At 41.8% G+C, this 230,686-nt stretch carries 221 protein-coding genes, 1 tRNA gene, 40 pseudogenes, 4 riboswitches and 1 other annotated feature (2 of these 267 running past the window's edge); of the genes and pseudogenes, 172 read left to right on the top strand and 90 right to left on the bottom strand.

Features of this window, described 5'->3' with window-relative positions:
* The 6 genes and pseudogenes from argD to clpB all read left to right on the top strand — a co-directional run.
* Window positions 1-415 (top strand): annotated as a pseudogene (argD, locus tag NXM86_RS14170) (acetylornithine transaminase) (it extends 745 nt beyond the left edge of the window).
* Between the two features lie 80 nt (window positions 416-495).
* Entirely contained in the window at window positions 496-1,566 is a 1,071-nt protein-coding gene (locus NXM86_RS14165) for a carbamoyl phosphate synthase small subunit (RefSeq protein WP_062679123.1), read from the top strand.
* A complete protein-coding gene (gene carB, locus NXM86_RS14160; protein ID WP_097354213.1) occupies window positions 1,559-4,681 on the top strand; it encodes a carbamoyl-phosphate synthase (glutamine-hydrolyzing) large subunit in 3,123 nt (1,040 codons plus the stop codon). Before NXM86_RS14165 ends, carB begins: the two co-directional genes overlap by 8 nt.
* Window positions 4,678-5,616: an ornithine carbamoyltransferase gene (argF, locus tag NXM86_RS14155; RefSeq protein ID WP_012749429.1), complete on the top strand. Its 939-nt coding sequence runs from the start codon at window positions 4,678-4,680 to the stop codon at window positions 5,614-5,616. The genes carB and argF overlap by 4 nt, the downstream gene beginning before the upstream one ends.
* A gap of 117 nt (window positions 5,617-5,733) precedes the next feature.
* Window positions 5,734-5,913 (top strand): YjzC family protein, encoded by a 180-nt coding sequence (locus NXM86_RS14150; protein ID WP_062753763.1) that lies wholly within the window; start codon window positions 5,734-5,736, stop codon window positions 5,911-5,913.
* A 324-nt stretch (window positions 5,914-6,237) separates the two neighbouring features.
* Window positions 6,238-8,832: an ATP-dependent chaperone ClpB gene (gene clpB / locus NXM86_RS14145; RefSeq protein ID WP_062679120.1), complete on the top strand. Its 2,595-nt coding sequence runs from the start codon at window positions 6,238-6,240 to the stop codon at window positions 8,830-8,832.
* A 50-nt stretch (window positions 8,833-8,882) separates the two neighbouring features.
* Here clpB and NXM86_RS14140 read toward each other — a convergent pair whose 3' ends face one another.
* Window positions 8,883-9,065, bottom strand: coding sequence for a YjzD family protein (locus NXM86_RS14140; protein ID WP_012749433.1), 183 nt, complete (start codon window positions 9,063-9,065; stop codon window positions 8,883-8,885).
* Window positions 9,066-9,206: 141 nt separating this feature from the next.
* Here NXM86_RS14140 and NXM86_RS14135 point away from each other — a divergent pair, with 141 nt between their 5' ends.
* Window positions 9,207-9,938, top strand: coding sequence for an alpha/beta hydrolase family protein (locus NXM86_RS14135; RefSeq protein WP_012749434.1), 732 nt, complete (start codon window positions 9,207-9,209; stop codon window positions 9,936-9,938).
* A gap of 88 nt (window positions 9,939-10,026) precedes the next feature.
* Here the strand turns inward: NXM86_RS14135 and NXM86_RS14130 are convergent, their stop codons facing one another.
* Window positions 10,027-10,278 (bottom strand): hypothetical protein, encoded by a 252-nt coding sequence (locus NXM86_RS14130; protein ID WP_062679118.1) that lies wholly within the window; start codon window positions 10,276-10,278, stop codon window positions 10,027-10,029.
* Window positions 10,279-10,450: 172 nt separating this feature from the next.
* Between NXM86_RS14130 and NXM86_RS14125 the strand changes: the two genes are divergently transcribed.
* From NXM86_RS14125 to NXM86_RS14100, 6 genes are all read left to right on the top strand, one after another.
* On the top strand, window positions 10,451-11,383 hold the full coding sequence (locus NXM86_RS14125; RefSeq protein ID WP_012749436.1) for a beta-ketoacyl-ACP synthase III: 933 nt from the start codon (window positions 10,451-10,453) through the stop codon (window positions 11,381-11,383).
* Between the two features lie 35 nt (window positions 11,384-11,418).
* Window positions 11,419-12,681, top strand: coding sequence for a beta-ketoacyl-ACP synthase II (gene fabF / locus NXM86_RS14120; RefSeq protein ID WP_498958186.1), 1,263 nt, complete (start codon window positions 11,419-11,421; stop codon window positions 12,679-12,681).
* Between the two features lie 146 nt (window positions 12,682-12,827).
* Window positions 12,828-13,910, top strand: a complete 1,083-nt coding sequence (locus NXM86_RS14115) for an RNA-guided endonuclease InsQ/TnpB family protein (RefSeq protein ID WP_498958185.1) — start codon at window positions 12,828-12,830, stop codon at window positions 13,908-13,910.
* A 102-nt stretch (window positions 13,911-14,012) separates the two neighbouring features.
* The gene (locus NXM86_RS14110) at window positions 14,013-14,804 is read left to right on the top strand and encodes a DUF2268 domain-containing putative Zn-dependent protease (RefSeq protein WP_498958184.1); all 792 of its coding nucleotides are present in this window, start codon (window positions 14,013-14,015) and stop codon (window positions 14,802-14,804) included.
* A gap of 71 nt (window positions 14,805-14,875) precedes the next feature.
* On the top strand, window positions 14,876-15,082 hold the full coding sequence (locus NXM86_RS14105; RefSeq protein ID WP_012749439.1) for a YuzI family membrane protein: 207 nt from the start codon (window positions 14,876-14,878) through the stop codon (window positions 15,080-15,082).
* Window positions 15,083-15,166: 84 nt separating this feature from the next.
* Window positions 15,167-15,907, top strand: coding sequence for a YjbA family protein (locus NXM86_RS14100; RefSeq protein ID WP_498958183.1), 741 nt, complete (start codon window positions 15,167-15,169; stop codon window positions 15,905-15,907).
* Between the two features lie 109 nt (window positions 15,908-16,016).
* On the opposite strand, the pseudogene trpS reads toward NXM86_RS14100, so the two are convergent.
* Both trpS and NXM86_RS14090 read right to left on the bottom strand, forming a co-directional pair.
* A pseudogene (gene trpS / locus NXM86_RS14095) lies at window positions 16,017-17,001 on the bottom strand (tryptophan--tRNA ligase).
* A 48-nt stretch (window positions 17,002-17,049) separates the two neighbouring features.
* Window positions 17,050-17,293: a binding site (T-box leader), on the bottom strand.
* 51 nt (window positions 17,294-17,344) lie between these two features.
* Entirely contained in the window at window positions 17,345-17,716 is a 372-nt protein-coding gene (locus tag NXM86_RS14090) for a DUF3899 domain-containing protein (protein WP_498958182.1), read from the bottom strand.
* 417 nt (window positions 17,717-18,133) lie between these two features.
* Here NXM86_RS14090 and NXM86_RS14085 point away from each other — a divergent pair, with 417 nt between their 5' ends.
* The 5 genes from NXM86_RS14085 (at window position 18,134) to NXM86_RS14065 (ending at window position 23,872) form a co-directional block, all read left to right on the top strand.
* Entirely contained in the window at window positions 18,134-19,783 is a 1,650-nt protein-coding gene (locus NXM86_RS14085; protein ID WP_498958181.1) for a peptide ABC transporter substrate-binding protein, read from the top strand.
* A 129-nt stretch (window positions 19,784-19,912) separates the two neighbouring features.
* Entirely contained in the window at window positions 19,913-20,842 is a 930-nt protein-coding gene (gene opp3b, locus NXM86_RS14080) for an oligopeptide ABC transporter permease (RefSeq protein WP_498958180.1), read from the top strand.
* Complete coding sequence (opp3C, locus tag NXM86_RS14075) at window positions 20,842-21,861, top strand: oligopeptide ABC transporter permease (RefSeq protein ID WP_498958179.1); 1,020 nt, start codon at window positions 20,842-20,844, stop codon at window positions 21,859-21,861. Before opp3b ends, opp3C begins: the two co-directional genes overlap by 1 nt.
* Window positions 21,862-21,882: 21 nt before the next feature.
* Window positions 21,883-22,944, top strand: coding sequence for an ABC transporter ATP-binding protein (locus NXM86_RS14070; RefSeq protein ID WP_498958178.1), 1,062 nt, complete (start codon window positions 21,883-21,885; stop codon window positions 22,942-22,944).
* Entirely contained in the window at window positions 22,937-23,872 is a 936-nt protein-coding gene (locus NXM86_RS14065; RefSeq protein WP_012749447.1) for an ABC transporter ATP-binding protein, read from the top strand. The genes NXM86_RS14070 and NXM86_RS14065 overlap by 8 nt, the downstream gene beginning before the upstream one ends.
* A gap of 25 nt (window positions 23,873-23,897) precedes the next feature.
* On the opposite strand, the gene NXM86_RS14060 is transcribed toward NXM86_RS14065, so the two are convergent.
* On the bottom strand, window positions 23,898-24,080 hold the full coding sequence (locus NXM86_RS14060; RefSeq protein ID WP_012749448.1) for a hypothetical protein: 183 nt from the start codon (window positions 24,078-24,080) through the stop codon (window positions 23,898-23,900).
* Between the two features lie 258 nt (window positions 24,081-24,338).
* Between NXM86_RS14060 and spxA the strand changes: the two are divergent.
* Window positions 24,339-24,736 (top strand): annotated as a pseudogene (gene spxA, locus NXM86_RS14055) (transcriptional regulator SpxA).
* A 77-nt stretch (window positions 24,737-24,813) separates the two neighbouring features.
* On the opposite strand, the gene NXM86_RS14050 reads toward spxA, so the two are convergent.
* Window positions 24,814-25,485: a TerC family protein gene (locus tag NXM86_RS14050; RefSeq protein ID WP_498958177.1), complete on the bottom strand. Its 672-nt coding sequence runs from the start codon at window positions 25,483-25,485 to the stop codon at window positions 24,814-24,816.
* Window positions 25,486-25,700: 215 nt separating this feature from the next.
* On the opposite strand from NXM86_RS14050, the gene mecA reads away from it, so the two are divergent.
* The 5 genes from mecA to pepF all read left to right on the top strand — a co-directional run bounded on the left by mecA (window position 25,701) and on the right by pepF (window position 33,010).
* On the top strand, window positions 25,701-26,387 hold the full coding sequence (mecA, locus tag NXM86_RS14045; protein WP_012749450.1) for an adaptor protein MecA: 687 nt from the start codon (window positions 25,701-25,703) through the stop codon (window positions 26,385-26,387).
* Between the two features lie 73 nt (window positions 26,388-26,460).
* Window positions 26,461-27,969, top strand: coding sequence for a cardiolipin synthase (gene cls / locus NXM86_RS14040; protein ID WP_012749451.1), 1,509 nt, complete (start codon window positions 26,461-26,463; stop codon window positions 27,967-27,969).
* Window positions 27,970-28,079: 110 nt separating this feature from the next.
* Window positions 28,080-29,327, top strand: a complete 1,248-nt coding sequence (locus tag NXM86_RS14035) for a competence protein CoiA (RefSeq protein WP_498958175.1) — start codon at window positions 28,080-28,082, stop codon at window positions 29,325-29,327.
* A 191-nt stretch (window positions 29,328-29,518) separates the two neighbouring features.
* On the top strand, window positions 29,519-30,799 hold the full coding sequence (locus tag NXM86_RS14030; RefSeq protein ID WP_015864227.1) for an IS110 family RNA-guided transposase: 1,281 nt from the start codon (window positions 29,519-29,521) through the stop codon (window positions 30,797-30,799).
* Between the two features lie 396 nt (window positions 30,800-31,195).
* Window positions 31,196-33,010, top strand: a complete 1,815-nt coding sequence (gene pepF, locus NXM86_RS14025; protein ID WP_012749453.1) for an oligoendopeptidase F — start codon at window positions 31,196-31,198, stop codon at window positions 33,008-33,010.
* A gap of 18 nt (window positions 33,011-33,028) precedes the next feature.
* Here the strand turns inward: pepF and NXM86_RS14020 are convergent, their stop codons facing one another.
* The 5 genes from NXM86_RS14020 to NXM86_RS14000 form a co-directional block, all read right to left on the bottom strand.
* Window positions 33,029-33,226 carry a hypothetical protein gene (locus NXM86_RS14020; RefSeq protein WP_062753739.1) on the bottom strand — a complete coding sequence of 66 codons (198 nt, stop codon included), beginning with the start codon at window positions 33,224-33,226 and terminating at the stop codon, window positions 33,029-33,031.
* A 261-nt stretch (window positions 33,227-33,487) separates the two neighbouring features.
* On the bottom strand, window positions 33,488-34,381 hold the full coding sequence (spxH, locus tag NXM86_RS14015; RefSeq protein ID WP_012749455.1) for a ClpXP adapter protein SpxH: 894 nt from the start codon (window positions 34,379-34,381) through the stop codon (window positions 33,488-33,490).
* A complete protein-coding gene (locus tag NXM86_RS14010; RefSeq protein ID WP_012749456.1) occupies window positions 34,374-34,787 on the bottom strand; it encodes a globin domain-containing protein in 414 nt (137 codons plus the stop codon). Before NXM86_RS14010 ends, spxH begins: the two co-directional genes overlap by 8 nt.
* A 94-nt stretch (window positions 34,788-34,881) precedes the next feature.
* Window positions 34,882-35,472: a lytic transglycosylase domain-containing protein gene (locus NXM86_RS14005; protein ID WP_089096959.1), complete on the bottom strand. Its 591-nt coding sequence runs from the start codon at window positions 35,470-35,472 to the stop codon at window positions 34,882-34,884.
* Window positions 35,469-36,062 (bottom strand): CYTH domain-containing protein, encoded by a 594-nt coding sequence (locus NXM86_RS14000; RefSeq protein ID WP_062753735.1) that lies wholly within the window; start codon window positions 36,060-36,062, stop codon window positions 35,469-35,471. The genes NXM86_RS14005 and NXM86_RS14000 overlap by 4 nt, the downstream gene beginning before the upstream one ends.
* A 129-nt stretch (window positions 36,063-36,191) precedes the next feature.
* Between NXM86_RS14000 and NXM86_RS13995 the strand changes: the two genes are divergently transcribed.
* The 4 genes and pseudogenes from NXM86_RS13995 (at window position 36,192) to NXM86_RS13980 (ending at window position 38,988) form a co-directional block, all read left to right on the top strand.
* Window positions 36,192-36,566, top strand: coding sequence for a UPF0738 family protein (locus NXM86_RS13995; RefSeq protein WP_012749459.1), 375 nt, complete (start codon window positions 36,192-36,194; stop codon window positions 36,564-36,566).
* 17 nt (window positions 36,567-36,583) lie between these two features.
* Window positions 36,584-37,215, top strand: a pseudogene (yjbM, locus tag NXM86_RS13990) (GTP diphosphokinase).
* Between the two features lie 23 nt (window positions 37,216-37,238).
* Window positions 37,239-38,033, top strand: a complete 795-nt coding sequence (locus NXM86_RS13985) for an NAD kinase (protein ID WP_285754780.1) — start codon at window positions 37,239-37,241, stop codon at window positions 38,031-38,033.
* Between the two features lie 58 nt (window positions 38,034-38,091).
* Window positions 38,092-38,988 carry an RluA family pseudouridine synthase gene (locus NXM86_RS13980; protein WP_498958174.1) on the top strand — a complete coding sequence of 299 codons (897 nt, stop codon included), beginning with the start codon at window positions 38,092-38,094 and terminating at the stop codon, window positions 38,986-38,988.
* Window positions 38,989-39,000: 12 nt separating this feature from the next.
* On the opposite strand, the gene prpE is transcribed toward NXM86_RS13980, so the two are convergent.
* Window positions 39,001-39,738, bottom strand: coding sequence for a bis(5'-nucleosyl)-tetraphosphatase PrpE (gene prpE, locus NXM86_RS13975; RefSeq protein WP_498958173.1), 738 nt, complete (start codon window positions 39,736-39,738; stop codon window positions 39,001-39,003).
* Window positions 39,739-39,814: 76 nt separating this feature from the next.
* Complete coding sequence (locus NXM86_RS13970) at window positions 39,815-40,987, bottom strand: FtsW/RodA/SpoVE family cell cycle protein (RefSeq protein ID WP_375217316.1); 1,173 nt, start codon at window positions 40,985-40,987, stop codon at window positions 39,815-39,817.
* A gap of 172 nt (window positions 40,988-41,159) precedes the next feature.
* Here NXM86_RS13970 and fabI point away from each other — a divergent pair, with 172 nt between their 5' ends.
* From fabI to NXM86_RS13900, 14 genes are all read left to right on the top strand, one after another.
* On the top strand, window positions 41,160-41,936 hold the full coding sequence (fabI, locus tag NXM86_RS13965) for an enoyl-ACP reductase FabI (RefSeq protein ID WP_012749465.1): 777 nt from the start codon (window positions 41,160-41,162) through the stop codon (window positions 41,934-41,936).
* Window positions 41,937-42,131: 195 nt separating this feature from the next.
* On the top strand, window positions 42,132-42,557 hold the full coding sequence (locus tag NXM86_RS13960; RefSeq protein ID WP_012749466.1) for a CotO family spore coat protein: 426 nt from the start codon (window positions 42,132-42,134) through the stop codon (window positions 42,555-42,557).
* Window positions 42,544-42,891 carry a DUF1360 domain-containing protein gene (locus NXM86_RS13955; protein WP_498958172.1) on the top strand — a complete coding sequence of 116 codons (348 nt, stop codon included), beginning with the start codon at window positions 42,544-42,546 and terminating at the stop codon, window positions 42,889-42,891. The genes NXM86_RS13960 and NXM86_RS13955 overlap by 14 nt, the downstream gene beginning before the upstream one ends.
* A 228-nt stretch (window positions 42,892-43,119) precedes the next feature.
* Window positions 43,120-43,242, top strand: a complete 123-nt coding sequence (locus NXM86_RS13950) for a hypothetical protein (RefSeq protein ID WP_012749468.1) — start codon at window positions 43,120-43,122, stop codon at window positions 43,240-43,242.
* Window positions 43,243-43,323: 81 nt separating this feature from the next.
* The gene (locus NXM86_RS13945; protein WP_012749469.1) at window positions 43,324-43,542 is read left to right on the top strand and encodes a hypothetical protein; all 219 of its coding nucleotides are present in this window, start codon (window positions 43,324-43,326) and stop codon (window positions 43,540-43,542) included.
* Window positions 43,543-43,574: 32 nt separating this feature from the next.
* On the top strand, window positions 43,575-43,778 hold the full coding sequence (locus NXM86_RS13940) for a phage holin family protein (RefSeq protein ID WP_205423994.1): 204 nt from the start codon (window positions 43,575-43,577) through the stop codon (window positions 43,776-43,778).
* 134 nt (window positions 43,779-43,912) lie between these two features.
* A complete protein-coding gene (locus NXM86_RS13935; RefSeq protein ID WP_012749471.1) occupies window positions 43,913-44,119 on the top strand; it encodes a DUF1657 domain-containing protein in 207 nt (68 codons plus the stop codon).
* 107 nt (window positions 44,120-44,226) lie between these two features.
* Window positions 44,227-44,694: a YhcN/YlaJ family sporulation lipoprotein gene (locus tag NXM86_RS13930; RefSeq protein ID WP_309217645.1), complete on the top strand. Its 468-nt coding sequence runs from the start codon at window positions 44,227-44,229 to the stop codon at window positions 44,692-44,694.
* 11 nt (window positions 44,695-44,705) lie between these two features.
* Window positions 44,706-45,185, top strand: a complete 480-nt coding sequence (spoVAC, locus tag NXM86_RS13925; protein ID WP_062679097.1) for a stage V sporulation protein AC — start codon at window positions 44,706-44,708, stop codon at window positions 45,183-45,185.
* On the top strand, window positions 45,185-46,201 hold the full coding sequence (gene spoVAD, locus NXM86_RS13920) for a stage V sporulation protein AD (RefSeq protein WP_062679096.1): 1,017 nt from the start codon (window positions 45,185-45,187) through the stop codon (window positions 46,199-46,201). Before spoVAC ends, spoVAD begins: the two co-directional genes overlap by 1 nt.
* Window positions 46,198-46,554, top strand: a complete 357-nt coding sequence (gene spoVAE, locus NXM86_RS13915; protein WP_089096963.1) for a stage V sporulation protein AE — start codon at window positions 46,198-46,200, stop codon at window positions 46,552-46,554. Before spoVAD ends, spoVAE begins: the two co-directional genes overlap by 4 nt.
* 12 nt (window positions 46,555-46,566) lie before the next feature.
* Complete coding sequence (locus NXM86_RS13910) at window positions 46,567-46,773, top strand: DUF1657 domain-containing protein (protein ID WP_012749476.1); 207 nt, start codon at window positions 46,567-46,569, stop codon at window positions 46,771-46,773.
* A 12-nt stretch (window positions 46,774-46,785) separates the two neighbouring features.
* Window positions 46,786-47,646: a DUF421 domain-containing protein gene (locus NXM86_RS13905; protein ID WP_012749477.1), complete on the top strand. Its 861-nt coding sequence runs from the start codon at window positions 46,786-46,788 to the stop codon at window positions 47,644-47,646.
* A gap of 16 nt (window positions 47,647-47,662) precedes the next feature.
* Complete coding sequence (locus tag NXM86_RS13900; protein ID WP_012749478.1) at window positions 47,663-47,824, top strand: hypothetical protein; 162 nt, start codon at window positions 47,663-47,665, stop codon at window positions 47,822-47,824.
* A 148-nt stretch (window positions 47,825-47,972) separates the two neighbouring features.
* On the opposite strand, the gene NXM86_RS13895 is transcribed toward NXM86_RS13900, so the two are convergent.
* Window positions 47,973-48,293, bottom strand: coding sequence for a thioredoxin family protein (locus NXM86_RS13895; protein WP_062753718.1), 321 nt, complete (start codon window positions 48,291-48,293; stop codon window positions 47,973-47,975).
* Window positions 48,294-48,425: 132 nt separating this feature from the next.
* Between NXM86_RS13895 and NXM86_RS13890 the strand changes: the two genes are divergently transcribed.
* The 3 genes from NXM86_RS13890 (at window position 48,426) to spoVIF (ending at window position 49,268) form a co-directional block, all read left to right on the top strand.
* Window positions 48,426-48,665 (top strand): hypothetical protein, encoded by a 240-nt coding sequence (locus NXM86_RS13890; RefSeq protein WP_012749480.1) that lies wholly within the window; start codon window positions 48,426-48,428, stop codon window positions 48,663-48,665.
* 76 nt (window positions 48,666-48,741) lie between these two features.
* Complete coding sequence (locus NXM86_RS13885) at window positions 48,742-48,891, top strand: YjcZ family sporulation protein (RefSeq protein WP_012749481.1); 150 nt, start codon at window positions 48,742-48,744, stop codon at window positions 48,889-48,891.
* A gap of 119 nt (window positions 48,892-49,010) precedes the next feature.
* Window positions 49,011-49,268, top strand: coding sequence for a sporulation-specific transcription regulator SpoVIF (gene spoVIF, locus NXM86_RS13880; protein ID WP_012749482.1), 258 nt, complete (start codon window positions 49,011-49,013; stop codon window positions 49,266-49,268).
* A gap of 437 nt (window positions 49,269-49,705) precedes the next feature.
* Here the strand turns inward: spoVIF and NXM86_RS13875 are convergent, their stop codons facing one another.
* From NXM86_RS13875 to NXM86_RS13865, 3 genes are read right to left on the bottom strand one after another with little or no spacing between them, the layout of a single operon-like run.
* Window positions 49,706-50,137, bottom strand: coding sequence for a GNAT family N-acetyltransferase (locus NXM86_RS13875; protein WP_012749483.1), 432 nt, complete (start codon window positions 50,135-50,137; stop codon window positions 49,706-49,708).
* Window position 50,138: 1 nt separating this feature from the next.
* Window positions 50,139-50,675, bottom strand: a complete 537-nt coding sequence (locus tag NXM86_RS13870; RefSeq protein WP_498959044.1) for a YjcG family protein — start codon at window positions 50,673-50,675, stop codon at window positions 50,139-50,141.
* A gap of 48 nt (window positions 50,676-50,723) precedes the next feature.
* Entirely contained in the window at window positions 50,724-51,431 is a 708-nt protein-coding gene (locus NXM86_RS13865; protein WP_498958169.1) for a GTNG_0744 family esterase, read from the bottom strand.
* Window positions 51,432-51,681: 250 nt separating this feature from the next.
* Window positions 51,682-51,795: riboswitch (SAM riboswitch) on the top strand.
* A gap of 76 nt (window positions 51,796-51,871) precedes the next feature.
* Here NXM86_RS13865 and NXM86_RS13860 point away from each other — a divergent pair.
* From NXM86_RS13860 to NXM86_RS13850, 3 genes and pseudogenes are all read left to right on the top strand, one after another.
* Window positions 51,872-52,974, top strand: a pseudogene (locus tag NXM86_RS13860) (methionine biosynthesis PLP-dependent protein).
* A 4-nt stretch (window positions 52,975-52,978) separates the two neighbouring features.
* The gene (gene metC, locus NXM86_RS13855; RefSeq protein WP_081189628.1) at window positions 52,979-54,163 is read left to right on the top strand and encodes a cystathionine beta-lyase; all 1,185 of its coding nucleotides are present in this window, start codon (window positions 52,979-52,981) and stop codon (window positions 54,161-54,163) included.
* A 293-nt stretch (window positions 54,164-54,456) separates the two neighbouring features.
* Window positions 54,457-54,529: transfer RNA gene (locus NXM86_RS13850), tRNA-Val, on the top strand.
* Window positions 54,530-54,649: 120 nt separating this feature from the next.
* Here NXM86_RS13850 and NXM86_RS13845 read toward each other — a convergent pair.
* Window positions 54,650-55,764: pseudogene (locus NXM86_RS13845) on the bottom strand (site-specific integrase).
* Window positions 55,765-56,256: 492 nt separating this feature from the next.
* On the opposite strand from NXM86_RS13845, the gene NXM86_RS13840 reads away from it, so the two are divergent.
* Window positions 56,257-57,147, top strand: a complete 891-nt coding sequence (locus NXM86_RS13840; protein WP_011886641.1) for an ISNCY family transposase — start codon at window positions 56,257-56,259, stop codon at window positions 57,145-57,147.
* 953 nt (window positions 57,148-58,100) lie between these two features.
* Here the strand turns inward: NXM86_RS13840 and NXM86_RS13835 are convergent.
* The 3 genes and pseudogenes from NXM86_RS13835 to NXM86_RS13825 form a co-directional block, all read right to left on the bottom strand.
* Window positions 58,101-58,789: pseudogene (locus NXM86_RS13835) on the bottom strand (ExeA family protein).
* Between the two features lie 103 nt (window positions 58,790-58,892).
* A pseudogene (locus NXM86_RS13830) lies at window positions 58,893-60,145 on the bottom strand (IS481 family transposase).
* A 140-nt stretch (window positions 60,146-60,285) separates the two neighbouring features.
* Complete coding sequence (locus NXM86_RS13825; protein WP_498958168.1) at window positions 60,286-60,843, bottom strand: DUF6431 domain-containing protein; 558 nt, start codon at window positions 60,841-60,843, stop codon at window positions 60,286-60,288.
* 105 nt (window positions 60,844-60,948) lie between these two features.
* Between NXM86_RS13825 and NXM86_RS13820 the strand changes: the two genes are divergently transcribed.
* The gene (locus tag NXM86_RS13820; protein WP_190305590.1) at window positions 60,949-62,280 is read left to right on the top strand and encodes an IS4 family transposase; all 1,332 of its coding nucleotides are present in this window, start codon (window positions 60,949-60,951) and stop codon (window positions 62,278-62,280) included.
* Window positions 62,281-62,429: 149 nt separating this feature from the next.
* On the opposite strand, the pseudogene NXM86_RS13815 reads toward NXM86_RS13820, so the two are convergent.
* From NXM86_RS13815 to NXM86_RS13795, 5 genes and pseudogenes are all read right to left on the bottom strand, one after another.
* Window positions 62,430-62,717, bottom strand: a pseudogene (locus NXM86_RS13815) (IS110 family transposase); the annotation flags it as partial.
* 160 nt (window positions 62,718-62,877) lie between these two features.
* Window positions 62,878-63,048: a hypothetical protein gene (locus tag NXM86_RS13810; protein WP_160331322.1), complete on the bottom strand. Its 171-nt coding sequence runs from the start codon at window positions 63,046-63,048 to the stop codon at window positions 62,878-62,880.
* A 460-nt stretch (window positions 63,049-63,508) separates the two neighbouring features.
* Window positions 63,509-64,450: a hypothetical protein gene (locus NXM86_RS13805; protein ID WP_375217311.1), complete on the bottom strand. Its 942-nt coding sequence runs from the start codon at window positions 64,448-64,450 to the stop codon at window positions 63,509-63,511.
* A 12-nt stretch (window positions 64,451-64,462) separates the two neighbouring features.
* The gene (locus NXM86_RS13800) at window positions 64,463-64,861 is read right to left on the bottom strand and encodes a hypothetical protein (protein ID WP_287136252.1); all 399 of its coding nucleotides are present in this window, start codon (window positions 64,859-64,861) and stop codon (window positions 64,463-64,465) included.
* Between the two features lie 834 nt (window positions 64,862-65,695).
* Window positions 65,696-66,575, bottom strand: a pseudogene (locus tag NXM86_RS13795) (IS982 family transposase).
* Between the two features lie 339 nt (window positions 66,576-66,914).
* Between NXM86_RS13795 and NXM86_RS13790 the strand changes: the two are divergent.
* Complete coding sequence (locus NXM86_RS13790; protein WP_171699492.1) at window positions 66,915-67,217, top strand: TIGR04104 family putative zinc finger protein; 303 nt, start codon at window positions 66,915-66,917, stop codon at window positions 67,215-67,217.
* Window positions 67,218-67,272: 55 nt separating this feature from the next.
* Here NXM86_RS13790 and NXM86_RS13785 read toward each other — a convergent pair whose 3' ends face one another.
* Window positions 67,273-67,449: a hypothetical protein gene (locus tag NXM86_RS13785; protein ID WP_171699491.1), complete on the bottom strand. Its 177-nt coding sequence runs from the start codon at window positions 67,447-67,449 to the stop codon at window positions 67,273-67,275.
* A 56-nt stretch (window positions 67,450-67,505) separates the two neighbouring features.
* Between NXM86_RS13785 and NXM86_RS13780 the strand changes: the two are divergent.
* Window positions 67,506-67,741, top strand: a pseudogene (locus NXM86_RS13780) (transposase); the annotation flags it as partial.
* A 170-nt stretch (window positions 67,742-67,911) separates the two neighbouring features.
* Here NXM86_RS13780 and NXM86_RS13775 read toward each other — a convergent pair.
* The 7 genes and pseudogenes from NXM86_RS13775 to NXM86_RS13745 all read right to left on the bottom strand — a co-directional run.
* Window positions 67,912-68,253, bottom strand: coding sequence for a hypothetical protein (locus NXM86_RS13775; RefSeq protein WP_108437850.1), 342 nt, complete (start codon window positions 68,251-68,253; stop codon window positions 67,912-67,914).
* Between the two features lie 58 nt (window positions 68,254-68,311).
* Entirely contained in the window at window positions 68,312-68,533 is a 222-nt protein-coding gene (locus NXM86_RS13770) for a transposase (RefSeq protein ID WP_062678809.1), read from the bottom strand.
* A 586-nt stretch (window positions 68,534-69,119) separates the two neighbouring features.
* Window positions 69,120-69,995 (bottom strand): PH domain-containing protein, encoded by an 876-nt coding sequence (locus NXM86_RS13765; RefSeq protein WP_498958167.1) that lies wholly within the window; start codon window positions 69,993-69,995, stop codon window positions 69,120-69,122.
* Window positions 69,996-70,096: 101 nt separating this feature from the next.
* Window positions 70,097-70,492, bottom strand: coding sequence for a PH domain-containing protein (locus NXM86_RS13760; protein ID WP_498958165.1), 396 nt, complete (start codon window positions 70,490-70,492; stop codon window positions 70,097-70,099).
* Window positions 70,493-70,602: 110 nt separating this feature from the next.
* Window positions 70,603-71,091: a PH domain-containing protein gene (locus NXM86_RS13755; RefSeq protein WP_062753712.1), complete on the bottom strand. Its 489-nt coding sequence runs from the start codon at window positions 71,089-71,091 to the stop codon at window positions 70,603-70,605.
* A 598-nt stretch (window positions 71,092-71,689) separates the two neighbouring features.
* Window positions 71,690-72,095 (bottom strand): annotated as a pseudogene (locus NXM86_RS13750) (transposase); the annotation flags it as partial.
* A 901-nt stretch (window positions 72,096-72,996) separates the two neighbouring features.
* Window positions 72,997-73,409: pseudogene (locus NXM86_RS13745) on the bottom strand (transposase); the annotation flags it as partial.
* Between the two features lie 907 nt (window positions 73,410-74,316).
* Here NXM86_RS13745 and NXM86_RS13740 point away from each other — a divergent pair.
* Window positions 74,317-74,769 carry a hypothetical protein gene (locus NXM86_RS13740; protein ID WP_081189885.1) on the top strand — a complete coding sequence of 151 codons (453 nt, stop codon included), beginning with the start codon at window positions 74,317-74,319 and terminating at the stop codon, window positions 74,767-74,769.
* Between the two features lie 285 nt (window positions 74,770-75,054).
* On the opposite strand, the pseudogene NXM86_RS13735 reads toward NXM86_RS13740, so the two are convergent.
* Window positions 75,055-76,502: pseudogene (locus NXM86_RS13735) on the bottom strand (aldehyde dehydrogenase family protein).
* A gap of 337 nt (window positions 76,503-76,839) precedes the next feature.
* On the opposite strand from NXM86_RS13735, the gene NXM86_RS13730 reads away from it, so the two are divergent.
* Both NXM86_RS13730 and murB read left to right on the top strand, forming a co-directional pair.
* Window positions 76,840-77,292, top strand: a complete 453-nt coding sequence (locus NXM86_RS13730) for an OsmC family protein (protein ID WP_089096969.1) — start codon at window positions 76,840-76,842, stop codon at window positions 77,290-77,292.
* A 25-nt stretch (window positions 77,293-77,317) separates the two neighbouring features.
* The gene (gene murB, locus NXM86_RS13725) at window positions 77,318-78,250 is read left to right on the top strand and encodes a UDP-N-acetylmuramate dehydrogenase (RefSeq protein WP_012749494.1); all 933 of its coding nucleotides are present in this window, start codon (window positions 77,318-77,320) and stop codon (window positions 78,248-78,250) included.
* Between the two features lie 116 nt (window positions 78,251-78,366).
* On the opposite strand, the gene NXM86_RS13720 is transcribed toward murB, so the two are convergent.
* Both NXM86_RS13720 and NXM86_RS13715 read right to left on the bottom strand, forming a co-directional pair.
* A complete protein-coding gene (locus NXM86_RS13720) occupies window positions 78,367-79,143 on the bottom strand; it encodes a Glu/Leu/Phe/Val family dehydrogenase (protein ID WP_498959043.1) in 777 nt (258 codons plus the stop codon).
* Between the two features lie 42 nt (window positions 79,144-79,185).
* Window positions 79,186-79,472 (bottom strand): annotated as a pseudogene (locus NXM86_RS13715) (Glu/Leu/Phe/Val dehydrogenase dimerization domain-containing protein); the annotation flags it as partial.
* A 504-nt stretch (window positions 79,473-79,976) separates the two neighbouring features.
* Between NXM86_RS13715 and NXM86_RS13710 the strand changes: the two are divergent.
* The 4 genes and pseudogenes from NXM86_RS13710 to NXM86_RS13695 all read left to right on the top strand — a co-directional run.
* Window positions 79,977-80,306, top strand: coding sequence for an acylglycerol kinase family protein (locus tag NXM86_RS13710; RefSeq protein ID WP_375217289.1), 330 nt, complete (start codon window positions 79,977-79,979; stop codon window positions 80,304-80,306).
* Between the two features lie 77 nt (window positions 80,307-80,383).
* Complete coding sequence (locus NXM86_RS13705; protein ID WP_062753704.1) at window positions 80,384-81,028, top strand: VC0807 family protein; 645 nt, start codon at window positions 80,384-80,386, stop codon at window positions 81,026-81,028.
* A 100-nt stretch (window positions 81,029-81,128) separates the two neighbouring features.
* Window positions 81,129-81,305 carry a hypothetical protein gene (locus tag NXM86_RS13700; RefSeq protein WP_375217288.1) on the top strand — a complete coding sequence of 59 codons (177 nt, stop codon included), beginning with the start codon at window positions 81,129-81,131 and terminating at the stop codon, window positions 81,303-81,305.
* A pseudogene (locus NXM86_RS13695) lies at window positions 81,293-81,742 on the top strand (MFS transporter); the annotation flags it as partial. The gene NXM86_RS13700 and the pseudogene NXM86_RS13695, both read left to right, overlap by 13 nt.
* A gap of 161 nt (window positions 81,743-81,903) precedes the next feature.
* Here the strand turns inward: NXM86_RS13695 and NXM86_RS13690 are convergent.
* From NXM86_RS13690 to tnpA (NXM86_RS13680), 3 genes are read right to left on the bottom strand one after another with little or no spacing between them, the layout of a single operon-like run.
* Window positions 81,904-83,367: an RNA-guided endonuclease TnpB family protein gene (locus NXM86_RS13690; RefSeq protein ID WP_012749498.1), complete on the bottom strand. Its 1,464-nt coding sequence runs from the start codon at window positions 83,365-83,367 to the stop codon at window positions 81,904-81,906.
* 15 nt (window positions 83,368-83,382) lie between these two features.
* Window positions 83,383-83,598 carry an IS200/IS605 family transposase gene (tnpA, locus tag NXM86_RS13685; protein WP_205729486.1) on the bottom strand — a complete coding sequence of 72 codons (216 nt, stop codon included), beginning with the start codon at window positions 83,596-83,598 and terminating at the stop codon, window positions 83,383-83,385.
* The gene (gene tnpA / locus NXM86_RS13680; RefSeq protein ID WP_233252989.1) at window positions 83,573-83,752 is read right to left on the bottom strand and encodes an IS200/IS605 family transposase; all 180 of its coding nucleotides are present in this window, start codon (window positions 83,750-83,752) and stop codon (window positions 83,573-83,575) included. Before tnpA (NXM86_RS13680) ends, tnpA (NXM86_RS13685) begins: the two co-directional genes overlap by 26 nt.
* Window positions 83,753-84,132: 380 nt before the next feature.
* Window positions 84,133-84,192, top strand: a riboswitch (Fluoride riboswitch).
* 58 nt (window positions 84,193-84,250) lie between these two features.
* Here tnpA (NXM86_RS13680) and crcB (NXM86_RS13675) point away from each other — a divergent pair.
* The 7 genes and pseudogenes from crcB (NXM86_RS13675) to menC all read left to right on the top strand — a co-directional run bounded on the left by crcB (NXM86_RS13675) (window position 84,251) and on the right by menC (window position 89,580).
* Window positions 84,251-84,649 (top strand): fluoride efflux transporter CrcB, encoded by a 399-nt coding sequence (gene crcB / locus NXM86_RS13675; protein ID WP_062677664.1) that lies wholly within the window; start codon window positions 84,251-84,253, stop codon window positions 84,647-84,649.
* 12 nt (window positions 84,650-84,661) lie between these two features.
* Window positions 84,662-85,022 (top strand): annotated as a pseudogene (gene crcB / locus NXM86_RS13670) (fluoride efflux transporter CrcB).
* Window positions 85,023-85,090: 68 nt separating this feature from the next.
* Entirely contained in the window at window positions 85,091-85,843 is a 753-nt protein-coding gene (locus tag NXM86_RS13665; RefSeq protein ID WP_012749501.1) for a threonine/serine exporter family protein, read from the top strand.
* 18 nt (window positions 85,844-85,861) lie between these two features.
* On the top strand, window positions 85,862-86,293 hold the full coding sequence (locus tag NXM86_RS13660; protein ID WP_081189252.1) for a threonine/serine exporter family protein: 432 nt from the start codon (window positions 85,862-85,864) through the stop codon (window positions 86,291-86,293).
* A gap of 186 nt (window positions 86,294-86,479) precedes the next feature.
* Window positions 86,480-87,649, top strand: a complete 1,170-nt coding sequence (locus NXM86_RS13655) for a M20 peptidase aminoacylase family protein (RefSeq protein WP_089096974.1) — start codon at window positions 86,480-86,482, stop codon at window positions 87,647-87,649.
* A complete protein-coding gene (locus NXM86_RS13650) occupies window positions 87,624-88,448 on the top strand; it encodes a GNAT family N-acetyltransferase (protein ID WP_498958162.1) in 825 nt (274 codons plus the stop codon). The genes NXM86_RS13655 and NXM86_RS13650 overlap by 26 nt, the downstream gene beginning before the upstream one ends.
* Before the next feature lie 16 nt (window positions 88,449-88,464).
* A complete protein-coding gene (menC, locus tag NXM86_RS13645; RefSeq protein ID WP_012749505.1) occupies window positions 88,465-89,580 on the top strand; it encodes an o-succinylbenzoate synthase in 1,116 nt (371 codons plus the stop codon).
* Between the two features lie 182 nt (window positions 89,581-89,762).
* Here the strand turns inward: menC and NXM86_RS13640 are convergent, their stop codons facing one another.
* Together NXM86_RS13640 and NXM86_RS13635 are read right to left on the bottom strand one after the other, a co-directional pair.
* Entirely contained in the window at window positions 89,763-91,304 is a 1,542-nt protein-coding gene (locus NXM86_RS13640) for a solute symporter family protein (protein WP_089096976.1), read from the bottom strand.
* Complete coding sequence (locus NXM86_RS13635) at window positions 91,304-91,645, bottom strand: DUF485 domain-containing protein (RefSeq protein WP_328268642.1); 342 nt, start codon at window positions 91,643-91,645, stop codon at window positions 91,304-91,306. Before NXM86_RS13635 ends, NXM86_RS13640 begins: the two co-directional genes overlap by 1 nt.
* Window positions 91,646-91,944: 299 nt before the next feature.
* On the opposite strand from NXM86_RS13635, the gene bcaP reads away from it, so the two are divergent.
* The 3 genes from bcaP to NXM86_RS13620 all read left to right on the top strand — a co-directional run bounded on the left by bcaP (window position 91,945) and on the right by NXM86_RS13620 (window position 95,536).
* On the top strand, window positions 91,945-93,375 hold the full coding sequence (bcaP, locus tag NXM86_RS13630) for a branched-chain amino acid transporter BcaP (protein WP_089096977.1): 1,431 nt from the start codon (window positions 91,945-91,947) through the stop codon (window positions 93,373-93,375).
* 161 nt (window positions 93,376-93,536) lie between these two features.
* A complete protein-coding gene (sigI, locus tag NXM86_RS13625) occupies window positions 93,537-94,283 on the top strand; it encodes an RNA polymerase sigma factor SigI (RefSeq protein WP_233131633.1) in 747 nt (248 codons plus the stop codon).
* Window positions 94,280-95,536, top strand: coding sequence for an anti-sigma factor domain-containing protein (locus NXM86_RS13620; protein WP_089096979.1), 1,257 nt, complete (start codon window positions 94,280-94,282; stop codon window positions 95,534-95,536). The genes sigI and NXM86_RS13620 overlap by 4 nt, the downstream gene beginning before the upstream one ends.
* 37 nt (window positions 95,537-95,573) lie before the next feature.
* Here the strand turns inward: NXM86_RS13620 and NXM86_RS13615 are convergent, their stop codons facing one another.
* Window positions 95,574-95,783 carry an alpha/beta-type small acid-soluble spore protein gene (locus NXM86_RS13615; protein ID WP_012749511.1) on the bottom strand — a complete coding sequence of 70 codons (210 nt, stop codon included), beginning with the start codon at window positions 95,781-95,783 and terminating at the stop codon, window positions 95,574-95,576.
* Window positions 95,784-96,161: 378 nt separating this feature from the next.
* Here NXM86_RS13615 and NXM86_RS13610 point away from each other — a divergent pair.
* Window positions 96,162-96,455 (top strand): annotated as a pseudogene (locus tag NXM86_RS13610) (MFS transporter); the annotation flags it as partial.
* 161 nt (window positions 96,456-96,616) lie between these two features.
* Here NXM86_RS13610 and NXM86_RS13605 read toward each other — a convergent pair.
* Window positions 96,617-96,961 (bottom strand): DUF3905 domain-containing protein, encoded by a 345-nt coding sequence (locus tag NXM86_RS13605; protein WP_012749512.1) that lies wholly within the window; start codon window positions 96,959-96,961, stop codon window positions 96,617-96,619.
* 104 nt (window positions 96,962-97,065) lie between these two features.
* Here NXM86_RS13605 and NXM86_RS13600 point away from each other — a divergent pair, with 104 nt between their 5' ends.
* Genes NXM86_RS13600 through NXM86_RS13590 form a run of 3 tightly spaced genes read left to right on the top strand, consistent with a single transcriptional unit; the run spans window position 97,066 to window position 97,510 of the window.
* The gene (locus NXM86_RS13600) at window positions 97,066-97,206 is read left to right on the top strand and encodes a hypothetical protein (protein ID WP_012749513.1); all 141 of its coding nucleotides are present in this window, start codon (window positions 97,066-97,068) and stop codon (window positions 97,204-97,206) included.
* Window positions 97,206-97,367 (top strand): protein YkzP, encoded by a 162-nt coding sequence (ykzP, locus tag NXM86_RS13595; RefSeq protein WP_012749514.1) that lies wholly within the window; start codon window positions 97,206-97,208, stop codon window positions 97,365-97,367. The genes NXM86_RS13600 and ykzP overlap by 1 nt, the downstream gene beginning before the upstream one ends.
* A complete protein-coding gene (locus NXM86_RS13590; protein ID WP_012749515.1) occupies window positions 97,364-97,510 on the top strand; it encodes a hypothetical protein in 147 nt (48 codons plus the stop codon). Before ykzP ends, NXM86_RS13590 begins: the two co-directional genes overlap by 4 nt.
* 9 nt (window positions 97,511-97,519) lie before the next feature.
* On the opposite strand, the gene NXM86_RS13585 is transcribed toward NXM86_RS13590, so the two are convergent.
* Window positions 97,520-99,292, bottom strand: coding sequence for a B12-binding domain-containing radical SAM protein (locus NXM86_RS13585; RefSeq protein WP_081189245.1), 1,773 nt, complete (start codon window positions 99,290-99,292; stop codon window positions 97,520-97,522).
* Window positions 99,293-99,489: 197 nt separating this feature from the next.
* Here NXM86_RS13585 and NXM86_RS13580 point away from each other — a divergent pair, with 197 nt between their 5' ends.
* Both NXM86_RS13580 and NXM86_RS13575 read left to right on the top strand, forming a co-directional pair.
* Window positions 99,490-101,724, top strand: a complete 2,235-nt coding sequence (locus NXM86_RS13580) for a PAS domain-containing sensor histidine kinase (protein WP_062753682.1) — start codon at window positions 99,490-99,492, stop codon at window positions 101,722-101,724.
* The gene (locus NXM86_RS13575; protein WP_062753680.1) at window positions 101,699-102,196 is read left to right on the top strand and encodes a methylated-DNA--[protein]-cysteine S-methyltransferase; all 498 of its coding nucleotides are present in this window, start codon (window positions 101,699-101,701) and stop codon (window positions 102,194-102,196) included. Before NXM86_RS13580 ends, NXM86_RS13575 begins: the two co-directional genes overlap by 26 nt.
* A gap of 177 nt (window positions 102,197-102,373) precedes the next feature.
* Here NXM86_RS13575 and NXM86_RS13570 read toward each other — a convergent pair whose 3' ends face one another.
* The 6 genes from NXM86_RS13570 to NXM86_RS13545 all read right to left on the bottom strand — a co-directional run bounded on the left by NXM86_RS13570 (window position 102,374) and on the right by NXM86_RS13545 (window position 109,454).
* Complete coding sequence (locus NXM86_RS13570) at window positions 102,374-103,384, bottom strand: ABC transporter permease (RefSeq protein WP_498958161.1); 1,011 nt, start codon at window positions 103,382-103,384, stop codon at window positions 102,374-102,376.
* Window positions 103,329-104,876, bottom strand: a complete 1,548-nt coding sequence (locus NXM86_RS13565; protein WP_498958160.1) for a sugar ABC transporter ATP-binding protein — start codon at window positions 104,874-104,876, stop codon at window positions 103,329-103,331. The genes NXM86_RS13570 and NXM86_RS13565 overlap by 56 nt, the downstream gene beginning before the upstream one ends.
* Window positions 104,873-106,018, bottom strand: coding sequence for a sugar ABC transporter substrate-binding protein (locus NXM86_RS13560; protein WP_062753678.1), 1,146 nt, complete (start codon window positions 106,016-106,018; stop codon window positions 104,873-104,875). Before NXM86_RS13560 ends, NXM86_RS13565 begins: the two co-directional genes overlap by 4 nt.
* Window positions 106,005-107,075 carry an S-methyl-5-thioribose-1-phosphate isomerase gene (mtnA, locus tag NXM86_RS13555; RefSeq protein ID WP_328268637.1) on the bottom strand — a complete coding sequence of 357 codons (1,071 nt, stop codon included), beginning with the start codon at window positions 107,073-107,075 and terminating at the stop codon, window positions 106,005-106,007. Before mtnA ends, NXM86_RS13560 begins: the two co-directional genes overlap by 14 nt.
* Window positions 107,076-107,097: 22 nt before the next feature.
* Window positions 107,098-108,300, bottom strand: a complete 1,203-nt coding sequence (gene mtnK / locus NXM86_RS13550; protein WP_498958159.1) for an S-methyl-5-thioribose kinase — start codon at window positions 108,298-108,300, stop codon at window positions 107,098-107,100.
* Window positions 108,301-108,380: 80 nt separating this feature from the next.
* A riboswitch (SAM riboswitch) is annotated at window positions 108,381-108,544 on the bottom strand.
* Window positions 108,545-108,638: 94 nt separating this feature from the next.
* Window positions 108,639-109,454, bottom strand: a complete 816-nt coding sequence (locus NXM86_RS13545; RefSeq protein WP_012749524.1) for a carbon-nitrogen family hydrolase — start codon at window positions 109,452-109,454, stop codon at window positions 108,639-108,641.
* A 100-nt stretch (window positions 109,455-109,554) separates the two neighbouring features.
* Between NXM86_RS13545 and NXM86_RS13540 the strand changes: the two genes are divergently transcribed.
* The 5 genes from NXM86_RS13540 to NXM86_RS13520 all read left to right on the top strand — a co-directional run bounded on the left by NXM86_RS13540 (window position 109,555) and on the right by NXM86_RS13520 (window position 114,111).
* Window positions 109,555-110,727 (top strand): pyridoxal phosphate-dependent aminotransferase, encoded by a 1,173-nt coding sequence (locus NXM86_RS13540; RefSeq protein WP_498958158.1) that lies wholly within the window; start codon window positions 109,555-109,557, stop codon window positions 110,725-110,727.
* A 102-nt stretch (window positions 110,728-110,829) separates the two neighbouring features.
* Window positions 110,830-110,938, top strand: a riboswitch (SAM riboswitch).
* 70 nt (window positions 110,939-111,008) lie between these two features.
* Window positions 111,009-112,250 carry a 2,3-diketo-5-methylthiopentyl-1-phosphate enolase gene (gene mtnW, locus NXM86_RS13535; protein WP_062753670.1) on the top strand — a complete coding sequence of 414 codons (1,242 nt, stop codon included), beginning with the start codon at window positions 111,009-111,011 and terminating at the stop codon, window positions 112,248-112,250.
* Window positions 112,247-112,906: a 2-hydroxy-3-keto-5-methylthiopentenyl-1-phosphate phosphatase gene (gene mtnX / locus NXM86_RS13530; RefSeq protein WP_012749527.1), complete on the top strand. Its 660-nt coding sequence runs from the start codon at window positions 112,247-112,249 to the stop codon at window positions 112,904-112,906. Before mtnW ends, mtnX begins: the two co-directional genes overlap by 4 nt.
* On the top strand, window positions 112,903-113,544 hold the full coding sequence (locus NXM86_RS13525; RefSeq protein ID WP_089096987.1) for a methylthioribulose 1-phosphate dehydratase: 642 nt from the start codon (window positions 112,903-112,905) through the stop codon (window positions 113,542-113,544). Before mtnX ends, NXM86_RS13525 begins: the two co-directional genes overlap by 4 nt.
* A 24-nt stretch (window positions 113,545-113,568) precedes the next feature.
* Complete coding sequence (locus tag NXM86_RS13520) at window positions 113,569-114,111, top strand: 1,2-dihydroxy-3-keto-5-methylthiopentene dioxygenase (RefSeq protein ID WP_012749529.1); 543 nt, start codon at window positions 113,569-113,571, stop codon at window positions 114,109-114,111.
* Between the two features lie 44 nt (window positions 114,112-114,155).
* Here NXM86_RS13520 and NXM86_RS13515 read toward each other — a convergent pair whose 3' ends face one another.
* Complete coding sequence (locus tag NXM86_RS13515) at window positions 114,156-114,887, bottom strand: ZIP family metal transporter (RefSeq protein WP_498958157.1); 732 nt, start codon at window positions 114,885-114,887, stop codon at window positions 114,156-114,158.
* 292 nt (window positions 114,888-115,179) lie between these two features.
* On the opposite strand from NXM86_RS13515, the gene NXM86_RS13510 reads away from it, so the two are divergent.
* Window positions 115,180-115,623, top strand: coding sequence for a MarR family winged helix-turn-helix transcriptional regulator (locus tag NXM86_RS13510; protein WP_498958156.1), 444 nt, complete (start codon window positions 115,180-115,182; stop codon window positions 115,621-115,623).
* Window positions 115,624-115,817: 194 nt separating this feature from the next.
* On the opposite strand, the gene NXM86_RS13505 is transcribed toward NXM86_RS13510, so the two are convergent.
* Window positions 115,818-117,242 carry an amino acid permease gene (locus NXM86_RS13505; RefSeq protein ID WP_089096988.1) on the bottom strand — a complete coding sequence of 475 codons (1,425 nt, stop codon included), beginning with the start codon at window positions 117,240-117,242 and terminating at the stop codon, window positions 115,818-115,820.
* 420 nt (window positions 117,243-117,662) lie between these two features.
* Here NXM86_RS13505 and NXM86_RS13500 point away from each other — a divergent pair, with 420 nt between their 5' ends.
* The 4 genes from NXM86_RS13500 to NXM86_RS13485 all read left to right on the top strand — a co-directional run bounded on the left by NXM86_RS13500 (window position 117,663) and on the right by NXM86_RS13485 (window position 120,841).
* On the top strand, window positions 117,663-119,357 hold the full coding sequence (locus tag NXM86_RS13500; protein WP_498959041.1) for a M3 family oligoendopeptidase: 1,695 nt from the start codon (window positions 117,663-117,665) through the stop codon (window positions 119,355-119,357).
* Window positions 119,358-119,653: 296 nt separating this feature from the next.
* Window positions 119,654-119,959: a nucleotidyltransferase family protein gene (locus NXM86_RS13495; protein WP_043903891.1), complete on the top strand. Its 306-nt coding sequence runs from the start codon at window positions 119,654-119,656 to the stop codon at window positions 119,957-119,959.
* A gap of 58 nt (window positions 119,960-120,017) precedes the next feature.
* Window positions 120,018-120,224, top strand: a complete 207-nt coding sequence (locus tag NXM86_RS13490) for a HepT-like ribonuclease domain-containing protein (RefSeq protein WP_245842291.1) — start codon at window positions 120,018-120,020, stop codon at window positions 120,222-120,224.
* Window positions 120,225-120,322: 98 nt separating this feature from the next.
* Entirely contained in the window at window positions 120,323-120,841 is a 519-nt protein-coding gene (locus NXM86_RS13485) for a GNAT family N-acetyltransferase (protein ID WP_062753657.1), read from the top strand.
* A 66-nt stretch (window positions 120,842-120,907) separates the two neighbouring features.
* On the opposite strand, the gene NXM86_RS13480 is transcribed toward NXM86_RS13485, so the two are convergent.
* The gene (locus tag NXM86_RS13480; protein ID WP_498958153.1) at window positions 120,908-121,786 is read right to left on the bottom strand and encodes an IS982 family transposase; all 879 of its coding nucleotides are present in this window, start codon (window positions 121,784-121,786) and stop codon (window positions 120,908-120,910) included.
* A 250-nt stretch (window positions 121,787-122,036) separates the two neighbouring features.
* On the opposite strand from NXM86_RS13480, the gene NXM86_RS13475 reads away from it, so the two are divergent.
* Window positions 122,037-123,092 (top strand): alcohol dehydrogenase catalytic domain-containing protein, encoded by a 1,056-nt coding sequence (locus tag NXM86_RS13475; protein ID WP_012749550.1) that lies wholly within the window; start codon window positions 122,037-122,039, stop codon window positions 123,090-123,092.
* Between the two features lie 247 nt (window positions 123,093-123,339).
* Window positions 123,340-124,832: pseudogene (locus NXM86_RS13470) on the top strand (aldehyde dehydrogenase family protein).
* Window positions 124,833-125,224: 392 nt separating this feature from the next.
* On the opposite strand, the gene NXM86_RS13465 reads toward NXM86_RS13470, so the two are convergent.
* Both NXM86_RS13465 and NXM86_RS13460 read right to left on the bottom strand, forming a co-directional pair.
* A complete protein-coding gene (locus NXM86_RS13465; RefSeq protein ID WP_498958152.1) occupies window positions 125,225-125,770 on the bottom strand; it encodes a hypothetical protein in 546 nt (181 codons plus the stop codon).
* Between the two features lie 243 nt (window positions 125,771-126,013).
* A complete protein-coding gene (locus tag NXM86_RS13460; protein ID WP_498958151.1) occupies window positions 126,014-128,188 on the bottom strand; it encodes an ATP-dependent Clp protease ATP-binding subunit in 2,175 nt (724 codons plus the stop codon).
* Window positions 128,189-128,401: 213 nt separating this feature from the next.
* Between NXM86_RS13460 and NXM86_RS13455 the strand changes: the two are divergent.
* Together NXM86_RS13455 and NXM86_RS13450 are read left to right on the top strand one after the other, a co-directional pair.
* Window positions 128,402-129,124: pseudogene (locus NXM86_RS13455) on the top strand (FixH family protein).
* A 98-nt stretch (window positions 129,125-129,222) separates the two neighbouring features.
* Window positions 129,223-130,266: a YkvI family membrane protein gene (locus NXM86_RS13450; RefSeq protein WP_081189153.1), complete on the top strand. Its 1,044-nt coding sequence runs from the start codon at window positions 129,223-129,225 to the stop codon at window positions 130,264-130,266.
* 51 nt (window positions 130,267-130,317) lie between these two features.
* Here NXM86_RS13450 and NXM86_RS13445 read toward each other — a convergent pair whose 3' ends face one another.
* Complete coding sequence (locus NXM86_RS13445; protein WP_089096995.1) at window positions 130,318-131,928, bottom strand: methyl-accepting chemotaxis protein; 1,611 nt, start codon at window positions 131,926-131,928, stop codon at window positions 130,318-130,320.
* 140 nt (window positions 131,929-132,068) lie between these two features.
* Between NXM86_RS13445 and NXM86_RS13440 the strand changes: the two genes are divergently transcribed.
* The 7 genes and pseudogenes from NXM86_RS13440 (at window position 132,069) to queF (ending at window position 138,353) form a co-directional block, all read left to right on the top strand.
* Complete coding sequence (locus NXM86_RS13440) at window positions 132,069-133,583, top strand: spore germination protein (RefSeq protein WP_498958150.1); 1,515 nt, start codon at window positions 132,069-132,071, stop codon at window positions 133,581-133,583.
* 14 nt (window positions 133,584-133,597) lie between these two features.
* A complete protein-coding gene (locus NXM86_RS13435; protein ID WP_498958149.1) occupies window positions 133,598-134,683 on the top strand; it encodes a Ger(x)C family spore germination protein in 1,086 nt (361 codons plus the stop codon).
* A gap of 25 nt (window positions 134,684-134,708) precedes the next feature.
* On the top strand, window positions 134,709-135,821 hold the full coding sequence (locus tag NXM86_RS13430) for a GerAB/ArcD/ProY family transporter (RefSeq protein ID WP_498958147.1): 1,113 nt from the start codon (window positions 134,709-134,711) through the stop codon (window positions 135,819-135,821).
* A gap of 176 nt (window positions 135,822-135,997) precedes the next feature.
* Window positions 135,998-136,663, top strand: coding sequence for a 7-cyano-7-deazaguanine synthase QueC (gene queC / locus NXM86_RS13425; protein ID WP_012749558.1), 666 nt, complete (start codon window positions 135,998-136,000; stop codon window positions 136,661-136,663).
* The gene (queD, locus tag NXM86_RS13420; protein ID WP_012749559.1) at window positions 136,660-137,094 is read left to right on the top strand and encodes a 6-carboxytetrahydropterin synthase QueD; all 435 of its coding nucleotides are present in this window, start codon (window positions 136,660-136,662) and stop codon (window positions 137,092-137,094) included. The genes queC and queD overlap by 4 nt, the downstream gene beginning before the upstream one ends.
* Before the next feature lie 2 nt (window positions 137,095-137,096).
* Window positions 137,097-137,828 carry a 7-carboxy-7-deazaguanine synthase QueE gene (gene queE, locus NXM86_RS13415; protein ID WP_041269599.1) on the top strand — a complete coding sequence of 244 codons (732 nt, stop codon included), beginning with the start codon at window positions 137,097-137,099 and terminating at the stop codon, window positions 137,826-137,828.
* Window positions 137,829-137,856: 28 nt separating this feature from the next.
* A pseudogene (queF, locus tag NXM86_RS13410) lies at window positions 137,857-138,353 on the top strand (preQ(1) synthase).
* Window positions 138,354-138,420: 67 nt separating this feature from the next.
* Here queF and NXM86_RS13405 read toward each other — a convergent pair.
* From NXM86_RS13405 to ykzS, 3 genes are all read right to left on the bottom strand, one after another.
* The gene (locus NXM86_RS13405) at window positions 138,421-138,597 is read right to left on the bottom strand and encodes a YkvS family protein (RefSeq protein WP_012749561.1); all 177 of its coding nucleotides are present in this window, start codon (window positions 138,595-138,597) and stop codon (window positions 138,421-138,423) included.
* 133 nt (window positions 138,598-138,730) lie between these two features.
* Window positions 138,731-139,324: a cell wall hydrolase gene (locus NXM86_RS13400; protein WP_062677465.1), complete on the bottom strand. Its 594-nt coding sequence runs from the start codon at window positions 139,322-139,324 to the stop codon at window positions 138,731-138,733.
* Between the two features lie 179 nt (window positions 139,325-139,503).
* Window positions 139,504-139,698 (bottom strand): protein YkzS, encoded by a 195-nt coding sequence (gene ykzS, locus NXM86_RS13395; protein ID WP_012749563.1) that lies wholly within the window; start codon window positions 139,696-139,698, stop codon window positions 139,504-139,506.
* A gap of 174 nt (window positions 139,699-139,872) precedes the next feature.
* Between ykzS and NXM86_RS13390 the strand changes: the two genes are divergently transcribed.
* The 4 genes and pseudogenes from NXM86_RS13390 (at window position 139,873) to NXM86_RS13375 (ending at window position 142,470) form a co-directional block, all read left to right on the top strand.
* Window positions 139,873-140,496, top strand: a complete 624-nt coding sequence (locus tag NXM86_RS13390; protein WP_498958145.1) for a hypothetical protein — start codon at window positions 139,873-139,875, stop codon at window positions 140,494-140,496.
* A 118-nt stretch (window positions 140,497-140,614) separates the two neighbouring features.
* Window positions 140,615-140,836, top strand: coding sequence for an SDR family NAD(P)-dependent oxidoreductase (locus NXM86_RS13385; RefSeq protein WP_041269601.1), 222 nt, complete (start codon window positions 140,615-140,617; stop codon window positions 140,834-140,836).
* A 26-nt stretch (window positions 140,837-140,862) separates the two neighbouring features.
* On the top strand, window positions 140,863-141,108 hold the full coding sequence (locus NXM86_RS13380; RefSeq protein WP_498958143.1) for a YueH family protein: 246 nt from the start codon (window positions 140,863-140,865) through the stop codon (window positions 141,106-141,108).
* Between the two features lie 100 nt (window positions 141,109-141,208).
* Window positions 141,209-142,470: pseudogene (locus NXM86_RS13375) on the top strand (ATP-binding protein).
* Between the two features lie 55 nt (window positions 142,471-142,525).
* On the opposite strand, the gene NXM86_RS13370 reads toward NXM86_RS13375, so the two are convergent.
* On the bottom strand, window positions 142,526-143,164 hold the full coding sequence (locus tag NXM86_RS13370; RefSeq protein WP_015863251.1) for a nitroreductase family protein: 639 nt from the start codon (window positions 143,162-143,164) through the stop codon (window positions 142,526-142,528).
* Window positions 143,165-143,340: 176 nt separating this feature from the next.
* Here NXM86_RS13370 and NXM86_RS13365 point away from each other — a divergent pair.
* Window positions 143,341-143,601 (top strand): annotated as a pseudogene (locus NXM86_RS13365) (cation:proton antiporter domain-containing protein); the annotation flags it as partial.
* A gap of 40 nt (window positions 143,602-143,641) precedes the next feature.
* On the opposite strand, the gene NXM86_RS13360 reads toward NXM86_RS13365, so the two are convergent.
* The 3 genes from NXM86_RS13360 to NXM86_RS13350 form a co-directional block, all read right to left on the bottom strand.
* Complete coding sequence (locus NXM86_RS13360) at window positions 143,642-143,770, bottom strand: hypothetical protein (protein WP_015863252.1); 129 nt, start codon at window positions 143,768-143,770, stop codon at window positions 143,642-143,644.
* Between the two features lie 23 nt (window positions 143,771-143,793).
* A complete protein-coding gene (locus NXM86_RS13355) occupies window positions 143,794-144,189 on the bottom strand; it encodes an alpha/beta fold hydrolase (RefSeq protein ID WP_498958142.1) in 396 nt (131 codons plus the stop codon).
* Window positions 144,190-144,281: 92 nt separating this feature from the next.
* Entirely contained in the window at window positions 144,282-145,088 is an 807-nt protein-coding gene (locus NXM86_RS13350) for a Cof-type HAD-IIB family hydrolase (protein WP_015863254.1), read from the bottom strand.
* 174 nt (window positions 145,089-145,262) lie between these two features.
* On the opposite strand from NXM86_RS13350, the gene glcT reads away from it, so the two are divergent.
* From glcT to ptsP, 4 genes and pseudogenes are all read left to right on the top strand, one after another.
* Window positions 145,263-146,120: a glucose PTS transporter transcription antiterminator GlcT gene (gene glcT / locus NXM86_RS13345; RefSeq protein ID WP_015863255.1), complete on the top strand. Its 858-nt coding sequence runs from the start codon at window positions 145,263-145,265 to the stop codon at window positions 146,118-146,120.
* A gap of 273 nt (window positions 146,121-146,393) precedes the next feature.
* Window positions 146,394-148,420 (top strand): annotated as a pseudogene (gene ptsG / locus NXM86_RS13340) (glucose-specific PTS transporter subunit IIBC).
* A gap of 99 nt (window positions 148,421-148,519) precedes the next feature.
* Window positions 148,520-148,786: a phosphocarrier protein HPr gene (locus NXM86_RS13335; RefSeq protein ID WP_041269604.1), complete on the top strand. Its 267-nt coding sequence runs from the start codon at window positions 148,520-148,522 to the stop codon at window positions 148,784-148,786.
* Window positions 148,786-150,507, top strand: coding sequence for a phosphoenolpyruvate--protein phosphotransferase (gene ptsP / locus NXM86_RS13330; RefSeq protein ID WP_015863258.1), 1,722 nt, complete (start codon window positions 148,786-148,788; stop codon window positions 150,505-150,507). The genes NXM86_RS13335 and ptsP overlap by 1 nt, the downstream gene beginning before the upstream one ends.
* A 29-nt stretch (window positions 150,508-150,536) precedes the next feature.
* On the opposite strand, the gene yyaC is transcribed toward ptsP, so the two are convergent.
* The 3 genes and pseudogenes from yyaC to NXM86_RS13315 form a co-directional block, all read right to left on the bottom strand.
* Complete coding sequence (yyaC, locus tag NXM86_RS13325) at window positions 150,537-151,094, bottom strand: spore protease YyaC (protein ID WP_081189164.1); 558 nt, start codon at window positions 151,092-151,094, stop codon at window positions 150,537-150,539.
* A gap of 69 nt (window positions 151,095-151,163) precedes the next feature.
* Window positions 151,164-151,379 (bottom strand): annotated as a pseudogene (locus NXM86_RS13320) (GNAT family N-acetyltransferase); the annotation flags it as partial.
* Window positions 151,380-151,465: 86 nt separating this feature from the next.
* Entirely contained in the window at window positions 151,466-151,660 is a 195-nt protein-coding gene (locus NXM86_RS13315) for a YbxH family protein (RefSeq protein WP_062677478.1), read from the bottom strand.
* 168 nt (window positions 151,661-151,828) lie between these two features.
* On the opposite strand from NXM86_RS13315, the gene NXM86_RS13310 reads away from it, so the two are divergent.
* The 4 genes from NXM86_RS13310 to NXM86_RS13295 all read left to right on the top strand — a co-directional run bounded on the left by NXM86_RS13310 (window position 151,829) and on the right by NXM86_RS13295 (window position 158,613).
* Window positions 151,829-153,802 (top strand): methyl-accepting chemotaxis protein, encoded by a 1,974-nt coding sequence (locus tag NXM86_RS13310; RefSeq protein WP_498958141.1) that lies wholly within the window; start codon window positions 151,829-151,831, stop codon window positions 153,800-153,802.
* A 299-nt stretch (window positions 153,803-154,101) separates the two neighbouring features.
* The gene (locus tag NXM86_RS13305; protein WP_081189166.1) at window positions 154,102-156,960 is read left to right on the top strand and encodes a 2-oxoglutarate dehydrogenase E1 component; all 2,859 of its coding nucleotides are present in this window, start codon (window positions 154,102-154,104) and stop codon (window positions 156,958-156,960) included.
* Window positions 156,961-156,986: 26 nt separating this feature from the next.
* Entirely contained in the window at window positions 156,987-158,246 is a 1,260-nt protein-coding gene (odhB, locus tag NXM86_RS13300) for a 2-oxoglutarate dehydrogenase complex dihydrolipoyllysine-residue succinyltransferase (RefSeq protein ID WP_062753575.1), read from the top strand.
* A 136-nt stretch (window positions 158,247-158,382) separates the two neighbouring features.
* Window positions 158,383-158,613 carry a hypothetical protein gene (locus NXM86_RS13295; RefSeq protein ID WP_062753573.1) on the top strand — a complete coding sequence of 77 codons (231 nt, stop codon included), beginning with the start codon at window positions 158,383-158,385 and terminating at the stop codon, window positions 158,611-158,613.
* A gap of 70 nt (window positions 158,614-158,683) precedes the next feature.
* On the opposite strand, the gene NXM86_RS13290 is transcribed toward NXM86_RS13295, so the two are convergent.
* The gene (locus tag NXM86_RS13290; RefSeq protein WP_223812125.1) at window positions 158,684-159,349 is read right to left on the bottom strand and encodes a cbb3-type cytochrome c oxidase subunit I; all 666 of its coding nucleotides are present in this window, start codon (window positions 159,347-159,349) and stop codon (window positions 158,684-158,686) included.
* 155 nt (window positions 159,350-159,504) lie between these two features.
* Between NXM86_RS13290 and NXM86_RS13285 the strand changes: the two genes are divergently transcribed.
* The 10 genes and pseudogenes from NXM86_RS13285 to NXM86_RS13240 all read left to right on the top strand — a co-directional run bounded on the left by NXM86_RS13285 (window position 159,505) and on the right by NXM86_RS13240 (window position 169,823).
* Window positions 159,505-160,065, top strand: coding sequence for a cupin domain-containing protein (locus NXM86_RS13285; protein WP_498958140.1), 561 nt, complete (start codon window positions 159,505-159,507; stop codon window positions 160,063-160,065).
* Window positions 160,066-160,640: 575 nt separating this feature from the next.
* Window positions 160,641-161,426, top strand: a complete 786-nt coding sequence (locus NXM86_RS13280; RefSeq protein ID WP_015863265.1) for an SDR family oxidoreductase — start codon at window positions 160,641-160,643, stop codon at window positions 161,424-161,426.
* A 136-nt stretch (window positions 161,427-161,562) separates the two neighbouring features.
* On the top strand, window positions 161,563-162,429 hold the full coding sequence (locus NXM86_RS13275; RefSeq protein WP_015863266.1) for an NAD(P)-dependent oxidoreductase: 867 nt from the start codon (window positions 161,563-161,565) through the stop codon (window positions 162,427-162,429).
* Window positions 162,430-162,558: 129 nt separating this feature from the next.
* The gene (locus NXM86_RS13270; protein WP_498958139.1) at window positions 162,559-163,764 is read left to right on the top strand and encodes an acyl-CoA dehydrogenase; all 1,206 of its coding nucleotides are present in this window, start codon (window positions 162,559-162,561) and stop codon (window positions 163,762-163,764) included.
* A 17-nt stretch (window positions 163,765-163,781) separates the two neighbouring features.
* Window positions 163,782-164,560, top strand: a pseudogene (locus tag NXM86_RS13265) (SDR family oxidoreductase).
* 18 nt (window positions 164,561-164,578) lie between these two features.
* Window positions 164,579-166,198: a long-chain-fatty-acid--CoA ligase gene (locus NXM86_RS13260; RefSeq protein WP_498958138.1), complete on the top strand. Its 1,620-nt coding sequence runs from the start codon at window positions 164,579-164,581 to the stop codon at window positions 166,196-166,198.
* Between the two features lie 111 nt (window positions 166,199-166,309).
* Window positions 166,310-166,876 (top strand): TetR/AcrR family transcriptional regulator, encoded by a 567-nt coding sequence (locus NXM86_RS13255; RefSeq protein WP_498958137.1) that lies wholly within the window; start codon window positions 166,310-166,312, stop codon window positions 166,874-166,876.
* A 120-nt stretch (window positions 166,877-166,996) separates the two neighbouring features.
* Window positions 166,997-168,053, top strand: a pseudogene (locus tag NXM86_RS13250) (phosphotransferase family protein).
* Between the two features lie 9 nt (window positions 168,054-168,062).
* Window positions 168,063-168,821, top strand: a complete 759-nt coding sequence (locus NXM86_RS13245; protein WP_081189170.1) for a 2-phosphosulfolactate phosphatase — start codon at window positions 168,063-168,065, stop codon at window positions 168,819-168,821.
* Window positions 168,822-168,848: 27 nt separating this feature from the next.
* Window positions 168,849-169,823 carry a quinone oxidoreductase family protein gene (locus NXM86_RS13240; protein ID WP_081189171.1) on the top strand — a complete coding sequence of 325 codons (975 nt, stop codon included), beginning with the start codon at window positions 168,849-168,851 and terminating at the stop codon, window positions 169,821-169,823.
* Window positions 169,824-169,859: 36 nt separating this feature from the next.
* On the opposite strand, the gene NXM86_RS13235 is transcribed toward NXM86_RS13240, so the two are convergent.
* From NXM86_RS13235 to NXM86_RS13225, 3 genes are all read right to left on the bottom strand, one after another.
* Entirely contained in the window at window positions 169,860-171,008 is a 1,149-nt protein-coding gene (locus NXM86_RS13235) for an aminotransferase A (protein ID WP_089097024.1), read from the bottom strand.
* Between the two features lie 187 nt (window positions 171,009-171,195).
* Window positions 171,196-171,270, bottom strand: a complete 75-nt coding sequence (locus tag NXM86_RS13230) for a hypothetical protein (RefSeq protein ID WP_498959040.1) — start codon at window positions 171,268-171,270, stop codon at window positions 171,196-171,198.
* Between the two features lie 23 nt (window positions 171,271-171,293).
* Window positions 171,294-171,422: a hypothetical protein gene (locus NXM86_RS13225; RefSeq protein ID WP_498958135.1), complete on the bottom strand. Its 129-nt coding sequence runs from the start codon at window positions 171,420-171,422 to the stop codon at window positions 171,294-171,296.
* 199 nt (window positions 171,423-171,621) lie between these two features.
* Here NXM86_RS13225 and NXM86_RS13220 point away from each other — a divergent pair.
* Window positions 171,622-171,951, top strand: a pseudogene (locus NXM86_RS13220) (CorA family divalent cation transporter); the annotation flags it as partial.
* Here the strand turns inward: NXM86_RS13220 and NXM86_RS13215 are convergent.
* Complete coding sequence (locus tag NXM86_RS13215) at window positions 171,857-172,990, bottom strand: IS4 family transposase (protein WP_498958134.1); 1,134 nt, start codon at window positions 172,988-172,990, stop codon at window positions 171,857-171,859. The pseudogene NXM86_RS13220 and the gene NXM86_RS13215 overlap by 95 nt on opposite strands.
* Before the next feature lie 102 nt (window positions 172,991-173,092).
* Between NXM86_RS13215 and corA the strand changes: the two are divergent.
* The 4 genes and pseudogenes from corA to NXM86_RS13195 form a co-directional block, all read left to right on the top strand.
* A pseudogene (corA, locus tag NXM86_RS13210) lies at window positions 173,093-173,857 on the top strand (magnesium/cobalt transporter CorA); the annotation flags it as partial.
* A gap of 72 nt (window positions 173,858-173,929) precedes the next feature.
* The gene (locus NXM86_RS13205; protein WP_015863276.1) at window positions 173,930-174,484 is read left to right on the top strand and encodes a TIGR00725 family protein; all 555 of its coding nucleotides are present in this window, start codon (window positions 173,930-173,932) and stop codon (window positions 174,482-174,484) included.
* A 79-nt stretch (window positions 174,485-174,563) separates the two neighbouring features.
* Window positions 174,564-175,214, top strand: coding sequence for a glycoside hydrolase domain-containing protein (locus NXM86_RS13200; protein WP_498958133.1), 651 nt, complete (start codon window positions 174,564-174,566; stop codon window positions 175,212-175,214).
* Between the two features lie 137 nt (window positions 175,215-175,351).
* Window positions 175,352-176,257, top strand: a complete 906-nt coding sequence (locus NXM86_RS13195; RefSeq protein WP_081189173.1) for a chemotaxis protein — start codon at window positions 175,352-175,354, stop codon at window positions 176,255-176,257.
* Between the two features lie 164 nt (window positions 176,258-176,421).
* Here NXM86_RS13195 and NXM86_RS13190 read toward each other — a convergent pair whose 3' ends face one another.
* Both NXM86_RS13190 and NXM86_RS13185 read right to left on the bottom strand, forming a co-directional pair.
* Entirely contained in the window at window positions 176,422-176,856 is a 435-nt protein-coding gene (locus NXM86_RS13190) for a YkyB family protein (protein WP_015863279.1), read from the bottom strand.
* 144 nt (window positions 176,857-177,000) lie between these two features.
* On the bottom strand, window positions 177,001-177,885 hold the full coding sequence (locus NXM86_RS13185) for a metallophosphoesterase (protein WP_171698637.1): 885 nt from the start codon (window positions 177,883-177,885) through the stop codon (window positions 177,001-177,003).
* Between the two features lie 147 nt (window positions 177,886-178,032).
* Here NXM86_RS13185 and fadH point away from each other — a divergent pair, with 147 nt between their 5' ends.
* The 9 genes and pseudogenes from fadH to NXM86_RS13140 all read left to right on the top strand — a co-directional run.
* A complete protein-coding gene (gene fadH, locus NXM86_RS13180) occupies window positions 178,033-178,797 on the top strand; it encodes a 2,4-dienoyl-CoA reductase (protein ID WP_015863281.1) in 765 nt (254 codons plus the stop codon).
* Between the two features lie 314 nt (window positions 178,798-179,111).
* Window positions 179,112-180,329, top strand: coding sequence for an EAL domain-containing protein (locus tag NXM86_RS13175; protein WP_062678308.1), 1,218 nt, complete (start codon window positions 179,112-179,114; stop codon window positions 180,327-180,329).
* 53 nt (window positions 180,330-180,382) lie between these two features.
* A pseudogene (locus NXM86_RS13170) lies at window positions 180,383-180,615 on the top strand (hypothetical protein).
* A gap of 212 nt (window positions 180,616-180,827) precedes the next feature.
* On the top strand, window positions 180,828-181,034 hold the full coding sequence (gene abbA, locus NXM86_RS13165) for an antirepressor AbbA (protein ID WP_015863284.1): 207 nt from the start codon (window positions 180,828-180,830) through the stop codon (window positions 181,032-181,034).
* A gap of 106 nt (window positions 181,035-181,140) precedes the next feature.
* The gene (gene cbpB, locus NXM86_RS13160; RefSeq protein ID WP_081189176.1) at window positions 181,141-181,605 is read left to right on the top strand and encodes a cyclic-di-AMP-binding protein CbpB; all 465 of its coding nucleotides are present in this window, start codon (window positions 181,141-181,143) and stop codon (window positions 181,603-181,605) included.
* Between the two features lie 370 nt (window positions 181,606-181,975).
* A complete protein-coding gene (gene dapD, locus NXM86_RS13155) occupies window positions 181,976-182,686 on the top strand; it encodes a 2,3,4,5-tetrahydropyridine-2,6-dicarboxylate N-acetyltransferase (protein WP_081189177.1) in 711 nt (236 codons plus the stop codon).
* A gap of 65 nt (window positions 182,687-182,751) precedes the next feature.
* Complete coding sequence (locus NXM86_RS13150; RefSeq protein ID WP_498958132.1) at window positions 182,752-183,882, top strand: N-acetyldiaminopimelate deacetylase; 1,131 nt, start codon at window positions 182,752-182,754, stop codon at window positions 183,880-183,882.
* A gap of 59 nt (window positions 183,883-183,941) precedes the next feature.
* Window positions 183,942-184,184 (top strand): YkuS family protein, encoded by a 243-nt coding sequence (locus NXM86_RS13145; protein ID WP_062753549.1) that lies wholly within the window; start codon window positions 183,942-183,944, stop codon window positions 184,182-184,184.
* A 73-nt stretch (window positions 184,185-184,257) separates the two neighbouring features.
* Window positions 184,258-184,542 (top strand): annotated as a pseudogene (locus tag NXM86_RS13140) (thioredoxin domain-containing protein); the annotation flags it as partial.
* 89 nt (window positions 184,543-184,631) lie between these two features.
* Here NXM86_RS13140 and rnjA read toward each other — a convergent pair.
* From rnjA to NXM86_RS13125, 3 genes and pseudogenes are all read right to left on the bottom strand, one after another.
* A pseudogene (gene rnjA, locus NXM86_RS13135) lies at window positions 184,632-186,298 on the bottom strand (ribonuclease J1).
* A gap of 2 nt (window positions 186,299-186,300) precedes the next feature.
* Entirely contained in the window at window positions 186,301-186,510 is a 210-nt protein-coding gene (locus tag NXM86_RS13130; protein ID WP_015863290.1) for a DNA-dependent RNA polymerase subunit epsilon, read from the bottom strand.
* A 159-nt stretch (window positions 186,511-186,669) separates the two neighbouring features.
* Complete coding sequence (locus NXM86_RS13125; protein WP_167317822.1) at window positions 186,670-186,807, bottom strand: hypothetical protein; 138 nt, start codon at window positions 186,805-186,807, stop codon at window positions 186,670-186,672.
* Window positions 186,808-186,999: 192 nt separating this feature from the next.
* On the opposite strand from NXM86_RS13125, the pseudogene NXM86_RS13120 reads away from it, so the two are divergent.
* Window positions 187,000-187,775, top strand: a pseudogene (locus tag NXM86_RS13120) (Cof-type HAD-IIB family hydrolase).
* Window positions 187,776-187,814: 39 nt separating this feature from the next.
* Here NXM86_RS13120 and def read toward each other — a convergent pair.
* Entirely contained in the window at window positions 187,815-188,369 is a 555-nt protein-coding gene (def, locus tag NXM86_RS13115; protein WP_015863292.1) for a peptide deformylase, read from the bottom strand.
* A gap of 108 nt (window positions 188,370-188,477) precedes the next feature.
* On the opposite strand from def, the gene NXM86_RS13110 reads away from it, so the two are divergent.
* The 6 genes and pseudogenes from NXM86_RS13110 (at window position 188,478) to NXM86_RS13085 (ending at window position 194,783) form a co-directional block, all read left to right on the top strand.
* A complete protein-coding gene (locus NXM86_RS13110; protein WP_216368234.1) occupies window positions 188,478-189,113 on the top strand; it encodes a YkyA family protein in 636 nt (211 codons plus the stop codon).
* A 399-nt stretch (window positions 189,114-189,512) separates the two neighbouring features.
* Window positions 189,513-190,626, top strand: a pseudogene (gene pdhA / locus NXM86_RS13105) (pyruvate dehydrogenase (acetyl-transferring) E1 component subunit alpha).
* Window positions 190,627-190,629: 3 nt separating this feature from the next.
* Window positions 190,630-191,607 (top strand): pyruvate dehydrogenase complex E1 component subunit beta, encoded by a 978-nt coding sequence (gene pdhB, locus NXM86_RS13100; RefSeq protein WP_015863295.1) that lies wholly within the window; start codon window positions 190,630-190,632, stop codon window positions 191,605-191,607.
* A gap of 82 nt (window positions 191,608-191,689) precedes the next feature.
* A complete protein-coding gene (locus tag NXM86_RS13095; protein WP_015863296.1) occupies window positions 191,690-193,003 on the top strand; it encodes a dihydrolipoamide acetyltransferase family protein in 1,314 nt (437 codons plus the stop codon).
* A gap of 5 nt (window positions 193,004-193,008) precedes the next feature.
* Window positions 193,009-194,421: a dihydrolipoyl dehydrogenase gene (gene lpdA / locus NXM86_RS13090; RefSeq protein WP_328269287.1), complete on the top strand. Its 1,413-nt coding sequence runs from the start codon at window positions 193,009-193,011 to the stop codon at window positions 194,419-194,421.
* Between the two features lie 119 nt (window positions 194,422-194,540).
* A complete protein-coding gene (locus tag NXM86_RS13085; RefSeq protein WP_081189912.1) occupies window positions 194,541-194,783 on the top strand; it encodes a hypothetical protein in 243 nt (80 codons plus the stop codon).
* Window positions 194,784-194,869: 86 nt separating this feature from the next.
* On the opposite strand, the gene NXM86_RS13080 is transcribed toward NXM86_RS13085, so the two are convergent.
* Entirely contained in the window at window positions 194,870-195,283 is a 414-nt protein-coding gene (locus NXM86_RS13080; protein ID WP_015863300.1) for a DUF1885 family protein, read from the bottom strand.
* A 126-nt stretch (window positions 195,284-195,409) separates the two neighbouring features.
* Between NXM86_RS13080 and NXM86_RS13075 the strand changes: the two genes are divergently transcribed.
* Window positions 195,410-195,712, top strand: a complete 303-nt coding sequence (locus NXM86_RS13075; protein ID WP_015863301.1) for a DUF3055 domain-containing protein — start codon at window positions 195,410-195,412, stop codon at window positions 195,710-195,712.
* 135 nt (window positions 195,713-195,847) lie between these two features.
* A complete protein-coding gene (locus NXM86_RS13070; RefSeq protein ID WP_062753540.1) occupies window positions 195,848-195,973 on the top strand; it encodes a GapA-binding peptide SR1P in 126 nt (41 codons plus the stop codon).
* A 147-nt stretch (window positions 195,974-196,120) separates the two neighbouring features.
* On the opposite strand, the gene NXM86_RS13065 is transcribed toward NXM86_RS13070, so the two are convergent.
* The gene (locus NXM86_RS13065) at window positions 196,121-197,593 is read right to left on the bottom strand and encodes an aminotransferase class I/II-fold pyridoxal phosphate-dependent enzyme (protein ID WP_062678297.1); all 1,473 of its coding nucleotides are present in this window, start codon (window positions 197,591-197,593) and stop codon (window positions 196,121-196,123) included.
* A 189-nt stretch (window positions 197,594-197,782) separates the two neighbouring features.
* Between NXM86_RS13065 and NXM86_RS13060 the strand changes: the two are divergent.
* From NXM86_RS13060 to NXM86_RS13045, 4 genes and pseudogenes are all read left to right on the top strand, one after another.
* Window positions 197,783-198,741: pseudogene (locus NXM86_RS13060) on the top strand (NAD(P)H-dependent flavin oxidoreductase).
* A 17-nt stretch (window positions 198,742-198,758) separates the two neighbouring features.
* On the top strand, window positions 198,759-199,031 hold the full coding sequence (locus NXM86_RS13055) for a UPF0223 family protein (RefSeq protein ID WP_015863305.1): 273 nt from the start codon (window positions 198,759-198,761) through the stop codon (window positions 199,029-199,031).
* A gap of 147 nt (window positions 199,032-199,178) precedes the next feature.
* A complete protein-coding gene (locus NXM86_RS13050) occupies window positions 199,179-199,367 on the top strand; it encodes a YkzI domain-containing protein (RefSeq protein WP_062678296.1) in 189 nt (62 codons plus the stop codon).
* Between the two features lie 132 nt (window positions 199,368-199,499).
* On the top strand, window positions 199,500-200,294 hold the full coding sequence (locus NXM86_RS13045; RefSeq protein ID WP_062753537.1) for an inositol monophosphatase family protein: 795 nt from the start codon (window positions 199,500-199,502) through the stop codon (window positions 200,292-200,294).
* Between the two features lie 31 nt (window positions 200,295-200,325).
* Here NXM86_RS13045 and NXM86_RS13040 read toward each other — a convergent pair whose 3' ends face one another.
* Entirely contained in the window at window positions 200,326-200,511 is a 186-nt protein-coding gene (locus NXM86_RS13040; protein ID WP_498958131.1) for a DUF5325 family protein, read from the bottom strand.
* Window positions 200,512-200,630: 119 nt separating this feature from the next.
* Here NXM86_RS13040 and typA point away from each other — a divergent pair, with 119 nt between their 5' ends.
* The 3 genes from typA to NXM86_RS13025 are packed head-to-tail and all read left to right on the top strand — an operon-like array spanning window position 200,631 to window position 203,098.
* On the top strand, window positions 200,631-202,472 hold the full coding sequence (gene typA, locus NXM86_RS13035) for a translational GTPase TypA (RefSeq protein ID WP_015863309.1): 1,842 nt from the start codon (window positions 200,631-200,633) through the stop codon (window positions 202,470-202,472).
* Between the two features lie 11 nt (window positions 202,473-202,483).
* On the top strand, window positions 202,484-202,801 hold the full coding sequence (locus tag NXM86_RS13030; RefSeq protein WP_041269843.1) for a YlaH-like family protein: 318 nt from the start codon (window positions 202,484-202,486) through the stop codon (window positions 202,799-202,801).
* 12 nt (window positions 202,802-202,813) lie between these two features.
* Complete coding sequence (locus NXM86_RS13025; protein ID WP_015863311.1) at window positions 202,814-203,098, top strand: hypothetical protein; 285 nt, start codon at window positions 202,814-202,816, stop codon at window positions 203,096-203,098.
* A 52-nt stretch (window positions 203,099-203,150) separates the two neighbouring features.
* Here NXM86_RS13025 and NXM86_RS13020 read toward each other — a convergent pair whose 3' ends face one another.
* Window positions 203,151-203,351 carry a YlaI family protein gene (locus NXM86_RS13020; RefSeq protein ID WP_015863312.1) on the bottom strand — a complete coding sequence of 67 codons (201 nt, stop codon included), beginning with the start codon at window positions 203,349-203,351 and terminating at the stop codon, window positions 203,151-203,153.
* Window positions 203,352-203,467: 116 nt separating this feature from the next.
* On the opposite strand from NXM86_RS13020, the gene NXM86_RS13015 reads away from it, so the two are divergent.
* Entirely contained in the window at window positions 203,468-203,923 is a 456-nt protein-coding gene (locus NXM86_RS13015; protein ID WP_015863313.1) for a pyridoxamine 5'-phosphate oxidase family protein, read from the top strand.
* Window positions 203,924-203,959: 36 nt separating this feature from the next.
* On the opposite strand, the gene NXM86_RS13010 is transcribed toward NXM86_RS13015, so the two are convergent.
* Window positions 203,960-204,559, bottom strand: coding sequence for a YhcN/YlaJ family sporulation lipoprotein (locus NXM86_RS13010; RefSeq protein ID WP_015863314.1), 600 nt, complete (start codon window positions 204,557-204,559; stop codon window positions 203,960-203,962).
* Between the two features lie 134 nt (window positions 204,560-204,693).
* Here NXM86_RS13010 and NXM86_RS13005 point away from each other — a divergent pair.
* Window positions 204,694-206,024: pseudogene (locus NXM86_RS13005) on the top strand (PhoH family protein).
* 37 nt (window positions 206,025-206,061) lie between these two features.
* On the opposite strand, the gene NXM86_RS13000 reads toward NXM86_RS13005, so the two are convergent.
* A complete protein-coding gene (locus NXM86_RS13000; protein ID WP_015863315.1) occupies window positions 206,062-206,574 on the bottom strand; it encodes a hypothetical protein in 513 nt (170 codons plus the stop codon).
* Between the two features lie 240 nt (window positions 206,575-206,814).
* Here NXM86_RS13000 and NXM86_RS12995 point away from each other — a divergent pair, with 240 nt between their 5' ends.
* From NXM86_RS12995 to pyc, 3 genes and pseudogenes are all read left to right on the top strand, one after another.
* Window positions 206,815-207,108 (top strand): Fpa/YlaN family protein, encoded by a 294-nt coding sequence (locus tag NXM86_RS12995; RefSeq protein WP_015863316.1) that lies wholly within the window; start codon window positions 206,815-206,817, stop codon window positions 207,106-207,108.
* 151 nt (window positions 207,109-207,259) lie between these two features.
* A pseudogene (locus tag NXM86_RS12990) lies at window positions 207,260-208,469 on the top strand (FtsW/RodA/SpoVE family cell cycle protein).
* Window positions 208,470-208,532: 63 nt separating this feature from the next.
* Entirely contained in the window at window positions 208,533-211,976 is a 3,444-nt protein-coding gene (gene pyc / locus NXM86_RS12985; protein ID WP_498958130.1) for a pyruvate carboxylase, read from the top strand.
* 33 nt (window positions 211,977-212,009) lie between these two features.
* On the opposite strand, the gene NXM86_RS12980 is transcribed toward pyc, so the two are convergent.
* A complete protein-coding gene (locus NXM86_RS12980) occupies window positions 212,010-212,969 on the bottom strand; it encodes a COX15/CtaA family protein (protein WP_498958129.1) in 960 nt (319 codons plus the stop codon).
* A 465-nt stretch (window positions 212,970-213,434) separates the two neighbouring features.
* Between NXM86_RS12980 and cyoE the strand changes: the two are divergent.
* The 5 genes and pseudogenes from cyoE to ctaF all read left to right on the top strand — a co-directional run bounded on the left by cyoE (window position 213,435) and on the right by ctaF (window position 218,374).
* Window positions 213,435-214,363, top strand: a pseudogene (gene cyoE / locus NXM86_RS12975) (heme o synthase).
* A gap of 90 nt (window positions 214,364-214,453) precedes the next feature.
* Window positions 214,454-215,522: pseudogene (gene coxB, locus NXM86_RS12970) on the top strand (cytochrome c oxidase subunit II).
* Window positions 215,523-215,557: 35 nt separating this feature from the next.
* The gene (gene ctaD, locus NXM86_RS12965) at window positions 215,558-217,417 is read left to right on the top strand and encodes a cytochrome c oxidase subunit I (RefSeq protein WP_498958127.1); all 1,860 of its coding nucleotides are present in this window, start codon (window positions 215,558-215,560) and stop codon (window positions 217,415-217,417) included.
* Window positions 217,417-218,037 carry a cytochrome (ubi)quinol oxidase subunit III gene (locus NXM86_RS12960; RefSeq protein ID WP_498958126.1) on the top strand — a complete coding sequence of 207 codons (621 nt, stop codon included), beginning with the start codon at window positions 217,417-217,419 and terminating at the stop codon, window positions 218,035-218,037. The genes ctaD and NXM86_RS12960 overlap by 1 nt, the downstream gene beginning before the upstream one ends.
* Before the next feature lie 4 nt (window positions 218,038-218,041).
* The gene (gene ctaF / locus NXM86_RS12955; protein ID WP_089097035.1) at window positions 218,042-218,374 is read left to right on the top strand and encodes a cytochrome c oxidase subunit IVB; all 333 of its coding nucleotides are present in this window, start codon (window positions 218,042-218,044) and stop codon (window positions 218,372-218,374) included.
* Window positions 218,375-218,414: 40 nt separating this feature from the next.
* Here the strand turns inward: ctaF and NXM86_RS12950 are convergent, their stop codons facing one another.
* A complete protein-coding gene (locus tag NXM86_RS12950) occupies window positions 218,415-218,750 on the bottom strand; it encodes a hypothetical protein (protein WP_041269609.1) in 336 nt (111 codons plus the stop codon).
* Between the two features lie 119 nt (window positions 218,751-218,869).
* Here NXM86_RS12950 and ctaG point away from each other — a divergent pair, with 119 nt between their 5' ends.
* The 3 genes from ctaG (at window position 218,870) to NXM86_RS12935 (ending at window position 220,698) form a co-directional block, all read left to right on the top strand.
* Complete coding sequence (gene ctaG, locus NXM86_RS12945) at window positions 218,870-219,772, top strand: cytochrome c oxidase assembly factor CtaG (protein WP_498958125.1); 903 nt, start codon at window positions 218,870-218,872, stop codon at window positions 219,770-219,772.
* Window positions 219,773-219,823: 51 nt separating this feature from the next.
* Window positions 219,824-220,291 carry a DUF420 domain-containing protein gene (locus NXM86_RS12940; protein WP_062753520.1) on the top strand — a complete coding sequence of 156 codons (468 nt, stop codon included), beginning with the start codon at window positions 219,824-219,826 and terminating at the stop codon, window positions 220,289-220,291.
* A 113-nt stretch (window positions 220,292-220,404) separates the two neighbouring features.
* Window positions 220,405-220,698 carry an Asp23/Gls24 family envelope stress response protein gene (locus NXM86_RS12935; RefSeq protein WP_498958124.1) on the top strand — a complete coding sequence of 98 codons (294 nt, stop codon included), beginning with the start codon at window positions 220,405-220,407 and terminating at the stop codon, window positions 220,696-220,698.
* Between the two features lie 51 nt (window positions 220,699-220,749).
* Here the strand turns inward: NXM86_RS12935 and NXM86_RS12930 are convergent, their stop codons facing one another.
* The gene (locus NXM86_RS12930; RefSeq protein WP_015863328.1) at window positions 220,750-221,109 is read right to left on the bottom strand and encodes a YugN family protein; all 360 of its coding nucleotides are present in this window, start codon (window positions 221,107-221,109) and stop codon (window positions 220,750-220,752) included.
* A gap of 282 nt (window positions 221,110-221,391) precedes the next feature.
* Between NXM86_RS12930 and NXM86_RS12925 the strand changes: the two genes are divergently transcribed.
* The 6 genes from NXM86_RS12925 (at window position 221,392) to NXM86_RS12900 (ending at window position 224,427) form a co-directional block, all read left to right on the top strand.
* Window positions 221,392-222,402: a CAP domain-containing protein gene (locus NXM86_RS12925; RefSeq protein ID WP_062753634.1), complete on the top strand. Its 1,011-nt coding sequence runs from the start codon at window positions 221,392-221,394 to the stop codon at window positions 222,400-222,402.
* Between the two features lie 105 nt (window positions 222,403-222,507).
* Entirely contained in the window at window positions 222,508-222,897 is a 390-nt protein-coding gene (locus NXM86_RS12920) for a YlbD family protein (RefSeq protein ID WP_015863330.1), read from the top strand.
* Between the two features lie 11 nt (window positions 222,898-222,908).
* On the top strand, window positions 222,909-223,142 hold the full coding sequence (locus tag NXM86_RS12915) for a YlbE-like family protein (protein WP_015863331.1): 234 nt from the start codon (window positions 222,909-222,911) through the stop codon (window positions 223,140-223,142).
* Between the two features lie 40 nt (window positions 223,143-223,182).
* Window positions 223,183-223,575: a hypothetical protein gene (locus NXM86_RS12910; protein WP_062753517.1), complete on the top strand. Its 393-nt coding sequence runs from the start codon at window positions 223,183-223,185 to the stop codon at window positions 223,573-223,575.
* A gap of 101 nt (window positions 223,576-223,676) precedes the next feature.
* Window positions 223,677-224,123, top strand: a complete 447-nt coding sequence (locus NXM86_RS12905; protein WP_015863333.1) for a YlbF/YmcA family competence regulator — start codon at window positions 223,677-223,679, stop codon at window positions 224,121-224,123.
* A 22-nt stretch (window positions 224,124-224,145) separates the two neighbouring features.
* Complete coding sequence (locus tag NXM86_RS12900) at window positions 224,146-224,427, top strand: YlbG family protein (RefSeq protein ID WP_062753515.1); 282 nt, start codon at window positions 224,146-224,148, stop codon at window positions 224,425-224,427.
* A gap of 51 nt (window positions 224,428-224,478) precedes the next feature.
* Here NXM86_RS12900 and NXM86_RS12895 read toward each other — a convergent pair whose 3' ends face one another.
* On the bottom strand, window positions 224,479-224,868 hold the full coding sequence (locus NXM86_RS12895; RefSeq protein ID WP_015863335.1) for a DUF7147 family protein: 390 nt from the start codon (window positions 224,866-224,868) through the stop codon (window positions 224,479-224,481).
* 376 nt (window positions 224,869-225,244) lie between these two features.
* Between NXM86_RS12895 and rsmD the strand changes: the two genes are divergently transcribed.
* On the top strand, window positions 225,245-225,814 hold the full coding sequence (gene rsmD / locus NXM86_RS12890) for a 16S rRNA (guanine(966)-N(2))-methyltransferase RsmD (protein ID WP_062678279.1): 570 nt from the start codon (window positions 225,245-225,247) through the stop codon (window positions 225,812-225,814).
* A 3-nt stretch (window positions 225,815-225,817) separates the two neighbouring features.
* Entirely contained in the window at window positions 225,818-226,327 is a 510-nt protein-coding gene (gene coaD, locus NXM86_RS12885; RefSeq protein ID WP_015863337.1) for a pantetheine-phosphate adenylyltransferase, read from the top strand.
* Window positions 226,328-226,371: 44 nt separating this feature from the next.
* On the opposite strand, the gene ylbJ is transcribed toward coaD, so the two are convergent.
* Complete coding sequence (gene ylbJ, locus NXM86_RS12880) at window positions 226,372-227,592, bottom strand: dipicolinic acid transporter SpoVV (RefSeq protein ID WP_285754355.1); 1,221 nt, start codon at window positions 227,590-227,592, stop codon at window positions 226,372-226,374.
* Between the two features lie 151 nt (window positions 227,593-227,743).
* Between ylbJ and NXM86_RS12875 the strand changes: the two are divergent.
* Both NXM86_RS12875 and NXM86_RS12870 read left to right on the top strand, forming a co-directional pair.
* Window positions 227,744-228,528: pseudogene (locus tag NXM86_RS12875) on the top strand (patatin-like phospholipase family protein).
* A complete protein-coding gene (locus NXM86_RS12870; RefSeq protein WP_089097038.1) occupies window positions 228,528-229,541 on the top strand; it encodes a SepM family pheromone-processing serine protease in 1,014 nt (337 codons plus the stop codon). Before NXM86_RS12875 ends, NXM86_RS12870 begins: the two are co-directional and overlap by 1 nt.
* 17 nt (window positions 229,542-229,558) lie before the next feature.
* On the opposite strand, the gene NXM86_RS12865 is transcribed toward NXM86_RS12870, so the two are convergent.
* Window positions 229,559-230,686 carry the 3' portion of a nucleotidyltransferase gene (locus tag NXM86_RS12865; RefSeq protein WP_062678276.1) on the bottom strand. It continues 78 nt past the right edge of the window, so the window shows 1,128 of its 1,206 coding nt (coding positions 79-1,206); its start codon lies beyond the right edge, outside the window; its stop codon occupies window positions 229,559-229,561.

Below are 230,686 nucleotides of genomic sequence, written 5' to 3'. Positions count from 1 at the left end.
GCAAAGCGTTTTTGAAAGATACGTTTACCGCGGGGTTCACGGCTCGACATTTGGCGGCAATCCAATCGCGATGGCAGCCGCAAAAGCGACGTTGCAAACGATTTTTCAGCCTGACTTTTTACAAGACGTACAAGAAAAAGGAACGTATTTCTTAACGAAGCTTCAAGAGGCATTAAGCGAATTTTCGCTAGTAAAAGAAGTTCGGGGACTTGGGTTATTAGTTGGCATTGAATGTGATGAGGACATTACGAAACTAATCCCATTTATTCACAAAAATGGACTGCTTGTATTAACAGCTGGTCCGAATGTGATTCGGCTATTGCCGCCGCTAGTCGTTTCAAAAGAAGAATTAGATCAAGCGGTAGGCATTATCAAACAAACAATACAGAAAGAAAAAATCGCAGCTACGAAGTAGTCGATAGCTGCGTCTTTATCCTTAATAGGTGAATAAAAATTCTGTAATATAAATAAAAATTCGAGCATGAGGTGTCATTCATGGAAGCATATTTGCATTTAGCAAACGGAAAGACATTTGTCGGACAGTTGGAATCGCCGCTTCCAAATGAAGAAGTGAGCGGAGAAATCGTTTTTTTTACCGGCATGACCGGGTATCAAGAAGTATTAACCGATCCTTCTTATAAGAATCAAATCATCGTGTTTACGTACCCGTTAATCGGAAATTACGGGATTAACGCAGATGATTTTGAAAGCAAGCGCCCGCATGTACAGGCGGTTATTGTATATGAAGCGAGCAGCAAAGGATATCATTACGAAGCGAAATACAGCTTAAAGGAATACTTGCAGCAATGGAATATTCCGTTGCTTTCCCATGTTGATACGCGTGCATTAGTAAAGGAAATTCGCAATGAAGGGACGATGATGGCACAACTTACTGTTTCACCGTCATGTAACACGGCGGCATTTCATGAAAACCCGTTTCCTGTTCATGATGTGTCGACTGCGAAAATCGAAACATACGGAAGCGGCGGGCCTCATCTCGTATTAATCGATTTTGGCTACAAAAAATCGATTTTGCAGTCATTGGTAGCGCGGGGATGCAAGGTTACCGTCGTTCCGTACCATACTTCATTTGAAATGATCGAATCAATGAAGCCGGATGGAATCGTGTTGTCCAATGGCCCAGGAGATCCAAAACAACTTTCCAAGCAGTTAGCAAACATTCGCCAAATTATTGACCATTATCCAACGTTAGCGATTTGTCTAGGTCATCAGTTAGTGGCGCTTTCATACGGCGCAGACACGGAAAAACTTCGCTTCGGCCATCGGGGAGCAAATCAGCCTGTGTATGATACGGTAAAACAAAAAGTGTTTATGACATCACAAAATCATAGTTATGTGGTTAAGAAAGAAAGTTTAGCCAACACCCCGTTTAATATCCGATTTACAAACGTCAATGACGGTTCCGTCGAAGGAATAGTACACCGCCACAAACCAATTTTATCGGTGCAATATCATCCGGAGGCGCATCCAGGTCCTAGCGATACGAACCATATTTTTGACGAGTTTTTGCAAACGGTAGTAAAAGGAGAGAAAGTATATGCCTAAAGATACATCGCTGCAATCGATTTTAATCATCGGATCCGGTCCGATTGTCATCGGACAGGCGGCGGAGTTTGACTATTCCGGCACACAAGCGTGTATTGCCTTAAAAGAAGAAGGGTACCGCGTTATTTTAGTGAATAACAATCCGGCAACGATTATGACAGACGAAGTTCATGCCGATGCCGTGTACTTTGAGCCGTTGACGGTGGATAGCGTGGAGGCGATTATCGCGAAAGAGCGACCAGACGGGCTATTGGCGACATTTGGGGGACAGACGGGACTAAACTTAGCATTTCAGCTTCATGAAGAAGGAATTTTAGAAAAATATGGGGTGAAACTGCTCGGAACTCCGATTGAAGCGATTAAAAGAGGAGAGGACCGCGAAGCGTTTCGCGCGCTCATGTATGAATTAGGCGAACCAGTTCCGGAGAGTGAAATTATTACGAGTGTCGATGAAGCGGTCGCTTTTGCCGAAAAAATCGGATTTCCGATCATTATTCGCCCCGCCTATACACTCGGAGGAACGGGCGGGGGAATCGCAGAAACGATGGAACAATTTATTGATCTAGTCGAAAAAGGACTCGCGGAAAGTCCAATTACGCAATGTCTTATTGAACGAAGCGTAGCTGGATATAAGGAAATTGAATATGAAGTAATGCGCGACCATACGAATACGTGCATTACTGTTTGCAATATGGAAAACGTCGATCCCGTCGGCATCCATACCGGTGACTCTATCGTTGTTGCTCCATCGCAAACGTTGACGGACGAGGAATACCAAATGTTGCGATCTTCAGCCATCAAAATTATTTCGGCGCTCGGTATCATTGGAGGATGCAACATTCAGTTCGCGCTAGATCCGTTTAGCAAACGATACTATTTAATTGAAGTAAATCCGCGTGTCAGCCGTTCATCGGCGCTTGCATCGAAAGCGACGGGATACCCGATCGCACGCATAGCCGCGAAATTAGCAGTCGGCTATACATTGGCGGAACTTCTTAATCCAGTAACGAAAACGACGTACGCAAGCTTTGAACCAGCACTCGATTATGTCGTTGTAAAATTTCCGCGCTTGCCGTTTGATAAATTTCCTTTCGGCGATCGCCAGCTTGGCACGCAAATGAAAGCGACGGGAGAAGTGATGGCGATTGACCGCAACATGGAACGAGCGTTTCAAAAAGCGGTTTACTCATTAGAAGGTGCGAATAACGGATTGTATTTACCAGAACTTGCTTCCCATACAGATGATGAGCTCAAACAACTGCTTGTTCGAAAAGATGATCGCCGCTTTTTTGCGATTCTCGAATTGTTCCGTCGCGGAGAAAGGATCGATACCGTATATGAATTAACAAAAATCGACCGTTTCTTTTTGCATTCGTTTTATCAGCTGATCGAATTAGAAAAGAAAGCGAAAGAAACGAGCTTAGAACATATTGATGAATCGACGTTCCGTCTGTTGAAAGAAAAAGGGTTTTCTGATGCGTTTTTAGCGGAAGTATGGAACGTGAAGGAAAAAGACGTAAGAGAAAAGCGAAAACAACTTGGCATCGTTCCGGCATATAAAATGGTCGATACGTGCGCGGCAGAATTCCATTCAGAAACGGATTATTACTATTCGACATATTTCGGCGAAGATGAACGGAAAAAAAGCGATAAAGAGAAAGTATTGATTATTGGCGCAGGACCGATTCGAATCGGGCAAGGAATCGAGTTTGATTACAGCTCTGTCCACAGTGTGTACGCACTTCAAGAAGAAGGATATGAAACGGTATTGATGAACAATAATCCGGAAACCGTCAGCACTGATTTTGCTGTGGCTGACCGTCTCTATTTCGAGCCGCTTACTTTAGAAGAAGTGTTGAACGTGATAGAAGCGGAACAGATTAAAAAAGTCATTGTTCAGTTCGGAGGACAGACGGCAATTAATCTCGTGAAAGGGCTCGAAGAAGCGAATATCACTCTTCTCGGCGTCACTTATGATGTGATTGACCAGCTTGAAGATCGTGATCGTTTTTATCAGCTATTAGAAGAATTGGATATTCCACACGTACCGGGAATGATGGCAAATAACGAAGAAGAACTTATTTCGAACGCCAAAAAAATCGGTTATCCGATATTGCTTCGTCCTTCTTATGTCATTGGCGGCAGAGGAATGTTCATTGTGAAAAATGAACAACAATTATGCGCGCTGCTAGAGCAGCGAATAATTACGTACCCTGTGCTGATCGATGCATATTTAGACGGAAAAGAAGCAGAAGTCGATGTTGTTGCGGATGGAAACGATATTTTACTTCCGACGATTATCGAACATGTGGAAAAGGCTGGAGTACATTCAGGAGACAGCTATGCAATGCTGCCAGCGCAAACGATTACGGATGAAGAACAATCCAAAATCATTACGTACGCCGAAAAAATTGTAAAGAAATTACAATTTAAAGGCATTATGAATATTCAATATGTCATTGCCAACGATCAGGTATACGTATTGGAAGTGAACCCGCGCGCAAGCCGGACCGTTCCGATCGTCAGCAAGGCAACAGGCATACCGCTCGCGCAAATTGCGACAAAATTATTGCTTGGGAAATGTTTAAGCGATGTCGTTGACGAAAAACAGCGGCGTTTGGCGAGCTTGCCATATATTGTTTTAAAATATCCGGTATTTTCGACATATAAATTGCCGGGAGTCGATCCGCTTGTTGGACCAGAAATGAAGTCGACGGGAGAGGGAATCAGCATTGCAAAAACAATGGAAGAAGCGGCGGCAAAGGCGTTTTATTCGTATTTAGCAAAAAAACATAAAGCACGAGAAATTTATGTGAACGGTGAAATAAGCGATGAACTTCTTCAAATTATAAAGGAAAAACAATTAATCATTGTTTCCGACATACCGTTTTCCGAATGGATAAAACGAAAGGAAGCGTTAGCGTTTTTAGATTTGCAAAAAGACGGAAACAGCCAATATAGAATGCTTGCGTTGTCCCGGCAAATTATGACGTTTACAGAAATCGAAACGTTCTGTCTCTTTTTACAAGCAGTCGGTGTGAAAAAGTTTTCTGTTTCATCCATTCAAGAATGGCTTGAAAAGAAAAAACAAATCGAGAAAGCGGTGATTATATGAAAACAGTCGTTTCATTAAAAGGAAAAGATTTTTTAACATTAATGGACATTTCAACAGAAGATATTCATTATTTGTTGACACTTGCCAAGGAATTAAAGCAAAAACAGCTTGCCGGACAATTGTATACTCCGCTTGTTGGAAAAACGTTAGCGATGATTTTTGAAAAACCATCCACCCGCACGAGAGTATCATTTGAGGTGGGAATGACCCAGCTCGGTGGTAGTGCGCTTTATTTAAATAGCAATGATTTGCAGCTTGGACGAGGAGAAACGATCGCCGATACGGCGAGAGTATTATCGCAATATGTTGACGCGATTATGATTCGCACATTCGCTCATCAAAAATTGGAGGAGCTCGCTGAATATGCGACGATTCCGGTTATTAACGGACTGACCGATGATGATCACCCGTGTCAAGCGCTGGCTGACTTATTAACGATTTATGAAGTGAAGAACACGTTAAAAGGATTGAAACTTGCCTATGTCGGTGATGGCAACAACGTCGCACACGCGCTTATGATTGCGGCTGCAAAAGTTGGCATGGACTGTGTGATCGCTTGCCCGGCTGGTTATGAGCCAAAAGAGAAGTATGTAAATGCGGCAATGCAAATTGGAAAACAAACAGGAGCGAATGTTGCAGTCACGCATAATCCAGTCGAAGCGGTCACCAACGCGGACATCATTTATACAGACGTATGGACGAGCATGGGGCAAGAACAAGAAAGCGAGCAGCGTCTTGCGGTGTTTCAACCGTTTCAAGTCAATTGCGAATTAGCAAAACATGCAAAACCTGATTATATGTTTCTTCATTGCTTGCCAGCCCACCGCGATGAAGAAGTAACAGCCGATGTGATTGATGGACCAAATTCGTTTGTCTTCCAACAGGCCGGAAATCGGCTTCACGTACAGAAGGCGATTTTACTATCGTTATTATGACGAAATCGCACCGGAGATATGCCGGTGCTTTTTTCATGCAGCCATTATTTGTATGGTTATGAACAAAGGAACAGACGGGAATGATAAAAATATACTTCGGATAAGGGGGATGCTGCAATGGGACAACAGCGCCATTTCCAACCAGGCGACAAAGCGCCGAACAACGGTATATATATTGAAATTGGCGAAACAGGTGATAACGTCAAAAATCCAAAAAAAATAAAACTAAAAGCAGGAGATACGTTCCCGGAAACATCAAATCACAATCGCCACTGGACATATAAGAGAAAACCATAATAAAGAAAAGCGGAGGCGGCGCGAACAGCTCTCGAAGCGAAATGTTCTTCGACCGCTGAAGTGCTTGCACTTCAAGGGAGAAGGTTATTTCGCACAAGAGAGCTAGCCGCCGAGCTGGACAAGAAGAAAAGCGGAGGCGGCCCAATTTCGCCTAAAGGCTGCCCACGTCCTGTGAGCAACGGCGAAATGTCGCCATCCTGGTTCCGTATATTCCCCACTACAAAGCCATTCCTATATTGGAGTGGCTTTCTATTTGAAAAGAAAAGTCGGCATCCGCTATAATATACTTAAAGGTCAAAAAAGGTCAAAAGAGAGGGAAAGTCGATGAACGCAAATAAGTTTACGGAGAAAGTGCAGGAGGCTTTTCTTGAGGCTCAATCGATTGCCATTCGGCGCCATCATCAGCAACTCGATGTCGAACACTTGCTGCTCGCATTATTGCAGCAAGAAGAAGGGCTTGCGAGAAGAATCTTCACACTGCTTCGAGTTAATATAGACGCATTCACTCATGAACTGCAAATGTTGTTAAAGAAAAAGCCAGAAGTGCTTGGGGCTGGTGCGGAAAACCTTTATATGTCCCAACGACTGCAGCGATTGTTGACAAAAGCGGAAGAAGAAGCAAAAAATATGCAAGACGAATATATTTCTGTTGAGCATTTACTGCTTGCCTTTACATCGGAGGCCGATGATATCGGACGACTTTTTCATCGTTACAACATTAACCGTTCTTCATTGTTGCACGTATTGACGGAAATAAGGGGGAATCAGCGCGTGACAAGTCCAAATCCAGAAGCTACATATGAAGCATTAAAAAAATACGGCCGCGATTTAGTCGCTGAAGTGAAAGCGGGAAAAATTGATCCTGTCATTGGTCGTGATAGCGAAATTCGCCGTGTTATTCGCATTTTATCACGCAAAACGAAAAACAACCCGGTGCTTATCGGGGAACCGGGTGTTGGGAAAACGGCAATTGTAGAAGGATTGGCGCAACGCATCGTTCGCAAAGATGTTCCGGAAGGATTGAAGGATAAGACGATTTTTGCTTTAGATATGAGTTCACTCGTCGCCGGGGCGAAGTTTCGCGGCGAATTTGAAGAACGTCTAAAAGCGGTATTGAATGAAATAAAGAAAAGCGAAGGGAGAATTATTTTATTTATCGATGAATTGCATACGATTGTCGGTGCCGGAAGGGCAGAAGGAGCGATAGATGCGGGCAACATGTTAAAGCCGATGTTGGCGCGCGGCGAGTTGCATTGTATCGGTGCAACCACACTTGACGAATACCGGCAATATATTGAGAAAGATCCGGCACTCGAACGGCGCTTCCAGCAAGTTCTTGTCGAAGAACCGAGCGTGGAAGATACGATTTCGATTTTGCGCGGCTTAAAAGAACGGTTTGAGGTTCATCATGGAGTGAAAATTCATGACCGTGCCCTTGTTGCGGCGGCGACATTGGCCGATCGCTACATTTCGGATCGATTTTTGCCTGACAAAGCGATTGACTTAGTCGATGAAGCATGTGCGACCATCCGTACCGAAATGGATTCCATGCCATCGGAGCTGGATGAAGTGATGCGCCGCGTCATGCAATTGGAAATCGAAGAAGCAGCATTGCGAAAAGAAACAGACGAAGCGAGTAAAGAACGTCTTGAAGCGCTCACCAAAGAGCTGGCTGACTTACGGGAAAAAGCGAACAGTATGAAAGCGCAATGGCAGCAGGAAAAAGAAGCTATCCAGCGCGTGCGTGACGTTCGCGAAGCGCTGGAAAAAGCAAAGCGGGAATTAGAAGAAGCGGAAAATGAATACGATTTAAATAAAGCAGCAGAACTTCGTCACGGCCGCATTCCGCAGTTAGAAAAACAATTAAAGCAGCTTGAACAACAAATGAATGAAAATAGTCAAGAAGGCCGTCTTCTCCGCGAAGAAGTAACAGAGGAAGAAATTGCGGAAATCGTTTCGCGATGGACGGGAATCCCGTTAACGAAATTAGTCGAAGGAGAGCGGGAAAAGTTATTGCGTCTGCACGAATTGCTGCATGAACGAGTCATCGGTCAAGATGAAGCGGTTGAACTTGTTGCTGATGCGGTGTTGCGGGCGCGTGCTGGCATTAAAGATCCTAATCGTCCGATTGGTTCCTTTATCTTTTTAGGACCGACAGGAGTCGGGAAAACAGAACTAGCAAAAACGCTCGCACAAGCGTTGTTTGACAGTGAAGAACAAATGATCCGCATCGATATGTCCGAGTATATGGAAAAACATGCTGTTTCTCGCTTGATTGGAGCTCCTCCGGGCTATGTCGGCTATGAAGAAGGAGGACAGCTAACGGAAGCGGTGCGGCGCAAACCGTATTCCGTCATCCTGTTAGACGAAATTGAAAAGGCGCATCCAGAAGTGTTCAATATTTTATTGCAAATGCTGGATGATGGGCGTATTACTGACTCGCAAGGACGTACCGTTGATTTTAAAAATACGGTTGTGATTATGACATCGAATATCGGGTCGCATTTACTGCTAGAAGGAGTTACGGAAAATGGAGAGATTAAAGAAGAGACGCGTGAGCAAGTATTACAGCAATTGCGCGCGCATTTCCGTCCGGAATTTTTAAACCGAATCGACGACATTGTTTTATTTAAGCCGTTAACCATGAATGAAATAAAAGGAATCGTGACAAAGTTTGCGAACGAATTAGCGAAACGGCTTAGCGACCGTCATATTTCGCTTTCTTTGACAGATAAAGCAAAAGAATATATCGCCGAGTCTGGATTTGACCCGGTTTACGGGGCGCGTCCGTTAAAACGATTTATGCAAAAGCAAATTGAAACACCGCTTGCAAAAGAAATTGTCGCCGGACGTGTGAAAGACTACAGCACGGTTGTAGTGGATTATCGGAACGGGCAAATCGTTGTAGAAGTCCAATAATAGAAACAAGGCTGTCCTTCATTTTAGGACAGCCTTGTTGTTAGTTTTTCTTAGTGGTGTTCTATCGGTTCATCAGGAATCAAGCTTGCTACAATAATAACCAAAATAGTAAAGATCGCCCCTAATAAAGCCCCTGTTGAAAAATTATATGGAATTCCTTGCATAGAGCCAATGACGTATGTAGCCATTTGCACTAAAAGGAACGTCCAGAAAAACGTCCAAAAAAGCCGCATGCTTCTTCCCCCCAATCTCTCTAGCTTCCTTTTCTTATCTTACCACAACTTGATCTTTTAGGCATATACCCGTACTTTTTTTTTCGTTCCGCATACTGTATATTGTACAATTATGCATCGTAAAAACAAGGGTGGATATCAATGACGATTCAACAACGATTTTTTCAGCTCGACGATCAGTGGTGTATCATTCATTTGCCAGAGCGCCCAAACGGATTTGCTGTCTTTATTATTGGCGATACGAATCATTTTGTTAATGAACATACAAGTTTTTGGATAGAGCACAAAGGACGCCATCATCTTCTTTGCGAGTTGCTCGAATATGGTTATACCATTTTTTACTCTCATTTATACGGCCGGCATTGGGGAAGTCCTAAAGCCGTACGCTTGGCTAAGCAACTTATTTACTACGTATTAAAAAGTGAAATATTAAACAATCGTATTTATATTCTTGCGGAAGGAATGGGAGCGCTTGTGGCTTTGCAGCTCCTTGAAACAATGCCAAAGCAAATCCGCGCGATTGTGATGTTAAGCCCTTGTCTAGATTTACGCGCTCAACTTGAGTATGAAAAGGAAAATAAGTTTTTTTATAAGCGAATGGCAAGAGAAATAGCGCTTGCATACGATATAGACGAGGCAAATGCCGAAAAAGCGGTTCCTTCACTGCTGCTTGTTCCGCATCAAGTTCCAATAAAAATATGGCAATTATCAGGAATTACTCCTTACCCATCCTCTCTACATTGTCGAAAATATGAGCAATGGATGAGGACGACTAACCATAACGTTCATGTGATTTATTGTTTGCCGGAAAAACGGTACCAATTTGGCAAAGCGATCGATCAATTTTTTCAACAATATAATGAGCTTCCATGAATTCCTCTATTGATGATCGGAACGGTAGAGGAATTATTGTTAGTTATTAAGAGTTAATAATAAAAGAGGCGCCGTCTAACGACGCCTCTTATTTTTTAAACATATCTACCAAAGAAGTAATTTTTCTCATCAATGGTTTTAATTGGTCAAACGAAGCGACCAGCGTATCAATATTTTGAATGATCTGCATAAAATCAATGTCTTGCTGTGAAGAAGACTCCGTACGAGCAGCTGGATTATCATGTGATTGATGAGATCGTGGAGGAAAGGGACCGAACATTAAACGGGAAAAACGATCTAACTGCTCGCTAGGTTGTTTTGACTGCTCTTTATCATCCATCGTAACACCGCCTCCTTTTCTTTATCTTTATTAGCACTGTATGTAAAAAATTAAGAAGTGACTAGACAAATCACATGTGTTGCATATTTCTATTGCGCGTTTTTTCTATTTCCGATAAAATTAGTACCAAGTAATAATAATTGGTTATATACTACTAAAGGAGATGTTCAGTGTGGGAGCAGGTATTATTGGAATCGGCCGGTATTTGCCGGAAAAGGTGTTAACAAATTTTGATTTGGAAAAGATGATGGATACGTCTGATGAATGGATTCGGACGAGAACGGGAATTGAAGAACGAAGAATAGCCACTGATGATATGGATACTTCCGATATGGCATATTTTGCAGCGAAAAAAGCGATCGAGGACGCAAAAATTTCTCCGCAAGATATTGATTTAATTTTAGTAGCAACGGTAACTCCTGACAGGGCATTTCCATCTGTGTCCTGCATGCTGCAGGAACGGCTTGGAGCGGTAAAAGCAGCAGCATTGGATATTAGCGCGGCATGTGCCGGCTTTATTTATGGAATGGTCACAGCAAGCCAATTTATTGACAATGGCGCATATCGTTATATATTGGTAGTGGGAGCTGAAAAATTATCCAAAATCATCGATTGGAATGACCGCAATACGGCAGTGCTATTTGGCGACGGTGCTGGTGCGGTCGTGATGGGGCCTGTTTCCGAGGGACGTGGTATTTTATCGTTTGAATTAGGTGCAGACGGAACAGGAGGAAAACATTTATATAAAGAAGAATATATCGTAATGAACGGTAGAGAAGTGTTTAAATTTGCCGTTCGTCAAATGGGTGAATCGTGCATTCACGTCTTAGAAAAAGCAGGATTATCGAAAAACGACGTTGATTTTCTCATTCCACATCAAGCGAATATTCGCATTGTCGAGGCGGCAAGGCAGCGTCTTGAACTGCCGGAGGAGAAAATGTCAACAACTATTCGAAAATATGGAAACACTTCAGCGGCTTCCATTCCGATTTCTATTGTCGAAGAATTAGAAGCAGGTAAAATCAAAGATGATGATCTCATAATTATGGTTGGATTTGGCGGCGGATTAACGTGGGGTGCAATCGCTTTACGTTGGGGCCGCTAGCAGCTCAATACGGATAAAAAGGAGAGACGGAAGCGATGGAAAAAAGACGAGTCGTTGTTACAGGTCTTGGTGCAGTAACACCGCTTGGAAACGATGTGGAAACAACATGGAAAAACATTATTGCCGGCAAGTCGGGAATAGGGATGCTTACTCGTGTCAATCCAGATGAATTCCCGGCAAAAGTAGCAGCAGAAGTGAAAGATTTCAATCCGGAAGACTTTATGGATCGACGTGAAGCACGTAAAATGGATCGTTTTACGCAATATGCTGTCGCTGCCTCGTTGATGGCGGTAAAAGATGCAAAATTAGAAATTACAGAAGAAAATGCGGCAAGAGTCGGCGTTTGGATCGGATCTGGCATCGGCGGAATGGAAACGTTTGAACAGCAGTTTGAAATTTTCCAACAACGCGGCTACCGTCGCGTAAGCCCGTTTTTTGTGCCGATGATGATTCCGGATATGGCAGCAGGGCAAGTATCTATTATTCTAGGTGCAAAAGGAATCAATTCTTGTACGGTCACTGCTTGTGCAACAGGGACAAATTCCATTGGTGATGCGTTTAAGGTCATTCAACGCGGCGATGCCGATGTAATGATTACTGGCGGTACAGAAGCGCCGATTACGAAAATGGCGTTAGCCGGATTTTGTGCAAATACGGCATTATCTACGAACCCAGACCCAAGAACGGCAAGCCGTCCGTTTGATAAAAATCGGGATGGCTTTGTCATGGGTGAAGGCGCCGGCATTCTCGTATTAGAAGAGCTAGAGCATGCGTTGCGCCGCGGCGCGCCGATTTATGCAGAAATTGTCGGCTATGGTGCGACAGGGGATGCATATCATATCACTGCGCCAGCCCCAGGAGGGGAAGGCGGTGTTCGCGCGATGCGCCAAGCGTTGGCAGATGCGGGAATGCAGCCGGAAGATATTGACTATATTAATGCCCATGGCACAAGTACGGAATACAATGACAAATATGAAACGATGGCGATTAAAGAAGTGTTTGGCGACCATGCGTACAAACTGGCGGTCAGCTCGACAAAATCGATGACCGGTCATTTGTTAGGAGCGGCTGGAGCAGTAGAAGCGATATTTTCCGTATTAGCGATTAAAGATGGAATGATTCCGCCGACGATGAACTATGAAACTCCTGATCCGGAATGCGATTTGGACTATGTGCCAAATGAGGCAAGAAAGCAAGAAGTAAACGCAGTGTTAAGCAATTCTCTTGGATTTGGCGGACATAATGCAACGTTGATTTTCAAAAATATACAAAATAATGGAAAACGGCTATCTCGATAGAAGAGAGATAGCCGTTTTTCACGAGAACATCCGCCGGAAGCCCACTGCTTTAGCTGTGGAGGAAGGCGGGGTTTATATTTTCAGTATATATTGAATTTTTCGTTCAATATAAGTACACTGGATTTAGAAAGGTAGGTGAATCAAGAATGCTCTGCACTCTCAAGATTAAATTAATGCCAACTCTTGAACAGTTTCATGCGCTGCTGGAAACAATGAAACGGTTTAACCAAGCATGCAACTATATTAGCGAGATTGCTTTTCGCTCCAGAACCTTTTCCAAAACGAAAATCCAGCGGCTTTGCTACTATGACGTCAGGGAAAAATTTGGCCTCTCTGCCCAAATGACCGTTCGTGCCATCGGCAAAGTGTCGGAAAGCTATCGTTTGGATAAAAAAACCTTGCATAACTTTAAAGAAACCGGTGCCATCGTGTATGATGAAAGAATCCTGTCCTTTAAAGGGTTAGAGTATGCTTCCATCCTTACCTTGCAAGGAAGAATGGAAATCCCTATGGTCATTAGCCGCTACCATCAAGGTTTGCTGTGCGGCAACCGTGTTCGGGGTCAAGCCGATTTAGTCCTTCAAAACGGTATTTTTTATTTACTGCTCGTGGTGGACGTTCCCGAAGGCCAGCCCAATTCCGAAAACGGATTTATCGGTGTGGATCTTGGCATCATTAATATCGCCGTCGATAGCACCGGTGAGGTATTTTCCGGCTCGAAGGTCAACGGGCTGCGCCGCCGCCATGCGAAACTTCGCGCCAAACTCCAAAAGAAAGGCACCAAGTCAGCGAAACGCCTGCTTAAGAAGCGTTCCAAGAAGGAAAAACTATTTGCCCGTGATGTGAACCACTGCATTAGCAAGAAGATTGTTGAAAAGGCAAAGGCACTCGGATGCGGCATTTCCCTTGAAGATTTAAAGGGCATCCGCCAACGCACCGAGAAAACGGTTAAAAAGCAACAGCGTCGTCAACACTCTTCTTGGTCTTTTTATCAGTTGAGAAAGTTTATTGAGTATAAAGCGGCGATCGCTGGCGTGCCGGTGGTATTGGTTCATCCAAAAAATACTTCCCGCACCTGTCCGGTTTGCGGACATGTGGCCAAAGAAAACAGACCGTCAAGGGATCAGTTTTGTTGTCGAGCTTGTGGGTACGCTGCCCCTGCCGACAACGTGGCTGCGGAAAACATCCGCAGGGCTGCTGTCAACCAGCCGAACGCGGCAGCCAATTAGGCTAGCTGCAAGCCCACGGCTTTAGCCGTTTAGCCGTTGGGTAGTTGACCTCTTTTTCTTTTCCGTCATACGATAGAAAAAACGGAAAAAGAGGTGAAAAAGATGCCTGTTATTCGTACCGACCAATGGCTCAATGAATGGCATGACAATCCTATTCGGCTATGCCAACATCTAACTTCCTACTTTCCAAACGCCAGAGCACGTGATATTTATCTTTATCTCGTGCGTTACGGTATGTATCAACCGTCAAAAAATATCGGAGAAATGATTAAGCAAATGAAACAAAAAAACATATGGGAACGAGTCGAGGCGGTTTACGAGAAGCGAAAAAAGGAATGGAACGGTCCAGATGTGCCTCTTTTTCTTTTTCCAGCAGACACACATAATCGAAAATTGGCTCGTGAGTTTAATAGTAAAGGCGGAGTCGCTTTTCACGATAAATTGCTTATTTTTTTATTACCGCATCATACGGACAAAGAAATCGAGGCATTGATCACACATGAGTATAATCATGTTTGCCGCCTGAAAAAACAAAAAAAGGAAGATGAAGGCGTTACACTTTTAGACGCGATCGTACTAGAAGGACTTGCCGAAAATGCTGTTGGCCGTTATGTTGGCAAGAGTCATCAAGCAAGCTGGACGACCTATTACTCGGATGAACAACTTGATCATTTTTGGAAACGATATGTTTCACCATATCAGTCAATTTTACCACAACATCCGTTATATTCTCGACTTCTCTATGGTCTCGGTTTTTATCCAGCCATGCTTGGTTATGCAGTGGGATATTATATAGTCCGTCGTTGCCTTGAACATGGTGCTCGCTTTTCCAGGTTAATGGGCATCGATTCAGAACAGATGCTGCAGCTTGCCGCGTTAGAGAAAAACGAATAGTCATGATGATCATCGGGTGCTCATATATGTAAAAATAAGATGGACAAGTTAAGAGAAAGAAGAGGGACCCGATGATTCGCATATTTATTTATTTAGTCGGTTTTGGAGTTTCTGTCATTGGCGGGATAACCGTTATTGCTTATTTAAACATTATGACGCCAGAGCGGGGATGGAGCGAATATTTTTCATATATTTGCACAAGAGTAGAATGTTATTTATTACCAATAGGACTTTTACTAATGTGGGGAAGCTTATACTTCCCTTACCGAGAAGAGTAATGGATAAAAAAGGGTAGTATGGAATAAAATTCGCCCCTCTGCCTATACTGATGGACAAATAGGTTTGGAAGTGAGGGGTATCGTATGCTGTATCTGCATGATATTTGGGTCAATTGGTTTGAAGGGGAAGAGAACGGATACAACGTATGCCATTTCCATGAATGGCGGAAAGATGATCAAGTGGAACTGCTCGATCAAGTACCGCTTCTTAAAGTGTCTTCTGCGCTATTCAACTATATTGAAAACAGTTTATCGGAAATCCCAAAGCAGCTTCTTGAAGACGTATATCAAAAAGCATATGTGCGCAAAAATCATGAACGCATTCAGCTTGATTATTGTTTTGTCATTACAGACGGTTATGGCATTCTTGCTGTTGATACGATTGGTTATAACATTCCGATTCGGAAAAGCCGCCTTATTCCGAGACAGGAGCAGCTAGTATACGAAATGGTCGCTGAACATCAAGAAGAACCATATCCGCTGCCTGCTCATGAAAAAGAACATCATATTTTGTCGCCATCCCCTGAATGGATGATGGGACTTACACGAAAGGAACGACAGCTTAAACAACTTTTATTTATGGTGCTTGACCAACTTCATTCGACGAAAAACGTTGCAGAGGTACGCTACTGGTATACGGAATGGGCGCCGCAAAAATATCCTGATATTCAAAAAATGTCGTTTGAAGAAGCATGGCAGCACTTATACGAAGAGACAAAATACGGCTGGTCCGACAAACATGAGCAGCTATGCGAAAAATTAATTAAAGGACAGCCGTTTTTTGAAAAGCTTTGGGAAATGGAACAGGAGCCAAAAGTGAATTAAGAAAAATAAAGTCGCAATGATGAATGATATTTCTGCCAGAGTCAGCATAGGAAAGCTTAATAAGCATATAAAAAAGCAAGCCATCGTTCGGCTTGCTTTTATTATTGTTTTAGCGTCTTCTTCCAAGCCCTATCGCTTGTTCCATTTTTTCAAGCATTTCCGTTGCTACTTTGTTTGCTTTTTCTGCTCCTTGGTCAAGCACTTGGTCAAGCGTGCTGCTTTCCAACAAGTCGTAATATTTTTCTTGGATCGGAGTAAGGGTGTCAATAATTACTTGGGCAAGATCAGCTTTAAATACGCCATATCCTTTTCCAGCATATTCTTGTTCAAGTTCTTCAATCGTTTTATTGGCTAAAATCGAATAAATGTTAAGGAGATTGGAAATTCCCGGTTTATTTTCTTTGTCATATCGGATGACGCCTTCAGAATCGGTTACAGCGCTTTTTATTTTCTTTTCAATCGTTTTGGCATCATCAAGAAGTGTAATAAACGACTTTTTGTTTGGATCCGATTTGCTCATTTTTTTCGTTGGATCCGTAAGTGACATAATGCGTGCACCGATTTTTGGAATGCGCGGTTCTGGAATCGTAAAAATCTCCATACCGTTTGTTAAATCGTTCCGCTAAATCGCGCGTCAATTCAATATGTTGTTTTTGGTCTTCCCCGACAGGTACGATATCGGTTTTATACAAGAGAATATCCGCAGCCATCAATGGAGGATAGGTAAGCAGCCCGGCGCTCACTGCTTCTTTTCCTGCCGATTTATCTTTAAATTGAGTCATTCTTTCTAGTTCACCGATATAAGAAATGCATTGCAGTATCCAACCCGCTTGGGCATGGGCAGGAACTTCCGATTGAATAAACAAAGTAGCTTTATTCGGATCAATGCCGACCGCCAAGTAAAGAGCGGCTAAGCTGCGAATGTTTTTTTGCAGTTCTTCCGGATCTTGCGGAACGGTAATGGCGTGTTGATCGACAATGCAAAAATAGCAGTTGTACTCATGCTGCAATTCCACGAATTGCCGCATTGCTCCGATATAGTTGCCAAGCGTAATGACGCCGCTTGGCTGAATTCCTGAAAAGCTCGTTTTCATAACACCACTCCTTTTTTTATCAATTTAAAAAGGCCCTACCCCCTGAGAGTTAGGGACGATAGGACCGCGTTGCCACCCTAGTTATTGCACATGATGTGCAATCACTTTGCCCATGCTTTTATGCGCATGGCGCCTTGATAACGTAAGGCAGACGTCCAAAGCCTACTAAAGCCAACTGCTCATTCAGCCGGATGCTCGAAAGCCCATTCCATATTGCTAGCCGCTTGTTCGCACCACCCACAAGCTCTCTGAAGGCATCGCAATATGTACTCTTCTTTCTCATCGCATGTTTCATATGATTGATTGCTTTATATTATAAAACAATGCGATAGTTGCTGCAACTTTATCGTATGGCATATCCGGCGGCAATTGTCAAGAGAAGAAGAATAAGACCAGAAAACAATAGTGGATACGTTACAGTAAACTTTTTTGCTTGCACAGGTTGTTCATCAGATAAACCTTGCAATTCCGCTAAATAACGCCCGGCTTTCGATCTGCTTGTATGCAAGCGCCGAAACCCGTACATAACGCCTTTAAAAAATCCGCCTTCATACACAAACAAAAACCCGCCGATAATAAATGGCAAAAGAGCCAGCAAAAATGCAACATTCACGAAAGAAACGAGCGACCACTCCCCTTGTAATAAAACGATGAATAAACTAAGTACTAATATAGATGCTGTAAGCAAACATGTTCGTATTATAATTGATTTCACTTTCTACCTCCTGATCAACACATCTTATCTTCGTCTTTATTCAATCAGAAAACATAAAATTCGTAAATATTATTAGAAAAATTATACAAAAAAAACTTTAGAATGGGACAAATGATATGTAATTATTCATCTTTTTTCGGATTTACAGTCATAATATTATACTGTAAGCGCTTTCTTTAGATTATGAAAATTTTTTATTTACATTTTGTAAAAATAACGTTAAAATTCAAATTAAACGCATTAGATTATAATAATCGATTAAGACAAAAAAGTTAGAAAATTTATATTTAATAAAATAAGGAAATTCTTTTCAAATATATTAATAATTATATAATAGCGTTGTAGGTGAAATCTTCTGAAATATAACATATTCAGAAGATTTTTAATACATTATATATTTTTAAGGGGGGACTTTTAGTGAAGAAGAAACTATCATTGTTTCTTGTGCTTCTCCTGGCTGTAACCACATTTCTAGCGGCCTGTGGAGGCAACAACGACACAGCAAAAGACAAAGGCGGCACTGCAAATAAGCCGGCCGAAAAGAAAGAGCAAGTGTTGAACTTGCTGGATTCTTCGGAAATTCCATCGCTTGATTCCGCGCTTGCGACAGACCAAGTATCGTTCATCGTGTTGAACAACGTGATGGAAGGCCTTTACCGTTTAGGCAAAGATAACAAGCCGGTTCCAGGTGTGGCGGAAAGCTATGAAGTAAGCGAAGATGGCAAAGTTTACACATTCAAACTCCGCAAAGACGCAAAATGGTCGAACGGCGATCCTGTTACGGCGCATGACTTCGTATTTGCGTGGAGAAAAGTATTAGATCCAAAAACAGCTTCCGAATACGCCTACATTATGTATGACATTAAAAACGCAGAAGAAGTTAACCAAGGCAAATTGCCAGTTGACCAGCTTGGCGTAAAAGCGGTAGATGACTATACGCTTCAAGTAGAATTGAAAAACCCAATTCCATACTTCATCAGCTTAACCGTATTTGGATCGTTCATGCCGCAAAACGAAAAATTCGTAAAAGAGCAAGGCGACAAATATGGCTTGGAAGCGAACACGACGCTTTACAACGGTCCGTTCGTATTAAGCGAATGGAAGCATGAACAAGGCTGGACATATAAGAAAAATCCAAACTATTGGGATAAAGACAATGTGAAGCTAGAAACAATCAATGTCAAAATCGTAAAAGATACCGCAACAGCTGTAAACCTTTACGACACGAAAAAAGTGGACCGAGTTGGTCTAACTGCAGAGTTTGTTGATAAATATAAAAACGACAAAAACTTCCATACAGAGCTTGATCCATCTATTTTCTGGCTGCGCATGAACACGAAAAACGAATTGTTGAAAAACGTCAACGCTCGTAAAGCAATCGCGATGGCGATTGACAAACAAGCGCTTGTTGACACGCTTCTTAACAACGGTACAATTCCGGCAAACTATATTGTTCCAAAAGACTTTGTTCAAGGTCCAAACGGAAAAGATTTCCGTGACGAAAACGGCGATTTAGTGAAATACGATGTAGAAGAAGCGAAAAAATTATGGGAACAAGCGAAAAAAGAGCTTGGCAAAGACAAATTTACGATTGAGCTGTTGAACTTTGATGCCGATACCGCGAAGAAAATTGGTGAATACTTGAAAGAACAGCTTGAAAAGAACTTGCCTGGCCTTACAATTAACATTAAACAACAGCCATTTAAACAAAAGCTTGAGCTAGAAAGCAACATGCAATATGACCTATCCTTCTCAGGTTGGGGCCCGGACTATCAAGACCCAATGACATTTATCGATCTTTGGGTGACAGACGGCCCGCACAACCAAACTGGCTGGTCCAACCCAGAGTACGACCAGCTTGTTAAAGATGCGAAAACAACGTTGCTAAACGACTTGCAAGCCCGCTGGGATGCAATGTTAAAAGCGGAAAAACTCTTGTTTGAAGAAATGCCAGTCGCACCGCTTTATCAACGCGGCTCTGCGTATTTGCAACGTGAATACGTAAAAGGTATTGTTTCTCATCCATTTGGCGGAGATTATAGTTATAAATGGGCATATATCGAGTAATAGTTCTGCAGTAATTGTAATTGCGGAGGAGAGTATATGTGAAAAGCATATACTCTCCTTTTGCCTGAAAAGGCGAAAAAGTCGAAAAAAGAAGAAGATTCTAATTATTATGTTGGAGGAGGTGCTCCAATGGCACGATATGTGATCAAACGGATTGTGTATATGGTCATTACGTTATTTATTATCGCGACGGTGACGTTCTTTTTAATGAAATTGCTTCCTGGTTCACCATTGCAAAACCAAGAAAAACTCACGCCAGAGCAGCGGCAAATTATTTTAGAGAAATACGGATTAAACGATCCGGTTCCAGTGCAATATGTCCGCTATTTAGGCAATTTATTAAAAGGGGATTTAGGCGTTTCGTTTCAGTATGATAACCGTCCGGTAACTGAATTGATTGGGGAACGAATCGGTCCATCGGCACAGCTTGGATTTCAAGCAATTGTGTTTGGAACGTTGATTGGGTTAATACTCGGCATTTTCGCCGCGATTCGTCATAATACTTGGGGAGACTATACGGCCACAGTCATTTCCGTATTAGGAATATCCATTCCGTCATTCGTTTTCGCCGGATTGCTTCAATATTATATTGGGGTAAAGATGCAATGGCTCCCGGTAGCGTTTTGGGAAGGGTTTGAATATACAATTATGCCAACGCTTGCACTATCAGTCGGTGTGATCGCAAACATCGCTCGTTTTATGCGGACAGAAATGTTGGAAGTGTTGAGCTCTGATTATATTTTAACCGCAAGAGCGAAAGGAATTAGCAATTCGGCAGTGATTGTGAAGCATGCGATCCGCAACTCGCTCATCCCGATTATTACGATTCTTGGTCCAATGGTCGTTAACTTAATGACGGGAACGCTTGTTATTGAGAAGATTTTCGCAGTTCCTGGATTAGGGGAACAATTCGTTCGTTCGATTGAAATGAACGACTATCCGGTAATTATGGGAACCACATTATTTTATTCTGCTTTACTGATATTCGCGATTTTTATCGTCGACATATTATATGGCATCGTTGATCCACGTATTCGTCTAGCGGGAGGGAAAAAATAATGAATAAACTAAACTATGAAAATATTTCACCAGATCTTTTTCAACCCGCCCCACCTAACGTTGTAGAACAAGAAAAAATCAATCGTCCAAGTTTAACATTTTGGCAAGATGCATGGATACGTTTACGGAAAAATAAAGGCGCGATTGCTGGATTAATTATGATTATTATTTTAACGCTTACAGCAATTATCGCTCCGATGACGAGCAAGCATTCTTATAAGGAGCAAGACTTAAACCGTGCGAAATTACCGCCAAAAGTTCCTGTTTTAGAGCATATTAGCTGGCTCAATCTAGACGGGAAAGATGCAAACGGCGTTGATGTATATAAAGAACGCGGCATTAAAGAATACTATTGGTTCGGAACAGATGATTTAGGCCGCGATTTATGGACAAGAACATGGTATGGAACCCGAATTTCCCTCTACATCGGGTTATTGGCTGCGCTGATCGATTTGTGCATCGGAATTGCGTACGGCGGGATTTCCGGATTTTACGGAGGTCGCGTCGATAACATTATGCAGCGGATTATTGAAATATTATACGGTATTCCGAGCTTAATTGTCGTTATTTTGTTTATTTTAATTTTTGAGCCGGGGATCATTTCGATTACACTGGCTATGGTCATCACTGGCTGGATGACGATGGCACGGATCGTCCGCGGACAAATTTTAAAATTAAAAAACATGGAATATGTGCTTGCGGCCCGTACGCTAGGAGCATCCAACTCCCGGTTAATTTTTAAGCATTTAATCCCGAACGTCGTCGGTCCAATCATTATTACAACGATGTTTACGATTCCAAGCGCGATTTTCACCGAAGCGTTTTTAAGTTTTATCGGTCTTGGAATTCGTCCACCGGAAGCATCGCTCGGTTCATTAGTCAACGAAGGATATAAATCGATTCAAACCTATCCGCATATGATGATCATTCCAGCGGTTGTCATCAGTTTATTAATTTTGAGCTTTAACTTAGTGGCAGACGGGCTGCGCGATGCGCTAGATCCGAAAATGCGCAAATAATGGACGGAAGGAGGCGAAAACATGGAAAAAATATTACAAGTGAAAGATTTACACATCTCCTTCGACATACATGCAGGCGAAGTGCAGGCGGTCCGGGGCGTTAGCTTCGATTTATATAAAGGAGAAACGTTGGCCATTGTCGGTGAATCAGGGTCCGGAAAATCGGTGACTTCGAAAGCGCTCATGCGGCTATTGCCAACTCCGCCGAGCCGAATTAAACAAGGAGAAATTTTGTTTGAAGGAAAAGACTTAACGAAGCTTTCCGATAAAGAAATGCAAAACATTCGCGGTGCAAAAATTTCAATGATTTTCCAAGATCCAATGACATCGTTAAATCCAACGATGACGATTGGAAAGCAAATTATGGAAGCAATTTTAAAACATCAGAAAATCTCGAAAGAAGAAGCGCGCAAGCGTGCGGTTGAACTATTGCAGCTTGTCGGTATCAAAAATGCGGAGTTGCGCATAAAACAATATCCGCACCAGTTTTCCGGCGGGATGCGCCAGCGTGTCGTGATTGCGATCGCTCTCGCTTGCAACCCGAAAATTTTAATTGCCGACGAGCCGACGACAGCATTAGACGTAACCATCCAGGCACAAATCCTGGAACTGATGAAAGACATTCAAAAGAAACTAGGAATGTCGATTATTTTCATTACACATGACCTTGGTGTTGTCGCCAATATGGCTGACCGCGTGGCGGTCATGTACGCTGGAAAAATCGTAGAAATCGGCACAGTCGATGAGATTTTCTATAATCCGAAGCACCCGTATACATGGGGATTGCTTGCTTCGATGCCAAGCCTTGATCATAAAGATATGGAGCTTTACTCGATTCCAGGCACGCCGCCGGATTTATTGAATCCGCCGAAAGGCGATGCGTTTGCGCCAAGAAATCCATATGCGCTAAAAATTGACTATGAATTAGAACCACCGATGTTTAAAGTTTCGGATACGCATTACGCAGCGACGTGGCTACTCCATGAAAATGCGCCAAAAGTAGAACCGCCGCAAATCGTGCGCGACCGCATGGCTAAATTTGCGCAAATTGTTGCTCGGAAAGGAGGAGGACCTCGTGGCTAGACAAAAACTCCTCGAAGTGAGAAATTTAAAACAATATTTTCGCGTTGGCAGAGGGGAAGTGGTAAAGGCAGTAGATGGAGTGACATTTGATATTTACAAAGGAGAAACGTTTGGGCTTGTTGGTGAGTCCGGGTGCGGCAAATCGACGACAGGAAGAACGATTATCGGTTTATATGAGGCGACGGAAGGGGAAGTGCTGTTTAACGGAGTGAGCGTTCATGGAAAAAAATCAAAAAAAGAGTTAAAGGAATTAAAGCGAAAAATGCAAATGATTTTCCAAGACCCATACGCCTCGTTAAACCCGCGCATGACCGTTGCGGATATTATCGCTGAAGGCATCGATATTCACGGTCTTGCGAAAACGAAGGAAGAACGCATGCAGCGCGTATATGAGCTGCTTGAGACAGTCGGCTTAAACCGTGAGCATGCCAATCGCTATCCGCATGAGTTCTCCGGCGGCCAGCGCCAGCGGATCGGGATTGCCCGCGCTTTAGCGGTGGAACCGGAGTTTATTATCGCCGATGAGCCGATTTCCGCGCTGGATGTGTCGATTCAGGCGCAAGTGGTGAACTTAATGAAAAAGTTGCAGCGGGAAAAAGGCTTGACATATTTGTTTATCGCTCATGATTTGTCGATGGTGAAATATATTAGCGATCGTATTGGCGTTATGTACTTTGGAAGAATGGTGGAGCTTGCGGATGCGGAGGAATTGTACCGCAATCCGATTCATCCTTACACAAAAGCGCTATTATCGGCAATCCCGCTTCCTGACCCGGAAACAGAGCGGACGCGCAAACGGATTATTTATGATCCGTCGCAGCATAATTATAAAGAAGGAGAGGAATTGGAGTTTCGTGAAATTACTCCAGGGCATTTCGTATTATGCTCGGAAGCAGAATATAAAACATATCAATCGATGTATAAATAAAACGATCTCGATTTGAGAGATCGTTTTATTTTTTGCCGCCGACTAAATTCCAGCCAGCTTGTGTACGTTTTGTTTCGTTTACATGTTCTTTTCGCTTCGAACCGCCGAAAATTTTTTCGCCAATACCGTTCGCGATGACTCCCATTAACGCAGTGATGCCAACAATCATTACGAAAACGATGATATAATCCATAACATATTGTGTCATGAACGCTCTCCCCCCAGACAATCGCTCTAATTTTATTGTAAGTGATTTTTCTTTTTATTGGAAGAAGCGGTGAAAAATAAACCTAGAAAATAGATGACTTTTTTGAAAAACTATATCTTTATTTATATATTTATTGTATAATGTATTATGTTAGAGTTATTTCAAATTACCATGTTTTGTAGCTGCAGAGTTTAGCTAGTTCGTTCCATTGATATAGAAGGCAAGGTTAGGTTATCCTTGTTGAAAGGGAGTGAGAATATGGTGAAATTGTATACTTCACCAAGTTGCACGTCATGCCGAAAAGCGAAAGCATGGCTAGAAAAACATAATATTCCTTATGTAGAACGCATATTTTCTCCGAACCGTTAACGATTGAGGAGATTAAAGAAATTCTACGCATGACGGAAACAGGAACAGACGAGATTATTTCAACAAGATCAAAAGTTTTCCAAAAGCTGAACATCAATCTCGAATCGTTGCCGCTTCAAGATTTATATGAACTTATTCAAAAACATCCGGGAATTTTACGCAGACCGATTATTATTGATGAAAAACGGCTTCAAGTCGGTTACAATGAAGACGAAATTCGCCGTTTCTTGCCGCGAAAAGTGCGAGCATATCAACTTCGTCAAGCGCAACGTCTCGTTAATGAATAAGAGGAGAACCAACTTCTACATGGCCCGCCATGTAGAAGTTTTTTATCACCTCTTTATTGGGCAGCCGATCCATATTTTTATGTCCAACGATGCAATTTTCTACGATTGATAATGAAACCGAGCAAAACGACTGATGCCGCTGTAATAAATGGAAACATCGGTTTCCATGCAGCAGCGCTGTCGTATAAATAGCGGATTTGTTGTTCTTCGCTGATCATTTTTCCGGCGGTATAGGCTAACAGAGCTCCGCCAATATAAATGAGGAAAGGGTATCGCTCCATCGCATAAAGAATTAGTTTACTGCCTAAAATGATAATGGGAACGGAAAAAAGAAAACCAAACACAACGAGAGAAGTATGACCTTGAGCTGCTCCAGCGATCGCAAGAACATTGTCTAACCCCATCACAATATCAGCAGTCACAATTGTCCATATCGCTTTCCAAAGGGATGTTTCCGATTTAATAGATGCACTCGCTTCCTCTTTTTGAACCATTAATCTTAAAGAAATCCAAAGCAAAATGCAGCCGCCGACTAGCTGCAAAAAAGGGATTTTTAATAATATCACGATCCCTACTGTTAAGAGAATGCGAATGAAAATGGCCAACGCGGTGCCAACGAAAATTGCGATATTTCGTTTTCGTTCCGGCAGCTTGCGGCTTGCTAACGCGATAACAACAGCATTATCTCCTCCAAGAATAATATCAATGCCAATGATGAGAAGAATGGATGTCACATATTCGCCAGCCATGCATGTCCCTCATTTCTTTTGTTTTCACCATCATTATAGTAGGGCATGTTTTATTTCATACCCAATTTTTAAAAACTTGGTTTTTTTATTTCCCATCTTTCGATTTTTATCATAAAATAAAAGTACAAGACATAATCTTGTATTTAAGATAGAATTTTTGGGGGTAAAAGTCCCTTCAATTTTATTCTTTTTTTAGGAAGGGAGAGTTCGGCAATATGGAAATAGAACGAATTAATGAACATACAGTAAAGTTTTATATTTCTTATGTTGATATAGAAGAACGTGGTTTTGACCGGGAAGAAATTTGGTATAACCGTGAGCGCAGCGAAGAATTATTTTGGGAAATGATGGATGAGGTTCATAGCGAAGGCGATTTTTCGCTTGAGGGCCCTCTTTGGATTCAAGTACAAGCATTGGATAAAGGGTTAGAAGTGCTTGTCACAAAAGCGCAATTATCGAAAGATGGAAGCAAATTGGAACTTCCGCTTCCGGAAGAAAAATTGCGCGATTTTCCAGTCCCAGTTGATGAAAAAATTGAAGAACTGCTTGACCATCATTTCCATATTGTACGCAATGATGAATCGTTTGCCGACGATAATGATAAGGAAATCCTTCAGTTTACTATTTGTTTTAAAGATATCGAAGATTTGATTGCCCTTGCACATCGTGCTAACTTTACAGGACTTGACAATCGTCTTTTCCAATTTGAAGATCGATATTACTTATTTGTCCAATTTAATGAGGAAGATTACACCGAATATGAAATGGACAACATTTTGAGCTTGCTTCTAGAATATGGAATGGATTCGCAAGTTACGATTTACCGTTTAGAGGAATATGGAAAAGAGATTATTCGCGACAATGCTTTAGAGGCGATCAAACAATATTTTCCATTAAAGTAGCCGCCGATTTCAACTGCTGAAATCGGCGTTTTCTTCGGCGGGAAAGTTTAGAAAATAGGTCAGGTGAATTTCATTGCGAAATACGTTAAGGGTTATTATTTTTGTCCTGGCTGTAGCGGCTTTTTTATTTTTGACCAATGATTATTGGGAAGGGAAGCTGCTTGGTGGGCTTAGTATTTTAATTTCTTGCTCTGTTGTTTTCATTGCGTTTGTTATTTCTCTCGAAAATAGAAAGCCTGCCCATACAATCACGTGGCTTGTCGTGCTCGGAAGCTTCCCGCTAATTGGATTTTTCTTTTATTTAATGTTTGGAAGAAATTATCGAAAGCAGAGACTTTTCCAAAAAAAGGCGATGCTCGATGAACAAACATTTTTAAAATTTCAAGGACAGCGAGAGTGGGCGATAGAACAGATGCCGATTGGAGAACACCAACGTCCGCTGCTTCAGCTGGCTCATCGAATTGGAAAAAGCCCGGTTTCTCTCGCGACGGAAACAAGGGTATTGACGAATGGCGAAGAAACATTTTCTACTATTTTTGAAGAACTGGAAAAAGCGACACACCATATTCATTTAGAATATTACATTGTTCGCCATGATGAAGTTGGACAGAAGCTAAAAACGATTTTAATAGAAAAAGCAAAAAAAGGAGTTCATGTCCGTTTTCTTTATGATGCTGTAGGAAGCTGGAAATTATCCAAAACGTATATTCAAGAGCTGCGCGATGCCGGGGTAGAAATGATTCCTTTTTCACCGGTTCGTTTGCCGTTTTTGAGCAACACCATTAACTTCCGCAATCATCGAAAAATTATTGTGATTGACGGAACGATTGGCTTTGTCGGGGGACTGAATATCGGTGATGAATATTTAGGAAAAGATAAATATTTCGGTTTTTGGCGCGATACGCATTTATGGATTCGTGGCGAAGCGGTCCGGACGCTACAGCTTATTTTTTTGCAAGATTGGTATTATATGACGGGAAAAACGTTATTGACACCGGAATATTTATCTCCAGAGCTCGTTCATTATGACGGTCAGGGGGGAGTTCAGTTAATTGCGGGTGGTCCTGACCAGAAATGGGAAGTCATTAAGCATTTATATTTTGCAATGATTACGTCTGCTCAGCGATCGATTTGGATTGCATCGCCGTATTTTGTGCCTGATGAAGATATCCTAACAGCATTAAAAATCGCTGCTTTAAGCGGGCTTGATGTCCGCATTTTGGCACCGAAACGACCAGATAAAAAAATTGTCTTTTATGCTTCACGATCCTATTTCCCGGAATTGTTGGAAGCAGGTGTGAAAATTTATGAATATTCAAAAGGATTTTTGCATAGTAAAATCATGATCGTTGATGGGGAATTAGCATCAATCGGCACAGCTAATATGGATATGCGCAGCTTTCATCTCAATTTCGAAGTAAACGCTTTTTTATATCATACGGATAGTACAAAAAAACTTGTTGCTGATTTTCTGGAAGATTTAAAAGAAGCCAGTCCAATTGATTATGAAACATTTCAACAACGTCCGTTATCCATTCGTGTTGTTGAATCTGTATCAAGATTATTATCTCCTTTATTATAAAATTTCACCCGGAATTGTACCGGGTGTTTATCATTTTTAAGGAATTTTGTATAAAAAATAGGAAACCAGACTGTTTTTGTCGAATAAACTAGAAAGGATGATGAAAGGATGTGATCATTTTGCTTGTTGCCTTGTTGCGGAATGGAGAATTCATTTCACTGGCTAAGACTTGGACAAAGGAGGAATTAGTTCAGTTAAAGAGGAGGGAAGCGTTTTTTTGTCCTGCCTGCAAGCGGGAAGTGGTATTAAAGCTCGGCAGTCGCCGCATTCCACATTTTGCGCATAAAAAAGATACCGCATGTCCATATGAATATGAGTCGGAATCAACACGTCATTTAGCAGGAAAGTTAGATCTATTTTCCTGGCTTCAACGTCAAAACATACGGGCAAAATTAGAGCCATATTTACCATCGATTCAACAACGTCCAGACATCCTTGTTGCGCATAACCACCTCCTGTATGCGATGGAATATCAATGCTCTACCATTAGTGAACAGTTGTTTCAAAAACGCAATGATTCCTATCGCATAAAAGGAATTCGACCAATTTGGATTCTTGGAGCACATCATTTGCGATATCGGACCATATACCACTTGGCATTGCCCCGATTTCAATGGATGTTTGCCCACCATTTTCCGTTTGTTCCTCGCCCGCTCCTTTTCTACTATTGTTCGGAAACCAAACGTCTTATCCGCCTCGTTCATTTGATTCCGTTTTCTGTTCGCCATACATTTGCGATTCCCATTGTCAAGCCTCTGCATTCGGTTTCTTTTTCCGATTTGCTATCATCTCCGGTTGTTTCACTGCCACCATCGTTTTGGAATGATTGGCTTTGCCGTAAAAAACAATGGCGTCTCACTTTCACGTCATATCCGAATAAGATCACAAGGCTTATTTGTTCTGATTTTTATCGCTTTGGCATTATTCCTTCCCTTTTTCCTACCGAAGCAGGCTGGCCGCTGCCGCACGGCTATTTGTTTGAAACACCGCCATTTATTTGGCAAACATATGTGTTAATCCCATTTATGCAATCAGAAAGCAAACATGTCTCTATACATTCCATTTATCGTTTTATTGATGAAAGAATGGCAGCGGGGCGGCTTGCGGCTCGCCAGTTGCCGCTCGCAATGGGACAACGCTATACGCAAGCAGTTTATGAGTATTTGCAATTGCTTACGAAGTTAGGCTATTTTCAATGGGAAAGCCGCAAAAGCCTTCGTTTAGTAAAGGAATTTACTTTTCCAAAGACGATGGATGAAGTAATACAGCAGGATCAACAAATGATGGAGCAGATGAAAATGGAGCCATCACTTTACCATTATATAAATAAATTGGAACTTAACAAAAATATTGTATAAGAAAGTGATAGCAAACATTTATTTTCTCGAAAAAGGAAATGATAGTAAAAAAGTGAATATGATTTATGATATAATTTTCCAAAAGGAGCATTCCCGTTAGGAGCTTTTCCGGGGACTTGATCAAAAAAAGCCCTCTTGGTATGATGCAGGGGTGTCAAACACATCACTCACCATACCAAGGAGGACTTCAGATGAATTGTACACAAAACTATAAAATTGATCAAGTCACCGAACAAACGCTTGTCGTGGGCATCGATATCGCGAAACGAACCCACTACGCCTGCTTCGTGGATGACCGGGGGCGTGTGCTTCGCAAATCGTTCCCGATCTTCCAGTCGAAAGAGGGCTTTCGCCAGCTGTATGAAGCGATTCAGGAGGCGATGCAAGCGTTCGGAAAGCCGCAGGTGATCGTCGCCGTGGAGCCGACCGGGCACTACTGGTTGAACCTGGCCTACTTCCTCGAGGAGCACGGGATCCCGTTGGTCATGGTCAACCCGGCGCATGTGTGCCGGTCGAAAGAACTCGATGACAACCTGCCGACGAAACATGACGCCAAAGACGCCCTAGTCATCGCCAGACTGGCGAAAGACGGACGATTCCTCGTCCCCCGGCTGTTGCACGAGATCGAAGCCGATTTGCGCGTCGGGAGCACGCTCAAAGAGAAGCTCCGCAAGGAACAGACGGCGGTGAAAAACGCGATCGTCCGCTGGACCGACCGATATTTTCCGGAGTTTTGGACGGTGTTTCGCGACCTGGGGAAAACGGCGCTTTCGGTGCTGGAGTGGACGCCGCTTCCAGCCGATATGGCCGGCCGGGCGGTGGAGGAGCTTCTTGAGGTGTACCGGCAAAGCGAAGGGCTGAAATGCCCGCAGAAGGCCAAAATTCAGGCGTTGATCGACGCCGCGAAGGACTCGATTGGGGTGACGGAAGGGACGACGATGGCCCGGTTTGAGATCGCCGCGCTCGTCCGCCGATACCGCCAATTGGAGGCTGAGGTCGCCGCGTTGGACGCCGAGTTGAAGGCGTTGGTTCAAACGACGATGGAGTATCAATGGCTGAAAACGGTCGACGGGTTGGGAGACGCCACGATCATCGATCTTCTGGCGGAGATCGGCAGCTTCGCCCATTATCGGGACCCACGTCAATTGGTGAAGTTGGCGGGCCTGACGCTCAAGGAGAATTCCTCCGGCCAGCGCAAAGGGCAAAAGCACATCTCCAAACGGGGACGGAAACGGCTGCGATCGGTGCTGTTTCGGGCGATGATTCCGCTGATTCGGCATAACGAGGCGTTTCGCGAGCTGCATGAGTATTATACGACCCGATCCGTCAATCCGCTGACCGGAAAGCAGTCCATCGTCGCCTTGTGCCGGAAGCTGTTGAATGTGCTGTTTGCGATTTGTACGAAGAAACAAGCGTTTGACGCGGAGCGAATGAAACAGGACGTCTTGTCCCAGGTGCAACGGGCGGCCTAAGGCCTCCCCCTGCGAACGGAAGAATCGTTGGACAACAGGATGACACCGGAGAAGCTGGCGTGATTTTATCCATTCGACCTTGAGTCCCCAAAGGAGCTTGGCCGGCCTCCGCCTGATGACGAGACCGAACGAGGGAATGTTGGCGCGAAGACGCCCGGAGACATGGGAGGGTTCGTCCTCATCAGCGACGCGGAGATCCAAAGGGTGCATCGAATACGCTTCTCCCCACGGAAGGAAAATATCCCCAGCCGTGGACGCGAAGCGCACCCTAGGTCTGTAAGATATCCACAAAACTGAAAAAGGATGTAAGGGATTTTGTCGAAAAATATTTTTTGGACACCCCTGAGGGGCCGAAAAGCCTTGATAAATCAACATTTCTAGAGGGAGGTTTGCAAAATGGAAGAAAAGAAAACAAAAAAATCGTTGCCATCACGAAGTGAAATTCCTGTAGAAGAAACATGGCGTTTAGAGGACATTTTCCCAACGGATGAAGCATGGGAGCAAGAATTCCAAGCAGTGAAAAAAATGATTCCGAAATTATCGGACTATCAAGGGCGGTTGGGAGAATCAGCAGATACGTTATACGAAGCGCTGCAATATCAAGATGAGATATCGATGCGTCTCGGCAAGCTATATACATATGCGCATATGCGTTACGACCAAGATACGACAAATGCCTTTTATCAAGGACTTAATGACCGTGCTACCAGCCTTTATAGCGAAGCGTCTAGTGCGATGGCGTTTATCGTTCCGGAAATTTTAGCGATCGATGAGGCGAAGTTGCGCTCATTTTTAGAAGAGAAAAAAGAATTAAAGCTGTATGAACACGCTTTAGACGAAATTAACCGTCAGCGTCCGCATGTATTGTCTGCCGAGGAGGAGGCGCTCCTTGCCCAAGCTGCGGAAGTCATGCAAGCATCTTCGACTACATTTGGCATGCTGAATAATGCGGATTTAACATTCCCAACGATTATTGATGAAAATGGGGAAGAAGTGGAAGTGACACATGGCCGTTTTATTCGCTTTTTGGAAAGCACAGACCGCCGTGTGCGGCGCGATGCGTTTAAAGCGGTATATGATACGTACGAAAAGTACAAAAATACGTTTGCTAGCACTCTCGCCGGAGCGGTGAAAAAAGATAACTTTTTTGCCCGCGTTCGCCGTTATAAATCAGCACGGGAAGCGGCATTAAGCAGCAATAATATTCCTGAAAGTGTTTACGATAATTTGATCGAAACGGTTCATGAACATTTGCCGCTGTTGCACCGTTATGTCCGTTTACGCAAAAAAGCGCTTGGACTTGACGAACTTCATATGTATGATTTATATACTCCGCTTGTGCAAGATGTAAAAATGGAAGTAACGTATGAAGAAGCGAAAGAATACATGTTAAAAGGGCTTGCTCCGCTCGGTGAAGAATATATTGGCATCGTCAAAGAGGGCCTCGAAAACCGATGGGTAGATGTGCGCGAAAATAAAGGGAAACGAAGCGGTGCCTATTCATCAGGTTCATATGGAACAAATCCATATATTTTGCTTAACTGGCAAGATAACGTCCATAATTTGTTTACGTTAGTCCACGAATTTGGCCACTCTGTGCATAGTTATTACACACGCAAAACGCAGCCGTATCCGTATGGAGATTATTCCATTTTTGTTGCTGAAGTTGCATCGACATGCAATGAAGCGCTATTAAGTGATTATTTATTAAAAACGATCGATGATGAGAAAAAACGATTATATTTACTTAACCATTATTTAGAAGGGTTCCGTGGCACGGTCTTTCGGCAAACGATGTTTGCAGAGTTTGAACATATGATCCATATGAAGGCGCAGGAAGGCGAAGCGTTAACAGCTGATTCATTGACTTCCATGTATTACGAATTAAACAAAAAATATTTCGGTGATGATATTGTCGTCGATAAGGAAATTGGATTAGAATGGGCGCGGATTCCACATTTTTATTACAATTATTATGTTTATCAATATGCCACAGGGTTTAGCGCAGCCACCGCATTAAGCAGACAAATATTAGAAGAAGGGGAACCGGCTGTTAAACGCTATATTGAGTTTTTAAAAGCAGGCAGCTCCGATTATCCAATTGAGGTGTTGAAAAAAGCGGGAGTAGATATGACGAGCGCGGAACCGATCCGGCAGGCTTGTCAAGTATTCGCAGAAAAACTAGATGAAATGGAACAGATGTTATCGTAAAAAACAGCGAATGTGGAGTTATTGCCACATTCGCTTTTGATAAAATCCTTTAAATTGGTTGCGGCTGTTCCAAGTTGCTAAAAAGCCAAAAATGGAAACAAATAAAAGTGGCATCGTAATAAACAGTGGAATAAGATGCATAAGACCAAACAAATTTAAACAAAAGGCGATAAGCACAACCAATCCCCAAATGAACAGAGTGATGTGTTTCTTCACCTTTTTTCACCTTCCTAATTTGATTCATTTCATTTATATGAACAAAGCAAAGGAAAACATGCTTTCTTCTATATTTATGACAATAATGTGAACAAAAGCACAAAGTAGTTGTCAACACTCGCCTTAATTTGTTAAGATAATATCGTGAACGAAGTCACAAAAACCTTATACCCCTTTGTATGACCGTGAAAAATTTCTCCCATCCCCTTTGTTGTCTTGGCAACAAGGAAAAGCCCGGCATTCAGCCGGGCTTTTCCTTATTTATTCTTCTTCTGAGATATAGCGCCAAAACGTTCCATGCTTTACCGGTACTTTTTCCACTTTTTGTTTCAGCTGTAGTTTTTTCATCTCTTTTTCCGCTTCGTTTATAGTCATATCATAAACAACTGCAATTTCCTTTGTGGCGACGAATTTAAAATGGCTTAAAAATGACTCGAGCGGGGGAGGAGGGGATGGTTCTGGATGGAAGCCAAGCAATTCATGAATGAGTTCGACATAAATCTCGTAAGGGTAACATCCGGAAATTTTAATTCCTTCGTCCTCAATGTTTTCGTTAAAAAAGACGAGTGTTGGAATTTCATTTACATCCATCTCTGATGTAATTTTTAAATCGCATTGAAATGCTTTGGACGCACTTGACGACTGTAAATCACGAACAAATTCATCCACATCCAATCCAACGCTTATTGCACAATCAATTAACACGGAGATATCGGATACATTTTGCTTTTCCAAAAACAATAATTCCTGTAATTTGCGTAAGAAACGAATTCCTGCGCGTTTGCCTTGCAATTCCGCCGCTTTAATGGCGATCGATGGAGCAAATGGGCTAGAAATTGGATTTTCAAGCCATAGGCTTCCATCGCAAGACATTCCCGAACGGCACGCCGTCCGCTCCCACACTTTGGCGATCGTTTCTGGCTTATGGCGTTTCCGCATATTCAGCGTTGCCAATGTTCCGCTTAACACGTGTTTCAATGTAAAAAAGCGACCATACTCAATGATTAGCTTTTTGATAATAGGTTCAAGCCCCCAGCATTCAGGGCATAAAGGATCGATAAACAAATAAATTTCCAACGGCTTTGTCTCGTTGCTGCGAGGCTGGGAAGCATACCACCAATCTGGGGTCGGCTTCCCAGCTAATTTGTCATTCAAGGGAATGCTCCTTTCTTTCCAAATTGTCTGGGGTATTGACCATATGATGAGCAGTCAAAACGAGACGATGATAAATTTGTTCGCGCACCGGTCCAGACAGACCGATTTCATCCATCGCCGCGCGCATACAGGAAAGCCATGCCTCAGCGCGAGTTGGAGTAATTTCAAATGACAAATGACGTGCCCGCAACATTGGATGTCCGTGCTCCTCTGTGTAAAGTGGCGGCCCTCCTAAGTATTGTGTTAAAAATTGTTTTTGTTTTCTAATCGTTTCTGTTAAATCATCCGGAAAAATTGGGATTAAATCAGGATGTTTAGCAACACGTTTATAGAAAGCTTCCACAAGCCTTGTAATTGTTTTTTCTCCACCGACCGCCTCATAAAGTGTTTGCCATTGTTCAGCCATTGTGAATACTCCTTTTAGATATTGTGTACGACTATTTTACTGCTATTTTAACAATGAAGTTTATTTATCTCAAACAAAGTGACTTGAATAAATATTATGAGTAGTATGTGTTGAGCACTTTTTCAACATATGCTCTTGTTTCGGCAAATGGTGGAACTCCCCCGTAACGATCTACGTTTCCGGGACCGGCGTTATATGCGGCAAGTGCAAGCGAGACATTGCCGTTATAGCGGTCAAGCAGCATTCGTAAATATTTTGTCCCGCCCTCGATGTTTTGGGCTGGATCAAAACGGTTTTCTACTCCAAGCATTTTTGCGGTGCTTGGCATTAACTGCATAAGTCCAGCCGCACCGGCGCGGCTGCGCGCATTTGGATTAAAATTAGATTCGTGACGAATGACAGCGCGAACGAGCTTTGGATCAACATCATATTTTTCCGCAGCCTGTGCAATTAATGTATCAATATTTCCATCCATATGTTTAGAGGAAGATGTTTTTTCTGCCGATGGTGTTGACACATTTGGATTTTCAGGGACTTGCAACATTGGTTGCTGCTCTGACAGCAATTGATGGAATAGCTGCGCAAATGACCATGTGTTATTTTGATTTATGATGTTTGGACGATTGGTAGATAAATTTTGCAATGCCTGAAGTTCCAACAATAGTTTTAGTGCAGGAGTGTTCATCGCTCTTCCTCCGCTCTATATTTTTTCATATATAAACGTTGAATTTTATTAGCTGTTGGCCGAATTGGGATATGCAAAGAATGAAGCAGCTGTAAAAATCGTTGTTTTCCGCTTTCTGCATCTTTAGTCTCATATTCTAACTCATAATCATCGGTTTGTAGGTAATGACTATGATCAAGAAAAAGTGTGCCGCCTTTGTACATCCATTGTGCTCGGTCGGTGGCTAATGTGCCAAAATGTCGTAGTTGTTCAGGCGGAACGCCAATTTCTTGAAGAATTTGTGCAATCGGGCCTTGAACCATTGCAGTGCCATTTAAGAGGGCGTCTGCTTCTTCTTTTGTAAGCTGTTCATGCGTCTCAAGCAAAACCCCTTGTGCTGTCGTTTGTTTCAACGTTAATGTGTAGTTGCCGTTTTTTACGCGAATTCGCAGTGCTGCTCGTTTGTCTTTTAACAAAAATTGCGGTGTGTCAAAATAATGATTTTCTTGATGTTCAAAAGCATGATCATCGATATGAAACACTTGGCGAATTCGGTCGAATTCTTCTTTTGTTAATAAATTTTTAAATTCGATTTCTATTTCTTGGTTCATGTTTTCTCCCCTTTGTATCCATTTCAATTTTATTATCGGATGTTTATTGTTGAATATCAATTATTTATTATGCATAGGGTGATTATGGTAAAATAAAAAAAGGACTGTTTATGTGGAAGGAGATTTGGCATGCAAAAGAAATTAGTCGTAGAAAAAGTAGAAAAACGAGATGAGCGATTATGGCTAATCTGCGATCATCCTCCATTTTCGCTTGAACAAGCAAGACCAAAAAATCATATGCTTGTTGATTCAGACAATATTGCGTTTATTTATATATTAGAAACGGATGAAGATTTTATTTATGTTGCGATTCCATCCGAGTTTTGGATGGACATCAAACAAGTATTAACAGACGGTACACCTATCTTTTTGCAAAGTGGAACGATCGAAATGGAACTGACCCATTTCAAGGAAGAGCTAACATATTTAATTGAAAATATTGATGGAAACGCCAATTACGGAGAACAGATGGAACAGGCGGTAAAAGAAATTTTTCTTACATAACAATTGGTGGTGGTATGATGGTCAAACATTGGGATTTATTTTTGGCGCCATACAAACAAGCGGTGGAAGAATTAAAAGTAAAACTAAAAGGAATGCGCGCCCAATTTGAAATTTTAGGGGTGCATTCGCCAATAGAATTTGTTACCGGAAGAGTAAAGCCAGTCGCAAGCATTTTGGATAAAGCGCAAAAGAAAAATATACCTCTTGATAAATTGGAAGAACAAATGCAAGATATTGCCGGACTTCGTATGATGTGCCAATTTGTCGATGATATTAAAACGGTAGTCGAATTGCTTCGGAAGCGGAACGATTTTGAAATTGTGGAAGAACGAGATTACATCAGCCAAAAAAAGAAAGCGGTTATCGCTCTTACCATGTAGTGATCCGCTATCCGGTGCAAACGATTTGCGGAGAAAAGAAAATTTTGGCAGAGATTCAAATTCGGACGCTCGCGATGAATTTTTGGGCAACGATTGAACATTCATTAAACTACAAGTATAGCGGTCGCTTTCCTGAAGATATTAAAGTAAGATTGCAGCGCGCTGCAGAAGCAGCTTATCGTTTGGACGAAGAAATGTCAAAAATTCGCTTTGAAATTCAAGAAGCGCAAGCAGCTTTTTCGCGAAAACAGGATGCAAAAGGGGAATAACGATGAAAGAAAAACAAGCGCCGATGAAATTTGCCGTTACGTCCAAAGGGGATGAGACATCGAACGCACTTACGCAAAAAATTAAAACATATTTACTTGATTTTGATTTACAGTATGATGAAGATAAACCTGATATTGTCATTTCTGTCGGCGGTGATGGAACATTGCTTTATGCGTTCCATCGTTATTGTCGCCGCTTAGATAAAACGGCGTTTGTCGGGGTTCATACCGGACATTTGGGATTTTACGCCGATTGGGTGCCTGAAGAAATCGAGAAGCTGGTCATCGCGATTGCGAAAACACCGTACCAAGTGGTGGAGTATCCGTTGTTAGAAGTGATTATTCGCTACATAAACGGGGGACGGGAAGCAAAATATCTCGCTTTAAATGAATGCACAGTAAAAAGCGTCAGCGGCACGCTCGTGATCGATGTAGAAATCCGAGGCGATTTATTTGAAACGTTTCGCGGTGACGGATTATGCATTTCTACGCCGACAGGAAGCACCGCCTATAATAAAGCGCTAGGCGGCGCGATATTACACCCATCACTCGAAGCGATACAAGTAACCGAGATGGCGTCCATCAATAACCGGGTGTTCCGCACGATTGGATCACCGCTTGTACTTCCTGCGCACCATACATGTATATTAAAGCCAGTGAACAATGTCGATTTTCAAATTACGATTGATCATTTATCGCTTTTGCATAAAGACGTTAAATCGATTCAATGTCGCGTCGCACAGGAGAAAATTCGTTTTGCTCGTTTCCGCCCGTTTCCATTTTGGAAGCGAGTGCGCGATTCATTTATCGCTGATTAACCCATTTCGCTCCATTGTTTGATTAGAATAAATAGGAAGTAAAGGAAGGTACAAAACATTGTCGCGTTTTACGCTAACTTGGACGATTACGCAAAAAGAGGAAGGGAAGCTTGTCCGGGAATTTTTAAAGGAACAAGGCATTTCGAAAACGGCATTAACAGACATTAAATTCCATGGAGGGGCCATTTTCGTGGATGAACAGCCAGTCACTGTTCGTCATCGTCTTTGTTGTGGAGAAACATTGCGAGTACTATTTCCAAAAGAATCCCCAAGTGAAGGGATGATGCCGGAAGCGATTCCGCTTGATATTGTATATGAGGATGAATATGTTTTGGTCGTGAATAAACCGCCGTTTATGGCAACGATTCCATCGCGTGAGCATCCGGGCGGCACGCTTGCTAATGCATTGCTTTATCATTACCAAAAGCAACAGTTAGAGTCGACGATTCATGTTGTAACAAGACTGGATCGCGATACTTCCGGCCTTGCTCTCGTCGCAAAACATCGTCATATTCATCATTTATTATCCACGCTGCAGCAACAAGGAAAAGTAACGCGGCGTTATGAAGCGATTTGTCACGGATGTTTAACGGAAGACAAGGGGACGATTGATGCGCCAATCGCCCGCAAAAGCGATAGCATTATTGCTCGGGAAGTACGCGATGATGGTCAACGGGCCGTTACTCATTTTCGCGTATTACAGCGGCTTCGTGAATATACATACGTATCGCTCCAGCTAGAGACAGGCCGCACGCATCAAATTCGTGTTCATTTAGCGCATATTGGCCACCCGCTTGCAGGGGATGAATTGTATGGCGGAAGCCGGGAAGCAATTAGCCGCCAGGCGTTGCACAGCAAAGAGCTTTCCTTTTTCCATCCGATCAAGCGGCAAATATATACGTTTTCTTGCCCGCTTCCTGATGATATGAAACAATTGATGGAACGAGTAAGCTGATAAGCGGCATTTTCAATCGAACGTTCTGAATTTTTCCGGCACATATGGCAAGGAAGATGGAACCGATATGGTTTCTATTTCAGGATATCGAAAAGCGGTAAGCGCTCCGCCGAATACGCAGCCAGTATCAATATTAATCGTACGATTAATGATTCTAGGTTGTTTCACCGGTGTATGACCGTATACAATCCATGCGCTTCCTGTGTAACGCTTTGCCCAATCTCGCCGGACAGGTGTTCCATCGGGATTTGTTTCCCCGGTAATATCACCATAAAGAACGAATGTTTGAACTTTTTTATCATTTCTTCCAATATAGTCTTGACGAAGGCCGGCATGGGCAATAATAAGGCGGCCGTTATCTAGCTGCGCGTATAACGGAGCGGCTTCATATAGCCTCATAAACTTTTTTCGAATCATTGCTTGTTCACTTGGCGGCAATGCGCGATATTCTGCGACAGTTGTTTCAAGACCGTGCGTAATTTGGACGTTTCTTCCTAAAAAGAAGCGATACAGTTTATTGCAATGATTCCCTGGGACATAATAAGCTGACTTGCGCTCGACAAGGGAATAGACAACTTCTACTGTTTGCAACGATTGTGGGCCGCGGTCTGTTAAGTCGCCGACAAAGCCGAGTTTCCGCCCATCTGGGTGAAGGGGAATGCCGTCGTCCCATTCATATCCAAGCTTTTTAGTTAGCTTTACAAACTCTGAATAACATCCATGAATATCGCCAATGATATCGATTTTCATCGCTTCATTCTCCTTTAGTAAAGTAATGAATGCGCATGATTATTATAAAATAAAAAGCCGCTGATCATGCGGCTTTTTATTCTTCGGAAGAAAACATAAACTTTTTCGTGCGTGAATGGACATTCAAAACAAGTCCAATGGCTAACATATAAGTCGCAAGCGAACTTCCCCCATAACTGATAAATGGAAGCGGAAGCCCGGTGATTGGCAAAAGTCCAATGGTCATTCCAACGTTTTGAAATACTTGGAATGTAATCATTCCAATGACCCCGGCGCATAAGTAGCTTCCGTATAAATCATTGCTTTCTAAAGCAATATGAACCATGCGGTAAATAAGAAGGAAAAACAGTGAAATGACAACACTTGCACCAATGAACCCGAACTGTTCGGCGATGATTCCGAAAATAAAGTCGGTATGTGCTTCCGGGAGGTATACTTGAATGTTGCCAAATCCTTTTCCATACAATTCTCCTGATCCGATCGCAAGCAGGGAACGAATGAGCTGGAAGCCCTGTTCATTAGAATATTCATAAGGAGCAAGCCATCCATAAAAACGGTTTAACTGATATTCCTCTAAAATATATTTGTGGAAAAAGTCAGGAAATCGGAAGAAAATAAATACAAGAATAGCGATGACCATCAATCCGGCAAACACAATTCCGAGAATGATGCGCCAGCGAATGCCAGAAACGAGCACAAGTGATGCGGTAACGGCAACAAACACCATCGACATTCCTAAATCCGGTTGCTTCATTAGCAATATTAATGGCGGCAAAACAGTTAAGGCGATTTTGCCAAGCAGCCTAAAGTCATCTTTTACGGTCGGTTCCGGATATTTCTCGCGATGGTTAATGATAATGCGGCTAAGAACGATAATCATAAAAATTTTCATTAATTCAGATGGCTGAAAGTTCCCGCCTGGAAGAGAGTACCAGCTTGTTGCTCCTTTAATGGTGACTGTTCCAGGAACGTTAAGTTCAAGACCCAATAACAGCAGCATTCCAAATCCATATAAATACCACGCGATTTGGAAAAAACGATCATAGTCGATAATCATCGTTAATGCGATAACAACAACTCCAATCGCATACCATTGCAATTGTTTATAAGCAAAATTGACATTCTGCAATTTTTCCGGCAAAGTTGGTTGTGCGCTATGAATAGCGATCGCACTAACAATCGCCATTAAAAACAAAATAAACAACAAATTATAATCAAGCTTTGGTTGTGATAGCCGATCTTGTTCCATATTATGACCCTCTCCATCATGATAAAAACATGCCATATACCATATTAACGAATTACGATATTTTTGCAAAGAGTTTTGACTCATTTACTTTCTGTGAGACTTATCATATAATAAAATTAACACTAGGTACTAATAACAAATATTAATTTTAATGGATATAGGAGGATGACGGATGAATTTATCGTTAAAAGGACGTACATATGTGGTTATGGGAGTGGCGAATAAACGCAGTATTGCATGGGGAATTGCGCGGTCTTTGCACGCAGCGGGGGCTCGTCTTGTGTTTACATACGCTGGGGAACGTTTTGAAAAAGAGGTTCGCTCTCTTGTTGATACGCTGGAGGATGAAAACTCTCTTCTTTTGCCATGTGATGTGACAAAAGATGAAGAAATTACCCAATGCTTCCAACAAATTAAGGAGCAAGTTGGCGTCATTCATGGGGTTGCCCACTGTATTGCATATGCAAACAAAGAAGATTTAAGCGGAGAATATATGAATGTAAGCCGCGAAGGATTTTTGCTTGCCCATAACATCAGCGCTTATTCATTAACCGCTGTTGCTAGGGAAGCGAAAGAGTTGATGACCGAAGGTGGAAGCATCGTCACATTAACATACCTTGGCGGTGAACGTGTGGTACAAAATTATAACATTATGGGTGTGGCAAAAGCATCGCTTGATGCAAGTGTAAAATATTTAGCAAACGATTTAGGAAAATACGGCATCCGTGTCAATGCCATTTCAGCAGGACCGATTCGGACGTTATCGGCAAAAGGGGTTAGCGACTTCAACTCGATTTTAAAACAAATCGAAGAACGCGCTCCGCTTCGTCGCACAACGACGCAAGAAGAAGTTGGCGATGCGGCACTATTTTTATTTAGCGATTTGTCACGCGGCATTACGGGGGAAATTATCCACGTCGATTCTGGGTACCATATTTTAGGGTATTAAAATGAAAAATTAGAGCCGGATTATCGATCATTCCCATCCAGCAATGGTGATAGCGATCAAAAAAACGTTATATAAATCGGATTAGCTGTTCCTAGAAAAGGAGCAGCTTGTTTTTTTTTGGGTAACTTCTTGGCAATTCTTATGATAAACAGCATACATATATAAGGCAACAGTTGAAAAAGGAGGGGACTATCGATGAAACGGCGGGATATGGTGGAAAATGAGCCGCTTCTTTATATCGTGCAGCCGAAGCTGGAGCGTGTGGTTTCTTACATGCAGAAAACGTTTAAAAGCAAAAAGGATGTCGAGAAAAAAACGGAGCATGAGAACGAATGGGGACATGAAGAAATTGTCCAAGAGCAAGAAAAGCAGTTTCAACAAATGTCGCTAGAGGAACAGCTGTCCTTTTTAGGCAATCTCCCAGAGCATCTTGCCAATATAAAATGCAAGCTCGTTAGTACGGACGGAGAAAGAGAAGGAATCATCCGTGAATATGATAAAACGGAAATTATCATGGATACTGCTTTCGGAGAGGTTGCGATTCCAAGAAAGGAGGTCGTTTCCCTTACGTTAATTGGTTTTTCTGAGAAGGGAGAAGAAGAACATCGTGACCGCTACTGAACTTTTTCTTTTTATTTTAGGGACATTTCGGTTAACGAGATTGATCATGTTTGATTCGATTACTGCTTTTTTACGGAAGCCGTTTCATGAAATTGTGGAAGAAACATTACCAGATGGAACGGTACAATCATTTTTGCATATTAAAGGAAGCGGTCTGCGCCATTGGATCGGGGAACTGCTGAGCTGCTATTGGTGTACAGGAATTTGGTGTGCTGCTATTCTTTATATCGGCAACATATTCTGTCCTATTATATTTCATCCACTTCTCATGATATTGGCGATTGCTGGGGGCGCCTCTTTCATCGAATGGGCAGTGGAAAAATGGGATTCATAAAAACGAGCGGGGGAAAGAAAGGTCTCCCGCTCGTTTTCTTGTATCTATGATAAAGTATCGATTAATACACGCAAAGCAAGAAATCATTGCAACATCATGGAATGTTTACGGGATTTTCGACAACAGTTTTTTGGCCAATGCCAATTATATCCTGATGAAAAAGGAGAAACACATTTTTTCCGCACCACATAAACTAATAATACACTACACAGCTTGGAGGTTATAGCGATGAAAAAAGGAATTCAACCACAGCAAATTAAGGCAAAACGAGTGTATTCTTCCAAAAAGACGGCTGCGAAGCGGGCAGGAGGATGTGGCTGCGGCAGAACAATAAAAAGAAATAATGGATAAACTGTGAAAAATGCCTATACCTTCATCTGCCTAGTTGCATAGTCTAACAATGCAACAAGTCGACAGGAAGGAGGAATGGGGATGTCTGGTCGTAAAAAATCTCGTGTTATCCATGTCGATAAGCTAATTATTCATGCTGACGATGTGATAATAGTTCCAAAAGGACGCATTCGCGATCCGTGGTTATTTCCGCATCGCGAAGATGTAGAAGCAATTGAAGATGTTCATGAAGAATCACCGCGTGATGATCATAAGCATGATGATCATGAAGAGGAAAGAAGACCTTTTTCCTGGATTTAAGCATTTGGTGAAAATGGATGGGGGAAGCGTAAGTGGAACGCTTTAAAAACTATGGTCTTTGGCTTGCCATCGGTTCTTTTATCTTTTTGGCGCTGCAAACATTTGGCGTCGATATCGATTTAGGGAAGTACGAGCGTCTGTATGAAGCATTTTTAAGCATTCTCGTCATCGCAGGGATTATTAACAACCCATCTCTTGGCCGCGGTTTTTCTGACAAAGTGAAGGAAGAAAAATAAGTATAAAGAAAAGGCTGTCCGGTTCTATGGACAGCCTAATTTTTTGTAAAAAATGACAATTATATTTTTCTGCAAAAAAATCCATTCTAACAATTGTAATCGATACTACCACAAATATTAGGGAGGGAATAAACATGACTGTTGCAACTCAAGTAAAACAAACATTAGCAGGTTTAAAATCAGCTCAAGCAAGTTTCGAAACATTTGCATTACAAACGGAAAACCAAGCAGCAAAACAACTTTATCAACAAGCAGCGCAACAAACACAAGCGATCGTTGATTTAGTCAACTCTCGCGTGCAAGAAATTCAAAACGAAGAGCCACAATATAAACAACAATAACACATGCTATTTTGCAGCGAGATCGAGTTTCCAAAGATGTTGAAAAAAGGTTGGTTATATACCAACCTTTTTTCGAACGAAATACATAAATGGATGGGTTGATGAGAATGAGAAAATGGTTGATGATGACGATTGTTATCGGCATATTAATGGGCGGCTGTGCGAATGAAAACAAAGTAAAGCAACAGTCGATGCAAGGATCTGATTTCATGGAAATAAATACAAATGGAGCGCAACAGGCTGCCATCAATCAGCAAGCGGCAGAACAAGCAGTTGCGCATCTTAAGGAAAGAGATGATATAAAAGATGTCGTTGCTGTAAACACAAGCAATAAACTGCTCGTTGCTTATCAAATAAAGCATATGCATCGATTTTATCGCAAACAAATCGAAAAAGAAATTGATCGTCAGTTAATACGTTTATTTCCAAATTATCAAATTGTTTCATCGAGTGATTTAAAAATTTTTTGGAAAACAGAAGAGCTGCGTGGCAAATTAGGAAATAAAAAATGGAATGAACGGAAAGTGGATCAACAAATAGAAAAGATCAAACAATTAAGCGAAGAGCTCACGTAAGGGGTGGCACCATGGCAAACGAGAAACGAAAAAAACTTACTCCCGTACAACAAGAATATCATTTATTTGAGAAAGAACGAGAAACGAAACGCCCTGTCTTGAAAAACTGTGTTCGCGCTTTCCTTATTGGCGGGCTAATTTGTACCATTGGGCAAGCGATATCGTATCTTTACATGTACTTTTTTGATTTTACGGAGCAAACGGTGGGAAATCCGACCGTAGCAACGATGGTATTTATTTCGATGATTTTAACCGGACTTGGAGTGTATGACCGGATTGCGCAATTTGCTGGGGCTGGCAGCGCTGTTCCTGTTACAGGCTTTGGGAATGCCGTTATTTCGGCAGCGATTGAGCATCGGACGGAAGGATTTGTGCTTGGGGTCGGCTCGAACATGTTTAAGCTGGCAGGGTCGGTTATTTTATTTGGTACGTTTTCCGCCTTTGTCGTTGCATTAGTGAAAACGATCGCAACGAAATGGGGTGGTTTATAATGCTAAAAGGGCATCGGACATGGGTATTTGAAAACAAACCGACTATTTTGTCAACGGCGGCTGTTGGAGGGCCGTTCGAAGCAAACGGCCGCATCGCCGACGATTTCGATCTGCTTCATGAAGATTTGTGGCTCGGTGAGGAATCGTATGAAAAGGCGCACAAAGTGCTGCTGGAAGAAGCGATGTTCAAAGCGATGGAAAAAGCGGGAATAGAAAAAGAGAAAGTGCAGTTTCTAATTGCCGGAGATCTTATTAACCAGATGACCCCGACTAGTTTTGCGGCAAGAACGATTGGCGCTCCATACTTAGGGGTGTTTGGCGCCTGCTCTACTTCGATGGAAGGATTGGCGTTAAGTGCTTTTATTGTGAATTACGGTGGGGCAGACTATATATTGACAGGTGCGTCAAGTCATAATGCGGCGGTAGAGAAGCAATTCCGTTATCCAACGGAATACGGTGGGCAAAAGCCGCCAACCGCCCAATGGACAGTCACCGGGGCAGGTGTAGCGCTTATCAGCTCTCACGGCGATGGACCGCGTGTTACATCAGCGACGATCGGCCGGGTCATTGATATGGGATTGAGCGATCCGTTCAATATGGGTGGAGCGATGGCACCTGCGGCAGTAGATACGATCGAAGCACATTTGCGCGATATGCAAATTGATGCCTCTTACTATGACTTGATCGTCACCGGGGATTTAGGAAAGATCGGACATGAAATATCGTTCGATTTATTGCGTCAACACGGAGTGAATGTAGAGGAAGATCGCTATCAAGACTGTGGATTGATTATTTACCGAGAAGGTCAGCCCGTATTAGCGGGAGCGAGCGGTGCTGGTTGTTCTGCCACTGTCGTATACGGGCATTTGTTAAACCGAATGAAACGAGGAGAGCTGAAAAGAATTCTCGTCGTTGCAACCGGCGCCCTTCTATCGCCGCTTTCGTTCCAGCAAAACGAAACGATTCCTTGCATTGCTCACGCGGTGGCGATTGAGTATGGAGGTGATGAATCATGATGTCGATGTTTTTTTGGGCGTTTGTTGTCGGTGGGCTTATTTGTGTTATTGGACAAATTTTGATGGATGTGTTCAAACTGACTCCTGCCCATACGTTGACATCGCTGGTTGTCGTTGGCGCCATTTTAGATGGTTTCGGTTTATATGAGCCGCTCATTGATTTTGCTGGCGCTGGTGCAACAATTCCGATTACCAGTTTTGGGAATTCGCTAGTTCATGGGGCGCTTCAAGAGGCGGACAGACATGGCATTATTGGAGTGCTGACGGGAATGTTTGAAGTCACAAGTTCTGGTATTTCGGCAGCAATTGTATTTGGATTTATCGGTGCACTATTATTCCGACCAAAAGGATAAGGAGGAAAAGCGATGACCGTTGCCTCGCAAGTAAAACAAAGTCTAGCGAGCTTAAAGAGCATTCATGCCGGACTGCAAGGGCTTGCTCTCATTTCACAAGATGAAGAGGCGCAGAGAACGTTCCATGAGGCGATGATGATGACAGAGGAAATTATTGCAGATATAAAAAAGCGTATCGGCAAGCTGGAATTGGAGGAGCCTCAATATCATGGAAAGTAAGGAGCATGATCGATGCCAGTATGGTTAGAAGTAGCAATTCGTTCGGTTTTTATTATAATTGGGTTGTTTATCATTACACGGATATTAGGAAAAAAACAATTAGCAAAACTTTCGTTTTTTGAGTATATCGTCGGCATTACCATTGGCGACATTGCGGGAACAATGTCAATGGATTTAAGTATTAGTCTGGAGGAAGGAATTACAAGTATTTTAATTTGGGCGTTATTCCCGGTAGCTACTTCCCGTCTTTCACTGCGAAATAAAAAATTCCGCAACTTCGTTGAAGGCAATTCGACGGTCTTTATTAAAAACGGCAAAGTGTTAGAAGATAATTTAAAACGGGAAAAATATACCGTCGATGAATTGCTCGAGCAGCTTCGCAAAAAAGATGTGTTTCGTGTGGCAGATGTGGAATTTGCGGTGCTTGAGCCGAACGGCGAGTTAAACGTGTTATTGAAACGGGAAAAACAGCCGTTAACCGTTGGGGACGTATTTCCAAACCCTCCGTCAGAAAAGGAGCCGCAAACAGTAATTATGGACGGCATGATTTTAGATGAGCCGCTTGCGACGATGGGGCTGAACCGCGGCTGGCTAAAACAGGAATTGGATAAACAAGGGGTGGCGATCGAGAATGTGTTTTTAGGCCAAGTAGACTCTTACGGTCAGCTGACGCTCGATTTGTATGACGATAAAATCCAAATTCCTGAGCCGCAAGAGAAAAAGCTGCTGCTAGCAGCGATCAAAAAAGTGCAGGCAGACTTTGAATTATTCGCTTTGCAAACAGAGTCAAAGGAAGCAAAAGAACTATATAAGACAAACGCTGAAAAAATGCAGAAACTATTGCAAAAAGTGGAGCCATTTTTACGAAACTAAAGGAGGCATATACTAAATGGAAAAAAAACGTATTCGGACGACAGACGAAGAAATTAAACTGGAATTAAAGAAAAACAGCCGTGCAAGCACCACCGATGAAGAAATATCGATTGAATTTATGTACAACGAAAACAATGTCACCCATCAGCCGAAAGATTATGAAGATATTGAGTATTAACAGACGTATTGGAAAGCAAAATTTTTCTAAGACGGCCATCGGCAATTAAAAAGCGTTTCTGTTCTTTGAACAAAAGCGCAAAATGCAAAGTAGGAAAAAGCCGCTAGGGAATATTCACCCGACAAGCGGCTTTTTTGCTTGCAAAAATTTATACGGTTAATGACTGCAAGAATTCTTTTACTTCTTCTGGTGTTTTCGCATTGGCGCTATGGAGATGAGCAATTTTTTCCCCATTTCGGAAGACGAGCAAACTTGGAATGCCCATCACTTGGTACTTTTCAGCAAGCTCTGGAAAATCGTCGCGATTAATTTCGAACCAATCGTATTGCGAATATTCGTTAACGATATCATCGATAAACATGTTCATTCTTGTGCAATCTGGGCACCATGTTGTATAAAACTTTACAATTACCGGTTTTTCCCCCGAAATGACCTCTTGGAATTGTTCTGTCGTTTGGAGCTCTTTCAATAGAATTTCCCCCTTGAATGAAGTAGTGTCCGCTTATACTTTATCACATTTTTGTGGAAAAAAAGAATTTATATGCTTTGGCACATTGTCCCCTAAATTGCATAAACAAATGGTAAGGAAGGAGGGGATAGGATGAGCCGCGAGTTGGAAAAAGCGCTGGAAACGTGGGCGAATTCTAAAAAAGAGGGACATGAGCAGTTTATTAAGTTGTTTGAACAGTGGGGAAGAGACTTCGATAAAAAAATACAGGAAATCGAGAAGCTAAATAATCAATTTTTAAAAGGCGTCCAAGGAAACTTGGATTATATGAACAAGTGGTTTTCGAAAAAAGAAAACCAGTTTTCGAAGCTGTTTCGGATATTTGGGGAATAGATTTCCATATACGCCTATACCAGTTGCAAGCATGATGAATACGATAAAGTAACAAAGCGTAAGGAGGTGCACCATTATGGGCTTTGGATGCTGCGGTTTCGGAGGATACGGAGGCTTCGGCTATGGAGGCTTTGGCTATGGCGGTTTCGGCCATGGCAGTAGCTTTGTGTTGATTGTTGTGTTGTTCATTTTGTTAATTATTGTCGGTGCTGCGTTTGTATACTAATGTCATGTAATGGGTGCGGGCTGTTCTATTCGACGGGCAGCTCGTACTTTTTCTTTCTGATGTATGCACTTATTGGTTTTCAATTCATACGATATAAGAGGAAAAGGAGGATTTGGTAAATGGATAATCAGTTTTTTAAAAATATCGAAAAGAAAACAGGTGTAAATATGAAAGACGTATTCGAATTAGCCAATTCTTTGCAAAATGCCAATTTTAAAGACGAAAAAACAGTGCGTCACGTCATCAAACGCGTCGCGCAAATCGCCAATCGGAAAGTGCCAAAAGAGCTAGAAGACCAAATCGTCAAAACGATCATTCAAAACGGAAAACAGCTTGATTTTAGTACGATTGCTAACATGTTGAATAACAAAAAGTAAGCAAAAGGGAGTCTTCGGAATCGAAGCTCCCTTTTGTTCTTTATATTCCTTAGGAAAAAATGAATATTGGCAACTAAAGCGAATCAATTACAAAAAGACGGTCTTGAAAATCTATAATATAAATAGTAAACAAAGGAAATAAAATATGCGCAAAGGAATAGACGTTACAATGATTGCTTTCATTCCGAATGAAGCGTGCTGTTGTAGGGCATGGACAATATACAGAAGATATAAAGAAACTAGTGCAGCAAAATATGATATGGCGTGAAAATGATTGACTAAGTCACGAACGGCTTATGTATGAATTGGAAATGAAATTGTATTTTCTCTTGGCTGTTATACGTACAGCATAACCGCTTATGTAACAACAGTGTACGCAACTATTCTTTATGGATTGCAGAAAATGAGCAGAGACCGTACCATCGTTTGATACGGTCTTAAAGCGATTTTACCATCGTTACATGAGGGATTCCAGCATCCATAAACACATCGGAAACGGTTTGATATCCAAGTTTTTGATAAAATGGCTCCGCATGTGTTTGCGCGTTCAGTTTTACTTTTGGGACACCTTGTTTTTTTGCAAACTGCTCAATCGCTTCCATAATCAGCTTTCCTGCCCCACTGCCGCGATATTGCGGCAAAACGCAAATTCGTTCGATCTTGCCTAGACCGTTATCGATCGTGCGAAACCTGCCGGCACCAATCGGTTTTTCCCCATCGTACAAAACAAAATGCATCGCTTCTTGCTCAAATTCATCAATTTCTTCTTCTTCCGGAACATGCTGCTCTTCGATAAATACGATTCGTCGAACAAGCAAGGCATCGTTGTATAAAGATGTATCATTTTTTGTTCCGATTGCTACGTTCATATTACTCTTGTTCCTTTCCTCCAACAAGAAATGTTTCATATACTGTCCATGAGCCGTTTTCCAGTTGGTATAGAAGGTGGAAGCGGTCAACCGTTTCTTCAAAATGAACTTTTTGCATCCGTAATTGTCCGTATACATCAGCATATTCAGCGTTTGGCAAATCACGGCCGATGGTAATATGAGGGACAAATACGTATTCTGACTTATCAGCAAGGATTCCGCTGTGAAGCCGCTCATGGAGACGCTCGAGTGTTTCGTTCGGTTCCACTTTTAAATAAATAACATTGCTTGTTGGATAAAATGAGCTAAACTTTGTTACTTTTAACGGAATGACATCTGTTTCAGCGGCGATTTTGCGCAGTTCCTTCACAATTTCTTTAATTTTCTGGTCGTCAGCTTCGAAAGGCTCTTTTAAGGTTAAATGCGGCGGAATGAGGGCGTAATGGCTGTCGTAACGCTTTCTATAGGAATTGGCAAAATCTTGTATTCGCTTCGAAGGAAATAAAGCAATACCATATTCATAAAAACCCCTCCTTATGATAAGTAGTACTTAATTATAACAAAATTCCGAAGAGCATAGTAGTGTTTACAAAGAAAGGATATGCGCGATTGCACGCGGAACATCAGGCTGCCAATATGTCCATGCATGACCGCCATCAAATTCGTTGTATTCATACAAAAATCCTTTTTGAATAAACGCTTCACGCGCCTTTCGATTTGGAGTGATAAAATCGCGCACATTTCCGTCCGTCGTTTTCACTGCTGTTTCGTTTGTGCCCACCGAATGGTAAATTTGCAATAATGATGGTTCTGTAAATTGTAAAATTTGTTCGATGATTCCTTCATCGATATATGGCGACTGCATCGCAATTTTTCCAAATGTATGCGGATACAATAATCCTGCCATTAGTGATACAGTGCCGCCAAGGGAATCGCCGATGAGCGCGCGTCCTTTTCCGATTTGGTACGTAGGAAACGTTTGATCTAAAAACGGAACGAGCTCATGTGCTAAAAAACGCAAATAACGGCTGTTTTTCTTTCCGTTTGGATGATATTTCTCATAGCGGTCCTTAACATCGCGATATGGAATTCCGATGACAATGGTGCGGTCAATCTCGCCGTTTTCCATCAGTTGTTCAATAACGCTTTTTATTTTCCCGTACATAAAATAATCTTTCCCATCCTGAGCGATAAGAAGAGAATACTTATGAAGCAGGGAAAACGAACTTGGCAAATAGGCAAGCAGCGTTATTTCCTCATCCATCTCATCGCTATAAATAGTGTAATCATGCATTGTCCCTTTTGTAATGCCATGATGGATCCTCCAACAAAAACAGATTCACCTGTTATTGTACCATATTTTTGTAAAAACATGTTAACAAACACAGCAGATTATGATGAATATTTACATAAAAAAGCGCCGGAGTTTTTCCAACGTATAAAAACAACGTGTCAATTTGAAAAATTTAAAAAATTTCTTGCAAACTTACGATAAATGAGGTACATTTTTTAGTAATCAGAAAAAATGAATAGTGAAGGATGCATTCTTATCAAGAGAAGTGGAGGGAACTGGCCCTATGAAGCTTCAGCAACCAGCCAAACGTTTGGCCAGGTGCTAAATCCAGCGAATTGAATTTTTTCAATTCGGCAGATAAGAAGAAGCACTGATCGACGTATGGAAAAGTCTTCTTCTTAGAAGACTTTTTTTATTTTATAGAAGAGGGAGAGATACAGATGGAGAAAATGGAAACGTTATTGGCGCAAATCGGAAACCGCAGTGACACGGTCACAGGAACGGTCAATCCGCCCGTCTATTTTTCGACCGCGTACCGTCATGAAGGAATCGGGAAGTCTACCGGATTTGACTACATTCGTACCGGCAATCCGACTCGGAAAATCGTCGAGGAAGCGATCGCAAAGCTAGAAGGAGGAGACCAAGGCTACGCGTTCAGCTCGGGCATGGCGGCCATTCAGACGGTTCTTGCGTTATTTGAAAGCGGGGATGAATTTCTCGTTTCCTCCGATTTATATGGAGGTACATATCGTTTATTTGAACGCGGCTGGCGAAAATACGGCTTGTCTTTTCATTATGTAGATTTTCGCGACATACGATTAGTAGAGAACTACATCACTGAAAAAACAAAAGCGATTTTTTAGAAACACCGACGAACCCGTTAATGCAGGAAACGGACATTACTGAAGTGGCAAAATTTGCGAAAAAACATGGACTGCTTCTCATTGTCGACAACACGTTTTACACACCAGTTTTTCAGCGTCCGATCGAGCAAGGAGCCGATATCGTCATCCATAGTGCGACAAAATATTTAGGCGGCCATAACGATGTGTTGGCAGGTCTCGTCGTTGCGAAGGGGGAGGAACTTTGCAAGCGGCTTGCGGAATATCAGAACGCAATTGGCGCTGTGCTTTCACCGTTTGATTCATGGCTGCTTATTCGCGGCATGAAGACGCTGGCGCTTCGGATGCGGCAGCACGAAGAAAACGCGAAGCGAATCAGTGAATTTTTAGCGGCGCATGAAGATATTACTGATGTATTATACCCGGGAAGAGGCGGCATGTTATCGTTTCGTTTGCGCGAAGAAAAATGGGTCAACCGCTTTTTGCAAAGTTTACGATTAATTACATTCGCCGAAAGTTTAGGAGGAGTCGAAAGTTTTATTACGTATCCAGCAACGCAAACCCATGCCGATATTCCAGAAGAAATCCGCATCGCCAACGGTGTCTGTAACCGGCTGCTTCGTTTCTCTGTCGGCATCGAGCATGTCGAAGATTTAATTTCTGACTTATCGAAAGCGTTAAAAAGTATGAAAGAGGTGTAGGGAGATGGAACAACACATATCTTTTCAAACGAAACTGCTCCATAATAAATGGAAAATGGATCCTCAAACGGGAGCGGTCAGTGTGCCGATTCAGCACGCTTCCACGTTCCATCAATTTGATTTTGATACATTCGGCAAATATGATTATAGCCGCTCAGGCAATCCGACGCGCGAAGCGTTGGAAGAGACGATTGCGGCGTTAGAAGGCGGGGTGCGCGGTTTCGCCTTCTCATCCGGAATGGCGGCGATTTCCACCGCTTTTCTCCTCTTGTCCAAAGGCGATCATGTGCTTGTGACGGAAGACGTTTACGGCGGTACGTACCGAATGATTACCGAGGTATTGAGCCGCTTTGGTATTGAATATACGTTCGTTGATATGACCGATTTGCATGAAGTAGCTTCCCATATTCGCCCGAATACAAAAGTCATTTACGTTGAAACCCCATCGAATCCGCTTTTAAAAGTGACCGATATTCGCGGGATTGTGAAGCTTGCAAAGGCAAATGGCTGTTTAACGTTTTTAGATAATACGTTTATGACTCCCGCTCTGCAGCGTCCGCTCGATCTTGGTGTCGATGTCGTCCTTCATAGCGCGACGAAATTTTTATCGGGGCATAGCGACGTTGTTGCCGGGCTTGCCGTTGTCAAAGACGAGGAACTTGCCAAACAGCTGTACAAATTGCAAAACTCTTTCGGAGCGGTGCTCGGCGTCCAAGACGCATGGCTTGTGTTGCGCGGATTAAAGACGCTGCACGTCCGCCTCGAACAATCGTCGCAATCCGCGCTTGCCATCGCCCGTTATTTAGCAAACCATCCAAAAGTGGAAGAAGTGTATTATCCAGGGCTTACGTATCATCCGGGCCATGCGATTCAGCGCTACCAAGCATCAGGCTTTGGCGCGGTATTATCGTTCCGCCTTGCCGATGAAGAAGCGGTCCGGACGTTTGTAAAGCATGTTCGCATCCCTGTATTTGCCGTCAGCTTAGGAGCAGTCGAATCGATTTTATCGTATCCTGCCAAAATGTCGCATGCGGCGATGCCGAAAGAAGAACGGGAGCGGCGCGGCATCACGGACGGCTTGCTGCGTCTTAGTGTTGGCCTTGAAGCCGCTGACGATCTAATTGCCGATTTCGAGCAAGCACTGTCATATGTCAAAGAAACATCATCATCCACTGTTTCAGCACGATAAAATAAAAAGGTATGCGCCAAAAGAAGCTGCCTCGCGCATACCTTTTCGTTTATTCATTAAACGAAATAAATGTCTCCGATGATATGTGATCAAACAAAGGAATAAATATAGAAGTGCTAAATAACATAATGATGTATTGAAAGCGGGGATTTACGATCGTTCTTGCCCTATTGCCTGTACGAGACAATGCCGTACAGCGATTGACACCCAATCGCTAGATGAAAATTTTTTAAAAAAGTATTTGACAAAGATCAGGCTTATCCATATAATAATAGATGTGTTCAACAGAATATGATTCCGTAGCTCAGCTGGGAGAGCGCCACCTTGACAGGGTGGAGGTCGCTGGTTCGAGCCCAGTCGGAATCACTAAAGTGAGAGGCTTGAAATCCTTGCGTATCAAGGGTTTCAAGCTTTTTGCTTTTTATAGCAGGGCACTCAAAATGGTGTCCAAATTATATTTGGTGCCATTTTGGTGCCGAAGCATTTTTAGTTTGATTTTGATAACAGGGCATCGATTTGATTAGCCGCTTCCTCTTGCATATTAGGCAATACATGAGAATAAATGTCTAGTGTTGTTTTAATATTGCTATGACCTAGACGTTCGGATATTACCTTTGCGTGTACACCCTGTGCAAGGAGCATCGTAGCGTGAGTGTGGCGCAGGTCATGGAAGCGGTTTTTTGGAACACCCGCTGCTTTAATCAACCTTTCGAAAGTTCTTTTCAAATTCTCAGGATTTACAGGTGTGCCTTTTGACGTGCAAATGACAAGGTCATAATCTACATAATCAGGTCCGCATTTTAATTTTTCTTTAGCCACTCTAGCTTTATGTTTCTTCAAAACAGCAATTGTTTCATTAGAGAGTTTAATGCTTCGGACGCTTGAATCAGTTTTAGCACCGCTCAAAAATTTCTTTCCATCTTTGCTTAGAGTTTGACGAACGTATAATATGCCTTTATCAAGGTCAACATCTTTCCAGCGCAATCCCAATATTTCGCCCCGCCGCATTCCAGTCGTGATCGCTAAATGAAAAGCGGGATATAGTCGATCTCGGCTAGCTACTTTAAGGAAAGCTTTAATTTCATCTATATCCCATACAGTCATCTCTTTCTTTTTATCCTTTGGTAGCTGGATCTTTTTTGCGGGGTTAGAAGGTAACAGCTCCATGTTCACAGCATAATCAAGCGAGCCTTTTATGATATTGTAAATTTTTTTGATCGTTGAACTCGCGAGCCCTTCTTCTTTCAAGTCATTCACATAATTTTGCAACAACATTGGAGTTAGCTGTGACAGTTGAACATGTCCTAATACTGGAATGATTCTATTGTTCATGTAGTTTTCATAAACTTGCGCTGTTTGGATGTTAATACTGTTTTTTTCACTTTAAACCATTCACAAAGATGGTCCTTAAAATAAATGCTAGAAGGCTCGAAATACGTTCCTTTAAATACTTCTGCCTCAATCAGAGCGAGTGCTTTTTCAGCATCTTTCTTCGTCTTAAATCCCCGCTGCTTTTTACGCTTTCTCTTACCAGTGAGCGGATCAATTCCTAATTCAGCCACAAAGTACCAACTTGAACCTTCTTTTTTTACATAACCCATAGAAGACATCCCCTTTTAAACAGATGTCCTCTAAAGGCAACATGACAAGCTTTCTTAACCATAATGTAGCAAATAAAATGCTTACAAACAACTGTAAACATCCATAAAACCCCCACATTTCAAAATTCGAGCTCAATAGCCATATACGCCTGCGGGGGGAGTCAGTTAAGAGGAAACAAAACTAAAATTATGTACATTTCAAAACAACTTAATCGTTATGAAATAAATGCGCTTCATTCATATAAATGACGATAACAATAAACTATCTTCTAAATTTTATTGATTTAGGTATCCCTCTCCCTTTCTTTATGACTTTTAATCCTTTCTTTTCTTATACTTATTCATTTACTTATTCATTGTTTTGAACCCACTTTAAAATTAGAACGTGTTGCAAAACGCATAACGAATGCATAAATGCACATAAAAAATCCACCACCTTGGAAATCATATACAGTGACCAAAAAAACAACTCTCCAAGGGGTGGACACTATTATGATTTCCAATTGGAACAGCGAACATGCATGGACTTATGAAATTGACCCAATTTTAGAAGCATTATTTCGGTATATCGACTCGCTATCATTGCCGGAAACACCGTATGTGACAGGAAGACCGCCGGTGTCGAAAAAATCGTTGTTGAAATGTTTCTTTTTGAAAACCTATTTTTCCATTGATTCCTTGCGAAAATTAGTGCGCATCCTGCAGCGTTTTCGCTGTTTTCAACGGGCCTGTGGGCTTGGTGAAGTCCCTCACCTTTCTACGTTTTCCCGTGCGGCGAAGTGGTTCCGGGAACAAGGATTTCCTGTTTTTCATGCACAGCTGCTCAAAGATCTAGAAGTACGTTATCCGCAAATCGTGCTGATCGACAGCACGGCCCTTCGAAGCAGTCTTTACGATTCACAGGCGAAGTGGGGAGTGTCCACCCGATATCACTGGTTTAAAGGATATAAACTCCATCTCTGCACCACCGCCGAGGGAATCATTTTATCTCATGTGTTGACCACAGCGAATCGAAATGATGCGGCAGTAGCACCAGAATTGCTTGTTTCTTTAAAGCAGTGGGATATCGAATTTGTATTGGGCGATGCCGCGTATGACAGTGAAAAGGTTCGTCAAACAGCAGAGCAGTCAGGAATCCTATTCATTTCCCCTATCAACCGCCGCAATAGCGAGGAACGAAAAGATGCCTATGGCCGGGTTCTTCCTGTCTTTTTGAAAACGAGATTTGGCCAATGGCTGTTTGGACTTCGTCGTGAGATTGAACGAGTATTTAATGAGTTAAAGAGTGACGGGTTGGAACAGCCAAGATGGTATGGATTTCATCGATATGTACTGCATGTGTTATGTTGCATCCTTATGCATAACTTCGAGTTTTTACTCTAGTTTTGCAACACCATCCTACCGATAAATCACTTCAATACAGTTGTATTGGATAGTAGCCTAGGCAGAGAGGATCTACTTCGTTTAGTTGTATTATCGGGCGCAACAAGGTATCGGGACTTAATATCTGTCGGTGGGAATGCTTTCTCAATAAATATATAACTTGGTAAACATGAAAGGGAATGAGACATTCACAGAATATTTAATTGAATCTGAAGCTTTTTACTAAGAGGGGAATAGTGTCTCAGGATAAAATTCCAACACAATTATTCGTGGAGTATAAAGATTTTCGGGAATATGTGAAGAAATTACGAAAATCCCAGGCTGAACATAAAAGGCTCTCGCTTTAAATAATACTGTTTTCTAAAAATTTTATTTGATTTATTTTTAACATTGTTAATCCTGTACTACCGACATTTAGTAATATATAATATGGTATGTACCGAGTTTACTTGGCGGTAGGGTGGATTACTTTTTTGTTTTATCAATTAAAGTAATTACAAGGGTACACCGAAAAAGGGCTATCTCATCAGTTTTATGAGATAACCCTTTTTCAATTGGACACATTTCATAAATATAGACAAATGAAGCTTTCGACAATTATTAATATGGTTGGAACATCGTACTTATTCCGTATTATCAGAGTTACTTATAACCGTTCATAACAGCTATTATGAGTTGTCGTAATTTTATAAATATTGGTTACCTAGGAGAATAATGATATTCTTCAAAAGGTATTTAAACCATACTGTAAATTAGCACATTATTTCAGAATCCCTTTTTCAAATTATTTCAGGCGGATTCGGAAATAATGTGCAAAATTTTTGCGGATTGTTCCGGATTTTGCACATTCTTTCGGAACGTTTGCACGCTCTTTCAGATGAAGATTTCCAGCGCGCCTGATGGACCTATGGAAAAGAGAAAGCACAAAAGAGGCCGATTCGGCCCCTTTCGTGCTAATACCCCATTTCCTCTGCGGCCATGCGCACCATTTCTTCGTCAATGGCGTCCTTTTTCAGCTGATACCCGTATAACAGGCACGTCGTGGCCAACGTGTTGATCACCCGAGGCCATCCCCGCGACTGCAGGGCAATCGCCTCTAACGCTGATGGGGTGAAGATCGGATGCTTCGCCCCGGCCTGTTTCATCCGATGTTCGATGTAGCCCGCCACCTCTTCCTTCTCCAGCGGCCCCATCCGGTATCGCATGATGATCCGCTGGTCGAGAGGGCGGTGCTGATTGAGCCGCAGCTTCCCCTGTAAATGGGGCAGCCCGGCCAAAATCAAGACAAATGGGTTGGTCGAATCCATCTCAAAGTTGAACAAGATCGCGATGTCCTGTAAAAATGCATCCTTCGCTAAATGCATCTCGTCCAAAATGAACATCGGCGTGATCCGCCGTTCATGATACAATCGCTCGATCGCCTGCTGGATTTGGCGGAAGAGGTCTACCTTGCGGTACTTCGGTTCTCTCCTAATCTCAAGGCCAAACCACGGTAAAAATCCATCACGCCTCCGGTGGATAACGGAAAGTAGACGACATGATACAATGATGGATTCAATGACTCTTTCAGCGCCCGAAGGGCGAACGTCTTGCCCGCCCCTGGCTCTCCGATTAACAGCCCGATCCCCCGGGTTCGTTTCACGTACTCCAGCGCCCGCAACGCTTCCTGAAACGGCGCCCCTTGATACGCCTCGGACGGGTCTGTTTCTTTCGCAAACGGCTCCCGCGAAAGGGAGTAAAACGATTTATACACCGTGTTCTCCCTCCTTCGCCGGAATCGCCGCAAACGGGGACCGATGGCGTTTTACATAGGCGTTGTCCTCCAAACGAACCCGAACGGCCTCCGCCACCTTCCTTCCATCTTCGTACACATAGACGCCCCGTTCGTCATAGCGGAGTTCAATCGATTGCCCAATGAACCGGGGCGGCACTTCATACAGCTGCTTGTTCAAGGTGATCGTTCCATCGGCTTTGACCTTGCGGTGCTCCCGCTTCAGAAAAATCGCATCCAGCCAATCGCCATCTTCGATGAACGACACGAGATGCACTTGCGATTGAAACACCTCATGCGGCGTTTTTCCGTCCAGCGAGCGGTGCGGTTTTCGATGATACTCCTCTTCAAGCCACCTCCAAAAACGCTCGTTCAGCTCTTCGAGCGACTTCGGGGATCCAACTCCAGCAGCGGATAAAACCGCGTCTGTACGGTGCGGAAGAACCGTTCGATTTTCCCTTTGCTTTGCGGGTCATACGGCTGGGTGTGGATGAGCGTAATTCCCATCTCGGCGCACGCATACTGCAGCACCTCGGATCGATAAATTTTCCCGTTGTCCGAGTAAATGCGCTTCGGCTTCCCGCAACGAAGCACCGCTTCCTTCGTGACGATCCGCAGCCCGTCAAACTTCTCCGAAGGGAAAAACTGCGCGTACGGCACAAACCGCGAGCAGTCATCGATATAGGCGATCAAAAACGTTTTCTGGGCTTTCCCATTGACTCGAATCGTTGGTCCATGGGATAAGTCCCCTTGCCAAAGCTCATTGATCTGGTCATACGCAAAGCGCTTTCGCTCCGGCATGGGCAAGATTTCTTTCCCGACAAGGTTGTGTTTTTTCAACAATCGGTATATAGTAAAGTAAGAGATATGGTTTTCTGGGATTTCCCCCTGCTCGATCAGGTGTTCGTAGAACACCGTCACGGGCATGGTGGGATGTTCTTTTCTTAGGGCTAAAATATGATCCTCATCATCGGGCGACAGACGCCTTGAGTGGCCGCGGTCCGAACGGCGCTTCGGCTTTAAGGCGTCAAAGCCCCCTTTTTTGTATCGGGTGCACCAATCGAGGATCGTCTTGGCTGCGATTCGTTTGTCGCCCTGGTGGGGAACATGGTGCATTCGCTCGCTCACCTCTTTCAGATACGCCTTCGGTTCCACCTGCCCATTCACCAACGGAGCGATTAGCCCGTACCGAAACAGGGCAATGTCGTGTCTCATCGACTCATCCATTCGAATCTCCTCCTTGTCTCACTTGGAATCAGGACCGTTCCGGTCCGTCTGCCCTTATCGTACCGGATCGCTTTTTCTCCGTCGATAGGAAAGGTTTGTGGGAACCTCAACCATTTCCAATTTAGGATATGTATGTAAAATCAGGATCCCATTTGATTCGCAAAAGGGTGTCGGAATCCGTCCTTCCACATGTCTCTGATGACCGAATAGAGACCGTGTTTCTCCAACGTCCGGATCCACCAGGAAGCCCGTTCCTTTTCTTTTTTCACGATAGGGCCTATGATCCTCCACCGCCTCGCAAAAAAGCTGTGAAGGTTTGATAGGTTTCGGCAGAACCGCCGGACATAAAAGATGATGCCGTCCTTTGTCGGGAGAAACGGAGCCCGGTTCGTCCCCTCGGTCAATTCCAACTGCTCTTTCACGACTTGCCATATGGCGGACAACGTATACTGAAAATACGGGAGGAGAAAGGAAGGCAGCACACTCACCGTCTTCAAGCATTCCCGACAGCGATACCGGACAATCCAAATGCGATAATCACCATGTGGGGTCAATGCGTTTCGCTCATAGTAACCGTGGCGGTGTAACGGGCGCTTGGCCCGGCAATGCGGACACTGTGTCAGAAGAGGGAAGTCGTTTTCTTTTCCACGCTCTGCATACGTTTGGACGTCAATGCCAAAGTCATGAAATTGAATCACGTCCTCCTCCCCATAGCCATCAAGTTAAGAATTTGATCTTTTTTCAGCGCCAAAAACATGGTATCCTTTCTAACGAAAATCATCGTTGGAAAGGATTATTTTTTGATGGCAAAAAAGATGAAGGCATGGATAAAAACGATTCGTCAACTCTTCTCCTCTGAAGAACTGACCCGTCTGGCACGGAAAGTCGGATTCATTCAGCGGCAGCGTTCATTAACAGCGGAAGCCTTTCTGACGCTATGTGCTTGGGGAGACGGATCGCTCGCCTGTCAGTCGCTTCAGCGGTTGTGTGCCGATTTGGCGCTCTGGCATGATTGCTCTCTCTCGAATGAAGGACTGAATCAGCGGTTTACGCCTCGTGCCGTGGCGTTTTTAAAAGAGGTCTTTTTTACTCTCCTGATGCATCAACGTCCGGCACTCTCTTCCATCACCGAGACGTATCGCGCTTGTTTCACCCGTCTGCGGATCTTAGACTCTACCAGTTTTTTACTTCCGGCCGACTATGGTGAGGACTATCAAGGTTCGGTTTCATCTGGCGCCAAAATCCAATTTGAGTATGAGCTGTTATCGGGCACCTGTCTTCAGCTGTGCGTCCAACAGGCCAATGATTCCGATGCCCGTTTTGCTTATCATACCCAGCACACGATTTTACCGAATGACCTTTGCATTCGGGATCTGGGGTTTTTTTCACTCGCCACGCTGGCGGAGATCGATGCTCGAGGTGCTTATTATATTACCCGGTTGCGTTCCGATATCAAAGTCTATATCAAACAGGACGGGGAGTGGCACGAATGGGATTGGGAATCGATAGGAAATCGATTGGGCGAGGGGGAAGCCGTGGAAGTGGAACACGTGTATATCGGACACCAACGCCTGTATGTTCCGCGTCTGATTTTTCGCCGTCTCACAGCGGAAGAATGGGAAAAACGGCTGACGTATGTGCGGAAAAAGGAAAAAAAGAAAGGGAAGGCGCTGTCACGCCAAACCCTTGAACAAAAGAAATATCACATCTTACTGACCAATTTACCACAAGAATCGTTTGATGCGCAACAAGTTTATGAGCTGTATTCGCTGCGCTGGCAAGTGGAGCTGTTATTTAAGGGCTGGAAATCCTTATTTGACCTTGACCGTGTCAAAAAGATGAAGAAGGAACGATTCGAATGCCACTTATATGGGACATTGATTGCCATTTTAGTCACGCAGACTCTTCTGTTCCAAGCCCGAAGGTATTGGCATCAACGGGAGGGAATCGAGATCAGTGAATGGAAAGCGCTTAATATCCTCCAATCGTATTGGCATCGGTTTCTTTTGCATCCCCAAGCGATGGAAACCGTCCTTCCATCTCTCCTGTCTCTGTTAAGGAAACACGCGAGGAAAGACCGAAGGAAAGGAGAGGAAACGGTATCGGATCTTTTAAAGAAATTGGGGATATGGTAGTGTGGGTTATGGATATAAATTCCAAATAACCCTCTTCTTGAGGGTTATTTGGCATGCCCAGCATTTGGTTTTCTCTTCATCCTTTGATTGATTTTTCGAACATGCGTATCATCCTAAAAAATTTTATACCGCTAACTTGACGGGTATGGAGGAATGCCCTTCTCGTCAAGAAAGTAAGCGAGATTGAGCCAATAATGTCCCGTTGGCTCGATGCCAACGATCACCTCGGTTTTTTCAAATTCCTTCATGGCTTCCACGATGCACTGGTACAACCATTCCAATCCTTCTCTCGATTGCAGAACGGGAAACGGCTTTTTTAACACCCTCCCTCGCTCATCCACAAAGCAGGCGTAATGCTTCTTTTTCGCGATATCCATGCCAACAACCAGCGTTTGATCGGTGACTTGATTAATCTTCTTGTTTGAGATAGAATTCATGTATAGTCCTCCTTGGTATCCAAATTAGGGGTCAATTCATCCGATTGACACCCCCGAATCATACCAAGAGGGCTTTTTTTATTCAAGTCCCCGAAAAAACTTCTAACAGGAATGCTCCTTTTATCTTTTATTAAACTAAGCACACGTTAATTCAAGAAGTTTATGTTTGAAAATCTGCTATATTCCAATTCAGTTTAGGATTAACTGTATCCATAAATTTTTTAATTTGTTCTTCACTTAAATCTTTTTCACCAATCGTATTTTTAGCATATATTTGATGATTTAAGCAACAATATGAAGAATGGTGAGAAGAACGAAGATATTCGGTCATTACTGCACCTCTTTGTAGGTAGCAGTCTTGGGGAAATGAGACTATTTTTAAATGGCAATAGAGGATATTTCCTGTATAAACGAACAGATGGTAATAATGTACTTAAAGAAATAAAATAAATACCTAATGGTGGCATATGGGTAGTTATGAGTGAATAAGAGGTAAAAGGGAAGAAAATCAAATGGGGAAAAGAAATTGATTGGTCAAGATGTAAAAGAAGATTAAAGTTCACTTTTAGTTGATGAACTTTATTTGCTTTTATCTTTTGTGTTCAAGATAATCGTGTTCAACTAAAGAGATAAAAGGAGAATACATATTATATATGACTAATATGTGTTCTCCTTTATTTTTTATAATTTAGGTCTTGATAATACGGATGGCTATCTCCAAAAGGTAATAGATACTGTAACTAAAAGTATAAAATTTTTCCTATCTTTTAGCATGGGTCAAATGAACACAATTATTTTTCTTTCAATAACATATACCAGTAATTCTCGATTCGCTTGAATGTGTCATTGGAACGCTGTGCAACAAAATCTTTTGCCAATTGGTAATCCGCATCCTTTGGTGAAATACCTTTCGTTACAAATTCGAGCAGCTGTTCTTTAACTTTTAATAAAACAGAGGATAAATCCTCTTCATTTTTAATTTCCTTAAACATTTCTTGATAATTTTTTATCACCGATTCTATTTCTTCGTGTGTATAAATGGTTTTTCCAAGTTTATTCGTCATTGATAAATGACGTGCTTGTTGGTATGTCAGCGGAGCATTTAGCGGATTGATTTTGGCTCGTGCTGCATAGAATCTTTCCTCTACGGATTGATAATCCATCACTTTTTTCGTATTGTGACGAACATAATCTTGAATCAGTTGATCAAATCCAGCTTTTACGTCGCCACTTAAAAACGTATCACTGAAGTGTTGAAGTGCAGCTGTCGAAGAAGCCAATTCAAGATGGGTTTCATAAGAATTCGGTTGTTCTTTCTTAATTGCAAAGAGGTTAATCCCTGAATTTTTCACTAAACTATCCATTCCATCCGTTATGTGTTGTAAGATGGATTCTACTTTTTTTACTTCTTCATTACTTAGCGAATCAAAGTATTTGGATTCATGTAAATATTGGCTAAACACAAGCCATTGATCCTGTGGCCGATAAGAGAAAATATCGGAAGGATCAGCGTTTTGTACGTTAATATCTTTTTGAAAAAACTCTTCTACCGTCATGGCCATCATGCCTTGAACTTGTTTGATTTCATCCGAAATCGTAAGTTTATAGGCTTGTCCATTTCGGATGCCTTCCAATTGCTTTCCAGCCAATGGATTTTTAATTTCGTATACAGATGGCATTTTGGCTCTATTTCGTGCGACTATTGCTCCGATATACCCAAGATCAATTTTCACGGTTATTCCCTCCTATTCTAAATATTTAATGGAAGGCAATGGTTCCACCTTACTTGCATAGTAAAAATTCAACACACTAAAGAAGTCTATTGATTTACCTGTTTTTAAATCGACGATTAAAATGTGATCGCCATAGTTAAAATCGTCAGCTTCCAGTCTGCGTGGTGTTTCCTTGCCTAAAGTATCAACAAACGAACTATAGTAGTACGGGTCTGGACCAGATTGATATTGTGATTCGTGGTATGTGAAAAGCGTACCTACATCCAGATATACCATAATTGCAAAATCAGAACTTGCATAACTAGAAGAGTAGGTAATCGGCTCTGAAACAGCAGATATCTTTATATCCGATAGGGAATGCGTTCTTTGCGAATATCCCCCGTTGTATGAGAAATAATATTTTTTTCCCAATCAAGCTGTTCATTATTTCCACTTAAATTCAACACACATTGACCGTTTGTATACACGGAATCATCGCTGTATTTTGCAACGAATTTTGTGAAATCTAGCGAAATAAATAGGGCTTCATTAAAATTAGCAGGATTGGAGGCATTCAGTTGAAGTTTGTATGTATCCCCAAAGTCCCTTGTGAAAATACACCTAAAGCATAATCACCTGCTGGAAGATTACTTAACACCATTAATTCTCCCGGTGAACTATAGATGTTAGTGGGATATGCTAATTCATTTTCAAAATCTCCAACATAAAGTTGCAATATAATCAGCGTTTTCTGATAAAATCTGGATACTAACGTTTTTAGGACTAAAGAAAAATAAGTCATTTGGTTCATCTTCTGTTAAATAATCCTCAGTATTTAATATTAAACCACCTACATTATATTGGGATTGAATTTTTGGTATAACGTTTCCAATTTTTGTTTGTTTTTATTTCAGTTTGTGCTTTATCAGTATTTACCGATAGTGATTCATCCGTAAAACCCATACTTTCTTGTAGTTCAATAATTGAATTCATGTTTGGATTTGATACAAGTAATTCATTCGCATAGCTTTTCTGTACTCCAATGGCCAACAAAGTGAAAATTAAAACAAAATTAATGTCTTACCTGGTTTTCCAAAAAATGAATTCATTTCATACTTTACCCCCTAAAGTAGTATTTGTTATTATTATCGGTTTTTTAAATAAATAATTTGATAATTATAAGGAATAATTTGAATATATTTTTATTGGTTCTTCGGTTTATGTGGTAGAAATATATTTATAATTACCCGTGGTGCTAGTTGAGTCTTAACGCTCAACTAGCCCAAGAACAACAAGGGAGTAAGCCAGTAAAATACCATCCAGCGCCGTTTCAAATCCAGAAACCGAGTTCGCTCGAATCTCGGTGATCCGATACGAATCGACTAAAATCGAAAACACGGTTTCAATCACTTTGCGTTTTCGTTTCATCCACTGTTTCCATGCGTCGGATTGGAGAATTCGCTGATTTTTTCGAACGGGCGTCCAAAAAGCGACTCGATGCTCTTCGTACAGCTTCTTTTGCAGTTTTTGGCTGATGTACCCTTTGTCACCTAGGTTATATAGATGTGGAATTTGCGTCATGACGGTTTCAGCGGCCACCCGGTCGTGACAAAGACGCTTCAGTGACGACATATCCCATCGGAAGCCCTTGGTCGGTGGCCTGCAGATGAAGTTTCAACCCATAGAAAGCGGTCTTTTTGAAAGCACAATAGCCAATATCGGCGATTCCACGAAACCGTTTGACGCGATGCATTCGAGCTGAATGACACAGCTCGATCGGCAAGCTGTCCACGACCGCATACGCATGGTGTTGCCCGCGCTTGGCCAGCTGGTGCCACATCCACTTGATCGCAAAGCCAAGCGCTCGGCAGCGACGGTTGTACCGAGAACGTTCAGGGAACAAGTCCTTGGAAAACAAATTCCCGATCACAAACCGGTGCCAAGCCCGTTCGGAAGTGAAGCCCAACAACTTGCCAAGGACATGGACGGCGATGATGACTTCGTCTTCCTGTTTCGACAAATGAAGATTTCGACGTTGAAGAGGAATCTGGATACTCGATAGTTGAGCCGATACAAAAAGCAAAATCGATGCATATTGTTTTTGAAGTCTGGCTCGATCTGTTGTAAAATGAAAGTGCTCTTGCATAGGACTTCTCCTTTTGAATGTTTGGTCGCACTTTCATTTTAAGGAGATCCTCATGCAAGGGCTATTTTTATGCTTGTCTGATTTTATCTAGCACCACGGGTATTTATAATTATTTTTAAGCAAAACTTATTTCACTAATGGACAGTTTAATTAAAGAAGGAAAAAAGTAATGGAACATGGGATTATTAACAAAAGTGGTATTTATGAATATATATGTAAAAATCTTTTGTGAGAGGTATATGGAGTAAAGAAACAGAAATTTTAATATGAATCTTTAAGAAGGTCAACTTTTGCCATTTCCTAATGTGTCATGGCTGAGAGCGAGAGGAGGGATGGAATATGCCTTCATGTGTAAATTGTAACCGTAAACTTTCGTGGACAGAGGTATTTAAGCAGACGATGCTTGTCAAGAGAGACCCGTTGCGATGTCCAAATTGCAAGCAACAACTATTTTTTACCGCTAAATCGAAAAAGAAATTGTTTCTCGTAGCGGCAACCGTGCCTATCTTGTTAGTGCTTTTAACTTCATTCCAGATTCCAACGACAATCTCTGTTATCACATTAATTGTTTATGCTCTCTTAGTCGTATTGATCGTACCATTTCTTGTCGAGATAACAAACAAAGAAGAGGCTCTGTTCTGAATACAGTAGCCTATTCTTCATGTTCCTAAATCAACAAACAATAATATATTTTATTTTATTTTATTTTTTCATCATTTTTGATATTTTCGGAATAAATGGTCAAGATTAATGAAAAGGTGGCAGCTAAGATAATAATAATAGAAGTTATATCAACATCATTATTAATGACCTGATAAACACCATATCCCATTAATAGAATAGGACTAAAGTAATTAAGAAATTTAGTTTTCATTGATATTATTCCTTCCTATTAATTTCTTCAAAAAATATTTGTTTCCATTTTAGGATGAAGAAATCAAAAATTTCCTCTAAATCGAACAGGCGGAAACATCGAATATGAGAAATGACTATTATCAACGAAATCTAGATACGCAATATGACCGGATTGAAGGTCTTTTTTGGTCCCAAGAAATCGAAATGGGGAATTTTAAACGCAGTTGTTTGCTCCTTGCCAACGTCACACCGGCTGGCTGGAGAAAGCGATCATCAAGATGTATCAAAGTGGCATGAGTACACGTGAGATTGAATTCCAAATAATGCAAAATTCCACAAAAATGTTATAGAAATTGCTCATCTAGGTGGCTTAGTTGTAGAACACTTGGTTATTGAAAAAAACAATAAAAATTACTAAATGAACGCCCTTTTCCAGTTTTTCTTGATTATAATCCGTAAGCTTTATATCCTAAAATTTGATTTAAGTTTCGATTAATCGTTGTACAACAGGTGATTTTTGATGCCCATTTGGATCTAGTATTCCTAATTCACCAGCTCTTTTCAATGCTTGAATAAGGAGTTCACTGTTTCCGTTGCTGCGAAGTTGACGTTCTTCTTCCGCTGACATGTGTATCACATTATCTGGATTAATGGGTTCCGTTGCATTTTCCATCATATTTCTGAAACCTTTACCATCTAAAATAACAACATTATTTTTTTCTTCTAATACATGTCCTTTATATCCATAAAGAGATCGAAGCATCCAAAGTTGACGATTAGAATTAAAATTTGCCATCTGTTCTTGGTTTAATCCACTCAACATTATTCTCACTTCCTTTCCATTTTATTATATCGACTTCATTATGCAAATTTTTATAATTTTAATTCAAAAATTCAATATTTTCGCTCAGCCGTTCCACTCCATTGGTCGTGCGCAGGCGTCGCCGGTAACGATCCGGATAGTCTAGGACAGCCGTAGCGTCTTCAAACTCTTCTTCGAGGATTTGATTCAGAATTTGTTCGAGTAGCTTAGTCAATCCTTGATCTTTCGGCAATAACCCGTGCAAAAGTTCATCATTTACAGGAATATGATATTGGGCCATCGTTGCATACCTCCTTATGTTTGGGGTTCACTGTTTATTTGACCAAAGAGGAAGCAACGTGGCTCTTTTGTTTATTCCCTTTTTACACAATTATACGGACTTAACTTAGGAACCCACATACTACACACCGAAGAAAAATCTGCACAAAACTTGCACAAAATCTGCACAAGAGGCACTTTAACATAATTAATTTATTTAATTTTTATTAACTCTCTTAAACAAAAAACCTTGAAATATCGCGTATTTTCAAGACATATTTAATTTTATTTATCCCATATTTACATAGTTGAATTTCCCCTTCTATTTTGACAGGGTGGAGGTCGCTGGTTCGAGCCCAGTCGGAATCACTAGAGCGAGAGGCTTGAAATCCTTGTGTATCAAGGGTTTCAAGCTTTTTGCTTTTTATAGCAGGGCACTCAAAATGGTGTCCAAATTATATTTGGTGCCATTTTGGTGCCGAAGCATTTTTAGTTTGATTTTGATAACGGGGCATCGATTTGATTAGCCGCTTTCTTATTAAAATAAATATAAATTATGTTTTTTCATAAATAAAGCAGCATAATTGAATATGCTGCTGGCATGCTATTTATTTGCTATTAACTTCAACGTAAGAAGGAATCGGACAAGCATCTTGCTTTAAAGAATCGCACTGTGAATGTGGATCAATCTCCACATCTTTTGTGCGCGCTTCAAACCAAGATGTGATCAACGGCTGTAGAGAAGAATCGATATCTAATAACGTTGTTACGTGAACCGGGTGTGCACGATTTGTTAGTTTTACACTCATGACATCAAAAATTCGCTGTAGCAAAGAACGCTCAAATTGCAATTCAAGCAACTTTGCCCGTTTCGTTACGAGTGTTTCTACTGTAAAGGCACCTGAGCGAAGCTGTACATGCGCATCTTCTAACTTAAACGCTGTATTACGGTATTCTCGAATACGATTGATATAAGTAAACACCAACACAATCGCACCAAAAACAAAGAAAATGGGTTTCCAAAATCCAATGGCAGCAACGAGGCTTGCAAAAATTGGTGGTCGAAGCCAAATCAACTTTTTTGCCTTAGGGGATGCATAATGTGTCATGCTACGCAGTTGAAATTCTGGCAGCATGATTGCTATTAATTCATGTGCTTTTTCCGTTGGTAAGTACGGGAAAAATTCATTAATGTTTTGGTCCTCACCTGGCAAAATTTCCCCTGCTGAAATAAGTTTAATTGTTGTCACACCGAGCAACTTTTGATAGCCGTTTTGTTTGTAAATGACCGCTTGTACTTTGTCTTTGCGAATGGAAAAGCTTTGCTTAGAAAGCCAGCCTTTTTGTACATAAATGCGTTCATTGTCCATTGAAATGGTATATTGATAGTAGCTATTAAACGTTTTAAAGACGCCGATACCGACAGCTGCTAATACGGCAAGTAAGACTAGCAAGATGAGCAGCCATCCTGAAAGATGAGACATAACCTTGTCTACATTAATGTATTTCTCTGGATGTACATCTGACCATATATTTAAGCCAATAGGAATGATGGCTAAAAAACTAAAGGACAATAGGGAAGCTTTCAAAATATCACGAATGGTAGTGGTGAAAAGAATTTGACGTTCAGATTCATTGATGGCTTCCTCAGCATGCTGCTCTTGATTCCATTTCGTAAAACATAATCCTCTATCTTGATGCAATCCACTTTATTTACAAATTCCAATGTCACATCGCTAGTTGCTTCTCCTGTTTCCATTGTGATCGATTGTACGCCAAATAATCGTTGCAAAACATTTGCCTTCGTTTGCACATTCTCAAATTTTTCACGCGGTATAAATTGCTCTGATTTAGAAAATAGGCCCTTATGTATATGAATGCCATCTTCGGCAAATACAACTTTAGTAAATAATGTCTCATAGATGCGAAACAGGAAACTGAATCCGAAAACCGCAATCGCACCCCATTGCACAATATTCATGAACATAGAGTTACTACCTGCATTTAGGAATAAAATGAAAAGTATAAACAGATTGCTTTTGATAAGGTCTAGCAGGTCATAGAATATTTTTAGCTTGGAATAGCGAAACGTCATACTTCATCAAGCTCCTTTAAACGGGCAAGCTTCGAAATATCATCGCGGAGCTTTATAGCAACTTCTTCCTCAATATGTGGAATGGTAACGCCACCTTGCATAGTTTTAATTTCAATTGAGCGGACACCATATTTTCGCATAATGATGCCTTGAGTCAATTCAATTGATTGTATTTTCGTCATCGGCACTACAACTTCCACTTTTGTCCAAATCCCGCTTTTAATGTATAAAAAATCATCCGTTAACCCGTATCGAAAAGTTTTATAGTATATCGGTGAACTTACAAAATAGGTCCACGGAATACCAATTATAGTAATGACAAACAGGGCGATCCAAACATACCGTAGCCAGCTCCACCAGTTAAAATAATCTGTGCAAAAATAAAGTCCAGTTATAACGACAAGGGCAATGAGTGATGTAATAAGTTCGTTTAAATTGCGTACCTTCATCGCTCTAGGTGAGATTTGTTGATACTGTACTTCCATACTGTTCTCTCCTTTAAGTTGGAAAATTATCCATTCAATTTCATTTACGGTGAATGATAAAAAAAGTTTCGTTTGAATAAACTGTGATTAAAATTTTTGTAAAACATCTATTTCGAAAAGTGAGAGATCTTTGAATGAAAAAATAAGGAAATGTTTTTGGTGCTATGAGATACATTTTTGCACTTTACATAGCCCACAGTATATGAGTATGAGATGAAAAGCAAACTTCAACAATCGGGCGATTTTCTTGAAGAAAGATTGAATGATATATGACTTTTTTAGGGAAATTAATTAAAAGATTCAAGGCTCTCGTTTTTTTTCTAAACGTGAGCCTTGAGTCATTCTTCTGTATTTGCATTTTTTCACTTATTAATTCCACTCGCTCATTATTATTGCAGAAAATGTTTCAAGTGTGATTTGATCATTTTCTTCTAATGAGAAGATGTGTATAAGCTTTCAGAGTTGTTTAAAGGTTTTCATGACATAAGCGTTTACTCATGCATTGAAACGATGCTTTTTTGTGTAGTAAAATACTGGCATGAGCATGAAGTAGGCCGTGAACTATATTAATAACAGATGGTGTTGCAAAACTAAAGTAAAAACTCAAGTTATGCATAAGGATGCAGCATAACACATGCAGTACATATCGATGAAATCCATACCATCGCGGCTGTTCCACCCCATCACTTTTTAACTCATTAAATACCCGTTCAATCCTGCGGCGAAGCCCAAACAGCCATTGGCCAAACCTCGTTTTCAACAAGACAGGAAAAACCCGGCCATAGGCATCTTTCCGTTCCTTGCTATTGCGGCGGTTGATAGGGGAAATTGAATAGGATTCCTGACTGCTCAGCTGTTTGGCGAACCTTTTCGCTGTCATACGCGGCATCGCCCAATACCAATTCGATATCCCACTTCTTTAAAGAAACAAGTAATTCTGGTGCCACTGCCGCATCATTTCGATTCGCTGTGGTTAACACATGAGATAAAATGATTCCCTCGGCAGCCCATGTATGTTCGTTGTTTAAATTGGAAAACATGATAGTGTCCACCCCTTGGTAGTTGGTTTTGGTCACTGTATATGATTTCCAAGGTGGTGGATTTTTTTATGTGCATTTATGCATTCGTTATGCGTTTTGCAACACGTTCACCATTTATTAAACTAAAGCTCCCGTTAGTTGAAAAAGGGCATCTGAATAAAATGCCACCTTACTCTGTAATATCAAGTACAAGTAAACAATTTTTAGCACTTTAATATCAATCGTCTTATATATAATGCCGCACATTATATTTGGTCATATTTCTAAAAATTATAAAAATAGGTAAAATTAAATATTACAGTAAAGGGGGGAAATGGTTAAGAATAATGAGTATTCGGATTATCTAGTGGAATACAATGTAGGTTTAGTATCTTCAAATAGTGTTTTGTTACACTGTTTTTTCGAACTGTGCAACAAGTTATTCCAATATTATGGATAGTCCTATGATAGAATAAAGTTACATTCTTAGGACGGTGATATTTACGAAAGAATTTTTATCTAGTTTTTTACTTATTACCAGTTGGCTTATATTTGCAATTAGTGGATACCTATTTATTTGGACAATCTTCTTCGTTTATGCCATTGTACCAGCCTTTTTAAGTTTAGCTGTTGGCTTATTCTGCTTTTATTGCTCAAAGAAGCTGGACAGTAACATCAAAAAGAATTCTTAAAATCCCCCTATGTCGCAGTATGTGTCTACTGTGTCGGTACCGTCAAGAATTTTGTGTAATGTAAATGGGGTAGGGTTTCTCTGAAATGGATTTGAATTGATAGGGGACTGATTTTCTCCACACAGGAGACTGAATATTCAGTCTCCTGTGTGGAAAGGGAGAATCCCCCTATTTTGTTTATTTACAGTATTTGGTTAATGATAACGTTCTTCAAACATTCGTTGAAGGGCTTCCTGCGCTTCGGCAAATCCTCGCAACTTTCGCCCTGCCCATTTCTCATTAATGAATGGTCAAATACACGATTTTTTCTGCGGCTTCTAAACTATTCAAACTGTTCATCGGTTTTAGGCGTTTCCGAATCTCCTTGATCGTTCGTTCGATGGCATTCGTTGTATAAATCACACTTCGAATACTGCTTGGATAGTCCATAAATGAGAAGGACATCCAACTCATTTGCCCACGATTGGACTTCCCTTGGGTATTTGTGAGACTATTTGGATTGAAACTGTTGAAACATCTCCAATGCGATTTCTTTATTCGGAGAACGATAAATGAGTTTCAGGTCCTCCACCATTTCGAATTGATCTTTTTTCCGAACACAACGGAGATAGCAGCCGTTTCTCCTATTCGGTGTTCCAGCCTGTTCGATTTCGAGGAAATTTTTGATTTCTTCCCGCATAATCAGTTCTAATTTTTCTTTTACAAACTGACGAATGACACTTTCCAGTTGATTTGCCCAGTCGACATTCGGTATACTTCTTTTAGACATAGGTAGGGTACTCCTTTCTCTAAGATTTTTGGTCCAAATCAGAGAATACCCTACCTTTTTTCTTTTTGCCTAGCAAAATGCTTTATACAAAATTTTATACATCATCCTTTGTTTCCACGTTTTACACTAGGGGACAACAATGCAGGTAATATGTGCGTTCTGCGATGCCATTCCTAGCTTTGTTGCGGTGTTGTTTCTGCAAGAGCATGCTAATCATTCGGAAATTTAAAAGATGGACTTCCGATAATACATATTGAAAAATCCACAAGAGAAAAGAGGGATACCGGTACCAAAAAGCTGTTCGTAAGAAATGCAAAAATAAGTGTGAGAGATGCGGAGCAACAAAGAAACTACATTTCTATCTAGGTTTTTAGAAGATGGACAAAACATAGTCGATAGTCTCATTTTGCTTTGTACTAGTGATCATGCGGAAGAATATAAAGGAGAACATGCTTATTATATGTTATTGAAGTGGATGAAAAGGCGGCCGCAACGGAGCTTAAAAAAGATGTGTTCAAACATATCGAAGCAGAATTGGATTGCTAACACGATATGTTGAAAGAGTATCATGTTTTGTCGGGAGAAAGTCGATGAAAACGTTGGTGGCGGCCGCGCTTCTCTTCTAGGAAAGCTGGCGTAATCCGTTGTGCACCATTGGCGATACAGTTGGCACAGTTAGAGGAATTGCAACAGCGATCGGACGGGTATATGCACAATTGCCGTAAACGCATCAGAGGATGATTCAATGATGGCATTGGACAAGACCAAGACGATTACATGGGATGGACTAGCTGACAAATTAATAATAGACGCCGAGCCATGCGGTGGCGGGATGAAATTATTTATGCGATTGGGGTGGGATTGGATGCAGATGAGTTCAGTATTTATGAAAGAGTTAGCCGATATACTCTTCAAATACAACTTAGCTTGCATAAAGTCGGGTAACGGTATGATAGGTTATAAAGATGGGGAATTCAAAGTATTGAATAATACGTTTGTTAGCGCGAAACCAAAAGGAATTGAAATGAGTGGTTACAGTTTAGAGGTATATGGAGTAAATCATAAAGAAGAACTTTTAGAGAAAATAGTAGAAGATATAAAAGATTGTTTTAAGAAAAACGAGATGGGAGCAATTGAGGGGAGTTATTTTATTGGGTTCGATGATGGCAACAAATTCAAAATAAGAATTATCGAATAATACCATTTCCAATGTCACTTTCGGCATATAAAATATGATAAATTCCTAGCTGTTTCCCCTCTTTTCCGCTTGTCACCTATCGGATGGCGGACGGTGAAAATATCCAAACAACGCCCCACCTTCATCTTCTCAAGTTGAGACAAGACGTTTCTGCGCAAGGGATTAAGCAAGATGGGGTGCGATTTATTTTTTATGCATCCGTTATGCGTTTTGCGACGCGTTCTATGAAAAAAGAGGATATATGCTCAATAAAGGGCATATATCCTCTACTAATATAGTTATTCCTTAAAACGGAAATTTTCGATATTGATGTTGAACGGAAACCCATTTTGTCACTGTAAACTCTTCTACAATCCATGGATTTCCAAAACGGCCTAATCCACTTTCTTTTGTTCCTCCAAATGGTGTATTCGATTGAAGGTTAACCGTTTGGTCATTTACATGCGTCATTCCGCTATCAATCTCTAAAGCTAGTTCTGTTCCTTTTTCAAGATCAGATGTAAATATAGCCGAACTTAGACCATATTCGGTTTCATTTGCCAATTCAATCGCTTGTTCGTCCGTTTCCGCTTTAATCATGATCGCAATCGGTGCGAACACTTCCGTTTGAGCTAACTTACTATCATTATCCACATCTACAAATACATATGGCGTTAATATATTTCCTACGCGTTTTCCTTCTAATGCCAACGGAATTCCTTCTGCTTTTGCTTCTTCAATTACCTTTAGTGCTTTTTCTAACTGACGTTGGTCGATGATCGGACCAATCACATTTTCACGATTGCGCGGATCTCCGTACGGCAAGTTTTTAGCCCGCTCCACAAACTTCTGTACAAATTCATCATACAAATCTTTATGAACAATGAATCTATTCACGATCATACAAATTTGGCCTTGGTGTAGATACTTTCCGAATATCGCTGCATCCACTGCGCGATCTACATCAGCATCGCTCAACACGACAAACGGACTGTTTCCGCCTAATTCTAATGCAACGCGTTTTAAAGCTCCACCAGCGACAGCTCCGACATGCTTTCCTGCCTCTGTCGATCCAGTGAAGCTGACCAACTTAGCATGAGGGTTTGTTAACATTTCATCTCCAATTTCTCTCGAATTCGTTAAAATCACATTGAGTACACCTTTAGGCAATCCAGCATATTCAAACGCTGCCGCAATAATCGAACCTCCGGTTAAGCCGGTTTTCAAATCCGGTTTATGAACGACCGCATTACCTAATGCGATCGCAGGGGCAATGGTTCTCATCGATAAAAATAACGGGAAATTAAATGGAGAAATCGATGAAATAACTCCGAGCGGCAATCGATAAATTCGATTTGTTTTTCCTTCAATAGGAGAAGGAACTTCTCTATACGTATAAATCTCTTCTGTCATTTTTTCCGCTTCTACTAATTCATCTAACGTAATTTGATATTCCATTTCCGCTTTTATATATGTGCTGCCTGTTTCTACTACCATGGTCTCTAAAATTGCTTCTTTATTCTCTTTAAAATACTCTAAGCTTTCCGGATGACCGCTTTTCTTTCCTCTACCGAAGATTTCGCCCATTTTTTCTGCGCTTGCTGCGCCGCTTCAAAAGCTTCCTGTGTTTGTTCTTTTGTAGCTAATTTAACTGTTGTAATGACAGAATCATCATACGGGTTTAAAATATTATAAGAGTTCGAACTTAATCCTTCAACCCACTCACCATTAATAAAACTTTTATTTAGTTCCAGATACTGTTTTAAACGGTTTCGACAATTATCTTACTATTGCTTGCACATTATTTCAAATTTCCTGCTTACTTTTTAGATGTAACAATTTTTTTCATTTGCACGTTGGAATGAATCTATTTTACGCATATGGATATAGAAAAGTGTGGTTATTTTCGTTATTCTACCATGCGAAAAATAGATTCTCACTGGCTGCTAAGGAGCGGGAAGAATTATTAGATTTTGCTCGTTACCAAAATGGAGCGTTTATTGTAAAATAGAAATGGCGTTCCGTCGTGAAAACGCGGACGATGGATTAGCGTATGACGTTGGATGATTTTTCACGATGCGGAGGATTACAATGGAACAACATCATTTTTTCTTAAAAGCGAATTGGTCTGGCGGAAGAAATGGCAGCGGCTTTATTGACGCTGGCCAGTTGAAGACGAAAGTATCCATTCCGCCGGAGATGGATGGACCAGGAATTGGAACAAATCCAGACGAAATGTTGTTAGGCGCAGCAGCAACCTGTTATTTAATTACGCTTGCGGCGATGTTAGAACGTTCTTCCATTCCGGTTAATGAACTTACAATGGAATCAGAAGGAATTGTGGAAGTAGAGAGAGGAGTAATTACGTACAAAACGATCATTCACCGTCCTGCGATCACATTGGCTGCTGGAGCGACGGACAAAGAGGTCCAAAAAGCAGCGCTCCTTGCGGAAAAAGCAGAAAAAAGCTGCATGATATCAAGAGCGATAAAAGGAAATGTCGAGATGAAATTAGAATCGGATATACGTATTTCACAAAAATAAATAAAAAAGTAAAGAGGGAAAGGCAATGTATACAAATGAAATGATTTATCAAGAATTAGTGCAAATTTGCGGGAAAGAAAATGTCTTGCGGGATGAACCGCTGAAATATCATACATTAGTCAAAATTGGCGGCAAGGCGGATTTCCTTGTCTGGCCAACAACATATGAGCAAGTAATGGAAGTCGTTCGGTTAAAAGAAAAATATCAGCTTCCTTTTACACTGCTTGGCAACGGGTCGAACGTCATCGTGCGTGACGGCGGCATTCGCGGCATTGTGATGCAATTAAAACATCTTACAGAAATCAAAGTGGAAGGGGAAAAAATCATCGCCCAAAGCGGCGCCGATATTAAAGCCGTTTCCCGGTTTGCGCTAGAACATAGCTTAACGGGGCTCGAGTTTGCATGCGGCATTCCGGGATCTATCGGCGGCGCGATTATGATGAATGCGGGCGCCTACGGCGGAGAAGTCAAAGACGTGATTGATCATGTGAAGGTTATCACACAAACAGGAGAATGTAAGATTTTGAAAAAAGATGATTTGCAGCTCGGTTATCGCACAAGCATTATTAGCAAGACACATGATATCGTGTTAGAGGCAGTATTTCAGCTTAAAAAAGGCGATCCGCAAAAAATTAAAGAAAAAATGGACGATTTAACGTTCCAGCGCGAATCAAAACAGCCGCTTGAGTATCCGTCTGTCGGCAGTGTATTTAAACGACCTCCTGGCTATTTTGCGGGCAAACTTATTCAAGACAGCGGCCTGCAAGGAAAAGGAGTCGGCGGTGCGGAAGTATCGACGAAGCATGCTGGTTTCATTATTAATAAAAACAACGCCACCGCTTCCGACTATATTGCAACCATTGAAATGGTGCGGAAGACGGTAAAAGAGAAATTCGGCGTTGATCTTGAATTAGAGGTGAAAATTATCGGGGAGGATATAAAACAGCAACAACAATAACAGAAATTCGGTCCGAACTCACAAACGAGTTCGGATTTTTTGTTGAAAAGAGAATAATAGAGACAGAAAAAACAAAGCCCCCAAGTGAGGCTTCGTTTCAAAACTGCTTCTAGTTTTTATACCCAGCCGCGCGCTTTCATCGCCTCTGTGATTCGTTTTAACGAAATGATGTAAGCGGCTGTGCGCAAATCGGTTTCATGTTCTTCCGCTGCTTCATAAACGGCGTGGAAGCTTTGCACCATGATGTTTGCTAATTTTTTGTTCACCTCTTCTTCGCTCCAGTAATAGTTCATTAAATTTTGCACCCATTCAAAGTAGGATACGGTTACGCCGCCTGCGTTCGCAAGAATATCAGGGATGACGATAATTCCTTTCTCTGTGAGGATGCGGTCTGCATCCGGAGAGATTGGGCCATTTGCTGCTTCTGCGATGATTTTCGCCTGAACTTGGTCAGCGTTTTTGGATGTGATCGCGTTTTCTAAAGCGGCAGGAATTAAAATGTCTACTTTCAGTTCCAATAAAGCGGAAGGATCGATTTGATATTCCGCACCGTAGTCGAGCAAAGCGTGATGATCTTTCAAATGTTCTACTTTCGCTATATCCAATCCGTTCGGGTCATAAATAGCGCCTTTGGAATCGCTGACAGCGACGATTTTGCATCCCAGTTCTGCAAGCAGTTTGGCGGCGGTTCTTCCCGCGTTTCCGAATCCTTGAATCGCAACGGTTGCATCTTTTAACGGACGTCCAAGTTTTTTCATCGCTTCTTGAATCGTAATGACACAACCGCGCGCGGTTGCTTCATTTCTTCCTTTCGATCCCCCGATGATGAGCGGTTTTCCCGTAATGACGCCTGGGGAGAAAGATTGATTGATGCGGCTATATGTATCCATCATCCAACCCATGATTTGCGAATTTGTATAAACGTCAGGCGCAGGAATATCTTTATCCGGGCCGATGATTTGCGAAATGGCTTCGATAAATCCGCGGCTGACTCGTTCTAATTCCCACGGCTTAATGTTTGCGGGTCACAGATGACTCCGCCTTTTCCGCCGCCGTAAGGAAGTCCGACGACAGCGCATTTAAATGACATCCACATCGATAATGCCTTCACTTCATCAAGTGTAACATCAGGATGAAAGCGGATTCCCCCTTTAGTAGGGCCCAAAGCATCGTTATGCTGAGCGCGATATCCTTCGAATACTCGGATGGAACCATCGTCCATTTTGACAGGGAATGATACGGAGAGAACTCGCATCGGTCTTTTTAAAATTTCAATGATGTGCGGTTCTAAACCTAGTTTCACTGCCGCCGTTTCAATTTGTTTTTTGACGATTTCATACGGATTTAAGTTTTCTTTTGTTACAATCATAGGCATTTCCTCCTTCTGATGATGAATGATGCAGCATGATCATAGACGGTAGCTTATTGGTTTAGCAGATTATTACCATACTACCATATATTTTTATATTTATTCAATTAAAATTTTAAATTATCAAATAACTATGTGTTTATTGTATCATTTTACATTATTATGGGAATATTGCAAAACTAGATTTCAAAGCTCGAAGTGATAGATAAGGATGGCACGCATGCAGTAAATTTGTTGGATATTACTTCATAAAAATTAAAGAAATAATGTACAATAGCGTTAATTTAATGTATATGCACATAAACATACAGCATCCTTGAGAAAAATCGATAACGGAGTTTTTATGGGGGAGAAAGGATGAAACTTTATTTTATTGTCAATCCAGCGGCGAAAAATGGGCGGTGCAAAAAGGTATGGAAAAGATTAGAGAAAGTTCTTCGCCAAAAACATATTTCATATGAAGTATTTTTTACAGAGAAGCAAGGTGATGGGAAACGAATTGCCAGGCAAATCATTGAGAGTACGAGCGAAACTGCCGCCATTATTGCCATCGGCGGCGACGGCACGGTCCATGAAATCGCAAACGGTGTCTTTCCATTTAAGCACGGTATTGTTGGCTATATACCAGCAGGCACGGGAAATGACTTTTCGCGCGGCATCCGCATTCCGAATCATCCTCGAAAATAGCCAAATATTTTTTGCAGGAATTACATGGATGGGAAGCGAAATATGGAGCAGGAAAACGAAAGATAGGTGGAAAGCAAATGTCTAAGCAAGTAGTGCTGCTTGATGTAGTATGCTATATTATTTTTCCATTGGTTGTTTGGCATGCGGCGCGCGGTCACATCGGCGACTATTATGCGATGCTCGTCTCCGCCGTTCCCGGCATGGTGTACACCGTATACCGCTTTTTTTCCATTAGAAGAATCAATTTTTTTGGCATATTTATGATCGCTAATTTAGTCATCGGAACGCTGTTAGACGTGCTGGCCGGCTCTGCGCTGCAAATGTTATGGAACGGAGTATATTATTCGGTGGCATTGGCGATTTTGTTTTTGGCGACGATGGCGGCGAATAAGCCAATCGTTCTTTATATCTCGCTGGACTTTGTGGAGATGCAGGGAGCAAACCGTCAAGTGATGAAACAGCGGTTTTTTCAAAAAGACGTCTTATCTTTGTTTCAATGGATAACATTGGCTTTTGCATTGCGAGATTTGCTTCTTGCTGCCATCAAAGCTTGGCTGATTGTTCGTTATGGCGTTGAAGCGTTTGATAAAGCAAGAATTCTTAGGCAAGCAATCAGTTGGGGAATATACGGGCTTTGCTTCATCGGATTTGCCCGTATTTCGAAGCTTATTAATGCCGGGCGGCAGGAACAGAGTAGTGATGATTTCGAAACATATTCGTAAGACGATGGAGTAAGCAGTTTAAGAATTTTTTTATTTTATTTTTCTGAATATTAACGATAAAATATTATTGCCAGGGACAACAAAGAATGGGGGAATAACGGTGGATAAGGGAGTATCACGTCGTGTGCTAGTAGCGAGTCTTGTCGGGAGTTCGATTGAATGGTTTGATTATTTCTTGTATGGAACGGTCGCTGCGCTTGTATTTAATCAGTTGTTTTTCCCGAGCGAAGATCCGACCGTAGGGCTGCTTTTATCCTATACATCATTCGCTCTTTGATCACGACGATTTTAATTCCGGTCATGGGCAGCTGGTCCGATAAAATTGGACGCAAACCGCTTTATATCGGTGGAACGATTTTAATGATATTGTATGCGTTTCCGTACTTTTGGTTACTGCAGCAAGGCTCAGTAACACTGATGATTATCGCGACGGTAATTGGACTTGGAATTATTTGGGCGCCGATTACTGCTGTGTTAGGGACGATGTTTTCCGAAATATTTAAATCAAACGTGCGCTATACAGGGATTACACTTGGATATCAAATCGGCGCCGCGGTTGCGGGCGGAACGGCTCCGCTTATTGCGACAGCGCTGTTAGCGGAATATGACAATTCTTATGTTCCAGTCGCTCTTTATATCATCATTACCTCGATTATTTCTTTAATCGCTGTTTGGGTTGTGCGCGATCGTAAAAATGAGGTTTTAGATCAAGATCTGAACCTCTGCACGACTAAAGTCGGCAGGTTCTTGTGTACTAAAGAGCTTCGTCTATACCTTCGTATAGACACTCACTCTCATTCCACAAGACTTTCATGGGCAAACACCTCAATGGTGCTTAGCGCCCTGTGCGCCCGGTTCAAGACGCTTTTCATCATTTAAATTCCCATACTGCTTAATAATTTATTACCACTATTTTTTAAACGTTCTACTTCTTTATCATGCAGTCGCTTAAATCTTTCCCATGTCGCAAAACATTTTTCTCTATCGATTTCTTTTAAGTGATCTTTCGCATTCATGATGAGGAACGCACTATATAAATCTCGTTGAATTTTACAGCCATTCATATCGTTCCATCGTTCGGATAACCTCTTTTTTACATATTCACCCGTGATATGATTATATTGGCTGGCTTTCGCAGAGAATGTATCTATTTTTTTGAGCGTTTTTCCGTCATACCGTAATTTTCTGTCTAATATGGCTAAAAACATGCTTGGAGCTTTATTCGCTATACTTTTACCAAATCGTTTCTTTCTATTATACCTTCCTGTTTTCTCATTCATCGTTGTTTCTTTCGCTCTTGCTTGCAATGCTTTATAATTCATTGTTTCCACTTTAATATCATTGCCTAACGATAATATCCAATTTGCCAGCTTATTATGATCTTGCTTGCGTTTTTCCGCTAACTTCCTTTGCAGTTCCGCTAATTGATTTTTTGTTTTGATATAATTTTTGCTCCACACCCACTTTTCTTTGTTTCCTCGCTGGATGGTTCCATCTTCGTTGTACTTATTTGGATTATTTGCTCTCCGCTGCCGGTCTAGTTTTCGCTGCAGCCGCCTTTTTTCCGGATGGATGTCATCCACACTTGGAGCGAGTTCCAACAATTTTACTTCGTTCGGAGCGCAAATGGCGATCGTTTGCGTGCCAATGTCAATGCCGACCACTCCTTCACCACGGGGATGCTTGGCTTTGCCGGTTTGCCGATTGATTTTTTGCGGCGGAACCCCTTCCAAAATGAGTTGGGCATAATACTTTACTTTCCCCCGAATCCGTTTACGTACAATGCGGCAATACTTGATTCGGTCTTGCAAGGCGAGATGGGCATACACATCATTTGGTTGGATGATGACAGGGATCATCAGCCCATTCCAATGGATGGCATGGCTTTTGAAGCGAATCCCTGCGGAATTCGATTTTCCCTCTAACGAACCCATTTCGCCGAACCGTTTAAAATACACCCGTTTGGCAGCGCCAAACAAGAACCTTTCTACCGCTTTCCACGCTCTGGTGGCGATTTTTTGCGCCGTATGCGCGTCCATGTGTTTGCGGAAGTGGCGCTGCATTGGCTGAACGAAAGCGTGCATCGCATATTCGGAGAGTCCGTACTCGGTTCGCAGGTCGGAAAGTTGGCGATTTTTTTCTTTGGAGGGCTTCTGTTGAGCAAGGTCTTGATAGCGGGAATCATGTTGGAGTTTTTTGTACCGCTTCAAACATTCCTCTAAACAGGCGTTATACAAACAGCGGCCGATTTCAAACCGCTTTTCGAGGATATGTTTTTGCCATGATTCTGTCTGGAGCCGCAACGTCAATACATAGCTTGGTGTTTTCGCTCCCGCCAATGCAACCCACCTCCTTTACACATGTTTTTGATTTTCAATGTATTTCCTAACGGTTTCTTCTGAAACACATCCAACTGTACAGCAAAAATAGCCGCGAGTCCAAAGGGAAGGCAGTCGACTTTTCAAGGGGGGATATTTTTCACGAAAAATACGACTGCTTCGACCTTTCAATTTCTGGATTAACGCATGAATATGAATTCTTGGATCATAAGGAAATAAACCAATGAACATGGTCAGGCATGATTTCTAACGATTGGATTTCAACATCCTTTTCTTTCACCACTTGATAAAAAATTTTTCTTAAATCTTTTTCCATCTCACCGACTAACACTTTTCGTCTGTATTTTGGGTAGAAAATCACATGATATGGATGAAGATAAACCATTCCTTCTTTATGTAATATTGATCATAGAGATTTAATAAATCACCCCTATCTAATATCATGATAACCAAACATTAGATAGGTTACAATTATAATAATAAAGAATATTCTAATAATTTTATTATTCAGCCACTTCATCCCGATGACTAAAGTCACGGGCTTTCGTAGCAGTTATTCTTGTAAGGAGAGTAACTAGTCATAAGTTCGGTGATGAACGAAGAAGGATGATGACGAAAGTTTGGGGTTGTCACAATAAATGTTTCCATACGTGATCAGTGCAGAAGAATAAGAAGAAAAAAACAGATGGCTGGTAAAAACATAGACAGCCAAGGGAGAAACTGCGCAAATTGGCAATGAGATATCTTTTTGTTATAATAACGGACAGAGTAATAGGCGATGGAGTTCGCTAAACTATCGTTCGGGCTGATGACTCCTACCAGTAAATCAATTATTGGTAGGAGTTTGTTTTTTGGATAAATTGAAGGAAAAGGGGTATTGTTCGTGATTTATGTCGTCGTTGGTCTTGCCGGCATTGTCGGCGCGCTGCTTCGCTATTATTTAGGATTGTTTGTGGGCGCCTTATGGAACGGGTTGTTTCCTTTGGCAACATGGCTGGCCAATATAATTGGCTGTTTTGCGTTAGGATGGCTGACTGCTTATTTGCCTCGGCTGCGCAATCTTCCTCCTTATGTTGTGACAGGACTAGGAACGGGATTAGTAGGATCGTTTACGACTTTTTCGACGTTCAGCGTCGAGACGGTTCAGTTGCTTCACACGTCTCATTTAGAGTTAGCGTTGTTCTACGTTTTCCTCAGCATGTGCGGCGGGCTGCTTATGGCATGGATCGGATTTCGCCTTGGACACGGCCGCTTGCATGCACAAAAAGAGGCGGCGGAATAAGGAGGAGATCTTATGTTATGGAACAGCGCACTGGTGGCGATCGGAGGGTTTTTTCGGCGCGATTGCGCGCTTTGGCATCAGCAATTGGATCAAACAGAAGTATCCTTCTTCTTTTCCGCTTGCTACATTATTAGTCAATTTAATCGGATCTTTTTTGCTTGGATATATTATAGGAAAAGGATGGAATGATTCGTGGAAGCTTCTTTTCGGAACAGGATTTATGGGGGCATTTACGACTTTTTCCACATTTAAGCTAGAAAGTATGGCTTTTTATATTCATAAGCAATGGAAAATGTTTGTTTTGTATCTTGCATTAAGCTATATACTCGGTCTGCTTCTTGCTTTTCTTGGCATGAAAGCAGCAAGTGTGTAAAACGGCTATTGTCTAGCGTTATATTTTTTTGTAATATCACAAATGAAGCATGAATGGAGAGATAGAGAATGCCGACTTACCATGACCGTACAAACGATATTGTAGACCTTTGTCTACTTGCGGGAAAAATTATGCTCGAAAGCGGCGGGGAAACATATCGTGTGGAAGATACAATGATGCGTATTGCTGCTTCCTTTGGCATTCCCCGTTCGCACAGTTATGTCACGCCGACAGGAATTATTTTTTCGATTGATCGAATGAATTCCACGCAGTTTATTCGGATTGTGGAACGTTCGACAGATTTGCAAAAAGTCGCGCTTGTGAACAATATTTCCCGTCGCATCAGCAATGGAGAATTATCATTGGATGAGGCATATACACAGTTAAAAGAAGTGGAAAAACAAAAGTTTGCTTACTCCCTTTCGCAGCAAGTAGCAGCGGCGGCGATTGCCAGCGGATGTTTTGCTGTCATGTTTGGAGGATGGAACAACTTCTTTCCTTCGTTTCTTGCCGGAGGAGCAGGATTTTATTGTTTTGAGATGATTCACCGTCTTGTGAAAATACGATTTTTCGCTGAATTTTTTGCATCGTTTATAAGCGGTGGATTGGCCTTGATTCTTGTTGCGATTGGGTTGGGGGCGAATTTAGATAAAATCATTATTGGATCTGTCATGCCGTTAGTGCCGGGACTAGTGATTACGAACGCGGTGCGTGATTTAATGGCAGGACATTTTCTCGCTGGGTTGTCTAAAGGTGCGGAAGCATTTTTAACAGCGTTCGCGATCGGCACCGGTATTGCGCTTATTTTGTCGATTGGCTAATCGTAAGGGGAATTGCGGATGATCATACAACATATATTAACAAGTTTTATTGCTTCAGCAGCGTTTGGGATTATTTTTAACATTCCAAAGAAATTGTTAATCAATAGCGGATTTGTCGGAATGGTTGGATGGATGATTTATTTTTTATTTGCCGAACATCAATTAAATGGTGTTGCCGCTACGTTTATTGCGGCTTTCTTTGTTGCGATGATCAGCACCATATTTGCAAGAATATATAAGACGCCAGTTACGATTTTTAGTGTTTCCGGAATTATTCCGCTTGTCCCAGGAGGATTGGCGTTTGAAGCAATGCGCCACGTCGTTTTCAACGACTACAATACGGCGATATCGCTCGCGGCGAAAGCGTTTATGATTTCTGGAGCGATTGCCATGGGATTGATTTTTTCTGAAGTGATTAATCAGCTTGTCAAACGGAAGTGGAAATCCTAACTCTCTACAAAGAGAGGTAGGATTTTTTTGTGTTGCTGTTATGAACATAAACCGTTTTTTGTTCGTTAATTAACTTGCACAGGTTGCAACATTTTTTTTGAATATTATAATATGTGTAACAACTATTTTCGAAGCACATTTGATGTTTCGCCATTGTTTGCAAATATATCATCGGGGGAGAGCATAATGAGAGAAATGATTCATGCGATGAAGGAAGAATTATGGGAGATTTTTGACCACCTTCATCGTCATCCGGAAGTTAGTTGGGAAGAGTGGAAAACGACGGAGTTTATTAAGCAGCAACTGATTCAAGAAGGATATCGTGCCAACACGTTTTCCGATTGTCCAGGAGTGATTGGGGAAATCGGCAGCGGGCCGTTTACAGTCGGATTGCGCAGCGATATGGATGCGCTTTGGCAAGAAGTAAATGGAGCATGGCAAGCAAACCATGCATGTGGGCATGATGCACATATGACAATGGTATTAGGGGTTGCTAAACTGTTTAATCGCATCGGTTATAAGCCGCCTGGAACATTGAAGTTTCTTTTTCAGCCAGCAGAAGAAAAAGGAACAGGAGCATTGAAGTTTTTGGAAAAAGGAGTTATCGATGATATTGACTTTTTATACGGTGTTCATTTGCGGCCGATTCAAGAAGTAAAAAGCGGTTATGCTGTTCCCGCGATTTTGCACGGAGCAGCGCAATGCATTGATGGAGAAATTAAAGGAGTTGCCGCGCATGCGGCAAGACCGCACCTTGGAGTCAATGTCATTGAAGTTGGGAGTGCGATCGTACAAGAGCTGAGCAAAATCCATATTGATCCACAAGTGCCTGCATCGATCAAAATGACAAGATTTCACGCAGGAGAAAAAAATGCGAACATCATTCCAGATCATGCGGAATTTTCGCTTGATTTGCGAGCGCAAACGAACGAGGCGATGGAACAGTTGGTAGAAGGATTGAATCACGTGGTGAAAGGGATTGCATCTATTTATGATGCGGATATTCAGCTTTATTCAGGAGTTCGTATTGCCGCTGCGCGGCCGCATCCACAAGCACAGCAACTAATGGAGCGTGCCATTGTTGCTACGTTAGGAGAAGAAAAATGTCTGCCGCCAGTAGTCACTTCAGGTGGGGAAGATTTCCATTTTTATTCATTGATGAAACCACAGTTAAAAACGACGATGCTAGGGCTTGGTTGTGATTTAAAACCGGGATTGCACCATCCGCAAATGACGTTCCGCCGCGAAGATTTATTATCTGGTATTGAAATATTAGCAAGAGTCATTATGGAAACGTTTGAGCATTTTGCATCACGAGGGGAGACAGAAAGTGCGTATCTCACTACAAAAAATTGACACGATCGAACAACTTGAAGAAATGGCCCAACTAGAAGCGGAAGTGTGGGGAACAAGCCCAATTCCTACCCATCAAACGTTAACGGTGGCGAAAAACGGCGGCATTATTATCGGTGCTTTTATTGATGGAAAAATGGTCGGATTTGTGTATAGTTTTCCCGGATATCAAGATGGGGAAACGTATCTTTGTTCGCATATGCTCGGGATTGCTGAACCATTTCGTGATCAAGGAATAGGTTATATGTTAAAAATGAAACAGGCACAAGAAGCAATCAAGCAGGGATATCGTACGATTCGTTGGACATACGATCCGCTCCAAAGCAGAAACGGCTATCTTAACATTGCAAAGTTAGGAGCGATTTGCTCACAGTATATCGAAAATTGTTACGGTGAAATGGATGATGCTCTAAATAAGCATTTACCGTCGGATCGATTTATTGTGGAGTGGCTTCTAGGGAGCCGATATTTACAAGAGAGAGGCCGCTTTTTTTCAAGACTGAAGTGGTCGCCAGAAAAGATGGTGCTTGATTGGAAACAAAACAACACCGGTGACCCAGAAGCGATTTGGAAAGAGGAACCTATTCATCATGACTATCCGTTTTTGCTTGTGCCTATTCCTCTTCAGTTTCAACGATTAAAAGAGACAGATCATGAATTAGCGCTTGATTGGCGCTATAAGACGCGTGATGTTTTTGTTCGCCTCTTCCGTGAAGGATGGGCCGTTGCGCATATACTTCGAAAAGATGGTGAGCCTGTTTTGTACTATGTTTGCGTTAAGCGCAACGAATTGCCGCTATAATGAGGAGGAATTTTTTATGGGAATAAAAGTGAAACGAGTCATACTGCGCCACTTACAAATGGAACTAAAGTCACCGTTTACCACAAGTTTCGGTTCGTTTCAAAAGAAGGAGTTTATTTTAGTGGAAGCGATGGATGAAGATGGGTTATCAGGATGGGGGGAATCGGTGGCCTTCCCTTCACCTTGGTATAATGAAGAAACCGTAAAAACGAATTGGCATATGATAGAAGATTTTTTATTGCCTCTTTTATTTCAAGCGCCAATTGCTCACCCAGAAGAGTTGCGGCAACGTTTCTCCGTCATTCGCAAAAATCAAATGGCAAAAGCGGCGATAGAAGGGGCAATATGGGATTTATTTGCGAAAAGACAGCAACTGCCGTTACATAAAGCACTCGGTGGAAATAAGAATCGTATTGAAGTAGGGGTAAGCATTGGGATTCAAAAAAGCATCGATGATCTATTGCGTATTATCGAACGGTACGTACAAGAAGGGTATCGGCGCATCAAAATAAAAATTAAACCCGGATGGGACGTTGAGGTTGTTCGGGAAGTTCGTCGTCGTTTTCCAGATGTTCCGCTCATGGTCGATGCAAACTCTGCTTATTCATTAGAAGATATCGATCGACTAAAGGCGCTAGATGAGTTTCAGCTAATGATGATTGAACAGCCGCTTGCTCCTGATGATATCGTAGATCATGCAACATTGCAGGCACAGTTAAATACGCCAATCTGTTTAGATGAAAGCATTCATTCCGCTGAAGATGCAAGGAAAGCCATTCAGCTTGGCAGTTGTCGAATTATCAATATAAAAATTGGCCGTGTCGGAGGATTGGCGGAGGCGAAACGTATTCACGATATTTGTAAGGAGAACGATATTCCTGTCTGGTGCGGCGGCATGTTAGAAGCTGGTGTCGGAAGAGCACACAATATTGCCATTACGACATTAGATAATTTTACGTTGCCTGGTGATACAGCCGCTTCTTCCCATTACTGGACGAAAGATATTATCGTTCCTGAAGTCACTGTTCATCATGGAACGATTACAGTACCGGAAAAGCCGGGCATCGGTTATGATGTCGATCGGCAGCAAGTAGATATTTATACAAGTTATGCTAAGATGTACCACGCTTAACTTCTCATCCCGAACATGAATCTTAGTGTTCGGGCTTTCTTATTGCAAATTAAAGAAGACTTTGTTGGATAGACCGCGGATAACTGAAATAGGGCAATAAGAACACAAATAGTGGCAAGAGTAAAAAGAAGCTGGATTGGAAAGGATGCGCTCTTTCCAATCCAGCAGAATGATTCATTGCATTAGTTTGCTAATTCTTTTATTCCTGTATTCGCTTTCACAAGAATTTCATCAAATTTCTTGCTGTCGGCGTTTTTCGAGGAAAGAAGTGTGCCAACAATCGATGCGATGAATCCTAATGGTATTGAAACGATACCAGGGTTTGCAAGTTTAAAGAGCGGTTCACCGACAAGAATAGCAGCTCCCGGTTCCGGTGACCAAACGTTTGGGCTAAAGAAGACGAGCAACAACGCACTGAATAATCCAACAAGCATTCCTGCAATAGCTCCTGTTGTATTAAAACGGCGCCAGAAAATCGTTAATACGATAATCGGCAAGTTGGCGCTCGCGGCAACAGCAAATGCCAATGAGACAAGGAAAGCGACATTCATTTTTTGAGCGAATAACGCTAAAAGAATGGATAAAACGGATACACCAACAGACGCCCAGCGCGCCGCAACCATCTGTTCTTTTTCCGTTGCTTCACCGCGGCGAAGAATATGGCTATAAAAGTCATGAGCAAATGCCGACGCGGCTGATAGGACAAGTCCAGCAACGACAGCTAAAATAGTGGCAAATGCGACTGCCGATACAAACGCGAATAGGAAATCACCGCCGAGCACTTCGGCTAACAATGGAGCTGCCATGTTTCCAGCAGGGTTTGCGGCGACAATTTTGTCATAACCAACGAAGGCCGCGGCCCCAAATCCTAAGAAAATCGTTAATACGTAAAAGATTCCGATAATCCATGTGGCATAGACGACCGATTTGCGAGCAGTTGGTGCATCTTTTACTGTGAAGAAGCGGATTAAAATGTGTGGAAGCCCTGCTGTTCCTAGGATGAGTGCTAAATTTAATGAGATTGTATCAAGCGGATCTTTAAATTTATTGCCAGGGTTGAGGAATGCTTCGCCCAGTGGTGTGGCTGTTTTTACTTCGTTAAACATTTTTATGAGGTTGAAATCAAATTTCGCAAAGACAATGATCGAAATGATAAACGTACCAACTATTAGCAAGACTGCTTTCACGATTTGCACCCAGCTCGTCGCCGTCATGCCGCCAAAAACGACGTAAACCGTCATGAGTACGCCAACAATGAGGACAGAGTAAACGTAATCAATCCCTAATAATAGCTTAATGAGACCGCCAGCTCCAACAAGCTGAGCAATCATGTAAAAAATGGAGATGGAAATCGTATTCAGCGCGGCAACACCGCGCACTTTTTTGTCATCAAACCTTGCTGCAATCATGTCAGCCATCGTATATTTTCCAAGGTTGCGCAGCGGTTCGGCGACAATATAAAGAACGACTAAATAGGCAACAAGGAAGCCAATACTATAGAAGAAGCCGTCAAATCCAAATAATGCAATCATTCCTGCAATTCCTAGGAATGAGGCAGCAGACATATAGTCGCCGGCAATGGCCAAACCGTTTTGCCAGCCTGTTAAGCTGCTGTCTGCTGTGTAAAACTCGCTCGTTGTTCTTGTTCTTTTTGAAGCGAAGTAAGTGATGACCAGCGTCAGAGCCACAATGATTAAAAAGAGGAAAAAGGCTAAGCCATGCATTACACGTTTCCTCCTTCCCTCGCTTCTTGTTTCATTTGTTCGACGATTTCATCAAATTTTGCTGCGCGCTTAGAGTAAAGCATGCATAATGCCCATGTCATAATAAATTGCGCAAATGCAAACACCCATGCCCAGCTAATTGGGCCGATCGCAGAAGAATTTAACACGTTAGAATAAGACGTTAAAATCGGAAGGGCAAAGTAAAACACGAAGAAGAATAGCGTTGCTGGCAAAATAAAGTTTTTCTTTGCGCGCATGAGATGTTGAAAAGATGAAGATTGAGCAATTTGGCTATAATCAATTGCCGAGCGGTTTTCGAAAGAACGCTCTTGCACAGCCATGAAAATCCCCCCTTAATTCTTATTTGATAATAAATTGAAACAATGCGCCTCCTTTCGTTGTTCATAAAATTGTCACAAATTTATTATATAGTTATCTGAAAAATTTGTAAATTATAAATTTTGTATATCTTTGGATTATGGATGCGAAAAAATTTATAACTTTAACGCTTAAAATGGCAAAATTTTTTTGCTGTTTTTGTTATTTTCTAACTTTACAAAAATTATTGAATAGCGTAAAATCCTTATTGTATTGTACTCTTCAACAAATTTCTACAAAAAGCGACAAGGAGAGACATCTTATGAATTTGTTTCGAAAAAAATCGATCCAGATGCTTTTACACGAAGCTGGCCGAAAAGGCGCCTCTTTAAAAAAAGATTTAGGAGCATTTGATTTAACGATGCTCGGCATTGGTGCTATTATTGGTACAGGAATTTTTGTATTAACGGGAGTTGCCGCTGCCGAACACGCCGGTCCTGCACTTGTACTTTCCTTTATTCTTTCTGGTCTTGCCTGCGTTTTTGCCGCTCTTTGTTACGCGGAATTCGCTTCAACAGTGCCGGTGTCTGGCAGCGCTTACACATATAGTTATGCAACGTTTGGGGAATTAATCGCTTGGATTTTAGGATGGGATTTAATCTTAGAATATGGTGTGGCATCTTCAGCAGTGGCGGTTGGATGGTCTGGTTACTTCCAAGGACTGCTTTCCGGATTTGGCATTGAGCTTCCAAAAGCATTGACAAACGCTTATGATCCGGCAAAGGGAACATTTATCGATTTACCGGCAATTTGTATTATTCTTTTCATTATATTTTTGTTGAATCTTGGAGTAAAAAAATCTGCCCGTTTTAATGCGATTATGGTTGTGATTAAAGTCGCTGTCGTATTATTGTTCCTCGCTGTCGGTGTATGGTATGTAAAACCGGAAAACTGGTCGCCATTTATGCCGTTTGGATTTTCCGGAGTAGCAACTGGCGCTGCAACTGTCTTTTTTGCATATATCGGCTTTGACGCGGTTTCGACCGCGGCGGAAGAAGTGCGCAATCCGCAGCGAAACATGCCGATAGGAATTATTGCGTCTTTATTTATTTGTACTTTGTTATATATTGCTGTTTCCCTTGTACTGACAGGAATTGTTCCGTATGATCAATTAAATGTAAAAAATCCTGTTGCTTTTGCGTTAAGCTATATCAACCAAGATTGGGTTGCCGGTTTTATTTCGTTAGGAGCGATTGCTGGGATTACGACGGTGCTGCTTGTTATGCTATATGGACAAACTCGTCTATTTTACGCAATTAGCCGTGACGGTTTGCTTCCGAAAGTATTCTCGAGAGTGAATCCAGTTCGGCAGGTGCCATATGTGAACACTTGGCTTACAGGAATCATTGTTTCGGTATTTGCGGGAGTGATACCTTTAAATAAGCTTGCAGAATTGACAAATATCGGCACATTGTTTGCGTTCATTACCGTTTCCGTCGGCGTACTTGTTTTACGGAAAACGCAGCCGCATTTAAAACGCGCCTTTCGGGTTCCGTTCGTTCCAGTTATTCCATTATTGGCCGTCGCGTTTTGCGGGTATTTAGTTCTTCAGCTTCCTCCAATGACGTGGATTGGTTTCGTATCATGGCTTGCAATCGGCCTTGTCATTTACTTCTTATATGGACGCAAACATAGCACGCTGAATAATGTAGAAGAAGCAACAGAGGAAAAAATCAGGATAATAAATGGCTAAGAGGGACCTTTGCCCTAATGGCAAAGGTCTTTTTTTCTTATTAATAAAGGAGTCTTAATAAGAAAAATGTAACAAATTTCCGATTGAATGACGATCAAAATTACGCTAACATGTACGAATGATATCCTTAGGGAGGCTAGTTCGTCTCTTTAACAAATGGGGTGGAATCCATGTTTAGCATATTATTTTCATTAAAGAAGGAGAGAACGATTGAGCAAACAGTTCATGAAATTCAACAAGGAAATAAAGTATTGCATAATCAATTAATTCAACAATATAAACCTTTTATTGCCAAGACGGTTTCAAATGTGTGCAAACGATTTATTCACGAAGGGGATGACGAACTAAGCATCGGTTTAATCGCATTTAATGAAGCCATTGAAAAATACGCACCTCATAAAGGAGGTTCGTTTATTTCTTTTGCCGAACTGCTTATTAAAAGGCGCTTAATCGATTACATTCGTAAAGAAGCAAAAGAGAAGAACATTATTTTACATACAAATGAAGATGAGGAAAATTCAGCCCAAACATACTTGGATACGAAATTATCCATGGATGAATTTTACAAGCAAGTGGAGCAAGAACATCGTCGCGAAGAAATTATTCATTATCAACAAGTGTTAAAGGAATTTGGGATTCATTTTCATGACCTTATCGAACAGTCGCCAAAACATAAAGATGCGCGAATAAATGCGATTAATGTCGCTAAATTGTTAGTTGAAGATGAGGAAATGCTCGAATGGCTTTTTCGAAAAAAGCAATTACCGATTAAACAACTGCAAAATATTGCCGAAGTAAGCCGAAAAACGATAGAGAGAAATAGAAAATATATTATTGCGGTGGCGATTATTTTAGCTGGGGATTATGTTTATTTAAAGGATTATATAAAAGGGGTGCTTCCATCGTGAAAAAAGGGATCGTATTAGAATTAGACGAAGAGTTTGTCACATTATTAACGACTGAGGGGGAATTTATTCAAGTAAAAAAAGATGGAGATTATGAAATAGGAGAAGAGATTGAAGCGCAGGTGATAAAAAGGCCCATTGTTCGTCGTCGTTCATTTCGATATGTCATAACAAGCTTGGTGGCGGCGGTGGTACTTTTAGTTACAACATTATTTCATTTTCCTTCTAATGAAGTGTACGCTTACATGTCGATTGATATTAATCCAAGCATCGAAGTTGGAGTGGATGAGCAGCTAAAAGTGTTAAAATTAAAGGCTTACAACGAGGAAGGAAAAAGGATTGTTTCACAGCTTTCTCATTGGAAGAAAAAAGAGTTTGTTGATATTACCATGGAAATTATTGAATTAAGTATGCAAAAAGGATATTTGCAAGAAGGGGGTCAAGTATTGATTACAGCGGTGGAGAGAAAATACCGTGCTGCATCTTCACGGGAGCTTTCTACAGAATTAAAGAAAATCCAACATTCGTATCAGCAGAAAAACATTATCGTAAAGACAGAAGAAAGCACGATGGAAGTACGAAATAAAGCGGTAAAAAAGGGAGTGACAACGGGAAAACTGCTGCAAATTGAACAAAAAATGAAGACGGTTTCACCAGAGTCGACAAAAGCGAAAAAACTAGAAAAACCGTTGGAACAAAATGATGGAGAGAATGAATATCCAATGGACAATCATTCATTAAACAAAAAAGATGAGAAGAATCAGAAAAAAAATAAAGATAATGGTAATCAAAAGGGGGAACATCGGAGGAACAACCATTCATTAAACGAAAAAGATGAGAAGAATCGAGGGAACAACCATTCATTGCAAAAGAAAGATAAACAGAAACGGGAAGAAAATAATAGTAATGAAAAGAAATATCCATTCGAGGAAAAAGATGAACAAAAAAAAAGTAATGATAAGGAACAGGATGAAAATGGCAAAAATCATAAATCATCCGCAAAAAATAATAAATATCATAACAGCGATCGATCGGATGATCGCCACCTGAAACATTATCCAAAAAAGAGCGATAGCCAGAACCAGCATCACCGCAATCATTCATCCTCATATGATCATCATTGGAAACATCATCAAAAAAACAATAAACAGGACGAGCATCATTGGAAACGAGACTATGACAAGAACTTCGAAAAATCATTCGAACGTGGTCAACATGAAAAGGAAAATATACATAAAAATGAGAAAAACGATTAATAAAGCCGAGTCCATTCACTCGGCTTTAATCGCCATTTTATTCGGTTTTTTGGAAAGCAGATCCGGAAAGTTGGCTTTGTGCTTGTGCGACTAACCGTTTTGTAATTTCGCCACCGACAGAGCCATTTGCGCGAGAAACCGTATTTGCTCCTAATTGTACGCCAAATTCTTGGGCAATTTCATATTTTATTTGATCTAACGCTTGTTCAATTCCAGGAACAAGCAATTTATTGCTTGATCTTGCCATTGTTTTCAGCCTCCTCATGTTTAAAATGTGTTGCATGTTTAGTATATGGAATTAGAATAGTTGTATAATGGGAATTAAAGGTTTTTAAGGGTAGGTTTGGTATAAATTTGTGATGAGAAAGTTGTGTGGAGTAAATGATTATTATTATAGAAAATGGAAGAATATGTATCTTGCCTCATTGTAGGCAAGATTTTTTGCACTGTATGCTTCATGAAAAAACGGAAATGATAAACATAAACGTGTAACATAAATAAAGGCAGGTATGGAGATGGAATGGATAGAGCAAATGCCGAAACAGGCAAGGACATCGGCGGGAAAAGGGGGGATGATTGCATCGCTTGCTTCTATTCCGCTAGTGATGGTGCTTGGAAATCCTTTCCATCTCTTTGGTGGATGGTTGCGCTTTTTTCGCTTGTGGGCGTTGGCATTGGCATGATGCTTCCGTGTTTGGATGCCCTTATTACAGGGGGGATTGAAAAAAAAGAGCGGGGAACGGTGACTTCATTTTACAGCTCGTTAAGGTTTATCGGTGTCGCTATGGGACCGCCTCTTGCTGCGCTGCTGATGAAAAGGGAGACATCCATGCTGTTGTTTCTGTTAGTTGCATTATGTTTTCTGGCAAGCGCCATCACATTTGTAGCGATTAAACCAGAAAAAGAAAAAGTAACATGAAGCATAATTTCGAAGTAAAGCGGTGTCTTGATACGATTACTGATGCGAAACATGTATACAAAAAGCATAAAACCGTAAAGCAAGCATAGGAAAAGGGATATCACAATAGTGAGGATATCCCTTTTTGCTTTTTGAAAATAATTTTGTTTCGAAATGATAGGCTAATCTTGCCCATAACTTGTATCAATGCTTGGGTGCATAAACGGAACCCTTTGGGACCGCCGTTTTGCTTCGAGAAGCTCGCGATTTTCTTCTGTATTCCAGCCGATGTCGTTTGTCGGGTGCACCCATTCATCGCCTGCCATAATGCTTGGATCGATCTCATCACTCCAGTGATTCAGCGGTGAATTTGGCGAGTTATATTTGCTGTCGCCGATTACGACACCATATTTATTGACAAATGGAGGCTGTGTTTTTATGCCAGTTCCCTTAAATGATGGAGCATGGATTTGATGAGGCATTGTCTCATCAAGAATTGGCGATTCGACTTTTTTATCTTGATCCATGTGGATATCACCTCAATTATAGTGTGAGCAAAAATATATATGGTTATGAATAAACCGTACAGTGTTTAAGGGAAAATAAGAAAAATGGCAAAGGGTGATGCCCGTTGAAAAACAGTTCATTTCCAGTTGCTGACCTGAAAGAGCAGACGTTAAAAAAAGTGCAAGAGCTGGAAAAACGGTTGCGTGAAGAAACAGGAGAAGAAATCGTCTTAATCGCTTATAAACATGAGAGGGGGAGTAAGTAATGAAGCGAAAAGTGAAGTTTAATGCAGCGAAAAACAATAACAAAACGCCGACAGAAAGCTTACCGGATACAGAATTTGCAGCGCAGTATGCGGGAGAAGAAGACATGAGCCGCGGAGCGAACCGCAATTCGAAAAAAGCGCGCCAAGGAGATGGACAATGAAGATGAGAGAAGAAAAACGAGAACGCCAACATAACGAAGCACGCGAGGAAATGGCGTTTGAATTTGGCGATTTTAACGCCCATCAGCCGCTTCAGTTAATGGAAGAGAGAAAACAACAGAAAAAAGCGAAAAAGAAAAAGTAGGGATAAACCCTACTTTTTTATTGCGGCATTTGAAAAGGAAGATAGCGGGGCGGAAAAAATTTTCGTTTGCAATTGGATGGGATCAAAATAAGCAATCATCACCGTTGGGGTCAGACGTATTTCCTTTGTTTTCAGATAATGGCCGATGTCAAATTCGATTATTTCCATGACCGTATGTTTAAATAATTTTTTTTCATTCAATTCCAGTGAGACGAATTCGTTCCCTAATTGTTCCGGATGTTCGAGCAGCTGGCGATAAAGCGAGGAACGCAGCGATTTGTCCGTTTTTTCTTCCCACCATGGTTTGCGCGGCTTATGTTTTTGATTGCGTAAATAGTCATATTTCATTAACGCTTCAATGATTGGAAGTTCATCCAGTTTTTTTGTCTGCAAAAATTCATGTAGACGGCGGAATAAGTCTTCAAGCTGATGCCCGATTTTCGCCCAGCCGCGTTCGTCCCAGTATGTGCCAAATTCTTGGAAGAAATCAAATGGCGATGGGAATACGTTTGTTACTAAATATTCGATCGTTTCATCCATCCGATGCGCATTCCAATATTTTTCTAACACATCTTCTACTTGTTTAATGCGGATGATGTCATCAAAAGAAAGCACATTATTTTGCAATACTTCATATGGTGCGTGATCCATAAATACGTAGCCGTAGTCTTTTGCGCGCAGGCGAAGGCCGGTGCCGCGAAGCATTTTTAAAAAGCCTAGCTGCAATTCTTCCGGACGGAGTGCGAAAACGTCGTTAAACGTTTTTCGGAATGATGTATAGTCCTCTTCCGGAAGTCCGGCAATTAAATCGAGATGTTGAGCAATTTTTCCGCCTTCTTTCACCATCATCACAGTGCGGGTTAATTTTTCAAAATTTTGTTTGCGCATGACAAGCCGGTTTACTTCATCATTTGTCGATTGCACACCGATTTCAAAGCGGAACAGTCCTGGTGGTGCTTCTTTGTTTAAAAACTCGATGACTTCCGGACGCATAATGTCTGCCGTAATTTCAAATTGAAATACGGTTCCCGGAACGTGTTCATCAATAAGAAATTGAAACATATCCATCGCATAGCTTCGGCTGATGTTAAACGTACGGTCGACGAATTTAATCGTGCGCGCTCCATGCTTCATTAAATAGCGGATATCTTCTTTAATTTTTTCCCGGTCGAAATAGCGGACTCCGACTTCGATCGATGATAAGCAAAACTGGCAGCTGAACGGGCAGCCGCGGCTCGTTTCGATATACGTAATGCGTTTCGGTAAATGTGGAATATCTTCTGGAAAACGAAATGGTGATGGCATATCGGCTAAGCGAATTTTATTTCGCTGCGGATTAATAATGATGTCTCCATGATGGCGAAACGCGAGCCCGTGGACGTTGTGGAAGTTGCGATCTCCATGCATCTCCATCAAAAATTGTTTAAACGTTTCTTCCCCTTCACCGATGACAATAAAATCAAACTCCGGCACGGTTTCCATCCATTCGCGCACGTCATAGGACACTTCTGGACCGCCGACGACAATGGTGATATCAGGAGCGATCTTTTTTAACATTTTTACGACTTTAATGGTTTCTTCGATATTCCAAATATAGCAGCTAAATCCGATAATATCCGGTTTTCTTCGATAAAGGTCGGTCACGATGTTCATCGCCGGATCTTTAATCGTATATTCGACAAGCTTTATATCAAACTCTGGCTGGGCGTATGCCTTTAAGTAGCGAATCGCTAAATTCGTATGAATATATTTCGAGTTTAATGTCGTACAAATAATATTCATCGAAATAAACCCCTTTACGAGAGCATTGTAAAACAACATTTTAATATAACATATTTTAGACAAAAGAAAAAGAAGAAAAACTTGTCGAACATTGGAAAAATTTATTTTCATGGAATTTTTCGAATAAACGGAAGGAGTAAATTTTTCGGCAGAGAATATATAATAATTTGATATGGTTTGGAGAAGGAGGGATAAACATGAATAATAGCCTTTCTCCCCGTGAAGAACAAAGCTTGATAGTGGATGTAAAGTCATTAGAAGAAGAAAATAGACGGTTAAAAGAACGGTTAAATGGCTATTCAATTATTTTTGAGCGATCTTTGGATGCGATTGTCATTTTTAATAAAAATGGCGAATTTGTGGATGTGAATGAAGCGGCATGTCAACTATTCGAAATGGAGAAATATGAATTGATTGGAAAAAAGATGACGATGTTTCTTGACTTAGTCCCTCCGGATATTTTAATGTTTCAGCAATCAATGTTACATAAATTTGGCTCATTTAGCGATGAGCTGCTCATAAAGCTAAGGAACGGAAAAGTGAAACATATTGAGTTTTCAATGAAAAAAGACGCGTTTAACGAATTTGATTTAGTAATTATGCGTGATATTTCCGCTCACAAAGCACTTGAGAGAGAGCGGATTATTCATGAGTTTCTATTTAAAGATGTGTTTAACCGCGCGGTAGATAGCATTGTGATTTTCGATGAATTTGGCCGTTTTATTGATGTAAATCCTGCTTTTTGCATGAGTTTAAACTTAGAAAAAGAGAAGCTGTTAAAATTATCGTTTCAGCAGTTTATCTCTAAAGAATGTGCCGATGATTTTGTGCGCCTTCTTGCTGAATTAAAAGAAAAAGGAACGGCAAAAGGAGAATTGTCGCTCGTCCGTTTTGACGGTACGGTAAAAATGTTTGAACTTACAACGACATCAAACGTATATAGCGGTTTTTACATGGCGATTATGCGAGATGTCACTGAGAGGAAGAATATGGAAATAAAATTACAAAAAAGTGAAGAAAGATTTCGTGCCATTTTTGAACAAGCTCATGAGGCGATTTTGATTTGGGATGACCAGGGGCATATTTTGAACGCAAATCATGCCGCAAGCCGGACGTTTGAGCTGCCGCTGAATTTACTTGTTCGGAAAAATTTGCTTGATTTCCTTGACCACGATGATGAAAAAGTACAGCGTGTATTTGCGGAGTTCCGCATAAAAGGAGAAATCCGCGACGAATTAACATTCCATATGCCAAATGGACAAGATAAACAACTTGAGTTTACGATGAAGCAAGGAGCGATTGATGGCTATCATTTGACTATTTTCCGCAACGTTACAGAACGGAGAAAAATGGAAAGGGAACTGCGCGAGAGTGAACAAAAATTCCGCAGCATTTTTGACCATTCTATGAACGGAATATTATTATGGGGAGAAGGTTATCACATTTTAGATGTGAATCCGATCGCTTGTGAAATTTTTCAAGCAACGAAAGAACAATTGCTTCATCGGCCGATTACAGCGTTTATCCCGGAAAAAGCACGGAAACATTTCTATAAATTGGCTCAACAATGTGATCGTTTGGGAGAAGCGTATGCGGAGATGGATTTTTCAAATGGCGGGAAACAAAAAATTGTAGAGTTTTCACTAAAGAAGGAAATCATCCCAGGTGTAGGAATGATTATGCTGCGTGACATTACTGAAAGAAAAGAAATGGAGTTGCAGCTAAGAAAATCTGATACCCTTAATGTTGTAGGGGAACTTGCCGCGGGCATTGCTCATGAGATCCGCAACCCGATGACGGCGCTAAAAGGATTTATCCAATTATTACAAGGAAGTATTAAAGAGGACTATTCCATGTACTTTAATGTTATTATGTCTGAACTGAAGCGAATCGAATCGATCATTACCGAATTTCTTGTCCTTGCTAAACCGCAGGCGATTCAATATCAACAAAATGATGTATGCAAAATCATGCAAGATACGATCGATTTAATTAGCGCCCAAGCGACGATGCATAACGTGCAAATTGTCGCTGATTTCGCGCCGCATATCCCATTCATTTATTGCGAACCGAACCAATTGAAGCAAGTGTTTATTAATATATTAAAAAATGCGATTGAAGTGATGCCAAAAGGCGGGGAGGTTACTGTTCGAATTAATCGGCTTGATGATAGTCATATCCGCATTTCCATTACAGATCAAGGTTGCGGTATTCCGCAAGATAAAATCAAAAAGCTTGGCCAACCGTTTTATACGACGAAAGAACGCGGTACTGGACTTGGATTGATGGTTAGTTATAAAATTATTGAAGAACATCAAGGAAAAATTGATGTGGAAAGTGAAGTTGACGTTGGTACGACGTTTCATATCACACTTCCGATTGAACGAGTGGAGAAAGAGGATGAACATGAAACTGGAATACAGCATATATAAGTCAGATCTGCTTGGCTGTATTTACGTTATATCCGACGGCGAGGCGATTGTAAGTGTTGAACTTTTTGAGGAAGATTGGCAGCAGCTCCGTCAACAATATGAAATGATAAAAAGCAATTCTCCTTTATTAGAAAACGCTGTACAACAGCTTGACGAATATTTTCATGGCAAACGGAAAGCATTTCACTTGCCTTTAAAATGGAAAGGGACGGAATTTCAGGAACAAGTATGGCAGGCGCTTTGTGAAATTCCGTACGGAACGACGGTCAGCTACAGTGATATTGCTGAAAAAATCGGCCGCCCGAAAGCGGTACGGGCGGTTGGACAGGCAAATCGAGCAAATGAGCTGGCTATTTTCGTTCCGTGCCATCGAGTGGTTGGAAAAAATGGTTCGCTTACGGGATATGCTGGCAACCGGACAAATGTAAAAGAACGATTATTACAGTTGGAAAGACGGTATCGGACGATATAAAAAAACTAGAAGCAGCACTTGCTTCTAGTTTTTTTACGGCCTGCGTGATGTAACAAATTAGATGTAGTACACTTTGTTTTTTGCAATTGGGCCGGCTTTTAATCATTGCCATCTTTTTTTCGCTCGTCAACTGTCGGCAATGATAGCTTTGTTTATGATTAAGAAGGGGAAACGCTCCTATTTTTTTTGCATGTGCGATAACGCAAGCGCCCCGACTAAAATAGCCCCTTTAATGATATCCTGAGCGTAATACGGAACGTTCATCATCGTTAGTCCATTGAGCAGAACCCCCATTAAAATCGAGCCAAACAGCGTGCCGATGACGTTCGGTTTTCCCGCGCCAAACACGGAAAAGCCGATATAAGCGGCAGCTACTCCATCCATTAAAAAGGAGGCTCCTGCTGATACTTGTCCTGTTCCGATGCGGGAAGCGAGGACAATCCCGCCGAGCGCGGCAAAAAATCCGCTGATCACGTAAGCGTAAGTGCGGTAGCGATTGACAGGGATTCCCGAAAGCCGTGCTGCTTCCCGATTTTCTCCCGTCATATAAAACAATCTTCCTGGTTTGGTATATGTTAAAAATAGATGAGCAGCAATGACGACCACTAGCATTAATAAAACAGAAAACGGAATGCCGAATACTTCCCCTTGACCGATAAATAAAAAGGAAGGAATGAATTTGCCCGGCGCCGTTCCTCCGTCTGGAAGCGGCATGTCGTTGTAAATGGAAAATCCTTTCGTGTACGTCAGCTGCACGCCGTTAATCGCATACATCATCGCCAATGTAGCCAGTAAATCCGGCAATTTTAATTTCACAATTAATAACGAGTTTAATAAGCCGACGGCGACTCCCAGTAAAAGCGGAACAAGCAACGTCACTAGAATTTCCTGGCGGTATAATACGAGTGCCGCGGCGCTTGCGATCGTCGCTAGGCTGACGGTCGAACCAACAGATAAATCAAATCCATCCACAATCAGAGAAAAGGTGATGCCAATAGCGACGAGTGTGACGATGGAAATAGACCGTAAAATATCGCTGAAATTTTCATACGTAAAAAATCGATCAAGAGTAATGCTAAAATAAGCAATGACAACGAGAATGGCAAGCAGTGTGCCATGCTTATATAAAAATTCAAGAAGAGATGGCGCTTGCTTTTTCTTGGCGATCGAAACGGCTGGCTGTGACATCCAAATCACCTCCGCTGCAGTAATAAATCAATTGTTCATAGGTGATATCGCGCGCGGAAACACGTTTAACAAGCTGTCCGCCTACCATGATATAAATCGTATCAGCGATATCGAGTAGTTCTTGAAATTCACTCGTTAAATATAAAATCGCTTTTCCTTCATCGGCGAGGGAGCGGATGATCGAAAATACCTCTTGTTTCGCGTTGACATCAATACCTTTTGTCGGTTCATCAAAAATGAATACATCAGCGTTTGTCTTTAACCATTTGCCAATGACGACTTTTTGTTGATTGCCGCCGCTTAGCTGTTTGACAACCGCTTGCGGAAAAGGCGGATGAATTCGTAATACATCCACTAAATGTTGAGCAACTTGTGTTTCTTTCTTTTGCAACACCCATTGCCACTTTGTTAATGATGATAATAGCCGAACCGTAAGATTCGTACGGACTGTTTCATCTAAGAAAAGCCCTTGTTTTCTCCGCTCTTCCGGAATAAGGCAGATTCCAGCCGCAATCGCTTCTTTTGGCGAGGAGAACGTATAACGCTTTCCATCGATCCACCATTCTCCCGTCGCTTTTGTATGGGCGATTAGACTTTCGGCGAGTTCGGTTTTCCCGGCTCCAGCAAGTCCGGCAATGCCGACGATTTCCCCTTTATGAATTTCCAAATCGACGGTTGTGCCTGTTTTCGCGATGCGCAGCTGTTCCACTTTGAAAAGAATGTCATCACTGTATGTGCGTGCTTCTTTTTGCACGGTTGTATAAGCGCGTCCAACCATATGTTGAATCATTTCTTCTAGTGAAAGGGTGGAAACATCGCCATGGTGGACGACGTTTCCGTCACGCAAGATGGTGACGCGGTCGCAAATCTCTTTTACCTCTTTCAATTTGTGAGAAATATAAATGAATGAAACTCCCTGTGCTTTTAAATCGTTGATAATTGTAAACAGCCGCTTCGTCTCTGTTTCACTGAGCGCGGCGGTCGGCTCATCTAAAATAATGTATCGGGCCGATGAGGAGAGCACTTTTGCTAAAACGATGAGCTGTTTTTCATGCAAGGTGCATTCGCGAATAAGCTTGTTCGGCGAAATCGACAGACCAACTTGGCGCAAAAGCTTTGCGGCCCGATGTTTTTGCTGTTTCCATGAAAGAAGAGGCTTTTGTTTTGTATCAACGATGTCGCTAGCAGCAATATTTTCATAGACGGTCAGCGATGGAAACAGGGCGGTATCGACCTCTTGAACAACTAATCCAATGCCTGCTTTTTTCGCATCAGCAGGAGAAGAAAATCGGCGCTCTTCTCCATCTATTGTTATCGTGCCTTTGTCTGGAAAAAGGGCGCCGGCGAGAATTTTCATCAATGTGCTTTTCCCGGCTCCATTCATCCCTAAAAGGGCGTGAACTTCTCCTTTTTGTACATGGAGATTCACGCCGTTTAATACGTTTACCGTGCCAAACGATTTATAAATATTGTTCATATAAAGACCGTTCATTTGTTTTTCACCTGTGCTTCCAATGTTTTCATCCAAGGGGAAATGGCAACATTTGATTGCCCCCAGCCGGAAATGTATTCATGAAGCTCATTCATCGAAACTTGTTGGTTAGGCAAATCGGATCGTTTGACTAAATGCGGTTCTAGTGAATAAATGTTTGGTGTTTTCTCGCCAGCAATTTTTTGATACGCAAAGCGAACTTGAACGCGACCGACTTCGGCTGGATCCGTTGCTGTTGTAGCGACCCAAGGGCTGTTTGGCTTTTGCATCATTTGCAAATCTTCATCGCTTAAATCGATGCCATATACTTTAATTTCATTGCGTCCCGCTTGCTCGATCGCACGCGTTGCGCCTTTGGCAAATTCATCCCAAGTCGCAAACACTGCGTCAATATCGCCTTTATTCGGATATTTTTTCAAAATCGCTTCCATTTGCGTTTGTGTGTCTAAAGCGGTATTGGCGCTGGCCGTACCAAATTTCGCCACTTCTTTGATGTTCGGATAGCGTTTTTTAAACGCATCGTAAATCACATGACGACGTTCCATCGGTGTAAATCCGCCAACCCAAATGGTGACGATGTTTCCTTCGCCGTTTAAGTCTTCGGCCAATGTTTTTAACGTTTTCCATGCAAGGCTGTAGTCATCTTGGTCAATCACTGTTACGCCTGGGATGTTTAAATCGTTATCGAATGCGACAACAGGAATGCCTTTTTCGACTGCTTTTTTCACCGGACCTTCCAACGCATCAGCGCGTCCGTGATCTAATAGAATCGCATCGACGTTTTGCGTAATGGCTGTTTCGACATAGGAAGCCATTTTCGTTAAGTCGTTATCCGCATTGTAAATTTGCACTTCGCCGCCAAATTTTTGCACTTGTTCTTTTACGCCAGCGATATACTGAGAAGAAAACGTGCCGATCGACATTTGCATAATGGCGGCAATTTTTATTGGTTTTTTTAATTCTTCAGGGATATCTGCTTGTTCGGTTGTTGCTGCTGTTGTTTCGCTTGCTTCTTCGGCCGTGCTGTTTTCTTGTTTGGCCGGTTTCGAACTGACGGCGTCTTGTTCATTCATGCAGCCGCTAAGGATGACGATAATGGAAAAAAGAAATGCGACTAAATAGTTAAGTCTAAATTGCTTCATGGCGAGCCTCCTTTGCAAACAGTGCTGGCAGTTCAGTTTCATAATTGCCGCGGACGATCCCTTTTTCGGTAATAATGGCCGTGATAAGGTCGTGCGGTGTTACATCGAACGCTGGATTATAAACGTTTACTCCTTCTGGAGCGATTCGCGTTCCGGCGATATGCGTCACTTCCTCTGGATTGCGTTCTTCAATCGGAATTTCTTCCCCTGTTTTGGTTGCTAAATCAATGGTCGATAATGGCGCGGCGACATAAAATGGAATGCCAAACGCTTTAGCGAGCAGCGCCAGTCCAAAGGTGCCGATTTTGTTGGCAGTGTCACCGTTGGCGGCAATTCGGTCGGCGCCGACAATGACAGCGGTAATGTTTTTCGCCTTGATCGTCTGCGCCGCCATATTGTCGGTAATAAGAGTGACGTCTACCCCCGCTTGCATCAATTCCCACGTCGTCAATCTTGCTCCTTGCAGGACCGGACGAGTTTCCGACGCGTAAACATGAAGATTCATCCCTTTTTCTTTCGCTAAATAAAACGGAGCAAGCGCCGTGCCATAGCGGGCGGTTGCGATCGAACCAGCATTGCAAATGGTTAAAACGCAGTCGCCGTTTTGAAATAAGGAAAGCGCATGCTCTCCGATGCGGCGGCATACATCTTCATCTTCAATTTGAATGCGAATCGCTTCATGGATGAGCGTCGTTTTTGCTTCGTTAACAGAGGAAACGTGGGCGATGCTGGAAACAAGCCGGTCTAATGCCCAAAACAAGTTCACTGCAGTTGGCCGAGAGCTTGCTAAGTAGTCGCGGTCCTTTCGCACGTGCTCTTTAAATTTTTCCAGTGATTCTGTTTCATATTGCTGTGCAGAAAGAGCGAGGCCGTAAGCAGCCGTAATGCCGATCGCCGGTGCGCCGCGTACTTTTAACGTGGCGATTGCGTCCCGTACATCTTCAATATCTTTTAATTCCAAATATTCCGTCACTAATGGTAGCTTTTGTTGATTTAAAATTGTAATATGAGTGTCGTTCCATTCCACAGAGCGCGGGATTGCGAATGGTTCTGCCATTATGGTTCTTCCTTTCATTGTGTTAATTCGTTGCTGCAAGCACTGTTTGTGCGAAAAGGGAACGGATTTCTTTAGTGCTAGATAATGTTTCACGTTGCAAAATGAGGCTTCTGCCAAGACGAAGGGCATAACGTTTTGCTTGTAAGCGTTCCTCTTTATCCTCAATGCCATCAAGGTCAGCGACATGTGCTAATCCAATCGTGCGGCGGATGACTTCACATCCGGCAAAGCCGATCGCGTCAATAAACGTGTGATGCAGCACGTCTTCTAACAATCCTTCTGTTTTTGCATATGGTTCTACATTGTGAGTGCGCCAAAGATCAGAAAAGATTGTCGCGAATACATCCCAAGTTTTGTCGATATGAGCAAATAACGGTTCTTGTTGTTGTTCTGGGCGGGACAACGCATTTAACAGCAAGTTTGCGAAAAATTGGCCGATGTCAAAACCGAACGGGCCATAAAACGCAAACTCTGGATCAATGATTTTCGTTTCTTCATCGCTGGCAAAAATGCTTCCAGTATGCAAATCACCGTGGATGAGCGCATCTCCTTCGGTTAAAAACTTGCGCTTTAATTTGGCGACTTCTAAGCGGAGCTTGTCATCGTTCCAAAGCGCTTTTACATCATCGCGAAGCTCGTCTTCAAAGTTGTTCGTTTCATGATTAAAGAACGGATCGGTAAATACAAGGTCTTCGGTGATTTTGCATAATTCCGGATTAACAAAACTTTGCGCTAATTGTTTTTTTTCTTGTTGATTCATGCCAAAGTCGGAAGTGTAAAACGATGTCTTTGCGATAAATTCGCCAATATGCTGCGATAAAAGCGGATACGTTTTTCCTTCAATCAACCCTTTGCGGGCGATTTGCAAGTGAGATAAATCTTCCATAACGGTAATTGCCAAAGATTCATCGGAATAGTATACTTTTGGCACGTATTGCGGAACATAGCTTGCGAATGTGCGCAGCGCATTGCTTTCAATAACAGCGCGTTTTAATGTGAGCGGCCAGCTTTCACCGACTACTTTTGCGTACGGGAGCGCTTGTTTTACGATAATTCCTTTCTTTGTTTGCTGATCGACAACGCGGAAAACAAGATTTAAGTTGCCGTCGCCAATTTCGCGGCAGGCAAGCGGTGTTCCTTCCGGAAAAAGACCGAGACGGACCGTCAAAGAGATTGCGCCTTGTTCCGTTAATGGTTCATAAACCGTTGGATGAGAAACTGGCATAATGTAAAACTCCTCCTTCATGTAAATTAAAAAGCCTCTTTCTGCATAGAAAGAGGCTTGAAGATTCCATATCTTCGCACCTCTTATCTTTCAGAAAGAACGAGTCTTTCTGTTGGACTTAGCACCGTGCCCTGCGGAAGTAGAGAACTTCCGGCGCCAAAAAGTGCGCCCTATCTCACGATAGTATTACGGTCGGTTGCTGGGCTTCATTGGGCCAATTCCCTCAGCCAACTCTTGATAAGAGTGTGTCAGCATATTCAATTTTTTAATTTTCGCTATGTTGGCAATTTTGAAGTTTTATGCTTGATACGAATCATACATGGTCACGAAATGATTTGTCAACTCTTTTTTAAAAAATTTTTTTCTGCAGCGATGTAGTCGTTAGCTCTGCGGTCCGCAAAAATCGGGATTTGTTTTCGCACTTCTCTTACTTTTTGAAGATCGATTTGTGCCATTAACGTACAAGGTTCTTCATTTGCTTCTGCAATGATTTCTCCCCATGGGTCAACCACCAGCGAATGACCGGCAAAGACATTGTTTGGATCGCTTCCAGCGCGATTGCACGCGATGACGTAGCATTGATTTTCAATCGCGCGCGCCGCAAGCAGTGTACGCCAATGCGAAAGGCGAGGAAGCGGCCACTCGGCGACGACAAATAACACTTCCGCCCCTTGGACCATATGGACGCGAATCCATTCTGGGAAGCGGATGTCATAACAAATGACGCCTGCACATCGAGTGTTTTCTAATGTGAACAATCCCATTTCTTCCCCTGGCTGTAAGTAAAGATGTTCATCCATCAGCTGGAACAAATGGAGTTTGCTATATTCGCCAACGATGATGCCGTTTCGGTCGGCGATGTACATTGTATTGGTGACGCCGCGATCTGTTTTTCTGGCAATTGATCCAGCGACAATATTGACATGATGCGACTTGGCAAGTTTTTGAATGAACGCTTTTGTACGCATACCGCCCTCATCGGCAATCTCATCGAGTCTGGTTAAGTCATAGCCAGTCGTCCATAGTTCAGGAAGGACGATAATATCTGGGTGATTTTTTGAAATTTTTTCTATCTCTCTTTCAACGCGCCGTTCGTTTTCATTAGGATTGCCAAAAGCGATATCTAGCTGAAGACATGCGATTTTTATCGTCATGAACATTCACCTCGAAAAAATTTTACTTTACATTTTGATTTTTACGATATATGATTTTTCACTAGAATTTCAAGAAAATTTTTGAGAAGGTGTTAACGCGATGAAACAATTTCCACTATCTGAGTTATTGCAGAGCCTTCCAAAACAGTTTTTTGCTTCGCTTGTCGATAAAGTCGCAAAAAAAATGGCGGAGGGGCATGACATCATCAATTTAGGGCAAGGAAATCCCGACCAGCCGACTCCACCGCATATCGTGGAGGCGATGCAAAAAGCGGTGGCGAACCCAAAATATCACAAATACTCGCCATTTCAAGGGTATTCCTTTTTGAAACGCGCCGTTGCTAAGTTTTATGAGCGCGAATACGGCGTTGCCATTGATCCGGAAAAAGAAGTGGCGGTTTTGTTTGGCGGGAAAGCGGGTCTTGTGGAGATCCCGCAATGTTTAGCCAATCCGGGGGATATTGTGCTCGTGCCTGACCCGGGATATCCGGATTATTGGTCGGGGATTGCGCTGGCGCGCGCGGAAATGGTGATGATGCCATTGCGTGCGGAAAATCAGTTTTTGCCTGATTATGATGAAATTCCTGCAAATATTGCGGAAAAAGCAAAAATCATGTTTTTAAACTATCCGAATAATCCAACCGGGGCGATCGCTTCTAAGGAGTTTTTTGAAGAAACGGTGTCGTTTGCCGCAAAACACGGTATTTGCGTCGTTCATGATTTTGCTTACGGTGCGATTGGCTTTGACGGAAAAAAACCGGTCAGCTTTCTTCAAGCAGAGGGGGCAAAAGAAATTGGCGTTGAAATTTATACATTCTCCAAAACATATAATATGGCGGGCTGGCGCGTGGCGTTTGCCGTTGGAAATGAGAGCGTGATCGCGGCGATTAACTTGCTGCAAGACCATTTATATGTGAGTTTGTTTGGCGCCATTCAAGAAGCGGCGGCAACCGCATTGCTTTCTTCGCAGCGCTGCGTGGAAGAGCTTGTCGCACTGTATGAATCGCGGCGCAATACGCTTATTGACGCGTTGCGGCAAATTGGCTGGGATGTCGACGCCCCAAAAGGTTCATTTTTTGCGTGGCTTCCGGTGCCGAACGGATGGACATCGGAACGTTTTTCCGATTATTTGCTGGAAAAAGCGCATGTCGTTGTCGCGCCGGGAGTTGGATTTGGCAAGCATGGAGAAGGATATGTGCGAGTTGGGTTATTAACAAGCGAATCCCGCCTGCAAGAAGCGGCGGAACGGATTGCGAAGCTTGGTCTTTTCTAAAATGGGTTAAAAAATGATTGACAGAGCGAAAAAATACTGTCATAATTCAAATTAAATTTTCGAGCGCGAATAGTTTGAAAAGTGAATACGATATTGCAAGCATTCTTATCAAGAGCAGGCGGAGGGACAAGCCCAATGAAGCCCGGCAACCGGCTTAACGACGGTTAAGCACGGTGCTAATTCTTGCAGCGGAAACGCTGAGAGATAAGAAGAGCGTGAATAAATAAAGCCTCTTCTTATGAAGAGGTTTTTTTGATGGATGAACAGAAAGAGGGATGATCATGAGTCAAGTAATTGCCACATATCTTATTCACGATGAAAAAGATTTAGAGAAAAAGGCGGAAGGAATTGCGCTTGGGTTGACCGTTGGTTCGTGGACGGATTTGCCGCTTCTTGAGCAGGAACAATTGCGCAAGCATAAAGGAGTAGTTGTAAGCGTACAAGAACTCGAGGAGAACGAACGCGCCAACCGTTACTTTGGAAAGCGATTGAAGCGTGGAATCGTTCGCATTGCATACCCGAGCTTAAACTTTAGCGCGGATATTCCGGCGCTTTTAACGACGGTGTTTGGCAAATTGTCGCTGGATGGAGAAGTGAGATTGCTAGATTTAACGTTTTCCGACGAATGGAAAAGACAGTTTCCTGGCCCGCGTTTTGGCATTGACGAAATCCGCAAAAAAGTGGGTGTATATGAACGCCCGCTTCTGATGAGCATTTTTAAAGGGATGATCGGCCGCGATTTAACGTACTTATCCGAGCAGCTGAAACAACAAGCGCTCGGCGGGGTCGATCTCGTTAAAGACGATGAAATTTTGTTTGAAAACGAATTAACGCCGTTTGAAAAGCGAATTACGGCTGGAAAAGCGGTGTTAAACGAAGTGTACGAAAAGACAGGAAAACGGACGTTATATGCGGTGAACTTGACTGGAAAAACGTTCGAATTGAAGGAGAAAGCAAAACGCGCAGTCGAATTAGGAGCCGATGTATTGTTATTTAACGTATTTGCGTACGGTTTGGATGTGCTCCAAGGGTTGCGAGAAGATGATGAGATCACCATTCCGATCATGGCTCATCCAGCATTCAGCGGGGCGTTTACTCCATCGGAGTTTTACGGAATAAAAGCATCCTTGCTGCTTGGCAAATTGCTTCGCCTTGTTGGTGCAGATTTTGTGCTTTTTCCATCGCCATACGGAAGCGTTGCTCTTGATAAAGAAGAGGCGCTTGGCATTGCCGCGGAGTTGACGAATGATAAGGAGCCGTTTAAACGGTCGTTCCCAGTTCCGTCAGCTGGCATTCATCCAGGGCTTGTGCCATTGTTGTTCCGCGATTTTGGCATAGATAGCATCGTCAATGCAGGCGGCGGCATACACGGACATCCAGACGGAGCGACAGGCGGCGGCAGAGCATTTCGCGCTGCGATCGATGCGGCTCTTGCCGGAAAATCGCTTCATGAAGCAGCGCGCGAAAATGAGGCATTGCGAAAGGCGATTGACTTATGGGGCGCAGTAGAGGTGACATCATGACAAAACCAATCATATTTTGTGATTTTGATGGGACGATTACAGACAATGACAACATTATCGCGATTATGAAACGGTTTGCGCCGCCGGAGTGGGAAACGTTAAAAGACGATATATTATCACAGCGCATCTCGGTGCAAGAAGGGGTTGGCGCGATGTTTTCCCTTCTTCCATCGGGTTGGAAAGAAGAGATTGTCGATTTCATTTTACAAAATGCCCGCATCCGTGACGGGTTTCGCGAATTTGTCGCGTTTACGAAGGAACGTGATATTTCGCTATATGTCATAAGCGGCGGCATCGACTTTTTTGTCTATCCGCTTTTAGAAGGGCTCATCGAAAAAGAGCGCATCTTTTGCAATGGCTCTGATTTCAGCGGAGAGACAATTCGCATTACATGGCCGCATTCATGTGATGAACAGTGTCAAAACGGCTGCGGCTGCTGCAAGCCGTCGTTGCTTCGAAAATTGACAAAGCCTGATGCCTTTCATATCGTCATCGGCGATTCGATCACCGATTTAGCAGTGGCAAAGCTGGCGGATCATGTTATCGCCCGTGACTTTTTGCTGCAAAAATGCCAAGAACTAGATATTCCGCATACGCCGTTTACAACGTTTTTCGATGTCATTCATTTTCTGGAGACGATGGAGGTGAAGTCATGAGTTTACTTGTGAAGAGATGGAAAGAGCTTGCCGAGATAAAAGCGGAATTGGCGGCGCGCGATTGGTTTTTTGCCACAAGCGGCAACTTGTCGATCAAAGTAACCGATGACCCACTCACTTTTTTAGTCACGGCGAGCGGCAAAGACAAACGCAAGCAGACAGACGAAGATTTTTTGCTTGTCGACGCTTCTGGAAATCCAGTGGAGAATACGCATTTAAAGCCGTCCGCCGAAACGCTTTTGCATGTGGAAATTTACAAGAAAACGAACGCGGGCTGCGGTCTCCACGTCCATACGATCGACAATAACGTTATCTCCGAATTGTACGGAGATGACGGAGAAGTTGCGTTTTCCGGCCAGGAAATTATTAAAGCGTTTGGGATTTGGGAAGAAGATGCGGTCATCCGCATTCCGATTATTCCGAATTACGCGCATATTCCAACGCTTGCGAAGGAATTTGCCAAGCATGTAAACGGCGATGCCGGTGCGGTATTGATCCGCAACCACGGCATCACCGTATGGGGAAGAGACGCGTTTGAGGCAAAGAAGTTTTTAGAAGCATGGGAGTTTTTATTCAGCTGGCACGTCAAGTGGCTGCTCCTAAAGCAGACCGCCGTGCAGCCGGTTGTTAAACCATAAAAATTGATGAAGGGGGAAATTCCAATGGCAGTAATCAAAGTGAGAAAAACGGGAGAAGTGATTGAAGGAGAAGAAAATGTCCGCAGCTTTTTAAACAAACAAGGCGTGTTGTACGAGCATTGGGACATTAACAAACTGCCGGAACATTTGCGCGACAAATATGTATTGACCGACGAAGAAAAAGAGGAAATTTTGGCGACGTTTAAAGAAGAAATTGAAGATTTGGCGGCGAGAAGAGGCTACAAAACTTGGGATATCGTCGCCTTATCGGATGCGACGCCGAATTTGGATGAACTGTTGAAAAAGTTTGAACAAGTGCACATTCATACGGAAGACGAAGTGCGCGCTATTACTGCTGGCCATGGCATTTTTATCATCAAAGGGGACAGCGAAACAGGGTATTTTGATGTCGAGCTTGAAGCGGGCGATGTCATTTCTGTGCCGGAAGGAAACCCGCATTATTTCACCTTAATGGATGACCGCCAAGTCGTCGCTGTCCGCCTGTTTATCGATCCGTCCGGCTGGGTCGCCCATCCGTATGAAGAAAAAGAAGAAGTAGGCCAGTAATGGCAATAACCCCCCCCTGTCTTCTTCAAGCAGGGGGGTTTTTATTAAAACGATTCTACTAAAAAAATCATAAATAATATGCCAATGATAAACGAATAGGTAGATGTCCGCTCATTTCCATCCCCGTGGCTTTCCGGAATGAGTTCTTTATAAATAATAAACAACATTGCACCTGCGGCGAATGCAAGGCCATACGGGACGAGCTCGCGAAAAAAGGATGTTAAATAAAATCCGAGAAGTGATGTCACGATTTCAACCGCTCCTGTAAGTGTAGCGATGATAAATGCCTTCCATCTTCCAATCTGTTGATGAATTAAAAAAAGCGCGACTAAAAATCCTTCCGGAGCGTTTTGTAATCCAATGGCTAGCGCGATTAAATTACCTGTTTCCGATACGTTCGAAGCATAGCTGACCCCGACCGACAATCCTTCTGGAATGTTATGTAAGGTAATGGCTGCAATAATGAGCATCGCTTTTTCATCAAACTGAATTCCTTTTTTTGTATGTTCTAAATCAATATGGGGAACCGTCATTTCCAAAATGGTTAAAATAAGGACTCCAAAAAATAACCCGATTGTTAAAGTGAAAAAACCGCCTGCCTGTAATGCTTCAGGAATTAAACTCATCATGGAAGCCGCCATCATAATTCCAGCTGAAAACGCCAGCAATATGTCCCGCCAGCGGTGAGTAATCGATTTCGCTAAAAATAAAATTGGGATCGCACCTAATCCAGTGGATAACGCGGAAAGTATACTCCCAATGAATACTTGTTTCATCAAATCCTCCTTTCCGTACCTTTAGTGTTTTTATATGCGTTTTGAAATGAAAGGTGATAACCGCCCAAACACTAAAAATGATTTATTCATATACTATATAATAATAAACAAAAATAACCAAATAGCGAGCATCTCGCTTGACGGGGGAAAAGGTGTCCACAAAAAAAGATTTGCACCGTGTTTAATATTTCAAGTATAATGCAAATAAGAAAATATTTTTAGAGAAGAGAATGATGGAATATAAATACTGACAATGACGTTGAATTTAACCGACAAAAGGGTTTGATTGTGGATGACGAGAGAGAAAGACATTGAACAATCGCTAAAATTGTTTATTGTATTATCAAGAGCATATCGAGCTGTCAGCGATCAAGTGAATAAGTCGATTCAATCATTTGGCGTGAATCCGACGGAGTTTGCGGTCTTAGAATTGCTTTACCATAAAGGGGATCAGCCGTTGCAGCAAATTGGCGGAAAAATTTTGCTCGCTAGCGGCAGCATTACATATGTAATAGACAAGCTGGAGCAAAAAGAGTTAATTGTGCGAAAAGCATGTGAAACAGACCGCCGTGTCACATATGCTTCGATTACGGAAAAGGGAAGAGCGTTTATCGAAAAGGTTTTCCCAGAGCATGCGCAAACGATTCACGAAACCGTTTCCGGCTTGACTCTTGAAGAAAAGGAACAGGCGATTGCGTTATTGAAAAAGCTGGGATACGGTGCAAAAAGAGAATAGCTGTTCGTCTAAAATAAGTGGCTGCTTATTGCAGCCACTTATTTTTTGAAAAAAGGATAAGCTGTAAAAGGAAAAGGAGGAGATAATTTATGATGATCCCAGTTGGGGTGTCCAATCGCCATATTTTGTGAATGCTGTTCAAACGAACCGACATTGAACATTTTCCTGACAAGCTAGCTAGGACACCGTACTCATTATGCCGACATTTTTTGTGTTTCCTCTGATTGCTGTGCCGCTTTTTTCACTTGCGGATAGAAGAAGATGCCGCTTAGAAGCAGGATGACTCCAAGCATAAACGTTTTGATATCCGCGGTGCCGGCGATGATGACCCAGATGGAATAGATAGTCGCAAAAGCAGCGATCACCCCATCGATGATGCGGCCCCGCGCCGTCTCCTTGTACGTTTCGCCGGTCAGCGCCAGTTTCAATTGGAAGACAGAGGCGATAAAATACGGGACAAGATACGCCAATGTCGCAATGTAAATGACAAAGTCAAACGCCGCTGACATCGAGTTGGAAATCGTCGAAAAAATAAAGATTTGTGCTAATCCATTCGAAAGAACTAAAGAAAAGCTTGGCACTTTCTTTTTATTTTCCGTTAAAAATGCTGGAATAAACAGACCTTGTTTTGCCGCTTGATACGGCACTTCAGCGCTTAATAACACCCAACCGAGCGTGGAGCCGAGCAAGCTGATCAATCCTAGTCCGGCAAGAACGTAGCCGCCGCTTGGGCCTAAAATCGTGACAATGGCATCTACAAGCGGTTTTTCTGATTGAATGAGTTCTTTTTGCGGCAATACTCCCATGACAAGGATGCTAATGCCGATATAAATCGCAAGAGCAATCAACAAGCCAAGGATTGTCGCACGCTTGACATCGGCTTGTTTGCGCGCACGCGATGCAAAAACAATCGCTGATTCGACGCCGATAAACGCCCATAATGTCGATACAGCCGCATTCTTGATTTGACTTAATAATCCAATCGAATGCCCTGCATCATCATAACGCGGGGCAACAAACGAGCCAATGTTGCTTTTTTCAAACGCAAATAAAGCGATAATGATAAATAGGAAAAATCCGAGCACTTTTGCCGCGGTAGCGACAAAGTTTAGCTTTCCCGCGTCTTCGATGCCGCGCAAAATGATGAAATGCATTCCCCATAACAATGCGGTACATATAAGAAACGTCAACAAGTTCCCAAGCTTTACATCAAGAGAACCGATGGAAAATAACGTTTGTTTGCTTGTTAAAATTGGAAAAAACGTTGATAAATAGCTGGTAAACGTCGTAATAATCGCCACGTTGCCGGCAAAGTTGCCAATCCAATATCCCCATGAAGACATAAAGCCAGATAGGATCGAGATGTTCGAGCCTTTCGGAAACAATTCTTTCGCATAAATCTGCGGCCCGCCGTTTAGTTCCGGTTTGCGAATCGCCAAATTACCGAATACGAGCGCGGTCATTAATACACCGCCGCCCGTTAATAACCACGCGAAAATGACACCAAGCGGGCTTGCCGCTTCCGCTAGCGAGCGCGGCAGCATAAAAATTCCCGATCCCACCATATTTCCAACGACAAGCGCCGTTAATAACCATAATCCAAGTTTTTGCTGTTGCAAAGTGGATAGCTCCTTCCTGACGATAATTAAGTTTTAGCTTTTTTCGCAAAAAAATACACCCCAAAGTTTTCAACGGGTGCATGTGGTCATCCGCATCCAACTTCCAATCGATAGTGCTTCATCGTTTGTTGCAACGATGCATGTTCGGATACAGGCCCAGTCTACGGCGTCAGAGTCCGACGCAAACTTCGGCAACTTTCCTCATTGGCTCTTTGCGTCTCGTTTCTACAACTCTTGTTCATTGCAGCCTGTATCCCGTCTATGTGGATGAGAAAGAAAAAATATTCAATTGGTGTTATTATTATACGTTCTTTCGACAAATTTCGTCAACAACCTTTTGTAATCGAAAAAAAGGATTTTCCGTGTATGAATGGAATACAATCTAAGATAAGGAAAACGAGAGAAAAGGAAGGGATTGCGTTGAAATTTTCTGAGTTTCGTTATGAACGGCCGAATATCGAGAAGCTGAAAGCATCATTTCAACAGGCGCTGCAATCGTTCCAGAAGGCAAGCAGCGCAGAAGAACAGGATGAGGCGATGAAGGAAATTAATAAGCTTCGCAACGATTTCAGCACGATGGCGCAAATTTGCTATATTCGTCATACGATTGATACGAACGACGAGTTTTATAAGCAGGAGCAAGATTTTTTCGATGAAGTTGAGCCAATTGTTAAAGGGCTTGTGAACGATTATTACCGTGCGCTTGTTTCGTCTCCGTTCCGTTCGCAGCTTGAAGAAAAATGGGGGAAACAGTTATTTGCGCTCGCTGAGACGGAATTAAAAACGTATTCTCCAAACATTGTGGAAGATCTGCAGCTGGAAAATAAGCTGACGAGCGAATATACAAAATTGGTCGCTTCGGCAAAAATTTTCTTTGAAGGGGAAGAACGGACGTTAGCGCAGCTGCAGCCGTTTGTCGAATCACCGGACCGCGAGATGCGCAAGCGGGCGAGTGAGGCGCGTTTTGCCTTTTTCCAAGAACATGAGGAGAAGTTCGATGAAATTTACGATCAGCTTGTGAAAGTGCGCACCGCCATCGCGCAAAAGCTCGGATTTAAAAACTTCGTGGAACTCGGTTATGCCCGTCTTGGACGGACTGATTACAACGCCGAGATGGTTGCGAAATTCCGCAAACAAGTCGAAAAGCATATCGTTCCAATTGCTGTGAAGCTTCGCGAGCGGCAGCGGGCGCGCATCGGTGTCGAGAAGCTGAAATATTATGATGAAGCGTTTGTTTTTCCAACCGGCAATCCAACGCCAAAAGGGGACGCAAACTGGATTATTGAAAACGGGAAAAAGATGTACGAAGAACTGTCGCCGGAAACAGGCGAGTTTTTCCGGTATATGATCGATCATGAACTAATGGACCTCGTTGCGAAAAAAGGAAAAGCAGGCGGCGGCTATTGCACCTATATCGAAAACTATAAAGCGCCGTTTATTTTCTCGAACTTTACCGGCACATCCGGAGACATCGACGTGCTTACCCATGAGGCGGGGCACGCGTTTCAAGTGTATGAAAGCCGCCATTACGAAATTCCGGAATACATCTGGCCGACCTTGGAGGCATGCGAAATTCATTCGATGAGCATGGAATTTTTCACATGGCCGTGGATGAAGTTATTCTTCGGGGAAGATGCGGAAAAATATAAATTCTATCATTTGAGCGATGCTTTATTATTTTTGCCGTATGGCGTAGCGGTGGACGAATTTCAGCATTTTGTATACGAAAATCCGAACGCGACGCCGGCGGAACGGAAGCAAGCATGGCGGAAGATTGAAAAGAAATATATGCCGATACGAGACTATGACGGCAACGATTATTTAGAACGCGGCGGCTTTTGGCAGCGGCAAAGCCATATTTATACGAACGCATTCTACTATATCGACTATACACTTGCGCAAATTTGCGCGTTCCAATTTTGGAAACGTTCGCGTGAAAACTATAAAGAGGCGTGGAATGATTATTTGACATTATGCCGTCAAGGCGGAAGCAAGCCGTTTACCGAATTGGTCCGCGCCGCCAACCTCATTTCGCCGTTTGAAGACGGCTGCGTCCAATCGGTAGTCGGCGAGATCGAGGGATGGTTGAATAGTGTTGACGATCAGAGCTTATAGATGGAAATAATAGTTAAGGGGGAAGAAATCAAGCGAGATTTCTTCCTTATCTTTTAGGAAAAATATAATGGGAGGTGTAGACCTGGTTACTAAAATCGTTGTTGTGTACTGACCGATGGAAGGAATGGTGCACGACAGGTGCCGCCGCTAACAGCGAGCCACGGGGTGTCTTTCACAGCAGGTGAGACATTAGGATTCTCTTCCTGATGGAACTCAGGTGTTTCCTGAGCGGCAAGCTGTTTTGCTGGTTCCATCGCGATGAGTCGATTTTTATGATTTTAGTAGCCGGGAAAACTATGTTGTCAAAAGAAGAAATCCTTCGTTTTTTATCACAAAATTTTCGATTATTAAAAGAAAACTACGGAGTCAAACGTATCGGCGTTTTTGGATCTTATAGCAGAAATGAACAAACAGCTGACAGCGATATAGACATTTTGGTGGAGTTTGAGCCTTCCGCCATCACATTTGACCATTATATGGATTTAAAAATTTTCTTAGAAGATCATTTTCATAAACCGGTCGACCTAGTGATACTGGATGACATTAAACCTGCGTTAAAACCATATATATTGGAGGATGTTCAATATGCCGAGGGAGCCTAAGGTTTTTTTGCAATATATTCTTATGGCGATCGATAAAATCTAAAAGTATACGAAAAATATGGATTATGAATCTTTTTTAGATAATGAACTTGTATGTGATGCGGTTATTAAAAACATATTGGTGATTGGTGAAGCGACGAAAAACATTCCACAAGAAATAAGGCAGAAGAATTCACAGATTGAGTGGAGAAAGATAGCAGGTGTGCGTGATATGATGATCCACGGCTATTTTTCTGTCAATTACCGTATCGTTTGGGTGTGGTAACCAATAAAATTCCAGCACTTAACAGGATATTGAGAAATTGTTAAACGATACAAATATGTAGTGAACAGAGCAAATATAGTACGATAGGGGGAAGGGGCATGAATGTTCGCAAAGCAACGCTCGATGATGCGCACGCCATCGCCATCGTGCATGTCGAAAGCTGGAAAACGACATATGAAGGGATTGTGCCTGCGGAGTATTTGGCGCAATTAAGCGTAAGCGAAAAAGAACAGCTTTGGAAAAGAGGATTGCAGCAACAGAAGCATTATATTTTTGTCGTTGAAGAAGATGGAAACGTATGCGGATTTATTTCCGGAGGTAAAAACCGCTCCACACAAGGAAAAGAAGCGGAGTATGAAGGGGAAATATACGCGATTTATTTGTTGAAAGAAGCGCAAGGGAAAGGATACGGAACGAAGCTTGTCAAAGCGCTAGTGGATGATTTTCAACGTGATGGGATTCGTTCTATGGTCGTGTGGGTGCTTGCCGATAATCCGTCGCGCCGATTTTACGAGAGGCTAGGAGGCGAGAAAATCGCTGAGGAAGTCGTTGATATCGGTGGGAAAAAGCTGACGGAATGGTGCTATGGATGGAAAAGCATTGAATATTTCGCATAAAATAAGTTGCCTAGGCGAAAGGCAGCTTTAAAAAAATCATGTAATACCCGTGGTGCTAGTTGAGCTTTAGCGCTCAACTAGCCCAAGTGTAACCAGGGAATAGGCTAACAATATACCGTCTAACGCCACTTCAAATCCGATGATCGAATTGGCTCGGATCTCAGTGATACGATAGTGGTCAACCAGAACCGAGAACACCGTCTCGATCACTTTGCGTTTTTGTTTGATCCACTGCTCCCATGTCTCAGGCGGACGATGTTTCTGGTTTTTTCGAGACGGAGTCCAAAGCGCCATTTGGTATTCTTTGTACAGCCTTTTTTGCAAGTCACTGCTAATAAACCCTTTGTCCCCGAAGCTATAGGGATGAGGAATTTGGGTCATGACGCTTTCGGCTGCTATTCGATCATGACAAGATGCTTCCGTCACCACATATCCCATCGGCAGACCTTGATCTGTAACTTGAAGGTGCAGCTTAAACCCGTAGTACCATTGCTTTTTCGAAGCACAATACCCGATATCGGCGATTCCTTGAAACCGTTTGACCCGGTCCATTCTCACGGCATGACATAACTCGATTGGCAAGCTATCCACCACAGCGTAGGCATGGTGCTGCCCGCGTTTCGCCAATTCATGGCGAATCCATTTGATCGCAAAACGCAGTGATCGACAACGACGATGATACCGGGAACGTTCCAGAAACTGCCCCTTTGGGAACAAGTTCCCGATAACAAAGCGATGCCACGCCCGTTCAGAAGTAAAACCGAGCAGCTTTCCTAAAAGATGAATGGCGATGATGACAGCGTCCTCTTGCTTTACCAAATGGCGATTTCGACGATGAAGATGCACCTGAATGCATGAAAGTTGGGCAGAAACAAAAAAGAAAATGGCTGCATATTGCTTTTGAATCTTGGCACGATCTGTAGTAAAATGAAAGTGCTCTTGCATGGGGATTCTCCTTTCGAATGGTAGGTCGCACTTTCATTCTACAGGAGATTCGCCAGGCAAGGGCTATTTTTATGCTTGCTCAAGTTTATCTAGCACCACGGGTAAGGAAAAAATCTCGTTTCATTTTGTCGGATATTGTTGGACGAAACATAAATCATTATGACTATACAATCATTTTTTTTTGAATTAAAATCAGAAATATATCAATAATCTATTTTTTCAGAAAATAAATAATGAGGAGGAAGAAATAATGAAAGCCGCGAAAATTATTCAGCACAAAAAACCATTGGAAATTTTAAATGTCCCGGATCCTAAACCAGGGCCGGAAGATGCGGTAATAAAAATCGAAGCTTGCGGGGTTTGCCGCAGCGACTGGCATGCGTGGCAAGGGGATTGGTCGTGGATCGGCTTGTCCCCAGAATTACCGATAACACCTGGACATGAATTTGGAGGTGTAATCGAAGAAGTTGGCAAAGATGTGAAGTCGTTTCGTCCGGGAGATCGTGTCACAGTTCCGTTCCATTCCGCCTGTGGACGATGTGAATACTGCAAAAAAGGTGTGCCGAATTTATGCGAAAACCTCCAAATTTATGGTCTTGTTTCTGGACTTGAAGGAGGATATGCGGAGTATGTATTGGTTCGCAATGCCGATTTTAACCTGATCAGACTCCCTGAAAATGTTGACAGTTTAACAGCTGCAGCTTTAGGCTGCCGTTACATGACTGGATATCACGGTATTGTCAGAGGCAATGTCAAGCCTGGTGATTGGGTGGCCGTGCATGGAGCTGGCGGAGTAGGCCTTTCTGCGATTCAGGTGGCCAATGCATTAGGAGCGCAAGTTATAGCCGTTGATATTGATGATCAAAAACTTGAAATCGCAAAACAGGAAGGCGCCATTGCGGTTGTCAATGCCAGAAAAGAAAACGTTGTCGAAGCAATTAAAGAAATCACAAAAGGAGGCGCGCATGTCGGACTGGATGCTTTAGGCATCAAGGATACCGTTCTTAATTCGGTTCTGTCCTTAAGAAAAGGAGGAAGACATGTTCAAGTAGGTTTAACCACATCAGAAGAAGGAGGTTTTGTATCGCTCCCTGTCGATCTGATTACGGCATCTGAAATTGAGTTTGTAGGAAGTATCGGCAATCCTCATCCTGACTATCGCGGCTTATTGAGCTTGATTTCTTCCGGACGATTGAATCCGAAGCGCTTGGTTGAACGTGAAATCAAATTGGAAGATGTAAACGCTGTATTCGAAAATATGTCACAATATAATACGAAAGGGTTTAACGTCATCACTAAATTTTAATGGATCAACCAACCCCTTCTGGAATCCTTCCAGAAGGGTTAATTATTTGTTCATCGTGAGCAATCATTTCAATAAACCATAGCTGACCTTGCCCCGCTAAAAGTAAATAAGCGTCACCTGTTGAAATTGTTAATGTGGCAATTGGTATATTTTAAAAAATTAGGAATATTGTTTTAATGTGGCTCTAAAGGACAGTGTAATGTTTTTTGGAAGTGATTTCAAAATTAATAAAATAGGAGTGAAGTGTATGCAAAATGTCAGTGCAAAAGGAATGGAATTAAGCCCTAGATTAGTAGAGTTTTTAAACGGCGTAAAAAAATGTACATAAACGGCGAATGGGTAGACTCCGTTTCTGGTAAAACGTTTGAAACAGTCAATCCTGCAACTGGTGAAAAGTTAGCGGATGTAGCAGAAGCAGGTCCGGAGGATATTGATTTGGCAGTAAGAGCGGCAAGAGAAGCGTTTGATCGTGGACCATGGTCAAGAATGAGCGCAGCTGAGAGAAGCCGCTTAATTTATAAACTGGCTGATTTAATGGAAGAGCATAAATTAGAATTAGCACAGCTTGAAACATTGGACAACGGGAAACCAATTCGCGAAACATCTAATGCAGACGTACCTTTAGCGATTGAACATCTCCGTTATTATGCAGGCTGGGCAACGAAAATTGTGGGGCAAACCATCCCTGTTCAAGGAAACTATTTTAACTATACGCGTCATGAACCAGTGGGGGTAGTCGGACAAATTATTCCGTGGAACTTCCCATTATTAATGGCTGCATGGAAACTAGGCGCTGCCCTTGCGACAGGTTGTACAGTTGTCTTAAAGCCTGCTGAGCAAACACCTCTATCTGCTCTTTACTTAGCAAAATTAATAGAAGAAGTTGGATTTCCGAAAGGTGTTGTCAACATTGTACCTGGCTATGGCGAAACAGCGGGTGCGCCACTAGTGGATCATCCATTAGTGAATAAAATCGCCTTCACAGGTTCAACGGCTGTCGGAAAACAAATCATGAAGCAAGCAAGCGAGTCATTAAAACGGGTAACACTTGAACTTGGCGGTAAATCCCCGAACATCATTTTGCCTGATGCAGATTTGACGAAGGCAGTTCCTGGCGCATTTATGGGAATTATGTTTAACCAAGGTCAAGTATGCTGCGCAGGAAGCCGCTTATATGTTCAAAAGAAAATGTACGACAATGTAGTAGCTGATTTAGCCTCTCTTACAAAAACAATTAAACAAGGCAATGGTTTATTGCCAGAGACGACAATGGGCCCTCTGGTTTCAGAAGAACAGCAAAAACGCGTCAAAGGATATATTGATAAAGGAATTGAAGAAGGAGCTGAATTAGTAGTAGGCGGTACTATCCCGTACGAACAAGGTTATTTCGTCGCTCCAACAGTTTTTGCTGATGTGAACCATTCAATGACCATCGCAAAAGAAGAAATTTTCGGCCCAGTTGTAGCGGCGATGCCGTTTGATGATTTAGATGATCTTGTTGCAAAGGCAAACGATTCACTTTATGGTTTAGCTGCTGGTGTTTGGACGCAGGATATAAAGAAAGCCCACTACCTCGCACATCGCATTAAAGCGGGTACGGTATGGGTGAACTGCTATAACGTATTTGACGCGGCAAGTCCATTTGGAGGCTATAAGCAATCAGGCATCGGACGTGAATGTGGCAGCTACGCGTTAGATAACTATACAGAAGTGAAGAGTGTCTGGGTAAACATGAACTAAGCCATTCTAGATATATTTCAATATGTAAAAAAGCATCTGCTCATCAAAGCGGATGCTTTCTTTAATATCTACCTCCATATTTTTTGTAATGCCATCCATTCATGAAGGATCTCTTCCTTGTTCCTGCCAAAACAATCGGGGAATGAATGTATATACTTTAAGAATAATTCGTTTTAGTAATTGATACTAAGCTCGATCAAAATATACATAGAGGATATTGTAGTTCATCGAAATGTGAGAAAACAAAGGATTGTCGAATGAATTATGTAAATTGGAAATGAATGGGCTTTACAATCATCTTTTTTATTTATTTTCCGTTTGATTATGAAGGAAGCTTGCTGCATCTATTGCGAAAAGATAGGCTTGCCGCCTATCTTTTCTGTGTACGATATTTAGCGGGATTTGATTTTTGCTTCGAATTGTCTAAGCGTTAATTGATTTAACTCTGGAAAGCCTTCTTCTTTCAAGGAAATGGTTTTTCCTTCGTAAACAGGGTAGACTCCTTGCCATCCCCCGACAATGGTATACAATTCTGTTCCTTTAACAGGTTTTAGAAAGCAAACATATCGGCCCTCAGCCATCGGTCCTGGATAAACTTTGTTGAGAGGATGTAAAGGATCAGGAAGGGGTTCAATCCCGGTTGATAACACGTTAATGATTTTGCCGCCGGTTCCCTTTAAATATTTGTCGACATGAAAGCTTTGTACAAAATTAACGAGCTTCCCGCCTTGTACAGACTTATTTAACGGCTGTTTCTGGAAAGAAGTATCGAACCAACCATAAGCAATGAATGTTGAGCCGCTTACTAAATCCTTTAAGTTTGCGGCACGTTGGATATTTACTGCTTGTTTTGGAATGGTAATATTCTGCGCCTGAACAGGTAAATGAAACGTAAATAGCAAACATATACAGATTAAAAACTTAGACCATACTTTCATTCCATCACCTCATAATATATCTTTGTTGAGCGCTACTATTGTTTAACAACCTTTCTCGTTTTATGCGCGTTTCCTTTGTCCTCGAAAAGGGCGACCTTATTCGCAGGACATTAAGTCTGGCAGTTCAACACCCCATGTAAAGGTATGCATCTAATTTGTAATTATCTTTCAATCTGGAATAATGTGATAACGTACAAGCGAATAAGGATGGGCAAAAAAAGAACCGCCTTTCCCATTAAGGGATTAGGCGGTTTGTTTATGCAAAGGTTTGGCGACAATCGCATCGTTTTCGACATCGATGCGAATCGCTTTGACTTGATCGTTTTCATCCAGCAGCACATCGGCGATTTTGTCTTCGACATGTTCTTGGATGACGCGGCGGAGCGGACGAGCGCCGAATGCTGGATGGTAGCCGAGTTCGGCTAATTTTTCTTTCGCCGCTTGCGAAACGTCAAGGTCGATGTGTTGTTCGCGCATTGCTGCTTTTACTTCGTCAAGCATGAGATCAACAATTTGCAGCATATGTTCTTTTTTCAACGATTTGAATTCAATAATCGCATCGAAACGGTTTAAAAACTCTGGTTTGAAGTATGCGTTTAATGAGTCGAGAATGCTTGTTTGTGTTTGTTGTTTTTCAAATCCGACCGTAATTTTTTTGTCTGTCACGCCGGCGTTGCTTGTTGCGATGATGACTGTATCTTTAAAGCTTACGGTGCGTCCTTGGCTGTCAGTGAGACGGCCGTCTTCTAAAATTTGAAGGAAAATGTGTTGCACATCTGGGTGCGCTTTTTCAATCTCGTCAAGCAAGATAATGCTGTATGGATTGCGGCGCACTTTTTCTGTAAGCTGGCCGGCTTCTTCGTGACCGACATAGCCAGGAGGCGAACCGATTAATTTCGATACCGAATGTTTTTCCATGTATTCGCTCATGTCGAGGCGAATCATTGCATCTTTTGAGCCGAATAGCTCTTCTGCCAACGTTTTCGCCAGCTCCGTTTTTCCGACGCCAGTCGGACCAACGAATAAGAACGAACCGATTGGGCGGTGTTTTGCTTTTAATCCCGCGCGGCTGCGGCGGATTGCTTTGGCGACTTTTTTGACCGCTTCTTCTTGGCCAATGACTTTTTTCGCTAAGTTTTCTTCTAAATGTTTCATTTTTTCTTTTTCATCGGCCTGCAGTTTGCCGACAGGAATGCCTGTTTTCTCTTCGATGATGCGTTGGATATCAGCAACATCGACAACTGGGCGTTCTTGGTTTACGCCGTTTTGCAATTGTTTTTCCAATTTCAACTCTTCGCTGCGCAATTTCGCTGCCAGTTCGAAATTTTCTTCTTTCACTGCTTTTGCTTTTTCTTTGGCGATTTGCGCAAGGCGTTCTTGAATTTGTTTTTCATCTGTCGGACCGAGGCGCAAGTTCGCTTTGGAGCCGGCTTCGTCTAACAAGTCGATCGCTTTGTCCGGCAAGAAGCGGTCTTGAATGTAACGGTGCGACAATTTGACGCACGCTTCAATCGCTTCGTCCGTATATTTCACATGATGGAATTGCTCGTATTTCGGCTGAATCCCTTTTAAAATCGTAATCGCTTCTTCGACCGTTGGTTCATGCACGATAACTGGTTGGAAACGGCGTTCAAGCGCAGCGTCTTTTTCAATTTGGCGATATTCTTTTAACGTTGTGGCACCGACGACTTGCAATTCCCCACGCGCGAGCGCTGGTTTTAAAATGTTGCCCGCGTCCATCGAGCCTTCCGCCGAACCGGCGCCGACAAGCAAGTGAATTTCATCGATGAAGAGAATGACGTTTTTCCGGCGCTGCAATTCAGCGATGAGCCGTTTCATCCGCTCTTCGAATTGACCGCGAATGCCTGTATTCGCAACAAGCGATGCGACGTCAAGCAAATATACTTCTTTGTTTAATAGTTTTTCCGGAACTTGCCCTTCAGCGATTTTCAAGGCGAGTCCTTCGGCAATCGCTGTTTTACCGACACCTGGTTCCCCGATTAATACCGGGTTGTTTTTATTGCGGCGGTTTAAAATTTCAATGACGCGTTCAATCTCTTTATCGCGTCCGATGACTGGGTCAATCAGACCGGCTTTCGCAAGCTGTGTTAAGTTGCGGCCGAATTGGTCCAAGAAACCGCCGCCTTTTCTGTTTCGTTTCGATGGTTGTGCGATATTCGGTTGCGGCGCGTTCATTTCTGAAAATGGCGTTTCTGAAATTGGTGAAAATCCGTTCATCAAGAAATCATCAAATGGGAATGACGAGAAATTATCGAAACCGAAATTGATCGGAATAGTCAGCTCTTGTTTTTGTTTTTCATAACATTCGTGGCAAAGGTGCATTTGCTTTTTCTCATGATTGATTTGCAAATTGACAAATACCGTCGCTTCGTTTTGATGACATACTTGACAAAGCATGAGGCATAACCTCCTTTTTCGCTCTTTTGACTTTGACTATCTTTGACTTTCTGATTTTATTATACTTTGACCATCTTTGACTTTCAAGAGTTTTTTACAAAAAAATTTGTTGTAACCGTGAAATGTTTTTGAAGGAATAGTGAATAATGTACGGATAAGAAAAAGTTATGGTATAGTTAAGTCTAGAAAATAGAGCAAAGGGGAAGTAAAAAAATGAAAAAGCTTTCGCTGTTTTTGCCATTGATGTTAATATTGCTTTTATTTGCCGCCTGCAGCCAGGAAAAGCAAGAGGAAAAGCCAGCAATGCTTGAAGTTCAACTTCAGACACCGGATCATATTGAATTAAATAAGGAAACGACACTTTCTTGTATCGTGACATACGGCGGGGAAAAAGTGAATGATGCGGATGAAGTGAAGTTTGAAGTGTGGAAACATGGAAGCGAGAAGCACGAGATGTTAACTGCCAAAAATGATGGTGATGGCAAATATTCTGTGAAAAAGACGTTTACCGAGCCGGGGACGTATTCGGTTATTAGCCACGTGACAGCACGAAATATGCATAATATGCCGAAAAAAGATATCGTTGTTGGCACACCGAGCGATCAGCCGCAAAATCATGCAGAGGAACATCATGGTGATGAACACCATCATGCCGATGTCATGATGATGCTTCATGAAAAATAATTTTCCGTAAATAAAGAAGCGCATTTAACGGTACATATTACTCATGATGGCAAGCCGCTTGCAGGCGCTACCGTTCGTTTTGAAGTGTGGAAAGATAACGGAAAGCACCTGTTTATCGAAGCAAGCGAAAAACAAGCAGGCCAATACGAGGCAGCAACGTCGTTTCAAGAAAAAGGGACATATTCTGTAAAAATTCATGTAGAAACGGAACAACTTCACGAACATCAAGTAGAGCAAATTACGGTGCAATGAAGGGATGCCCTATAGCGGCATCTTTTTTACTGCCATCTCGTCTTTATTGAACTATGTCGGCATATATATGGGAGTGAATAGTGGACAAGGAGAGGGAGATGGCAGAAGTGGCTGGAAAGTGGTCAGGAGCTTGGCAAATCGCCGCCGTTTATGTCGGCACTGTCGTCGGCGCGGGGTTTGCTACTGGAAAAGAAATTATCGAGTTTTTTACGCAATACGGAACGTCCGGAACGATTGGCATTATCATCAGCGGCATCTTGTTTACGTGGGGTGGCGCGCGCATGATGGTGATGGCACGGAAAGTGAAGGCCGCCTCTTATCAACAGTTTAACCGCTATTTATTTGGCAGGGCAATGAGCCCGGTTATTTCTATCATGATGACGGTGATGATTGTCGGAGTCACCGCCGTGATGATGGCCGGCGCAGGCGCGGTGTTTGAGGAACAGCTCGGGTTGCCGCGGCAGATCGGAATTGTGGCGACGTTATGTTTATCGCTGTTAGTCATGATGTACGATATAAAAGGGCTATTTGGAGTAAACGCCTTGATTGTTCCGATGATGGTGCTATTTAGCGCCATTGCGTTTGGAAAGCTGATTACCATGGGAGAATTGTGTGAAACGAAACTGGAAGCGGCAGACTATTCATTAAAAGCCTTTCTTTCCCCTTTTTCGTATGCGGCGTTTAATTTGGCGATGGCGCAACCTGTGCTTGTGCCGCTGGCTTGCGAGACGGGAGATGAGCGCATGGTGCGGCGCGGCGCAGTGCTTGGCGGGCTGCTGCTTACCGGCATTTTATTAAGCAGCCATTTTGTGCTCTTATCGTTTCCATATGCAATGAATTACGATATCCCGATGGCGGAAGTGATCCGTTCGTTTTTCGCCGTTTTTTACTGGGTGTATATCATTGTGATTTACGGGGAAATTTTTACGTCTATTATCGGCGGCATTTTTGGCCTGCAGCGGCAGGCGCGCACGCTCGTTTCTATTCCTAACGTCTTGTTTTTTGCCGTGTTGTTTATCGTGCTGTATATGGTCAGCTTATTCCGCTACAGTGAGCTCTTATCATTTTTATATCCGATATTTGGCTACATCAGTTTTGCATTTCTTTTTCTATTATGGGTGCGCAAAGTACCGCGCCCGTAACAGCAGCCGTTTTCCCGCATTGACGTGGAAAAACGGCTGTTTTGTTGATGATTAGCGAAAGCGCTGTATGATTTTTTCTAGCTCATGGACGGATGCAAGCAAAACATCTGCTTCTTTAGCTAGTTCGTGAATGGCTATTGTTTGCTGTTCTAATCCGGCGGTAGTTTCTTGCACCATGTTTGTAAAATCGCTGGCAATCGCGTTAATATCGCCAATGAGCCGCTGAAGGTTTTGTCCGTTCACCGTTACCGATTCGACATGTATTTTATTTTGTTGCAGCAGCTCATTTAATTGGGTGAACATATGCTGAAATAATGTAAACGTTTCTCCCGTTTTCCATAAGGAAAGTTTTGTTTTCTCGACATGCTGCTCATTTTCTTGCACCGCCTGCACGGCATCTTGGAGTACTGATGCCATCGTTTGCAACGAAGCTAAAATTTGAGCGGCAAATGTGTTCGTATCTTCGGCGAGCTTGCGAACTTCCTGGGCGACGATGGCAAAGCCTTTTCCCGCTTCTCCTGCACGCGAGGCTTCAATCGACGCATTTAATGCCAGCAAGTTCGTCTGTTTTGTAATCGTACGAATGGACGAAATCATGTCTTGGGCGTTGGCTGCTTCTTGCGCTGCAGCATGGATTAATGCGGTTGTTTTGTTTATTTCTTGTTGCATGGTATCCATTTTTTGTTTTGTTTCTTCAATGAGACGGTTTCCTTCGTTCATCGATGTGAGAGCGCTTTTCGCCTGTGAAACGACGCGTTCTACTTCTTCTTGCATGTTTTGCACCCGTTTTACCATCTGCATGACGAAATGATTTGCCTGTTCTACTGATACCGTTTGCTGTTTTGTGCCTTCGCGAAATGTTTCCATCGCTGCCGCGATTTCATCAGACGATTCAGAAAGCCGTCTTGTTTCCAATTGCTGTTTTTCGCTGACTTGATTGACCGTTTTGACCGCCTTTGCTAGCTCGGTAATAATCGTACGGATGCCTAAAATCATTTTATTAAGTTCGTAAGCGATTTGATGAAATTCGTTTCGTTTTCGCTTTGTCCGCACTTCTGTCTGCAAGTTCCCAGAGGAAACGGAGCGGGTGGCGCTATACCAATGGCGCAGTTCAATGATGAGTGAATGATAAAAATAAAAACTGAAGATAAGGCCAATGGTAATGGTCATAGTGCACATCCATAGCGCGGATAAGGAAAAAATAGTAGTGAAAAGCAGGCTGAGAACAGCCGGGACGATGGAGAGAAGGGAAAAATATATCGGTAAATAAGGGTGGTGCATTAATCGTCCCATCCGCAAATTAAAGCGCTTTCCACTAGGATCTGTCCATAACGGACAGCTTGCATCGATCAGCACTTCCCCGGTATCCCGTTCATACACTTGCAAAAGCGGTTTTGTTGTTTTTGCCGCCTTCTGTCCTACTTCATCCGAAAAAATCCTGCCTTCCCGCAAGCGGTTCGTATGAACGAGACTGTATCCCGTTTCATCTACGATAAGAAAATACTCATCCTGTCCAAGCTGCTTGTCCAAAAACGAACGAATATGATCTAACTGCGCCTCTAACGGACGGGTGTTGTCTATGTATTGTTGCAGCTTTTCTGCCACCTCTACCGCTTTTTTTAGCGCTTGTTTCGCTCGCCGTTGTTTTGTCAGATGTCTCATTGTTGCTTCCCTCCTATGTATTTGTTCCTTTTTTCAATATATACACAATATTTAGATATATCAACACCTAATAGGAAGTGAATAAAACCAACAGTCGATTGGAAGACTATCCCTCAAACGGCAAGTACGAGGGGATCATTATGTCCATTTTTTCCTTTTTTAAAAAAACGAAGACAAACGGTGGGGAAAAAACGCTGCAACAATTATTGAATAAGCTGCGTCAATCTAGTGATTTCATTACAGTCGAGTTTGCCGTAAACGGTCATTTGCTTGCCATTTACTATTTTGATTCGCTAGTGGACCCGAAAGTGCTGCAGCAACACGTTCTCTGCCATCTGCAAAATGATGTGCCGAAAAATCCAGATATAAAGCTGGAAGATTTGCAAAAAATCATACCGATTCAGCGCATTGAAGTAACGAACGATGTGCAGATGATCGAAGAAAAAATATTAAAAGGGTTTGTGGCTGTTCAGTTACAAAAGACAGATAACCGTGTTGCACTCATTAATGTAGCAAATGAAAGTTTAGGGCTGCGTCCAAACAATGATTCAGAAAATGAATTTAGTGTCATCGGACCGAAAGTGGGATTTATCGAAAACATTGGTACTAACTTACATTTAATCAGAAGGCAAATCGTAACGCCCAATTTAGTGTTTCAGGAAATGGAGCTTGGTACAATATCAAAAACAAAAGTGGTTGTCGCGTATATCGATGGAATTACGAATAAGCAGACGATCGAAACCGTGATCCAGCGACTCGAAAATATCCATTTTGACATTATTCTTGACAATTCCCTTATCGATCAAATGCTTTCCGATAACTCGAATTCTCCGTTTCCGCTTTTTATCTCAACGGAACGGATTGACCGTGCCGTTTCTGCGCTTGCGTCTGGTCAAGTTGTTGTTCTTTGCGACGGTTCACCATATGTTGTCATCGGCCCGTCGACTTTTTTCGATTTTTTTACTTCACCGGAAGATTATTATTTACCATGGATTCTTGGATCATTTGTCCGGCTGATTCGCGTTTTTGGCATTATGATTTCCGTGCTGGCTTCGCCGATTTATATTGCGGTATTAACGTACCATTATGAAATGATTCCGAAAGATTTGCTTGGACCGATTATCTATTCCCGTTCTAACGTACCGTTTCCGCCGGTATTGGAAGTGTTATTTTTAGAAATCACCATTGAACTGCTTCGCGAAGCGGGTGCGCGCCTGCCGACAAAAGTGGCGCAGTCGCTTGGGGTCGTCGGCGGTATTGTGATCGGACAAGCTGCGGTGGACGCAGGGCTGACAAGCACCATCATGCTCATTATCGTTTCACTTGCCGCTTTAGCTTCTTTTACGACACCGATTTTTAAAATGTCCAATACAATTCGCTTCATCCGCTTTCCCATTATTTTATTTGCGACATTTTGGGGCGGAGTCGGAATTGTTTTCGCCGTCTGTTTCCTATTAATTCATTTAGGAAGGCTGCAATCATTTGGCAATCCATATTTAGTTCCGTTTTATCCGCTGCGCATTCGCAATTTCAAAGATAGTATTATCCGTTTCTCATACAGCCAAACAGCGCAGCGACCAACGTTTCTTCGCCCGCTTTCCTTGTTCCGCTATAATCCGGCGAAAGCGAAACAAAAAGACGATATCGACGAGTAAGAAAGGGGTCGAATATGAAGCCGCTTCTGTTCATTGCCGCATCGGTCTTTTTACTTGCCGGCTGCAAAAGCTCGCGCGTTATTGATGAAATTCAAATTATTCAAGAAATGGGCTATGACTTTCATGACGGAAAATATGTAGGAACGGCGGTATACCCGACGTTTAAACAAGGACCGATGACAAAGCCGAATTTATTAACGACGTCTTCGTCAACGGTGTATGATTTAATTCCCCGCCTTTCTTCCAAGTCGGCATTGCCGATTGAGGAAGGGCAGCTTCGTTTAATTTTATTTGGCAAAGAATTTGCCAAACGGGGAATTATACAAATCACCCATAGTTTGGCCCGCAACAATAAAGTGGGAAGCCATTTGCTGTTAGGTGTGTCGTCAGGAAGCGCACGTGAGCTATTGGATATTACGGCGAGCACTACTTTGAGCGATACGCTGTACTTGCCTAATCTAGTCGAACAAAATGTCCGTTCGATGAATTTGCCAAAAACGAATTTACATTTGTTTTTATATAACTATTTTTCAAAAGGAAGCGATCCGTTTTTGCCTTATTTTGAGAAAAAGGGGGATTTTGTGAAATTAGAAGGGCTTGCGTTGTTTAAAGATGGAAAATATGTGGGGAAAGTGAGTTTGCGTGATTCATTTTTGGTAAAAATTTTATTAAATGAAACAAAAAAAGGAGTATATCAGTTAAAAGTAGGGAATCGGGGAAAACAAGGCGAGGACCGGGTGATGCTCGAAAATTTATTTGCGACATCCAAATATGAGTGGAAAAGGAAAGGGAACCGCCATGTTCTACATATTTTTGTTCATATTCACGCTTCTGTCAGAGATTATCCGTCTTGGCTCGATATGCCGCATAAAAATATTTTCTCTACGGTGAAAAAGAAGATGGAAGATGAAATCGAGCGCGATATTCGCCGCCTGCTCCGCTATTTTCAAGAAAAAGAGATTGACCCGATTGGCATTGGCGAATTTGTCCGCAGCGAAACAAGGAATTGGAATGCAGACGAGTTTTATCGTGAATATAAAGATTTAGAAATCAAGCCGCATGTAACTGTCGACATTATACAAACAGGGATCGGTGAGTGACGCGAGCGGATGGGGAGGTATTTTTATGAATCAAGCAATGAAAGAGCGATTCCTTATCTCGCCCTTTTTGGTGTTTTTTCTCATTAATAGCACCCAAGTGGGAATTGGAATGCTTAGTTTTCAACGCTTGGTGATGAAAGAGGCGGGGCACGATGCGTGGATAGCTGTTATCCTAACGGGAATTATTGTCCATTTATTAATTTGGATCATGTATCAACTTTTCGCTCATTCCCCTGATGCTGAAGATATCGTTTCTATACACCAACGCTATTTCGGCAAATGGATCGGCTTTGTCTTTAATTTCGCTTTGCTTGTTTATTTCTCTTTATTAGCGTTTACGGTATTGCAAACGTATATTGAGATTATTAAAATTTGGATGTTTCCTCTGATGGGGGCATGGCAGTTCAGCCTTATTTTTTTAGCGCTGGCTTATTACACCGTATTAGGAGGATTCCGCGTTGTCACGGGGGTATGTTTTTGGGGCGTCGTGATTCCGTTGCTCACTATTTTCCCAATGTTGTTTTTCCCGCTTGAATACGCCCATTATCGCAATTTGCTGCCGGTGTTTGACCATTCGATCGGTGAGATTTTTGCGAGTGCGAAAGCAATGTCGCTGCAATATTTAGGAATGGAAATGCTGATGGTATATTACCCGTTTATCCAACAGCCGGAAAAATCGCATAAATGGGCGCAATGGGGAAGTGCGTTTACGACCCTCATCTATTTAAGTATTATGCTGGTCTCGATTCTTTTCTATAATGAAGAACAAATTCAGCATATCACTTGGCCGACATTAACGCTGGCAAAAATTCCAGCAGTGCCGTTTATTGAAAGGATGGAGTACATTATCATTTCCATTTATGTGCTGGTAGTATTTCCAATTATTTGTATTGCGGTATGGTCGGCTTCGCGCGTTGCGAAAAAATTGTTTTCCATCAAGCAGCGCCGCTTTGTTCCTGTGATTTTGTTATTCTTATTTATCGGGACATTGTGGTTCGAAGAAAAAGAACAAATCGAACGGTTGAACAAATGGACCTCTACGATCGGCCTGTATTTCGTCATTTTCTATATTCCTGCTTTATACATATATGTGAAGGCAGCGAATAAAATAAAAAAAATAATGCAATCCAAAAGATGAATGTGGTATAGTTTAAAAGGAAAAAACAGAAGAAAAATTCCGTACGAACGTACGGGAGAGGTTTCTAGAACAACCCTCTATAAAAAACTAGGGACGGCTATATCCTTAGGGGGTATAGCTTTTTTGTTTTAGAACGCCTCTTCTTCTGGAAAAATCGGAAGGGAGTGCATCGAAAAATGAAAAAGGAAAAAGCGATTGTCGTCTTTAGCGGCGGCCAAGATAGCACGACATGTTTATTTTGGGCGCTAAAGCAATTTGACGAGGTAGAAGCGGTGACGTTTGATTACGGACAGCGTCATCGCCTGGAAATTGAAGTGGCAGCTTCCATTGCGAAGGAACTTGGTGTTCCACATACGGTATTGGATATGTCGCTATTAAATCAATTAGCGCCAAATGCGCTTACGCGGAGTGATATTGCCATTGAACAAAATGAAGGGCAATTGCCATCGACGTTTGTCGATGGGCGAAATTTATTGTTTTTGTCGTTTGCCGCGGTGCTTGCAAAACAAAAAGGAGCGCGTCATCTCGTAACAGGCGTATGTGAAACGGATTTTAGCGGCTATCCGGATTGCCGCGATATATTTATTAAGTCATTGAATGTAACGTTGAATTTAGCGATGGATTACCAATTTGTCATTCATACGCCACTGATGTGGCTGACGAAAGCGAAGACGTGGAAGCTCGCCGATGAGCTCGGCGCGTTTGATTTTGTGAGGACGAAAACATTAACTTGCTATAACGGCATCATTGCTGACGGCTGCGGGGAATGCCCGGCTTGTGTGTTGCGAAGACGCGGGCTTGAAGAGTATATGAAAGAAAAGGAGGGGGCAAATCAATTATGATACATCAACTTTATCCGCAAGTATTTCACAATTACCGATACGAATTGAATAAAGATATGCATATTGCTGCCGCGCATTTTATTCCTCATGAGAAAGCGGGAAAATGCGCAAACATGCATGGACATATATACACCGTGAACATTACGGTGGCGGGGGATGAACTCGACGATGCAGGTTTTTTAGTAAATTTTCAAGAGTTGAAAAAGCTTATTCATGGGAAACTGGATCATTCGTTAATGAACGAACATCAAGATTGGTTCAATGATCAAAACAGCAACGATTTTCCGACAAGCGAGGTCATCGCTCGAAAAATCTATGAAACGGTGCAAGCGTATCTTGATACAATGCCAAACAAGCCAAAGTGTTTGCAAGTGTTCGTGCGGGAAACGCCGACAAGCTATGTTGTTTATCGGCCGAAAGCGGGGAAATGATCATGGCAAAAAAAATTCCCGTGCTTGAAATTTTCGGACCGACGATCCAAGGGGAGGGAATGGTGATCGGGCAAAAGACGATGTTCGTCCGCACCGCCGGCTGCGACTACCGCTGCCGCTGGTGCGATTCCGCTTTTACATGGGATGGGTCGGCAAAAGAGGAAATCCGACAAATGACGGCGGAGCAAATTTGGGAACGGCTGTATGAACTCGGCGGTGACCGCTTCAGCCATGTGACGATCTCGGGAGGAAATCCAGTTCTCATTCAAGCGCTTGAAGAGCTTGTAGTATTATTAAAAAATAAAGGAATCCGCATTGCGGTCGAAACACAAGGAAGCCGCTGGCAAGATTGGCTGTATCATATCGATGATATAACCATTTCGCCAAAACCGCCAAGTTCAGGGATGGATACCGATTTTGCCATGCTCGATCACATTGTGGGAAAGTTGGCGGGTGCGGGAAGGGCGTCTCATATGAGCTTAAAGGTCGTCGTGTTCGATGAAATCGATTTCGACTATGCGAAAAAGGTGCACCGACGCTACCCGGACATCCCGTTTTATTTGCAAGTCGGCAATGCCGATCTAGCAGAAGCGGATGATGCGGCGCTGCGCACGCAGCTTTTGGCAAGGCTGGAGTGGCTCGTGGAAAAAGTGGCGCAGTCGAACGAGCTGAACGACGTGCGCGTCTTGCCGCAGCTGCACACCCTGTTGTGGGGGAACAAGCGCGGCGTGTAAATATGAATTTAGGAAAGGAGAAAAAACGATGGCAGGAAGAAAAGAAGAAGAGTTAAAAGATCTTACGCTATTAGGAAACCAAGGGACGAAATATTTATTCGAATACAGCCCAGAGGTGCTGGAAGTATTCGAAAACAAACATCCTGACCGCGATTATTTCGTGAAGTTCAATTGTCCGGAGTTTACGAGCTTGTGTCCAAAAACCGGACAACCGACTTCGCGACGATTTACATTAGCTACATTCCCGATAAAAAATGCGTCGAAAGCAAATCGCTGAAGCTGTATTTATTCAGCTTCCGCAACCACGGCGATTTCCATGAGGATTGCGTCAATATTATTATGAACGATTTAATTAAAGTGATGGAGCCGCGCTACATTGAAGTATGGGGGAAATTCACGCCGCGCGGCGGCATTTCGATCGATCCGTATTGCAACTGGGGACGTCCAGGAACGAAGTATGAAAAAATGGCGGAATATCGCTTAATGAACCATGATTTATATCCGGAAAAAGTAGATAACCGCTAAAATGCGCATCTTTATATAAAACAGTCAGAGGCTGTTCTAAGTGAAAGAACAGCCTCTGTTTTCGTTTTTACTCAATAATTTTGTAATTTTTATGATTGACGACGGTCCGTTCTTGTAAATCCAATTCTCTATAATTTTCCATATACGTTAAATCAACGATGACAGAATTTTCATTGACTTTTTCAACGATTCCGCGCAATCCGTTTTTAAACTCGATAATGTCGCCAACTTTTGCTTTTTTCATATTCATTCTCCTTTTTTATTTATTTACTGTGTTTGTTATAGTTTGCCTTATTTTCTTTTTTAAGTAAAGGGGGCTTTGTCTCTTTTTTTATCATTTCTTAATAAAGAAAGGAGCTTGTGACAAAGCTCCTTTCTTACTTGGCAAATACGTGATTTCCAATGACAATGGTGACCTGCTTAGAGCGCAGCCATTTGCTTTTCGCCGTTTTTGGATTATAGAAGTACACTGAACCATTTCCTAAACCGCGAAAAGCAAGTGCTTCTTCAACGGCGCGACGTGATTCACGGTCTGCCGGTTGATTAATCGTTCCATTTTGTACCGGCGTGAATGCATAATGGCCGCCAGAGCGCTCATAAATAACATCGCGAATCGTATTTGGGAAATCAGGATGATCGACTCGATTCAACACGACAGTTGCTACGGCTACTTTTCCTGCATATGGTTCCCCTTTTGCTTCTGCGTGAACGAGACGGGCTAATAAATCTTTTTCACTTGCAGAAATCGTTGTTTTAGGAATAACTAACTTTTCACCAGGAAATAATAGATCTGTATACTTATCATTTTGTTTTTGTAGCTGTTTTAATGGTACGCCGTATTGTTTTGCAATGTTCCAAAGCGTTTCTCCAGGTTTTACTGTATGAGTTGTAGCTGCACTAGCAGCATGGCCTCCAAATAAAAATGCACTACAAAAAATGGATGCTAGCATCCACTTCCTTATCTTTTTCATAAAATTCCCTCCTTCTTGTTAACTCGCTACTAGAGTAACAAGGATTTTTGATTCTATCATCATCTAAATGTTGGAAAATTGCGTTTTCCGTTGATATTGCTAGTTTCATAGGGGGTATGGAAATTTTTTCGGCACAGAAAAAACGCCGATTTTCGCACTGGAAAATCGGCGTTAATTGATTAGCTTCGAGGTTTTTCGAGATAATGGTAAATGACGTTTCCTCCTCGCTGAGCAATGCCACGGAAATGTTTAAAATCATTTTGTTTTACAAGAACGTTGCGAAACGTGAGAAAATCTTCTTTTTTTACTAGTAGTTCTGAAATTGTTCCATTGCGCAATTCATCGAGAAGTTTAGCGGCTAATTTTTCATCCACCGTTTGTTCACCTCAACCGATGAATGTTGTCACAAATATTATGGTACCGCAATAGTGTTTTAGGATAAATACCCATTTTTTTTAAGGCAAACACCCTTTGCTTGTTTTCACATAAAATATGGATGGGTATGTATCATAATCATACCTTAATGAAAAAATGAAGGGGAGAGGAATATGAGTCACTGGAATTCGTATAAGGATGATCCATTTTTTTATGAACAGGACCATAATCATAATGAAGAAGAAAGAGTAGAGAACAACATGCAGTGGCCAGAAAACAATGCACCGCAAAATGCACAAATGCCAGCTGCACCAATGGAGAATGTGCCAATGCCACCTGTACAAATGCCTGCTGCGCAAATGCCTGTTGCACCAATGCCAATTGCTGTCTATCCTTTTCCATCAATGTGCGGCTGTCCTCCTGTGACCTGGTGCTGTCCGTATCCGATGGCAGAAGCAATGCCAATGCCATCGTTTGCAGATGACGGTTTTGATGGCCCGGATATGGCACCACAAACGATGCCGCTTGGGATGGAAAATGCACCGAACCCGACGATGGGGGATACAGATCCAATGAGTGAAGATCCTGATTCTGTTGCACCAATGACGATGCTGACTCAAGGAACGTTTGCACCGTCTCCAATGTTTCCGGTCGCAGGGATGGCTCCAACCGTTCCATTTCCTATGTGCGGTCCAATAATGCCAGGGCCGACAGCGTATTATACACCAGCTCCTTACTACGGTGGAGCGGCGCCATACAGTCCATTTTTCTCAGCTCCTTATGTTCCATATCGGTAAACATCCAAAAAGACCGCTATGTTACTGCGGTCTTTTTTTGATGAAGAAAATAGATAACTATAAACAGTTTTGATGGTATACTTTTGTTAGAAAAAACGAAGAGAAAGGCTGAAAAACGATGAATTTTTCAAGAAAAGTGGTTATTGTAACTGGTGGAGCAAATGGAATTGGCAAGTCCATTGTTACGATGTTTGCGGAAAAAGGAGCGAATGTCGTGATTGCTGATATTGCGGAAGAAGCAGGAGAGAAACTCGCTTTAGCGTTGAGGGAAAAAGGACTCGAAACTCGTTTTGTTCCAACCGATGTTCGAAAAATATTTGTTAAAATATACGAAATGTAAGATGCTATAAAGGATGGGGGATCAAGATGAAAATTCGCAAAGCAGTATTATTTGATGAACGGACGCCCATAAATGTTTACATTTACGAAAATAAAAAAGAAGAATATATTGTGGTAGCCATTCCTGATCTTGAGTGGTCGTTTTTGATCCGCTATGAAGAAGAAACAGAAACATTAAAAGAACGGTTAGTATCATCATTGGCAAAAGCAGTTCCAAAAGAACATGTAGAAATGCTTGTAAATAAATTGTTATATTGGGTGCACGAAATGTAAATGATTATAGTAAAACCACAGCGGATGAGAAGGCGGTGGGGCTCTTTTTAGCTTCGCCGCTTTTTCAATATGATTCCGCAAGTTAGGAGTTCGATGATACGTGTTCACAAAATCGAAGATTATTATGTTTTATTTATTATTTAGCGTATGTTGGATTATAGTAACCGATATCATACTTCATTTCTTTCATTTTCACCGCGATATGTATTTAATGATTAGTACGGCAAAAGGCGGAGTTTTTATTCTTCTTTCTGCTATTTTTCTTTATAAGATGTTAAAAAAGAGCGAACAGTTGCAAAAAACGGCAGAGAATGAGCAACAGCTTTCTACGTTGATTAACTCTATGCCTGATTTTGTTTGTTTTAAGGATAGTGAAGGCCGTTGGCTGCGCGTAAACGATTTTGGACGACGGCTTTACCATTTAGAGAACGTGGAGTATAAAGGGAAAACAGATCGCGAACTTGGTGAAATCGTTCCGTTTTTTAAAGAGGCATTTCAAGGCTGTATCGAATCGGATAAAAAACTTGGGAAAAAGGAACATTAACTCGCAGTGAAGAATCATTTCAAACTCCTGATGGTGAAACCAAAACATTTGATGTCATTAAAGTTCCGCTTTTTGAGGAAAACGGAGCACGAAAAGGATTGCTAACGATTGGCCGCGATATTACCCAGCAAAAGCTGGCGGAAGCATTGCTTCTAAAAAAAGAAAAGTTATCTGTGTTAGGAGAACTTGCCGCAGGGATCGCTCATGAAATTCGCAACCCATTAACATCGATGAAGGGGTTTATACAAGTCATGCAAGAAACCCGGCAAGTGAACGACACATATATTAACATTGTATTGAGTGAATTGGAGCGGATTAATCAAATTGTTAGTGAGCTTTTAGTGTTGGCGAAACCGCAAAGCCATGATTATAAACCGTTTTTTCTTAGCGATGTGATTGGATATGTGGTCAATTTAATTGGACATGAAGCAACATTAAACAATGTTTATATATCGTTAGAAAACAACATACCACAAGCATGTATTTATGGGGATAAAAACCAAATTATTCAAGTTTTTATTAATATTATGAAAAATTCCATTGAAGCAATGCCGGATGGAGGAACGATTCATCTGCGGGTATGGAAGGAAAATCAAACAATCCATATTACGATTTCTGATACAGGTATCGGTATTTCCAAAGAACGGCTTCAAAAAATTGGTGAACCGTTTTTTACATTAAAAGAAAAAGGAATGGGACTTGGATTAACAACAAGCACGAAAATCGTGCAGGAACATAAAGGAACGATCGAAATAGAGAGCGAAGTTGGCAAAGGGACAACCGTGCATTTGTCTTTTCCAGCTTATGAAAAAAGATGACCAAACGACATTGGTCATCTTTTTTCATTTCTGCTGAACAAAGCAGGCGTCCGAATTATCGTTCTACCCAAGTAGTAATTGCTTCAATAGGCAACCGTGTTGTACGGCGGGCGGGGGCGATGCTTTTTCCGATTGTAATGAGCATAACTGGAATATAGCGGTCAGAAATATGAAATTCTTGTTTAAATTGTTCAGCGTTGAAACCGCCGATTGGGCAAGTTGCCCATCCTTTTGCCGTCGCAGCTAGCATAAGCTGCATGGCTGCAAGCGAGGCGTTGCTAAATGCTGCGTCACGAACGTATTCTTTATTTTTGTACGCTGCTTCAATTTGTTGTGCAATTCTTTCTTTTATTTCTGTAGACATTACCCCCTCATTTACTAACGGATCATATACTGCATCGGTGTTTCTATTTGCTTCTAAATCACCTAATACGGCAATGACAGCAGAAGCGTCGACAATTTGTTGTTGGTGATAGGCAATTGGATATAAACGTTGTTGCGCTTCTTTTCCATGAATAATAACAAAATGCCAGTGCTGCAAATTCCATGCTGACGGTGCTTTTCCCGCCAATTCAATGATTTCTCGCAATTCTTCCTTACTTATAGAAACATTCGGGTCGTATTTTCGTGTGGATTGCCGCTCGTTAATGACAGTAAAAAAGTCTTTTGCGGGTGTATGAATAGCATTTCCCATGTTGTTCCCTCCATTTTATTATGCGATTTAAAAGGATAATTAACTAACTTTTTGTAACTAAAATAGTTTGTTATCATCGTAAATTTATCTTTTGTTTTTGTCAATTTTTTTATCGTGGGAGCCGTCGAATTTTTTGGCGCACTCTGGCATATTTAGCTAATGATTGGATTAAGTGCTTGGCCGTATTAACAAAACTGGCCGGTGCCGCGTTGGGAGCAAAATTCGCTAGGTTTTCTTGGAATGGTTTACTTTCTGTTGTCGCCGGAATGGTTTCCCGTAGTGAAGCAACACTGATTATTGCTGGAATTGGATTGAAGACAAAGCTGTTGTCGCCTGATTTATTTACTGTTTTTGTGTAGTAGTTCTTGTAGCAATGCGTACCTCCGTTATTAAAGGCGATTTTCATGCGAAAGCAAGCCGCTATACAGGCGGCGTAACAAAAATGAAGGAGGCGAATGATGTGCCTCCTTTGTTCTTTCACGAACGATTTTTTTTCGCTTGTTTTGCCGTATCAACACTATCTTTTGCCATCTCCGCCTCTGCTTTAGAAACGGTTGGGTTAGCTACTTCTTGGCTTACTTTATTTTGCCGCCCTTTTTTTGACATTGTTTTTCCTCCCTTCTTCCATTTTACGTTATACAGTATGTCTTCAAAATCCCGTTTAATTCGCAGTGATGTTTGGTTGGAATTTGATGGCGTGCGTTTTCAATATAGCGTAAGGCAAATTCTAACGCAATGGATCCACCGCTAGAATAGCCGCAAATAATCGCTTGCTTTACGTCAAGTGTATTGAGTAAGCGGCAAATATCATCAGCTAGCAGCGGAATCGTAATCGGACGATTCGACGGACTGCTTTTCCCATTGCCGCGCATATCATACATGATGATGCGGAAGTGGCTTGATAAAGATTGTTGATGACGGAAAACGATATGACCCATTCCAGGTGGATGAATGAATAAAATTGGTGTACCGCTTCCCATCTCTTCATAGTAAAGACGAACGCCATCTTCTACAATATATGGCATAGTAAACCTCCTGTTTGCACGACTACTCATAGTATGAATCTAAATAGGGAAAAATATGAAAAAAGAGCTGGCGTTTTTTAGTGAGCCAGCTCTTATTGCATCATATTTGGTGTAGGAATGTCTTTAAGAATCATGTGTATCCCTTCACTTACTGAATTGATCACATATTGTGCTTCTTTTTTTACATTAGGATGAGCATGAGACATGGCAAAGCTGTAAGGGGTTAGACGAAACATTGGAGTATCGTTAAACGCATCGCCGAAACAAGCGATTTCATTCGGCTGCAGGCGAAGATGTTCCATTAAAGTGCGAACCGCATTTCCTTTGCTAATGTTTTTTGGCATAATATCAAGACAGTTCGGTTCTGAAATAAACGTATCGATGTGATTGCCAAACTGACGCGTTATTTTTTGTTCGAATTCGACAATTTGTTCATTTGCTGCTAATACAGTAATTTTCGATGGATGAATATCTTTGCCGATGGAATCAAGGATGTTTGGACATTCATATAGCCCATAAAATAGACGTTTTTCTATTTCCGCTGTATTTTCGTTCGTTTCTTCAATAAAATATGTATTTTCATTGCAAACAAGTACAATCGCTTCCAATTCCTTTGCTTGCCGATAAATTTGTTGTGCTAGCTGCGGAGAAAAAGTAGTTGCATGAAGCGGCAAATTCGTTTTTGTGTAAATGAACGCCCCATTTTGACTAATACGATGCGCTTTTTGTTCCAATTCTTGCAACACTTCTAAAATTTCATTATCCATTCGGCCGGATGCAATTGCAAAATCCATTCCTTGTTCCACTGCTAATTGAATGGCGAGTTTATCTTCTTTTTTAACGTGGTTATCCAATCCAAGCAGCGTTCCGTCCAAATCGCTGACAATCAGTTTAATCAATGTTGTTCCCACCTTTCCTTCCCAATTGTAACATGCTTTTCATTATAGGGGGAGAAAAATGAATATACTCACATTTCGTTGTTAAGAAAAAATCCATATTTATTCATTGACGATTGAGAGATCGTTGCGTAAGATGATAATATTGCAAACGTTTTATTAAGGGAGTGGGGCTTTGTGGAAGAGGCCTTTCGTGTGGAAAAAGTGCTAAATAATAACGTGTTAATTGCTTCACATCCAACGTATGATGAAGTAGTGCTGCTCGGAAAAGGGATTGGATTTGGAAAGAAAAAAGGGGATTATATTGAACAAAGTGCCGTTGAAAAATGGTTCATTTTAAAAAATGAGCGGGAACAAGAACAGTATAAGAAATTGCTGCCGGAGCTTGACGAAGAATTTATCGGGCTGATGAACGAAGTAATCCAGCACATTAAACAGCGAGTCAACGCTCCGTTAAATGAACATATTCACGTTGCACTTACTGATCACATTTCGTTTACGCTAAAGCGATTAAGGCAAGGCCTTGATTTAAAAAATCCGTTTTTAGTGGAAACGAAAAGCTTATATCCGCTAGAATATGAAATTGCATGTGAAGTTGTCGACATGATTAACCGAAAATTAGGAGTCGAGCTTCCGGAAGGAGAAGCTGGATTTATCGCGCTACATATTCACAGCGCAATTTCGAAACAAAGCCTTTCTGAAATAAATCAGCATTCACAATTAATTACCAAACTCATTCAAATTGTCGAACAGCAGCTTAATATCAAGATTGACCGCAACAGCATTCCTTATTTGCGGTTTGTCCGTCATTTGCGTTACGCAATTGAACGCATAAAAAAAGGAGAAAAAGTCGAAGAACCAAAAAAATTGTCGAAAATCTTGAAAGAAGCGTATCCACTATGCTATAATACTGCATGGAAATTAATAAAAGTGATGCAACAAACGTTACAAATGCCAGTAGACGACGCAGAAGCGGTTTATTTGACAATGCATCTGCAAAGACTTGCTAAAAAGGAAACAGAGACAATAGAATAAATTTGTCTCGCTTTACGTGTTACTGATTCGATCAGGCATGAGTAAAGAAGACAAAATAGGGCAGGCAAGAGGAGTCACTATTCCTCTTGTTGTAAGCGTTCTATTTTTGTCTTTCTTTGCTCATGCCTTTCGTTTTTATTGGCATGTTGTAAATAAGTCTGACGTCTGACGTATGCTTTTTCAAGAAAACCGCAAAACAATTTCTCATCTGTCGTACATGAACGTAACGTTTGTTGCAAAACTTATATACAGAAGAAAAAGGAGGGAATGAAAATGAAAAGAGCATTTGGTACGCTGCAAAAAGTCGGTAAAGCGCTTATGTTGCCAGTGGCGATTTTACCGGCGGCAGGAATTTTGCTTGCTTTTGGTAATGCCTTAAAAAACCCGGCTTTAACGGATAGAATTCCTGCCTTAAAAGCAGATTGGGTCGTGCTTGTTTCCAATGTGATGGAACAAGCAGGCGGCATTGTGTTTTCGAACCTTTCGCTCCTCTTTGCGGTTGGGGTGGCGATTGGACTGGCAGGAGGTGACGGGGTTGCCGGGCTTGCTGCAATTATTGGTTATTTAATTATGAATATCACCATGAGCGTGATATTAGGCGTTACGCCAGATATGGTCGGCGACAATCCTGCATTTGCGAATATATTAGGAATTCCGACGTTGCAAACTGGTGTATTTGGCGGTATTATTGTCGGTATATTGGCTGCTTATATGTATAATAAGTATTTCAACATTGAATTGCCGCAGTATCTTGGCTTTTTTGCGGGAAAACGTTTTGTTCCGATTATTACAGCGGCATCTGCGGTATTGCTTGGAATTGTTATGACATGGGTATGGCCGCCGATTCAGCATGGTTTAAATGCGTTTTCCCATAATATGATTGATGCTAATAAGACATTAGCTGCGTTTATTTTCGGGGTCATTGAGCGTGCGCTTATTCCGTTTGGATTGCATCATATTTTCTACGCGCCATTCTGGTTTGAATTTGGCGAATATGTCAATAAGGCCGGACAAGTAGTGCGTGGCGATCAAAAAATCTTTTTCGAACAATTAAAAGACGGAGTGGCATTAACTGCGGGAACATTTATGACAGGAAAATTCCCATTTATGATGTTCGGTCTTCCGGCAGCGGCGCTTGCGATTTATCATGAAGCGCGTCCGGAAAACAAAAAAGTGGTAGCTGGTATTATGGGTTCCGCCGCTTTAACTTCGTTTTTAACAGGGATTACGGAACCAATTGAATTCTCTTTCTTATTCGTTGCACCAGCGTTATTGCCATCCATACGATTTTTGCAGGATTGTCTTTTATGATTATGCATTTATTAAATGTAAAAATTGGGATGACTTTCTCCGGTGGGGTTATTGACTTCTTGCTATTCGGTGTATTGCCGAACCGGACAGCATGGTGGCTTGTCATTCCAGTCGGATTAGCATTTGCGGTCATCTATTACTTCGGATTCCGCTTTGCGATCCGCAAATGGGATTTAGCAACACCAGGACGTGAAAAAACGACAGAAGAAGAGTCAACAGTAAAAGCAGAAGCGGACGATCTTCCATACGAAGTGTTGGCGGCGCTTGGCGGTAAAGAAAATATTGCTCATTTAGACGCATGCATTACACGTTTGCGTGTTTCGGTCAACGATATTAAACAAGTCGATAAAGACCGCTTAAAAGCATTAGGCGCAGCGGGCGTTTTGGAAGTCGGAAACAATGTACAAGCGATTTTCGGACCAAAATCCGATATATTAAAAGGACAAATTAAAGATATTATGGAAGGCCGCGCTCCATCACGAGTGAAGGAAGAGCCGCAAAAAACAGAGGTTCAAGAAACAAAAGAATCGGCCCAAGTGGAGGCAATTGCTTCACCGCTTTCGGGAGAAATCGTTCCACTTTCTGAAGTGCCAGATCAAGTCTTTTCACAAAAAATGATGGGTGACGGTTTTGCGATTATGCCAACAGACGGAACAGTGGTTTCTCCTGTTGATGGAAAAATTGTGAATGTATTCCCGACAAAACATGCGATTGGTATTGAGTCTGTTGGTGGGCATGAAATTTTAATCCATTTTGGTATTGATACGGTCAAATTGAATGGCCAAGGCTTTGAAGCTCATGTTAATCAAGGAGACGAAGTGAAAAAAGGTCAGCCTATTTTAAGCGTTGATTTAGAGTATGTGAAAAATAATGCTCCTTCTATTGTGACACCAATTATTTTTACGAACTTGCAGCCGAATGAAAGCATTCATGTCAAAAAGCAAGGTGCAGTAACAAAAGGAGAAGATCGCATCGTTGAAATTAGTTAACAAGGCGAATTTTCTGATTAAAGATTTTTTAATTGAATGTAGTTACTATTATTTGATATTATGACAAACGAAAAAATAAGGAAAAGGGGAATGACGACAATGACTGAAAAAGTGTTTACAGTAACTTCAGAATCTGGAATTCACGCTCGTCCAGCAACTATACTTGTACAGACAGCAAGCAAATTCAACAGCGATATTCATTTAGAATACAACGGAAAAACGGTAAACTTAAAATCGATTATGGGCGTTATGTCTTTAGGAATTCCAAAAGGCGCTGAGATTAAAATTACTGTGGAAGGGGCAGATGCAGCAGAAGCAATGGCAGCATTAACGGAAACATTATCTAAAGAGGGTCTTGCACAATAATGATAAAAACCATTCAAGGAATTGCTGCATCGAGCGGTATTGCCATCGCAAAGGCATACCGCTTAGAGACCCCTGATTTTGTTGTAGAGAAAAAAGTTGTTTCCGATCCGCAGGCAGAAGTTGCACGTTTCGAAGCAGCAGTGGCGAAAGCAACAGAAGAGCTAGAAATCATCAAGCAACATGCTTTGCAACAATTAGGGGAAGATAAAGCTGCGATTTTTTCTGCTCACCTGCTTGTATTAAATGATCCAGAATTATTAAATCCAGTCAAAGAAAAAATTAAGACAGAGCAAGTGAACGCGGAATACGCGTTGAACGAAACGGCGACGATGTTTATTTCCATGTTTGAAGCAATGGATAATGAGTATATGAAGGAACGCGCCGCTGATATTCGCGATGTAACGAAACGTGTACTTGCTCATTTACTTGGAGTTACGATTTCCAATCCAAGCCTTATTTCCGAAGAAGTTGTGATTATTGCCGAAGATTTAACTCCATCCGATACAGCTCAATTAAACCGCCAATACGTAAAAGGGTTTGCAACCGATATCGGAGGACGTACATCCCATTCTGCCATCATGGCGAGATCGATGGAAATTCCAGCTGTTGTCGGTACGAAGCAAGTGACAGCAGAAGTTCAAAATGGTGATGTTGTGATTATCGATGGATTGGATGGACAGGTTATTGTCAATCCATCGGATGAGGTGCTCGCACAATATGAAGAAAAACGCGCTCGCTATGAAGCGCAAAAAGCAGAATGGGCAAAACTTGTACATGAAAAAACAGTGACAAGCGATGGGTATCATGTGGAACTAGCTGCTAACATCGGTACACCAGATGATGTCAAAGGAGTACTCGAAAACGGAGCCGAAGGAATCGGATTATACCGTACCGAATTTTTGTACATGGGCCGTTCTGAACTGCCAACAGAGGAAGAACAGTTTGAAGCGTATAAAACAGTGCTTGAACGAATGGAAGGAAAACCTGTTGTTGTTCGTACGCTTGACATCGGCGGGGATAAAGAGCTTCCATATTTGGATCTTCCAAAAGAAATGAACCCGTTTTTAGGATTCCGTGCCATCCGTCTTTGCTTAGAAATGCAGGACATGTTCCGCACGCAGCTTCGCGCTTTGTTGAGAGCGAGCGTATATGGCAATTTGAAAATCATGTTTCCGATGATTGCAACGCTTGATGAATTCCGTCAAGCGAAGGCGATTCTTTTAGAGGAAAAAGAAAAATTGCAGCGCGAGGGTGTACCAGTGGCTGACGATATTGAAGTCGGCATGATGGTGGAAATTCCGGCGGCAGCTGTACTTGCCGACCAATTTGCCAAAGAAGTAGATTTCTTTAGCATTGGCACCAATGACTTAATTCAGTATACGATGGCAGCAGACCGCATGAACGAACGCGTTTCATATCTTTACCAACCGTACAATCCAGCGATTTTGCGCCTTATTAGCAACGTCATTGATGCTGCGCATAAAGAAGGAAAATGGGCTGGAATGTGCGGCGAAATGGCAGGCGATGCGATCGCCATTCCGATTTTGCTCGGTTTAGGGCTCGACGAGTTTAGTATGAGCGCAACTTCTATTTTGCGCGCACGTTCGCAAATGAAAAAATTATCAAAAGAAGAAGCGGCGCGCTTTAAAGAAACCGTCCTCTCGATGAGCACAGCGGAAGAAGTAGTTGCATTTGTGAAACAAACATTCCATATAGAATAAATCAATTAGCGGTGGAATGCATTCCACCGCTAATTGTTTATAAGAATAGAAGATGTTGATTCATATCCAAATCGCTGCCGTACGGTAAGTGAAATTCCTAAAGCGATTGCTTTTGCCATTTGATAAACGATATGTAAATTCGTATATGGAAGTGTCGCAATGTCTTCACAATCTTCCATCATTACCCCCATAATGCTAATATCGCCGACAGAGGGAAGGTTTTTGTCAAGTGCAGAACCTGGAGTGAGTGCTCCATTACGGACGACAATGGTATGAATGTAGTCGGAAATGCCAACAACACTATCAATCGCTAGCGTATATGTCGAAGATGAAGCAGGGAATTGCTTTACAATTTCTTTTATATTCGTCGCATCCACCGGTTGTTTTAAATTTCCAATAATAGTCATATGTTTTGGGTAAAGACCGGATAAAAGTGTTCCGACAAACGGTCCTAGACTGTCGCCATTAATGCGATTGCTGCCAATGCATAAAACGACAAGGTGATCAACGTATTCCGGAATAGATGAAAAAAGATAATTGCGAATAAGCAAAGGAGCTAGCGGGTTATCATAGAAAATTGGCTGCATTAGAAGTCGTTCCTTTCCATAATCCTTCCTTTTCTTATTCGCGATGACAGCAAGTAAATCCTTCTTGAATTATCCATGATGTTTGAATGGATTGCGCCATTCCATCAGCACTGCATAATTTAGCGACTCTTCATCTTCTAAATAGTTTTCAATCACTTGAAGCGGTGTACGGCCGCAACGCAATAAAAATGTAATGACAGGGTCCTTTAGTTCCCCTTTCAATACTTTTTCGAGATATTGTGTTGCTGATAAACGATCAGCGTGCCGATGATAACCAGGCATTCTCCTTTTTTATAAATCTATTATTTAACATCATATAGGAGTTATGGCAGGAACGGCAAGAAAAACTGCTGTTTTCCACAGCGGTTTTGTTAATAAATCCCTCGTTTTTCCATATAATCATCAATTAATGTTTCGATTTGTTGTTCGTTCGGCTTTTCTCCTGCAAAAGTGAATGTTAATTCATCAACCAACACTCCATCCCGGTATACGTGCAATGCTCCTTTTTGATGAATGACGCTATATTCGATGTCGAATATATAGCCATCTCGCTCCATCGCCCCCATATCGTTCACTACCTTTTTATCAAACAGGATATGTTTTATATTGTTCCATTTCCGTTCGTATTTCATACTGTTATAAGAATTTGCTCCTATAGACGCACGACGATAGTCCTTTTTATAATAATACAAGGTTCGACAAAAAACGAGATACATAAAGGGGAGAAACTGGCTGTGTTTAAAACATTGCGGACGAAACTCATCGTATTAATGGCATTGTTAATGATTGTTTCATTAGTGGCTACCCAGATTGTCGGGGTCGTTGAAACGAAAAAAATGATCCAGCAAGATGCTGAAAAACGTGCGCAATCCATTATAAAAAGGGCGGTTGGGGATGTTCGTGACAGTTTTCAAAGCGAGGAAAATAGTTTGCTGCAATTTAGTGAATCACCTGTTGTAGCGAAAATGATCAAAGATCGCCATTCATGGCCAGCGCTTGACCAAGAATTTCGCACGTTTTTAAAAATCCACGAAAATGTTCAACTTGCTTATATTGGAACGGCTGATAAAAAAATGTATACGACGCCGGCAGCCGAGTTGCCTGACAGTTATGATCCAACATCGCGTCCATGGTATAAAAAAGCGGAAGAAAATCCGGACAAAGTAGTTTGGACAGAGCCTTACGTCGATGCAATAACGGGAAAGAATATTATTACATTGGCCAAGGCGGTAAAAGAAGGTGGTCGTGTTGTTGCTGTACTAGGAATTGATATGACATTAGATGAAGTTGCAAAAATTGTAAATAATATTGATGTTGGCTATCATGGATATCCAGTATTAGTTGATCAAAATGGGATTGCCGTTGTGCACCCGCAATATAAAGGAAAAGATATGTCGAAAAACGCTGCTGTCAAACATATGTTGAAAAATAAAAGTGGTTTATATACATATACGCTTGAAAACGAAAAGAGCCTTATGTATTTTACGACTATCCCTGAGCTAGGATGGAAAGTTGGCACCGTATATAAAGAGAAAGATTTATTTGCTGTCAGTCGGTCGATTGCCACAAAAATGATGATCATTACGATTGTGGCTGTACTTATTGGCATCATCGCTATTTATTTTCTCGCCCGCTCCATCGTCAAGCCGGTAGTTGCACTTCAACACCAAGTGGAAAAAGTGGCGGAAGGCGATTTAACGGTGCACGTTCAAGTAAAATCAAAAGACGAAATCGGACAATTAGCGAATCATTTTAATCAGATGATTTCACAAATGCGGGCGCTGATCCACCAAGTCAATGAATCAGTAGCAGAACTAGCGGCTTCCGCTGATCATCTCAGCGCTGTTTCTGAGGAAACAATGGCGACAAGCGAACAAGTTGCAAGCGCCATTAACGATATTGCGAAAGGAACGACAGAGCAAGCAAGCGATTTAGATACGATCAATGAACGAACTACAGCGCTTTCGAAGCAGATTGAAACAGTTACGCAATCGGCGGCAAATATGCAAACATTATCGAATGAAACAAAAGAAGCTAGTTATAACGGGCTTGAAAATTTAAATGTGCTGCAATTAAAATCGGATGAGGCGAAAAAAGAACTATTGGCGGTTGAAAAAGTGATGAACGACTTAGTAGAAAAAATGAAACAAATTGATGAAGTGATCCAAACGATTACCGCTATTTCTGGACAAACGAATTTACTCGCTTTAAATGCCAGCATCGAAGCGGCAAGAGCAGGAGAACATGGAAAAGGATTTGCCGTTGTAGCGGAAGAAGTGCGTAAGTTAGCGGAACAATCAGCAAAAGCAACAGAGCTAATTCGTCAAACGATCGCTATGATTCAACAACAAGTCGATCTAGCGATGCAAGCGGTTAGTTATTCTAAAGATATGTACGAACAACAGCAACAAGCTGTCCATACAACAGGGGATTCATTTGTAAAAATTACGGCAATGATGGAAGAATTAACGGCGGCTGTTGCTAATATTACAGATGAAGCAAACCGGATGAACGAAAGCAAAGATGTTGTGATCGAAGCAATGCAAAATATTTCTGCCATCGCTCAGCAATCTGCAGCAGCTACAGAGGAAGTGGCAGCATCAGCTGATGATCAGCTGCAAGCATTGAGCACAGTGACGGAATCGGCAGAAAAATTAAGTGACATGGGACGGCAGTTACAAAAATTAGTCGAAAAGTTTAAACTATAGTCTTTGCTTATTCCATTTGATCATTCTGCGGCAATACATATGTGTTGCCGCTTTTTTTCTTATGTTTTTAAACTCAATTAAAAAAAATAAGTATTATGTGACGATTTTTAGTTTTTAATCATCGATTTTAATGAATAATAATGTTAAAATATAGATTGAAAACGTTTATAACGTTATTTCTTTGTTTATTTGGGAACATGGATGTGAGCGGGTATCATCTCCGCTTCGTATTTACGCTATGCGTGCGAAGCCGGCTCGCAATCATCCCAAATGAATGAAATAGTTGGAGGTTTTTCATAATGACAAAGCAAACGATGCACTACGCAGAACCATGGAGTCAATTTTATGGCCCGAACCTTGGATACGTGATGGAAATGTATGAGCAGTATCTAGAGGATCCGGACAGCGTAGATCCCGAATTGAAACAATTGTTTAAGGAGTGGGGAGCACCGACAACGGAAGCAGAACGGTTTGAGCATAGTGGGAGTGTCGCAAAAACTTATCAAACGTTCCGGCTTCCTGAGAATCCAACCATATTCAGCAAACTTGTTGCTGCGGTAAAACTAGCTGATAAAATTCGCCATTATGGCCATCTAGCAGCAGATATCAACCCATTAAATACCCAAAATAAAGATACGCACCGTATTGAATTAAGCGAATTTGATTTAACGGAAGATGATTTAAAACAAATTCCTGTCGCATTTATTTGTCCGCATGCGCCTGCGCATGTGAAAAATGGATTGGATGCCATTAACCATTTGCGGAAAATATACACGGATAAAATCGCTTTCGAATTTTCACAAGTACATAACTTAGAAGAAAGAAATTGGTTAATTACCCAAATTGAATCAGGAGCATATTACCCAAGTCTGACAAACGAGGAAAAAGTGGCGTTGCTCCGCCGCCTTACGGAAGTGGAAGGGTTTGAAAAGTTCCTTCATCGTACGTTTGTCGGCCAAAAACGTTTCTCGATCGAAGGATTAGATTCGATGGTTCCACTATTAGACGAACTTGTCCGCAATTCCATTGAAGAAGAAGTGAAAGCGGTTAATATCGGCATGGCGCATCGCGGCCGCTTAAACGTGCTTGCTCACGTCCTTGGAAAGCCATATGAAATGATTTTTGCTGAGTTCCAACATGCGGAAAGCAAAGATTTCATTCCGTCGGAAGGATCGGTAGCGATTACATATGGCTGGACGGGAGATGTGAAATATCATTTAGGGGCAGCTCGCCGTCTTCGAAACAAAAATGAGCATACGATGAGAATTACATTGGCAAACAACCCAAGCCATCTAGAAGTGGTTAATCCTGTTGTTTTAGGGTTTACGCGTGCTGCTCAAGAGGATCGCACGAACGCGGGCGTGCCGTCTCAAGATACCGATTCGTCGTTTGCTATTATGATTCACGGAGACGCGGCATTTCCTGGGCAAGGAATTGTAGCCGAAACACTAAACTTAAGCCGTTTGCAAGGATATCAGACAGGCGGATCGATTCATATTATTGCGAATAATATGATCGGTTTCACAACAGAAAGCCATGATTCTCGTTCTACGAAATATGCATCTGATATTGCAAAAGGTTTTGAAATACCGATTGTGCATGTGAACGCCGACGATCCGGAAGCATGTTTAGCAGCGGCGAACCTTGCGTTTGCCTATCGTAAGCGTTTCAAAAAAGATTTTGTTATCGACTTAATTGGCTACCGCCGTTTTGGCCATAACGAAATGGATGAGCCGATGGCGACAAATCCGACAATGTATAGCATTATTCAACAGCATCCAACCGTTCGTCAGCTTTATGCGCAAAAGTTGATTGAAAAAGGAATTGTTACTAAAGAAGCTGTAGAAGAGATGGAACGAGAAGTTGCGGAACGATTGAAAATCGCGTATGAAAAAGTTCCAAAAGACGAGTCAAAACTTGATTTTATCATGGATCCGCCGAAACCGGTAGCATGCAAATTGCCATTTGTAAAAACATCGGTAGAAAAAGATGTATTGCGCCGGTTGAATAAAGAACTGTTGCAGTTTCCTTCTGATTTCCATGTATTTAATAAGTTAGAACGCATCTTAAAGCGCCGTGAAGGCGTGTTTGACGGCAAAGGGAAAATTGACTGGGCGCACGCGGAGATTCTTGCCTTTGCAACAATTTTGCGTGATGGTGTTCCAATCCGTCTTACTGGCCAAGATTCACAGCGCGGTACGTTCGCCCAACGTCATCTTGTGTTGCATGATATGAAAACAGGTAAAGAATTTGTTCCGCTTCACCATATTAGCGATGCGAACGCTTCATTCGTTGTTTACAATAGTCCGCTGACAGAAGCGGCAGTGCTTGGTTACGAATATGGGTATAACGTCTTTGCGCCGGAAACGCTCGTTTTATGGGAAGCACAATTTGGCGATTTCGCGAATATGGCACAAGTGATGTTTGATCAGTTTATTTCATCTGGACGGGCGAAATGGGGACAAAAATCCGGTCTTGTTATGTTGCTTCCACACGGGTATGAAGGACAAGGTCCGGAACATTCAAGCGGTCGTTTAGAACGGTTTTTACAACTAGCAGCGGAAAATAACTGGACGGTAGCCAACTTGTCAACTGCCGCTCAATATTTCCATATTTTGCGTCGACAAGCCAGTATTTTACAGCGGGAGGAAGTTCGTCCATTAGTGCTGATGACGCCAAAAAGCTTGTTGCGCCATCCGTTAGCGGCATCAGATGTGGAAGAGTTTACGAATGGTCAATTCCATCCTGTGCTTGAACAAAAGGGACTTGGCGAAAACCGTGAAAAAGTAGAAAGAATTATTTTAAGCACTGGAAAATTGACGATTGATTTGGCAGAGCAAATCAACAAAATGGAAGGGCTAGACTGGCTTCACGTCGTGCGCATAGAAGAATTGTACCCATTCCCGAAAGAAGAACTCCAAGCAATTTTTGCTCGCTATCCAAACGTAAAGGAAATTGTATGGGTTCAGGAAGAACCGCAAAACATGGGAAGCTGGTGTTATGTCGAGCCGAGATTGCGTGAAATTGCTCCAGAAGGAGTAGATGTAAGCTACATTGGTAGACGCAGACGGGCAAGCCCTGCAGAAGGTGACCCTGTCGTTCATCGAAAAGAGCAAGAGCGTATTATTCAATGTGCATTAACGAAAAAAGAGCAATAATGCAAGATTTGAGGAGGGCATCAAACGTGGCTGAAGTCAAAGTTCCAGAATTAGCAGAATCTATTACAGAAGGGACCATTGCGCAATGGTTGAAAAAACCTGGTGATCATGTAGAAAAAGGTGAATCGATTTGCGAATTGGAAACAGATAAAGTGAATGTAGAAATCATGGCTGAGGAATCAGGAGTATTGCAACAAATTTTAGCAAACGAAGGCGACACTGTCGCAGTAGGCCAGGCTATTGCAGTGATCGGCGAAGGACAGGAAGCTGCGCCTAGCAATCAAGAAGAACCAAAACAAGCAGCACCAGAAAACCTACAAGCGACAAACGTGCAAGCAGAGGAAATCGAAAAACAGCCGTTATCGGCTAGTCAGCCGACGCAGCGTCCGATTGCTTCACCGGCGGCGCGAAAAATCGCGAGAGAAAAAGGAATCGACTTGGCGCAAGTTCCTACCGTTGACCCGTTAGGACGGGTTCGTAAACAAGATGTGGAGTCATTTGCGCAACAACAATCAAGACCACAAGCAACCCTAACAACACCGGTTCAACAACCGGCTCCATCAGTAGTGAAGCAAGATGATGGGAAGCCAGTGATCCGTGAAAAAATGTCGCGCCGCCGCCAGACAATTGCTAAACGCTTATTAGAAGTGACACAATCTACGGCGATGTTGACAACGTTTAATGAAATTGATATGTCAGCTGTCATCGAATTACGAAAACGGAAAAAAGATAAATTTTTCGAAGAACACGACGTGCGTCTTGGATTTATGTCTTTCTTCGTGAAAGCAGCTGTGGCAGCATTGAAAAAATATCCTTATGTGAATGCCGAAATTCAAGGTGACGAAATTATTTTGAAAAAATACTATGATATTGGGGTTGCTGTTTCAACGGACGAAGGCTTAGTCGTTCCAGTGGTGCGGGACTGCGATCGGAAAAATTTTGCCGAAATCGAAAGAGATATTGCTGAATTGGCGGCAAAAGCGCGCAACAATAAACTATCGCTAAGCGATTTGCAAGGAGGAACGTTTACCATTACAAACGGCGGGGTATTCGGTTCGCTCTTCTCTACTCCGCTTCTTAACGGACCGCAAGTTGGTATTTTAGGCATGCATTCGATCAAGCTTCGTCCGGTTGCGATTGACGAAGAACGAATCGAGAACCGCCCAATGATGTATGTGGCGCTATCATATGACCATCGAATTATTGACGGAAAAGAAGCAGTCGGCTTCTTAAAAACGGTAAAAGACTTGATCGAAAATCCAGAAGACCTTCTATTAGAAAGCTGATAAAAAGGAGGCAGGCTCCAAAAAACGCTTTTGGAGCCGCCTCTTTTTTCGTTCATGGGAAATAATGAGCAGCTGTGAAAAGGAATGATTCGTTCGATTTAAATGAAAAATAGACATAAAAGGAGGGATAAGATAGATGCCAGAGCGGGGAAGAAACGATCATCCTCATGATTTTCATTTCGATGGAGATCGCGAGGGAATCCTAAATGACGCGCTCGCGGCAGAAGGGAATACATTAGGAGTGCGAAGCGATATAGACCCGTTGCAGCTGGCTACTCAAAAAAATTCGTTTCATGTTGCGAGAGTAAATGTAGACGAAAAAATGAAACAATTTCGTTCCATAATGGATGGGGAAAACAGAGACTGATTCAAAAGCAAAGGTGCCCCAAACGCGATCGCTTTTGGGACACACTCTTTTGATCGAAATTAGGTTATTTTCACCAAGTCCGGTACGGCAGTGATCCGAGCGGGGCGTGCATGATGAGCTGATAAATCGGAATGGCATACGCTATTACGGAAAGGGCGATGGAGACACCGATCCAGAATGACCATCTTTCCAGAATTCGAGGTGGATGTTCCGCTTGTTCGTTGACAACGCCAATCGGGTATTCGATTGTTTTTTCGGATTTCGGTGCCAAGAACAACAAATTGAACCAGATATACAGTACCAGTACGATGGCTACAAACAGGATGACGCCTCCTAGAGCGATTACCTGGTTGTAAGAAAGCCATGTAACAGCAAGTTCATGTCCACCGTAAGTGGAGTAACTGGTGCGCCGAGGTGCGCCAAGGAGTCCGACAATATGCATAATCACAGCCATCAAGAACATGCCGATTGCCCACAGGACTGCCTGGACGATGGCAAGCCTGTTCAATTGCTTCGTGAAAACCCGTCCGGTCAAGACTGGAATCAGCCAGTAGGAAATAGCAAAGAATGTCAATAATACTGTAGATGCGATTGTCAGATGGAAATGGCCTGTGACAAACCATGTATTATGCACCATCTGGTTCAGCTGGTAACTCGCATTAATGATGCCGCCGGCCCCAGCCGGTATGAAGATGATCATGCCCATGACGGCAGTGAAAAAAACACATATATACATGACTAATATGTGTTCCCCTTTTTTAAAGGGCCATTTAATTGAGTACAATGTTTTGGACCAATAACGATTTCTTTAAATAAATAACCCTGAATTTAAGTAAATTCCTTGAACATAGTGCATAGGATAATTTATAAATCTGCGAAGGAGTGAGAAAAATGTACTATGTTCCTTTTATGTATCCATATCCTTATTATATTAACGTACCAATGTATAACTATGGAAGACAGCCTGTTTACTGGTCTATTCCTAATGAGATAGGGCATGCAAAACGATTGGATTTTTTGCAATCATCAAAGGGAAGAGATAAAATTGAGTTAAAAGATTATGGACCAGAACCGTTTGTAGTTAATATCAACGAGGCTGCGAAGCAAAACAATACGTATCGTACCGCTTTATGGACAGGAAATCATTTGCAAGTTACATTGATGAGTCTCAATGTTGGCGAAGATATCGGTTTGGAAATTCACCCTGACGTGGATCAATTCTTACGTATTGAACAAGGTCAAGGGATTGTTCAAATGGGCAAGAGTAAAGATAATTTAAACTTTGAAAGAAAAGTCTATGATGATTCTGCCATTATGATACCTGCTGGAACATGGCACAACGTAATCAATATAGGTAATATCCCGCTAAAACTTTACTCGATATATGCACCGCCAGAACATCCACGTGGTACTGTACATGTAACAAAAGCCGATGCTATGGCAGCTGAATAAAACTACTGTAAGTAATAAAAAGAAGAATGTGGTTGCTATTATTAGTCTTGCGAATTAGGGAACTATTTTGTATGTTTGTTATTCAATTAATGAGAGCGATGCTTAATAAGGGGCATCGCCTTTGTGCTATTTTAACAAATGCATCATTCTCAAGAACCCGTCTTATTTTAATTAAACGATCCCTTCATCATTTGTTGGTGTCGCATAGATGCAGAATGGTTGGCTAACGGATGGCGATAGTTGAACAAGACATACAAAAAAGACCGATTGATTTCGGTCTTCTTTCTGTGGTTTAAAAATCAACATTAGAATTTAACAGAGCCTTTTTGAAAAAAGCGATGCATATCAGCGTATCACTTCTTTAGATAGAACAAGAGATTTGTACGGCATTATCCCCTACAGGTATACAGCGAAAAAAAAGAACATTTGGTATGATGTTGGATTCTACTCGGGAGGGAATTTTTTGTGGCAAAGAAAGAACAACCCCTTTTTAATCTATACAAGAAAGAAGGAAAATCACTAAAATGCAGCGAATAACTTTAAATAAAAACATGTATAACTGAGGAGGAAAAGCTATGGAGTTGCGCTTGTCGGGGAAAACAGCACTTGTCGTCGCTTCCAGTCAAGGTCTTGGTAAAGCAATTGCCCGTCAGCTTGTGCTCGAAGGGGCAAATGTCATGATTACAAGCCGAAATGAAGAGAAGCTGCAAGAGGTGGAAAAAGAATTACGTGATTTACATAAAGGACAAGTCGCCCACCTTCAAGCAGATATTACGAAGGCAGAAGATATTCGTCGTCTTGTGCAAAAAACGGTAGACATTTATGGAACCATCGATTTATTGGTGAACAACGCCGGGGGGCCTCCTGCGGGAACGTTTGAAACGATCAGCGACGAAGATTGGTATCATGCGTTTGAATTGAATTTGCTTAGCTATATCCGCATGATTCGGGAAGCGCTTCCGTACTTAAAGAAAAAAGGAGGAAAAATTGTCAACATCGCTTCTTCCTCCATTAAAGAGCCGATTCCGGGGCTGCTTTTATCGAATACATTCCGCACTGGCATCGTCGGTTTGACGAAAACATTAGCTTTTGAATTCGCACCGTACAACATTTTAATTAATACGGTAGCACCGGGACGAATCGCAACAGAGCGGGTCGCATTTTTAGACAAAATCAATGCGGAAAAACTGGGAATTTCGAAAGAAGAAATGGAAGCGCGCATGAAAAGTATGATTCCTCTTGGCCGTTACGGCACACCGGAGGAATTTGCCAATGTCGTTACATTCCTTCTTTCAGAGGCAAACACATATATCACAGGGCAGTCTCTTATTGTTGACGGCGGGATGGTAAAAGCGATTTAATATAGTGCGATGAGGAATTCAATCGAAATACAGCCGCTTTTGAAAAAAGAAAGATAGCGCCTTGGTTCATTTCCAAGGTACTTTTTTATGTTATGATAAACACGATTCATTCAAATGCAGGGAGGGGAAGAAGACAATGAAAACAATCGGCTTTATCGGTCTTGGTGTGATGGGAAAAAGCATGGCTCGCAATTTGCTAAAAGCAGGTTATCCTCTTCTTGTTTACTCACGAACAAAAGAGAAAGCGAACGATCTTATTGAAGAGGGAGCAGTTTGGAAAGAAACAGTTGCTCAACTTGCAAAAGAAGCGGATGTTGTCATCACAATGGTTGGATATCCAAAAGATGTGGAGGAAGTATATTTTGGAGAAGAAGGCATACTGGCAAACGTAAAAGAAGGTACATATGTGATTGATATGACCACATCTACTCCGACGCTTGCGGAAAAAATTTATCAGGCGGCGAAAGAACGAAATGTTTATGCGCTTGATGCTCCTGTTTCAGGCGGAGATATTGGCGCAAAAGAAGGAAAATTAACGATTATGGTTGGCGGAGATGAAGAAGTATTTTCCGCGTGTAAACCGATTTTAGAAAGATTGGGAACGAACATTGTTCATCAAGGAAAAGCAGGTGCTGGCCAACATACAAAAATGTGCAATCAAATCGCAATTGCATCGAACATGATTGGCGTTTGCGAGGCGCTTGCCTATGCGAAGCGTTCAGGATTGGATCCGTTTAAAGTGCTAGAAAGCATCTCCCAGGGAGCGGCGGGAAGCTGGTCGCTGAGCAATTTAGCCCCTCGCATGCTTTCCGGCGATTTCAAGCCGGGCTTTTATGTGAAGCATTTTATTAAGGATATGAAAATTGCGTTAGAGGAAGCAGAAAAAATGAATTTGCAACTGCCAGGGCTTGCGCTTGCGAAATCGATGTATGAAGAACTGGCAAAGGCAGGGGAAGAAAACAGTGGCACGCAAGCTTTATATAAGCGATATATCCAAGAATAAGCAGACATCATCTTTATGATGATGTCTTTTTTGTTATTTATCTAAAAATATTGAATATTTTTATAAATAAGGGTATAGTAAAGATAAGGTTACATACTAACCGGTTAGTATAGAAAGGGATGGGGAAGAATGGATTTTTCGTATTCACCGAAAGTCAAAGAGCTGATTAAAAAGTTAAGCGCTTTCATGGAAGGTTACATTTATCCAAATGAAAAGGTGTATAAGGAGCAACTAAACGCACAAGAATCGAGATGGTCTGTTCCGCCGATTATGGAGGAATTAAAAGCAAAGGCGAAAAAAGAAGGACTTTGGAATTTATTTTTGCCGGACAGCGAATACGGGGCAGGGCTGACGAACTTGGAGTATGCGCCGCTTTGCGAGATCATGGGGCGCTCGTTGATTGCGCCGGAAGTATTTAATTGCAGCGCTCCTGACACAGGAAATATGGAAGTGCTCGTCCGCTACGGCACGGAAGAACAGAAGCAAAAATGGCTGATTCCGTTATTAAACGGGGAAATCCGTTCCTGTTTTTCCATGACAGAGCCAGACGTTGCCTCCAGTGATGCGACGAACATTTCTGCAAGCATTGTCCGCGATGGCGATGAATACGTTATTACTGGACGGAAATGGTGGTCGTCAGGCGCTGGCGATCCGCGCTGCAAAGTCGCGATTGTCATGGGAAAAACGAACCCGGATGCCCCGAAACACGAACAGCAGTCGATGATTATTGTTCCGCTCGATACGCCAGGAGTAAAAATTGAGAGGATGCTGCCGGTGTTTGGCTATGACCATGCCCCACACGGCCATGCAGAAATTACGTATGACCATGTCCGCGTCCCGAAAGAAAACATTATTTGGGGAGAAGGAAAAGGATTTGCCATTGCCCAAGGACGCCTAGGCCCAGGGAGAATTCACCATTGCATGCGGCTGATCGGAGCGGCCGAGAGGGCGCTTGAATTGATGTGCCAGCGCGTGCAAAAGCGGGTTGCGTTTGGGAAACCGATCGCAGAACAAGGCGTCATTCGCGATTGGATTGCCCAGTCACGGATCGAAATTGAACAAGCACGGCTGCTTACATTGAAAGCGGCATACATGATGGATACGGTGGGCAATAAAAAGGCAAAAAAAGAAATTGCAATGATTAAAGTGGTAGCGCCAAACGTTGCCTTAAAAGTGATTGACCGGGCCATCCAGGCATTTGGAGCCGCAGGAGTCAGCGATGACTTCCCGCTTGCCGCTCAATGGGCGAATGCGCGCACATTGCGTCTTGCCGACGGGCCGGATGAAGTGCATAAAGAGCAAATCACCAAATTGGAATTACGACAATATCAATAAAAAAGGAGAGAAATAGCATGCATGTACTAGATTTGTTTAAAATATCTGGAAAAACGGCGATCGTTACCGGAGGAGGGCGCGGGCTTGGCGAACAGATCGCCATCGGCTTGGCGGAAGCAGGAGCGAATGTGGTCGTATGCTCGCGCAAAGTAGAAGCATGTGAACAAGTGAAAGAAAAGCTAGAACAGCTTGGCGTAAAAGCGCTTGCATTAAAATGCGATGTCACGAATCCAGAGGATGTACAGCGCGTCGTGCAAGCGACGGTCGATGAATTTGGGCAAATTGACATTTTAGTCAATAACAGCGGCGCGACGTGGGGGGCGCCGGTAGAAGAAATGCCGCTTGAGGCATGGCAAAAAGTCATCAATGTCAATGTGACCGGAACGTTTCTCATGAGCCAGGCGGCCGCAAAGTAATGATCAAACAGCGGAGCGGCAAAATCATCAATATCGCTTCTGTCGCAGGGCTTGGCGGAACGAATCCGGAAATATTAAATACGATTGGTTATAACACAAGCAAAGGGGCTGTTATTACGTTTACGAAAGACTTGGCCGTAAAATGGGGAAGATACGGAATTCATGTCAATGCAATCGCACCGGGGTTTTTCCCAACGAAAATGTCCAAAGCCGTCCTTGAGCAAGTGGGACAGAAAGTGCTGCAAAATACGCCGTTAGGACGATTTGGCGGAGAAGATGATTTAAAAGGAGCGATTTTATTTTTAGCGTCTCCGGCCTCCGATTTTGTGACGGGATCGTTAATCGTTGTCGATGGCGGAAGCCACGCCTCAGGATCTTAAAAAAGGAGGAATGGGAAAATGAATGAAAAGAAAGCGGCGGCATTATATCCAGAGAATGTATCGTTTCAGTTTGATATTCCCAACATCACATTATGTGATATTTTGCAAGAGCAAGCCAGGCAATATCGCGACAATCCAGCATTGACTTTTTATAATAAAGTGATTACGTACGGCGAGCTAGTCCATGCGGTGAATAAATTTGCCTCGAACTTGCAGCAGCAAGGCATCCAAAAAGGTGACCGCGTTGCCATTATGCTGCCAAACTGCCCGCAGTATGTGATCGCTTACTATGCGATTTTACGAATCGGCGCGATTGTGACGCAAGTAAATCCGATGCTTGTGGAGCGCGAGTTAATCCACTTGCTGACCGATTCAGGAGCGGAAACGATCGTGATTTATGATGCCCTTTACCCACGGCTGCAGGCGGTGCGCAAAGATACGCCAATCAAGCGGGCCATCGTCGTCAGCTTCCAGCCGCTATCCTCTAGCTCCCTAGATACGAACGATGTGACATTTGAACAGTTTCTTGCTCAAGGAAGCGGAAGCGTACAGCCGGTGTCGATCGAGCCGGAGCACGATGTTGCCGTTCTGCAATATACAGGAGGAACAACAGGACGTTCCAAAGGTGCGATGTTAACTCACCGAAACATTTTAGCAAATGTCATGCAATGTGCTGAATTTTTCAAAGGAACGTATGAGGTCGGAAAGGAACGTTATTTAACCGTCATTCCGCTTTTCCATGTGTTTGCAATGACATCGGGCATGAATATGGCGATTTATGTCGGCGCCAACAACATTTTATTGCCGCGCTTTGAACTGAAGGAAGTGTTAGAGACGATTAAAGAGAAGCAGCCGACTGTGTTCCCTGGGGTGCCGACAATGTATGTCGCAATTACGAATACGCCAGGGGTGGAGCAATACGGCATTAACAGCATTAGAACGTGCAACAGCGGCAGCGCCCCGATGCCGCTCGAGCTGATGCGGGAATTTGAAGAGAAAACCGGCGCTGTCGTGTTAGAGGGATACGGTTTGTCGGAAGCATCGCCAGTGACTCACTGCAATCCGCCGTTTGCGGAAAGAAAACCGGGAACGGTCGGCATCGGCATGCCGATGACGGAGTACAAAATTGTCGATGTTGCCACCGGAACAGAAGAGTTAAAACCAGGGGAAGTAGGCGAACTCATTATTCGCGGACCGCAGGTGATGAAAGGATATTGGAACATGCCGGAAGAAACAGCGGTGGCACTTCGGGATGGATGGCTATATACGGGTGACTTGGCAACGGTTGATGAAGAAGGATATGTAACAATCATTGACCGGAAAAAAGATATGATTATTGCCGGCGGTTACAATATTTATCCGCGTGAAATTGAAGAGGTGCTTTACGAACATCCGGCAGTAAAAGAAGCGGTGGCGATCGGCGTGCCAGATGAGTACCGCGGTGAAACGGTAAAAGCGATCATCGTATTAAAAGATGGAAAAGAAGCAACAGAAGAAGAAATTATCGCGCATTGCCGCAAAAATTTAGCCGCCTACAAAGTGCCTCACATTGTCGAGTTTCGCGCCGAATTGCCAAAAACAAACGTCGGTAAAATTTTGCGCCGCGCTCTTCGCGAAGAGGCGCTCCGTTCAAAATAAAGAAAGAAGTGCGTTCTTCCAAAAGCGGTCAAGTCACATGCTTGTTGTCTTATTGGCTTGACCGTTTTATGATAATGGCAGGAATAAACATGACAAGAAAGGTGGAAGAGCGTGAAGGAAAAAATTATGGCGGCAAGCATTACGCTATTTGAACAAAAAGGATTTAGCGAAACTTCCATTCAAGATATTGTGGATATGCTCGGTGTGACAAAAGGAACATTTTACTACTATTTTAAAAGCAAAGAAGAATTATTAATGGATATCCATCTTCGCTATATTGAAGCACTGCTTGAAAATCAAAAGAGAATTATAGAGGATTCTACAAAAACAATAAAGGAAAAAGTGTTTGAAATCGTCTATATGCTTATTCATAACATTGAAAAACAAGGAAGACAGGCACGTATTTTTTTCCGGGAAATGAAACATTTAAATGAAGATCATTTAAAGAAAATTGTAGAAAAGCGGGATTTGTTTCGTTACAATCTGCAATTGTTAATAGAAGAAGGGATGAGAAACGGCGAGTTCCGTGACGATTTGCCGCCTTCCATTGCAACGTTGACCGTTTTAGGAGCGGCAAACTGGAGCTACCAATGGTTTCAGCCGGATGGGAAATTGAGCGATTTCGAAGTGGCGAAACATATGGTTTCGATTTTACTGGAAGGAATAGAGAAAAAGTAAAGAGTGCGGCTGCTTGGTGTTTGCATGCCAAGTAGCTTTTTTGAAACATACTAACCAGTCAGTAAAAAAAGGATAAAGGATGAATATGCCAAACGCTCGTAATGGAAAGGAGAAATTGCCATGACGGCGATCATTCCTGTACGTAAAGGAGAAGAACTGCCTGTTGAAAAATTGACCGATTTTTTGAGAAAAACATTGCCGGATTTTCCGGAGGGCACGCTGCAAGTGAGACAGTTTTCCGCTGGACGCTCCAATTTAACGTATTTGCTGTCATGCGGAGAGTGGGAAGCCGTTTTGCGGCGGGCCGCCGTTTGGCCCCGTTCCGCCGAAGGCGCATGATATGAAGCGGGAAAGCACATGGCTGACGGAAATTCATCCGATTTTCCCGCTGGCGCCGAAACCGTTATTATTTTGCGAGGATGAAACGATTATTGGCAGTCCATTTTTTGTGATGGAGCGTCGCCATGGCATTGTGCTAGATACGGAGTTTCCAGCGCACATTGTCCCGACAGAAGAATTATGTCGGAAAATCTCGGAAACGATGGTGGATACGCTCGTACAAGTACATCAGCTTGATTATACAAAAACGCATCTTGTCGAGATGGTAAAGCCTAAAAGGTTTATGGAACGGCAAGTACATGGATGGATTCAGCGCTATGAGCGGGCGAAAACGGATGAGATTAAAGAAGTGGAAGCGCTGACGAAATGGCTTGTGAGTCACGTTCCGGAAAACAGCGAAGCGACGATTATTCACTATGATTATAAATTAAACAACGCGTTGTTTGCCGAAGATGATGTCACGCAAATGGCCGGCTTGTTTGACTGGGAAATGTCCACCGTCGGCGATCCGCTTGCCGATCTGGCTGTGGCGATGAGCTACTGGATTGAAAAGGACGATCCGCCGCAGTTGAAAAACGGATTTGGCAGAACGCCGGTTACCGTTTATCCTGGCTTTTATACGCGCGAGGAATTTATTCGGGCATACGCAGAAAAAAGCGGACGGGATATTTCGAATATGCACTTTTATTTAACGTTTGCTTATTTTAAACTCGCTGTCATCGCCCAGCAGATTTATTATCGCTACCGCCGCGGGCAGACGAATGACGAACGCTTCCGCAATTTTGGAAAATTTGTTCAGTCACTCATCCAACATGCATGGCAGCTAGCAATGCGCTGAGGTGAATCCATGGCAAAAGCACATGTCGTCTTTCGCAAAGAAGATATTGATGAAACAGCTTTAGCAGATGGAAAAATAGCGGTTGTGTTCGATATTTTGCTCGCTACTTCCACGATTACCGCCGCCCTTTCGTTTGGCGCTGCTTCCGTTATTCCAGTGCGAAATGCCGAGGAAGCCCGGGAAAAAGCGAGCCTGCTTCCAAACGGGAGCTATGAGCTTGTCGGCGAGTACGAAGGCCGGACGATTGACGGCTTCCGATCTACGGCACCGCTTTTTTTGCAAAAGTTTTGTCCGGGGAAAACGATTATTTTATCCACGACGAATGGCACGGTGGCGATCCGCAAGGCGATGCACGCCAATCATCTTTACGTCGGGAGCTTGCTGAACGGACCGGCGCTTAGCGAGCATATTTGCCGACGGCATGCATCGGAAACGATTGTCGCTATCTGCTCCGGTTCATCAGGAAGATTTTGTTTAGAAGATTTTTATGGTGCTGGTTATTTTATCTCTTGCCTGCTTCAATGCGGCGTTTCTACCCGCGACTTGTCCGATAGCGCCATGGCGGCGTGGCTCTTTTACGAAAAATACAAGACGGAAAACGCGGGGAAAACAGTGCTTGCCTCTTCACGAGTCGGAAGATGGATGATGGTCCATGGCCTTGAATCAGACATTGATTATATTAATCAGCAAGGAGTGCTCTCTGTTATTCCATTTTTTCAAAAAACGGCATCGGGAGGAGAAATTCACGATGCAGCGAGGTGCTCATAATGAATATTAACGGAAGGAGAATGAGGGATGAAAGTTGTCCAATTTACAAAATATGGAGATCCGGAAGTGCTGGAAATGGTTGAGATGGAACGCCCGATTCCAACCGGACGTCGCGTGCTTATAAAAGTGGAAGCGATTGGAGTAAACTATGCGGACACCGCACGTCGGGAAGGACATTATGTCGTTCCGACTCCGCTTCCGTTTATACCAGGAGCGGAAGTGGCTGGAGTCGTGAGCGAAGTCGGCGAAGATGTTACCTCTGTTCATATCGGGCAGCGTGTCGTTGCATTAATCGAATCAGGTGGGTATGCTGAATATGTCAACGTAGATGAGCGTGGAGTGATTTCTATTCCCGATGAACTTGATTTTCAGCAGGCAGTTGCTCTTCCTGTTCAAGGATTAAGCGCGTACCATATTTTAAAAACGATGGGACGTTTAGAAGAAGGAGAGACGGTATTGATTCATGCTGCGGCAGGGGGAGTTGGAACGCTCGCTGTTCAGCTTGCGAAAATTTTTCGTGCCGGAAACATTATCGCTACGGCTAGCACCGAAGAGAAAAGAGCACTTGCTAAACAGCTTGGAGCGGATGCAGCAATCGATTATACCAAAGAAGGATGGAAGGACGAGGTTCTTGAATATACGAACGGAAAAGGAGTAGATGTGGCGTTAGAGATGGCAGGAGGAGATATTTTTCACCAGACACTCGATTGTTTAGCTCCATTTGGACGGCTTGTCGTTTATGGTGTGGCGAGCGGTCAATTTACACGCATGAATCCAGCGCGTCTGATGGGAAAAAATTTATCTGTCATCGGCTTCTTTTTGCCGCAAATAATGAGAAAATCAGAGTTGTATCAACAAAGTTTGCAAGAATTATTGACCTATGTTCAAACAGGAAAACTGATATTGGCGATTGGCGGTGTTTATCCGCTCGAGCAAGCGGCTGAAGTACATCGTCTTCTTCAATCACGAAAAACGCATGGAAAACTCATCCTTGTTCCATAGGGAAAGAAGAAAACAGTGAGTACGGTCAACAAGTACTCACTGTTTTTCTTTGAGATATCGTTCTAGACGATCTAGCCCTTTCTTAAGGGTATCTAGTGAATAAGCATAAGAAAGGCGTACATATCCTTCCCCATATTCGGAAAAGGCGCTGCCAGGAACGAGCGCGACACCAGCTTTATTCACAACATCAAGCGCAAAATCGAAAGACGATTGACCGAAAGCGGCGATAGATGGAAATAAGTAAAAGGCACCGCTCGGTTTTTCCACTTCCAGTCCCATTTTGATTAGACGATGGTAAGCATATTCCATTCGTTCTTTGTATTGGGAGCGCATCGTTTCCGCGTCATTTTTTCCTGCTGTTAAGGCGGCAAGCGCAGCTTTTTGAGACACAGATGATGTGCATGAGACGCTGTATTGGTGTACTTTGATCATATGTTTTGTAACGAAAGATGGAGCGAATACGAATCCGATCCGCCATCCTGTCATCGAGTGGGATTTGCTCAATCCATTAATAACGATTGTTTGTTCGCGCAACCATTTTGCGATCGAATGGTGTTCGCCATTATAAACGAGTTCGCTATAAATTTCGTCTGAGACAATCCAAATTGGCCGCCCCTTTACTAGCTCGGCGATTTTCTGAAGTTCTTGTTCGGACAGAGTGACTCCGGTAGGATTCGAAGGGTATGGGAGTACGATACAACGAGTCCGTTCATTTAAGTAAGGAGCAATTAATTCAGCAGATAGACGAAATCCGTTCGACCGTGTATCGACATATACCGGTTTTGCTCCACATAATTGGATCAGCGGTTCGTATCCTGGATAAACAGGACCTGGCAAAATTACTTCTGTTTCTTCTTCTAAAATGGTGCGAAATGTAATGTCAAGCGCTTGGCTTGCTCCAACGGTGACAATTACTTCGTCAGAATCGTAATATAACCCGTATTTTTCAAGAATAAAATCACATGCAGCTTGGCGCAGTTCAAGAAAACCAGCGTTATGCGTATACGTTGTAAAATTATCTGTAATTGCCTCTTTTCCTGCTTCTTTTATATGTTCAGGAGTGGGAAAATCCGGCTGCCCAATCGTTAGTGAAATCAAATCGGGACGGTTGGCAACCATGTTAAAAAATCTACGAATACCGGATATTTCAATATTTTTTACACGTGAATGTATAAGATGTTCCACCGATTGCTCATCCTTCCGTTATCATCGTTTGATCACATTTTATCATGTTTGACGATTGGATGAGAATGGGGAAAAAATAAAAGTGAGCCGCCTCCATTTTTCTTTAATAAATTTTGGAAGAAGTGGCTCACCTTATTATTTGACCATATGACTCAGACGTTTCACACTCGAACATTTTTCTCTCCTCTTAAGCACCATGTTTTTTTAGAAGCTCATTATATTGTGCGGAAAGTTCTAAAAAGAGTGGCTTATTTCGCGTCATAAGCGCTTCGTCAATCTTTTCCATCAGTTTTTGTTTTGAAACTGGAATATTGCTTGTTGTAATATTTTTTCCGCCAGCGGGCCATAATTACTTTTTTCTTCCATTTGGCTAGGTAAAATAGCACCTTCGTGAGGATATTGTTTTTCGTACATATGTGATTCCTCCCCTACTTGGGAACGATAAGTTCCCTTTTTTATATTATCCTTGTTTTTGATCAAAAAGTAAAGAAAATTTTGATAAATATTCTTTAACATTTTCTACATCATGTATATCCCTTTTTTGTTAGGATGAAGCCTATTTTCGGTTATCATATGTAGAGGAAAGTAGATTATAGATCGTAAGGTGATTAGCATGATTCGGACATGTGTCATTACAAAAGAATTTGAGGTTATCTATGATGTTCCGCTTTCATTTGTAAATAGTCCAGATGTTTCATGGTATTGGGTTGATTTTCATGAACCGACTGAGAATGAAGCAAAGTTGTTGGCTGATTTTTTCCATTTCCATCCTCTTGCGATTGAAGACTGTTTAGAATATGTACAACGCCCAAAGCTTGATTTTTATGATCGGTATTCACGAGTGTTGATTATCCAAAATTATACATATGCCTTCCATAAATTTGGGCATACTCAAACAAAGCAGCGGCCATCCCGGATTTCCAATCGAGAGGAAGCTGCCCAGAGAAAAAACGGCGAACAAACGAAATGAAGGAAAGAGAGACGTTCGTCCGTTTTTTGGTTTGATCATACAGCCATCGCAGCAACACATACGCGATGAACGCCGCAAACAGTTGGTTGTATACCGCATTTTCCGTCGTGCCAAACAAGGTTGGGACATTCAGATATTGCTTCACCCAACGGAAAAAGACCTCAACAGTCCAACGTTGTTGGTACATGTCGGCAATGGTTTCCGCAGACGCATGGAAGAGGTTCGTCACGACCCGAATGTCGCGGCCATTCGCATCTCGAAAGATCACCACCCGGTGACGCTTGGTGGAGCGGTATTGTTTCGTTCCCAACTGGCACGTGAAGTCGGCTTGAACCGATGAGGATGTGCTGGAAAGGCGTTTCAAGCTTTTTTTCTGATGAAGTTCGATGTTGTCCTTCATCCGAATGACAAAGAGCTGATGCTGCTCCACAAATCGATCGAGGCGTTCGATTTTGAAATACGCCCGGTCTTCCACGAGCACTTGTTGAGCGTTCGTCAACTGTTCTCCCACCGGGCCATCATGACGCAGTCCGATGGTTTCCACCACGTCTGCCGGCAACGAGGATTCCGGCGAATACGCGACGTGCAGCTTCACTCCGGCGCGTTCGCCGTGATACGGCGCCCATGGGAGGCGGTTTTTCCCGACTGTGACGGTCGTCGAATCCACCACCCGAAGCGGTTTGGGAAACCGAAGCGAACGGCGGGTTTGGCGGTTGCACTTGGAAATGATCAACGCCAACAAGCGTTTCATGATGTCATAGGGAACTTCTTTCGCTTTCTTGGATACAGTTGAATAATGGAATCGCGGCAATCCATACAGAGGCCCCACATCGGCTCCGTGGCGAAAGCTTTTCCATTGATGCATGGCGGCCAGCAGGAAGAAGTGAATCAACTCGCGCAACGTAAAGGTTCGAGACGAATCACGATACCCAACCGCTTCGGCAATCAGTTGAATCTCTTCATCCGAAACAAGTTTTTGCATCAAATTCGGGAGTGTGGTATGCTTGTTCATAGAGAGCACCTCCTGGGTTTGTTTGTGTGGCTACTCACATTCTACAGGAAAGGTGCTCTTTTTTCTATACCCTTTGGATTTTATTGGATAATCAACACGCCTGATCGGTATTTATTTGTTGTTTTGCATGCCATTGATGGAAATTCGCTCGAAGCAGAGGAAGTCGATTTATTTGTTGGGCAAAATTTTGTCGTGTCTTTTCATAAGCAATCGATTCATGCGGTGAATGAAGTATGGACACGAATCAAAAACGATGAAGATTTCCAGCAAGGACCGTTCCATGTGATGTACCGTATTATAGACAAGCTTGTCGATGACTATTTTCCTCCGATTTATCATATTGAAGATGTATTGAATGAATTAGAGGAAAACACAAACGATGAGGAGGTTCAAGACATTATCGAAAAAGTATTTGATATTCGCAGTGACTTATCGAAGCTAAGAAGAACGATTGTACCGATGCGCGATTTGCTATACCGAATTATTCATTCCGACCGTTTTCAGCGTATGAAGGAGCGCCAATTATATTTTCACGATATTTACGACCATCTGCTGAAACTGGCGGAAATGATTGAAACAAATCGCGAAATTACGTCTGATATACGTGATAGTTATTTGTCGCTTACCTCGAACCAGATGAATACGATTATGATGACATTAACAGTAATTACGACGATTTTTATGCCATTAACGTTCATTGCCGGTATTTACGGAATGAACTTTGATAATATGCCGGAATTGCATTGGAAATACGGTTATTTTATGGTTCTTGGGGTGATGGCGGTCATTACGATTTTGATGTTTTTTTGGTTTAAACGGAACGGATGGTTCCGATTTCTTAAAAATAATTATAAAGATAAGGAATGATGGAAACGTCTGATTGAATCTTACACTGCGTATAAATGGAATTAAGGACAAAGTATGCGAAGGAGAGATAAAATGAAGCGAATTGCTGTTATTGGGCAGTCAGGAGAAATCCCCGATGAGGTACGACATGTTGCGGAGGAAGTAGGGGCGGAAATTGCGAAGCGAAATGCCGTTTTATTAACAGGCGGGGGAAGCGGTGTGATGGAAGCGGCATCGAAAGGAGCGAAAGAAGCGGGAGGACTTGTTATTGGCATCTTAGCTGGAGATCGTATTGATGTTGCAAATGATTATATCGATATCCCCATTACAACAGGTCTTCATTTTGATTTCCGCAGTCTTATTCTTGTTCATTCCTCTGATGCGCTGATTATGATTCGTGGCGGAAACGGAACATTGGGCGAGTTATCCGCGGCATATATGAATAAAAAGCCGGTTATTATTATCGAAACGACTGGCGGTTGGGCAACGAAAATAAAAGAAGTTGCTTATGAAGGCGGCTATTTAGATGAACGGCGTACGGTGGAAATCGCGTTTTGCCATTCGGCCAAAGAAGCGGTAGAACTTGCTTTTCAACGAATCGAGGCGCCGATCGATATAACAAGAAATACAGGACGAATAGGCGATTAATCGATGTGAACGATTGTATGAAACAGGCAGTAAGTTTCATATATATGGCAGAGAGAACATTATGGAAAGGGGGAAGCTGATGGCAAAAGGTGTTTGGGGTGTCGATTCTGCGCAAGCAGTAACGGAAAAGTTGTTTCAAGGTGTGAAAAATGAGCTTGGCTACCCAAAATTTTGGGGGCGGTATTTAACCAATGTTCCGAATGTTTCCGACGGTTTAACCAAAGAGGAAATTACACGTTTAAGAAATTACGGGATTAAAGTGATGCCTGTTTATAATGCGTTTCGTGAGGCTGTAGGATATGCAAACGGACAAGTGGCGGCACGCAATGCAGTATTCCATGCGCGGCGTCTCGGCATTCCAGCAAATAAAGTATTATTTGCAAACATCGAAGATTTTTTTTCGGTCGATGCCTCATGGATTGTAGCATGGGTGGAAACGATGCATCCGACAGGTTATCGTCCGGGGGTGTATGCTGACCCGACAAAAGGCGATTTTGCTAGTGCTTATTGTGAGGCGATCCAGGCAAATAACCAAGTCGCTGTACAAACAATCATTTGGAGTTCGACACCAAGACCAGGGACGACAAAAGAACAAAAAGCGCCGAAATATCAGCCGACAGCCCCGAATTGTAAAGCGAACGTTTGGGTTTGGCAGTACGGCCGTGATGATGCATCATGTCCGGTTGATACGAATTTAGCTGATCGCAGATTGCTTGATTTTTTATATTAAAGTTTTAAGGTTGCAGTAGAAAAGACTGCAACCATTTTTTATAAATTGCAAAACAAATATAAAAAATATTGGTTCTTTATGCATTCAACAATATAATAAAATATAGACCATATTAAATAGGAAGGACGTAGCGGCAAATGGAAGAAAGATCAAGTATTTTATTGGAAAGTGGTACGAACGAACTAGAAATAGTGGAATTTTTGATTGCAACTAATCGTTTTGCCATCAATGTCATGAAAGTACGCGAAATTGTTAAGCCTGCCCCAATCACAAAAATTCCACACTCCCATCCGCATATTGAAGGGATTATTGAATTGCGCGGAGAGGTGCTTCCGGTTGTCGATTTAGCAAAAGTGCTTCATTTTCCACCTTCCGAAAATCCTGAGCACGATAAATTTATTGTCGCTGAGTTTAACCAACTAAAAGTTGTTTTTCATGTACATGATGTGACACGTATCCATCGGATTTCGTGGAAACAGATTGAAAAACCGTCACAAATGTATCAAGGGCTAGAAGCACAAATTATCGGTGTGGTGAAATTAGAGGGGCAAATGATTTTGCTGTTGGACTTTGAAAAAATTATTGCCGACATTAACCCAGACTTAGGAATAAACACACAGAAAATAAAAAATTTAGGGAACCGAGAACGTTCACAAAAAAAGATCATCGTGGCAGAAGATTCACCATTATTAAGGAAATTGCTGCAAGATACGTTAGCGGAGGCAGGATACGTATCGGTGGAGTTTTTCGAAAATGGGGAGGATGCTCTTCACTATTTACAATCGATTGCTGATACAGGAAAAGATATTGCGGATGAAGTGCAGCTTGTTATTACAGATATTGAAATGCCACAAATGGATGGGCATCATTTAACAAAGCGTATTCGCGAAGACGATAAGTTAAAGAAACTTCCTGTCATTATTTTTTCTTCTCTTATTACCGATGATCTTCGTCACAAAGGAGAGAAAGTTGGAGCAACAGCGCAAGTAAGTAAACCAGAAATTGGTGAACTCGTCAACATGATTGATGCACATATCTTATGAATCAATGAGACAGGGAATTTTTCATTTATATATAAAGTGGATTATCGTGCATGATCGTTTCACAAAGTCTCTAAAATAATAAACAGCCAATTCAATGCGCAGAAGCCTCTTCGATGGAGATGACACAGCTCCCACCTCTAGATGTAAAGGTGGGAGAGGTTCCATCAATAGCTTTCTCCAAGGCGTTTAAATACTGGTTTTTGATACGATTTTTTTTGTTTTGGTGGAATTGGTTTGATGCCTGTATATGTTTGTAACAGTGCTTTAGCTTTGGACAACGGCATTCTCGTTGCAGGATTGCGGTAAGAGTCATTAAGTGCTCCAAGATGCGGAAGGGTTGCGAAGTCTTCTTTTGTTGGAGGAATATGAAAATAATAATCGCCGACAGCGACAAGTACATCAGACTGCTGCTGGCTATATTTCGGATTGCGAGAAAAGTGTAAGCCAACTTTTTTCGCTTTTCCTTCTTGCAGCAATTTTTCAATTGCTTTTTTCTTAAGAAGGTATAGGAAAGATGGGTTTAACGCAGTTTTTGCGTGGCGGTTTACTGTAAAAATCGCTTTTGCTATGTTATCTATTGTCGGTTCTAACGGTTCCATTAGCACGTCTCCTTTTCATTATTGATTTAGTTTAATTATACAACATGAACATATGTTTGCAAAACAGCTTTTTTGCTTGCTTTGTTTTTTATGATAGAAAAGGACGGTTGGAATACGCCGCATAACCATTTTTGGCGGCTTTCTTTATAAACCGTCCTGTTGTTTTTCTAATGCTTGGTGTTGCAATGTAAAGACAGTCAATTCGGGCGGTGAAAGAAATCGGAGTGGTATTCTTGTTGTTCCAAGTCCACGGTTTACATATAGTGTTAAATGATGAATTTGATAAAATCCTTCATAATATGTTTCTGAAAGCGGCGGAGTGATAAGCGGTCCGATGAAAGGAAGCTGGACTTGCCCGCCATGACTATGTCCTGATAGCTGTAGATGAACTGGATGACGGCTCATTTGCATGGCACCATCCGGTTCATGCAGCAACGCGATGGTATAAGTCGAATCAGGAATGGATTTTACCATTTCAGAAAAATTTGGTTTACCGAGCATCATATCATCTACGCCGGCAATGGCGATGAAACTTTCGTTTTGTCGCTTAATGAGAACATGTTCATTGACAAGCATTTGAAATCCCGACTTTTCCATAATATGGCGGTATATATCTGTTCCATATCCACCGTGATCGTGGTTTCCGTAAATACTAAATTTTCCAAGTGGAGCACGAATGCGAGAAAGCTCGTTGGCAACTGCATCAATGTGTGGGTATTTGTTTGGCTCATCTAATAAATCTCCTGTAAACAACACGATATCTGGCTGCAATTCGTTAATTTTTTCGATTGTATAACGAAAGCGATTTAACCCGTAATAATGACCTAAATGAACGTCGCTAAACTGCAAAAGTTTCGTTCCAGTAAACTCTTTCGGAATAAGCGGGTGAGAAATAATATGATGGGTAACGGTTAATTTTGCTGGTTCAATAAAACGAGCGTAACCATAACTGAATGATGTTGCCAAAATTCCCCCAATGCCGGTGATCATCAATTTTTTTAAAAATGTTCGCCGATTCATCTGTTTCATAATGTGCCGTCCTTTCACAATAGCTTTATTATAATGGAAAAAATAAAAAGAGGACAATAGGGCAAAAATAATGTTAGAAAATTTCGTATATTTATAGTAAGATAGAAATGAATGAGTAATCAGTCATTTTTACAAAGGGGGAGAAATATGAACGGCAAAGTAATCATTATTACTGGTGGTTCGAGCGGGATGGGAAAATATATGGCAAAACGGTTTGTGGCAGAAGGTGCGAATGTCGTTATTACGGGAAGACGGCTTGAAGCATTAGAAGAAGCGAAAAAAGAAATCGAATCTCCAAATGGAAAAGTTCTTCCGATTCAAATGGATGTACGTGATCCCGAATTAGTCGCTGAAATGGTAAAACGCACGGATGCGGAATTTGGCAAAATTGATGCACTCATTAACAATGCTGCTGGCAATTTTATTTGTCCTGCGGAGAAGCTATCGATTAATGGTTGGAATAGTGTGATTAATATCGTATTAAACGGTACATTTTACTGTAGCCGTGAGGTCGGAAATTATTGGATTAATAACGGTCAAAAAGGTTCCATTATCAATATAGTCGCTACATATGCTTGGAGAGCTGGTGCAGGTGTTATCCATTCCGCGTGTGCGAAAGCAGGAGTGTTGGCGATGACGAGGACGCTTGCGGTAGAATGGGGACGAAAATATGGGTTCCGCGTCAATGCGATCGCACCTGGGCCAATTGAGCGGACAGGAGGTGCGGAACGGCTTTGGGAATCAGAAGAAGCGGAAAGAAGAACCATTGAAAGTGTTCCATTAGGACGTCTCGGTACACCGGAAGAAATTGCTGCCCTTGCCGCATTTCTTCTTTCTGATGATGCCGCTTACATTAATGGGGAATGTATTACAATGGATGGCGGACAATGGCTCAACCAGCATCCATTTTAAAAAACGTAACATGTATGAGCGGTTTCCTAATATTAGGAAACCGCTCATGTTTTTATCAGATCGGTGCCATTTCATTCGACGCCATCTTTCCAAACCGATGAAAAACCTATCTACCATGGAAGTTTTTCAATATGAACCTCTCTCACCTACATTCCATTTAAGGCGGAGTTTTTTATCTTTATAAAAAACTCCCAATTCTTCCTCCTCTTTGCTTCATTTCGAGGGGGGGAGAAAAATGTTAAAAAAAGATATCGAAGGGAGCACGTATGATATAATATGACAAAGATGGTGTGTGTATAAAAGAGGTGAGTAGGATGGATGCATTAGATGTAATGGCGAATTTGCAAAATGTTTTTCCGTACTATCAAGCGATTTTTAGTGCAGATGAACATTGTGTGATTGGATATGAAGTGCTAGGAAGATACCAATCGGAAACGGGAGTTGTAAGTCTCGGTCCATTTTTTCGCGATGAAACAATACCGGAAGAGTTCCGTTTAGAAGTGGATGAAGTGGTAACAAAAAAAGCACTTGATTATTTTCTGTCCCTCGATGACTATACACTGCTTATTTTTTTAAATCGTGATGTAAATTTATTAATGCTTGACCGTGCTGAGTCATTTTTGCAGCTTCTTCTTCAATATGAAACAAGAGGATTGTCGTTAGAGCGCGTTGTGCTAGAAATTAATGAACACCATTTTAAGGGAGATTTACAGCAATTAAGTCATTTATTAACATATATTCGTACTTATGGAATTAAAATTGCGGTAGACAATATAGGTGAGCATAGCAGTAACTTAGAGAGAATCGGGTTATTGTCACCTGATATTTTGAAAATTGATTTGCACCAATTGCGGACAACTTCCATGTATCAAGCGTATCAAGATGTGATTTATTCCATTTCTCTGCTCGCTCGTAAAATCGGAGCAACGCTTTTATATGAAGATATCGAAACGTCGTTTCAATTGCAATATGCGTGGCGAAACGGAGGACGTTATTACCAAGGGTATTATTTGGCGAAACCATCTGCCGAGCTAGTGCCGCGTGATATGTTGAAAGAGCGTCTGCGTCAAGAATGTCATCATTTTATTCAGCAAGAAAAGAAAAAATTAGAAACGCTTTATCGCATTTCTGAACAGTTTCAGAAACGATTGGCAACACTTTTGGCAAAATATAAGAAAGTATCTAATTTTGATGAACTTATTTCGCTTCTAGCTAATGAGCTAAACGATGTTTGTTTCCGCATTTATGTTTGTGATGAAGACGGGTTTCAACAGTCGGCGAATATGTTTAAGCGCAATGACTGCTGGGAATTGCAGCCGCAATATTACATGAAAAATTGGAGTTGGCGGCCATACTTTTTAGAGAATATTATTCGGATGCGTTCGCGTAAACGCGGGATTCTTTCCGATTTATATGCAGATATCGAAACAGGGGAAACGATTCGTACGTATTCGTATCCAATTGACGATCGGCACTATTTATTTATCGATTTATCATATAGCTATTTATTTGAGCATGATGCTCATTATTAAAATGGTATAAAATTCTTTTCCTCGTGGCAAAGTAAGCATGAGGTGAAGAAACAATGGCACAGTTGACATTTACATTATCAATCATTGCAATTTTAATTGCTGTTATTGGGGCGTATACACATTTCGTCTCGGGCGACAACAAAAATGGCAGGAGGAATTGGATGCTCCTATCCCCGAGAAGGTGCAAGAACATGTATTTTTGCGCAACCCAATTTTTTTGGCGTATATTTCGGCCGGCTTATTAGCTGCGATTGCGATTTTTTATTTAGCATTACGTTATTGGTGAGTCAAAATGAGCAGTCCTATTAGGGAGTGCTCTTTTTTTTATGTTGATGATGCCAGATGATTGGTTTTACGAGCAGCAAGCAAAAAACGAATGATCAAAATCAAAATGCGCTTCGTTGTTATATGCCGGTGATATAAAGCTTTGGGAAATAAGACTTTTTTACGTGTTCAATGAATATATATTTAATTGAGTTTCCAAAGGGGGAATAAAAAATGGGAAAGCAATTACTTCAAACATTATCGCATGAAGAGCAAATATTGCTCCTAGATATTTTGTTTACGCAACAATACGCATTGGATCTTGTTAGTTGTGAACTTGCTGATATAGAAAATGGAGAAAAGCAAGTGGACGAAAAACGGTATCAACAACTTTTACGTTTATACGATCGGCTTCTTCAAGAAACATATGACTTTACGTAGTACTATCGCTTCAAAATAAGCGATAGTTCTTTTTAATAAGAAGACCACATTAAAATATGATAAACTGAAGAAGGGAAAACGCTAAAAGAGAAAGGCGGAAATAGGTATGACAAGTTTGGGGAACAATGAGTTTGCACATATGACAATTGCGCAATTTCTGATCCCTTCGGATAAAGTAGCACACGTTCAACTCGGAAACTATTTAGACCATGCATTATTAGTATTGACGAAAACTGGTTATTCCGCTATTCCTGTATTGGATACTTCATATAAACTTCATGGATTAATTAGTATGACGATGATAATGGACGCGATTTTAGGGTTGGAGCGCATTGAATTTGAACGATTGGAAACGATGAAAGTGGAGGAAGTGATGAATAAAGACATTCCCCGCCTTTTATTGGATGATGATGTTTTGAAAGGAATTGAAGTTATTGTAAATCACCCGTTTGTTTGCGTTGAAAATAAAGATGGATATTTTGAAGGAATTTTTACAAGACGAGAAGTATTAAAGCGATTAAATAAACAGCTGCGGCAACTTAATCATTACCATAAATTATATGAAAAATAAGTTGCGCAAGAAGAAGGACCGTAATGGCATGCAATAAATTAGCAGCTGCTTTCGCTTTATTTTTTGCGCGACTCTTGCTATAAGCTCGTAAAGCTGGAAGCTTCCGCAAGTACAAGCCTTCTATATAAGTTATTGAAAATTCTACTTCTTGTGATCCATTTTTTCGACTGCACTTATGCGTGACGAAGGCAAGTCATTGACTTGCCTTCGTCAGTCGAAAAATCTCTTGATAAAAAGCGCAAAGAACCAAATATCAAGTTGCATTTATATAGAAAGTGCTGCAAGATTCCATTTTATGAATTTATGCTTGTCACCATCATCTTTGTTTTGCTAAAGTAAGAAAATAAGAGCACAAAAGGAGGATGATGTCATGAAAATGATGGATGCGAATGAAATTATTTCTTTTATTCAAAACAGCAAAAAGTCAACACCTGTTAAAGTATACATAAAGGGAAACCTTGAAGGGATTGATTTTGGTCCAAGCGCAAAAACGTTTATTACAGGAAATACTGGTGTTGTTTTTGGGGAATGGCAAGAAATTCAATCGGCATTGGAAGCCAATAAAGAAAAAATTGAGGACTATGTCATTGAAAATGATCGCCGCAATTCCGCGATTCCGCTTCTTGATTTGAAAGGAGTAAAAGCGCGCATTGAGCCAGGCGCCATTATTCGTGATCAAGTCGAAATTGGCGATAATGCGGTTATTATGATGGGTGCTGTCATTAATATCGGTGCCGTCATCGGTGAAGGAACGATGATTGATATGAACGCAGTGCTCGGCGGCCGCGCAACGGTCGGAAAGAATTGCCATGTTGGCGCTGGCGCTGTTTTAGCAGGCGTGATTGAGCCGCCTTCCGCTAAACCAGTGATCGTTGAAGACGATGTAGTGATTGGCGCAAATGCCGTTATTTTAGAAGGCGTTACGGTCGGCAAAGGCGCGGTCGTGGCCGCTGGCGCTATTGTCGTTGAAGATGTGCCGCCGTATACGGTTGTTGCTGGTGTGCCGGCGCGCGTGATTAAGCAAATTGATGAAAAAACAAGAGCAAAAACAGAAATTAAACAAGAACTTCGCCAGTTATAAACATAGCCAAACACAAAAGCTGTCCCATCTTTGGGCCAGCTCTTTTTTCAATGGAGGAGATAGAGATGTCATCAATCAGTCCGTTTGTGGCGATTCGCCGCGATTTGCATAAAATTCCCGAGTTAGGGTTCCAAGAATTTAAGACGCAGCAATATTTATTTCGTTACATTCATGCGTTGCCGCAAGAACGGCTGGAAATCCAAACGTGGAAAACCGGGATTTTTGTAAAAGTAAAAGGAACAGCTCCGCGAAAAATGATCGGCTACCGCACTGATATCGACGGCCTGCCGATTAAAGAGGAAACGGGATTGCCATACAGCTCGGAGCATGAAGGAAACATGCATGCGTGCGGGCACGATGTGCATATGAGCATCGCGCTTGGGCTGCTTACGCATTTTGCCGAGCATCCTATCCAAGATGACTTACTATTTATTTTCCAGCCGGCAGAGGAAGGGCCAGGCGGTGCGAAACCAATGCTTGAAAGTGAGATTATGAAAGTATGGAAGCCGGATATGATACTTGCTTTACATATCGCCCCGGAATATCCGGTTGGCACGATTGCGACGAAAGAAGGATTGCTGTTTGCCAATACGTCGGAACTGTTTATTGATTTGAAAGGAAAAGGCGGGCATGCCGCATTTCCGCACTTGGCGAACGATATGGTTGTTGCTGCCTGCTCGCTTGTTACGCAGCTTCAGTCTATCGTTGCGCGCAATGTCGATCCGCTTGACAGTGCTGTTATTACAATTGGAAAAATTTCAGGCGGTACAGTACAAAATGTGATTGCAGAGCATGCGCGCTTGGAAGGAACGATTCGCACATTGTCGGTGGATTCGATGAAAAAAGTGAAAGAGCGGATTGAAGCGATGGTCAGTGGAATAAAAATGGCGTATCAATGCGAGGCGGAAATTGACTACGGTTCCATGTACCATCAAGTTTATAATGATCCGGAGTTAACGACGGAATTTATACAGTTTGCTGAAAATTATCAGGGGATTCGATTCATTCGCTGCAAAGAAGCGATGACCGGAGAAGACTTTGGGTATATGCTTGCAGAAATCCCAGGATTTATGTTTTGGCTTGGCGTCGATTCTCCCTATGGGTTGCATCATGCGAAGTTGACTCCAAACGAAGCGGCAATTGATCAGGGGATTTCGTTTTTAATATCGTACATTACGTGGAAAGGAAACAATTAATTTATTGTATAGTTCCACCTTCCTTAAGGCACATTATGTGTATGAGGAGGTGGATTGCTATGCCGAAAATTGGTGTAGAACATTCGTTAACAAGCGTACAAGAAGCATTAAAAGCGAAAGGATACGAAGTCATCCCGCTTCGAGGGGAAAATGATGCAAAGGGCTGTGATTGCTGCGTAATTACTGGCCAAGATGCTAATGTCATGGGCATTCAAAATACAGTTACAGCTGGCCCTGTGATCGAAGCGAGCGGTCTAACTGCAGAAGAAATTTGTCAAAAAGTTGAAGAAAAATTACGCTAATGGCTGACGGGCTGTCCGTACCAACAGCCCGTTTTTTGTCGATGAGAATGAAAAGATAGCAACTGGTTCGAGCAAAGATAAACTCAATGTTGTTTCGGTTCATATGCCACGTTCGGAAAATGATTTAGACATAGAACTTGTCAAAAAAGTAGCGGAAGAACACGGCATTACGCAACCAATTTTAGTCGATAACGAACATAAAATTACAGATGCATTTGAAAATCAATATGTTCCAGCTTATTATGTATTTGATGCCGAAGGAAAACTTCGCCATTTCCAAGCTGGCGGAAGCGGCATGAAAATGTTAGAAAAGCGTGTGAACCGTGTATTAGAAGAAAACGAAAAAACACAACAATAACGGGAGAAAGAGGAACGAAAGCACGATGATTTCGTTCCTTTTTTATTGCATTAAAACAGCTGTTCCGAAATAAGGGAACAGCTGTTTTATTATATTTCCATAATGATTGGCAAAATCATCGGTCTTCGTTTTGTTTTTTCGTATAAGAACGGAGCAAGCGTATCCGTAATTTCATTTTTGATTTCCGACCATTGATTGGTTTTGCGCTCGAGCACTTTTTCAAGATGTTTCGTAATGAGCGCTTGTGCATCGTTAATTAAATCACTAGATTCACGCATGTAGACAAATCCGCGCGAAATAATATCTGGACCAGCCGCGATTTTAAAATCTTTCATATTAATGCTTACAACAACGATGACAAGACCTTCTTCTGACAAAATGCGGCGGTCACGCAAGACGATGTTGCCGATGTCGCCGACGCCGCTGCCATCAATATAAACAGAACCGGACGGAATTTTGCCAACGATGCGAGCGTCATTTTCACTTAGTCCAAGCACTTCGCCATTATCCATGATAAAGCAATTTTCTTCTGGCACTCCACAATCGATCGCTAGCTTTGCATGCATTTTTGCATGCGGTATTCTCCGTGAATCGGCATGAAATATTTCGGTTTCATCAAGCGAATCATTAATTTTTGTTCTTCTTGTCCACCGTGTCCAGATGTGTGAATATCGTTTAGCGGGCCATGAATGACTTCGGCGCCAGCGCGATAAAGCATATTAATCGTTCGATTTACACTTACCGTATTGCCCGGAATTGGGGAAGAAGAAAATACGACCGTATCGCCAGGAATAATTTGAATTTGCCGATGGGTGCCATTGGCGATGCGCGATAATGCTGCCATTGGCTCGCCTTGGCTGCCGGTACATAAAATTGTCACGCGATTGGCAGGAAGGCGGTTAATTTCGTTTGCATCCACAAAAGTATCTTTAGGACATTTAATGTAACCGAGCTCTTGTCCGATTTCAATCGCCGCCTCCATGCTTCTTCCGAATACAGCAATTTTTCGGTTGTTCATCACAGCTGCTTCCGTTACTTGCTGCAGCCGATGAATGTTGGAGGCAAATGTCGCAAAAATAATCCGTCCTTGCACTTTACGGAAAATATCATGTATGCTTTCCCCAACGCGACGTTCAGACATGGTGAAGTGTGGAATTTCACTATTCGTGCTGTCGGAAAGTAGACAAAGGACCCCTTTTTTGCCGATTTCCGCCATTTTGGTTAAGTTTGCAGGCTCACCGACCGGTGTAAAGTCGAACTTAAAGTCCCCTGTATGAACAATTTGCCCTACAGGTGTTTTGACAACAACTCCATAACTGTCAGGAATGCTGTGAGTTGTTCGGAAAAATGTCACCGCTGTTTTTTGAAAGCGAATGACATCGTCTTCGCGAATTTCAATAAGTTTCGCTTGTCGGAGAAGTCCATGCTCCTCAAGCTTGTTGCGGATTAACCCTAACGCTAATTTTCCGCCGTAGATTGGAATATTCACTTGCTTTAGCAAGTATGGAATTCCGCCAATATGATCCTCGTGCCCGTGAGTAATAAATAATCCTTTTACTTTCTCTGCGTTTTTTACTAAATACGTGTAATCGGGAATGACATAATCAATTCCGAGCAGCTCATCTTCAGGAAATTTAATTCCTGCATCGATAACAATAATTTCATCTTGAAATTGTACACCATATGTATTTTTCCCGATTTCACCTAATCCGCCGAGAGCAAATACGCCAACTTGATGATCACTTAAAAATTTCATACTCAAATCTCCAATACTTTAAAATCTGGATTTTTCTTTTCATATTCTAAATGAGCGCCCTCTAACGGCTGAATATACTCAATATTCATGGTGTGTCCTTGCAATTTTTGGCGTACTTCCCGTTCTGATTCCGCTTCAATATATAGCGTTTTTGTTTTTTCTCTCACAGGCACTTCATCAGGATTTTCTTGGTAAAACACTTTGAAAATCATTCTAAAACCTCTCCTTATGAACGATTATTTCTTTAACTTTTTTATTATATATAAAATAAGGGCAGTTTTCATGTTTTTTCATTTCATAACATAAAATACAGAAGGGGAATATAGGAAAAAAGCATTAGCTTTTACCATTTTTGACGAATTTTGATCCTTTCATTCGCATGTTTTTAGAAAGAAGCCCTTCATGAAAGAAGGGCTCTTATCGTAAACGGTTAGGCGATCGATTTTTTTCGGAGCAAATCTTTCCATTGTTGAAGAAGCTTTCTTTTCAGCTTTTTCAACATTTTTCATCACTCCTTACTTCTTATTGTACTCATTTCTTGGCGAAAGTAAATGTTCTTCCTATATTATATTATATGTTAACAAAGGCTTGTTTTTCGCGGATAAAAGTGGAATGAAGCCGAGAAGTGATTTGACATTTTCGGTTTTTTTCAGTACGGTAAGGGTGAAAAAAATGAGATTTTGCATTAAGGGGAAGAGATTGTGAAAAAGAAAATAGTATTTTTTGATATTGATGGAACGCTGCTTGATGAACAAAAAAATCTTCCTGTTTCGACAGTAAGAGCGGTTCAAGAGTTGAAAAAAGCTGGTGTTTATGTAGCGATTGCCACGGGAAGAGCGCCATTTATGTTTGCCAATTTGCGAAAGCAGCTAGGAATTGATTCTTTTGTCAGTTTTAACGGCCAATACGTAGTATTTGAAGGGAATGTCATTTATAAACATCCACTTCATCGGCAAAAATTGCATGAGCTAAAGGAAGAAGCGCATAGAAATGGTCATCCGCTCGTTTTATGAATGTGAATGAAATGAAAGCAAGCATGGAAGATCATCCATATATTCACAACAGTATGGGGAGCTTGAAATTTCCTCATCCTCCGTTTGATCCGCTTTATTACGAAAATGAGGACATTTATCAAGCGCTCTTATTTTGCAAAGCGGAAGAAGAACAAATGTATGTAAAAGCATATCCGGAATTTCGTTTTGTCCGTTGGCATAATGTGTCAACTGATGTGCTGCCAGTAGGAGGGTCGAAAGCTGAAGGAATTCGGCGAATGATCGAGAAACTCGACATTGCGAAAGAAGATGTATACGCGTTTGGAGATGGGTTGAACGATATAGAAATGTTGAAGTTTGTTGGAACTGGTGTTGCGATGGGCAATGCGCACGAAGAAGCAAAAAAAGTGGCTGACTTCGTTACGAAATCGGTCGGAGAGGAAGGAATATTATACGGATTAAAGCAGCTTGAATTAATTAAATAAGGGGCATATCCCGGTGCGGGATATAGCCCTTCTTTTCATTTATCGTTCGATAGGGATCGCGTTGTCAGGTACTTTAAACGGATTTTTTGGATCAATATGATCATAAAACATGATGCCGTTTAAGTGGTCGATTTCGTGTTGAAATACAATGGCAGGCAACCCTTTTAACCGAAGTGTTACTTCTTTACCTTCAAGCGTTGTCCCTGTTACGGTAATGCGGGCATAGCGCGGCACATATCCTGGAACGTTCCGATCGACAGATAAACATCCTTCTCCGCTCGTTAAATAGCATTGTTGAACAGAATGGCTCACAATTTTTGGATTAAATAACGCATAGCTATATAAAGTACCTTTTTCATCCGTTACATGGACGGCAATCATTCGTTTTGATACATTAATTTGTGGAGCTGCCAGCCCAATTCCCGGGCGTAATCCATATTTTTCTGCAAGCTCAGGGTTTTGGCTCATTTTTACATAATCAAGAAGGCTTTGTAAAACTTGTTTATCTTCTTCTGATGGAGGAAGAGAAACAGGTTCAGCCACTTTTCGTAGCGTTGGATGCCCTTCTTTAATAATATCTTTCATGGTAATCATCACGTTTTCACTCCTTGTAGACGTTGATGTCTGAATTAAGTCTAACAAAAATCGACTTTGAACGTAAACTAAAATGAAAATGGATGTGCCCGAAAGGAAGGAGAAACGTTGTTCAAAGCAATAAAGCGGTGTATTTGGTTAATCGTGGTGTTATTTTTGGTTACTAGCTGCAATGAACTTGCCAACGAGGAAGTTTTATCAGCTTTTCAAAAGATAGGCAAGTATGAAAACAGTGTAGTCGAGCAACAAGAAAAACTGAGCGGATTAGAACAAAAACAAAACCAGTTGTATGATCGTATTATGTCGTATGGGATAAAGCGGTTTACAAAGGTGGTGCAATTATCGAAAGAATCATTGGAGCTAATAGAAGAACGGGACAAACATATTGAAAAAGAATATAAAGCGATTCAATCAGCAAAACAACAAATAAATACGATCAAGAAAAATATTGACCAACTTCGTGATGAAAATATAAGAAGACAAGTAAACCGTTTAGTAAACATTGCGGAGAAACGTTATGAAACATATGGCAATTTGTATCTTCATTATAAAGAATTGCTTTCATTGGAAAAAGAGCTTTATACTTTATTACAAAATAAATATGTGACACCGGAACAGTTACAACAACAAATTAATCGTATAAATGAACAATATAAAGAATTGGTTAGTATAAACGATCAGTTTAATGAATATACGGAAAAATATAATAAAGAAAAGAAGCGATTATATAACGTGTGGAAATAAATGTTTGTTGCGATAGAGGCTATATTTTCATAGCCTTTTTTATTTTATGAAAAAAATATAAAACAGATATAATACAGATTAAACCGTTGTAATATAACAGGTTTTGTACAGTTGTTTTTTATACCAAAAATATCCATTTACATTGAAAAAATACCGCTAAATCAAAGTGATTGACGTCTAGGTAAAGAAGGTGTAAACTTAAACATGTAGATGGAATTGTACTAATAAAAATGATCAAATGATTAATACAGGTATTCTAACGACATTTTTTCCGTTTATGCCGTGGAACAAAGGTTACCGCTTTTTATTTATTCATGATTTTGGGTAAATTAATGCTGTATGGACCAATGTTATGAGTTGACTTTATTTTTTAAATTATGAAAGGTAGAGGTGGATCAAATGGGTGCAAAAAAATCCCAATTTAAGTTTAATTTTAAGGAACAGCTTGAAAAATTGAGGAACAATTTCCGACATTTCAAATTTTAAATGAAGAAGGGGAAGTAGTAAACGAAGCGGCAATGCCGGACTTAAGCGATGATCAACTAAAAGAATTGATGCGCCGCATGGTATACACACGCGTTCTTGACCAACGTTCTATTTCATTAAACCGCCAAGGGCGTTTAGGCTTTTACGCACCAACGGCAGGGCAAGAAGCGAGCCAAATTGCGAGCCATTTTGCGTTAGAGAAAGAAGATTTCATTTTGCCTGGATACCGTGATGTTCCGCAACTTATTTGGCACGGACTTCCGCTTTATCAAGCGTTTTTATTCTCACGTGGGCACTTCCACGGCAACCAAATTCCGGAAGGGGTAAACGCATTGCCGCCACAAATTATTATCGGTGCCCAATACATTCAAGCAGCAGGTGTTGCTTTAGGATTGAAAAAACGCGGCAAAAAGGCAGTAGCAATTACATACACAGGTGACGGCGGTACATCGCAAGGAGATTTCTACGAAGGAATCAACTTTGCTGGAGCATTTAAAGCACCGGCGATTTTCGTTGTCCAAAACAACCGCTTTGCTATTTCTACTCCTGTTGAAAAACAAACAGTAGCGAAAACACTTGCTCAAAAAGCGGTGGCGGCTGGAATTCCTGGCATTCAAGTTGACGGTATGGACCCATTAGCCGTATATGTAGCTGTACGTGCTGCTCGCGAGCGTGCGATTAACGGCGAAGGTCCAACGCTTATTGAAACTTTATGTTTCCGTTACGGTCCGCATACGATGTCAGGAGACGATCCTACTCGTTATCGCACGAAAGAATTGGAAAATGAATGGAGAAAAAAGACCCGCTTGTTCGTTTCCGTAAGTTTTTAGAAAACAAAGGCTTATGGAGTGAAGAAGAAGAAAACAAAGTGATTGAACAAGCAAAAGAAGAAATTAAAGAGGCGATTAAAAAAGCGGACGAAACACCAAAACAAAAAGTAACCGATTTGATTAGCATCATGTATGAAGAGTTGCCATTTAACTTGAAAGAACAGTATGAAATTTACAAAGAGAAGGAGTCGAAGTAAGCCATGGCGCAAATGACAATGATTCAAGCAATCACGGATGCGTTGCGCATCGAACTAAAAAATGACCCAAATGTATTAATATTTGGGGAAGACGTTGGAGTAAACGGCGGCGTATTCCGGGCAACAGAAGGATTGCAAGCTGAGTTTGGGGAAGACCGCGTTTTCGATACACCTCTTGCCGAATCGGGAATTGGCGGTCTTGCCATCGGGTTGGCGTTGCAAGGATTCCGTCCTGTTCCAGAAATTCAATTCTTTGGTTTTGTATATGAAGTAATGGATGCCATTTGCGGTCAAATGGCGCGTATCCGCTACCGCACTGGCGGTCGTTATAATGTCCCGATTACGATTCGCTCACCATTTGGCGGCGGCGTGCATACACCGGAATTGCACTCTGATAGCTTAGAAGGCTTAGTTGCGCAACAACCTGGGTTAAAAGTAGTCATTCCTTCTACTCCTTATGATGCGAAGGGATTGCTTATTTCTGCGATCCGTGACAACGATCCAGTTATTTTCTTAGAGCACTTGAAGCTGTATCGTTCGTTCCGCCAAGAAGTACCAGAAGGAGAATATACGATTCCGATCGGTAAAGCAGATATTAAACGCGAAGGAAAAGATATCACGATTATCGCTTATGGTGCAATGGTGCACGAATCGTTAAAAGCAGCTGCTGAATTAGAAAAAGAAGGCATCTCCGCAGAAGTGGTTGACCTGCGGACTGTTCAACCATTAGATATTGAAACAATCATTGGTTCTGTAGAAAAAACAGGACGTGCGATCGTTGTACAAGAAGCACAAAGACAAGCAGGAATTGCTGCAAACGTTGTAGCAGAAATTAATGAACGTGCGATTTTAAGCTTAGAAGCTCCTGTATTGCGCGTTGCTGCTCCGGATACGGTATATCCGTTCTCACAAGCGGAGTCTGTATGGTTGCCTAACTTCAAAGATGTCATTGAAACAGCGAAAAAAGTCATTAACTTCTAAACATTAGGTGAGAGGAAGGGGAAATTGCCTTCTTCCTCTTTTCCCATACTTTTTTGAAAAGACAATAGGAGGTCGACAAACAGTGGCATTTGAATTTAAGTTGCCGGATATCGGTGAAGGTATTCATGAAGGGGAAATCGTCAAATGGTTTGTCAAACCTGGCGATGAAGTAAATGAAGATGATGTATTGTGTGAAGTGCAAAACGATAAAGCGGTTGTAGAAATCCCATCCCCTGTGAAAGGTAAAGTATTAGAAATTTTAGTAGAAGAAGGAACGGTTGCAACGGTTGGCCAAACGTTAATCACATTAGATGCGCCTGGATATGAGAATATGACGTTTAAAGGCCAAGAACAAGATGAGCCAAAACAGCAGGAAAAACCGCAAGAAGTGTCGAAAGAAGAAAAGAGCGAAGCGGCAGCTAAACAAGCAGAACCGGCTAAGCAGCAGGAAGTGGATCCAAACCGTCGCGTGATCGCAATGCCTTCCGTGCGCAAATATGCCCGTGAAAAAGGGGTCGACATCCGTCTTGTTCAAGGTACAGGAAAAAATGGCCGCGTCCTAAAGAGCGATATCGATGCGTTCCTTGCTGGTGGCACGGCAGTCGAGCAAAAAGAAGAGGCACCTGCAGCGAAAGCAGAAGAAAAAGCAGCGGCAGCTACTGCGGCACAACAACCAGTTGTGCTTGAAGGAGAATTCCCGGAAACTCGCGAGAAAATGAGCGGTATCCGTCGCGCGATTGCCAAAGCGATGGTCAATTCGAAACATACAGCACCACACGTTACATTAATGGACGAAGTAGATGTGACAAAACTGGTAGCGCATCGCAAAAAGTTCAAAGAAATCGCAGCGGAAAAAGGAATCAAGCTTACTTTCTTACCGTATGTTGTAAAAGCTTTAACATCGGCGTTGCGTGAGTTTCCAGTTTTAAATACATCGATTGATGATGAAACGGAAGAAGTGATTCATAAACATTACTACAACATTGGTATTGCTGCTGATACAGACAGAGGATTGCTCGTTCCTGTTATTAAACATGCGGACCGCAAGCCGATCTTTGCCCTTGCCAAAGAGATTAATGAGCTTGCAGCAAAAGCACGTGAAGGAAAATTGGCTCCACATGAAATGAAAGGTGCTTCTTGCACGATTACGAATATCGGTTCTGCCGGCGGCCAATGGTTTACTCCGGTCATTAATCATCCAGAAGTAGCTATTCTTGGCATTGGACGCATTTCCGAAAAACCAATTGTCCGCGACGGTGAAATAGTTGTTGCTCCAGTATTAGCATTATCATTAAGCTTTGACCACCGCATGATTGACGGTGCAACAGCGCAAAAAGCATTAAATCACATTAAACGTCTATTAAATGACCCAGAATTATTATTAATGGAGGCGTAAAAACGATGGTAGTTGGCGATTTTGCAATTGAAACGGAAACGCTTGTCGTTGGAGCGGGTCCTGGTGGTTATGTAGCAGCTATTCGCGCTGCACAGTTAGGGCAAAAAGTAACGATTGTTGAAAAAGGAAATCTTGGCGGAGTATGCTTAAATGTCGGATGTATTCCATCTAAAGCGCTCATCTCCGCAAGCCATCGCTATGTTGAAGCGAAACATTCAGAAGACATCGGAATTAAAGCAGAAAACGTAACCGTCGATTTTTCTAAAGTGCAACAATGGAAAGCAAGCGTCGTGAAAAAATTAACGAGCGGCGTGGAAGGATTGCTAAAAGGAAACAAAGTCGAAATCGTACGCGGAGAAGCGTATTTTGTTGATGCGAATACGGTGCGTGTTATCAATGGTGATAGCGCGCAAACATATACGTTTAAAAACGCAATTATTGCAACAGGCTCTCGTCCGATCGAACTTCCTGGCTTTAAATTTTCCAATCGCGTGCTTGATTCCACAGGCGCGCTCAGTCTGCAGGAAGTTCCAAAATCGCTTGTCGTAATCGGCGGAGGTTATATCGGAACAGAATTAGGAACAGCGTATGCTAACTTTGGAACAAAAGTAACCATCATTGAAGGAGCAGATGAAATTTTATCTGGTTTCGAAAAACAAATGACTGCAATTGTTAAACGCCGCTTAAAGAAAAAAGGGGTAGAAATCTTTACTAACGCTCTTGCTAAGGGAGTCGAAGAGCGCGAAGACGGTGTGACAGTAACCTTTGAAGTAAAAGGCGAAACGAAAACAATTGATGCAGACTATGTGCTTGTGACGGTCGGACGCCGTCCGAACACGGATGAGCTTGGCTTAGAACAAATCGGCATTAAATTGACAGACCGCGGCTTAATTGAAATTGACAAACAATGCCGGACAAGCGTTCCAAACATTTATGCCATCGGTGATATCGTCCAAGGTCCACCGCTTGCCCATAAAGCATCATATGAAGGAAAAATCGCCGCCGAGGCGATTGCCGGAAAACCGTCTGAAATCGATTATTTAGCTATTCCGGCAGTGGTCTTCTCCGAGCCTGAATGCGCATCTGTCGGTTATTTTGAGCAACAAGCGAAAGATGAAGGCATCGATGTAGTAACGGCGAAATTCCCATTTGCAGCAAACGGCCGCGCCCTTTCGTTGAATGACACAGACGGCTTTATGAAACTTGTCGTTCGCAAAGAAGATGGCGTTGTGATCGGAGCGCAAATCGTTGGTCCAAACGCTTCTGACATGATTGCAGAGCTTGGTCTTGCGATTGAAGCAGGAATGACTGCGGAAGATATCGCTTTGACGATTCATGCTCACCCAACATTGGGTGAAATAGCGATGGAAGCTGCGGAAGTTGCCCTCGGCACTCCAATTCATATTATCAGTAAATAATGAAGAGAAAAGGATATCCTAGCTAGGATATCCTTTTCTTTCTTCTTGTCCCATTTAGAAATAATATTTTTCCTTGCCTGTTCATATTGTTATGGTAAAGGAGAAGCGAGGGATGATCGATGAAAGAGTATATAGCATTTTTACTGCAAATGATCATTTGGAGCAGCTTTTCGCTTATTGAATGGCTATCAGGACGCGACCGTCCGTTTTTTAAAGGGATGATGCTTTGTGTATTTTTATATATCGCGTTTTTATTGGCCCGAAAAATCGGTTTACGCACCCGAAAAGCATTGTGGACAACGACGTTGACAGCAGCAATGTATTTTACTTGTCAACATTTTGTGTGGGAGGCGCTTCAATAGGGGGAAATAAAAAAACGACAGCCTAGTGCCACCGTTTTAAAAAACGATAGCTTAGTGCCACCGTTTTAAAAAACGATAGCTTAGTGCTACCGTTTGTAATAATACATAATTCTGCCGTTGAATAGGTGAAGTTCCCCTTCCAATTTTTTCGCTAGAAACTTACAAAATTCGTTTGCTTTCCCTTTATCTCCGTGTGTTGCCCCATTTGGCAATGTAATTTGAATAAATGATTCTTCAGTTTCACCATTATTTGATCCAACACCGACGATAATCGTCCGATAACGGTGCCCGTCACCTTTTAAATAAAACCACTTTCCTTTTCCTTCATCTGTTTCTATAAGCTGATAAGGAAATGCAGCTTGTTGATACGCCCATCCAAGCTGTTCACCTGTTTTTTTCATCATATCTTGATAATATTGAAACAATTGTTTTACTTCTTCTAATGTGACCGCTTTCTGTTTGGATGCCGGAACAAGCTTTATGTATGCATGTGCTGCCAATGCCATCACCTCTATTGTTAACATCCCATTTTTTTCTATTGTATCATTTTTACGTAAGAGATGCTATTGATTTTAACATATTTTAGAATTATAATAATATTCAGTATATTTATAAGGGGGGATTTTATGAATTTATTTGAAAGGCTATATGATGAGTATGAGAAAGTAAAAGTTCGGTTTGTTGGATTTACGTCAAAGGATATTCGCTATGATTTTGGGATTGTGTATACGAATATGTTTTTTGGCAAACCTCTTGTTATTTGCATGCAAACAGGCCGCTCCACTCTCCTCGATCCAAAAGATGTAGAAAACCACGAGTATTTGCAAAAAATTTTCCGCATCGATACGAAAGAGCAAGCTGCTGATTTAGCGGAGTTCTTCTCAGTTGTCCTTCCATTCTCATCGGTTCATCCTGAATATGAGTATTAATAAGCGAGTATGGTTACTCGCTTTTTTGATGAGTAAAAATTAAATGTGACATACAGATTAAGTGTTGACAGCATAAATGTGATATATTATTATTGAATTAGCTAATAAATATATCATCATAAAGGAGTTTTGGGGATGGGCACAATTGTATGTCAAACATGTGGTGCGACGATTGCACATTTTGAAGATGAAAAAGTGACAACGCTTTACGGAAAATGCTGCGGATGCGATTGCGACGAGGCTGAAGAAGAAGGAGAATAAAGAAAAGGTCAAACGATGGGGGAAGGTTTGGACATAGCGCGCATGTGAAAGGGGCACATGCGCGCATTTATTTTTTGGATAAAAAAAAGCGTAAGCTAACTTGCTTACGCTTTTTTAACTTTCCCTGCTCTCAAAGGTGGGAGAAGTTCAACGGATTGGCTTATGTTCTTTAATGACACGCAATGTTTGTAACGTATCGTCCTCTGGCCCTTGCACCGGCAGACCGACTTCTAAGTTCTTTTTGATATAGTTTAAATTTTCTTCGGTAATAATTTCTCCAGGAATAAAAATCGGAATTCCTGGCGGATAAACCATAATAAATTCAGCAATAATCCGTCCTGCTGATTCTTCAAATGGGACAATTTCCGTTTCCGCGTAGAATGCATCACGCGGAGTTAATGCGAGAGTAGGGATGTCTGGCAATAATACTTTTGGTTTTACTCCTTTCGCCGCCTGATGGCGAAATTGTTCAGATAAATGGCGAAGGGCATTAACAAGCGCGTTCGTTTCCCGCTCTGTGTCGCCAGGTGTAATAATGCATAAAATGTTGTATAAATCGGATAATTCTACTTCAATGTTGTACATTTCGCGCAGCCATTTCTCGACGTCATATCCCGTTAAGCCTAGTTCTTTGACAGAGATGGTAAGCTTGGTTGGATCGTAATCATATGTTGCTTCCGTTCCTAGAATTTCTCTTCCGACACAATAAAGATAAGGGATTTCGTTTATTTGTTGCCGAGTCTTTTCGGCAAGCTGAATAGTTTTTTCAAAATGTTCCCGTCCTTGTGTAGCAAGCCATTTGCGTGCAACATCTAAAGAGGCTAACAACAAATAAGAAGTAGATGTTGTCGTTAGCATGCTTAAAATAGCTTGTACGTGTTTTGCGGATACGAGCCCTTCACGCACGTTTAAAATAGAGCTTTGCGTCAAAGAGCCACCTAGTTTATGGACGCTTGTTGCAGCCATATCCGCTCCGGCCTGCATGGCGGAAAGCGGAAGATCTTCATGAAAATGAATATGGACACCATGCGCCTCATCAACGAGAACAGGAACGTGGTAAGAATGAGCGATTTCAACAATTTTCTTTAAATCGCCAGAGATACCAAAATATGTTGGATTAATAACGAGAACACCTTTTGCATCGGGATGTTGCTTAAGTGCTTTTTCTACTGATTCCGGTGTAATTCCGTGTGAAATCCCGAGTTCCTTATCAATTTCCGGATGAATGAAAATCGGTATTGCACCAGAAAAGACAATGGCAGACATGATCGATTTATGCACGTTACGCGGAACGATGATTTTGTCGCCAGGCCCAACTACTGACATCACCATTGCCATAATGGCACCGCTTGTTCCTTGGACAGAAAAAAATGTATAATCAGCCCCAAATGCCTCAGCGGCTAACTCTTGAGCGCGCTTGATAATGCCTTTTGGGTGGTGAAGATCATCAAGAGGACCGATATTAATCAAATCCATCGATAGCGCATTTTCTCCAATAAAATCACGAAACTCATGGTCCATCCCTGCGCCTTTTTTATGGCCAGGAATATGAAATTGAATAGGGTTTTTCTTAATATGCTCTAATAGACCAGTGAACAATGGTGTTTCAAACTGTGACAATGTTTTTTCACACCTCTTTTTGCATAAAAATAAAACAAATGCATTATAGCATTTATTTTTTTATTTGCAAAGCATTATTTAATCATTAATGAATGTGAAATTTTTTACTACACATAAATTGAGAATAAAAAAGGAAAATAGGCATGTCAACAAGAAACATAGTATACTAGATTAAAAGGAGGGACAAAAATGATTTGGAAAACAAGAGTAACGGAATTGCTTGGAATTACATATCCTATTATTCAAGGAGGACTTGCTTATTTAGCTTACTCTGATTTAGCAGCCGCGGTTTCTAACGCCGGAGGCTTAGGACAAATTACGGCGATGTCGCTGGGAAGCCCGGAGCGATTGCGCGAGGAAATTCGCAAAGTAAAAGAAAAAACAGACCGTCCTTTCGGAGTGAACTTTGCGATTGGACAACATGGCCGCCCTTTTCAACATATGCTCGAAGCCGCATTGGAAGAAGGAGTGCCAGTCGTTTCCGTCACAGGTGGGAATCCGGCCCCGTTTTTTGAACAGCTAAAAGGAACCAACGTGAAAAAACTGGTGCTGGTTGCCGCTGTTCGCCAAGCCGTAAAAGCGGAGGAACTTGGCGCGGACGCTGTCATGGTAGTGGGTCAAGAAGGCGGTGGTCATTTAGGAAAATACGATATAGGAACATTTGTTCTTGTCCCAAAGTAGTGGAATCCGTTTCTATCCCTGTTATTGCTTCGGGAGGCATCGGAGACGGCCGCGGGTTGATGGCGGCATTAGCGCTTGGCGCAGAAGGAATTGAAATGGGAACGAGATTTATTGCTACAAAAGAGTGTGTTCATGCCCATCCGATCTATAAAGAGATGCTTGTTAACGGCTCTGAATATGATACCGTTGTGATTAAACGCAGTTTAGGAGCACCCGGTCGTGCCATTGCCAATGAATGGACGAAAAAAATTTTAGAAATAGAAGAACAAGGCGGGACATATGAACAACTAAAAGAATATATTAGTGGGGAAGCGAATCGCCGTTTTATTTATGAAGGAAAAATAAACGAAGGTTTTGCATGGGCTGGACAAGTGATGGGATTAATTAAAGATGTGCCAACAGTGGCAGAATTGTTTGAGCGAATGATTAACGAGGCGGAACAAATCCGGCGCAGATGGGCAAACTAATGCTGGAGGTGTCGGTGATGAATTATTCTTACCCGTTTTCTTACGACTGGTCAACGCAAGAAATTATTGATGTTATCAAATTTTTCGAAGCGATTGAAACTGTTTACGAAAAAGGAATGGAACGGGAAAAGCTTATGAACATTTATCGTCGCTTTAAAGAAATTGTTCCGAGTAAAAGTGAAGAAAAAAAACTATGTGATGAATTTGAACAAGCAAGCGGATATTCGTCCTATCGCGTCATGAAGAAAGCGAAAGAAGCACAAAACGGCGATTGGATTAGAATGGAATAACATGGTAAAAAAAGTAGACGAATACACAAATTTGTTGCATACCCCCCTTTTCTAACATAATATATATAAAACAAAATAAGTATCAGAAAATTCAGGTATTTATATGACGGTTTTTCGGGGATTATATGGAAAGGGGTGCCCATGCTCATGAAAAGAACAATGAATTCTGTAAAGCGTGCGGACGGGGATAAGCGAATAGCGGTATTACGTCTTGAATTAGATTATGAATTAGCGACTCTTTATGAGGCGATGATGGAAAACGATGAAGAAAAGAAAAAAGAGTGTAAACGGAGATTAGAAAAGTTACGTCAAGAGTTAATGCGCCTTCAAGTATAACAGAACATTCAAGGCGAACCACACCAACGGTTCGTTTTTTTCTTGAGCGATATAGGCACCTCTTTTTCTTTACGGGGGATTCCGATGTATTATATGCTAATTACATACGCTGCAGAAATCAGGAGGATGAATATGCAGGAAAAATGGAAAGAAATAGATGAGTGTATCCGACAATGGATAAAGGAAGCGGGAACAAGAATTCTCGCTACATTTGATAAAAAGTTGACGATCGAAACAAAATCACATCGAAATGATTTAGTGACGAATGTGGACCGCGAAGTAGAGCAATTTTTTATTGAAAAAATAAGAAAAACGTTTCCCGGCCATCACGTGTTAGGTGAAGAGGGATTCGGTGATGAAATTGCAACGCTTCAAGGGATTGTTTGGATTATCGATCCGATTGATGGTACGATGAATTTTATTCATCAAAAACGAAACTTTGCCATTTCAATTGGGGTTTTTGAAAATGGGGTAGGAGTTCTTGGGTATGTATACGATGTCGTACATGATGAACTATATGCGGCACGAAAAGGAGAAGGAGCTTTTCTTAATGATCAACCGCTGGCGCGTTTAGAGCCGGTATCTGTTTCCGAAGCCATTATTTCCTTAAATGCAACGTGGATAACTGAAAATAAACGAATTGATCCAAATGTATTAGCTCCGCTTGTAAAAGATGCGAGGGGAACGCGTTCGTACGGATCGGCTGCGTTAGAAATGGCATACGTTGCAGCGGGACGTTTAGATGCATATATTACGATGAGGTTGTCGCCGTGGGATTTTGCCGGCGGACTTGTGCTTGTTCAAGAAGTCGGTGGCATCGTGACAAATTTATACGGCGAGCCGCTTAATTTGCTTACAAAAAACTCTGTATTTGTTTCAAAGCCAGGATTGCATGAAGAAATTTTGCAAAAATATATACATCGCTGAAAACGGGACAAATCATTCGGTTGTCCCGTTTTTAAAGCATTCCTTTTTCTCGCATTCGTTTTTTTCGGGCAAATCCGATGCCGATAATTATGAATAAAGCGATAATTGAAATAATAATACCAATCATACTTTTTTCCGCAATAAAAATGCCGATGGCCATGATTGCTATTACTGCAAATATAGCCAATAGAAACGATACAGGCTGAAATTGTTTCATCCCAATCCCCTCTTTCATATTGTTTATCGGTTTTTCTTTAGTCTACACGAAAACATACCGCTTTTCTATCCTCTTTATGATATAATAAACGAGCAATTTACGTATAGGAGTGACTAACATTGACAAGAAGAGAAGATCTTCGTAATATTGCCATTATTGCTCACGTTGATCATGGTAAAACAACGTTAGTCGATCAATTGCTGCGTCAATCGGGAACGTTTCGTGCCAATGAACATGTCGAGGAACGCGCATTAGATCGAAACGATTTAGAAAGAGAACGCGGGATTACCATTTTAGCCAAAAATACAGCGATTCGTTATAAAGGAATGCGCATTAATATTTTAGATACGCCAGGACATGCCGATTTCGGCGGGGAAGTAGAACGAATTATGCGGCTTGTGGATGGTGTTTTGCTTGTCGTTGACGCGTATGAGGGGTGTATGCCGCAAACGCGCTTTGTGCTGAAAAAGGCGCTCGAACAACAGCTTACTCCCATTGTCGTTATCAATAAAATTGACCGGGAGTTTGCGCGACCAGAGGAAGTGGTCGATGAAGTCATCGATTTATTTATCGAATTAGGCGCGTCGGAAGATCAGCTTGAGTTTCCGGTTGTATACACGTCAGCATTAAACGGTACGGCAAGTTTGGACCCTCACAAACAAGAAGCGGATATGACCGCATTGTTCGAAACGATTATTAAGCATATTCCTGCACCGATTGATAATCGGGAAGAACCGTTGCAATTTCAAGTGGCGTTGCTTGATTACAATGAGTACGTTGGGCGCATCGGAATTGGCCGTATCTTTCGCGGCACGATGAAAGTCGGACAACAAGTAGCGCTGATGAAACTAGATGGTTCTGTCAAAACGTTTCGTGTAACAAAATTATTTGGGTTTATCGGCTTAAAGCGGATCGAAATCACGGAAGCAGAAGCAGGAGATATTGTTGCAGTGGCGGGAATGGAAGACATTAACGTCGGGGAAACGGTATGTCCATTGGATCATCAGGAAGCGTTGCCGCCGCTTCGCATTGATGAACCAACATTGAAAATGACGTTTTTAGTCAATAATAGCCCATTTGCCGGACGCGAAGGAAAATATGTGACGGCGAGAAAGTTGGAAGAACGCCTGCGCACTCAATTGGAGACGGACGTAAGCTTGCGGGTGGAAAACACTGATTCTCCTGATGCGTGGATTGTTTCTGGACGAGGAGAGCTTCATTTATCGATCTTAATTGAAAATTTACGGCGGGAAGGTTATGAACTGCAAGTATCTAAGCCGGAAGTCATTATGAAAGAAATCGGCGGAGTGCTTTGTGAGCCGGTCGAACGGGTAATCATTGATATTCCTGAAGAATATACCGGGGCGATCATGGAATCGATCGGTATGCGCAAAGGCGAGCTGGTGGATATGATCCATAACGAAAACGGACAAGTTCGTCTCATCTTTATGGTGCCTTCGCGCGGTTTAATCGGCTATCGAACAGAATTTATGTCATTGACACGCGGATACGGAATTTTAAACCATTCATTTGACCATTATGCGCCGGCACAAAGCGGACAGGTAGGCGGCCGCCGCCAAGGGGTATTAATTTCCATGGAGACAGGAAAAGCGACGGCATATGGAATTATGCAAGTGGAAGACCGCGGTACCATTTTTGTGGAGCCTGGAACCGAAGTGTACGAAGGAATGATTGTTGGCGAGCATACGCGCGAAAACGATTTAGTCGTCAACATTTGTAAAGAAAAACATGTAACAAACATCCGTTCTTCGACAAAAGAGCAAACCGTTACGATGAAAAAGCCGCGTTTGATGACGCTCGAAGAAGCGTTGGAATACTTAAATGATGATGAGTATTGTGAAGTAACACCAAAGTCGATTCGCCTGCGCAAAAAAATATTGAACAAAAGCGAGCGAGAAAAAATGGAAAAGAAAAAGAAAGCCGCTAAGCAGGCGAAATAGGGGGGAAGATGGTGAACGTTATAGAGCGCCTTACCTTTTTTGCTTCGTTATATAAAGTGCATACAAATCCAGAACAAGGAATGTGGCTTCTTTATATTACCATATTGATTTTATCGGTTATTGTTTATCGCCTTGGTTTTGCGAAAAAATTGCCATTGTTGAAAAATGTCATTATTTATGTGCTGTTAGCATTAGGCTGCACGATTTTAACGTTTTTTGCGGTATTTTTACCTGTCGCGGAAGGGTTGGTCGTTGCGGCTCTCGTATTAGTGATTTATAAAATTCGTCTATATCAATCGAAAAAGCATGAGGTAAATGAACAAAAATAAGGCGGTGGAACCATGAAGTCGCTGCAAGATGCTCTTTATAATTGGTTAACTATTTATGTTGTGGCCGAAGCACGTCCAGATGATATAGCAGCGCAAGAAACCGTTGCCTTTTTTAGGGAAATATTAAAGCACGATTTTAACATAACAAAGGTGGAAGTAAAAAAAGAAGATATGTATATCGTCGCGTATGAGAGAGACGGAGAGCAAAAATCAGCTCGTTTTCCAATGGAATTGATTGAGGCGATGCTTAGGCAAATAGAAGAAGCGCCTGAAAAATATCGCAATTATCCTTCCTAAAAAACGCCGGGTGATTACCCCCCGGCGTTTTTTATCGATTTACGCAAAGTTTTTACCATTCATCGTTTGGCAGTTTCGAGCGATATATACGAAATTTTCCGGTTGCTAGGCGCGCCTTTGTTTTTTCGGCAATCCGATGATAACATTCCTCGCACATGTATGTGTGAATAGGACGGTTGCGCAGCCGTTTCGCAAGCAATGATTCATCGTCGATCGTATCAATTCGGTCGCAAAGAACACATTTGACTCTCATTGTACACCTCGTCGCTTTATTCAATCTTTTTTTTTATTATATCATGAATCTGAAAGGTTTTTTACTTTTCCGTTTTAATGTATGATAAACGGAGAATAGTCTTAGGAGGGATGATCATGCCAAATAAAGTTGAACCTGCATTAACGGAACCGTTATTTCAAGCATTACAAAAAGAACGTTTTGTAACTATAGCGACTATCGACCATGAAACGGGAGGGCCAAATGTCAGCGCGATTTCATGGATTTACGCCCCTAACGAAGAGCATATTTATTTTGCTGTCGACAATCGTTCCCGAATTATCCAAAACATTCGTAATAATCCGTCTATTGTTGTGAATATTATCGCTAACGAATCAACCTACTCGATTAGCGGGAAAGCGCATATTAAAGCAGAGAAAATAGAGGGCGTTCCGCTTAAGTTGGCATTAGTGGATATTACTATTAGTGAAGTGCGTGATGTTATGTTTTACGGTTCCAAAATTGTAGAAGAACCAAAATATGAAAAAACGTACGATGCGCAAGCGGCAGCTAAACTGGACAATCAAGTAATGACCGCTCTTCGCAATGCATAAATAAGGAGCTTAGCTAATTACGGCTAAGCTCCTTACTTATTTATTTAAATATTCGTTGGACTGTTTTTCTTGATGGTTATTAAGCTGCTCTTCCTCACGCTTATTTAATTGCGAATCATTTTGTTCGGTTGGTTCCGGTGGCGTTGTTTCAAACAAATCGCTCGGAACTTCCGGCATGACGCGTCCGACGATATCCGCGATTTCGTTCATAAATGCTTGAACAGGCCGCCCATTATCAACTTGATTGACAATATTTTTTAACCGAGTGTATAAATCGGGGTCGGCAATGATGATTGAATTTGCTCCATACGGATCTTTTTGCAACGTTTCTGCGACAGAATATTTAATTGTGCCGACACGTGAAGCGTCGATATTTGCATCAATATCGATACCAACGATCGCGTATTTTCCGACAACAAGAGCGGTAGCATCGTTTACGTTTGGAACGCGCTTAGCTAAATTCGCTAGACGATGGGCAATTTCTTGTCCGGATTTATTCGTTACTTTTTCATCAACCGTATTTCGTACACGGACAAGCGAGCGATCCGCATCGCGCCCCGCTTCGTCATTTCCTATATTGCACCCACCTAATAAACCAATACATATCGCTATAAGCAAATATCGTCTCCAGTTCATTCCTTTTACACCTCTATCTTAATTTTTTATTTTATTTTGTCATCATTCTTCTATCTTTATACATTTCCTCATATCTTATATAACAACGATCCCGTCCAAATATAAAAAAATGTAAAATAGGGGGGCGCGGAATTTTGGGAGAAAAAATATATGTGTTAGATACGAATGTCCTATTACAAGATCCGTATTCCATCTTCTCGTTTGAAGATAATGAAGTTGTCATTCCAGCGGTTGTGTTAGAAGAAGTCGATTCGAAAAAGCGATATATGGATGAAGTAGGGAGAAACGCGCGGCAAGTATCCAAGCTTATCGATCGTCTTCGTGAAAATGGAAAACTACATGAAAAAATCCCACTTGAAAACGGCGGAGTGTTGCGCATTGAATTAAATCATCGTTCATTTCATCAGCTTCAAGAAATTTTCGTAGAAAAGACGAATGATAATCGCATTTTAGCAGTTGCCAAAAACTTATCTCTCGAGGAACAAGCAAAGGAAAACGGCCGTTCCGTTATTTTAGTAAGCAAGGATGCACTTGTCCGAGTGAAGGCAGATGCAATTGGGCTGCAAGCAGAAGACTTTTTAAGCGACCGTGTCGTCGATATTGATCATATTTACACAGGGTTTCTCGAGCTATACATAGGAACCGAGCATTTGCAGCGGTTTTATGAAAAGAGGGAACTCGTTTTAGCGGATATTGCCAATCATCCATTTTACCCAAATCAATTTATTATTATGAAAGATGCTTTTGGCGGCTCCGCTTCCGCACTCGGTATTGTCGACCATAGCGGCAAAAAAGTCCAAAAACTTTCGTTTCACTATGAACATATATGGGGAATTCGCCCGCGCAACGTACAACAGACGATGGCGTTTGAACTGCTTATGCGTGATGATATACAGCTTGTGACATTGATTGGCAAAGCAGGCACAGGAAAAACACTTCTTGCTCTTGCCGCAGGATTGATGCAGACGGAAGATTTGCGTACGTATAAAAAGCTGCTCATTGCGAGGCCAATCGTTCCAATGGGAAAAGATATTGGTTTTTTGCCTGGGGAAAAAGAAGAAAAATTGCGCCCATGGATGCAACCTATTTTTGATAATTTGGAGTATTTGTTTAATACAAAAAAAACGGGGAGTTGGATGCGATTTTAGCAGGAATGAGCTCGATTGAAGTAGAAGCGCTCACATATATACGCGGACGCAGCCTGCCGGAGCAGTTTATCATCATTGATGAGGCGCAAAATTTAACGAAACATGAAGTAAAAACAATTTTAACGCGAGCTGGTGAGAAAAGTAAAATCATTTTAATGGGAGATCCGGAACAGATTGATCATCCGTATTTGGACGAATATAATAATGGATTAACATACGTTGTTGAAAAATTTAAAGATCAAAAAATTGCCGGGCATGTCCGTCTTGTAAAAGGAGAGCGTTCCGCATTAGCGCAGCTTGCTGCTGATATATTGTAAAAAAAGCTGGATGTCCCATCAGTTGGGACATCCAGCGTTAACGGACAATGAAGCGGCGTATATGAGTAATTGGTGTTTTGCGATTGGAACCGTCGCCAAAATAAAAATGAACTGGCCCATCTTCTCTTAACGGTTTTCCATCTTTGGAAAAGCCGAGAATTGCCTTATAAGCTTGTTCGAGCGAAACGGTTACTTCATTATGTTCAGTCACAATGGTCAGTTCCTTTGCATCCGGGAGCGGTTCGGCATTTTGCAAAAATGGAGCAAGCGGCATTGCAAATGTTCCTGTAATAATTTTTTCTTTTAAGTAACGTTTTTCTGTCTTCAATGTCGGTGGAAAAACGGCACCTTCTTGAATTTCCCGATCCCAAAAAGCAGATAGTTTTTTGATTTCCTCTTCTTCTTCCTGTTGCTCGTTTTGAAGTTGTTCATGAGATGGTTTCAAGAAATATGTGTTCAAATCTATTTTGCGGTCATCAAAAATCCATACCCCTGGATCGAGTGTGATCGTAAATTTTACATTCCCTGTTATCAGAATAATATCGCTCATTTTCCATCCTCTCCTCTACATCAGCTGCTGTTTTTAGTATAATGGTTAATGGATAGTTTGTCATGCGTTAGGTGTCTGGATGTGTCTCTTTTTTCGCCAAAGCCGGGTGGTCATTGCATAAATGAGGCTTTACTTGGCGTATATCGTATTTGTTTGTTATAAGCGCTGACAAGTGTTTCAACTTGCAAAATTGTGTATTTCACGTTAAGATTTAAAGAAGGATTAGGGGAGAACGGAGGGATGGATGTGACAGATGATGCCATTAACTATCGTGAAAAAGCGTACGCGCTTCTTCAAGCAGATGCGGATAAAATTGTAAAACTCATTCAAGTACAAATGGATAACTTGACAATGCCAAAATGTCCACTCTATGAAGAAGTACTTGATACACAAATGTTTGGTTTATCGCGGGAGATTGATTTTGCGGTCCGTCTCGGGCTTGTGGATGAGAAGGAAGGGAAGGCGCTGCTTGACCGATTAGAGCGGGAACTTTCGGCGCTTCATGAGGCTGTGACAAAAAAGCGCGTACGATAAAAATAAATGCTAACTCAAACGGTTGAAAGGTGCAATCGTTTGAGTTTTTCTGTTTTTTAGAAGGAAAACAATGTTTGAATACGAATCATTTTAATATAATAACTATTCATCATGATTAAACATCTATACTAGCGAATAAGGAAGAGGAATGATGGATAAGGAATTAATCAAAAAGATTATGAAATGTTACGATTATCCGCTTATTATTGCAGTCGTTATGCTTTCGCTATTTGGATTGATTATGGTATATAGTTCAAGCATGATTTCCGCCGTTATCCGCTTTGAAGTGCCAAGCGACTATTTTTATCAGCGGCAAAAGTTATGGCTCATTGTATCATTTATTTGTTTTTTCGTTACGCTTATTGTCCCGTATAAAGTATGGGCGAATGAAAAATTGGTAAAAGTGATCTTTTTTGGATCGCCGCTGATGCTAACAGCAGTTGCTTTTCTAGGCCATACCGCAAATAACGCAACAAGCTGGTTTCGAATCGGGGCGTTAAGCTTGCAACCGGCGGAGCTTGTGAAACTGGGATTAATTGTTTACTTGGCAGCGGTATTTGCGAACAAACAAAAAAGACTGGCGGAGCCTGTTAAAAGTAATTTATTTCCAATTTACTATACGTTATTTATTTGTTTTTTAATCGCCATTCAGCCTGATTTTGGTACGGCGATGATTGTAATGGCGATCGCTGCTTGTTTAATTTTTTCGTCAGGATTGAGACTTCGCTTATTGTTTAAGCAGTTGTTATTTTTTATCCTTGTTATTGCATTGGCGTCTCCAATTATTTTTCCTCTTTTCGGTGATAAAATTTTTCAGAAGAGCGAATGTCACGGATTTATAGTTTTTTAGATCCGTTTAAATATGCCAATGACGAAGGTTTTCAGCTTGTTAATTCCTATTTGGCAATTGGATTAGGAGGAATAAAAGGATTAGGGCTGGGAAAAAGCATTCAAAAATATGGCTATTTACCTGAGTCGCACACCGATTTTATTATGTCCATTATTGCCGAAGAACTAGGGCTTTTTGGGGTAACATTTACATTAGGTATTTTAGCTTTTATTGTGCTAAAAGGATTATGGATTGCGAGAAAATGCAATGACGCGTTGGCAGTCTTCTTGCGATCGGAATTTCTGCCATGATTGGCATTCAAACGTTTATTAATGTTGGTGGTGTGACAGGAGTGATACCAATTACTGGAGTTCCATTGCCGCTTGTTAGTTATGGAGGTTCCTCGCTCATGATATTTATGACCTCCCTTGGAGTGCTTGTCAATGTATCGATGTTTACGAAATACGAACAAAGTTATAAACGAAAGGGAAAAAACGTGAAAAAATTGCAAGAAAGAGGTCTGACTTTTTAGAAAAGATATTTACAAAAAGGGAAAACCATTATAGTTTTATTAGAAAGGAGGAGAAGATAGACTATGAAAACGCGTCGAATTAACAAAGTACTTGTCGCAAACCGTGGAGAAATCGCCATTCGTGTCTTCCGTGCCTGCACAGAGCTAGGCATTCGCACCGTTGCTATTTACTCGAAGGAAGACACTGGCTCTTATCATCGCTATAAAGCGGATGAAGCATATTTAGTCGGCGAAGGAAAAAAGCCGATTGAAGCGTATTTAGATATCGAAGGGATTATTGAAATTGCCAAAGCTCACGATGTCGATGCGATTCATCCGGGATATGGTTTTCTTTCGGAGAATATTCAATTTGCCAAACGATGCAGAGAAGAAGGAATTATTTTTATCGGTCCGAATGAAGAGCATTTAGATATGTTTGGCGATAAAGTGAAAGCACGCCATCAAGCGGAATTAGCGGGAATTCCAGTCATTCCGGGAAGCGATGGACCGGTGCATAGTTTAGAAGAAGTGGTGCGTTTTGCAGAAACATATGGTTACCCGATTATTATTAAAGCTGCCCTAGGAGGCGGCGGCCGCGGAATGCGCATCGTTCGCTCTAAATCAGAAGTGAAAGAAGCGTACGAACGAGCAAAATCGGAAGCGAAAGCCGCATTTGGCAGCGATGACGTGTATGTGGAAAAACTAATTGAAAGACCAAAACATATTGAAGTGCAAATTTTAGGCGATTATGAAGGGAATATTGTCCATCTTTATGAACGTGATTGCTCTGTACAGCGCCGTCATCAAAAAGTGGTGGAAGTGGCGCCGAGCGTCTCGCTATCGGATGAATTGCGGCAGAGAATATGTGAAGCTGCGGTCAAACTCATGAAAAATGTAGGGTATGTGAACGCGGGAACGGTAGAGTTTCTCGTGTCTGGCAACGACTTTTATTTCATCGAAGTCAATCCGCGCATTCAAGTGGAACATACGATTACGGAAATGATCACCGGAATCGATATTGTCCAATCGCAAATTTTGATCGCCGATGGCTATTCGCTTCATAGCAAAGAAGTCGGCATTCCGAAACAAGAAGATATTCGCATTAACGGGTATGCGATTCAATCTCGTGTAACAACGGAAGACCCGCTTAACAATTTCATGCCGGATACAGGAAAGATTATGGCATATCGTTCCGGCGGCGGGTTTGGCGTGCGCCTAGACGCAGGCAACGGATTCCAAGGAGCAGTCATCACTCCATATTACGACTCGTTGCTTGTGAAAGTGTCTACATGGGCGCTGACGTTTGAACAAGCCGCAAGGAAAATGTTGCGAAATTTGCGGGAGTTCCGAATCCGTGGAATTAAAACAAATATTCCATTTTTAGAAAATGTCGTGCAACATCCAAAGTTTTTATCAGGAGAATATGACACATCGTTTATTGATACAGCGCCGGAACTGTTTGTGTTCCCGCGCCGAAAAGACCGCGGTACAAAAATGCTGACATATATCGGTACCGTTACAGTAAACGGTTTCCCGGGCATCGGCAAAAAGAAAAAACCAGTTTTTGATAAGCCTCGCATTCCGAAAATAAGCTATAAAGAGCCAATTCCGAGCGGGACGAAACAAATTCTCGATAAACAAGGTGCAGAAGGGCTTGTTAAATGGATTAAGGAACAAGATCGCGTATTATTGACGGATACGACATTCCGCGACGCACATCAATCGCTGCTTGCAACGCGTGTGCGCACGATCGATTTGGTCCGTATTGCTGAGCCAACGGCGCGCTTATTGCCAAACTTATTCTCGCTAGAGATGTGGGGAGGAGCGACGTTTGACGTTGCTTACCGCTTTTTAAAAGAAGATCCGTGGGACCGCTTGTTAAAATTGCGGGAACGAATTCCAAATATTTTGTTCCAAATGCTATTGCGTTCTGCGAATGCGGTTGGATATAAAAACTATCCAGACAATGTGATTCGTGAATTTGTTGAAAAGTCAGCGCAAGCGGGAATTGATGTGTTCCGCATTTTTGACAGCTTAAACTGGGTAAAAGGAATGACGGTGGCCATTGACGCCGTTCGGCAAACAGGCAAAATCGCTGAAGCGGCCGTTTGTTATACAGGAGATATTTTAGATCCGAGCCGTCCGAAGTATAATCTTGATTATTATAAAGCAATCGCCAAAGAATTGGAGCAAGCGGGAGCACATATTTTAGCAATTAAAGATATGGCTGGCTTATTAAAGCCAGAAGCCGCTTATGTGCTTATTTCTGCTTTAAAAGAGACCGTTGATATTCCGATCCATCTTCATACACACGATACGAGCGGAAATGGCATTTATATGTATGCGAAGGCGATTGAAGCTGGAGTAGATATCGTTGACGTTGCTGTTAGCTCCATGGCAGGCTTAACTTCGCAGCCGAGCGCCAATACACTTTATTACGCTTTAGAAGGAACAAAACGCGCGCCGGAGATGAATATACAAGGACTTGAACAGCTATCTCGTTATTGGGAAGATGTGCGCAAATTTTACCAAGAGTTTGAAAGCGGCATGAACGCTCCGCATACAGAAGTGTATATGCACGAAATGCCTGGCGGTCAATATAGCAACTTGCAACAACAAGCAAAAGCAGTTGGACTTGGCGACCGTTGGGACGAAGTGAAGGAAATGTATCGCCGTGTGAACGATATGTTTGGGGATATTGTGAAAGTAACTCCATCCTCAAAAGTTGTCGGTGATATGGCACTTTATATGGTACAAAATAATTTAACCGAACAAGACGTTTTTGAACGCGGCGAAACACTTGATTTTCCGGATTCTGTAGTTGAGTTTTTCGAGGGATATTTAGGACAACCATACGGAGGATTTCCAAAAGAATTGCAGCGCATTATTTTAAAAGGGCGTGAACCGATTACGGTTCGGCCTGGGGAATTACTAGAGCCGGTAGATTTTGAAAAATTAAGAGAAGAGTTATATCATGCGCTTGACCGTGAAGTGACGGATTTTGATGTGCTTGCTTATGCCCTTTATCCGAAAGTATTTTTAGAATATGCGGAAACGGTCAAAAAATATGGCGATATTTCTGTTCTTGATACGCCGACATTTCTGTATGGAATGCGTCTAGGAGAGGAAATCGAAGTTGAAATTGAAAAAGGAAAAACGCTCATTGTCAAACTAGTTTCCATTGGACAGCCGCAGGCGGATGGCACACGCGTCGTTTATTTTGAGTTGAACGGGCAACCGCGCGAGGTCATTATCCGCGATGAAAGCATTAAATCGGCGGTCGTGGAACGGATCAAAGCGGATCGTACGAATCCTAACCATATCGCTGCTACGATGCCGGGAACGGTAGTGAAAGTGTTAGTGGAAAAAGGTGAAAAAGTGAATAAAGGCGATCATTTAATGATTACAGAAGCGATGAAGATGGAAACAACTGTACAAGCACCATTTGCTGGGATTATTAAAGACATTTATGTAAAAAATGGAGATGCCATTCAGGCAGGAGACTTACTAATTGAATTAACAAAATAAATAAAAAGCGCTTGGGTGATTCCAAGCGCTTTTTTATTTGAGCAACATAGATGGAACGGTGTTTGTGCTGCGGCTTACCTCTTGCGCTTTTTGTTTATTATATTTGCTTCGTACAGCAAGCATCACTAAATAGCTAAGAACGCCGAATAAACAAGAAATAAAGAAGGCGTGTGCTAAAGCAATATATAGATTTAATTGTGTAAATACGCTCAGTGCTCCTGTTATCATTTGCAATAACACGAGAATAAGGGAAATGATCCATCCCCAATAAATGACACGTTGCTGTTTATAATATTTCACAGCTTGGATTGTTGCGATGAAAATCCAAATAATAATCAACGCTGCGGCAAGGCGATGTCCCATTTGCACCCATTCGTGAAGCTGCACAGGGATAATGCGTGTTTTTGAGCAAATCGGCCAGCTTGGACATGCTAAACTTGCTTGCATATGGCGCACTAATGCTCCAGTATAGACAACGACATAACAGTAGATGATGATGCCGTAAATATGGAATTTCATTTTTCGATCAAGCACTAGTGACTCGGCATCGAATTTTTTATCCACCTCAAAAATGAGCAATGTTAGCAAAAAAACAGCAGCAAATGAAATAAGAGAAATACCAAAATGCAATGCAAGCACAAAATCAGATTGTCCCCAAACGACAGCGGCAGCACCGATTAACCCTTGTAACACAAGAAACACAAACGAAACGATAGCTAAAAATTTTGTTTCGCGAATATGTCCGATCGCACGCCATACCCAAACAGATAAGATAAGCACCATAATACCAGCCAAGCCAGATATGAGGCGATGGCTTAATTCAATAACAAGTTCCGAGTTAATTTGTGAAGGGATTAACTGGCCATGGCAAAGCGGCCATGATCGTCCGCACCCCATGCCTGATCCTGTTTTTGTCACTAGTGCGCCTCCGATGAGCACAAACAACATCGCCAATGTTGTTAGAGAAGCAAACCATTTTAAAGAACGTTGCAAAATCTTCACCTTCTTGTATTGAGAAATCATTATTTTGTCAATAATTTTAGTAAAGTATACATTTATCTTATAAGAAAGAAAATGTAACAGCAATTGCGCTAATTATCATTTTACATGATGCCGTAAGAAAAACAAACTGATATTTACATATTGAATAAGTTCATTAAGTTTGCTAGAAATATAATAGGATAAGCAATAAAAGCGTTTTCTCTTGATGGAGAGAATAATACGCTTTTTGTAATTCGAAAATTTGACACAAATTATTCAAAAAAAGTTCACATTATGTCATAAAAATGTGATTTAATATAAAGAGAAAATAGGTTTTTTTGTTCTAATGGAAGAAATAATTTCCTGCAATGATGATTTGCCATGTGTTATGATATGATGGAGATGAAGAAAATTTGTTATATGGCACCGTCTATTATGTACATAAAAAGTTGACGGTGCGATAGGAGGAACGGGTGAATGGCTAATTTAAAAGCAATACATGAACAAGCTGCTCATTCGGGTGAAGGCTCGCGTGCAAATATAAGATCCATTTGGAAAGAGTTTTCGTCGGTCGTGAAAATCGGAATTGTTAATTCGAATCTAATTACGACATTCACTGGATTATGGTTAGCTCTCTATTTTATGGGAGAAGGTTTTTTGGAAAATCTTCATATTGTGTTTTTTACGCTGTTTGGTTCCGCACTTGTTATAGCTGGTTCGTGCAGCATCAATAATTTCATTGACCGTGACATTGACCAGTTGATGGAACGAACGAAAACGCGGCCGACAGTAACAGGGACAATGGAAGCGAAGCGCGTATTGTGGCTCGGAATTATCTTCATAGCAGTAGGGACGCTCAGCTTGTTAATGACAACGGTCACTGCTGCTATTGTTGGATTAATTGGTGTCATTACTTATATATTTTTATATACAATGTGGTCGAAGCGAAACTATACATTGAACACAGTTGTCGGAAGCATTTCTGGCGCTGTCCCGCCGGTTATTGGTTGGACTGCGGTAGATCCGGATTTCCATGTCGTTCCTCTTGTTTTATTTTTGATTATGTTTATATGGCAGACACCGCACTTTTTGGCATTGGCGATGAAACGATGCGAAGAGTATCGGGCGGCAGGCATCCCAATGCTTCCAGTTGTTCATGGTTTTGCGATGACAAAGCGGCAAATCGTTGTATGGGTTGCGTGCTTATTGCCACTGCCATTTTATTTGTACTCATTAGGCGTGCCGTTTTTAACTGTTGCTACGTTGTTAAACGTAGGATGGCTTGCATTGGGCTTTATGGGCTTAAAATGAAAGATGACTTAAAGTGGGCAAAGTGGATGTTTATTTATTCCCTTAACTATTTGACGATTTTATTTGTAGCAATGGTTATCGTTACTCTTTGGTAAATGGATTTCGTTTAAAATTCTTTCCATAAAGAGAAAGAATTCATATAAAATTTTTTATTTCATCAATAGAAAGAGGGGTTTGATTAGGCTATGAAGAAATGGCTACGTAACTGGCGCTTATTTTCTCTTTTTAGCGTGATGGCGCTTCTGTTAGCTGGCTGCGGCAAGCCGTTTTTATCGACGCTTCAGCCGGCGGGTGAAGTAGCAGATATGCAACTTTCACTGATGCTGCTTAGCACAGCCATTATGGTACTCGTTATTGTTGTAGTAACGATTATTTTTGTATACGTTGTCATTCGTTTCCGGCAGCGTAAAGGAGAAGAGAACAAAATTCCAAAGCAAGTGGAAGGAAACCATACGCTTGAAATTGTTTGGACTGTCATTCCGATTATCCTTTTAATTATCTTGGCAGTTCCGACAGTGAAAGCAACGTTCGATCTTGCTGATGTCACACAATGAACAAAGAGAAGCGCGATAAAGAACGCTTGTTGTCAATGTTCGCGCAAATCTTTACTGGTGGGAGTTTGAATATCCTGATTATGGCGTAATTACAAGCCAAGATTTGGTAGTTCCGACAGATGAGCGCGTATATTTTAACTTAAAAGCATCAGACGTAAAACACTCATTCTGGATTCCTGCAATTGGCGGGAAAATGGATACAAACATTGAAAATAAAAACCAATTTTGGCGGGAATTTGATCAAAAGAAAGCAGACAAAGCAGGCAACATTTTCTATGGCAAATGCGCGGAGCTTTGTGGTCCTTCCCATGCATTGATGGACTTCAAAGTAAAAGCAGTTCCTAGAGAAGAATTTAATCAATGGATTGAAAAAATGAAAAACGCGAAAAAACCGGTTGTAACAGATCCGGTTGCGAAGCAGGGAGAAGAGATTTTCAATAAAAGCTGTATTAGCTGTCACGCTGTTACTCCAGTTGACAAACGTCCAGAACAAGCGCGTACAGCACCAAACTTGGCCAACTTCGGCGATCGCGAGCGCATTGCCGGTATTTTAGAACACAATGAGGAAAACTTAAAGAAATGGCTAAAAGATCCTGAAAGTGTGAAGCCTGGAAATAAAATGACAGGCACATATGGCCAATTAACAGATGAGCAAGTGGATGCTTTAACGAAATACTTAATGAGTCTAAAAGTTGAATAACAAGCGGGATTTCTACAAAAAGGAGGTTTAAATCCGTGAGTACAGCAGCTCGGAAAAAGAGCATAATATGGGACTACCTGACAACGGTCGACCATAAAAAAATTGCGATCCTTTACTTAATTGCTGGTGGTATTTTCTTTATCATGGGTGGTATCGAGGCACTGATTATTCGCATTCAGCTTGCGGTGCCTAACAACGATTTTGTTAACGCGGGTCTTTATAATGAAATGCTTACGATGCATGGTACGACCATGATTTTCTTGGCAGCAACACCGTTATTATTCGCGTTAATGAATGCGGTGGTACCAATTCAGATCGGTGCGCGCGACGTTGCGTTTCCGTTTTTAAACGCATTAGGTTTTTGGCTATTCTTCTTCGGGGGGCTTTTCCCAAACTGTTCTTGGTTTTTAGGCGGAGCACCTGATGCGGGTTGGACGTCTTACGCATCTTTATCATTAGATTCACCAGGACACGGAATTGACTTTTACGTATTAGGTTTGCAAGTTTCCGGTTTCGGTACATTAATCAGTGGGATTAACTTCATAGTAACTATCATTACGATGCGTGCTCCAGGCATGACATACATGCGTATGCCGTTGTTTACTTGGGCAACATTCGTTGCTTCTGTGTTAATTTTGTTTGCGTTTCCGCCGTTAACGGCTGGATTGCTTCTACTAATGATGGACCGTTTATTTGGCGGCAACTTCTTTAATGCGGCATTAGGCGGTAACACGATTATTTATGAACACTTATTCTGGATTTTCGGTCACCCAGAAGTGTATCTCTTAATACTACCGTCATTCGGTATTTTTTCTGAAATTATCTCCACTTTCTCTAAGAAACGCTTATTTGGATATTCTTCCATGGTATTTGCGATTGTATTAATCGGCTTTTTAGGATTCATGGTATGGGCACACCATATGTTTACAGTTGGCATGGGACCAGTTGCGAACGCAATTTTTGCGGTTGCGACAATGGCAATTGCTGTCCCGACAGGTATTAAAATCTTTAACTGGCTATTTACAATGTGGGGTGGAAGCATCCGCGTTACAACGCCGATGTTATATGCTATTGGATTTATTCCTTCTTTCGTTATCGGCGGAGTAACCGGGGTTATGCAGGCAGTAGCGCCGGCTGACTATCAATATCATGACAGCTACTTCATCGTTGCTCACTTCCACTATGTCATTGTTGGCGGTGTAGTGCTAGCTTTATTAGGCGGCACGCATTATTGGTGGCCAAAAATGTTTGGCAAAATGCTAAGCGAAAAGCTTGGTAAGTTAACATTTGTGTTATTCTTTACCGGATTCCATTTAACATTCTTTGTCCAACACTTCCTTGGCTTAATGGGTATGCCTCGTCGTGTATTTACATTCTTACCGGGCCAAGGTTTGGAAACTGGAAACTTGATTAGTACAATTGGTGCCTTTTTGATGGCGGCAGGTGTTATCGTTCTTTTAATCAATATTGTGATCACGACGATCAAAGGAGAAAAAGCGGAAGCGGATGCTTGGGGACTCGGGCGTACGCTTGAGTGGGCGGTTTCTTCGCCAGCACCTGAATACAACTTTGCGCAAATTCCGCTTGTTCGCGGCTTGGATGCTTACTGGCTAGAGAAAATGGAAGGGAAAAAAGGTTTGACTCCGGCAGAACCGCTTGGAGACATCCATATGCCGAATCCTTCATTCCTGCCGTTTGTCATTTCGCTTGGGCTGTTTATCGCTTCATTTGGTTTCTTGTATCATAACGATTACTCTTGGGGGTTGCCGGTAGGAATTCTTGGATTAGTAATTACCTTTGGTTCTATGTGCTTGCGTTCTCTCATTGACGACCATGGTTATCATATTCATAAAGACGAGATTATCGAAGCGGAGAAAAAGGGGGTTAAGGCATAATGCATGTTGAAGAAAAATTAACGGCGGAAACGTTCCCCGCGTCCCCTGAAAGAGCCACCATCGAAGGGAAAAATAAATTTTTAGGACTTTGGGTTTTTTTAGGGGGAGAGACAGTTCTTTTCGCCTCCCTCTTTGGCACTTTCATAGCGCTTAGAAATAAAACGGCTGGGGGACCGACATCGCAGGAATTGTTTCAAATGCCGCTCGTGTTTGTCGCTACAATGCTTTTATTGACAAGCAGTTTAACAAGCGTTTACGCCATCTATCACATGAAAAACTTCGACTTTAAGAAAATGATGCTTTGGTTTGGCATCACTGTATTGTTAGGTCTCTGCTTCTTAGGATTAGAAATTTACGAGTTTTATGAATATGTGCATAAAGGCCTTAAGTTTTCAACAAGTGCCTTCTCATCTGCCTTTTATACGCTAGTCGGTCTGCATGGAAGCCACGTTGCATTTGGTTTATCGTGGATTTTAACGCTTATGATCCGCAACGCGAAGCGTGGTTTGAACCTTTACAACGCGCCAAAGTTTTATGTGGCGAGTCTTTACTGGCACTTTATTGACGTCGTATGGGTATTCATTTTTACCGTTGTATACCTAATGGGAATGGTGGGGTGAATATATGGTGAATCAAGCAAATTCTGGAAATGAGCGCGTTGATTTAGCATATCGCCGCAAAAAAAACGCGGAGGATATGAAGCATCAAGTTATTTCCTTTGTATTAATGATTTTGTTCACATTAATCGCATTTGCCGCGGTTGGTTATGATAAATTTTCGCCTTGGTTTTCCGTTCCATTTATTCTTCTTCTTGCTGTGGTACAAGTGTTGTTCCAATTGTATTATTTTATGCATATGAGCCATAAAGGACATGAAATGCCAGCACTCTTCATGTATGGCGGTATACTTGTTGCCTTTGTGACCATTTGGGCGTTTGCGACAATTATTTGGTGGTAATAAAAAAGGAAATCAGCGAAAGCTGATTTCCTTTTTTAAACTAGTTTTGACTCAATTTTGCTTCAATCTTCTCAAGAACTTTTTCTAATTTTTCAAGCGGCACTTCTGTGCTTTCGGAAATATTTTTCAAATCTTGGTAGGAAAGTCCTTTTGAGCTGCGGAGAAGATTTCTTTGTTCATGATCATGCAGCAATAACTGAACCGCATCTGGTCTGGAATAATGCCCCAATCCGTCAAACACCACTTTTGCCGCCTTGATCTCATTCGCATGGCAATCCGCGTAAACAATCGTATCTTCGTTATAAACCGGTCCGGCGATGTATTCACCAAATGGATTAACGATAGCGGCCCCGCCTACCGCCCAACTGAAATCCATTTCTGGGCTATCAATAAAATGTTCGTATGATGCAAACAGGTTAATTGATAGCGCTTAACAATAGACAAACGATAGGAGTGTAGTATAATGAAAAGAGAAAGAATTGAGGTGATATGAAAATGGCATCGCTAAGCATGTTTGGTTTTGTCGCGTTATGGAGTCCTTATTTCCTTGCGTTTTTGTTGTTGATTACGTGTCTTTATTTTATGATTGTTGGGCCTTGGAGAACTCGTTTTACAAAGGAAGGACCACCGACGCGCAAGCAGAAAGCATATTTTCTCGCAGGGATCATGTTGCTTTATATTTCTTTCGGTTCGCCGGTTGATTTGCTCGGTCATTTGATTTTTAGCGCACATATGATACAAATGGCAATATTAAGTTTTATGGCTCCACCATTACTTATTTTAGGAATACCAAATTGGCTGTTTGAGCGATTTTTCGAAATTCGGCCATTAAAGGCGGCAGTAACGTTTTTGACAAAGCCGCTTATTGCGGTTGTTTTATTTAATAGCTTGTTCTCATTTTATCACGTTCCATTTATTTTTGATTTAGCGAACAGCAATGCGCTTTATCATGCGGTAATTACCACGATGATTTTTGTCGCTGCATGGATGATGTGGTGGCCTCTTCTTAATAAAATGCCGGGCTGGCAGTCTCTCAGCGGTCTCAAGAAGATAGGCTACATTTTTGCAGACGGCGCTTTATTAACTCCGGCGTGTGCCTTAATTATTTTTGCTGGAAAACCGCTATATGCGACTTATTACGATCCGCAAATGTGGATGAAGTCGCTTGCTCTTTGCGTTCCCGCTGGGACATTAGCTTCTCTCGATTTAACAGGACCAGAGATGTTCTTTTCTGTTCCGCTTCTTTACGATCAGCAGCTTGGCGGGATATTAATGAAAATTATTCAAGAAATTATTTATGGCATAATGCTCTTTTTCGCCTTTAGGGAATGGTACCGAAAAGAGCAGGAAAAAGAAAAATTGGAAACTGTTGCATCCCCACAACCTTCTGAGTCGTAATGTTTTATCGAAATGTTTTAATAATCAATAAAACATAGAAAGGAATTGGATATGGAGTATTCATTGCCAATTTTACCGACCATTAGCACGAGCTGTATTGTCATTAGCGCAGCGTTAGTGGCGTATGGATGGTATTTAATACTGAGGAGAAACATTGATGCCCATAAAAAGACAATGTTAAGTGCAGCGGTGTTCGCTTTATTGTTTTTTATTATTTACCTATCGCGAACGATTTTTATCGGGAACACGAGTTTTGGCGGCCCTGACAGTTTGAAAGTGTATTATACGATCTTTCTTGTGTTTCATATTATTTTGGCTACGGTTGGAGCAATTTTTGGCATTGTCACGCTTTGGACTGGTTTAAAAGACCATCGCGCCCGTCATAAGCGGCTCGGACCGATTACAAGCGTTATTTGGTTTTTTACAGCTGCGACCGGTGTCATCGTATATTTGCTTCTCTACGTATTTTATAAAGGCGGGGAAACAACATCAATGATTAAAGCTATTTTAGGTTTTTAAAACCCGACACGAAATTTGTCGGGTTTTTCTTATAGTAAACAAAGGTGGATAAAACACGTATACATATAAAACACATTATTGTTCGTATGAAGCTAATAAAGAGGGAGAGGGGGATGAAAACGATCGTCCGATTCCGAAAGTTGAGTGCAACGCAAGCGACCTTATTGACTATTGTTATGATGTGTTTGAAAGACTTAAACGAAATTGTTATTGATGATTGCGAAGTCCATGTGGCCATTGAGGAAGATTGCCTCTGTACAGTTACAGCGCTGATAGTAATAAAGCGGGGAGTACCGATTATTTCATTATGTGAGCAATTGCAAAAACATATTACAGAGGAAATTGAGGCAATGACGCCGTTTACTGTCGATAAGGTACATGTTGTTGTAAAACATCTGGCTATGTAATGAAAAAACGCATGAGATTTCCCTCATGCGTTTTTTTTTTCGCATTTTGGATTAGTCTTGAATTTTGTCAAGTTCTTCTTTTATTTGTGATAAAATGGTTTGGCATTGATTTACCAATGAAGAAGGGAAATGTTCATCGTCGCCGTATTCTACGCCATGAGGATAATAATATTTTCCTAAAATTGGAGGAAGTAACTTAATGAGTGCATAGCGGGAATCAACGTCTCCCTCAATGGCGTATCCTTGAACACGAAGATAGTAAATATCCCCCTTTATTTGAAATTTCCGATCGTATGTAACCCGTTCATAGTCCCATTGAGAAGCTCTAATAAATTTAAATTTTTCCATTAGATCATCTAAACGGGAAAGCTCCGCTGTTTGGTTTTCGATACCAGTATTTTCAAATTTCATATCTATTCCTCCTATCGACAAAGCCTAGTATACGGAAAAGAAAAATGCCCCTTCATTTATAATAGTATGAAAGATGACGACTTTCAATCAATTGTTCATCATTTTGCGATATTTTCAATTTATGATAAATTTTTGTCCTCCATTCATTATTTTATTGAATAAATGTCTGGTATACGAAATTCCCCTGGAAAGCAGGGGAATTCTTTTTTTACGTTTTGTTGCCATAGAAAAACGGCTATAATGGCAATAGAATATCTTTTTTCGGAAAGCGAGAGTTGCCGTGTGAAATGGTTTTTTCTTGTGTTATTGCTAATCATTGGATTTTATTATTTTGCGCCAAGTACACCACCGCTTAGCCCGCCTCAAGAAACAGAGCCGAAAGACTATATGGTAAAAGAACCGAAAGTCGAAAGCGGCATGCTTTCAATGATTGGAAAAACAGAAAGAGATGTAAAAAAGAAATTCGGCTCGCCGACACGAATTGATGCTTCCGCTTATGATTATGAATGGTGGATCTATAATCGGAGCGCAAGCACATACTTTCAAATTGGAATGATGGATGGGCGTGTTGTTACGGCATTTGTATGCGGAGAGAATGTGAATGTAAAACCATTTTACATCGGTCAGCCCCTTCAAGAAGTGTTTAAGACGATGCCTGTTTTATCCAATGTTGAAATAAAATTGAGAACAGGAATGTATCGTTTTGAGCTGTCAGAACAAGATTACGCCTCTCGGCCGATTGTCAAAGTTGGCAACGTCTACGCGCAATTATATGTAGATCGTTTTACCGGAAAGATTTCGAGCATTCGGCTTATGACTGGGGAAGTATTCGTAAAAATGAGGCCATATGAGCTTGTTTACCGTGGCAGTTTACCTAATTCAGCCCCTTTATCTTCCAAACAACAACGAGAAGTGGAAATAGCGAATGAAAAACAAATTTTTGATATTACAAACGTTATTCGCCAACGTTATCGTGTTAAGCCACTTCGTTGGCATGAGGAAGCAGCAAAAGTTGCCTATATGCATAGTAAAGATATGAAAGATCATCACTTTTTCTCTCATAAATCTCCAAAAAATGGTGATTTAAAAGATCGGCTATTGGCTGCAAATATTAAATTTGAAATGGCGGGAGAAAATATTGCCGCACATCATATGGATGGTATTGAGGCGGTGGAAGGATGGCTAAACAGCAAAAGCCATCGAGAAACATTATTAAGCGAACAATTTACCTACCTTGGTGTAGGTGTTTCTGGTGATTATTATACTCAAGATTTTTTAAGGTTATGGAAATAAAATAGCGATTTTGTCGATGTAAAGAAAAAATGGGCGCACGTAAATCATATATAGGCAATAGTATATGGTAGATAGGCGTGAGTCGATGAGGGGAGTAGGTATTCAATGGAAAAGCATCTACATCCTTCGGTGGAGAAATTTAAACAGTTTGTGAAAAAGCATCCGAAAATAATTCAAGAAGTGCGCAATGGTCAAAAAACGTGGAAAGAGTTTTATGAAGATTGGTATTTATTTGGTGAGGATGATGAAATTTGGGAAGCCTATAAACAAAATCAAGAGCCAATAAAACGCAAGGAAAAAAGTAGTAATAGATGGATTGAAAAAATTGCAAATGTAATACAAAATATGGATGCTAATGAGGTACAAAAACATCTCGCGAGTGTTCAACAAGCGATTGACGCAATCCAAAACATTATTACTCAATTTCAAGGAAATGAAAAGCAGCATATGGGGATAACGAAAGATGAACATCCGTTTTCATTTCGTAAAGACTAGAGGGGGTGCCAATGAGAAAAGAGGTTATACAATATATTCGAACGAAAAAAATGCTGCAATCTTTTATTCGCAAAGAGCCGCGCTGGTATCGCCTTCTTTCCCGCTACCCACATAAGCTGCCATCATTTGAACTTGAGGCGCTTCATTATTATGAGCAGACGATTCCACATAAAGTGGAGAAAATCGCTAATTCCTTGCAAATGGTTTCATTAATGCTTCATATGTTTCAAGCGATGCGTGATTAATTTTTGCAAAAAAGCAAAGACTACTTCCTAAAGGGGAGTGATGTCTTTGCAAAAGCAGCTCGTTATTTTGCTTTTATTTCTTTTCGTCGTTTTAGGAGCGTGCGGAAACGATAAACCGGCGCCAGAAACAAATATCCCAAATGTTGCGTTTGCTATGACTAATCAGGAGAATAAATCATTTCAAGTCAAGCATGTTGTGAAAGGGAAAGATGTATTGATTGAGTGTATTGTCGCTGATTTTCCGTTTCGAAAAGGAACGAATGGGGGACACATAAACGTATATATAAATGGACAAAAAATAGATGAAGTATATACAGCGGCATTTATGTTGCGAGGATTACCGACCGGAAAACATGTGATACGTCTTGAACTTGTGCATAATGACGGGAAAATAACCGGGTTGTCACAAGAATTTACAGTAACGATCTCTTAGAAAAAGGTCTGACGAGCAAGTCAGACTTTTTTTAATGCGCAACTTCATTACTTTCCTTTCTGATTCATCTCATGGTATCATTACATTGGAGGTGCCAAAACGTGATCATTGCAACTCTCGAGCGTCTCGAGATTTTAGATAAAGCAGAAGCATTAGCAAAAATGATTGTACAATCGGAATTGGCAGAAGAATACCGCCAATGTTTTCAACGACTGAAACAAGATCGTGTTGCTCAAGATATTATCGCTCGTTTTACAAAGGCAAAAGAGCGCTATGAGGAAGTACAGCGCTTTGGAAAATATCATCCCGATTATCATAGCGTGATGAAAGAAGTGCGTGAAATAAAACGTGAACTTGATTTTCATGAGACGATTGCTGCGTTTAAAAAGGCGGAAAATGCCATGCAACAACTGTTAGATGAGATTAGCGTGTTAATTGGCAAAGCGGTATCAGATCAAATTAAAGTGCCGACAGGGAACCCGTATTTTTTGTCCATCAGCTGTTCGGGAGGATGCGGAGCAGGGGGAAGCTGCGGCTGCCGCACATAGTATATAAAAGGGGAATGGTGGTATGTTTCCAAAACGCCAAGGGATTATTGTCTGGTTGCATTCATTAAAGCATAGCAAACATCTGCGCAAATTTGGCAATATTCATTATGTTTCGAAACGGTTAAAATATGCGGTTTTATATTGTGATATGGAGCAAGTCGATGAAATGATGAAAAAGCTTGCTTCCTTGCCGTTTGTAAAGCGGGTCGAACCGTCTTATCGACCATTTTTAAAGCTAGAATTCGAATCAAAAGGGGAAAAAGAAAAAGACTCCTCTTATCCATTAGGATATTCGGCGGAGTAAAAAAAGGCTGATTTTCTTTGGAAAGTCAGCCGATTTTTATTTTTATCGCCACTATTGGAGCGGAGGGATAAAACGGTTCATCCGCATAATGCCAATTAAGTGTTGATAGTATAAATCTAATTCAGCAAAAAATGTCGAAGGCTTCACTTCTAAATGAATAATCTCCATTCCTAGTTCTTTCGCTAGTTGGGCAAATAAATCGTATCGCTTATTTGGTTTCACACGCGGATTTGGAATTCCTTCCCGGCAAATATACAACGGTTGAAAATCCCCTGGATCTGTTGGATGCAAAACGACAACACACGATGTCACCGGACGGCCGTTTTTCACCGTATGAAAAGCAAAAAGTCCAGACAAACGATGCCGATTTGCTCTGGCGAGTTCAATTAGTTCGTATATATCTGAATAACCTTCCCCTAGCTCTATAAAACGCTGAATCATCTATATCCCCCTTACTATGTTTGTCCATACATAACTTTAATCATTGTTTAACAAAATTTCAAATGGAAAAATAAAAAAAACCCTGCAGCCTATGATCTGCAGGGGTCCTTTACGTTTACTTGCCCCTTGCGCATCGGAAGGAACAAGTAAACTAAAGGAAAAGAAAAGGGAGAGGAGAAACCGGAGGAAGAACTTATGGGGAAACGTAAGTCTTCTCCGTGGTTGGCAACAACATCCGCATGGATGTTGCCATTACTCATTATGGCCGGTTTGCTAATTTTATATACATGTTACTATGAAATTTTCAGCTGTTTTACTATAATAAAGTTTATGATACGATAATGTTGCGAAATTGTGTCAAAATGTGGTGAAAACAATGAGGGTAATTTCAGGAAAATGTAAAGGTAGACGTCTGCAAGCGGTTCCAGGAATATCAACAAGACCGACGACAGATAAAGTGAAAGAAGCGATATTTAATATGATTGGTCCGTATTTTTCCGGCGGGATGGGCCTTGACTTGTTTAGTGGCAGCGGCGGTCTTGGAATTGAAGCATTAAGCCGCGGGCTTGACCGAGTCATTTTTGTAGACCATGACGCAAAAGCGGTGCAAACCGTCAAAAAAAATGTTGCAACGTGTCGACTGTTAGAACAGGCAGAAATATATCGGAATGATGCAGAAAGAGCGTTGAGAGCAATTATAAAACGCGGGCTTCGTTTTCATTTGATTTTTCTTGATCCTCCATATAAAGAACAAAAATTGGAGTCAATCCTTTCGTTTATTGATGAACATGAGCTTCTTGAAAAAGATGGTGCTGTCGTTGTGGAACACTCTGCCGAAACACATCTTGCCGAACAAGTTGGTCGTCTTGTAAAGTGGAAACATGAAGTATATGGAATTACCGCGGTTTCAATCTACCGGTACATGGATGTGCAGAAAGGAGAATAGGGCATGGCGAGCATTGCGGTTTGCCCAGGAAGCTTTGATCCGGTTACATATGGGCATTTAGATATTATTAGGCGAGGGGCAAAAGTGTTTGATCAAGTGTATGTAGCGGTACTTAATAATTCTTCAAAGAAGCCGTTATTTTCTGTTGAGGAGCGGATAGAACTGTTGCGGGAAGTGACGCGGCCGTTTCCAAATGTGATTGTTGAATCGTTTCACGGCCTGCTTGTCGATTATGCGCGCAGTAAAAATGCGAGTGCGATTTTGCGTGGTTTGCGGGCTGTGTCCGACTTTGAATATGAAATGCAAATCACGTCGATGAACCGTGTTCTTGATGAAAATATTGAGACGTTTTTTATGATGACAAATAGCCAATACGCTTTTTTAAGTTCCAGTATTGTCAAAGAGGTAGCAAAGTATAATGGCAATATTTCCGACTTAGTGCCACCTGTTGTAGAGGAAGCGCTGAGAAAAAAATTTGCTTCCCTTACTTCTAACGAACGTAATGAAAGCTGACTTAAAAGAAGCTTCTTTTAAGTCAGCCTAATTTTATTTTGTCTTTATTCTATGACCTTTTTTTGCCATTGAGCAGCAGTAAGCCATATATATAGACATAAAAAGACGATCGTAATGATTGGTCCGAATTGATGCAACAGCTCCCAATAATGGTTGATCCAGCTTGGTGAGCGTTCTATCAAAAATGTTGGAATAACGCGCATATTTCCATCGGCTGGGTGGACGTAGAGCGGTTTCCATAGTATATATGTAAAACATGCGGCAAAACATCCATGCATGATTCTGGCGATAAAAAATGGTTTAAAGCGGATGTTTGCTTCAGCGAGGATGCTTGCTACTTGTGCTTGCACGGAAAATCCGCCAAAAGCAAGAATAAAGCTTGTTGCAATGGCTTTTTCCAACAGTTCGGCTTTATCGGTTTGGCTAATCATCTGACTGCCGAGCGTAATTTCAAATAGACCGGAAATCATCGGGATGCTTAGTTCTTTTGGAAGTTGAAATAAGTGAAGAATATACTGGAAAATAAAGGATATATATTCCGTAATATGCATCATGTAAAGCAGCTTATTAATGACGGAAAAGAGAATAATAAACCCACCGATCATCAACAATGTTTGTACAGAAGACCGAACGGCGTCTCCTAACAATTTTCCAAGCGGCTGTTCGTTTTTTAGACGGGTTTCATGAAGCACTCGGAATGCGTAAGGAAAAGAAAACAAATGACTCGGTCGTTTTTGCTTTCCTTTTTCTTGTGATTTTCCATGGAATCTCATAATCATTCCTACACAAATGTTTCCTATATAGTGGGAAAGTGCTAAAATAATGCCAAGATTTGGATTGTGAAAAAATCCGACCGACACCGCGCCAAAAATAAACAATGGGTTGGATGAATTAGTAAATGAGGCTAACCGTTCTGCTTCGATCGTAGAAATTTGTTTTTCTTGATAAAGTCGTGCAGTTAGTTTTGCTCCTGATGGATAGCCGGAAGCCATTCCCATTGCCCAAACGAAACCGCCGACGCCAGGAACTCTAAAAAGCGGCCGCATAAGCGGTTCTAACAAAACTCCAAGCAAATTAACGACACCGAAGCTAATCAATAATTCAGAAACGATAAAAAAAGGTAATAGTGATGGAAAAACGACTTCCCACCACATATTTAAACCGCGGATGGATGCTTCTAATGATTGCTGAGGGTAGCAAATTAATGACAGTGCAAATAAAGTAACCGTTGAAGCGAGAAAGACGGTTTTTGCTTTTGGTTTCATATCTGTTCTGCCTCCTGGTAACGACACATCCTCTCTCCCCTTTTTAACACCATATTACGTGTACAACCTCATATAGTTTAATATACGAGTATAGGGGGGAGTTTTAGACCATAAGATGAAACAAGGTGGTCATGTAGAGAGGAGAGAAACGGTGTTTCCGAAAATTGGGTTAGCGCTAGGTTCTGGAGGGGCGAGAGGTTTCGCGCATCTTGGAGTACTGAAAGTATTGGAAGAGGAGAAAATCCCAATTTCCTACATAGCCGGAAGCAGCATCGGGGCGCTTGTCGCTGCTCTATATGCTAGCGATCTCGGTCTTGAGCGTTTATATAAGTTAGCAAAGTCGTTTCGTCGAAATGACTACATCGATTTTACAATTCCAAAAATGGGGCTAATTGCTGGAAAGCGAATTACCGAATTTATTCGGCTTCTCACAAAAGGGAAAAAAATTGAGGAACTGTCCATCCCGGTGGCAATTGTAGCGACGGATTTACAGACAGGTCAAAAAGTGGTGTTTCGCCAAGGGGATGTTGCCCGCGCCGTACGAGCCAGCATTTCCATTCCCGGTATTTTTGTCCCTGAAAGGGTAGACGGGCGATTGCTTGTAGATGGAGGAGTTGTTGATCGCGTTCCCGTTTCCGTTGTCCGAGAAATGGGTGCGGATATTGTTATTGCAGTCGATGTTTCCCATGTGAAAGTGGACGGAGAAATTACGTCGATATTTGATGTGATTTACAAAGCATTGATATTCTGCAAGACGAGCTTGTCCGCCATCGTCAACTTGCCTCCGATGTGATGATTCGGCCGCACGTAGAGCAATATAGCTCGCGAGCATTTACTCATGCACAGGAAATTATTGCTATCGGGGAACAGGAAACACGCAAATATGTGCCAGAAATCCGCCAAGCAATTCAAAACTGGAAGGAGCATTCACGCTGATGAAAAAACGAATGTATGTGGTTGCATTTTTCTTTGGCGTCATCGTAGCATTGCTGCTTATTTTTATTAAATTTCCTTATTACGTTACGATGCCTGGAACTGCGCAAGACTTAAAGCCGCTTGTTCATGTGGAGCATGGGGATGATGATGAAGGAACGTTTATGCTAACAACGGTGAAAATGGGACGGGCGAATGCTATTTCCTATTTTCTTGCACATGTTCGCTCCTTTTATGAACTATATCCGTTAGAAGAAATAAAACAAGAAGGGGAAACAGATGAGGAATATACAATGCGTCAGCTTCAGCTTATGGAGCAGTCAAAAGAGGCAGCGATTGCTGTTGCCTATAAAAAAGCGGGGAAACCAGTTTCTTATAAAGCAAAAGGCGTATACGTGATGAGTGTGCTTCCACATATGCCGGCAGAGGGGCAATTAAAAGTTGGCGATCGCATTATTAAAATAGATGGAAAAAGGATGGATACATCGGAACAAATGGTGCAATATATTCGTACAAAGAAAAAGGGAGATAAAGTTCATATTACATTTGTGCGCGGTAAAAAGGAAAAAGAGGCAACTCTTACATTAATGCCATTTGCGCATAATCCAAAACAAATAGGTATAGGGGTTTCGCTTACTACCGATTATGACATTGCTACAAACCCGCCAGTCCGCATTGATTCGGAACAAATCGGCGGGCCATCAGCAGGATTAATGTTTTCGTTAGAAATTTATAATCAACTTGTCGAAGAAGATATTACGAAAGGGCATAAAATTGCCGGTACAGGTACGATTAATATGAATGGCGAAGTCGGACCGATCGGCGGCATCTCGCAAAAAATTGTTGCTGCTGATCGGGAGGGAGCAGAAATTTTCTTTGCACCAAACGAAAATGGGGCAGCAGATTCGAACTATCGAGAAGCAGTGAAAACGGCAAAAAAAATCGGAACAAAAATGAAAATTGTTCCGGTCGATACGTTTGATGATGCGATTCGTTATTTAGAAAATTTAAAATAACCATCGTAAAGCGGCTGTTATTGCAAAAGAGGAGGAGTAGCGTACTCCTCTTTCAGCACATTGGTGCGAGCAGGTTCAGGAAATATTGCGGCATAAGCAAAAGACGCCTTTTTTTCTTGCTGGTAAATCGGGTCATGTTTTAAATTTGACACTTTTGTAACGAGCGGAAGCGGCAGATGTTTTTTTACATGTTGTAGATAGCGGCGCCCGTTGCTGCTCATTCCAAGCAAACGAATATATGTCGGCGTTTCTGTTTTTTTTCGCTGGTCTTTTGTAAAATTCGTTAAAATATGAGTGCATATTCGTTGCAGCCTCGTCCACGTATATCGTTTTGTTTTGATCGAGTTCATAAAAGCGGAAAACGTCGGGGCAGCAACAATTTCCTGCTTTAAGCGGTGTTCGATACCTTCGTCAACGCCGGCAATTTGGCGCAGCTCCGCCTCTTCCGCTGTCATGATGCGATACTTTAAAAACGGAAAATAGGCTTCCCATTCATGAAACATGCCGTATGTATCATAATATTGCTCGAGTGTTTGTTTTGTAGTGCCTGGAATATACGGGGCGATGGTTTCTAAATGTGCAAGCGACCCTTTAAGCGCTTTTCTTAAGCTTGTCGCGCTAGCGATCGATGGATGAGAGAACGTTTTGTCATGATAATCGGAAGCGATGCGGCGAATCGTACGAGGAGTGATCGGAATTTGTTTTTGTAAAATCGCTTTGACATACGCAAGACCGAGCACATTGTTCGGCTTAGATAAATCAAGGTTAGTGGCGTTCAATCGTTTCCAGGCTTCTGCGTTCGCCCGCGGATAGCTTACCCCTTCCTGAAGCGCTTCTTGCACATAACTGTCATGCTGCTGTTTTTGCTCTAAAAACGTTTTTGCCGCATCGATAAATGCGGTTATATTTCCATTTTCGCTTCCGAAGCAAATTTCTTCACAAAATAAGGAATGAAGCAATGTAACCGCGCCGCTGGCAAATCGTTCAGCAGATTGAACCGCAAATGCATACGGCAGCTCAATGACAATATCTACCCCGGCTGACAATGCCATTTTTGTTCGCGCCCATTTTGATACGAGCGCAGGTTCTCCGCGCTGCAGAAAATTTCCGCTCATGACGGCAATAATGCAATCTGCTCCAGTTTG

It is taken from the genome of Geobacillus sp. CX412 (assembly GCF_027942335.1).
Classification (GTDB): domain Bacteria; phylum Bacillota; class Bacilli; order Bacillales; family Anoxybacillaceae; genus Parageobacillus_B; species Parageobacillus_B toebii.
This window is presented reverse-complemented; position numbering and strand designations above follow the sequence as displayed.

Coding starts and splice junctions, on each gene's coding strand:
- NXM86_RS14165 (WP_062679123.1), top strand. CDS start 496: ATGGAAGCATATTTGCATTTAGCAAACGGAAAGACATTTGTCGGACAG.
- carB (WP_097354213.1), top strand. CDS start 1,559: ATGCCTAAAGATACATCGCTGCAATCGATTTTAATCATCGGATCCGGT.
- argF (WP_012749429.1), top strand. CDS start 4,678: ATGAAAACAGTCGTTTCATTAAAAGGAAAAGATTTTTTAACATTAATG.
- NXM86_RS14150 (WP_062753763.1), top strand. CDS start 5,734: ATGGGACAACAGCGCCATTTCCAACCAGGCGACAAAGCGCCGAACAAC.
- clpB (WP_062679120.1), top strand. CDS start 6,238: ATGAACGCAAATAAGTTTACGGAGAAAGTGCAGGAGGCTTTTCTTGAG.
- NXM86_RS14140 (WP_012749433.1), bottom strand. CDS start 9,065: ATGCGGCTTTTTTGGACGTTTTTCTGGACGTTCCTTTTAGTGCAAATG.
- NXM86_RS14135 (WP_012749434.1), top strand. CDS start 9,207: ATGACGATTCAACAACGATTTTTTCAGCTCGACGATCAGTGGTGTATC.
- NXM86_RS14130 (WP_062679118.1), bottom strand. CDS start 10,278: ATGGATGATAAAGAGCAGTCAAAACAACCTAGCGAGCAGTTAGATCGT.
- fabF (WP_498958186.1), top strand. CDS start 11,419: ATGGAAAAAAGACGAGTCGTTGTTACAGGTCTTGGTGCAGTAACACCG.
- NXM86_RS14115 (WP_498958185.1), top strand. CDS start 12,828: ATGCTCTGCACTCTCAAGATTAAATTAATGCCAACTCTTGAACAGTTT.
- NXM86_RS14110 (WP_498958184.1), top strand. CDS start 14,013: ATGCCTGTTATTCGTACCGACCAATGGCTCAATGAATGGCATGACAAT.
- NXM86_RS14105 (WP_012749439.1), top strand. CDS start 14,876: ATGATTCGCATATTTATTTATTTAGTCGGTTTTGGAGTTTCTGTCATT.
- NXM86_RS14100 (WP_498958183.1), top strand. CDS start 15,167: ATGCTGTATCTGCATGATATTTGGGTCAATTGGTTTGAAGGGGAAGAG.
- opp3b (WP_498958180.1), top strand. CDS start 19,913: ATGGCACGATATGTGATCAAACGGATTGTGTATATGGTCATTACGTTA.
- opp3C (WP_498958179.1), top strand. CDS start 20,842: ATGAATAAACTAAACTATGAAAATATTTCACCAGATCTTTTTCAACCC.
- NXM86_RS14070 (WP_498958178.1), top strand. CDS start 21,883: ATGGAAAAAATATTACAAGTGAAAGATTTACACATCTCCTTCGACATA.
- NXM86_RS14060 (WP_012749448.1), bottom strand. CDS start 24,080: ATGACACAATATGTTATGGATTATATCATCGTTTTCGTAATGATTGTT.
- NXM86_RS14050 (WP_498958177.1), bottom strand. CDS start 25,485: ATGGCTGGCGAATATGTGACATCCATTCTTCTCATCATTGGCATTGAT.
- mecA (WP_012749450.1), top strand. CDS start 25,701: ATGGAAATAGAACGAATTAATGAACATACAGTAAAGTTTTATATTTCT.
- NXM86_RS14030 (WP_015864227.1), top strand. CDS start 29,519: ATGAATTGTACACAAAACTATAAAATTGATCAAGTCACCGAACAAACG.
- pepF (WP_012749453.1), top strand. CDS start 31,196: ATGGAAGAAAAGAAAACAAAAAAATCGTTGCCATCACGAAGTGAAATT.
- NXM86_RS14010 (WP_012749456.1), bottom strand. CDS start 34,787: ATGGCTGAACAATGGCAAACACTTTATGAGGCGGTCGGTGGAGAAAAA.
- NXM86_RS14005 (WP_089096959.1), bottom strand. CDS start 35,472: ATGAACACTCCTGCACTAAAACTATTGTTGGAACTTCAGGCATTGCAA.
- NXM86_RS14000 (WP_062753735.1), bottom strand. CDS start 36,062: ATGAACCAAGAAATAGAAATCGAATTTAAAAATTTATTAACAAAAGAA.
- NXM86_RS13995 (WP_012749459.1), top strand. CDS start 36,192: ATGCAAAAGAAATTAGTCGTAGAAAAAGTAGAAAAACGAGATGAGCGA.
- NXM86_RS13985 (WP_285754780.1), top strand. CDS start 37,239: ATGAAATTTGCCGTTACGTCCAAAGGGGATGAGACATCGAACGCACTT.
- prpE (WP_498958173.1), bottom strand. CDS start 39,738: ATGAAAATCGATATCATTGGCGATATTCATGGATGTTATTCAGAGTTT.
- NXM86_RS13970 (WP_375217316.1), bottom strand. CDS start 40,987: ATGGAACAAGATCGGCTATCACAACCAAAGCTTGATTATAATTTGTTG.
- fabI (WP_012749465.1), top strand. CDS start 41,160: ATGAATTTATCGTTAAAAGGACGTACATATGTGGTTATGGGAGTGGCG.
- NXM86_RS13960 (WP_012749466.1), top strand. CDS start 42,132: ATGAAACGGCGGGATATGGTGGAAAATGAGCCGCTTCTTTATATCGTG.
- NXM86_RS13950 (WP_012749468.1), top strand. CDS start 43,120: ATGAAAAAAGGAATTCAACCACAGCAAATTAAGGCAAAACGAGTGTAT.
- NXM86_RS13945 (WP_012749469.1), top strand. CDS start 43,324: ATGTCTGGTCGTAAAAAATCTCGTGTTATCCATGTCGATAAGCTAATT.
- NXM86_RS13935 (WP_012749471.1), top strand. CDS start 43,913: ATGACTGTTGCAACTCAAGTAAAACAAACATTAGCAGGTTTAAAATCA.
- NXM86_RS13930 (WP_309217645.1), top strand. CDS start 44,227: ATGAGAAAATGGTTGATGATGACGATTGTTATCGGCATATTAATGGGC.
- spoVAC (WP_062679097.1), top strand. CDS start 44,706: ATGGCAAACGAGAAACGAAAAAAACTTACTCCCGTACAACAAGAATAT.
- spoVAD (WP_062679096.1), top strand. CDS start 45,185: ATGCTAAAAGGGCATCGGACATGGGTATTTGAAAACAAACCGACTATT.
- spoVAE (WP_089096963.1), top strand. CDS start 46,198: ATGATGTCGATGTTTTTTTGGGCGTTTGTTGTCGGTGGGCTTATTTGT.
- NXM86_RS13910 (WP_012749476.1), top strand. CDS start 46,567: ATGACCGTTGCCTCGCAAGTAAAACAAAGTCTAGCGAGCTTAAAGAGC.
- NXM86_RS13905 (WP_012749477.1), top strand. CDS start 46,786: ATGCCAGTATGGTTAGAAGTAGCAATTCGTTCGGTTTTTATTATAATT.
- NXM86_RS13900 (WP_012749478.1), top strand. CDS start 47,663: ATGGAAAAAAAACGTATTCGGACGACAGACGAAGAAATTAAACTGGAA.
- NXM86_RS13890 (WP_012749480.1), top strand. CDS start 48,426: ATGAGCCGCGAGTTGGAAAAAGCGCTGGAAACGTGGGCGAATTCTAAA.
- NXM86_RS13885 (WP_012749481.1), top strand. CDS start 48,742: ATGGGCTTTGGATGCTGCGGTTTCGGAGGATACGGAGGCTTCGGCTAT.
- spoVIF (WP_012749482.1), top strand. CDS start 49,011: ATGGATAATCAGTTTTTTAAAAATATCGAAAAGAAAACAGGTGTAAAT.
- NXM86_RS13875 (WP_012749483.1), bottom strand. CDS start 50,137: ATGAACGTAGCAATCGGAACAAAAAATGATACATCTTTATACAACGAT.
- NXM86_RS13865 (WP_498958169.1), bottom strand. CDS start 51,431: ATGCATGATTACACTATTTATAGCGATGAGATGGATGAGGAAATAACG.
- metC (WP_081189628.1), top strand. CDS start 52,979: ATGGAACAACACATATCTTTTCAAACGAAACTGCTCCATAATAAATGG.
- NXM86_RS13840 (WP_011886641.1), top strand. CDS start 56,257: ATGATTTCCAATTGGAACAGCGAACATGCATGGACTTATGAAATTGAC.
- NXM86_RS13820 (WP_190305590.1), top strand. CDS start 60,949: ATGGCAAAAAAGATGAAGGCATGGATAAAAACGATTCGTCAACTCTTC.
- NXM86_RS13810 (WP_160331322.1), bottom strand. CDS start 63,048: ATGACCGAATATCTTCGTTCTTCTCACCATTCTTCATATTGTTGCTTA.
- NXM86_RS13790 (WP_171699492.1), top strand. CDS start 66,915: ATGCCTTCATGTGTAAATTGTAACCGTAAACTTTCGTGGACAGAGGTA.
- NXM86_RS13785 (WP_171699491.1), bottom strand. CDS start 67,449: ATGAAAACTAAATTTCTTAATTACTTTAGTCCTATTCTATTAATGGGA.
- NXM86_RS13775 (WP_108437850.1), bottom strand. CDS start 68,253: ATGTTGAGTGGATTAAACCAAGAACAGATGGCAAATTTTAATTCTAAT.
- NXM86_RS13770 (WP_062678809.1), bottom strand. CDS start 68,533: ATGGCCCAATATCATATTCCTGTAAATGATGAACTTTTGCACGGGTTA.
- NXM86_RS13765 (WP_498958167.1), bottom strand. CDS start 69,995: ATGTCTCATCTTTCAGGATGGCTGCTCATCTTGCTAGTCTTACTTGCC.
- NXM86_RS13760 (WP_498958165.1), bottom strand. CDS start 70,492: ATGAATATTGTGCAATGGGGTGCGATTGCGGTTTTCGGATTCAGTTTC.
- NXM86_RS13755 (WP_062753712.1), bottom strand. CDS start 71,091: ATGGAAGTACAGTATCAACAAATCTCACCTAGAGCGATGAAGGTACGC.
- NXM86_RS13740 (WP_081189885.1), top strand. CDS start 74,317: ATGATGGCATTGGACAAGACCAAGACGATTACATGGGATGGACTAGCT.
- NXM86_RS13730 (WP_089096969.1), top strand. CDS start 76,840: ATGGAACAACATCATTTTTTCTTAAAAGCGAATTGGTCTGGCGGAAGA.
- murB (WP_012749494.1), top strand. CDS start 77,318: ATGTATACAAATGAAATGATTTATCAAGAATTAGTGCAAATTTGCGGG.
- NXM86_RS13720 (WP_498959043.1), bottom strand. CDS start 79,143: ATGATGGATACATATAGCCGCATCAATCAATCTTTCTCCCCAGGCGTC.
- NXM86_RS13710 (WP_375217289.1), top strand. CDS start 79,977: ATGAAACTTTATTTTATTGTCAATCCAGCGGCGAAAAATGGGCGGTGC.
- NXM86_RS13705 (WP_062753704.1), top strand. CDS start 80,384: ATGTCTAAGCAAGTAGTGCTGCTTGATGTAGTATGCTATATTATTTTT.
- tnpA (WP_205729486.1), bottom strand. CDS start 83,598: ATGTTCATTGGTTTATTTCCTTATGATCCAAGAATTCATATTCATGCG.
- tnpA (WP_233252989.1), bottom strand. CDS start 83,752: ATGGTTTATCTTCATCCATATCATGTGATTTTCTACCCAAAATACAGA.
- NXM86_RS13665 (WP_012749501.1), top strand. CDS start 85,091: ATGCCGACTTACCATGACCGTACAAACGATATTGTAGACCTTTGTCTA.
- NXM86_RS13660 (WP_081189252.1), top strand. CDS start 85,862: ATGATCATACAACATATATTAACAAGTTTTATTGCTTCAGCAGCGTTT.
- NXM86_RS13655 (WP_089096974.1), top strand. CDS start 86,480: ATGAGAGAAATGATTCATGCGATGAAGGAAGAATTATGGGAGATTTTT.
- menC (WP_012749505.1), top strand. CDS start 88,465: ATGGGAATAAAAGTGAAACGAGTCATACTGCGCCACTTACAAATGGAA.
- NXM86_RS13640 (WP_089096976.1), bottom strand. CDS start 91,304: ATGCATGGCTTAGCCTTTTTCCTCTTTTTAATCATTGTGGCTCTGACG.
- NXM86_RS13635 (WP_328268642.1), bottom strand. CDS start 91,645: ATGGCTGTGCAAGAGCGTTCTTTCGAAAACCGCTCGGCAATTGATTAT.
- bcaP (WP_089096977.1), top strand. CDS start 91,945: ATGAATTTGTTTCGAAAAAAATCGATCCAGATGCTTTTACACGAAGCT.
- NXM86_RS13615 (WP_012749511.1), bottom strand. CDS start 95,783: ATGGCAAGATCAAGCAATAAATTGCTTGTTCCTGGAATTGAACAAGCG.
- NXM86_RS13605 (WP_012749512.1), bottom strand. CDS start 96,961: ATGGATCAAGATAAAAAAGTCGAATCGCCAATTCTTGATGAGACAATG.
- ykzP (WP_012749514.1), top strand. CDS start 97,206: ATGAAGCGAAAAGTGAAGTTTAATGCAGCGAAAAACAATAACAAAACG.
- NXM86_RS13590 (WP_012749515.1), top strand. CDS start 97,364: ATGAAGATGAGAGAAGAAAAACGAGAACGCCAACATAACGAAGCACGC.
- NXM86_RS13585 (WP_081189245.1), bottom strand. CDS start 99,292: ATGAATATTATTTGTACGACATTAAACTCGAAATATATTCATACGAAT.
- NXM86_RS13580 (WP_062753682.1), top strand. CDS start 99,490: ATGAATAATAGCCTTTCTCCCCGTGAAGAACAAAGCTTGATAGTGGAT.
- NXM86_RS13575 (WP_062753680.1), top strand. CDS start 101,699: ATGAAACTGGAATACAGCATATATAAGTCAGATCTGCTTGGCTGTATT.
- NXM86_RS13570 (WP_498958161.1), bottom strand. CDS start 103,384: ATGTCACAGCCAGCCGTTTCGATCGCCAAGAAAAAGCAAGCGCCATCT.
- NXM86_RS13565 (WP_498958160.1), bottom strand. CDS start 104,876: ATGAACGGTCTTTATATGAACAATATTTATAAATCGTTTGGCACGGTA.
- NXM86_RS13560 (WP_062753678.1), bottom strand. CDS start 106,018: ATGAAGCAATTTAGACTTAACTATTTAGTCGCATTTCTTTTTTCCATT.
- mtnA (WP_328268637.1), bottom strand. CDS start 107,075: ATGGCAGAACCATTCGCAATCCCGCGCTCTGTGGAATGGAACGACACT.
- mtnK (WP_498958159.1), bottom strand. CDS start 108,300: ATGCCAGTTTCTCATCCAACGGTTTATGAACCATTAACGGAACAAGGC.
- NXM86_RS13545 (WP_012749524.1), bottom strand. CDS start 109,454: ATGACGATAAAAATCGCATGTCTTCAGCTAGATATCGCTTTTGGCAAT.
- NXM86_RS13540 (WP_498958158.1), top strand. CDS start 109,555: ATGAAACAATTTCCACTATCTGAGTTATTGCAGAGCCTTCCAAAACAG.
- mtnW (WP_062753670.1), top strand. CDS start 111,009: ATGAGTCAAGTAATTGCCACATATCTTATTCACGATGAAAAAGATTTA.
- mtnX (WP_012749527.1), top strand. CDS start 112,247: ATGACAAAACCAATCATATTTTGTGATTTTGATGGGACGATTACAGAC.
- NXM86_RS13525 (WP_089096987.1), top strand. CDS start 112,903: ATGAGTTTACTTGTGAAGAGATGGAAAGAGCTTGCCGAGATAAAAGCG.
- NXM86_RS13520 (WP_012749529.1), top strand. CDS start 113,569: ATGGCAGTAATCAAAGTGAGAAAAACGGGAGAAGTGATTGAAGGAGAA.
- NXM86_RS13515 (WP_498958157.1), bottom strand. CDS start 114,887: ATGAAACAAGTATTCATTGGGAGTATACTTTCCGCGTTATCCACTGGA.
- NXM86_RS13510 (WP_498958156.1), top strand. CDS start 115,180: ATGACGAGAGAGAAAGACATTGAACAATCGCTAAAATTGTTTATTGTA.
- NXM86_RS13495 (WP_043903891.1), top strand. CDS start 119,654: ATGTTGTCAAAAGAAGAAATCCTTCGTTTTTTATCACAAAATTTTCGA.
- NXM86_RS13490 (WP_245842291.1), top strand. CDS start 120,018: ATGGATTATGAATCTTTTTTAGATAATGAACTTGTATGTGATGCGGTT.
- NXM86_RS13485 (WP_062753657.1), top strand. CDS start 120,323: ATGAATGTTCGCAAAGCAACGCTCGATGATGCGCACGCCATCGCCATC.
- NXM86_RS13480 (WP_498958153.1), bottom strand. CDS start 121,786: ATGCAAGAGCACTTTCATTTTACTACAGATCGTGCCAAGATTCAAAAG.
- NXM86_RS13475 (WP_012749550.1), top strand. CDS start 122,037: ATGAAAGCCGCGAAAATTATTCAGCACAAAAAACCATTGGAAATTTTA.
- NXM86_RS13465 (WP_498958152.1), bottom strand. CDS start 125,770: ATGAAAGTATGGTCTAAGTTTTTAATCTGTATATGTTTGCTATTTACG.
- NXM86_RS13460 (WP_498958151.1), bottom strand. CDS start 128,188: ATGCTTTGTCAAGTATGTCATCAAAACGAAGCGACGGTATTTGTCAAT.
- NXM86_RS13450 (WP_081189153.1), top strand. CDS start 129,223: ATGGCAGAAGTGGCTGGAAAGTGGTCAGGAGCTTGGCAAATCGCCGCC.
- NXM86_RS13445 (WP_089096995.1), bottom strand. CDS start 131,928: ATGAGACATCTGACAAAACAACGGCGAGCGAAACAAGCGCTAAAAAAA.
- NXM86_RS13440 (WP_498958150.1), top strand. CDS start 132,069: ATGTCCATTTTTTCCTTTTTTAAAAAAACGAAGACAAACGGTGGGGAA.
- NXM86_RS13435 (WP_498958149.1), top strand. CDS start 133,598: ATGAAGCCGCTTCTGTTCATTGCCGCATCGGTCTTTTTACTTGCCGGC.
- NXM86_RS13430 (WP_498958147.1), top strand. CDS start 134,709: ATGAATCAAGCAATGAAAGAGCGATTCCTTATCTCGCCCTTTTTGGTG.
- queC (WP_012749558.1), top strand. CDS start 135,998: ATGAAAAAGGAAAAAGCGATTGTCGTCTTTAGCGGCGGCCAAGATAGC.
- queD (WP_012749559.1), top strand. CDS start 136,660: ATGATACATCAACTTTATCCGCAAGTATTTCACAATTACCGATACGAA.
- queE (WP_041269599.1), top strand. CDS start 137,097: ATGGCAAAAAAAATTCCCGTGCTTGAAATTTTCGGACCGACGATCCAA.
- NXM86_RS13405 (WP_012749561.1), bottom strand. CDS start 138,597: ATGAAAAAAGCAAAAGTTGGCGACATTATCGAGTTTAAAAACGGATTG.
- NXM86_RS13400 (WP_062677465.1), bottom strand. CDS start 139,324: ATGAAAAAGATAAGGAAGTGGATGCTAGCATCCATTTTTTGTAGTGCA.
- NXM86_RS13390 (WP_498958145.1), top strand. CDS start 139,873: ATGAGTCACTGGAATTCGTATAAGGATGATCCATTTTTTTATGAACAG.
- NXM86_RS13385 (WP_041269601.1), top strand. CDS start 140,615: ATGAATTTTTCAAGAAAAGTGGTTATTGTAACTGGTGGAGCAAATGGA.
- NXM86_RS13380 (WP_498958143.1), top strand. CDS start 140,863: ATGAAAATTCGCAAAGCAGTATTATTTGATGAACGGACGCCCATAAAT.
- NXM86_RS13370 (WP_015863251.1), bottom strand. CDS start 143,164: ATGGGAAATGCTATTCATACACCCGCAAAAGACTTTTTTACTGTCATT.
- NXM86_RS13360 (WP_015863252.1), bottom strand. CDS start 143,770: ATGTCAAAAAAAGGGCGGCAAAATAAAGTAAGCCAAGAAGTAGCTAAC.
- NXM86_RS13355 (WP_498958142.1), bottom strand. CDS start 144,189: ATGCCATATATTGTAGAAGATGGCGTTCGTCTTTACTATGAAGAGATG.
- NXM86_RS13335 (WP_041269604.1), top strand. CDS start 148,520: ATGACTGAAAAAGTGTTTACAGTAACTTCAGAATCTGGAATTCACGCT.
- ptsP (WP_015863258.1), top strand. CDS start 148,786: ATGATAAAAACCATTCAAGGAATTGCTGCATCGAGCGGTATTGCCATC.
- yyaC (WP_081189164.1), bottom strand. CDS start 151,094: ATGCAGCCAATTTTCTATGATAACCCGCTAGCTCCTTTGCTTATTCGC.
- NXM86_RS13315 (WP_062677478.1), bottom strand. CDS start 151,660: ATGGGGGCGATGGAGCGAGATGGCTATATATTCGACATCGAATATAGC.
- NXM86_RS13305 (WP_081189166.1), top strand. CDS start 154,102: ATGACAAAGCAAACGATGCACTACGCAGAACCATGGAGTCAATTTTAT.
- NXM86_RS13295 (WP_062753573.1), top strand. CDS start 158,383: ATGCCAGAGCGGGGAAGAAACGATCATCCTCATGATTTTCATTTCGAT.
- NXM86_RS13290 (WP_223812125.1), bottom strand. CDS start 159,349: ATGTATATATGTGTTTTTTTCACTGCCGTCATGGGCATGATCATCTTC.
- NXM86_RS13285 (WP_498958140.1), top strand. CDS start 159,505: ATGTACTATGTTCCTTTTATGTATCCATATCCTTATTATATTAACGTA.
- NXM86_RS13280 (WP_015863265.1), top strand. CDS start 160,641: ATGGAGTTGCGCTTGTCGGGGAAAACAGCACTTGTCGTCGCTTCCAGT.
- NXM86_RS13275 (WP_015863266.1), top strand. CDS start 161,563: ATGAAAACAATCGGCTTTATCGGTCTTGGTGTGATGGGAAAAAGCATG.
- NXM86_RS13270 (WP_498958139.1), top strand. CDS start 162,559: ATGGATTTTTCGTATTCACCGAAAGTCAAAGAGCTGATTAAAAAGTTA.
- NXM86_RS13260 (WP_498958138.1), top strand. CDS start 164,579: ATGAATGAAAAGAAAGCGGCGGCATTATATCCAGAGAATGTATCGTTT.
- NXM86_RS13245 (WP_081189170.1), top strand. CDS start 168,063: ATGGCAAAAGCACATGTCGTCTTTCGCAAAGAAGATATTGATGAAACA.
- NXM86_RS13240 (WP_081189171.1), top strand. CDS start 168,849: ATGAAAGTTGTCCAATTTACAAAATATGGAGATCCGGAAGTGCTGGAA.
- NXM86_RS13225 (WP_498958135.1), bottom strand. CDS start 171,422: ATGTACGAAAAACAATATCCTCACGAAGGTGCTATTTTACCTAGCCAA.
- NXM86_RS13215 (WP_498958134.1), bottom strand. CDS start 172,990: ATGAACAAGCATACCACACTCCCGAATTTGATGCAAAAACTTGTTTCG.
- NXM86_RS13205 (WP_015863276.1), top strand. CDS start 173,930: ATGAAGCGAATTGCTGTTATTGGGCAGTCAGGAGAAATCCCCGATGAG.
- NXM86_RS13200 (WP_498958133.1), top strand. CDS start 174,564: ATGGCAAAAGGTGTTTGGGGTGTCGATTCTGCGCAAGCAGTAACGGAA.
- NXM86_RS13195 (WP_081189173.1), top strand. CDS start 175,352: ATGGAAGAAAGATCAAGTATTTTATTGGAAAGTGGTACGAACGAACTA.
- NXM86_RS13190 (WP_015863279.1), bottom strand. CDS start 176,856: ATGGAACCGTTAGAACCGACAATAGATAACATAGCAAAAGCGATTTTT.
- NXM86_RS13185 (WP_171698637.1), bottom strand. CDS start 177,885: ATGAAACAGATGAATCGGCGAACATTTTTAAAAAAATTGATGATCACC.
- fadH (WP_015863281.1), top strand. CDS start 178,033: ATGAACGGCAAAGTAATCATTATTACTGGTGGTTCGAGCGGGATGGGA.
- NXM86_RS13175 (WP_062678308.1), top strand. CDS start 179,112: ATGGATGCATTAGATGTAATGGCGAATTTGCAAAATGTTTTTCCGTAC.
- abbA (WP_015863284.1), top strand. CDS start 180,828: ATGGGAAAGCAATTACTTCAAACATTATCGCATGAAGAGCAAATATTG.
- cbpB (WP_081189176.1), top strand. CDS start 181,141: ATGACAAGTTTGGGGAACAATGAGTTTGCACATATGACAATTGCGCAA.
- dapD (WP_081189177.1), top strand. CDS start 181,976: ATGAAAATGATGGATGCGAATGAAATTATTTCTTTTATTCAAAACAGC.
- NXM86_RS13150 (WP_498958132.1), top strand. CDS start 182,752: ATGTCATCAATCAGTCCGTTTGTGGCGATTCGCCGCGATTTGCATAAA.
- NXM86_RS13145 (WP_062753549.1), top strand. CDS start 183,942: ATGCCGAAAATTGGTGTAGAACATTCGTTAACAAGCGTACAAGAAGCA.
- NXM86_RS13130 (WP_015863290.1), bottom strand. CDS start 186,510: ATGATTTTCAAAGTGTTTTACCAAGAAAATCCTGATGAAGTGCCTGTG.
- NXM86_RS13125 (WP_167317822.1), bottom strand. CDS start 186,807: ATGAAAAATGTTGAAAAAGCTGAAAAGAAAGCTTCTTCAACAATGGAA.
- def (WP_015863292.1), bottom strand. CDS start 188,369: ATGATTACCATGAAAGATATTATTAAAGAAGGGCATCCAACGCTACGA.
- pdhB (WP_015863295.1), top strand. CDS start 190,630: ATGGCGCAAATGACAATGATTCAAGCAATCACGGATGCGTTGCGCATC.
- lpdA (WP_328269287.1), top strand. CDS start 193,009: ATGGTAGTTGGCGATTTTGCAATTGAAACGGAAACGCTTGTCGTTGGA.
- NXM86_RS13085 (WP_081189912.1), top strand. CDS start 194,541: ATGAAAGAGTATATAGCATTTTTACTGCAAATGATCATTTGGAGCAGC.
- NXM86_RS13075 (WP_015863301.1), top strand. CDS start 195,410: ATGAATTTATTTGAAAGGCTATATGATGAGTATGAGAAAGTAAAAGTT.
- NXM86_RS13070 (WP_062753540.1), top strand. CDS start 195,848: ATGGGCACAATTGTATGTCAAACATGTGGTGCGACGATTGCACATTTT.
- NXM86_RS13055 (WP_015863305.1), top strand. CDS start 198,759: ATGAATTATTCTTACCCGTTTTCTTACGACTGGTCAACGCAAGAAATT.
- NXM86_RS13050 (WP_062678296.1), top strand. CDS start 199,179: ATGAAAAGAACAATGAATTCTGTAAAGCGTGCGGACGGGGATAAGCGA.
- NXM86_RS13045 (WP_062753537.1), top strand. CDS start 199,500: ATGCAGGAAAAATGGAAAGAAATAGATGAGTGTATCCGACAATGGATA.
- NXM86_RS13040 (WP_498958131.1), bottom strand. CDS start 200,511: ATGAAACAATTTCAGCCTGTATCGTTTCTATTGGCTATATTTGCAGTA.
- NXM86_RS13025 (WP_015863311.1), top strand. CDS start 202,814: ATGAAGTCGCTGCAAGATGCTCTTTATAATTGGTTAACTATTTATGTT.
- NXM86_RS13020 (WP_015863312.1), bottom strand. CDS start 203,351: ATGAGAGTCAAATGTGTTCTTTGCGACCGAATTGATACGATCGACGAT.
- NXM86_RS13015 (WP_015863313.1), top strand. CDS start 203,468: ATGCCAAATAAAGTTGAACCTGCATTAACGGAACCGTTATTTCAAGCA.
- NXM86_RS13010 (WP_015863314.1), bottom strand. CDS start 204,559: ATGAACTGGAGACGATATTTGCTTATAGCGATATGTATTGGTTTATTA.
- NXM86_RS13000 (WP_015863315.1), bottom strand. CDS start 206,574: ATGAGCGATATTATTCTGATAACAGGGAATGTAAAATTTACGATCACA.
- NXM86_RS12995 (WP_015863316.1), top strand. CDS start 206,815: ATGGATGTGACAGATGATGCCATTAACTATCGTGAAAAAGCGTACGCG.
- pyc (WP_498958130.1), top strand. CDS start 208,533: ATGAAAACGCGTCGAATTAACAAAGTACTTGTCGCAAACCGTGGAGAA.
- NXM86_RS12960 (WP_498958126.1), top strand. CDS start 217,417: ATGCATGTTGAAGAAAAATTAACGGCGGAAACGTTCCCCGCGTCCCCT.
- ctaF (WP_089097035.1), top strand. CDS start 218,042: ATGGTGAATCAAGCAAATTCTGGAAATGAGCGCGTTGATTTAGCATAT.
- NXM86_RS12950 (WP_041269609.1), bottom strand. CDS start 218,750: ATGGATTTCAGTTGGGCGGTAGGCGGGGCCGCTATCGTTAATCCATTT.
- ctaG (WP_498958125.1), top strand. CDS start 218,870: ATGGCATCGCTAAGCATGTTTGGTTTTGTCGCGTTATGGAGTCCTTAT.
- NXM86_RS12940 (WP_062753520.1), top strand. CDS start 219,824: ATGGAGTATTCATTGCCAATTTTACCGACCATTAGCACGAGCTGTATT.
- NXM86_RS12935 (WP_498958124.1), top strand. CDS start 220,405: ATGAAAACGATCGTCCGATTCCGAAAGTTGAGTGCAACGCAAGCGACC.
- NXM86_RS12930 (WP_015863328.1), bottom strand. CDS start 221,109: ATGAAATTTGAAAATACTGGTATCGAAAACCAAACAGCGGAGCTTTCC.
- NXM86_RS12920 (WP_015863330.1), top strand. CDS start 222,508: ATGGAAAAGCATCTACATCCTTCGGTGGAGAAATTTAAACAGTTTGTG.
- NXM86_RS12915 (WP_015863331.1), top strand. CDS start 222,909: ATGAGAAAAGAGGTTATACAATATATTCGAACGAAAAAAATGCTGCAA.
- NXM86_RS12910 (WP_062753517.1), top strand. CDS start 223,183: ATGTCTTTGCAAAAGCAGCTCGTTATTTTGCTTTTATTTCTTTTCGTC.
- NXM86_RS12900 (WP_062753515.1), top strand. CDS start 224,146: ATGTTTCCAAAACGCCAAGGGATTATTGTCTGGTTGCATTCATTAAAG.
- NXM86_RS12895 (WP_015863335.1), bottom strand. CDS start 224,868: ATGATTCAGCGTTTTATAGAGCTAGGGGAAGGTTATTCAGATATATAC.
- rsmD (WP_062678279.1), top strand. CDS start 225,245: ATGAGGGTAATTTCAGGAAAATGTAAAGGTAGACGTCTGCAAGCGGTT.
- coaD (WP_015863337.1), top strand. CDS start 225,818: ATGGCGAGCATTGCGGTTTGCCCAGGAAGCTTTGATCCGGTTACATAT.
- ylbJ (WP_285754355.1), bottom strand. CDS start 227,592: ATGAAACCAAAAGCAAAAACCGTCTTTCTCGCTTCAACGGTTACTTTA.
- NXM86_RS12870 (WP_089097038.1), top strand. CDS start 228,528: ATGAAAAAACGAATGTATGTGGTTGCATTTTTCTTTGGCGTCATCGTA.